Here is a 230,686-nt window from a genome sequence, read left to right as displayed (position 1 = left end):
GACGAACAGCACCAGTGCCATTAGCAGCGGTTTCGCACCCGCTTTTTTCAACGCACTAACGTGAGTGGTCAGGCCCAGCGCGGCCATCGCCATTGCCAGCAGCACGGTATCCAGCGTCACCAGCATGTCCACAACCGCTTTTGGCAGCAGGTGGAACGAGTTGAACATAGCCACCACGATGAACAAAATCGCGAACCACGGAATGGTGATTTTGCTTTTCTCACCATTGCCTGCAGGAGCCAGCTGTTTCACGCGCGCTGCCAGAATCAGCAGGAAAGGAGCCAGCATCATGACGCGCAGCATTTTTGCGATAACCGCCGCGTTTTCCGCTTCCGGCGTGATGGCATGACCCGCAGCGACGACCTGCGCCACTTCATGCATCGTTGAGCCAATGTAAATCCCGTAGATTTCCGGGCTGAACCAGTGGGCCAGAACCGGATACATCGCTGGGTAGAGGAAAATCGCGATCGTGCCGAAGATAACCACGGTGGCGACTGCCACGGTCACTTTACTGGATTCCGCTTTCAGCACCGGTTCCGTCGCCAAAACGGCCGCCGCGCCGCAGATGCTGCTGCCCGCACCAATTAACCAACTGGTGTGTTTATCAAGGCCAAAAACTTTTTGCCCGAGGAAAGACGCCAGTAAAAAGGTACTGGAAAGCGTCAGCACATCGATAGCAATGCCGCTGAAACCCACGTCAGCAATTTGCGAAAACGTCAGGCGGAAGCCATACAAAATAATCCCCAGACGCAGTAAATGCTGTTTGGCGAAAAGCACGCCGCCGTCGCAACGTTGCCAGATTTTTGGGTAAATCGTGTTCCCGACCACCATGCCAAGCAAAATAGCCATGGTCAGTGCGCTAAAACCGGCACCTGCAATCGCCGGAATACTGCCGGTCCATAACGCAACGCCGGTAATCAAAGCGCTAAGCGCAAGACCAGGAACGAAATGCCCCAGTGAATGACGATGACTGTGTAGAGTGAGTGCTGTCATAACCTTCTCCTTTATCTGGCTAAAAGGTTACGCCCGGCTGGTTAAAAGGTAAAATTGATTATATATTTATAATCAATCTGAATAAGTGGTATATCCGTCACGCAAGGAGCCGTATGCATATCACCTTACGCCAGCTGGAAGTATTTGCCGAAGTGCTGAAAAGCGGTTCGACAACGCAGGCCTCACAAATGCTGTCTTTATCGCAGTCGGCGGTCAGCGCAGCACTCACCGATCTGGAAGGTCAGCTCGGTGTTCAGCTATTCGATCGCGTCGGTAAACGGCTGGTGGTGAATGAACACGGGCGGCTGTTGTACCCGCGCGCACTGGCAACGCTTGAGCAAGCGACTGAAATCGAACAGTTGTTTCGTGAAGATAACGGCGCTATCCGCGTCTTTGCCAGTAGCACTATCGGGAACTATATATTGCCGGAAGTGATTGCCCGCTATCGTCGCGATTTCCCGACGCTGCCGCTGGAGCTAAGCGTCGGCAATAGCCAGGACGTGATCAATGCCGTCACCGATTTCCGCGTTGATATCGGGCTTATCGAAGGGCCGTGCCATGCAGCAGAGATAATTGCTGAGCCGTGGCTGGAAGATGAGTTGGTGGTGTTTGCCGCCCCGGGGTCTTCATTGCTGACAGGGGAGGTGACGCTGGCAAGACTCGCGCAAGCGCCTTGGATCCTCCGCGAGCACGGCTCAGGCACGCGTGAACTGGTCGATTATCTTCTGCTCTCGCATTTACCGGAGTTTCATCTCGGGATGGAGCTTGGCAACTCCGAAGCAATCAAACACGCGGTGCGTCACGGCCTGGGCATTAGCTGTCTTTCGCGTCGGGTGATAGCTGAACAGCTCGACAGCGGCACGCTGGTTGAAGTGCCGGTTCCATTGCCGCGTTTGACGCGAATGCTCTGGCGTATTCATCATCGGCAAAAACACCTCTCTAACGCCCTCAAGCGTTTCCTGCGTTATTGCGATAATTGATCGGCGAGATAAGGGCTTTACTTATAATTTCCGTTGGATCATGAAGCTCTCTTATAAGTGCGCATTTCTGCCAGAAGGAACGGTTTTCGTCTGCTACAATCGCGCCTCATTTTTTGGAAGGACAGCATTTTCCCATGGTTTCCGAAACTAAAACCACAGAAGCGCCCGCGCTACGTCGCGAACTCAAGGCGCGTCACCTGACGATGATCGCTATTGGCGGTTCCATCGGTACAGGGTTGTTTGTTGCCTCAGGGGCAACCATTTCGCAGGCGGGCCCGGGCGGCGCACTGCTTTCTTATATGCTTATCGGTCTGATGGTTTACTTCCTGATGACCAGCCTCGGTGAACTGGCGGCGTTCATGCCGGTGTCAGGCTCTTTTGCTACTTACGGCCAGAACTATGTTGAAGAAGGCTTCGGCTTCGCGCTGGGCTGGAACTATTGGTACAACTGGGCGGTCACCATCGCCGTTGACCTCGTCGCGGCCCAACTGGTGATGAACTATTGGTTCCCTGATGCGCCGGGCTGGATTTGGAGCGCACTGTTCCTCGGTATCATGTTCCTGTTGAACTGGATCTCCGTGAAAGGCTTCGGCGAAGCGGAATACTGGTTCTCGCTGATCAAAGTGACCACCGTTATCATCTTTATCATCGTTGGTGTGATGATGATTTTCGGCATCTTCAAAGGCGCGCAGCCAGTAGGCTGGAGCAACTGGACGACCGGCGATGCGCCGTTTGCCGGTGGTTTTGCGGCGATGATTGGTGTGGCGATGATCGTCGGCTTCTCCTTCCAGGGCACCGAACTTATCGGTATCGCGGCGGGTGAGTCGGAAGATCCAGAGAAGAACATTCCGCGTGCGGTGCGTCAGGTGTTCTGGCGTATCCTGCTGTTCTATGTGTTCGCGATTCTGATTATCAGCCTGATCATTCCTTATACCGATCCGAGCCTGCTGCGTAATGACGTGAAAGACATCTCCGTCAGCCCGTTCACGCTGGTATTCCAGCACGCAGGCCTGCTCTCTGCGGCAGCGGTGATGAACGCCGTTATCCTGACAGCGGTGCTGTCTGCGGGTAACTCCGGCATGTATGCGTCTACGCGTATGCTCTACACCCTGGCTTGTGACGGTAAAGCGCCGCGTATTTTCGCGAAGCTCTCCAAAGGCGGCGTTCCGCGTAATGCGCTGTATGCGACGACCGTGGTTGCGGCACTGTGCTTCCTGACGTCCATGTTTGGTAATCAGACCGTGTACCTGTGGCTGCTGAACACCTCCGGGATGACCGGCTTTATCGCCTGGCTCGGGATTGCCATCAGCCATTACCGTTTCCGTCGCGGTTATGTGAAGCAGGGGCTTGATCTCAACAATCTGCCATACCGTTCGGGCTTCTTCCCGGTAGGGCCTATCTTTGCGTTCATTCTGTGTCTGGCTATCACGCTGGGTCAGAACTACGAAGCCTTCCTGAAAGACACCATTGACTGGGGCGGCGTTGCGGCAACCTATATCGGTATCCCGCTGTTCCTGATTATCTGGTTTGGCTACAAGCTTTCGAAAGGCACCCGTTTCGTGCGTTACAGCGAAATGCACTTCCCGGAACGCTTCAAGCAGTAATCGCGTCTGAATAACGTTGAAAGCCCTTCACCCGTGAAGGGCTTTTTTATGCCTGTCATATTGCCCTCTGACATAATTGCTCACAATTGAATTGATAATTGTTATCATTCTCTTTATCATCAACGTACTTTCAGGATGAAGCCACTCCCCCATCTTGTCCGAGGACGCTACCGGACCAGGGTGACCAGCCACATCTCTAAAAAAACATTACCTTTACGCACGTCGCAACAGGCGGGTGGGATCAGCTTTTGGTTGTTGTTTTTATCTCATGGAGAAATGGAATGTTCAGGTTAAATCCTCTTGTTCGGGGCGGGTTGTGTGCATCCGCATTCACGCTGTCACTGCCAGTCGTGGCCGCAAGTGACGCTGAAACGATGGTCGTTACCGCTGCGGCGACGGAACAGAGCGTCAAAGATGCTCCCGCCAGTATCAGCGTGATTACCCAGCAGGATCTTCAGCGCCGTCCGGTGCAGAATCTGAAAGATGTTTTGCAGGATGTCCCGGGTGTGCAGCTCACCAACGAAGGGGACAACCGTAAGGGCGTGAGCCTGCGTGGCCTCGACAGCAGCTACACGCTGATTCTGGTTGATGGCAAGCGCGTCAACTCACGCAACGCTGTGTTCCGTCATAACGATTTTGACCTCAACTGGATCCCGGTGGATGCCATCGAACGCATTGAAGTGGTGCGTGGGCCGATGTCATCGTTGTACGGTTCCGATGCGTTGGGTGGGGTGGTCAACATCATCACCAAAAAAATCGGCCAGAAGTGGCATGGCTCACTGACGGCTGATACCACGATTCAGGAACATCGCGATCGCGGTGATACTTACAACGGACAGTTCTTCACCAGCGGCCCATTGATTGACGGCGTGCTGGGCATGAAAGCCTATGGCAATTTGTCGAAACGCGAAAAAGACGAACAGCAAAAATCGTCGACAGCCAGTACCGGCGAATCGCCGCGCATCGAAGGCTACACCAGCCGCGACGGCAACGTAGAGTTCGCGTGGACGCCGAACGACAACCACGATTTCACCGCCGGTTACGGCTTTGACCGCCAGGACCGCGACTCCGACTCGCTCGATAAAAACCGCCTTGAGCGCCAGAACTACTCTTTAAGCCACAATGGCCGCTGGGATGTGGGCAACAGTGAATTAAAGTTCTACGGCGAAAAAGTGGATAACAAAAATCCGGAGCAGGCAGGCGTTATCACTTCCGAAAGCAATTCCATTGACGGTAAATACGTGCTGCCGTTAAGCCCAGTTAACCAGTTGCTGACCGTTGGTGGCGAATGGCGTCACGATAAACTGAAAGACCCGGTGAATTTACAGGGCAGCGGTAATACCTCAGCCAGCCAGTACGCGTTGTTTATTGAAGACGAATGGCGAATCTTTGAGCCGCTGGCGTTGACCACTGGCGTGCGAATGGATGACCACGAAACCTATGGCGATCACTGGAGCCCACGTGCCTATCTGGTGTATACCGCGACCGATACCATTACCGTAAAAGGCGGCTGGGCGAATGCGTTCAAAGCGCCATCACTCCTGCAACTCAGCCCGGACTGGACCACCGGTTCCTGCCGTGGGGCATGTGAAATCGTCGGTAGTCCAGACCTGAAACCTGAGACCAGCGAAAGCTATGAACTTGGCATTTATTACGCCGGGGAAGAGGGCTGGCTGGAAGGCGTACAGGGCAGCATCACCACCTTCCAGAATGACGTGGATGACCGGATCAGCATTAGCCGCACCTCTAATGTCAATCAGGCACAGGATTACCCGAACTATGTGGGGCTGAATGCCGACGGCGAGCCAATTTTCCGCTATTACAACGTCAACAAAGCGCGTATTCGCGGCATCGAGACGGAGCTGAAATTCCCGTTGGCGGAAGACTGGAAAGTGACGCTGAATTACACCTACAACGACGGGCGTGATCTCAGTAACGGCGGCGATAAACCGCTGTCCGAGCTGCCGTTCCATACCGCAAACGGCGTGGTTGACTGGCAGGCAACGCAGGACTGGTCGTTCTACGTGAAGGCGAACTACAGCGGTGAGCAACGCGCATTGACGACGGCTGCAGCAACACCGGGTGGGTATGTTATCTGGAATGCTGGCGGCGCGTGGCAGACCACCAAAAACGTGAAGCTGCGTGCGGGGGTGATGAACCTGACCGATAAAGATCTCAGCCGCGATGATTACAGTTACAACGAAGATGGACGTCGTTACTTTGTGGCGGTGGATTACCGCTTCTGATGCGTTGAGGGAGTTCCCGGTGGCGGCTTCGCCCGACCGTGTTTGTGATGTGTAGCCCCGGCAAGCAACGCGCCGCCGGGGTAACGCGACACTTACTTCAACAAATGCTGCGCATGGAAGCGCAGATGATCTTCAATAAAGGACGCGATAAACCAATAACTGTGGTCGAAGCCGGACTGAATACGCAGCGTCAAAGGCCACTGAGTCTGACGAGCGGCTTCGGCTAACACCGCCGGTTGTAACTGATCGGCCAGGAACTGATCGGTGTCGCCCTGATCGATTAACGTCGGAATGGCACTTTTGGCGTCACTGTTGAGCATCAGCGCGCAGCTGTCCCATTCTGCCCACGACGCTTTGTCATCGCCGAGATAGGCGCTAAACGCTTTTTGGCCCCACGGAACACGGCTTGGATTGACGATCGGAGCGAAGGCCGAAACGCTGGTGTATTTGCCCGGATTTTTCAACGCCAGAATCAGTGCGCCGTGTCCACCCATTGAGTGCCCGGAAATCGCGCTGCGTTCGCTGACGTTAAACTGAGACTGAATCAATGCAGGCAGTTCGTCGCGAATGTAGTCATACATGCGGTAATGCGCGGCCCACGGCGCTTGTGTGGCGTTGAGATAGAATCCCGCGCCTTTGCCGAGATCGTAGTTCTCATCGTCGGCGATGTTATCACCACGTGGGCTGGTGTCGGGCATGACCAGCACAATGCCCAGTTCTGCGGCGACGCGTTGGGCGCCCGCTTTAGTGGCAAAGTTTTCGTCGTTACAGGTTAAGCCTGATAACCAGTACACCACAGGCGGCGGGGTGTTATCGCGCGGCGGCGGCAGAAAAATGCTGAACGTCATGGCGCAGTTCAGCGTTGTGGCGTCGTGCCGCCAGCGTTGCTGCCAGCCTTCAAAACAACGGTGCTCTTCGAGCAGTTCCATGCCAGGCTCCCGGATGAGTGATTGAAAATGTTCTGTTACATCATACAGATCATGCGCGGCGATGAGTAACTTTCACTTCCGCATTGCAGTTACATGCTGCATCATAAACATAACTTTACATTAACATGTGAGATGAACATGGCGCTACGTACCGCGCTGAGTGGTTTTGTCATGCTGGTGGTGGCAATGGGGATAGGGCGCTTTGCTTTTACGCCTCAGGTGCCGCTGATGATCCTGGACGGACAACTTACCCTGACCAGCGCCGGGCTGGTGGCGGCGATGAACTACCTTGGCTATCTGTTGGGGGCGTGGGATGCGATGCGCGCGCACCGCGGTGTGGAAGGGCGCTTGTATGCCGGCGTACTTGGTGCCGTGACGTTGACGTTTCTTTCTGCGTGGGCGGATAGCGCCTGGCTACACGGCCTGCTGCGGTTGGTGATTGGCGCGATGAGCGGTTGGGCGATGGTGCTAACCGCTGCATGGACGAACGAACGGCTGGCGCACGCCGGTCGTCCGGGCCTGAGTGCCGCTGTTTTTGCCGGGCCGGGAGCCGGCATTGCGCTGAGCGGTCTGTTAGCGGTTTACATTCATTCGCAGCAGTTGAGTGCCTCTGCGGGCTGGCTGCTCTATGGCTTGTTAGCGCTAGTGCTGATCGCTTTTGTTTCCCGTTGGCTGCCACGTCCCGGTGATTTCCATCGGCCGGGCGGTCAGCCTGAACCGCTTCATTTAACGAGTCCTCTCAAACGTCTGGTCTGGAGCTACAGTCTGGCAGGTTTTGGCTACATTCTGCCTGCGACGTTTTTATCGCAAATGGCCGCCGCGCGATTTCCTGGTAGCCTGTTTGCTCAGTTTCTTTGGCCTGTGTTTGGCGCAGCGGCAGTCGTCGGGATCGGGCTGAGCATTTTGCTGCGTGGCGTGGGCCACAGTTATCAACGGCTGGCAATTGTGCTGTGGTTACAGGGCGCAGGCGTGATGTCGGCCTGGCTGGTGCCGGGGATGAGCGGATTAGTCATTGGTGCGTTACTGGTCGGCGGCGGTTTTCTGTGCGCGGTACAACTTTCATTGTTGTACGGACGCGAACTTGCACCGCAGCATACCCGGTATATGGCTGGTTTACTGACCACGGGCTATGCTGTGGGTCAGTTAGTCGGGCCGATGACCTCGGCGCTTTCGACCTGGCTGACACAGCGCCTTGAACCGGCTCTCGGCGTGGCGGCGGTGGCGCTGTTGATCGCAGGCGCGCTGGTCTGGCGTTCACCGCAAGAAAGGTTAAGCCAATTTCAATAATTATCGCCGCGCATACTGGATTCTGTGCGCGGCCTCACGCACAATGAGTGTTCACTTTGCCCTCAGAGTGCAAAGGTCGCCACACCTGCAGGAGAACAAAAATGTCATCACTGAGTAAAGAAGCCGCCCTGGTTCATGAGGCGCTGTTAGCGCGTGGCCTGGAAACACCGCTGCGTCCACCTGTTGATATGGATAAAGAGTCACGTAAGCGCCTGATTGCGGGTCATATGACCGAAATTATGCAGCTGCTCAACCTCGATCTCAGCGATGACAGCCTGACGGAGACGCCGCATCGTATCGCCAAGATGTACGTCGACGAAATTTTCTCCGGTCTCGATTACGCCAATTTCCCGAAAATTACCGTCATTGAAAACAAAATGCAGGTTGATGAAATGGTCACGGTGCGTGATATTTCGATGACCAGCACCTGTGAGCACCATTTCGTAACCATCGATGGCAAAGCGACCGTGGCTTATATTCCGAAAGATACCGTGATCGGTCTTTCGAAAATCAACCGCATCGTGCGGTTCTTCGCCCAACGCCCACAGGTGCAGGAACGTCTGACACAGCAGATCCTTACAGCGCTACAGACGCTGCTTGGCACGAATAACGTGGCAGTGTCCATTGATGCCGTGCATTACTGTGTGAAAGCACGCGGCGTACGTGACGCGACCAGCGCCACGACCACCACGTCACTCGGCGGCCTGTTTAAGTCCAGCCAGAACACCCGCCAGGAATTCCTGCGCGCCGTGCGTCACCACAACTGATTAAAAAGCAGGTACTTAATGGAGCGAAACGTCACGCTGGATTTTGTTCGCGGCGTTGCTATTTTAGGGATCCTGCTGCTCAATATTGCCGCCTTTGGTTTGCCGAAGGCGGCCTATCTTAATCCTGCCTGGTACGGTGAAATTACACGCCGCGATGCCTGGACGTGGGCCGTTCTCGACCTGTTTGCGCAGGTAAAATTCCTGACATTATTCGCATTACTTTTTGGCGCAGGCCTGCAACTCTTGCTGCCACGCGGTAAACGCTGGATCCAGTCTCGCTTGTCATTACTCGCTTTACTCGGCTTCGCCCACGGCTTGCTGCTGTGGGATGGCGATATTCTGCTGGCTTATGCGCTGGTTGGGCTGGTGTGCTGGCGAATGGTGCGGGAAGCGCATAGCGTTAAATCGATGTTCAATACCGGTGTGGTGTTGTACCTGATTGGCATTGCGGTGCTGGTGTTTATCGGGCTGATTACCGGCGATGCGCCAAACCGTTCATGGGTGCCGGACCCGGCTAATCTGCAATATGAACAGTTCTGGAAGTCAAAAGGCGGCATGGAGGCGATCAGCAACCGTGCGGACATGCTGTCCGATAATCTGCTGGCGCTTGGGGCGCAGTACGGATGGCAATTGGCGGGAATGATGTTAATGGGCGCGGCGTTGATGCGCAGCGGCTGGCTGAAAGGTCAATTTAGCCTCTCTCATTATCGTCGCGTCGGCGCGTTATTGATAACGATTGGCGTGCTGATTAATCTGCCCGCGGTGATTGCGCAGTGGCATTTCGCCTGGTCTTATCGCTGGTGTGCGTTCTTGTTACAGGCTCCGCGTGAATTAAGCGCCCCGTTTCAGACTATCGGCTATGCTGCGCTGGCCTATGGCTTTTGGCCACAAATCTGCTCATCTAGGCTGGTGGGGGCCGTGGCCTGTGTCGGTCGCATGGCCCTTTCTAACTATCTGCTGCAAACTCTTATCTGCACCACGCTTTTCTATCGGTTTGATTTGTTTATGAAATTCGACCGTCTCACGCTGCTCGCCTTTGTCCCCGCTATCTGGCTGGTGAATATTTTGTTTTCCGTTTTCTGGCTGCGTTTCTGTCGTCAGGGACCGGTGGAATGGCTATGGCGGCAGTTGACCGCACGCGCCGCAGGGGTATCCATTTCTAATACATCCAGATAACGATCTGGATCACAATCATTAACAAAATGGATGTAACCGTTTTCATCAGTGTGACCTCCTTCACGTAGTCCCCGCCGCGTCGCTGCCAGAATAGCCACCTTGCTCAACACAGGGGGTGACTGTGAGTTGCTGCCATTTTCAACAGGACGGTGGTTATGATCACCATTCGTGATGTAGCCCGCCACGCGGGTGTTTCCGTCGCGACCATTTCCCGCGTGCTGAATAACAGTCCGCTTGTCAGTCCTGAAACCCGCGAAGTGGTGATGAAATCCGTTTCGGAATTGGGCTATCGGCCCAACGCCAACGCCCAGGCATTAGCGACGCAGGTCAGCGATACCATCGGTGTGGTGGTGATGGACGTGTCCGATGCGTTTTTTGGCGCGTTGGTGAAAGCCGTCGATACGGTTGCTCAACAGTTCCAGAAAAACGTGCTGATTGGTAACAGCTATCACGAAGCCGAAAAGGAACGAAATGCCATTGAGGTGTTAATACGTCAGCGCTGCAATGCGCTGATTGTGCATTCCAAAGCATTGAGCGACGCAGAAATCAGTGAATTCCTGCAACAGATCCCCGGAATGGTGCTGATCAACCGCATTGTGCCGGGTTACGAACATCGTTGCGTGGGGTTGGATAACGTCAGTGGCGCAATGATGGCGACGCGGATGTTGCTCAATCAAGGGCATACGCGCGTCGGCTATCTGGCGTCCAGTCACCAAATTGAAGATAACCAGATGCGACACGAAGGATGGCTACGGGCGATGAGTGAGCATGGCATCGTCGCGCCGGAATCGTGGATTGGTACAGGTTCCCCGGATTTGCAGGGGGGCGAAGCGGCAATGGTAGAGCTGTTGGGGCGCAATCAGGGGCTGACGGCGGTGTTTGCCTACAACGACAACATGGCGGCGGGTGCATTAACGACGTTAAAAGACAATGGCATTGCGGTGCCGCAGCATCTGTCACTCATTGGTTTCGATGATATTCCCATTGCCCGTTACACCGATCCGCAATTGACGACGGTGCGCTATCCGATCGTTTCCATGGCTAAACTGGCAACAGAGCTGGCATTGATGGGGGCCGCGGGGAAACTGGATGCGACAGCAACGCACTGTTTTATGCCGACATTAGTGCGTCGTCATTCGGTGGCAGTGAAGCAATCTGTGGGGTCGATCACTAACTTATAAAGTGCCGTGATGTAACCGCTTTCAATTTGTGAGTAAATTCACAGTATCTTAACATTCGCGTGACTATGATGTCAGCGTTTGTAAGGCTGAAACACTATGTAACGGTGATTAATCACTTTTACTTGTGCATTAGAGCGCTAAGCAATCAATTTTACGCACGTCTGGAGCGTTACCGATCACGGAAGAGGGTTTTTGATAATTTTAACTTCGGCGGTCAGTAACAATTTCATAACGTTGTGCCTGCCGATAAAAAAGCTACCCTGCATAAAAATAACCGGAGATACCATGAATAAGAAGGTGTTAACCCTGTCCGCTGTGATGTCTTGCATGTTGTTCGGCGCTGCTGCTCACGCAGCTGATACCCGTATCGGCGTAACTATCTACAAATACGACGATAACTTCATGTCTGTGGTGCGCAAAGCGATTGAGAAAGACGGCAAAGCGGCCCCTGACGTTCAGCTGCTGATGAATGACTCGCAGAACGACCAGTCAAAACAGAACGACCAGATCGACGTGCTGCTGGCGAAAGGCGTGAAAGCGCTGGCCATCAACCTCGTTGACCCGGCTGCGGCAGGCACCGTAATCGAAAAAGCACGTGGTCAGAACGTGCCGGTGGTGTTCTTCAACAAAGAGCCGTCCCGCAAAGCGCTGGACAGCTATGACAAAGCCTTCTACGTCGGTACTGACTCTAAAGAGTCTGGCGTGATTCAGGGTGACCTGATTGCGAAACACTGGGCAGCAAACCCAAATTGGGATCTGAACAAAGATGGTCAGGTTCAGTTCGTGCTGCTGAAAGGCGAGCCGGGTCACCCGGATGCTGAAGCACGTACCACTTACGTTATCAAAGAGCTGAACGCGAAGGGTCTGAAAACTCAGCAGCTGCAGCTGGATACCGCAATGTGGGATACCGCTCAGGCGAAAGACAAAATGGACGCATGGCTGTCCGGTCCTAACGCTAACAAAATCGAAGTGGTTATCGCCAACAACGATGCGATGGCAATGGGTGCAGTAGAAGCGCTGAAAGCACACAACAAATCCAGCATTCCAGTATTTGGTGTGGATGCGCTGCCAGAAGCATTGGCGCTGGTGAAATCCGGTGCAATGGCCGGGACCGTGCTGAACGATGCGAACAACCAGGCGAAAGCCACCTTCGATCTGGCGAAAAACCTGGCTGATGGCAAAGAAGCTGCAGCGGGCACCAACTGGAAAATCGAAAACAAAGTGGTTCGTGTTCCTTACGTTGGCGTTGATAAAGACAACCTGGATCAGTTCATCGGTAAGTAATATTTCTGGCGCGCTTGCCGCGCCCGTTACGTAGTCAATGAAATATCTCCCGTGCTGGATGGTCAGCACGGGAAAACATTCGCGCAGCCAGGGTTAACTATGGTCAGCAATAAAACAGAATCGTCAGGCGAATTCTTGTTGGAAATGAGTAATATCAACAAGTCATTCCCCGGCGTCAAAGCGCTCGATAATGTTAATTTGAAAGTCCGTCCGCATTCCATTCACGCATTGATGGGAGAGAACGGTGCGGGTAAATCGACATTATTAAAATGTTTGTTTGGGATCTATCAAAAAGATTCCGGTAGTATTATTTTTCAGGGTAAAGAAATAGATTTCCATTCCGCCAAAGAAGCACTGGAAAACGGTATTTCAATGGTGCACCAGGAGTTAAACCTGGTTCTCCAGCGCTCGGTAATGGACAACATGTGGTTGGGGCGTTATCCGACCAAAGGTGTGTTTGTCGATCAAGACAAAATGTACAACGACACCAAAGCGATTTTCGATGAACTGGATATAGATATCGATCCGCGCGCCCGCGTGGGGACGTTATCCGTCTCGCAGATGCAGATGATCGAAATTGCAAAAGCGTTTTCCTATGACGCTAAAATTGTCATTATGGATGAACCGACGTCTTCCTTAACGGAAAAAGAGGTCAATCATCTGTTTAAAATTATCCGTAAGCTGAAAGAACGTGGCTGCGGTATTGTTTATATCTCACACAAAATGGAAGAAATATTCCAGCTGTGCGATGAAATTACCATCCTGCGTGACGGACAGTGGATTGCCACTCAGCCGCTGGAAGGGCTGGATATGGATAAGATCATCTCGATGATGGTCGGCCGTTCATTAACGCAGCGCTTCCCGGAAAAGCACAACACGCCGGGTGAGACCATTCTTGAAGTGCGTAACCTGACGTCGTTGCGCCAGCCGTCGATTCGCGATATCTCCTTTGATCTTCGTAAAGGTGAAATTCTCGGCATCGCGGGTCTGGTAGGGGCTAAACGTACTGATATCGTGGAAACTCTGTTTGGCATCCGCGAAAAATCAGGCGGCACAATTACCCTGCACGGGAAGAAGATTAATAACCACAGCGCCAACGAAGCGATTAACCATGGTTTTGCCCTGGTCACCGAAGAACGTCGTTCTACCGGTATTTACGCGTATCTTGATATCGGCTTTAACTCGCTGATTTCGAATATGAAGAAATACCGTGGCAAAGTCGGCCTGCTGGATAATTCGCGTATGAAAAGCGATACCCAATGGGTTATTGATTCTATGCGTGTAAAAACCCCAGGTCATCGTACGCAGATCGGCTCGCTTTCGGGTGGTAACCAGCAAAAGGTTATTATCGGGCGCTGGTTGCTAACGCAGCCGGAAATTTTAATGCTTGATGAACCGACGCGCGGTATAGACGTAGGGGCCAAGTTTGAAATTTATCAGCTGATTGCGGAGCTTGCCAAAAGAGAGAAGGGGATCATTATTATCTCTTCTGAAATGCCAGAACTGCTGGGGATCACCGACCGAATTCTTGTTATGAGTAATGGTCTGGTTGCCGGTATTGTTGACACTAAAACGACTACGCAGAACGAAATTTTACGTCTTGCGTCTTTGCACCTTTAAGATCAGGGGCTCCTCATGAGTGCGTTAAATAAAAAAAGTTTTCTCACTTATCTGAAAGAGGGCGGTATTTACGTCGTTCTTTTAGTATTACTGGCCATTATTATTTTCCAGGACCCGACATTCCTAAGCCTGCTGAACTTAAGTAACATTCTTACTCAGTCTTCCGTGCGTATTATTATCGCCCTCGGCGTGGCCGGGTTGATTGTGACTCAGGGTACTGACCTTTCCGCTGGTCGTCAGGTGGGTCTGGCTGCGGTTATCGCGGCGACGTTATTACAATCTGTTGATAATGCGAACAAAGTGTTCCCGGATCTGGCGACGCTGCCGATCCCGCTGGTGCTGCTGATTGTCTGTGCTATCGGTGCGGTGATTGGTCTGGTGAACGGGATTATCATCGCTTATCTGAACGTGACGCCGTTTATCACCACGCTCGGTACGATGATTATCGTGTACGGTATCAACTCCCTGTACTACGACTTTGTAGGGGCATCACCGGTATCCGGCTTCGATTCGCACTTCTCGACGTTTACCCAAGGATTTATTGCGCTGGGCACGTTCCGTCTTTCCTACATCACCTTCTATGCGTTAATCGCCACCGGGTTTGTCTGGGTGCTGTGGAACAAAACCCGCTTCGGTAAAAACATCTTCGCTATCGGTGGTAACCCGGATGCGGCCCGCGTATCAGGCGTGAACGTTGCACTGAACTTGCTGATGATTTATGCGCTGTCTGGTGTGTTCTACGCCTTCGGCGGGATGCTGGAAGCAGGGCGTATCGGCTCCGCAACCAACAACCTCGGCTTTATGTACGAACTGGATGCAATCGCCGCCTGCGTAGTCGGCGGGGTGTCATTCAGCGGCGGTGTGGGAACCGTTATTGGCGTAGTGACCGGTGTTATCATCTTCACCGTTATCAACTACGGCCTGACCTACATCGGCGTAAACCCGTACTGGCAGTACATTATCAAGGGCGCGATCATTATCTTCGCCGTTGCGCTTGATTCCCTGAAGTATGCCCGTAAGAAGTAATCTGTCGTGTAGCAGCGATAAAAACCCGCCGTGTGAACGGCGGGTTTTTTGTTTTGAATAGAGTGGTAATAGAGGGACATCCCAAAATATTACGTTGGTAGGTAAAATGATTATTTCATTTATATTTTATTTGCAATTTTTTTAGTATCAATAACTTAGCAAATGAAAAACAACACTTTCTGTGACTCTGAACGCTTTGCCTGTCTGATGTGATTGTTATCACACTCCCTTTGTTTTGCTGCCATTAAACTGCCTGCGTTAAAAGGACACATTATTAATATTAGGGAGTCATAGATGTCAGCCATGCCCTGTAAAATAAATAACGTCTTCCCTGTTTCTGCGTTAGCAATATTTTTATTATCCTATTGCCATCATGCCAATGCCCTTGAATTGAACCTGAAAAATGCATTTGGATCATTGAATGCAGGATACGCCAACTGGAATAGTGGTTTTGAAAATGTTCATCGTGGTGAAGTCTGGAAGTTAACTGCAGACTTTGGCGCTACTTTTGATAAAGCCGAGTTCTATTCCTTTTATGAAAACAATGTCCTTAATCACGATATTGAAGGGCAAAACTATGTCCTGTCGGCACAAACACATATTCGCCTGTTGAGCTCGAATTTCAGCTTTATGGGAAAACTCTATGGTCAGTTCGATAACCAATGGAGCGACGATCTGGATATGTTATATGGGCTCGGCTATCTGGGCTGGAGCGGGAAATCAGGATATTTCAAACCTTATGTCGCATTTCATAACGAATCTTCAGATTATAAATCACAGAGCTTAGGTGGCAAAAGTGCCAGTGGCCGGAATGGTTATGTCGTTGGCTGGACCACAGCTTATTTCTTCTCTCTATGGAAAGAGAATTTTGTTTTATCTGATTGGCACGAATTCGAATTTGACCGCAATGATGCCTACGCTGAACAACAGCATGGATCGAATGGTATAAACGGTGGCCTCACCTTAACCTGGAAATTCTACCCTCATTTGAAAACCAGTATCACCTGGCGTTATTTCGATAATAAACTTGGTTATGACGGTTTTGGTGATCAAATGATTTATATGCTGGGTTATGAATTTTAATATTACGAGGAGAGAGATTATGCAAAAGAAAGTATTGTCTGCCCTGGTCACAGGTCTACTTTGTAGTTCATCTTTTTTACACGCTAGCCAATCAATGAGTGCAGAATTGCAAGGTACGGCTAAGCAAGCGAATGTGATTGTGATTATGGCCGACGATCTTGGCTATGGTGATCTTGGTAGTTATGGACACCCCATTGTACAAACCCCCAATCTTGATGCTTTGGCAAATGAAGGGATGCGATTTACCCAATATTACGCTCCCTCACCCCTTTGTTCACCTTCCCGTGCAGGCTTTCTCACAGGCCGTTCTCCATTCAGAACAGGGATCCGGTCGTGGATCCCGATGGGCAAGAATGTTGCCTTAGGTCGAAATGAAAAGACCATCGCAAACTATTTGAAAGATCAAGGTTATGACACCGCGATGATGGGTAAACTTCATCTCAACGCAGGTGCGGACAGGACCGATCAGCCTCAGGCAAAAGATATGGGGTTCGATTATTCGCTGGTCAACGCGGCAGGCTTCGTCACCAGCGATCTGGATAAGGCCAAAGAAAGGCCACGCTATGGGGTTGTCTATCCCAATGGTTTTTACCGCAACGGCCAACCTATTGGTACGGTGAAAAAATACAGCGGTGAGTTAGTCAGTGATGAAGCGCTACATTGGCTTTCAGAGCGTAAAGACAATAACCCATTCTTTATGTATGTCGCATTTACCGAAGTGCATACGCCTTTGGCTTCACCCAAAAAATATCTCGATCTGTATGAAAAATATATGAGCGAGTATGAGAAAAAAAATCAAACGCTGTTTTATGCCGATTGGGCGGATAAGCCCTGGCGTGGCACAGGAGAGTACTACGCAAACATCAGTTTCCTTGATGAACAGGTGGGTAAAATCCTGAAAAAAGTCAAAGAAATGGGGCAGGAAGATAATACTATTATCTTGTTCACCAGTGATAATGGCCCCGTAACGCGTGAAGCCAGAAAATGGTATGAACTCAATATGGCGGGAGAAACGGGCGGACTGCGCGGACGTAAAGATAATTTATGGGATGGCGGGATTCGTGTACCTGCCATTATCAAGTACCCGCATCATATTAAGGCGGGTAGCGTGAGCGATACGCCGGTTACGGGTCTGGATGTTTTGCCGACACTTGCTCAGATGCTTCATTTTCCATTACCCACTGATCGCGTGATTGATGGGGAGTCCATTGAGCCGGTGCTTGAAGGAAAAACAATATCCCGGACTAAACCGCTGATTTGGGCTATCGATATGCCTTATCAGGATGATCCTGTGGATATGTGGGCTATACGAGAAGGCGACTGGAAAATGATTATTGATCGTGAGGGGAACCCTAAATATCTCTATGATATGAAACATGATACTGGAGAAGTTAACAACCTCATCGGTAAAAATCCTGACGTCCGAAAAGTCCTTCGTGCTGATTTTGAGAAATATAAAAATAGTATTGAGCATGACTCTCTGATGTCCGCACGTGGTGAAAAACCAGAACCGGTAGACTGGAATTAATATGAAAAAGAGCTGCCATGTCATGGCTAAGCCAACGGGATCGTTGTGCAATCTTAATTGTGAGTATTGCTTCTATCTCGAAAAGGCACATCTGTATCCTTCTCGTAACACGGTTTGTATGGATGACGAAACGTTGGCGCTCTATGTTCAATATCAGATTGATGCCCAGCCCACTAATGACGTTGTGTTTGCATGGCAAGGTGGGGAGCCGCTGTTAGCGGGTATTGATTTCTATTTGCGTGCTTGCGCATTACAAAAAACACACGCCAGAGGGAAGCGGATTATTAATACTCTGCAAACCAATGGCCTTCTGATTAATGATAAATGGTGTCGTTTTTTCCGTGATAATGATTTCCTGATTGGAATATCAATTGATGGTGATGAAGAATTTCATGACTGCTACAGGAAAACGCAGGCGGGAAGACCGACACATCAACAAGTCATCAAAGCCATCGATAAATTGGTGGAGTACGGAATTGCCTTTAATACGTTAACTGTACTCCACGATGTTAACGTAAAAGATCCGCTGCGACTTTATCAATATCTTAAGAAAATTGGCAGCCGTGATATGCAGTTTATTCCATTGCTGGAACGCGAGGTGGCTGCGGGATGCACGAGCGGTTTTACCTGGGCTCCGCCGGATTTTGAGGCGTCGGCGAGAGTCTCCTCACAGTCAATCACAGCGGAGGATTTCGGGAAGTTTATGAAAACGATCTTCTACCGTTGGGTCAGACATGATATTGGTGAAGTGGGCATCCAGTTTTTTGAACATCTCTTTGCCGTCTGGTGCCAAATGCCCGCGCAAATGTGTATTTTTGCAGAGCAATGTGGAACGGCTCTTGCTTTGGAAATGAACGGGGATATCTATCAGTGCGATCACTATGTTTACCCGCAATACAAAGCAGGTAATATTCACCGTGTAAGCATTGAAGAAATAGTAAACCGGCCAGAAAATGCGGATTTTGCAGCAAACAAAAGCCGGGATTTAGCGCATGAATGCCAGAAGTGCCGATTTAAATTTGCTTGTTTTGGCGGGTGTCCAAAGCACCGTTTTGTTCCGGCGGCAGCGGGCAGTGGAAAAATCAATTATTTTTGTTCCGGCTATCAGTCATTTTTCCACTATGTCGAGCCTTATATGCTGATGATGAAATCGCTTTGGGAGCGTGGAATATCGCCCAGTGAAATCAAAAATCTTCTTGCCTGACTTCCATCTGAGCTGAGGTCCGGATGTTTAAACAGAGGAATGTTAACTGTTGTAAGACCTATGGATGTAAAAATCTGGGCGTGCTTAATAGTCCGTCTTATCAACAGCAAGGACAGCGTGTCCTTTGTCTTGAATGTGGTTTTTATTTTCCGGTGATCGGTGAGCATGCGTTGAATTCGTTTAAAAAACAGGTCAATAAAGGCTATCAAGGGCTTATCTCCCTCTGTCCTGCCTGTGGCGATGGGAAGGCCCTGGTCCGGCATGGTTACACGAGAAATGGCGTGCAAAGAGTCAGGTGTGGTGACTGTCAGGTTACGTTCAGCCAGTATTATTCTGAACCTGCGTCATCACGATTGATAACTCTGGGAGAACATATTCAACGAGGTGAATCATTAACAGCGAATTGCGGCGAGAGAAATTATAACAATACCCGGTTAGGCCGAGATTTGTCGAAAATGGCTTTTCACTGCCGCCTTGTTCAGTCCCAATTCATCCCACTTTCTCATGAAGTTGAATTATCAACTGCGGTATTTTTCCTCAATTTTAATGCTTCGTCTAACCGTCTTTATGTCATTGTCAGCGCAGACAAGAAAAGTAATCGGGTTATTGCGGTTTCAACCAATTATGCCCCTCATGCCAATGAAATTCCTGAGGTGTTTCACTACAACATGGGTGAAGAGGAAGTCTGCAGCGGGAAAAATATGATATTAAGGGTCTTTGCGAAAGATCGCCTGATGAGCCGCCGTAAGCTCTATTTTGACGCTCAGTACGGTGCCGCTCAGGTGAAGAAAAATGACGGTGGTATTATGGTTAAGCCGGTACTGGCGGCTTATCGCCACTTTGAGTTGGTGAAGGACCTTACCGGTCGAGATGTTCTGTCAGTACGCCATTATCTGGAGCATGAGTGTTTTATTTATGGCGGGTGTTTAATGGCAAATGTAGACGGTGTATTGAATGGGAATTGCCATATTTCATTTGTCTATGAACAAGGCGTGAGTAATACGATTAAATCAGGCCGTACAGAAATGTTCACCTCGGATATTATCTGGAATGATGCCTGGTATTATTATTCTCAGCCAAACTACAATTTAGCCGTTTGCAGCCTGACGGGATCTCAGGGGAGGCGACGCGCACTGGACGCAACACTTGAGCCCGCACAATCATTCATTCGCTTTGTTCAGCATCATCCCTATTACCCGAGGCTAACTCACCATTCACCCGCCCGTATAAACGATTTACTTGAGTTTCTGTTGCTTGAATATAACCTTCGTTTCACCAATATGGATGTGCCTTTCCGTACCGGTTGCCTACCTTTGCCGACTCCATTTGCCTGTCATTAAGGCGCGTGCTTGCCGGATGTCTGCAATTCCAGCAATTGATCTGGTGTCACCGCAGGATAACCCTGCGCATCTTCCGGAACTTCATATTGAGAAGGGATGGGCACTAGTGGGCCAAGGAAGCGCGGCTCACGCTTGAACAGATAGAGGTCAGCGAGTGCGCCAAAACGTGCGCCAAATTCACGCACGCGAACGTTCCACATGTCCTTCGGCGACGGCACGGCATAGCATTGTGCCTGAATGCCCATATGCAGAGCGATGAACAGCGCGCGTTCGCAATGAAAGCGTTGGGTGATGATGATAAAGTCGTTGGTGTCGAACACTTTACGGGTCCGGACAATCGAATCCAGTGTGCGGAAACCCGCGTAATCGAGCACGATATCAGCCGGATCAACGCCGCCAGCAATTAAATCTTTCCGCATGGTCATCGGTTCGTTATAGCTTTGCAGCGCATTGTCGCCGCTCAGCAGCAGGTAATTCACCTTGCCACTGTTATAGGCGTTCAGCGCGCCCTGGATGCGGTAGCGATAATACTGATTGATAACCCCGGTGCGATAATACTTGGCGGTGCCGAGCACCACGCCAACCTGGCGGTAGGGTAAATCCTGCAGTTCATCGTAGATATACGGGGCGGTTTTCCAGCTCATCCAGCGGTCGAGTCCGAGTACGGTCAACAGCAGCAGGCCGATCAGGACTAACAGGCTGTATAACACGCGCTTTAACATTGACTTGACTCGATGGCGGAAGAATATTCACTCAGGCTACTGTACCGGCGGGGGAAGAGCAAGAAACAGTAGTTTAATTGGGGGGATTTTCAGCAATGCGGGCCATTTGGCCCGCACAGTGAAATCAGGCTAACAGCACGCGATCGATGTTCTGACAGCCCAGCGCTTTCAGGGTCGCCGCAGTGGCATCCCACTGAATCAGCGGCGCATCGGCGCGTTCTGCCAATATCGCACGCTGAATATCAGGATAGTCGTAGCCGTTGAGACTCAGCAGGTTCAGTGCGCCCTGCAACGGGGGCAGCGTCGGGTTGAACGCGGCGTTCTCGGCATAGCTGCCAGCGAAAATCGTGCCGTCGCATAATTCCAGCGCAACACCTGACGGCGATTGGCTGTACGGCGCATGGCATTTATTCGCGGCTTTAATGGCGGCCTGCGTCAGTTCGTCGCCTTCCAGCGGATAGCCGTGATCCTGCGCATCCATCAGCAGCGTTTTGATGTCCAAATCTTTCGGGCCAAACGCGTCCGGCAGATAATCTTTCAGGGTATGCATCTCACGGCCTGGCAGATTGATTTGCAGTTCAAGACCGCTGTTCAGCTCATTCATAAATTGACGGCAATGGCCGCACGGCGTGTAGTTCACGGTGATTGCTTTCAGCGCTTGTTCACCGCGAAGCCAGGCGTGGCTGATGGCACTTTGTTCTGCGTGAACGGTTTGCTGCATGGTGGCGCCAATAAATTCCATATTACCGCCGAAATACCAGGTTCCGCTCACACCACGGGCGATAGCGCCGACGTTGAAATGCGAGAGATCCGCGCGGGCGCAGGCAGCGGCCAGTGGCAACAGCGCGAAAGCCAGCGCGTCTTCGTCCAGTCCAGTGGCTGATTTCAGCGTGGAGACTTGCCCTGCGCTCAGCATTGCGGGGAAATGCACGTCAGCCAGCATTGGAGCCAGGGCTGATTGCAGTTCTGCACTGAGTTGCGGGAAAGCAGATTGAAAACGTGGATGCATGGCAATGCCTCATTACAGGTTAAGGGATCGTAGTGTACGGACCTGCTACTGTTTGATATGTGACATAGATCTGATTTTCCATGCAACTTATGAAAGTTAAACGAAAATTGTGTGACGCATCGCGTTATCCCACGATCGCCAGAATCACCGGGAACAGGAATGGTGCCAGCAGGGATGTGATGATCCCGCAGATAACCAGCGCCAGAGAGCTGAATGCCCCTTCCTGATAATCGAGTTCTGCACAGCGCGAAGTGCCAAGGGCATGTGACGCAGTCCCCATCGCCAGGCCACGCGCAGCTTTGGTATCAATGCGCATCAGGTTCAATAATGTATGACCAAATACCGCGCCAAGAATACCGACGAAAATCACACACACGGCGCTGATCGCCGGAATGCCGCCGATGCTGCCGCCTACCGCCATTGCAATCGGGGTGGTGACGGATTTCGGTAAAACCGACGCGGCGATTTCAGGCGTCGCCCCCATTAACAGTGCCACGGTCGTGCCGGTGACCATTGCCACCACGCTGCCAATAAAGCAGATAGTGATAATGGATTTCCAGCGGGCGCGGATCTGGTGCAGTTGTTCGTACAGCGGATAGGCGAGCGCCACCACCGCGGGTTGCAGTAAATCATTAAGCACTTTACTGCCCTGGAAATAGTGATCGTAGGGAATACCGGTCAGCAGCAGAATAGGAATGATCACCACCATCGCGACTAACAACGGATTCAGCAGCGGAAATTTAAAGCGAGCGGCAAGTTTACGGGCGGCAAAGAAGACGGCGAGCGTTAACGGCAGAGACCACCAGATATAATGCATCATTTATTATCCGCTCCTTTCTGACCGATCACTTTACGTTCACCGTGTACGATGTGTGAACTCCAGCTGACCACCAGCAGGACAATCAGCGTACTGACAGCACAGGACACCACCACTGGGCCAAACTGCGCGCGTAGCACATCAACATACTGCATCACCCCCACACCAATCGGCACGAACAGCAGCGCCATATAACGGATCAGCACGTAGCAGCCAGGGTTCACCCATTTAGCGGGCAGAATTTGCAGCGCCAACAGCACGAACAGAATAAGCATCCCGATAATACTGCCGGGAATGGTGATCGGTAATAGCGAAGCGAGAAAAATGCCGGCGTACAGACAAGCGTAAATCAGTACGAAAGCACGCAGATACTGCCAGAGGATATTCAGTGTTTTGCTCATGGTCATAGCCCTTGATGAAACGCATTCATCATACAATTAAACCCTGGAATGTGCTACCGGTCACATCATGAATTCTGAGCATACAAATTATTCCTTTTTGGCACCCTGGGCAAACCGCCAAAAAGGAGCAGAAATCTATGGCTTTCAGTGTAGTACACAGGGGGCTTCAAACCGGGCGACAACAACGCTACCATAGCGCCTCTTTTTTCTCCGGATACTGATATGCGTGTTCTGCTGGCGCCGATGGAAGGCGTGCTCGATTCACTGGTGCGTGGGCTTCTCACCGAAGTGAATGATTACGATCTTTGCATCACCGAATTTCTACGGGTGGTGGACCAACTGCTGCCAGTGAAATCGTTCCAGCGCTTGTGCCCGGAGCTGTTAAACCACAGCCGCACATCGTCCGGCACACCGGTGCGCGTTCAATTGTTGGGTCAGCATCCGCAATGGCTCGCGGAAAATGCCGCGCGTGCGGTGGAACTCGGCTCGTGGGGCGTTGATCTCAACTGTGGCTGTCCGTCGAAAGTGGTGAACGGTAGCGGCGGCGGGGCGACGCTGTTAAAAGATCCGGATCTGATATATCGCGGTGCAAAAGCGATGCGTGAAGCCGTGCCCGCGCATTTGCCGGTGACGGTAAAAGTGCGTCTCGGTTGGGACAGCAGCGACCGTCAGTTTGAAATCGCCGATGCCGTTCAGCAGGCGGGTGCTACCGAGCTGGTGGTTCACGGGCGCACCAAAGACGATGGCTATAAAGCCGACCGCATCGACTGGCAGGCGATTGGTGATATTCGCCGTCGGCTGTCGATCCCGGTTATCGCGAACGGCGAAATCTGGGACTGGCAAAGTGCGCAGAATTGCATGGCGGCGACGGGCTGTGATTCGGTGATGATTGGGCGCGGCGCGCTGAACATTCCTAACTTAAGCCGGGTCGTGAAATACAACGAACCGCGCATGCAGTGGGCCGATGTGACCGAACTGCTGCGCAAATACAGCCGCCTCGAAAAGCAGGGCGATACCGGGTTGTATCACGTGGCGCGCATCAAACAGTGGCTCGGCTATCTGCGTAAAGAATATGACGAAGCCACGACGCTCTTCACCACCATCCGCACGTTACAGGATTCCGTTTCCATCGCCGATGCAATTGAGAAATACGCACAGAATCGCTGATATCAACCCGGCTTACGAGCGCTCAACAGAAATAGCATCGGGCGCTCTTTCTCTTCGCTGAGTGCCGGGTTAGCGGCAATTTGGTCGTCGCTCGGCCCCCACTCATCAAGCTGTTCAATCACAAAACCTGCGGCTATTAGCGCGTTAATCCAGGTCGCCAGTTTACGATGTTGTTTCTTGACACCCTCGGCAAACCAGTTGCTGAGGCGTTCGCCTTCCTGCTGATAGTGGTCAACCGGCCAGCATTTTTGCCCATCAACGTGGTTTATCCATCCCTGTTTCAGCGTAGCGGTGTAGATCGGATGCTCGGCAGAAAACACCAGTTTCCCGCCGGGTTTCAGTGCCTGAAACAGCGTGGCAAACAGACCATCAATATTTTGCAGGTAATGCAGCGCCAGCGAACTGTAGGCTAGATCAATATTTTCTGACGGCAGCTTGAGCGTTTCCAGGTCAGCATGTTGATAGTCTATCCCGTTTCCCGTCGTCATCTCACGTGCACGTTCCAGCATCTTTTCGGAGACATCCAGCCCCAAGATATGCGCCGCGCCTTGCTGTTGCGCCCAACGGCAAAACCAGCCGTAGCCACAGCCTAAATCAATAATTTGTTTATCCTGAATATCAGGCAGCAAGCATTGCAACGCAGGCCATTCCGGTGCGCCATCCAGTCCTTTTACCGAGCGATCAAGGGTGGCGTATCCGGCAAAAAATTGCGCATTATCGTAGATGTTTTGGCTCATTCATCCTCCTGAACTGAGCGTCGCTGACCAGGTGATTATACCGATCCTGAAACAATTCTATTTTAAATAAGAATGTGTTCGCGCATTTCATTGTTTATGCAAATACTATGGAGAACATTATCGGGATATGTCTGGCTATTGCTTTTTATCCAGTGCCACGCTTTCCTAAACACCGTCCCGCATTTTCGTAATAAAATGCACCTTCATTCCGAAAACAGACTTCCAATATGAAACGTACTGCACTTGTCGCTGCAATGCTCAGTCTTCCGCTGGCTGCCGTCCTGGCTGGCTGCGCGCCATCTCATGACACTGCCGCGCCTGCAAAACAGCAATTACCGGCTTCCCATGTGGATAATTCTCTGCCTACCGCCTTGCAAAATGGCTGGCCGCAGAGCACCTGGTGGCAGGATTATCACGATCCTCAGTTGAACAATTTAATCACCAACGCATTGAGCAATGCACCTGACATGCAGGTCGCGCAGCAGCGCATCAAACTGGCTGAAGCCCAGGCGCATATGGCGCAATCGCAGCTTGGCCCGGAAGTCGATTTCGGCGCAAACGTTGAACGCCAAAAAATGTCTGCAGAAGGCCTAATGGGGCCGTTTGCGACTGACGATGACGGCATGACCGGGCCGTGGTACACCAACGGAACGATTGGTTTGACCGCCGGTTGGGATCTTGACCTGTGGGGCAAAAACAGGGCGCTGGTGCAATCACGTATCGGGATGGTGAAAGCCAAATCTGCCGAGCTGGCGCAAACCCGTCAGGTACTGGCGAGCGGCGTCGCACGTTTGTACTGGCAGTGGCAGACCGAAGCCGCCATCAAGCAGGTGCTTGAGCAGGTGAAAAACGAGCAGAACAGCATTATTTCTGTCGATAAAGCCCTGTATTCACATGGCATCACTTCTTCTGTGGAAGGCGCTGAAAACGACATCAACGTCAGCAAGACCGATCAGCAGTTGACCGAAGTCGCGGGCAACATGAAAGAGATTGAAGCCCGTCTGATGGCGCTGACCAACAGTCAGAGCAGCGCGTTATCACTGCATCCGGTTGCACTCCCGGCGGTGAAAACGCAGATGCCAGCTTCTCTTGGTTACGAACTGCTGGCCCGTCGCCCTGATCTCCAGGAAGCGAACTGGTACATTCAGTCGTCCATGAGCGAAGTGGATGCGGCGAAAGCAGCGTTCTACCCGGATATCAATATCATGGGCTTCTTGCAACAGGATGCGTTACACCTCAGCGATTTGTTCCGCAGTTCTGCACAGCAGATGGGCGTGACAGCCGGTTTAACGTTGCCAATTTTCGACAGCGGCCGTTTGAATGCCAACCTGGATATTGCCGATGCGCAGCGTGACTTGTCGGTCGCGAACTACAACAAAGCCGTTGTCGATGCGGTGAATCAGGTTGCGAAAACCGCAAGCCAGGTGGAAACGCTGATGGAGAAAAACCAGCAACAGCAGCAGGTGCTGAAAGATTCTGATCGCGTTGTGCAGCAGGCACAGGCGCGTCTGTCTGCCGGTATTCTGTCGGGTTCTCAGGTGAGCCTGGCGAAACTGCCGTCATTGAAGGAACAAATCGGTTCCTTGCGCCTTCAGGGCCAATGGGTGGATGCCAGCATTCAATTGACTTCCGCACTCGGCGGTGGCTACCACTACACCGGAAAATAATCTCCCTCCGGCTTCCTTTCCTATACTTACCTCCTGGGTTAACGCCAGGAGGTACTCATGGCAACAAAAGTCGCGGTCGTCACCGCATCTGATTCCGGCATTGGCAAACAGTGTGCGCTACAACTGGCGCGCAAAGGTTTCACGCTTGGCGTGACGTGGCACTCTGATGAACAGGGCGCGCGGCAAACCGTGCAGGAACTCAATTCATTAGGCTGTCAGGCGCAGGCCATTCAACTCGATTTAAGTCATCTTCCGCACGGCGCGCAGGCGCTCGATACGCTGATTCAACGGCTCGGTCGCATTGATGTGCTCGTCAACAATGCCGGGCGAATGACCAAATCTTCTGTTCTCGATGTCACGCTTGAAGACTGGCGGGCCACATTTTGTGTGGATGTGGAAGGGGCGCTCTTATGTTCACAAATCGCGGCCCGGCACATGATTGAGCAGGGTGAAGGCGGACGGATCATTAATATTACGTCTGTGCATGAACACACGCCGCTACCCCAGGCGAGCGCCTACACCGCCGCCAAACATGCACTCGGTGGGCTGACGAAATCGCTGGCGCTGGAACTGGTTCAGCACAATATATTGGTGAATGCGGTGGCACCCGGTGCTATCGCCACGGCGATGAATAATCTTAAGGACGATGATGTGAAGCCTGGTTCAATGCCCATGATCCCGATGGCAAGACCCGGTAAAACCGAAGAGATCGCCGGGATGGTGGCATGGCTGTGTTCTGAGGATGCCTCGTATGTGACAGGGCAGTCGCTGGTTGTCGACGGCGGGTTTACGCTGGTCAATCCGCAGTATCTGATGTCAAAACAGGGATAGTGTCTTTTGCCCGGCAAGCTTGCGCCGCCGGGCGTTTAACCGACGTCGTTTTACTCGTCCGATTCTGATGACGTACGATCCCGATGCTTAAACCACAGGCGCACCGCGATCACGGCGATCACCACGATAATTAGCCACGCCCAGTGTTTGATATGTTGATCCAAATGATGCAGCCACGGGCCGACAACTTCGCCCCCGAGATAGCCCAACGTCGTAAACAGTAAGGCCCACACGATCGCGCCAAAAATATTCAGCGGCAGGAAGATCTTCGGTGGCAGACGGCTGGCGCCAATCAACACCGGACCGATGACCCGAAAGCCATACATAAAACGACTGCCAATCACGAATAACCAGGGCCGCTCCTGAATCAGTCGCTGCGCTTTGCGGATTTTCTTTTGATGACGGGAAAAGCGTTTGAGCAGCCGACCGCCGAAATGGCGTCCGAGCAGGTAAAGCACCTGATCGCCAATCATGCCGCCGAGTGCCACTGAAACCACGACCAGCCAGAAACGCAGTAAACCCTGGTGGGCCGCCACACCGCCGAGCAACGTGACGGTTTCACCTTCTGCCAGAGCCCCAACAATCAGTGCCGCATAGCCGTAGTGACTAATCAGATTATTGATATCCATACAGGTTTTATTGTCTCCCTGGAACGCTAAGTCCTTTAAGCATACACCCCTGAATGACAATCACCAGGCAACGGGCGAGTCACCGCCGGGTACTTTTTTACGTTGTACAAAATATAATCGCCAGTCTGCATTATACTTACAGCGTGCAGTACGAAGCCGTGAAGAGGGGGCTTTATGAACCATGTCTGGGGACTTTTTTCCCATCCCGATCGTGAAATGCATGTTATTCAGAGCGAGAACGAAACGGTCTCGCATCACTATACTCATCATGTTCTGGCGATGGCGGCGGTGCCAGTCGTTTGCGCATTTATTGGCACCACGCAGATTGGCTGGAACTTTGGTGATGGCACGACGGTAAAACTGTCGCTGTTCACTGGCTTCGCGCTGGCGGTGCTGTTTTATGCGCTGATGTTGGGGGGCGTTGCGGTGATGGGGCGGGTTATCTGGTGGATGGCGCGGAACTATCCGCAAAGACCGTCGCTTAAACGTTGTATGGTGTTTGCCGGGTATGTCGCCACGCCGATATTTCTCAGCGGACTTGTCGCGCTCTATCCGTTGGTATGGCTGTGTGTGCTGGTGGGCGCTGTTGCGCTCTGCTACACCGGCTATCTGCTGTATATCGGTATTCCAACGTTCCTCGGCATCAACCGGGAAGAGGGGATGAGTTTTGCCAGTTCGACGCTGGCGATAGGCGTATTAGTGTTGGAAGTGCTGCTGGCGCTGACCGTGATCCTTTGGGGCTACGGCTATCGGTTATTCTGATTTAACTTATAGCTGGCGTTGATGATTTCATCGCCAGCTATGCAGCATTTATTCACGATTATCTTATGGCACAAGAAAGCTCTGGCGCGGTATGATGCTTCGGCTCGCGTTTGTTGACGTGCGAACAAATGCCCCGAACCCATAACTTGCGTAAATAATTACCAGACTCTCACGATGCTAAAATTCCGAATTTCCGTGCTCAGCCTCGCGCTGATGCTGGCTGTACCTTTTGCGCCTCAGGCGAGTGCTAAAACCGCTGTGGCTGCGAGTGCATCGCAACCCGATATCGCCTCTGGTAGTGCGATGATTGTCGATCTGAATACCAACAAAGTTATCTACGCCAGCGAACCCGATCTGGTGCGACCAATTGCGTCGATAACCAAACTGATGACCGCGATGGTGGTGTTGGACGCCCATCTGCCGTTGGATGAAGTGCTGAGCGTCGACATCAGCCAGACGCCAGAGATGAAAGGGATTTATTCGCGCGTACGCCTGAACAGCCATATCAGCCGCAAAAATATGCTGTTGCTGGCGCTGATGTCCTCTGAGAACCGTGCTGCGGCGAGCCTGGCGCATCATTATCCGGGTGGCTACGACGCATTTATTCGCGCCATGAATGCGAAAGCAAAATCGCTGGGCATGACCCACACTCGTTATGTCGAGCCGACCGGGCTGTCGATTCACAATGTGTCGACCGCGCGTGACCTCACCAAACTACTGATTGCCACCAAACAATACCCGCTGATTGGTCAGTTGAGCACCACCAAAGAAGACATGGCGACCTTCAGCAGCCCGAACTACACGCTGCCGTTCCGCAATACCAACCATCTGGTGTACCGCGAAAACTGGAATATCCAGCTGACGAAAACCGGCTTTACCAATGCGGCAGGCCATTGCCTGGTGATGCGCACAGTGATGAACAATCGTCCGGTAGCAATGGTCGTGATGGATGCATTCGGTAAATACACCCATTTTGCGGATGCCAGTCGTCTGCGTACCTGGGTTGAAACCGGTAAAGTGATGCCCGTACCGCCAGCGGCGCTGAGCTACAAGAAACAGAAAGAAGCGCAAATGGCGAACGCCATTGTGAATGCGGAGCCAGTAACCCAGGCAGATTGATAAGCGCGTTGCCCGGCGGCGCTGGCATGAGGTTTTGTAAGCCCGTGCAAGCGCAGCACCGCCGGGCAATGAGCCAGGAAATTACTCCGGCAGCGTCCAGTCACCGTCATTGAGTGGACGCTGTACAATCAACGTATCCCGCCAGTCTCCCAATTTATACCCCACGCTACGCAGTTGGCCCGCCACTTCAAAACCGTGTTTTTTATGCAGCCGCAGCGAACCGGCGTTATTGTTCCCGTCGCCAATCACCGCCAGCATTTGTCGCCAGGGCCCCTGTTCGCACTGCTCAATCAGACGCGCCAGCAACGAACTGCCTATGCCACGCCCGGCCATGCTGGCATCAACATAGATAGACTCTTCAATAGTGAAACGGTAGGCGGGGCGAGGGCGATACTGACTGGCGTAGCAATAGCCGACGATAATGCCTCGATACAGCGCCACCAGCCAGGGCAGACCCTGTTTACTGACGGCGCTCATTCGTTCGCGCATTTCATCAACCGAAGGGGGCGTTTCCTCAAAAGAGGCGCGACCGTTTAATACATGCCAGGCATACAGGGCGGCAATCGCATGCGCATCGTCAGGCTTTGCTTCGCGAATGTCCACTTCTGCGCCGTATAACACATCAACCGCTGACATGATGTTAACTCCCCAGTCTGCCGGGTCAGAGAAACGTTTCTCTGACCTTTTGGCTTACTGTAATCGGAGTTAAGCCGCAATACACTACTCCCTATTATTTTAGGGGGGCTGCTGTTTCAGTTACGTTATCGGCTTGTTCGGACGTGTGGCCTTCTCCCCAATATTTCTGCTTACTGGTTTTACCAATGCCGGGGTTCATGCTGTTGGTCGGGTCATTTTCACGATAAAACTGTTTTAAGGTGTCGGCCGCTTCATAAAGATGGCCTACGTTGTGTTCGGCAGGATATTGTGCGCCGCGCTCACGCAGCAGCGTCAGCATTTGTTCTTTCAATTCATGCGCATCCACGCCTTTCTTCACGATGTAATCCTGATGGAACACGTGACACATAAAGTGGCCGTAGTAGAGCTTGTGGGTGACCTGGCTGTCGATTTCCGGCGGCAGCTTTTCAAACCATTCGTTGTCGTTGCGACGCAATGCGATATCCAGCGCCAGAATGTCTTCCACTTCATCTGAATGAACGGCCTGATAGCGAATCGCCGCGCCTGCTGCGGCGAAACGATGTAGGAACGCTTTGCTGCCTTCTTCTGGCGTACAGGCAAAGAATGCGCCTTCCGCTGTTTTGAAGTATTCGCTCAGCCACGTTTGCGCTTCGTCGATACCGTCGCCTGCCATTTTCAGCATCAAATGATGCTCATACTGGTTACGGTAACTTTTCATGCGTTCTGGCAGATGCGCCGGGAAGACATGCCCCAGTTTCTGCATAAAGCGGTCGGTGAAGTGGGGTTTAAACAGCGGTACTTTCGTCAGCATCGCGTCGGTACGGCCCTTCATGGTGAAGAAGAACGGCATTTTGTCGGTGCCGAGCTTGTCGATCATCAGGAAGGTGTCTTTGCCGTACTGTTCCGCGATATCGTAAATGTCGCGGTGCATGTATTCCCCGGCAACCGGCAGATGGGCGAAATTCGCCAGCATATGACGACGAATTTCAGTCAGCACCGCTGGCTGATTGGTGCCGATATAAAACACCTGTTGGCGTTTTTCGGCTTCGAATGTGTCGAGACGAACGGCGAAAACCGCCAGTTTCCCGGCACAGCCGGAGGACTCAAACAGACGTTCCGGATCCGCGTTGTAGCGTGCCGGCGTGTCAGCATCGACATCACGCACACGGGTCACATAGTCGTGATCGTGCGCGTGGCGGGAATCGTGCTTCACATCGCTGTCTTTCAGGCGATCGTCATCCAGCTTGCTGAGGATCTGCTCGGGCGTTTCACCCAGATCGATGCCCAGATGGTTAACCAGCTGTAGTCTGCCGTCTTCGGTAATACGCGCAAACAGCGACATTTCAGTGTACGCCGGGCCACGCTGCACCAGCGACCCCCCGGAGTTATTACAGATCCCGCCGATCACCGATGCGCCAATACATGACGAACCGATCACCGAATGTGGCTCACGGCCAAAAGGTTTTAGCGCTTTTTCGAGGGAATAGAGCGTCGTGCCAGGATATGCCAGTACCTGCTGACCTTCGTCGAGCAGATGCAGTTTATCCAGACGCAAGGTACTGATAATCACAATCTGGCGGTCGTAATCGTTGCCGTTTGGCGTAGAGCCTTCGGTCAGGCCGGTGTTGGCGGCCTGCATCAGAATGATTTTGTCGGCCTGTACACAGGCGCTCAGCACGCGCCACAGTTCAAGCAGCGTGCCGGGGAAGACAACGGCAAGCGCATCGCCATTGCCTGAACGGAAGCCCTTGCGATAGCGGGCGGTTTTGGCCGGGTCGGTCAGCAGGTGTGAATGGCCCACCAGACGGGTCAATTCAGACAGAAAAGAGGTGTTATCAGTGGTTGTTGTGGAAGACATCTTCTCACTCCTTGTGATGCGGAAAGTGCGGTAAAGCGTTTTTTATAATGACTCAAGGATAGCGCTTTGTATGACAATTTCATGCAGGAAATCGGTGAAAATTGAGAGCAGCGCCATTTCATTGTGTTCGCGCGTACCGCATGCTTATGGCAAACTGCTGTTTTTTGGCAGGCTTTTGCCGAGATACCCGGTGTGAAGAGAGAGAATATAAGATGAAATGGCTTTGTTCTGTAGGCGTGGCCGTGAGCCTTGCGCTGCAACCTGCGCTTGCCGACGAGATGTTCGGCAACCATCCGCTGACGCAGCAGGCGCGCGATGCGTTTGTGACCGGTTTGCTGAAAAAAATGACCGTCGATGAGAAAATCGGTCAGTTGCGCCTGATAAGTGTTGGCCCGGATAATCCAAAAGAAGCCATTCGCGAGATGATTAAAGACGGTCAGGTTGGGGCGATTTTCAACACCGTGACGCGTGAAGATATCCGCGCCATGCAGGATCAGGTGATGCAGCTTAGCCGCCTGAAAATTCCTCTCTTCTTTGCCTACGATGTGGTGCATGGGCAGCGCACAGTATTCCCGATTAGCCTCGGCCTTGCCTCTTCATTCAACCTCGACGCGGTGCGTACCGTGGGGCGCATTTCTGCGTATGAAGCTGCCGATGACGGCCTGAATATGACCTGGGCACCGATGGTTGATGTGTCACGCGATCCACGTTGGGGTCGTGGCTCCGAAGGTTTCGGGGAAGACACTTACCTGACGTCGATGATGGGTAAAACCATGGTCGAAGCGATGCAGGGCAAAAGCCCGGCAGACCGCTATTCGGTAATGACCAGCGTTAAACACTACGCTGCGTACGGCGCGGTTGAAGGCGGGAAAGAGTACAACACCGTCGACATGAGCCCACAACGTCTGTTCAATGATTACATGCCGCCGTATAAAGCAGGTCTTGATGCCGGCAGCGGCGGGGTGATGGTCGCTCTGAATTCCCTGAATGGCACGCCCGCGACATCCGATGCATGGCTGCTCAAAGATGTCCTACGTAACCAATGGGGCTTCAAAGGGATCACGATTTCCGATCACGGTGCTATCAAAGAGTTGATCAAGCATGGCACAGCCTCCGATCCGGAAGATGCAGTGCGTGTGGCGCTGAAAGCCGGTATCGACATGAGCATGAGCGACGAGTATTACAGCAAATACCTGCCGGGTCTTATCAAGAGCGGCAAGGTGACGATGGCGGAACTCGACGACGCGACACGTCACGTTCTGAACGTCAAATATGATATGGGGCTGTTTAACGATCCGTATAGCCATCTCGGGCCGAAAGAGTCTGATCCGAAAGACACGAATGCCGAAAGCCGTTTGCATCGTCAGGATGCCCGTCAGGTGGCGCGCGAAAGTCTGGTTCTGCTGAAAAACCGCCTCGACACGCTGCCGCTGAAAAAGTCCGGCACTATCGCGGTGGTTGGCCCACTGGCTGATAGCAAACGTGACGTAATGGGCAGTTGGTCTGCTGCAGGCGTTGCCGACCAGTCGGTGCCGGTGCTCGACGGGATCAAAACGGCGGTGGGCGATAACGCCAAAGTGATTTACGCCAAAGGCGCAAACATCACTAACGACAAAGACATTGTTAGCTTCCTCAATCTGTATGAAGAAGCCGTAAAAGTGGATACCCGTTCTCCGCAGGCGATGATTGACGAAGCGGTTGCTGCCGCGAAGCAGTCTGACGTTGTTGTCGCAGTGGTGGGTGAAGCGCAGGGCATGGCGCACGAAGCCTCAAGCCGCACCGATATCAACATTCCGCAGAGCCAGAAAGACCTGATTGCCGCGCTGAAAGCGACCGGTAAACCGTTGGTGCTGGTGCTGATGAACGGCCGTCCGCTGACGCTGGTGCAGGAAGATCAACAAGCAGACGCGATGCTGGAAACCTGGTTTGCAGGTACAGAAGGCGGTAACGCGATTGCAGACGTGCTATTCGGCGATTATAACCCGTCGGGTAAACTGCCGATGTCCTTCCCGCGTTCTGTCGGCCAGATCCCAACCTATTACAGCCACCTGAACACAGGTCGTCCGTATAACGCCGACAAGCCGAACAAATACACGTCACGTTACTTTGACGAAGCCAACGGCCCGTTGTATCCGTTCGGTTATGGCCTGAGCTACACCACCTTTAGCGTTTCTGACGTGAAACTGTCTTCGCCAACGATGAAGGCAGATGGCAGTGTGACCGCCAGCGTCGATGTGACCAACACCGGCAAACGTGACGGTGCGACGGTAATGCAGATGTATGTGCAGGACGTGACCGCGTCGATGAGTCGTCCGGTGAAACAGCTGCGCGGCTTCAAGAAAGTGACGCTGAAAGCGGGTGAAACCCAAACCGTCAGCTTCCCAATTGACGTCAACGCGCTGAAGTTCTGGAATCAGCAGATGAAATACGCCGCAGAGCCTGGCAAATTCAACGTCTTTATCGGCGTCGATTCTGCCCGCGTGAAGCAGGGCGAGTTCGAACTGCAGTAATAAAAAAAAGCCCCTTCCACACTGGGAAGGGGCCAAACCCCACACCTCAACACTCCCTTTTTTTCTTATCCCTTTCCCTGCTTAGTTTCTCTATGGCGACACGCTGTAACTGCGCGCATTGCCTGAATCCGTGTTCACGTCATAAACCACTTTTTCCCCGGTGGTGAGCGGGGCGCTGAGCGGCACGTCCAGCCCGGCCTTCGGCGCAACCATCAGCCCGCCAACGGCTTTTTGCGCTCCGGGGTGAACGGTCAGGCTCATAAACCACGGTGTCGGGTTTTCAATCCGTAATTGATTGCCGTTAAGCGTGAAACGCAGCTGCTGTTCGTCACTTTCTTTTGGCGCTGCCAACCCGGTGGGGCGAATTAACACTTTCAAACGCAGGCGCAACGGCAAAATAACTTTGCGCGAGCTGCCGCTTGTGGCCTGGGTATTCGGCGGAATTTGGTAGACATTCAGCCAGAACAGACTCTCTTTGTCCGTCGGAAGCGTCTGGCGTGAGCTCAGCATCAGCCGCAACGAGCGCAGTTCTCCGGGCAGCATGCGAAAGACTGGCGGGATGACCACCACTGGCGTACTGCTGCTGTCCGGTGATGAGTCTGCATCTCCGTTATCGGTCCACGCCTGTATCAACATCGGCGTGTCGCCATCGTTGGATAAATTCAGCGACTGCACTGCATCGGACGAAGAAAAAATAAGCCGCGTGCGATCGATATTCACTGCCGCATTGGCTTGCCCTGCGCACAGCACCAGCGCAGCAAACGCACTACTGAAAACTGACCACCACTTGCAACTGCGCATTCACGGTTCCTGCTGTCACTGTTTGTCCACTGAGTGCCTCAAGCGAGGCGGTAAAATCGCCGCTATAGGTATTGACCGTATCGGAAGAGACCAACGATGTCAGATCCTGATACGCATACCAGCCGCGAGTGTTGCCGGTTCCGGTGCTTGAGCGGTCCGGCAGTAAATTCAACGCAGAGCCGGTACGGTTGTAGATGCGAATGCCGACGCCGGAGGCCACGCCGCTGGCACCATAGTTATTGTCCAGCAACCAGGTTAAGCCGCCGCCAGAAGTGACAAGGCCGAGCGTTTTAGCGGCAGAGACAGCCGTCGGCTGATTGACCAGAAAGCCGATTGCCACGTTGGCGGCGCTGCTAGTGGAAGCGCTGACGCTGGATTTCGCCCCCGCTTCACATTGCAGGCTCACGGTAAACGGTGCCTGGCTACTGCCGCCGGACTGCAAGCTGGCGCTGCTGACCGTCGGCAGCAATACCACCGCCGGGTAGTCCGTCACCATACATAATGCGCCACGCACATAGGTCACATTACCGTAGGTGCTCCACGCGCCAGGCCAGTTACCGTACCAGCCATAGTAATAGGAGAGGCTGTCCATCCCGGCGTTCAGCGAATTGGTATCCAGCCCTGGTCCTTTGAACGCGATATAGCCACGCGGTTGGGTGTAGGCGTCTTTGTACATATTCGCTGAGCTAACGTAGTAGCTGGTGGAGGTAATTTTGTACATTTCATACAGCACGTTGCTGAACGCACTGGCAGGAATGTAAATGTAGGTGTCATCCTGGAACCAGCTGTCGGCGGTGAGTTGGCGCTGCTTCCAGTAGCGACTGTAATACTCACCGGAACTGAGGTTAGTCATGCGTACCGCCACATTTTTCGCCACGTCGTAATACGCCCCGTCGACTTCGCTGGTGGTGTACTGCCCGGTATAGGCGTTGTCGCCGTTGGTGGCGTACATCTCATACAAGCTACCCGCATCGGCCAACTGACAGCGGTAGAGGATCTGATTGCTGGTGTAGGCTTGGTTGGTCGCACTGGTCAGGAAATTTCCCACGGCGCTGGCGATAAGCGTGCCGGAAGGCTGAAAATTGCTACCGCTGTTAATGCTGATGGTGGCGGGCAGGCCGATATTCCCGCTACAGGTATCGCACGCACCGGTCCAACTCGACGCGGTGTAGCCTGCGGCGATGGCGGCCGCAGACAGCGATGAGGTGGCGGTCACTTTGGTGCAGGTTGCCCATAGCGAAGCGCTGCACAGCAGGCTCGCGATAAACAGAAGCGATCGAGCGCTAAAACGCATTCCGCTACTCCTTCTCACAGATTTTATTCAAATGGATGATGTCGTCCGGGCTGTTGATGTTTAGCTGATAACGGACGTGGCAGGCCTGGTTGGCTGCATTTCCCCAACGCACTTTCAATGAGCCGGAGGCGGTGGCGATGCGGGCGTAAATTTGCCCGCCCTGACCAACCATCCCGATGACCGTGCCTTCCGCATCGAGCACGTCGGCACCCATTGGCGGCACGCTCCCGTCGGCAGCTTTAAGGTTAATTAGCACCGCTTTGCCCTTCAGGGTGGCGAAGTTGACGCGCGCAATGGCTCCCGCGTAAGGCACCACGCGCTGGCTGCCGCCGGTCAGTTCCGCTTCGTTGTTCATTGTGCGGCTGTCGAGGCTGACGTTATTGCTGCGGTAAGGGGAGAGCGACGGCATGATGGCGTAACCGAAGCCGTCGACGACCGCACCCTGACCGTTTTGCACTACCGCGCCCTGTGCGCCTTCCGCATGGATAAGTGCGAAGGTTTCGCTGGTATAAGGGCCAGCCGTCAGACCGCCCGAATGCAGCACCAGAGTGCCGGATGCACCCAGCCCGCTCTGACGATAGTTTTCGCCCTGGTCATAGCTCGCGCGCACTGCGCCTACCCGAGTATTTTCCTGCACGCTTGCGCCGAAGGTGCTCGAACTGCCGCTGGTGCCGTTGCGGTAGCGTTCATAGCCGCCGTAAGTTGACCACGAGAAATCGTTATTCTCTCCGGCGGAACCGCTCATTGAGAGCGTTGACGAGCGGCTTTGGCTCGACTGGTTATAGTTCATGGCGATCGACGAACGGCTGCTACCCCAATCGAACGGCACGGAGACCGTGAAGGAGAGCGTGGTCTCGCTGTATTTTTGTCGGCTACTGCTGTCCTGCGGATCGTCCACGCTGTTGTAAAAACGGCTGTTATCCCAGCTGGTTCGCTGTCGGGCGACGTTTACGCCGTAGCTGATGCGATTCCACTGGTTGCTATACCCCAGTTGCAATTGGGTAATGCGTGACTGGTTGCCGTAGTAATCCGCGCTGCTGGCGCTGAGATTTAAGGTGCCAAAGTCGCCCAGCGGCTGGCTGACGGTAGCCGACAGGCGGTTACGCTGCTGGAGTGTGTCGGAGTAATAATCAACGCCGGTTGCCTGTTCGCGGCGTACACCCAGCACGTCCTGCAACTCGCGGAAACCACGAGTGGAATAACGGTAAGCTGCCAGCACCAGGTTGGTGCCAGAGGTAAAGGTTTTGCTGTAGCTGAGTTCTGCGCGCCAGCCTTGTTGGCGTTCATCGTTTTGCACCCGGGCGTTAGACCAGGTGGCGTTCATGCCGAACGCACCGAAACCGGTGGCCCATACGCCGCCTGCCAGCCATGCCTGATAGTCTTCGGCAACACGTGAACCAAGGTTAACCGTGATGTTATTATTCACCCCGCGTTGCAGCGTGCCTTCGAAGAAATCGTTGTTCACGCTGTAATACTGGCGCACGCGGCCCAGCGCCAGCGAGTAATGCCAGTTGCCAGGACGAACGGAGTCCGGCACGGCAGAATAAGGCACGGTGAACGAGGATATTTTGCCGCTGGCCTCGATAACGTCGACAGTCAGATCACCCTGATTGCGGGTGTTATACAGATCGTCAATGACAAACGCGCCCGGTGGCACATGGGTTTCATAAATGACTTTGCCGAGCTGTTTGATGACCACATGCGCGCTGCTGGCCGCCACACCACGCACTTCCGGCGCGTAGCCGCGTTTCCCCTGTGGCCACATGCGTTCGTCGGTCGCGAGTTTCACCCCATTGAAGGACATACTGCCAAACAGGCTGGAATCGGTGTAGCTGTCGCCGAGGGTCATCACACTATTGAGTGACTCGACAGGGCGCTGAACCCAGGTACGAACGGCGTTATAGCGATATGCGCTGCCTGTCTGGCTACTGTCGACATAACGCAGATTACCCTGGTGGCGAATTTGCCATAAACCGAGGTTGGTGCCTGCATTAATGCCGCTCCACAGGTACTGATAGCGATAGTGGCTGTCGGTATTTTCCGTCAATGTGTAACTGGTGTTGTGGCGTAAAAAGAGTGCGAGTGCGCCACTGTCCCACTCTGAGGGCGAAATAAAGCCGCGAGGCTGGCGTGACAGGGCGGCCATTGGGATCGTTAGCTGCAAGCGCAGCGTCGAGGATTCAAACTGCCAGCTCGCACCGTTTGCCCATGCGTCCAGAGGACGACATGCATCATCCGCCACATTGTCAGCCATTGATTTCAGCTGAACGGCTTTCATCAGGGAAGCGGGCAGACAAGGTTCAGGCTCACCGCCCTTTACAGGCGAAGTGAAGGTGATTTTGACGCCCGTTTTGACCAACTCGTTATTGACCCAGATATCCACCAGATAGCTGCCAGCGGCAATATGCTGCTGATTGAATTGGCCCAGACTCTGCCCATAGGCGGATCCCTGAAACAGCGCCGGATCGAAGTAATACTCTTCTCCCCATGCAGCATGCGCCGTCATCAGGCCCATTAAAACCGTCAGGGCTTTGGGCGGAAAATTAAGGCCAGGTGACAGCATAATCTTCACTTACCCGTGCGCCCTGATCGTTAACCAGCGTGACTTTTACGCGGCCGTTGCCTTTTGGCGTGATGGCTTTGCTGCTGAACCAGAAACGCTGGCTGGAAAACGGGGCCACCATATCGGAGACCAGGCTGTGACTGAGGCCATTCACCTGTGCGTTCAGATTCCCAATTGAAGCAAACCACGGCGTCGGGTTGGTTATCTCCACGCCTGCACCTTTTTGGGCATCCGTGATGGCTTTTAGCTGGAGTTTTTGTGCCAAATTGCCAGGCGCACCGAGGCTTGCCGGGCGGTAAAACAGCTTGATACGCGTGCGTAACATCACCAGCATCTTGTTTTGCTTTTGCGCGCCGCCTACGTTGGCTGGCGGGACCTGAAGCGCGTTAAACCAGTACAAAGACTCCCGGTCTTCGGGCAGTGATTTGGTTTTGCTGTAGACGATGCGGACAACCTGACCTGTTTTCGGTTGAATGCGAAAAACCGGCGGGGTCGCGATAAACGGCACTGCACTGCTGTTTTGTGGGCTGGCGTTCACGTCGCCGTCATCGAACCAGGTCTGGACGACATAGGGAAAGCTGTCGCTATTTTTCAGCTGCACGTCGACGGAAGAAGCCGAAGAGGCGTAAATAATACGGCTGCCCATAATGGTCACGCTGGCCTGACTGGTCGCCACCGCAGCAAAAAACAGTGCCGCGCCGGGCAGGGCGCGAATTCCGTAGCGAAGAAGATCCTTCATCATCTCAACAACTCCGTGAGGCAGACTGTCTTCCGGGGCTGTGCCACCCCGGAAGATAAAAGAGAACTTACTGGTAAGAAACGGCGTATTGCAGCGTGGCTTCTACCGTACCGGCAGTGGATTTTCCGGCGGCGAAGTACTGCGCGGTGTAGGAGGCACTGGCTTCACTGGCGCCCGCGGCGACGTTCAGATCACCGTCACCGGTAAAGCCGTCGGTCAGGTTGATTTCCTTTCCGGTGGTATCAAGGAGCTGGACTTCGACGTTGGTCGCCGTGCCTGTGTTACCGAGGTTGCCGTTGGTGGTGACCTGATTGCCGACAAACACGGTAGAGATTTTTGTTTCGTTAGCGGAATCACCTGTGCAGCCAGTCAAACCAATATCGAAGGTGACCGGGCCAGCAGTATCGCCACTGGCGGCCAAATCGGTGCTGCTAACCGTTGGCAGAAGCACAACCGGCGTGGCCTGGTTGCCGTTGATGGCAACAGAGCAGGTTTCGTCGGTTACTTCACCCTGGAAGCTGATGGTGTTATCAGACAGAGCCATAGCGTTAGCCGAGACCAGCAGAGCGCCGGTAAGAATAGTGAGATAACTTTTTTTCAACATGATGCGTTTTCCTGTGTGTCCTGTTGAGACAATTAAGCGATGACTCATGGCTACCTTGCCCGGCTCTGGGGCGGTAATGCGCCGTTGAAGCCGTCCGGTATCATGTGAGAAAAATCCTAAGTTATTTGCATCAGGCTGTAATCATTAACTGTTAATGTGTGGTTATTAAGTTTTAAATGCTGAACAAGTCGGAATTAACGTGCATTGGTAGCTATAAATGCCGTTGTTTCATTCGAAGATGTGAACATGATGTTGACGTTAACCAGAGAAACCAGACAAACAACGTGGGCATGGCGCAAAGCGTCTGTGAGGAGATCAAAAATGGCGAGTCGGGTGTTGCTGAGGAAAGTGATCTAAAACAATTTCGGCAGTCGATGGATATAAAAAAGCCCGACGATGAGATCGGGCTAAAAGACGTTAAGCAATGCGTTCAATCACGAGGCGCTGGAATTAATCGGCTCATTCAGACTCCAGCAAATCTCTGCTTTGTTTTCGCGCAAATTTCCGCAGCGCATAAAGTAGAGGCGGGAAAGTTCCTGACTCCAGGTTTTATAGGAACGGCTTTTAATCACCAGAAGATACTGATCGCTGCGGCATTGTGGATCGAGAGACTGAGCATAGCGCAACAGCCCTTCTTTAAAACTTAATGCATCCGTTATGTGCAACAAACTTTCTGAAATGAGGACGCTACAGGTCCCGGCTTTACCGATAAACACTTCCTTACGATCCAGTGGACGATTGTTGTACCAAAACAGGGCAGAGGCCAACAGTGTGGTCACGGCAACGACCATCGTTATGCTGTTCATCAGCCGTTGAGGTCTACGCCATAAAGATGATGAAGCCTTATTGTCGGCCAGCACAGATTGTGGCGTTTCGGAGCGTGGTTCAGAGGGGGGAGCGAGTTCATTCTGTGCGGTAGAAGTACAAGATAACTCTGGAAATTGTTCGACTTCTATTTCTTCCTGGAACAGAAATCCCATTTTGGGTACGGTCGTAATGACTTCTTCTTCGAGACCTAAGTTACGTAGTATTCGTCGTAATTTACTAATGCAGTGATTGAGATTGTTATTGCTGGAAACCATACCAAAATCGTCCCAGACTTTTTTAAATATCACTTCCCGGTTGACCACTTCACCCTGATGATTCAGAAGGAGTAGTAATAATCTTTTAGTAGGATTTGATATCTGTACCGGGTCGTCCTGTTCATCATGAACAGCCAGCAATCCGGTATCAGAATCGAAGATAACTTGTTTATTAAAAAGGAATTTCATATCACGAGTCCGTCTGGTCAATACGCTATGCGAAACTGGGGTAATAAATATCCCGAAGTACGGATTACTCCTTTATTGTTAGAATCAGTTTTACCGCGGATAACGCTAATTCTAAGATGTTAAGATAATTCTTAACATCTTAATTTTAATACGTGCGAGTAGTTAGCGTTTTATATCATTAAATGTTTCGTTTGTAGCTTCTTTTACTTAACCATGCAAAAAGTTAATGTTTTTCTATGATCAAAAAGAAAACCATTAATAAATTGTCAGAAAAATAGATGCGTTATGCGCGAGTCAGCAAAGCTACGCTCAATGTCAGAAAATGACGTATTTTCATGATAGATTGTCTATTCGCGTCTACGCTTTCTCTAAGCGCCTGTAAACGAAGGCTTATAAGGAAAAGAGAATGAAAAATACAACGAAGTGGTTAGCGGGCGTTTCACTGCTGGCGGTGGTGAGTCTCCCACTGATGGCGGCGGAGCCGATAAAAGTAGGTTCGAAGATTGATACCGAAGGGGCTCTGCTCGGTAACATCATTTTGCAGGTACTGGACAGTCACGGCGTGAAAACCGTGAACAAAGTACAGTTGGGAACCACCCCGGTAGTGCGCGGTGCGATTACCTCTGGCGAACTGGATATCTACCCGGAATACACCGGTAACGGCGCATTCTTCTTTAAAGATGAAAACGATCCGGCGTGGAAGAATGCGGCGCAGGGCTACGAGAAAGTCAAAAAACTCGATGCCGAAAAGAACAATCTGGTTTGGTTGACGCCAGCCCCGGCGAATAACACCTGGACCATCGCGGTGCGTCAGGATTTAGCTCAGAAGAACAAACTCACTTCCTTAACGGATTTGGGTGCGTATCTGAAAAAAGGCGGCACTTTCAAACTGGCTGCCTCAGCGGAGTTTATCGAACGTGCGGATGCGCTACCTGCATTTGAAAAAGCCTACGATTTCAAACTCGAGCAAAGCCAACTGCTTTCTTTAGCGGGCGGTGATACTGCTGTGACTATCAAAGCCGCAGCGCAGCAAACCTCGGGCGTGAATGCGGCGATGGCTTATGGTACGGACGGCCCGGTGGCGGCTCTTGGTCTGCAAACGCTGACCGATCCGAAAGGCGTTCAACCGATTTATGCCCCGACGCCAGTTGTGCGTGAGGCGGTGCTGAAAGCCTATCCGCAAATTCCTGAATGGCTGAAGCCGGTGTTTGAAAAACTTGATGAAAAAACGCTGCAAAAACTGAATGCCAGTATTGCGGTAGAAGGGCTGGATGCGAAGAAAGTGGCCGCTGACTGGCTGAAACAACAGGGACTGGTGAAGTAAGTACGTGCGAATATCTTGTCATAATCGGGTTCTGCTGCTGTTGGTGCTGATTGCACTGGCAGCAGCATTTCTGCCGTTCGTAAACTATGCAGCCAATCGGCTGGTTTCCGGCGAAAGCCGCCAGCTGTGGCAAATCTGGACGTTTCCTCCTGCGTTGTTGTTGGCTGTGCCGCTGGTCTTTGTGGGGCTGAGTTTTCTCCCCGGGCGCGGCGCGTTGGCTGTGACGCTGATTCTGGCCCAAGTCCTGTTTATTCTCTTGCTCTGGAGCGGGGGAAGGGCTGCCACATTGTTAGCACAGGCGGGAAGCCCTCTGGCGCGTACCTCGCCTGGCAGTGGTCTGTGGCTGTGGCTGGGCGTCACGCTGCTCATCTGTAGTGATGTTATTAGTCGGCTTACGCCGCGTTCGCTGTGGCGCTGGGTGCTTAATGCACAAATCTGGATCCTGCCCGTGGCATTGCTGTGGTCCGGCGAACTGGATTCGCTGTCACTGATGAAGGAGTATTTTAACCGTCAGGACGTATTCGACAGTTCGCTACAACAGCATTTGATTTTGCTGTTCGGCACTCTCATCCCCGGCTTATTGATTGGCGTGCCGATCGGGTTGTGGTGCTGGCGCCATCAGGGACGGCAAACTCGGGTGTTTACCGTGCTCAATATTATTCAGACTATCCCCTCAGTTGCGCTTTTTGGTCTGCTGATTGCGCCGTTGGCGGGGCTGGTAAAACATTTCCCGTGGCTGTCCTCATGGGGAATTGGCGGGACGGGGATGACGCCTGCATTAATTGCGCTGGTGCTTTATGCGCTGTTACCGCTGGTGCGTGGCGTTGTGGCCGGGATGCAACAGGTTGCCGCCGATGTGCTGGAAAGTGCGTCGGCAATGGGCATGAGCCGTGCTCAGCGTTTCTGGAAAGTTCAGCTCCCGCTGGCTTTGCCGGTACTTTTGAGAAGCCTGCGAGTGGTAACGGTACAAACGGTCGGCATGGCGGTGGTGGCTGCACTTATCGGCGCGGGTGGATTTGGCGCACTCGTCTTTCAGGGATTGCTCAGCAGCGCACTCGATTTAGTGCTGCTTGGTGTGATCCCGGTTGTTGCGATGGCGGTGGTCGTCGATGCGCTTTTCAGCCTATGGATAGCCTTACTGGGAGGAGAAGCCCGTGATTGAATTTCAGCAGGTAAGCAAAATTTTTGACGGCAAAGCCGCAGTGAAGAACCTCGATCTGCACCTGAAAGAAGGGGCGTTCTCAGTGCTGATAGGCACGTCGGGGTCGGGGAAATCCACCACGTTGAAGATGATCAACCGTCTGGAAGAGCACGACAGCGGTACGATTCGTTTCGCCGGGGAAGATATTCGTCAACTGCCGGTGCTGGCGTTGCGTCGCCGGATGGGATACGCCATTCAGTCCATCGGGCTATTTCCTCACTGGACGGTAGCGCAGAACATCGCCACCGTGCCGCAACTGCAAAAATGGACCAAAGCGAAGATTAACGATCGCATCGATGAACTGATGGCGCTTCTGGGGCTGGAAGTCTCAATGCGTGACCGCTTACCGCATCAGCTTTCCGGCGGGCAACAGCAGCGTGTAGGTGTGGCTCGTGCGCTGGCGGCGAATCCGGAAGTGTTGTTGATGGATGAGCCGTTCGGTGCGCTCGATCCGGTGACGCGTGGCGCTTTGCAGCAGGAAATGCGGCGCATTCACCAACTGCTTGGGCGCACGATCGTGCTGGTGACGCACGATATCGACGAAGCGCTGCGTCTGGCCGATCATCTGGTGCTGATGGACAACGGCGAAGTGGTGCAACAAGGCACGCCGCTGTCGATGCTGACCGCGCCGGAAAATGATTTTGTGCGTGAATTCTTTGGCCGCAGCGAACTGGGTGTGCGTCTGCTGTCACTGCGTGGTGTGGGCGATTATGTGCGGCCTGAGGAAAATATCGCGGGCGAACCGCTGCATGCGTCGATGTCATTACGTGAAGCGCTGTCGCTTTTTGTTGCACGCCGCAGTGAAGTGCTGCCGGTCGTGAATGAAGACGGTACGCCGTGTGGAACGCTACATTTTGCGGATTTACTGCGCGGGGAGGACTCCCGTGAAAGCCGTGCGTGATCCACTCATCTGGCTGTTGCTGCTGTTCATCGCCCTGTTGACGCTGATGCCTTACAGCGGACCGTTGTTTAGCGCGCTGTTTCCTGAACAGTCCCGACCGCTGTATCAGCAACAGAGTTTCTGGTCGCTGACGCTGGCGCATTTTTGGCTGGTGGGTATCTCAAGCCTGATTGCGACCGTGATTGGCGTGGGGGCGGGGATTGCTGTCACGCGCCCGGCGGGCCGTGAATTCCGCTCGCTGGTAGAAACCATCGCCGCGATGGGGCAGACCTTCCCGCCTGTGGCTGTGTTGGCGATTGCCGTTCCGGTGATGGGCTTTGGCCGTGATCCAGCGCTTATAGCACTTATCCTGTACGGTGTGCTGCCGGTGCTGCAAGGCACGTTAGCAGGTCTGGCGTCTGTACCGCCGAGCGTGATGAGCGTGGCGCAGGGCATGGGAATGAATGGCTGGCAGCGTTTACGGAAAGTGGAATTACCGCTGGCAGCGCCTGTGATGATTGCCGGGATTCGGACGTCGGTTATCGTGAACATTGGCACCGCGACCATCGCATCAACGGTCGGGGCGAACACCCTGGGCACGCCGATTATCATCGGCCTGAGCGGGTTTAATACGGCGTACGTGATTCAGGGGGCAGTGCTGGTGGCGCTGGCGGCTATATTGGTTGACCGGGCGTTTGAGCGTCTGGCGCGTTGGTTCAGCCGACACCACCGCGGACGATAAAGGAGTAGCCCGCGAGCATCACGCCGCCAATACCCCCGACAGCCATCAGAACGAAAAGGGTGATCATAGCCAGTTTGGCAGGTTTCATCATGTGCTCCTTATGTTAATCCGCAGATTATATGATGAAGCACGCTTGTTAATGAACCCTTAATTTCCCAGCCGCAGCACGTTTAGCCCCTGTTCGCGCCATTGTTGCAGTTGCTCTTGTTGCCCCACAGTGGACGTGTCGCCACACCACACCAGTAAGGTTTGACCGTCAAAAAGTTCCGGGCGAAGGTGATGCAACGAATGCGCGAGCACGTCCACACGCCATCCTTGTTCACAGGCAACCCAACCTTCAAGCCACAACCGGGTGGTATCGGTAATGTCCCAGCCAATAACCAGCGCATCACGGCCCTGGCGTTTACGCGCCGAGGCCATGCAGACAGAAATGTAATTGATGAGCACCCCGTCGAGTACGCTCAGCAACGCCTGAAGCGTGGGTTGAGAACTTTGTAGCCGGAGTCGAAGTGGAATAAAAAGATGGGAGACCAGCGTCTGCGCGGGATAATCTCGCCCACGTTCTTTGATCCACAGTCGTAGCCGATTCAGATTCCCGCCTTGCAGAAAACGGAGCAGCGTTTCCTGATGTTCCCGCCAGCCGCTTTGTTGCTCGGCGGTGGCTTCAATGAGCAGCGTTTTGACTTTGCTGACCTGTACGCCGGTCTCTATCCAGCGCTTGATTTCGCGAATGCGGTCGATGTCATCATCATTAAAGAGCCGATGCCCGCCGTCGGTCCGCTGGGGCTTGAGCAGTCCGTAACGCCGCTGCCAGGCACGCAGGGTCACCGGATTCATATCACAAAGCAGAGCCACTTCACCAATTGTGTAAAGCGCCATGTATCACCTCAGCTCGCGCATCCCCATCATAACTGTAGACGGTGATCGTCGAACCAGGAAAATCTGATCGTTTTTTGTTCTGACAAGTTCTGAAAAGCCAGTGAAAAGTGTGACGGCGAGCAGGGATTTTTGTGTTTTGCCCGAGGCATCAAGGAAAGTCCTGGTCGCAACGTGTATGTTACGCGCAGTTCATGTTGAGGTGGTTTACGGGTATGTACGAATTTAATCTGGTGTTGCTGCTGCTTCAGCAGATGTGTGTGTTTCTGGTTATTGCGTGGTTGATGAGCAAAACGCGTTTGTTCATTCCCTTAATGCAGGTCACCGTTCGTCTGCCCCATAAGTTGCTGTGCTACGTTACCTTCTCCATCTTTTGCATTATGGGCACCTATTTTGGTCTGCATATCGAAGATTCTATCGCCAACACCCGCGCGATAGGCGCAGTCATGGGCGGCCTGCTTGGCGGCCCGGTGGTGGGTGGGCTGGTCGGATTGACTGGCGGCTTGCACCGTTACTCGATGGGCGGCATGACCGCGCTCAGTTGCATGGTGTCGACTATTGTCGAAGGTTTGTTGGGTGGCCTGGTGCACAGCGTACTGGTGCGTCGCGGGCGTAGCGATAAAGTCTTTAACCCGTTTACGGCGGGGGCCATTACCTGCGTCGCCGAAGTCGTGCAAATGCTGATCATCTTGTTGATCGCCCGCCCGTTCAGCGATGCCCTGCATCTGGTGCAAAGTATCGCTGCGCCAATGATGGTCACTAACACCGTCGGCGCGGCGCTGTTTATGCGCATTTTGCTCGATAAGCGAGCCATGTTTGAGAAGTACACCTCGGCGTTTTCCGCGACCGCACTGAAAGTCGCCGCCTCGACGGAAGGCATTTTGCGCCAGGGCTTCAACGAAGAAAACAGTATGCGCGTGGCACAGGTGCTTATTCAGGAGCTGGATATTGGCGCGGTGGCTATCACTGATCGCGACAAACTTTTGGCGTTCACCGGCATTGGCGACGATCACCATTTGCCCGGCAAACCCATCTCCTCAAGCTATACCCTGAAAGCCATTAACAGTGGCGAAGTGGTGTATGCAGACGGCAATGAAGTGCCGTACCGCTGTTCGATTCACCCTAACTGTAAGCTCGGTTCGACGCTGGTTATCCCGCTGCGTGGTGAAAATCAGCGCGTGATTGGCACCATTAAACTCTATGAAGCCAAAAATCGCCTGTTCAGTTCCATTAACCGAACGATGGGTGAAGGCATCGCCCAACTGCTTTCGGCCCAAATTCTCGCCGGGCAGTATGAACGGCAGAAAGCGCTCCTGACCCAATCAGAAATTAAGCTGTTGCACGCCCAGGTGAATCCGCATTTTCTGTTCAATGCCCTGAATACGCTCAAAGCGGTGATCCGCCGTGACAGCGAGCAAGCCGGACAACTGGTGCAATATCTGTCGACATTTTTCCGTAAAAACCTCAAACGTCCGTCGGAGATTGTTACCCTTGCCGATGAAATCGAACATGTGAATGCCTATCTGCAAATTGAAAAGGCGCGTTTTCAGACGAAATTGCAGGTACAGCTCAATGTGCCTTCCGCACTGGCGCACCATCAGCTACCCGCTTTTACACTCCAGCCGATCGTTGAAAATGCGATTAAGCACGGCACTTCTCAACACCTCGGCGTTGGCGAAATTACGATTCAGGCGAGTCTGCACAAGCGCTGGCTACAGCTCGATATCGAAGATAACGCCGGGTTGTATCAGCCCAATCCGTCTTCCAGTGGACTGGGGATGAATCTGGTGGATAAAAGGCTGCGCGCGCGCTTCGGTGAGGAGTGCGGGATCACCGTAACCTGCGAGGCGGAAAAATTTACCCGTATAACCCTGCGACTGCCGGTGGAGGAAAATGCATGCTGAAGGTGCTGATTGTCGATGATGAGCCGTTGGCGCGGGAAAATCTGCGGATCCTGCTGGAGAAGCAGGCCGATATCGATATCGTGGGTGAGTGCGATAACGCGGTAGAAGGCATCGGCGCGGTGCATCGTCTGCGCCCTGATGTTGTGTTTCTCGATATTCAAATGCCGCGCATCAGCGGGCTGGAAATGGTAGGAATGCTCGATCCTGAGCATCGTCCGTGGGTGGTGTTTCTCACCGCATTTGATGAGTATGCGGTGAAGGCGTTCGAAGAACACGCGTTCGACTATCTGCTTAAACCGATCGAAGAAAACCGTCTGGAGAAAACCCTCGGGCGGCTGCGCCAGGAGCTTAGCCGCCATCAGCAGGATTTGTCGGTATTGGGTGAAAGTCAGCAGCCGCTGAAATTTATTCCCTGCACCGGGCACAGCCGGATTTGGCTGTTGCAGATGGACGACGTGGCATTTGTCAGCAGCCGAATGAGCGGGGTGTATGTTACCGACGGTGAAGGCAAAGAGGGCTTTACCGAATTGACGCTGCGCACGCTGGAAAGCCGCACGCCGCTGCTGCGTTGCCATCGTCAGCACCTGGTAAACATGTTGCATTTGAAAGAAATTCGGCTTGAGGAGAACGGTCAGGCGGAGCTGTTGCTGCGTGCCGGGCAAACCGTACCGGTGAGCCGTCGCTATCTTAAGAGCCTGAAAGAGGCGTTAGGGCTGTAAAAAGTGATACACTTCGCCTTTGTCCCACTACAAGTTTAAGACGCTATGATCAGTAACGATATCATCCGTAGCCTGCGCTACATCCTGAAAACCAATAATGCCGGACTGGTGCGCCTGTGGGCACTGGCCGAAGCCGTTGCCACGCCTGAGCTTATCGATGGCTGGGTGCGTAAAGAAGATGACGCCGGTTTTCAGCGCTGCCCGGACATTATGCTGTCGCTGTTGCTCAACGGACTTATCTATGACAAACGTGGGAAAGATGAATCCGCTCCGGCGCTGGTTATTGAACGTCGAATGACCAATAACATGGTGCTGAAAAAACTGCGTATCGCGTTTTCCCTCAAGACCGACGATATTCTGGCAATTCTGACCGAACAGCAGTTCCGCGTGTCGATGCCGGAAATCACCGCCATGATGCGTGCACCAGACCATAAAAATTACCGCGAATGCGGCGATCAATTCTTACGCTATTTCCTGCGGGGATTAACGGTTCGCTTTAACGGCAAACCAGAAGCGAAAGCATAAAAGAAGGCCGGGACATCTCCCGGCCTTCTTCATTATTTCACCTGCTGACCAGGCTGCGCACCGCTGTCCGGGCTTAAGAGGAAAATATCTTTCCCGCCAGGACCTGCAGCCATCACCATGCCTTCCGAAATGCCGAAGCGCATTTTACGTGGCGCCAGGTTTGCGACCATGACCGTCAGACGACCAATCAGTGCCTGCGGGTCCGGGTAGGCTGAACGGATGCCGGAGAAGACATTACGTTTCTCGCCACCGATATCCAGCGTCAGACGCAGCAGTTTGTCGGAACCGTCGACAAATTCCGCGTTTTCAATCAGCGCAATGCGCATGTCGACTTTCGCGAAATCGTCAAAGGTGATGGTTTCCTGAATCGGATCATCTGCCAGCGGGCCCGTTACCGGTGCATTCAAGGCTTTCACTTCTTCTTTTGACGCTTCAACCAGCGCTTCGACCTGTTTCATGTCGATGCGGTTATACAGCGCCTTGAAGGTGTTGACCTTATGGCTGAGCAGTGGCTGTGCGATGCTGTCCCAGCTTAGTTCAGTGTTCAGGAACGCTTCGGTGCGCTCTGACAGCGATGGCAGAACCGGTTTCAGATAGGTCATCAGTACGCGGAACAGGTTGATACCCATCGAGCAGATAGATTGCAGATCCGCGTCGCGGCCTTCCTGTTTTGCCACAACCCACGGTGCTTGTTCGTCAACGTAGCGGTTGGCGAGGTCAGCCAGTGCCATGATTTCACGCACCGCTTTACCGAATTCACGCGCTTCCCACGCCTCGCCGATGGTCTGTGCCGCGTCGATGAAGGTTTTGTACAGCGCCGGGTCAGCCAGTTCAGCCGCCAGTACACCATCGAAACGCTTAGCGATAAAACCGGCGTTACGTGACGCAAGATTGACCACTTTGTTGACGATGTCTGCGTTCACGCGCTGCACGAAATCTTCGAGATTCAGATCGATGTCGTCGATTCGGGAAGAGAGCTTGGCGGTGTAGTAATAGCGCAGGCTGTCAGCGTCAAAATGATTTAACCAGGTGCTGGCTTTAATGAAGGTGCCGCGAGATTTGGACATCTTCGCGCCGTTCACCGTTACGTAACCGTGCACAAACAGGTTCGTTGGTTTACGGAAGTTGCTGCCTTCGAGCATCGCCGGCCAGAAAAGGCTGTGGAAGTAAACAATGTCTTTGCCGATGAAGTGATACAGCTCGGCGGTAGAATCTTTTTTCCAGTATTCGTCGAAACTGGTGGTGTCGCCGCGTTTGTCGCACAGGTTCTTGAAGGAGCCCATGTAGCCAATTGGCGCGTCCAGCCAGACGTAGAAATATTTACCCGGCGCACCTGGAATTTCGAACCCGAAATACGGCGCATCGCGGGAGATATCCCACTGTTGCAGGCCGTGCTCGAACCACTCCTGCATTTTGTTTGCGACTTGCTCCTGTAAAGCACCACTGCGGGTCCATGCTTGCAGCATTTCGCTGAAAGAAGGCAGGTCGAAAAAGAAGTGTTCAGATTCGCGCATCACTGGTGTTGCACCCGAGACCACGGATTTCGGTTCGATAAGCTCGGTCGGGCTGTAAGTCGCGCCACATACTTCGCAGTTATCGCCGTATTGATCCGGGGATTTACATTTCGGGCAGGTGCCTTTCACGAAACGGTCCGGCAGGAACATGCCTTTTTCCGGATCGTAAAGCTGAGAGATAGTGCGGTTTTTGATGAAACCGTTCTCTTTCAGGCGACCGTAGATAAGCTCAGACAGCTCACGGTTCTCGTCGCTGTGCGTCGAGTGGTAGTTGTCGTAGCTGATGTTGAAGCCAGCGAAATCGGTCTGATGTTCCTGACTCATTTCGGCAATCATCTGCTCCGGGGAGATACCGAGCTGCTGAGCTTTCAGCATGATCGGCGTGCCGTGGGCGTCATCGGCGCAGATGAAATTGACCTGGTGGCCGCGCATTCGCTGGTAACGGACCCAGACATCAGCCTGGATATGCTCCAGCATATGACCGAGGTGGATGGAGCCGTTGGCGTACGGCAGTGCGCACGTTACCAGAATTTTTTTCGCGACTTGAGTCATAGTGAACATTACTTCCTGCTTTTGAAGGGGGTGTCGATATTACCAAAACGGTAATTATTCCGCTATGCGAGCGGGGTATTAATCCATATTTGAATAATTGTTACCGTCGCACGGCACTCGCAGTTACAATTACTACTTCCAGAACAACGAAAAAGGAGTCGGGATGAGTTCAGAATCCCAGGCCAAATCCCCGGAGCGTCTGCGTGCAATGGTCGCAGGTACGCTGGCCAATTTTCAGCACCCAACCCTGAAGCACAATCTTACCGCCCTGAAAGCGTTACACCACGTGGCATGGCTCGACGACACCGTTCATGTTGAAATCCAGATGCCTTTTGCCTGGCACAGCGCGTTCGAAGAGCTCAAAGAGCAGTGTAGTGCCGAGCTGCTGCGCATTACGGGGGCGAAAGCGGTCGACTGGAAACTTTCACACGCCATTGCCACGCTCAAGCGCGTTAAAAACCAGGCGGGTATTAACGGCGTGAAAAACATTATTGCCGTGAGTTCAGGCAAAGGCGGCGTCGGTAAATCTTCTACCGCGGTGAACCTGGCGCTTGCGCTGGCGGCAGAAGGTGCAAAAGTCGGGATCCTGGATGCCGATATTTACGGTCCTTCCGTGCCGATGATGCTTGGGTCAGAAGGTGAACGCCCAACGTCACCTGATGGTACTCACATGGCGCCAATCATGAAATATAACCTGGCGACCAACTCGATTGGCTATCTGGTCACCGATGACAATGCGATGGTTTGGCGTGGTCCAATGGCCAGTAAAGCGCTGATGCAGATGCTGCAAGAAACGCTGTGGCCAGATCTCGATTATCTGGTGCTGGATATGCCGCCAGGAACCGGTGATATTCAGCTGACGCTTGCGCAAAACATTCCTGTGACAGGTGCGCTAGTCGTGACGACACCGCAGGACGTGGCGCTGATTGATGCTAAAAAAGGCATCGTCATGTTCGAAAAAGTCGAGGTGCCGGTGCTCGGCATTGTCGAAAACATGAGCATGCATGTCTGCAGCAACTGCGGTCACCATGAACCGATTTTTGGTACGGGTGGCGCAGAGCGCTTGGCGCAGCAGTATCATACCCAGCTGTTAGGGCAAATGCCTCTGCATATCAGCCTGCGAGAAGATCTCGATCGCGGTACGCCAACGGTCGTGGCTCGCCCGGAAAGCGAGTTCACTACACTTTATCGCCAGCTTGCGGGCCGCGTTGCCGCGCAGCTCTACTGGCAGGGTGAAGTTATCCCGAGCGAGATATCTTTCCGCGCGGTGTAATGCCCGATTCGCATAATTGAAAAGCCACCTCTGGTGGCTTTGAGGTCGATGACAAACCTAATCCCAATGCAGGTCTATCATCAGGCACTCACATAAAAACCAGGAAAATCAATTCATTGATTTTCGGCTGATAACCACAAAGAAGGAAAAACCACGTTTTTTCCTTCTTTGTCAGCAATCTGAAAGCCACCTCTGGTGGCTTTTTTCATACCTGATTTTAGGTAATAGGCTGTAAACCCAAAGGCGTGCTTAACCAACGCGGTGCCAGCATGGTGTCTGCCATAAAGCAGGTTAACTCATAGAGCAAACCCTGCAGGGTCTCTTCAACGCTGAGGCTTAGCGGGTTGCCGGACAGCAAATGGCTTAGCGCCAGGCAATATTCACATAACAGATCGGTTTCCGTGTCCATTGCTGGACGAGTGCGGGGCAGAGTGCTAACGGTGAATTGCGCAATCTGATTTTCAGGAATGGGGTCCATAAGGGTGGGCTGAAGCCGTGTCAGGCATTCATGCAGACGCTTGTAGAGAGCGTACTGGGTGCTCATGTGTTCGGATTCAAGCGCACTGGCCGCTAGCTCCTCGCAGTGGGTTGCGGCGACGGTGAAGTCGCTTTCCGGTGATACCTCGACGTACATCAAAGGGTGAGTCCATACAGCTGTCGCTTCCATAATGTTGATCTCCAGGGGACTACAGTAACTGGTTATATATACAGTTATTATAACCTCAGGGGCAACACCGACAAGATGCAATCCTGGAAGCACGCTCGCAAAATCAAATGAAAAAAATGTATATCAGAGTTGGGGAACGTCAGTGCGGAAATAAGGATCGTCAGAAGGGGGCGTTTGAAGAATCTTTCCAGGCGGTACAAAAACGCTGTGAGCGCCATCAACAACGCTCACAGCAGCAGGATCATTAACGATGATAGAAAATTTCGCCGTCGTAGATTTTGCTGATTTTGCCGTCGGTATCGCCGATCAGCACATAGTTTCCACCCATGTAGGTCCAGTGAGTCCCCGCATCAGGCGCGGGCAGATTACGTAACTGCCACTGTTTGATGTTGTACTCTTCAGTGCGGTACATCTCTGGCACATTATCCCCAATATTGAAGTGGGTGAAATCGGCAATAAACTCTTTCAGCTCATATTTCTGAATCCCAGAAGTCGACACAGTTGCCGGTGCAGCTGATACCGCACCCGCTGTCGCCAGCAGCACGCCCAGAAGCATCATTTTTGTTTTACGCATACCTTCTCCACATAGCCTGGACTTAAAATTACCACCCCGTATCATTCCCGAAGCACCTGCCTGCTGACAAGTCCCTTGCAGGCAAAAAAGTGTAAGCAAACCTCGAAACGCTATGGCGTATGCCCGGATTGGGTCTCTTGACCAGGTTTTTGGGACGATTCCGTGTTTCATGCTTACAATGCACAGAGTCATTGGTGGAGAGAAACATGCTCAGGCTGGAAGATTTGACCTTATTTGTCCGTGCGGCGGCGCTAAACAGCTTTAGTGATGTGGCGCGCGAAGCAGGCCTGCCACCTGCACAAGTGAGTTCGGCCATTAAACGTCTGGAGACGCATCTCAATATTCGGCTGTTTGCACGTTCAACCCGCAGTTTACGATTAACGCCGGAAGGCGAGACCTGGCTTCCCTTTGCGACCCAGATGCTCGATACACTCCAGGCCGGTTTGCAAAAAATTCAGGCTCCGGAAGATGAAGTCCGTGGCACACTGCAAATCGCCGTCCCGTCTGATCTTGGCCGTAACTTACTGTTATCGGTGTTTCAGGATTTTCGTCGTCGGCATCCGGCATTACGTCTGCGCATTCTGTTTTCCGATCATCTGACTGATGTTTTCAAGGATCCGGTGGATGTGGCTTTTCGCTACGGCGTTAACGATGATGCCTCATTCATCTCTCTACCTGTTGCCGCAGAAAACCGACGCGTTCTAGTGGCGTCTCCCGCGTGGATTGAGCGCCACGGCGAGCCAAAGACACTGGAGGCGTTGGGGCAACATAATGCGCTGACCTATATTCTACGTGGCAGACTCTACGATCGCTGGACGCTGTTTCACGAAGGGCAAAAGCATGAGATCCAGGTGACGAGCAGCATTATGAGCGATGATGCTGAAGTGATCCGTCGGCTAGCGATCGCGGGTGAAGGTATAGCGAATAAATCCTGGCTCGATGTCAGTGATGATATCGCCCAAGGGCGGCTGAAAATCATTTTGCCGGGTTACCACGGTGAGAGTGTGCCGCTGAATATGATCTGCCCACACCGCAAACAACTCTCAACAGCCGTTCGTTTATTGTATGACGCGGTGCGGGAGAAATGCGGAATTATATTGCGGGATATTCCATAGTGTTAACGGGTGTTGCGTGAAATAATATTGTATGAATGTGGTGGCGGTATTATGTGCTTAATGCTGATATATTGAGTAATATTTTAATGAGCAATGTGTCTATTCGTTAATATTTATTTTCGGATAGATTTATGTTTGTTGGGCAAGGAATGAGTGCGTATTATTTGCGCGCCATCCCTATCTGCATCGGGCAATTCCCCCAGAGCCAACAATAGACGAATGCATAAATTGACGATTCATCCTTCAGGTTTGTTGAAGGAAGAAAATCCGCTGTTTAATACCGCTGTGCTCATGGCAGCGACGCTTGTGGTGTATCTTGTCAGCAGCCTATTGCAGGAGCCGGGGCATTTAGCACTTTTTTGGCCGCAGAACGCGCTAATGGTGGGGGTAGTGCTGAGATTTCCTTTTTTAAATCGACCTCGCTATTATTTTTCCTGTTTATTTTCAGTGCTGCTTTGCAACATCGCAATAGGCCATAATAATATTGGCGCATTGTTGATTATTCTGTCGAACGTCGCTTTCATTTGTATTCTCACTAATGCCATTCTGTATGAGCGAAAGCTGCCGACTGATCCCCTGAAAATTAATGTGTTGCGCCTTTACAGTTATTGCCTGATTACAGCGTTAATCAGCTCTTTATTGGGCAGTTATGGATATAATCTGGTAAGTGGTAAGCCGTATGAGACTATTTACCCGGTGTGGTTTAGTGAACAGTTCTCAACCAGCGTGTTGATACTGCCTTTCGTGCTTACCTGGACGGGTTCTCTGCTACCTAAGTCTTTTAATTTCCGACAAACAATGCCCGCAGTGGTTCTGGCCTTATCGCTCACTGCATCTTCGCAAAGTGGCGGCATTGGTAGCCTGGCAGTCACACTGCCCGCGTTGATTTGGTGTGCGATCAGTTATTCTCTGCCAGTGACTTGCTTACTGACGCAACTGACGGGAATTACAGAAGTATTGATGGTGGATGCGCACTGGATGTATTCCAGTTTTGAGGGGCACGTCACGCAGATAGTGTCCGCCCGAATGGGTATCGCCTCAATAGCCATCAGCCCGGTGATCGTTGCTGTGAGCGTGCAGGCTATCAATACGCTTGTTAAACAGCTTTCAGCCCGCGCGAATTACGATTTCCTGACCCGCGTCCATTCGCGTTTTGGCCTTTATGAAAAGCTACGCATTCAAAATGAAAAAGCAGGTAATACCGCACTAAATGTTTTGCTCCTGGATATCGATCATTTCAAAACGATTAACGATACCCATGGTCATGACTGTGGTGACAGCGTGCTCACCGAATTTGCCCGTCGGGTAAAAGAGGTTGTGGGTGAAGAAGGCATTGTGGCGCGCATGGGCGGTGAAGAATTTGCCGTTGTGATGCCAAATGCCTGTGGTGATAACGGTTATCGCCTGGCTGAAGAAATTCGCGCTGAAATTGAACAAATGGAAGTGCAATGGGGAAGCGACACACTTTCTCTGACCGTCAGTATTGGGCTGAGTCATGGACAGGCTGCACGCCGACAATTGGTTGACGCATTCGACAAACTGCTTTCGGAAGCAGACAGATATTTATATCAATCGAAAAGGGCAGGGCGAAATCGCACCTGTTCTGCGGCATCCATCATGGAAAAATATCTGGAGCCTTCTGCCATTTAAGGGTGAAGGGATTTCCGCATTTTATCTCTCATTGTTTAGAGCCAACTCAGTCCTACGATCTATGGAAAAGTCTTCCTTGAAAGCCTACCCGCTCACTTTGTTGAAAAGTGTCATGCTCATTTTACTGGTCGCGTTGATCGCGGTTTTCCTGTGCACAACCGGGCTGCTTGATTTTCAGTCTCGCAAGACAGGTGCTCTGATCAATCAGCAACTGTTAAGTACGCAGAGTGAAATGGCACAACTGCGACTGGAGAATTTACTCGATAATCCGCACCAGCTAAGCCACCTGATGCAGCAATTCCTTCAGGGCAACCAGGCCGTCCTCAGCGATGAGGTGATTCGCCCTCAATTGGTCTATTTGGGTTCACGCGCTTTCGCCGATATCCCGGCATTGCAGAGCTTTACCTGGGCCGATGCCAATGGAAATTACTTTTCCGTAAGGCGCGACGGCAGCACAGGCCGGATTTTCTTCGAACGCACGAGCCAACAAGATCCTACGCAGTTGGTCAGCTACAGCGGGTTGAGCGAACAAACAAACATTGTTAAAGCTGTCGACAATTTTAAAGTCAGCAACCTGTCATGGTTCAACATTGCACGCCATCAACGCAATCCATGGTGGGCGAAGGAGCACGCGGCACAAGGCTATGTGATGACTTATCATCTGCCGGTGTACACCAAAGACGGGCAGTTTGCGGGGGTGCTTTCCAGTAGCTTGTTACCCGCGAAAATGAAGGGCTATCTGGAGCAACTGTTGCCGGGAAGCGATGACTCGATAATTATTCTGGATGAGCATCATCAGGTCGTCACCAGGACGGATAATGCCCTGGCGACGAATAAACTGCCCGCGTCACTCATTAAGCCTGATGAAAGTCCACGCGGTGAAAGCATTCCCTTTAGCGTAGAGGGCAAGCGTTACCTTGCCACGACGTTTGAGGTGCATGATCCCGAATATTTGCTCAAGTGGCATGCGTTGCTGATCGCCCCGCGTCAAACGGCTCTGGCGGCAATGAGCCAGCAGCATCTTACGGTCACCTACGGCAGCAGCATCGTCATCGTGCTCCTGATGGTGGCGCTTAGTCTGGTTATTCTGCGTTTCATGGGCGCGCTGAAAGAGAGCGTAGAAAAAGCCAAAGAGATCGGCTTCAAGCCTTGGGTGAAAGAACCGAAAAAGCGGGAGTTTCCTGAGCTGGTGGAGTTGAACGAGGAGCTGTCGCGTGTTTCTCAGCTTACCCCGTCGGGTCATTCCCAGCGCACAAGCCTGGAAGAAGATACGGAAACGGGGTTACTGACGCTCGGCGGTTTGACGCATACACCAGCGCTGTACGAAAACCGAAATCTGTTGGCGATGATTAAGGTCAGCAACTTTAATTCCGTAAAAAATGCGCTAGGCAGCGCGCTGGCGAAAGAATTTATTCAGTCTTTCTCCGAACGCCTCCTGAACATTTTACCGGAAGGCGCACTCTGCTGCCGTGACCGCGAGGATACGTTCATCGTTGCTTTTTCAGGAAGTTACGAAAGTAAAGATATTGACTGGTGTCGCTCTGTGATGTCGTCCGTATTCCGCGAACAGGTCACGGAAATCGCGGGAGAGTCGCATATCTTTACCGGACATGTGGGCATGATCATCGAACCACTGACCGAGGAAAGTTTCAGCGAGTGCCTGCGTAACGTGAGCCTTGCGGTACAGCACGCGCAGAGCCAGCGTAATGGCGCGTGTGAACTCTTTACATCAGAGATGCGTGAAGAGGAGGTCAACAACCTGCGTCTGCACCAGGCGTTGCGTGACGATCTGCAAACGGAAGGTTTTCACCTTGTATTACAGCCCATTGTTCCTTTTGGCGAGTCTGTCGCCTGTGTTGAAGGCGAGTGCCTGATTCGCTGGCAGTCCAATGTTCTCGGCTTCGTTCCCCCGGATAAATTTATCGCACTGGCTGAACATACCGGAATGATTGTCCCGCTGGGCAAATGGATAATCGACACGGCTTGCCGTGAACTGGCGACGTTTATCGCCCGTGGCGCACCAGCCGATTTCAAACTGCACGTTAATATTTCCGCGGTGCAGCTGCAACAACCCGATTTCTCACGTCATTTGCTCGAATGTATTCACCGCTACGAACTGCACAACAGCAATATCTGCATTGAGATAACCGAAAGCGTATTGTTGCACGACACCCATCGTATCGTCGAAAGCCTCGCTTACCTGCGCCGCCTGGGGATTTCAGTGGCTATTGATGATTTCGGATCTGGCTATTCCAGTTTGTCCTATCTCCACTCACTGCCGTTTGACTGCCTGAAGATTGACCGTGGCTTTGTGCGCAACGTGCTGGACGATAAAAAAAGTGAAGCCGTTATCGCTTCGGTATTAATGCTCTCCCGCAGTTTTGATGTACCGCTGGTAGCAGAAGGTGTGGAGACGGCAGAAATGGCCGCCAAACTGCATGACATGGGATGTGACCTCGCACAGGGATATTACTACTCACGACCGAAGCCTTTTACCGATTTTGTTCCGGTCAATGGCCAGTTTGTTGTGCAGCCCGAATAACGGGCTCACTGGAAACCGAGGCGCGCTATGCAAATCCTGAAACAACAATTTTCCGTCGACACATATCCGTTGTCGTTAACGAAAACCATCCTGATAACGATGTTGGCGACATTTTTTGTCGTGCTGGTCACCATGTATATCTTCCTGAATTACAAAGGGAATGCATTTCTTGATGCCATCAGCGAGAAAATCCTCAATGCGACAAAGCTGAATATTGAGAGAACGATCAATAACTACATAAACGTTCCTCAACAGTCGAATGCGATTGTGGTACACGCCATTAGCCATGAAGATGTGAACACCCTCGCGGTGCGTGATTTAAGCGGTCTGCTTATCAATAACATCAATAATGTTTTTTCCGAGCGTGACTATCTTGATATGGTGAAGTTCGGCAGCGCGAATGGCGATTTTATTGGTGTATCCCACGATCGCTTGCAGGAAAATTATCTGGCGCTGAAAGATGCCAGTACTCACTATAAACTCACCTTTTATAGCGATTTCAGCCTCGATTCAACAGTTGATAAAGTGCTCGACAGTTACGACACACAGTCACGCGAATGGTACAAAGCGGTGAAAGTGGACCGTCGCTCGCACTGGACACAACCCTTCCGTGATTATGACAGTACAAAAGCGGCGGGCATTGCCTGGAGCTCACCGGCTTTTGACCGCAATGGTGTTTTTGCAGGCGTAGTGGCCAGCGAACTGCATTTTGCCGAATTGAATAATAATCTTGAGCGATTTAAGCCGTACCCGGAAAGCATTCTGCTGATTGTGAACGAAAAAAATGAGCTGGTGGCATCGTCAATACCGTCGCTGTCCAAAGCCATGTTCAAAGACAATCACCCTGAACTGGCGTTAAAAACGCTGAGTCAAACGGGCGTGCCAGAAATCGTTGCAGCCGCTAACGCGCTGACACAACAGACAAAACCGGGCATGCTGTCGGTACAGATAAAAGGTAAACCTTATTATGTCGACACGTTCACCGTGCAGGATCAGGAAGCGCAGCTGAAGTGGAAAGGGGTCATCATTAGCCCCACGACGGCAATCACCCAAACCATTCTCAGCTACGGTCGAATGGTCATGTTGGTACTGTTTATCGCCTGTGGTTTAGGGGTCCTTGCGGTAGGTATTGTGCTTTCCCGTGCGACACGTCCTTTGCAGGAAATAGCCCGTAAGGCCGATGAACTGGTTACACACCGCTGGACGCCGTCAAATCATCGACGCCATTTCCCGGAGATCGCCTCGCTCGAAACGACTTTTATGGCGCTGTCGCACAAGCTTGCTGAAAGCTTTGAATTGCAGCGTAAAAAGATTGAAGAAGATGAAGGCACAGGGCTGTGGACCCGAGCAGGTCTGCAACAACAGCCTTCACTGTATAAGCGACGCAACATGGTTGGGCTGGTTCACATCAGCAACATGTACAGCATCGTAAATGCGCTGGGTACTGAATTTGGTGATGCGTTCATCAACGAGTTTATCTCACGTCTGCGTGATCTCCTGCCGACCGATACCCTGATTGCCCGTGATACTACGGATAAGCTATTAGTGATTTTCCCGGGGATTAACCAGCATAAAGATTACCTGCGCTATCGGAAAGTGCTGGCGTCCATGTTTATGGGCGAGGCCAGTGAGCAGCACGCGAGCGATAAAAAATACGTGTACACCGGCAACGTGGGGATCGTTATCGACACCCTCAGTGAAGTGAATTTCATCAACATTCGCCGTGGCGCAGGCATGGCGCTGCAACAGGCTCAGGCCAGCGGCAATGGTGTAGTCATGCTGTTCTCGCAGGAAATGTACGAACGCGAACTGTATAATATTAAGCTGCACGAACATCTGAATGACGCTATTCATCAGCATGAGTTCCATCTGGTGCTGCAACCGATTATTGACCAGAACAATGAAGCCCACTGCAGTGAAGGTGAGTGTTTGCTGCGCTGGCATTCTGAGGAACTCGGCGATATTCCACCGACGCGCTTTATTCCGCTGGCGGAAGAGAGCGGTCTGATTGTTCCGCTGGGTAAATGGGTGATTGAAGAAGCCTGCCGAGAACTGGCGGCGATGATTGCCCGCGGTGCGCCGCAAGATTTCCTATTGCACATCAATGTGTCGGCGATTCAGTTGCTACAGCAGGATTTCGCCTGGCATCTGATGGATGCGGTGCGAATACATGGCCTTTCGAACAGCAATATTTGCATTGAAATCACCGAAAGCGTGCTGATGCAGGACATGCAGCGTATTAGCAAAATGCTCGGATACCTACGTCGCCACGGCATTTCCATCTCATTGGATGATTTTGGCTCCGGGTTCTCCAGCCTGTCGTACCTGCACGCACTGCCGTTTGACAGTATCAAAATTGACCGCAACTTTGTGTTGGGGGTAATGGGCGACGAAAAAGCGCAGTCAGTAATTAACTCGCTGATTGTGCTTGCCAGCGGCTTTAATGTGCCGCTGATCGCCGAAGGCATCGAAGATGAAGATGTAAAACTGAAGCTCAAAGCCCTCGGCTGCGATAAAGCGCAGGGTTACTATTTCCGCCGCCCAGCGGAGTTCTCCACCTTCCGCTGTGAAGCTGGGGAGTTCTACTATCAGGCCCCAGAAGGCGCAACAGACGACGAAACTGTCTGATACTACTGATGAAAAGCGGGGCAGGCAAAGCCTCGTTTTTCGTTAATTTATCTCCGCTATTACCCCTTTCCCCGAATTCTGCTAAAAAGGATGAACCTGCCTGTCGGAGTTCATTTCATGATCGAAAGCTAAACGTTTATCGATACCGTCATCAGAAGTGAAGGCCCGGGGCTGGAAATAGTTGTGGCTGAGTGAGTTAGAGCCCTGTGAGATGGGATATATTTGCGGTGGCTTCAGAAGGGGCATTAGGCCCCTGGTTTTGAACTATTCGGTTTCTCTTCTTTCTTTACTGGTTTCATCCATGCATCATCGTATTTAATATTTCCTCTGACATAATTCCATTCAATACCCCTGAATCGAAGCCCCACGACTTCATGCATATTAGGGGCTGAGCTGCCCGGGTAATAAACATGCGTGAAATCTACAGAAGAGATCACTACATTTTCTAGAGTGATATTGTAAATCTCTACTTCTATACCTGCTTCGATGATTTCATAATATTTTATAATAGCTTTCTGTAATCGTTTTCCTTCGCAGACGGCGATGGCTAAAAACGGACTTATTTTATCTAACTGCTTATGTAAAGTAACAGGATCATGCATACGTGTTCCTGTCATGCTTCCTGTATGGCTATCTATGTGTTGTCGCACGCCATAGCTACTATTCATGATTTCTATAGCACCTTCACGACTGGGTGCGATACAATCACCTAATATCTGTGATCCATTTTCATCATATAAAAATAAATAAGCTGGCAATGACATTATTAGCGGTTCCCGTCGTTGTCTATAAAAAATTTGTCATAATAGTATTTACCATTTAGCCCGTAACTGATGTTGTACGCATAGCCATGCTTAAATATGATGTTTATACAAGAGTCAGGGTATGATAAATTCACGTTACTGGTTGCTTTCACTTGAGTGTATTTTCTTTTAGGCCAGTAATAAATATTGTAAAAATCTACTATGTCTTTTTTATCTATGCTAAAGCACATTACATTTCCTTGCATAAATACACCACGATATTCAGATGGCGACTTTCCACCTCCAGGGCAGCCTGAAAGAAGGAATATCATGGGGATGATTAGGAATAGCTTCATCCTGGGAATCCTTTCATTATTGATTTGTATTTCTGAATCAGAGAATAAGCAGATTGATTAGAGCTGTAATCACGATATTCATACAATGAATTGTTTCCGTTAAAACCATATGTAAGAAGCAGCCAATAATCACTAGCTATTGATGCTTGTTGTTCTAAACCGTAGTGAAGGAAATCGGCTTTATCTAAACTATAGCTATAATCAGCGAAACGAGAAAACAAGCCTCTTGTTCTGACAAACATTCCTTTCTGTGCTTGCCATGCGTGAACCATTTCATGCATAAATCTATGTTTCTTTTTTAAATCATGTTCCAAAGAAAAATCTGGTGAATAGGTTTCTTCTCTGAACCAAAGTTCACCGTTAGGTGTCATGGCAATATCAACAGGCTGTAAGTTGAAGGGGAGATAGCTTTCACGGTGAACCCAAATCCTACTATAGATAAGGCTTGCTCCGAAAAGTGTTTTAGCCATCGCAATTTCACCTAGCGTAAGTTGCCTTACTCCGCCCGGATTGATACGTGTCCCTGATGTTGGTTTTATGATTTCATCAACTGGCATCCAATAACCCTCACTTCCTTGTGGTGTTGAGCGTTAATCGTACTCCCAAAAATAACTAAATCAGGAAATTATTTTTCCGGGAAAGCACTTAAAATCAAAAGAGTGACAATCTTGCGGTAGCAATAAACTTCCCGTAAGCTGACCATTCTAAATAAGAATTTTGTAGCAACGTTTGTGATAAACGTAATGACTCGGGGTGCCCTTCTTTGTGAAGGCTGAGAAATACCCGTACCACCTGATCTGGATAATGCCAGCGTAGGGAAGTCAGAGACCCTCGCAGGGGATCGCTTCTGACCGACTGGCGGGAGCGTACCATGCAACCTGACCTACTTAGTTCCGCGCAACTTGCGCATACATCACATCTTTTTCGCAGCCATTCCCCGCTTGTTCACTGCATGACGAATGATGTCGTTCAAACTTTTACCGCTAATGTTTTGCTGGCGCTCGGTGCTTCCCCGGCGATGGTGATTGATGCCGACGAAGTACCGCAGTTTGCAGCACTTGCGGATGCACTTCTGATCAATGTCGGTACGCTGACGAAGGAGCGTGCATCAGCCATGCTTTTAGCGGTGGAAAGTGCGAACGCGAATTGTAAACCCTGGACGCTTGATCCTGTCGCGGTTGGCGCGTTAACCCTGCGCACGGAGTTTTGCCAGAATCTGTTAACCCTCAATCCTGCGGCTATTCGCGGTAATGCGTCTGAAATCCTTGCCCTGGCAGGCATGAGTCACGGCGGGCGGGGTGTGGATACCACTGAAACCGCTGTTGCCGCACTCCCGGCTGCACAGGCGTTGGCTCGCCAAATCTCAACAATCGTTGTGGTGACGGGGGAAGTGGATTACGTTACCGACGGTTATCGCACGTTAATGGTGACAGGGGGATCTTCGTTAATGACTCGCGTTGTTGGCACCGGATGTGCGTTATCCGCAGTCGTGGCGGCCAGCTGTGCGTTACCGGGCGATCGTCTGGACAACATCGCGGCAGCTTGTGGGATGATGAAACAGGCTGGCAGCATTGCGACAAGTAAGAGCAACGGACCCGGCAGTTTTGTGGCCACTTTCCTCGACGCATTATATGGGGAGGTGCAGGCATGAAGCGGATCAACGCATTAACCATCGCCGGAACCGATCCAAGCGGCGGGGCGGGTATTCAGGCCGATCTCAAAACTTTCTCGGCGTTAGGCGCCTACGGTTGCTCGGTAGTCACCGCGCTGGTGGCGCAAAACACGCAGGGCGTGCAGTCGGTTTATCGCATTGAAGCGGATTTTGTCGCCGCTCAGCTGGACTCCGTGTTCAGTGATGTGCGCATCGATACCACCAAAATCGGCATGCTGGCGGAAACAGATATTGTGGAAGCGGTGGCTGATCGACTCGCGCGTTATAAAATCGAGAACGTGGTGCTCGACACCGTGATGCTGGCGAAAAGCGGCGATCCGCTGCTCTCTGCCTCTGCCATCGCCACCTTACGCAGCCGCCTGTTACCTCAGGTTTCCTTGATCACACCGAATCTGCCGGAAGCCGCCGCGCTGTTGGATGCGCCGCATGCGCGTAATGAGCGTGACATGCTGGAGCAGGGAAGGGCGTTGCGGGCGCTGGGCTGTGAAGCAGTGTTAATGAAGGGCGGTCATCTTGATGATGCCGAAAGTCCTGACTGGTTATTTACTGCTGAGGGCGAGTACCGTTTTACGGCGCCGCGTGTGCAAACTAAAAATACCCATGGAACAGGATGTACGCTTTCTGCAGCGCTGGCGACACTTCGTCCACGTCATAATGGTTGGCTGGAAACGGTGCCAGAGGCCAAAGTTTGGCTGTCGACGGCGCTGTCTCAGGCCGATTCTTTGGAGGTCGGTCACGGTATCGGCCCGGTGCATCATTTTCATGCATGGTGGTAGTATACTGAGTGAAACTGTCAGCCAGGAAAACCAGAGATGGAACAAGCGCATACCCGGCTTCTCGCCCAACTGAACGAGCGTATCGCCGCTGCCGATAACACACCGTTGTACCTGAAATTTGCCGAAACGGTGAAGAATGCGGTACGTAGCGGCTGGCTGGAGCATGGCAATATTTTGCCTGGCGAACGCGATTTCAGTCAGTTGACCGGCGTGTCGCGCATCACCGTGCGCAAAGCGATGCAGACGCTGGAAGACGAAGGCGTGGTGACACGTGCGCGCGGCTACGGCACGCAGATCAACAACATCTTCGAGTACTCATTGAAAGAGGCGCGCGGATTCTCTCAACAAGTGGTGCTGCGCGGGAAAAAACCGGACACGCTGTGGGTTAATAAGCGCGTTGTGGAGTGCCCGCAGGAAGTGGCCGAGCAGCTGGCGCTGGAACCGAAAAGCAACGTGTTCTTACTGAAGCGTATTCGTTATGTGGATGAAGAGGCGGTATCGATTGAGGAGTCGTGGGTGCCGTCGCATCTGATTGCTGATGCCGATGACATCGGCATTTCGCTGTACGATTATTTTCGCAGCCAGCATATTTTCCCGCAGCGCACCCGTTCCAGAGTCAGCGCCCGGATGCCGGACGCTGAGTTTCAGTCGCACATCAAAATGGATGACAAAATCCCGGTGCTGGTGATCAAACAGGTGGCGCTAGACCAGCAGCAGCGACCGATTGAATACAGCATCAGCTACTGCCGCAGCGATTTATACGTCTTTGTGTGTGAGGAGTAATTCTTCACGCGTCGGCGCACAGTCGCCGCCGCGATGAGTCACGACCCACGAGGCAACCGCGTTCCCAAGCGTAACCGCATCAGCTAACGACCAGCCCGCTGCTAAACCCGTCAGCACACCGCCCGCGTGGCTGTCGCCTGCACCGATGGTATCAACCACTGTGGCGGGAAAAGCAGGCGCTTTCCCACTCTCAAGCTCCGTGAAATACCACGCCCCGTCTTTATCTTGTCGCACGATGAGCGGCGCTTGCCAGCGCTCGAGCCAAACATTGCCGAGTTGCGCTATTTCAGCAGGAAATTGCCACTGTTCGGCGACGATTTCTGCTTCCTGGCGATTCAGCGTGATTATCGGTTTACAGGCCATCACGCGAGCGAATAGAGCCGGGGAAATATCAGCAATACGCGGCCCGAAGTCGATTAACGCCGTTACGCCCGGTGACGCTTCCAGCCAGCTAACCAGCAATTCAGCACACGGAGCCGTTAACTGGTAGCCGGAAAGATACACCAGCCCGTCGGCGTGATGTGGCAGGCGCGCCAGCCAGCCGTCATCCCACGCATTTTCTACGCCAGTGAATGACATAAAAGTGCGTTCGCCGTCCGGTTCAACCAGCGCCAGACACCAGCCGTTATCACCTTTATCGGTTTCAATAATGCTGTTGATGCCCTGACGCTTGAGGTTATTACGCACGATATCGGCCCACACGCCCTGACCGAGCGGCAACGCATTACAGGAATCGATCCCAAGTCGCTTTAGCGCGACGGCGACGTTCAGCGCGCAGCCGCCAATATTGACGCCCTGCTGCTGTAATTCGATATCGCAACCGCGCCACGGCAGGGCGTAGGCATCGGCGATGACGTCAATCACCGCCGAGCCAATTACCGTCACCGGACGCTTTTGCTCGAGCTGGCTCAGTTTGTCGCTCAGCATCGCTCCTCCCGTTGTTGTCGATAGCCAAGCAGCGCGGTGGCGTAGCGGTCAAAGTTCAGCTTATTTACCTCATCCAGTTCTTGTTTTAGCGCCGGGTCGATACCGTCGATACCGTGCAATGCGCCGCAAATGGCGGTCGCCATTGCGCCGATGGTATCGGTGTCGCCGCCGAGATTTGCGCAGAGAATGGCACAGCGGTTAGGGTCTGTTTCTGCTAGTTCAACCATCGCAATCGCACAGGCCACTGATTCGATGGTGCTGGTGCCAGCTCCGATCAGCTGATAAAGCTGTTCACAGGCGGATTCAACCCCGTGGGCTTCGCGCACGGTTTTTAGCGCCAGTTCGATGCGCAAAGAAAGGGAGGCGCTGAACGTTGTCACGCGTTTCTCCTGCGCATGACGCGCAACCGCAGGCAGGGCATCAACAATGTTTTGCCAGTTGTCACCGTCTACGGCGCGGGAAACGGCCCAACCGATAGCCACTGCACCCGCGACGGCGAGATCGGATTTGTGCGTCGGGCTGGAGGCCAGCGCGACAGCATCGATAAACGCGTCAAGATCCGCAGTCGGCAGCACGCAACCAAGTGGCGATACACGCATCGCTGCGCCATTAGTCACGCCGTTGTTTTCAAGCTGGCTGACCGGTTTACCGTCACGAATGGCGTTCAGCGCGATTTTAGATGTCGGGCCCAAAACGTTTTTATTGAAAGCGTCAAAGCCCTCGGCCCACGCCAGAATGTGGCGGCCAATCACGTCTGGCACGATTTCACCGTCGCATTCGATCAGCGCATCGGCCAGGCAGAGCGCCATAGAGGTGTCATCGGTAAATTCCGCACGGTGGAAATAGCAGGCGGCGTTGTTTTCCGCAGGGCCATCGAGAAAGCGGTCAATCCAGCCGAAGTGCGCTTTCACGCGGGAACGCGGCCACAGCTCCGACGGCATACCCATCGCATCGCCTAATGCTTGTCCGTACAGCGCGCCGAGAATTCGTTGGTGTTTCATTTCACTTCCTCATGTGTCATCGCCATGTCTAGCTCGTCGTTATCGACGGGGATGGCGGTAATTTCTCTATCCGATTCGCGGAAGAACAACATAAACAGCACGGCAATCACTGCGATCATCACCGCGCCAAAGGTCCACATGCCCGCCCAGTTGAAGGTCAGCCCGTTCACCGGCTCTTTATAGGCGAACATTTTCTCCATCATCACGCCGCCAAGACGGTAGCCCAGCAGGCTGCCGAAGCCCTGACAACACAGGGTAATCAAGCCCTGCGCGGCGTTACGCATGTGTACCGGGGCTTTTTTATCGACATAGATATATGCGGTGACGTAGTAAAAATCGTAGCTCACGCCGTGCAGCAGAATGCCGAGGAAAAGCAGGCCATAGGTAAAGTAATGTTCTGCGCCGCCGTAGACAAAAAAGCCATAGCGGATCGCCGCCGTCACCAGACCTAGCAATAATACCTTTTTGATACCAAAACGCTTAATGAAGAACGGCAACGCGAGCATAAAGAAGATTTCGGAGAACTGGCCAAGCGTCATCCAGCCAGTGGCGTTGTGCATCCCAACTTCGGTTAAATAGCCATTGGCGAAGATGTAGTAGAACGCCAGTGGCATTGCGAACAGGAACGAGCAGAAGAAGAACACAAGGAAGTTTTTGTCGCGCAACAGTATCAACGCATCCAGCCCCAGCATCACTTTCAGACTCAGTTTGCCGGTACTTTTTGGCGGTGTATCGGGCAGGAACAGTGCGAAAACGCCCAACAATGCGGAACTTGCGGCGGTGATCAGCAGCGGAATGCTGGTCGGTGAAATATCGTTATAGCCCATCATTTGCGGTAAGAAGCCGCATACCAGGCCGGAACCAATCCAGCCGACAGTGCCCATCACGCGAATGCGCGGGAAATCGCGCTCAACGTCCGATACGTGAGAAAAGGCGATGCTGTTGGTCAAGGCGATGGTCGGCATATACGTCAGCGAATAGCCCAGCAGCAGCGGGAAGAAGCCGCTGAACGTGGTTTGCTGGGCGGCGAAATACATCAAAATCGCCCCGGCAAACATCAACACCGCCAGCACTTTTTGTGCCGGGAAGAAGCGGTCAGTCAATGAACCAACGAGGATCGGCGAGACGATCGCCGCAATGGCGGTACAGGCATAAGACCAGCCGATTTCGCCTGCGCTAAAGCCATTTTTGCTGAGCCACAACCACAGTGGCACAAACCATGCGCCCCAGATAAACCACTCCACAAACATCATGAACGACAGCTTTGCTGTAGTTTTCATCGTTAAATCCTTCATGACAGGTAAGGTACGCCTGCACACTACCATTTAATAATACCTTTTAAATACCTTTGCGGTGTTTCTTTGAGCGACTTAACACTTTTGTGCACCTGAATCGTGCCAGCGGATTGTGCTTAAAACGCACGAATCGGCTGGAAAAATAAGACTCAGAGGTCCACGCTTAGGGTTGCCTTGAAAACAGGCACAGGACATTCATTGCTGGCCACCGGCTGGCACTTACGGGAGTTATCACTATGACTGATATTGCGCAGTTGCTTGGCAAAGACGCCGACAGCCTTTTACAGCATCGTTGTATGACCATTCCGTCCGGGCAGCTTCATCTTCCCGGCTCCGATTACGTCGATCGCGTGATGATTGACAACAACCGTCCCCCAGCCGTTTTACGTAACATGCAGACGCTGTATAACACCGGGCGCCTGGCGGGCACCGGTTATCTCTCTATTTTACCGGTAGACCAGGGCGTTGAGCACTCCGCTGGCGCATCCTTTGCGGCAAATCCGCTCTATTTTGATCCGAAAAATATTGTCGAACTGGCAATAGAAGCGGGCTGTAACTGCGTAGCGTCCACTTATGGTGTATTGGCGAGCGTGTCGCGCCGTTATGCGCACCGCATTCCGTTCCTCGTGAAACTGAATCATAACGAAACCCTGAGCTACCCAAATACCTTCGACCAGACGCTGTATGCAAGCGTCGAGCAGGCGTTCAATATGGGCGCGGTAGCCGTGGGGGCGACGATTTATTTCGGTTCCGAAGAGTCGCGTCGTCAAATTGAAGAGATTTCTGCGGCGTTTGAACGCGCGCATGAACTCGGCATGGTCACCGTACTGTGGGCCTATCTGCGAAATTCTGCATTCAAGAAAGACGGCGTTGATTACCACGTTTCCGCGGACTTAACCGGGCAGGCCAACCATCTGGCGGCAACCATCGGCGCGGATATCGTGAAGCAGAAAATGGCGGAAAATAACGGCGGCTACAAAGCGGTGAATTTCGGTTACACCGACGAGCGCGTTTATAGCAAGCTGACTACAGATAACCCCATCGATTTGGTGCGCTATCAACTGGCAAACTGCTACATGGGGCGCGCAGGGCTGATTAACTCCGGTGGTGCAGCGGGCGATAACGATCAGGCTGATGCGGTCCGTACCGCCGTTATCAACAAACGCGCGGGCGGAATGGGGCTGATCCTTGGCCGCAAAGCGTTTAAGAAAACCATGGCCGACGGCGTGAAGCTGATTAACTCGGTACAGGACGTGTATCTCGACGAAAAAGTCACCATCGCGTGATAAAAAACGGCCTCCTGAAGTGGGAGGCCGTTGTCTTATTTCAGCAGAGGACAACCCGGCGGTAAGCGACAGTGCAGGGCATTCGGCAAAATCTCAATGCGGAATTCCCGGCCGGTCATCGGTTCGCCGTCGAGATTAAAGGTAATGTCGTGCGGCGCGGTAACTTCAAACCATGACGACACACCGTCAACCAGGTTTGGGTTTTCATCGGGCCGAGAAAGCGTGTTGAACAGCGCCGGAAGCAGTTCCTCTCCGGTGAAAATCCGCAGATGCAACAGACCATCATTAATCAATGCTTCAGGGCAGAGCTGCTGTCCGCCGCCAGCCTGACGCCCGTTGCCGATGCCAATCACCAGCGCATCTCCCTGCCAGTGAAACCCTTCGCCGCGAATTTCACAGCGGTCTGCTTTTAGTGTGTCCATCCGCATCAGGCCATGAATCAAATAAGATACACCGCCAAGCGCTGCCTTAAGTTTTTCCGGTGTTTCAGTGGTTATGCGCGTGCCAAAACCACCGGTTGCCATATTAATAAAACAGGTACGATCATTCACTCGGGCTATGTCGATTGCCGACGCGTTTCCGGCAATAGCCAGTTTCAGCGCCTTATCCAGTTCATTCGGCACGCCGACGCTGGTGGCAAAATCGTTGGCAGTGCCGAGTGGAATCAGACCCAGCGCAGGAATATGGCTTTCTTCGCACTGAACCAATGCCGTCGCAACTTCATTGATAGTGCCGTCACCACCGCCTGCGATGACCGTCGCCACGCCCAACTGGCAGGCTTCCTCCAGATAACGTGCCGCATCGCCTTTCTCCCAGGTGACGCGCACGTGGATCTCCACGCCTTCATCACGTAACTGGTTAATGGCCTCGCGCAACTCCGGATTCCCGGCACCTTTGCCATTTAAGATCAATAAGCTGGGGGGAAAGTCAGTCATTGTCACTCGCCTCATGCTGAATAATGTTAGTAAGTCTACCTCAGGATTCCAAGGGGCCAGTCAGAACAGACTGAATTATAAATAATATTTCTACAAAATGAATTGCGCTAATGGAAGGCGGCAAGGGAACGAGTCCCCAGGAGCTTACTTAAGTAAGTGACTGGGGTGACAAATCTGTCAGGAACAGATTTGAGCGCTAGCTAAAGCGACCCTGAAAGGGCGAAGCCCATGGATGGGCTGAGTAATGAGTGCAGTCAACGCACCAGTAGCGTGATTCAGGAAGTAGAAAAAAATAAGCCCGCGTAAGGGCCATTACGACCCTTACAACTACTGGCTTTCAACGGTGCAATGCGGGTTTGCGCGGCATGCAAGACCATTGAAAGCCATCATTAGCTACTGCACTGTGGACACAATGTGGACACTCTGAATGTCAGTACCCCCCTTCAAAGGATTGAGTAAAACGGCATCCTGTAGATACTCTGGTGCAAAGTGTGCGTAGACCATTGTCTGCTCAATACGCGAATGACCGAGTATCCGTTGAAGAGTGATAATGCTGCCTCCGTTAATCATGAAATGCGTCGCAAAACTGTGGCGCAAAGCATGTGTTGCCTGACCCATTGGCAAATCAGGTTTTAATTCCTTCATCGTTCGCCTGAAGACTGGATAGGCGGCATCAGGAAATAGAAAACCTCGCTTGTTGCAGGCAATCATTTTTGCCACTTCCTCAGAGACAGGAACGGTGCGCGGTTTGTTCGTTTTAGTTTTAACGAACGTGATGCGATTTTGAATGATGTTTTCTGCCTTCAATCGCGCCGCCTCACTCCATCTGGCCCCTGTACTCAAGCAGAGGATTGCAATTTTTTTGTTGTCGCCTTCGAGCCTTGAGAGCAGCAGAGCGATTTCGTCTTGTGTCAGATAGCCTGTTTCTGGTTTTTGCTCTTTCAGTCTTTTAGTTCCGCGTATCGGGTGCTCACCAAAGAATAATTCAGCTTCAATCAGTGCCGTGAACATCCCGCTAATGCAGGTCAGATCTCGGTTAATGCTTGATGGCTTTATCCCCTGACTTCTCCTGGCCGCGCTGTACTGGCTGATAAGTGCTTTAGTGATCTGGAATGCACATGGGTCATCAGTAATCCGGGTGAAGATTTCAATTTTCCCGAGATTCGATTTTCCGTGTTCTTCGTGCTTGCCCTTCAAATTCCACCAGACTTGGGTCAGTTCAGACAGACGCCGCTTATCTGTCGGTTTTGATAGCCAGTCTTTATTGTGGTGATTGAACTGTGTGTGTTTCTCAAAAGCGATAGCTTCGCTTTTCTTGTCAAACTTCCTGCGGATACGCTTTCCGTCGCGCCCTGCAGGTCTGATGTCCACTTCATATCGACCATCATCGAGCTTTTTAACAGACATAAAGCCTCCCGATGATGTTACTGCGTACTTCAATTTCCTGATTTAAATAACAAAAACTCACCGTGCATTTACTGCACAAATAAGCGCCGTAAATGGTTAGCCAGTTTTCTGGTCTGAGTGGGACAACGTTGTTGTCTGCTGCCCAAAGTGCGCGAGAGCCGGTGCAATCTGCCCAGCTTCAGGTGCTATTTGGTCAGTCATGAACCACATGGTGTACTTCATGAAACGAGGGTGTTGGAGGATCTTCATGATGGATTCCACACCTGCGTTTTTTGAACGACCTTCATAGCTCGAAAGTGAACTATAGGGTACGCCGGTTAACTCACTGACTTCCCTACGGTTTAATCTTTCCGACTCACGCATGAGCTTTAGCTTCTCTGAAACGTGTATTGACATAATTACTCCTATTGCGTAATTTTGTGTTTATCGTAGTTTGTGTTTTGCATTCGTAGTCACATTAAAGGCAATTATAAGCCATTAAGAGCAATTAAAACGCTAACGGAGAAGTGTATCAGATGAAGAAGTCTTTAGAGAGCGCCAGTGACGCAGTTCCCTATCAGGAGTTCGCCCGACTGATAGGTAAAAGTCCGATCGCTGTTAAGGGGATGATTGAGAAGGGCAAATTACCCATCATAGAGATGACTGACCCACAATCTGCTACTGGCAGGGCTGGCGAATATTGGGTCTACCTACCAGCCTGGAATAATGGAATGAAACTTGCCTATGAAAGCCGTCCGAAAGAAATACGTGAAGGATGGCTAATGTGGCTCGGCTTAGGGGGCGGAGTATGAAGCGTAGCGAATGTGTGAAAGAACCACGATGTATTGCTCAGCTTTTGCGTAATCAGCAGAACCTAGCTCCGATTAACTTCACCATCACCCACGGTCGGGGCCGCAAAGGCATCATTATCCGCACCCGCAAGCTGGGCGTAATCAGCACTGCGCTCGCTTCCATAAAAACCCGGAGGTTTTGCAAATGGCTGTGATGACACCCGGTTTAGTTGAGGAACAACCCGCTGGTCTGCGCGGCCTGATTGGAAAACATCTGGCTCTGCCTCGCTGGCAGGATAGCTGCAATTTTTACAACAAGATGATGGAGCGTGAGCGCCTGACTGTCTGTTTTCATGCGCAGTTAAAACAGCGTCACGCGACAATGCGTTTTGAAGAAATGAACGACGTCGACCGTGAGCGTCTGGCATGTGCCATCGATGAAATGCGTACAGCCTTTTCAAAGCGTCGACAGGTTGGGGCAAGTGAAGTTGCGTATATCAGTTATTTAACTGTCAGTCAGCGGCGCTCTTTATTTATGCATGCCGGATTAACTGAGCATGAATTTAATCAGCCTTATTGGCGCATTGATGAGGAATCATGTTACTGGCGTGAAAAACTCTTCCGCGCACTGCGTGAGTTATTCAGCCTTTTTGAATACGCCCCGACAATAATGACCTCGGTGAAACCCGAACAATATTTGCATTAATTAATTACTGCCAAGCTTTTAAACGTACTCAAATGTGCGTGGCTTCTTTTTGCCTGGAGAAAGTCATCATGACCAAAGCAAAAAATCAGTCAGGTAAGTTTTCTCTGCTATTACAGCAGGCCAGAAGTGAGGCGCAGGCTGACGCCGCGACCCGATTCTCATCTCATCTTGACGGGCTGATTCGCCACATTGCTGAGCGAGAGCTGAACAGGGTTGAGATTGTTGAATTACTCAGTCAGGAATCCACAAAGCTTCATGACGTCGGGTTGTTGCGTGGGGAGTCCAGTTAATGGTTTCGCAAAAATCTGCGCTACTGAATAACTGGCTAAAAGTCACCTTAATGAAAAGTGGTGATTTCACATTGGCAGATATTAGACGTGACAAAGAAACGGGAAATAAAGTTGAGTCCGTCATCGCCATTTATTCGAACCCATTAAACCTCTTGTCGGACATGGTTAACCTGCTGGTGAAGCGTGCCATCTATTTAAAGCAGATAACCCGTTTTGACGAGTTTACCCAATTAACCGAAGAGTTTAGCGCCGCCTGTCGGGTTGAACTCGAAAAGCTGAATGCATAAAGGAGTGGAGTCAATGCCAGATTATATGGATCACGTTCAGGAGTTACAGGCCGATTCACTTGCCCGTCACGTTGACGCCGCCCGGCTGAAGTCCAGTGGCGCTGCGGTATTGGTTTGTGTCGATTGTGATCGGCCTATCCCGGCAGCACGCCGAGCCGCACATCCGACAGCGCTGCGCTGCGTTTATTGCCAGTCATTACTGGAAGCTAACGCAAAGCACTACCGGGGGCAGGTATGAGCATTCGTATCGAGATTGGTGACCGTTATGTCGTCACCAGTGACCCGTTTCAGTTTATTTTGCAGGAGAAGAAAACAGCAAGAACCGGGAAAAATGCCGGTAATGAATGGCTGGATGTCATCGGCTATTACCCGAAAGTGAATCAACTCGTTTCGAATCTGATACTGCATGATGCTTTAACGGGCGAGGCCCGCACTTTCGCCGAGTTGGCTGCGCAGATTGAACAGACTGCCTGCGAATGTGAAGAGGCGTTTGCCGCCTGTAAGGGGCGGAAATGAAAATTGATGGTCGTTGCAAAGGCGAGAACACCCTCAATATAGTCTCCATTTCCGGTGGCAAAGATAGTCTGGCTCAGTGGCTTGTCGCCATTGAAAATGACGTTCCCGCATTACCGGTGTTTGCTGATACCGGGCATGAGCACGCACAGACGATGGATTACCTCGATTATCTGGAATCGAAGCTTGGCAAAATAGTCCGTGTCAAAGCTGACTTTTCTCGCCAGATAGAGGGAAAACGCAAGTTTATTGCAGAGAAGTGGCCCGAATCTCTTGTTGAAGATTGCGGTATGTCACCGGATGACGCCGCTGAACGTATTGCGCGAGCGCTGGAAGTTCTTAAGCCCACCGGAAATCCGTTCCTTGATTTATGCATGTGGAAAGGGCGCTTCCCGAGCACGAAAGCACGTTTCTGCACATTTGACCTGAAGCATGAGCCCGTGCGAACACAGGTAGTAATGCCTGCACTGGAGGAGTTCGAAGAGGTCATTAACTGGCAAGGTGTCCGCGCGCAAGAATCCCCGGCGCGGGCTGGTTTGCCTGTATGGGTAGAGGATGCAGATAACACGCCTGGGCTGCATGTTTATCGCCCGATACTTAAATGGTTGCATGAAGATGTGTTTGCTATGGCTAAACGCCATGGTATCAAACCGAATCCACTTTATGAGCAGGGCTGTAGTCGTGTTGGATGCATGCCTTGCATTCATGCCCGCAAATCTGAATTGGCCGAAATATTCAGCCGCTGGCCAGAAGAGGTAAAACGCGTTGCGGAATGGGAGCGCCTTGTCGCTGCTTGTTCCCGACGCGGTAATTCCACTTTCTTCCCGTCTACGCATGACCCTCGTCGCGCAGAACGCCGAATTGAAGTTGTTACGGTAGCAGCCTACGGGATCGAAACTTATCGCGATTGGGCCATGACCACCCGTGGTGGAGCTCAATTTGATTTGCTTGCCGCTGCGAATGACAAATCGGTTTGTAACAGTGTTTATGCCGGTGTGTGTGAATGAGCCGCGCAGTACAGGGGCGCAACGCCCCTACACCTCCACCGCCATTTTCCAAAAGCACCGGCGAGCCGTTTGTCGGTGCTTATCCCTTCAATGCTCCCCGCGATGCCATAGGGCGAGAGAGACCTCTTACACGTGACGAACTGCGTCAGGTGCAAGGCGTTTTGTCAAAGATTGACTACCTGCCATATTTCCTGAGCTCACTCTTTACCTCGCGATATGACTATATCCGCCGGAATAAAAGCCCGGTGCATGGGCTGTATTTCCTAAAGTCGACATTCTTGCGTCGGTTGTGGCCGCGCATCGAGCGCGTAAATCAGCGTAACGAAATGAATGCTGATGCCTCGCTGCTGTTCCTGACCGAGCGAGAGAATTACGCCCGTCTGCCGGGGATGAATGACAAAGAGCTGAAGAAATTTGCCGCACGCATTGCCTCACAATTTTTCATCATGTATGAGGAATTAAGCGATGCGTGGGCGGAAGCGCATGATGGTAAAGAATCGCTGTTTACTGATGAGGCGCAAACTCACCTTTATGGTCAGGTCGCTGGCGCGGCCCGTGCATTTAACATTACTCCGCTTTTCTGGAAGAAATACCGCAAAGGTCAGATGACGATCCGCCAGGCATTTTCCGCCGTGGCGCGTCTTATCAATGATGAGTGGTGGATTAACCAGTTTAAGGCGCAGCGAATGCGCTGGCATGAATCGCTACTCATCGCCGCCGGTGAAGTGAATAAAGACCGCTCACCGTATGCCAGCAAAAGTGCCATCCGTGACGTACATTCTCGCCGTCTGGCTAACCTTGAATACCTGAAATCCTGTGAGCTCGAAAATAAGGTCACCGGCGAGCGTATCGATCTCATCAGTAAGGTGATGGGGAGTATTTCTAACCCCGAGATCCGCCGTATGGAGTTGATGAATACCATCGCCGGTATCGAGCGTTATGCCGCTGGTGAGGGCGATGTCGGGATGTTTATCACGCTGACCGCGCCATCGAAATATCACCCGACCCGTCAGGTTGGAAAAGGCAAAGAAAAAACCGTTCAGCTTAATCATGGCTGGAATGATGAGGCTTACACCCCGAAAGATACGCAGCGTTATCTGTGCCATATCTGGAGCCTGATACGTACGGCATTTAAGGATAACGATTTACAGGTTTATGGAATGCGCGTGGTTGAGCCGCATCATGATGGCACGCCCCACTGGCATATGATGCTGTTTTGCAAATCCGGCCAGCGTAAACAAATTACCGAAATCATGCGTCGCTATGCTCTGAAAGAGGACGGTGACGAGCGGGGTGCTTCAAAACAACGCTTTCAGGCGAAGCATCTCAATCAGGGTGGTGCGGCGGGCTATATCGCAAAGTACATCGCAAAAAACATCGACGGTTACGCCCTCGATGGTCAGCTCGATCATGATACTGGCAAACCGTTACAAGATACCGCTGCCGCTGTAACAGCGTGGGCGTCGACGTGGCGCATCCCGCAATTTAAACCGATTGGCCTGCCGACGATGGGCGCTTACCGCGAACTGAGAAAACTGCCTCAGGGTGTCAGCATTGCATCAGAATTTGATGAGCGCGTCGAAGCAGCTCGCGCTGCTGCCGATGAGGGAGAATTCGATTTATACATCGCTGCACAGGGTGGGGCGAATGTGCCACGCGACAGCCAGACCGTCAGGGTTGCCCGCAACGTGACCGACGAGGTCAACAACTACGAAGAAGATATTGAGCGCGTTGTCGGTATTTACGCCCCGCATATAGGCGCTAATCATATCCATGTTACCCGGTCAGCAGACTGGCGCATTGTTCCAAAGCTTTTGGCCGTTGAGCCTTTGACTTTAAAAAGCGGTATCACCGCGCCTCGGAGTCCTGTCAATAACTGTGGAAAGCTCACCGCCGGTGGTGATCCAGTTATGACTCCTACACCGTCTGAGCATACCGCAGCGGTGCTAAATCTTGTTGATGACGGGGTAATCGCATGGGATGACCCCGAAGTCGTGATGGTGCTCAGAAGCGCATTAAAACACGAAACCCCACGCCCAAATCGCCAGCAAAGAAGCGGCGAGCCATTAAAACCGAACCAGATAGCGCCATCCGGTCGAATGACTAAAGCAGAACGGGAGCAGATCCCGCGTATCCGCTTTGAGCTGGCTCAGAATGGCATCACGCCGCAGCGGTGGGAACTTCAGGCGCTGGCGCGTGGCGCTACGGTGAAATTTGACGGGCAAAAATTCTCTTATCCGGTCGCTGATGAGTGGCCGGGGTTCTCAACAAGCATGTAAAGGTGATTTAAGTGGCTGATTTTGCTTCCACAAAACGAACAGCAAGCTTTGATGATTGGCATGAACAACTAATGGATTACGTGGAACTGCGCGGCGGTAGCGCTTCAGATGCTGAAGCATGGCGTGAAGATTATGAATCAGGTCGCAGTGTTGCAGATGCATGGCATGATGCGTGGGGGGATGACTGATGCAAACTTTGCCAGCCATGCGCCCGGTGCCGCCGATGCACTCGCGCAAGAGCCTCCGGCTGATGGCTATCGTTCAACGTCTGCAACAAATTATGGTCAACGAGAATCTGACGCCCTCCGAGTTGGTCGGGTGCGCTGAAATCGTCAGGGATAACTACAGCAGGATGGACGAAATCAATAATCCCAAAGCGGCCAGATTTCCACCGGCACGCGGGCCAATTATCCCGCCACCGCGTCGACCATAGGAAACGCCGCCAGTGCTGAAACTTGCTTTCGGTGCTAGCGGGGTTGAACAACGAGCTGCGCGAGGCGTTAGCTTGTTACCAGATTGACACCGAGGGTCAGCAGGTTTGTCACTGCACCGGCAATTACCCCCGGCGTACCGTCTTTCACTGCACTAATAATTTTATCACCCATCGTCTCATTGCTGCCGAGCACCTCGGGCTTTTTATTCAGTACCGCGAGCCCCTTTTCGGTCAGTCTGACATCATAAAAACCCGCTTGATGGTCCGTTGAATACTGAATGTAGCCATTCTCACCGAGAAAAATAAATGTGCCAGAAACAACACTACGCAAATCATCTATTGCCTTCATCTCGGGTGCGTTAGGGTTATAAAAGTATTCTTCAGGGTGCTCGGCGTTAAATTTTTTGTAGCGAATTGTCTGTGGGACGGGAAAGGTTTCCCACAGTACCGCAAAGATTTCTGCCGCCTGCTGGTTAAATAAATCGAGGTTTTTAGACATGCAAAATTCCATTTCTTCTGAAGGTGAGTGGCTTAGGCGTTGGTCGAAACATATTACCTGTCTGGCGCTGAACAATGACCTCAGCTCACGCGAGGTCGATGCGTATACCGACAAGCTGGTCGAGCAGGCGAGCAACGCTGAGCTCGGTCAGGTTGTTAAGGACTTACTTAACCACATCAGAACGAAAAAATAAAAGGATCTATATCAACATGTTAAGCCTGATTTATGCGAATCCGTGGACCACTATCTTTTTGCTGATTGTCACCAGTATGTGTATCAACAGCATTATTGACTCGTCACGCGGCAAATAATCACCGGACCGGCACCGAAATTGCCGGTTTTTTTATGCAATTTTCGCGATTTTTCGGTTTTTTAGTCATGCATGCATTTAGCGCGTGAGGTTGCATGCGCTGCTGCGACTTTCCCTCGCGCTCTCGCGCCAGTGCTGGCGCGGTCTGGCTGTGGTCGTGCAACTGCATTAAAAGCGACCTCTGAAGCGGGCAGGCGTGGCGGGGAAAGCATTGCGCGCTGGATCACGGTAACAGGTATCCCAATTGTGACGCCCCCTCGCACCATTAACCGCTTTATGTCGTCTGCACCGCAGCAAGGAAAGTCATATCCCCTCCCATGTGCACAGGCACCATTTCTTGAGGATTAAGCAAGTGATACCCTGGGCTAGCAGGCCAAGGATCAAGAACACCAACAGCCTTAACATCTGGCCCCATTGGCGTCATGAAATAATCGATAGAAACGACAACCATAGCATGACTCTTATTGGCATATAAAAGAGGCCTGTCATATATTAATTCGTTAATTAAAATCATATTATTTATTGCATTAATATTATTAAAATAATCATATGCAGCTACAACCTGTGATTGAAAATTTCGTCCCTGCAAGTCGACCCATGGTTGGCTTAAATTATTCCCCATGGTGGAAGTATTGCCTGTAGTGCAAATGGCAACATTTGAATTAAAGCTCCTCCTAACAATCTCCGTTTGATCTATGTGATATCCATGAGCCTCAAAGATCATCGAAATTGATGCTGCCCAGCACCAAAATGGGCAGCTTTGAGTAACCCGTTTGGGATGAGCCACATATGCCCTCATCAGCTGACCCTGAGGTGTCATGGGGCCAAGAGGCATTACTGCTGATTTAGCTGATTGCATGGCTGTAAAGCACAATAACAAACTTAAAAAATTACGCCTATTCATGATAACCTCGCAGAAATGAGACAATAAAGCATTGTTAAACATTGCATATGTTAGTGAAGCATTGCTAAATAATCGGTGTGCACCTTCTTTCAGCATTATTACTCGAATAAAACTGATTCATGTAGTAGTCATGGGTGATATGCAAGTTTTTGATTACCACATTATGACTAATATGCATTAATCAATAATCATGCTTATGGAGGAGGTGGCTTTTGTATGGTTATGCTATAAACCATCTAAATAATATATTTCCCTCTACCCATCGTAACTCTGCTATTGAGGTTAATTATGGCTAAAAGAACTTCAAAGCTTTCTATAGAAAAAGCATTGCTATTTTCTTTTGCAGTTTTCTTTGTGATCATAATGTTGATACTAGTTGTTGCAATACCGTATCCAACACAAAAACAGTGGTGGGTTTTCAGACTCGTTCTTGCCATGATTGCAGGCGGATTTGGAGCCATGTTGCCTGGCGCGTTGGAGGTTAGCGTAAACAAAACCATTAAAGCAGCGGGAGCGGCCGGATTTTTCGTGGTCGTCTATTTTTTCAATCCGGCAGGCTTTGTATCCGATGATCCTTTTGCCCCATTCCCACCACCACCTAGCAGTGCTGACGCACAAAAAGTCGCAGAAAAAATGCTCAGCGAGGTTAATAATGGGCAATTTGCAGAGCTTTATGAGAGTATGCACCCAGAGTTTAAGTCAATGTATAATAAAGATCAGTTCACAGCTTTATCAAATAACGTAAGAGTTCCTTTCGGAAAAGCCAGTAAAAGCACTCAGTTTGGCACTCAATCCTCAAAGATATATAATCCTCGCGGATATATCCTTCAGTATACATATCTATCTGAGTTTCCTGATGGTAGTAAAATTTATGAAAGCCCGACAGTCTTCGCAAGTGATAGCTCAGCATGGCATCCTTTTGGCTATATGGTTCAGACCATAAAAAGCAACCATTAAAAAAAGAATACTGCCATTCCCATCAACAAATGGTCAATATCAGCGCTGAGCTATGAATATTAAAAATGAAACTATTCGGTATCAAATGTGTATTTGTCAAAGCGAATTACATTTTCACCGAGCCAGTTATTTATCTCTTTAAACCGCCCTTGCAAAGGTGTTAATTCATTGCGTACAAACACCTTCGCAACCTTCTCCACGTCACCCAATGATCCCACATTCTCAGGCTTGCCCCCCATCAACTGAAACGGGATGCGATGCGCATCGAGCATATCGGCGGCGCTGACCTTTTTGATATTGAAGAAATCATCCTTCGTCGCGACTTCGCTCAGCGGCACGATTTTAATGCCGTCTGCCTTACCGTTTGGCGCGTAGAAAAACAGGTTCTTAAAATTCCCGAGGCCCTTCGAGTCACGCATTGCCTTGCGCAGCGCTTCGACGTCGGTGCTGCTTTGTGCTGCGTCGGTGACGTACATGATGTACCCGGCGTGCGCCCCGTTCTGGTAATACTTGCGGCGGAACAGCGTCGCGGATTCGTTCAGCCAGGCGGAATTGAGTGCGCTCAGGTATTCAGGCAGGCCGTACACCTCCTGATTGATGTCAGGCTCAAGCAGATGAAACACGGAGCCCGGCGCGAACTGATGCGGCTGCGAATCGGATTGCATGTACCAGTAGGTGTCATCTTCCACCCCGCGCCGGGTGTATTTTGCCGGTGAGGTCTCCAGTTTGAGCGGCTTGCCTGACAGGCTGACGCGCTTCTCAATAAAGGCGTTCCCGAAGACTAGGAAGTCGAGCACAAACCGGCTGAAGTCCTGCTGTGACAGCAGCGGGTGCGGAATGTAGGTGGAGGCCAGAATGTTACGCTTCACGTAAATCGGTGAGCTGTGGTGGACGGCAGCCCGCAGGCTTTTCGCCAGCCCCGAGAAACTCACCGGCGGCTCGTACCATCGCCCGTTATCCACGCACTCCACGTAATCGAGAATATCACGCCGGTCGAGTACCGCCGTCGGCTCGCCGAAGGTGAACGCCTCCATGCTCTGGGCGGGTGCGGCGTGCTGCACCGGTTTTGCAGTGTACTGGGCTTTCTTGTTTTGACGTTTGCTCATCAGTTCCATTCCATGATTGAGGATGACGGCTGGCCGCTGGCGGCGGTCAGGGGTTCATTGATTAAGACGTGCATGGTGGCCCATGCCAGATCGGCGTGACTTGCTTCCTCGGTGCGGCTGGCCTCATAGGTGGCACTGCGCCCGCTGCTGGTCATGGTTTTGCGGATGGACATAAACGACTGCGTGAGGTCGGTCGCGCCGACGTCGTACTCGAGACAGCCGCGGGTGATGGTGTCTTTCGCTTTCAGCACCATCGCGGTTTTCATTTCCGGTGTGTAGCGGATTTCACGTGCGGCCGGGTAGAACGAGCGCACAAGCTGGAAAACACCCTGACCGAGTCCGGTCGCATCGATGCCAATGTACTCGACGTTATATTTCAGCGTCAGCTCACGAATGGATTCGGCCTGCTGCGCGAAGTCCATGCCTTTCCACTGGTGACGCTCAAGGATGCGGAATTTGCCCCCGGCGACCACCGGTGGCGCAATGACCACGCACCCGGCGCTGTCACCGCGTAATGACGGGTCATAGCCGACCCATACCGTACGGTGACCGAATGGCCGGTCGGCGAACGGCGCGACGTCTTCCCATTTCTCCAGACTGTCGACCATGCAGCGCTGTAATTCCTCGAACGGGAACACCGATGCTTTATCGTCGACAAACTCGCACATAAACAAATTGCGGAAGTCGTCGACACTGTTTTCGCGGCGCAGTGTGTCGATATTAAACAGGGTGCAGCCTTTGGCGAGAGCATCCTCAAGGGTGACAATCTGTCGCCACTGGCCGTCGGGGCAGGCAACACCCTTTGCCAGTGCGGCGTGCGTGATGTCGATGTCGACGCGCTCACCCGCATTCGACCGGCCCCGGTTGAATTGTTCCCCTGACCAGAACGGGTAAGCGCCGTGCGCCAGCGACGAGGGTGTCGAGAAATAGGTCGTGCGCAGATGCTCCTGCGACGACATGCCGGAAGAAACTTTTTTCAGTTGCTGGAAATTGGGGATCCAGAAAATTTCATCGACGTACAAATCGCCGTTATGGCTCTGCGCGGTGTTGGAATTGGTGCCGAGGAAAATGAGCTTTGCACCGTTGTTGCCGATGACAATCGGGTCACCGGTGAGCTCCACCTCCGCCAGTTTGGCAAACTGAATGATATATTCGCGGAATACGTAAGCCTGCGTTTTACTGGCCGACAGGAAAATCTGATTATTCCCTGTTTTCAGTGCCCGCATCAGCGCTTCGCGCGCAAAGTAAAACGTCGCGCCAATCTGGCGGGATTTCAGAATGTGACGGATGCGATGTGCCAGTCCGGCACGGTACCAGTCGAGCTGATACTCGAATGACTGGTCGAGGAAAATGTCTTCCAGCTTTTCGATAGCCTCATCGCTGAAAAAATTCTTTTTCGGCTTCGTCTTCTCGCCCTTGTTGCGGTTGGCGACGTTGGGGTTTAAATCCGCCTCGCTGCCGGTCTGGCTGTAGCGGTTAACCCGCGCAAGACGCTCCATTTGTCGAGCCAGAAAGTCGGCAACCTTGAAATCGTGTGCTGTCAGGTCGGGCTTGGCATAGAGCTGAATCAGTCGCGCTTCGAGCGTGGTTTCGACGCGCGTCAGGGGCGCGGTCGCCTCCCATTTATCGCGCTGCTTCCAGCTCTGCACGGTGGCCCGCTTAGTCTGGAGTGTTTCCGAAATTTGCGGCACGGAAAATCCCTGCCAGAACAACAGCGCCGCCTGCCGTCGCGGGTCGCTCAGAAGTGTGGTTTCAGTGGTGATGGTCATGTTTGCCTCGCCGTGGTTGATACAGGGCAAGGCTAAAGAAACAGGGGCAGCGAATCGCTAAAGCCCTGTTGTGTCAGGGGTATGCCATCCGCAATGGATAGCCGGTGCGGGGATGAGTCGGGAAACTAAGCCTGATCCGAAAAACCAACATCAGGACACCTGACTCATGGCAAAAAAAGCCTCCAAAATTTCTAAATGGTTCCGCATCGGTGTCGAGGGTGATACCTGTGACGGTCGCGTCATCGGCGCGTCCGATATTCAGGAAATGGCTGACACCTTCGACCCGCGCGTCTACGGTTGCCGCATCAATCTCGAACATATCCGCAGCATCAATCCCGACGGTCAGTACGGGCGTTATGGCGACGTTGCCGAGGTGAAAGCCGATGTCATCGATGATGACTCCGCGCTGAAAGGTAAGCTGGCGCTGTTTGGCCGAATTGCCCCGCTCGACAACCTCGTCGACATGGTGGCGAAAGGCCAGAAGGTTTACACCTCAATGGAAATCCGCCCGAACTTCGCCAACAGTGGCAAGAGCTATCTCGTCGGGCTGGCCGTCACCGATGACCCCGCAAGCCTCGGTACCGAATACCTCGAGTTTTGCAGCCGCGCCACCGCCAATCCGCTGAACGGGAAGAAAGACCAGCCGGGCGATCTCTTCTCAGTGGCGACACTCGCCGAGCTGGAATTTGAAGACCAGCCCGACACGCTTCTCACCAAACTGACCGACTCCGTTAAGGCCATTTTTAGTCGCCAGCAACAGAGCGACGACGTGCGTTTCGCCGACGTGCACGAGGCGGTGACGTCTATCGCGGAACGTGTGCAAACCGGGGAGGACGCGACGGAAACCCGCTTCGCAGCGCTGGAAAGCGAACTCGCGACACTGAAACAAAACGTAGCCGCGCATGGGGATGAAACTGCGCAGCAGTTCAGCACGATCCAGACCACCCTGGACAAAACCGAAAGCATTACACAGCCGCGTCGCCTGCGGAGCACCGGCGGTGATGCCGGGGATGTGACGCTGACCGACTGCTGAGTCAAACATTTTAACGCCCGCTTTCTGACAGGATAAAAAACACTATGCGTAAAGAGACCCGTTTTAAATTCAATAAATACCTGAGCCGCCTCGCCGAACTGAACGGTGTCGAAGTGCCTGACCTTGATAAAAAATTCAACGTCGAGCCGTCTGTCACGCAGAAACTCTTCGATAAAATCCAGCAGTCGTCTTCCTTCCTGCAACTCATCAACATGGTGACCGTGGGGGAACTGACCGAGGAAAAAGTCGGTATCGATGTGACCGGCACCATCGCCAGCACCACCGACACTGACGGCGGCGTCGAGCGCAAAACGGCGGATTTCTCGAAGCTGGATGCGTTCCGTTATTTCTGCAAACCGGTCAATTTCGATTACAACCTGAAGTACAACAAGCTCGACCTGTGGGCGCGTTTTGAAGATTTTCAGATCCGCATCCGTAACGCCATCATCAAGCGTCAGGCTCTGGACTACATCACCATTGGTTTTAATGGCGTAAGCCGTGCCGCGACGTCTGACCGTGCAAAAAATCCGTTGCTTCAGGATGTGGCTGTCGGCTGGCTGCAAAAATACCGCGAAGACGCGCCAGAGCGTGTGATGTCGAAGGTTCTGGATGATGACGGCACGGTCATTTCAGACACCATTAAGGTCGGTAAGGGCGGGCATTATGCCAACCTCGACGCGCTGGTGATGGACGGGCATGAATCGCTGATTGAAGAAATCCACCGCGAAAACCCGGAAATGGTGGTGATTTGCGGTCGTCGCATCCTGACCGACAAATATTTCCCGATGATTAACAAATTCCAGGCAAACAGCGAACAACTCGCCGCTGAGTTGATTGTCAGCCAGAAAACCATTGGTCAGTTACAGGCCGTGCGTGCGCCGTTCTTCCCGGCTAACAGCATCTTTATCACCACGCTGGATAACATTTCCATCTACCTGTACGAAGACGCGCACCGCCGTCATATCGTTGAAAACCCGAAACTGGATCAGGTGGAAAACTACGAGCAGGTGAAAGTCGATTTCGTTATCGAGGATTATGCGGCCGGTTGCCTGATTGAAAACATCGAAATCCTTGAGCAGGAAGAGGGTGCCACCCCGGAAGCGACCAGCGCGAGCGTGTTCGCGGCTGAAATGGTGAAAGCCTTGCAGGCGATGAATGCAGGTAGCGCCCCAAAGGGTGAGACCACCGACGGCGCGGAGGCTTAACCGATGGCGAGCCCCGCACAGCGTCACGCGATGCGGGTCTCGGCTGAAAAGGCATCGCAGCGGGAACAACACCCGCTGCGGCATGCCACGGCTTACGAGCAGATGCTCGTCAAGCTGGCCGCAGACCGCCGGACGCTAAAACAAATCCATTCTAAAGAGCGCAAAGCTGAGAAAAAGCGCGAGCTGTTGCCGTTCTATCTGCCGTGGGTCACCGGTGTACTGGATACCGGCACCGGCGCTCAGGATGACATCCTGATGACCGTGATGCTGTGGCGTCTTGATGTCGGTGATATTCCCGGCGCGATTGAGATTGCCCGCTATGCGCTGCACTTTGCCCTGTCGATGCCTGACGGTCACTCGCGCACCGCACCGTACATGCTCGCAGAAGAGGTGGCCCTCGCCGCCATTCGCGCCCGCATCGCCTGTCAGCCGGTTGATGTTCAGCCACTGCTAAGCGTTATCGGGATGACCCGTGTCGCTGATATGCCCGACGAGGTTCGCGCCCGTCTGCATAAGGTTGTCGGTCTCACGCTGCGTGATAACGGGCAACTTGCGGAAGCGATGACGCACCTGCAACGCGCCATTCAGCTTGATGAAAGCTGTGGCGTCAAAAAAGACATCGAACGACTCGGCCGTGAGCTGAACCCGAAACCCCGGCCTGTTGCACCGGTGAAGAAAACACCGCCGAAGCCCGCGAAAAAGGTCATGAAAAAAACATCCGATTCACCGGTGAAACGCGGGCGAGGTCGCCCGAGAAAAGTCGCCGGTTAACAGAATGCGCCCCGCGCCGGGCGGCACGCTGGCCGATGTCGGTGTTTCACCCGAACTGAGGCCAGCGTCCACCGCCCACCTATTTCCGAGGTAGTCATGACGACGCTAGTAGTAAACAACCCGACGCAAAAGCGCGAGACGGTGGTTATCCCACCCGTGCCGGAAGCGGAACCGGTGATTAAAAATACCGCCTTTTTCCCGGATGTGGATCCGAAGCGAGTGAGGGAAGAAATGCGCCTTGAGCAGACGGTTTCCCCTGTACGACTGCGCCGGGCGATTAAGGCCGGAATAGCGGAAACTAACGCCGAGTTGCGTGAGTGGCGTGACCTTCAGCGTGATGCCGGTTATGCCCGTCTTGAGGATGTACCCACCGACGAACTTGATGGCGAGAGCGTGCGCGTTTTCCACTACTTCAACGCGGTGTGTGCGATGACCACCGCCACGCTCTATGAGCGTTATCGCGGGGTGGATGCGAGCGCCAAAGGCGACAAAAAGGCCGACAGCATCGACAGCACCATCGATGAGATGTGGCGGGATATGCGCTGGTCCGTGGCCCGTATTCAGGACAAGGCCCGCTGCATCGTGGGGCAAATCTGATGAACGTCATCGCGCAGCAGGGCGACACCCTCGATGCCCTGTGCTTTCGTCACTACGGGCGCACCGGGGGCATTGTCGAGGCCGTGCTTGAGGCTAATCCGGGACTCGCCGAACTGGGGGCGATTCTGCCGCATGGTACGCGGGTCAGCTTGCCGGACGTCGACACGGCCCCTGTCACGGAGACCGTCAACCTGTGGGATTAACGATGGAAAAAATCACAACTTTTCTGACGTACTGGTTTTCCGTGGCGCTGGCCTATTTCGGCACGCAGACACCGGAAAAACTCGCGCTCTATGTCGGCGGCGGTTGCGCCATTTTCACCGCGCTGGTGAATTTCTGGTACCGCCGCCAGACGTACCGCTATCTCGTTGCTGCCGGAATCGATAAGGGGGTAATGCGTGGCCTCAGTCGTTAAACGTTGCAGTGTGGCCGTCGTGCTGGCGCTGGCGGCACTGGTGCCTGATTTTCGTCTGCTGAATACCTCGCCAGACGGTCTTGCCCTGATTGCAGACCTTGAAGGGTGCCGGTTGCGCCCCTATCAGTGCAGCGCGGGCGTGTGGACATCAGGCATCGGCCACACTGCCGGGGTGGTTCCGAAACGCGACATCACCGAGCGTCAGGCGGCGGCAAATCTGGTCGCCGATGTGCTCAGCACTGAGCGGCGGCTGGCAGTGTGCGCACCGGTCAAAATGCCGCAGCCGGTCTATGACGCGCTCGTCAGCTTCGCCTTTAACGTCGGCACCGGTGCGGCCTGTCGCTCGACGCTGGTCTCGTTTATCAAACGTCAGCAGTGGGGGCAGGCATGCGACCAGCTCGGCCGATGGGTGTATGTGAACGGGGTTAAAAACACCGGACTTGAAAACCGTCGCGTCCGGGAATGGTCGCGCTGTGTGCAGGGGGCAAAATGAAAACACTGATTATTTTACTGGCTCTGGCCGTCGTGGCGCTGGCCTGGCTGAAGCATGAGAACAGCAAACTCAGCCGCTCGTTTAACCGGGCAAACGACGTCGCCACTGACCAGAAACGCACTGTCGACATGCTGAAAGACCAGCTCATTACCGCGCAGCGCCTGAGTGCCGACAATGACCGGGCGCAGGTAAAACTGCGCCAGAAACTCGACACTGCGGCAAAGCGCGCGCAGCGTCGCGAGCAAACCATCACGAGGCTACTCAATGAAAACGAAGATTTACGGCGCTGGTACGCTACTGAGCTGCCTGATGTTGTGCGCGGCCTGCACCGACGCGCCCCCTGTGCATCAGCCGGTCGTTGTGCTGAACGCCTGCCCGAGGGTGAGTCTGTGCCCGATGCCGGGGAGTAATCCGCTCACTAATGGTGACCTGAGCGCCGATATTCGCCAGCTCGAAACCGCGCTCGAAAGCTGTGCGCTTCAGGTCGAAACGATAAAAGAATGCCAGGACAAAACAGATGCTCAAACCGACGAGTCTGCGCAAGGCCTTAACTGATGCCGTGCCAGTATTGAAAACCAACCCCGAAATGCTGCGTGTGTTTATCGATAACGGAAAACTGGCCTCGACGCTCGCCACATCGCTGTCGTTTGAAAATCAGTACACGCTTAACGTCATCGTGACGGATTTTCCGGGGGATATAGACCTGATCCTCGTGCCGATTCAGGCGTGGTTGCGGGTTAATCAGGCCGACATCATGACCACCGATGAAGGGCGCAAGCGTGGTTTCACCTATGAAGCTGATATTAACAACGACGACAGCATTGACCTCAGCATCAGCCTGTTACTGAGCGAGCGCACAATAGTCAAAGAGGTCGGAGTCGAGCTGCACATCGAGCATGCCCCCGAGCCGCAGCCGCCCGAGCCTGTGACCCGACCGATGCAGCTCTATGTTCACGGCGAGCTTGTGAGCGAATGGAATGAATGAATTTAAAGCCTTTGATAACCGGCTGGCGGGGCTGATTGCCGCGCTGTCACCGACGAATCGTCGACGGATGGCGGCTGACATTGCGAAGAAGCTGCGCACTTCACAGCAACGTCGTATTAAAACGCAGACCGCACCGGACGGCACTCCGTATGCCGCCCGTAAGCGCCAGCCGGTCAGAACCAAAAAGGGCAGGGTTAAGCGTGAGATGTTCGCAAAGCTTCGCACCAATCGCTACATGAAAGCCACCGGCAGTGACGAGGCGGCTGTTGTGGAATTTACCGGGAAGGTGCAGCGTATTGCACAGATTCATCAGCTCGGACTCAAAGACCGGCCGAATGCACATGCTCAGGAAGTACAATATGCTGAACGCCAGTTACTTGGATTAACCAAGGATGATAATAATGTTATCGAAGGGTTTATCTTAATGCATCTAGAAGAAGTATCTTAGAATATCAGCAAGGCATTATAATTATTTTTTCAAGTTATCAGGTTGCTAATTTAGCCTGTGCAAGGGTGGTGGATTATTTACTTCTAATTCACCGTCCTTGCAAATAATAATATTATTGCGAAATGGTTTGTTGTGTTGTTGGGTGCTATTTATCTCGCGTCAGACTTGATCAGGTCTTCTGAAAGACCGCTTTTTTCAAAAATTGCATGCAAGCTAATTTGTGCTCGTCGTGAATCCAATGCTAGTTGGGTAGCCGCTTCAGTATCCTTTGACATACTAGTTATTCCTAATAATTCATTTCGTAATTCTGTTAATATTTCAGTGTAAAAATAGTTTGTCCAGTGGAATGCGTAACTGTCACCAAATTGATCAAAGCCTTCTTTGGATAGCGGGGCCAATTCGATGACCATATTTTTAATGCTGTCTTTTTTAAATAAATCAGGGTTTATGTCTAAATTTGGGAGGCTGAGAATCTTCATAATCATAACCGCATTTAGCATTATATATTGATATGTTTCAAAAAGCTTTTTTATACGTTCACTAAGGTACAGATCTGTCATTGTCCTGTCGAATGTTCCATAAATTTTGAGTTTTTCATCTATGTCAACAGGATCAGTAAGAGCCTTAATGAATTTGGCGATTTGAGGATCGTTTCTATTTTTTAATATTTCTTCCATGTTAAGCATTTTTACATATTCAACAAGCATGGTAAATTGACCAAGAAATTGACGTTGACGCATTAGGGTTTCAGCAGCCTCGAAGCGTTTGGCTTGAAGTGTAGAATCTCTTTCTTTACGTATTGAACCCATGAATGCCCTTATTTGCTCAAACTCCTTTTCATTACCTCTGATTTCCGCCTTGAAACTTTCTATTTTCTTATCAAAGCGATGCTCTATGGATTTACCGATTAGCTTTGTTAGAGTAGAGCGCATCAAGTATACGACGATACCAAATACAGCTGTAGATGCTAATACACTACCTACCCATTTTAAGATTTCTTCAAACATTTTTTTTCCTTGCCCAGGCTTACTGCAAGCGTGTGGAGTTACATAGAAAGTTTATTCTAAATGAATATCTCTTGAAAGACAGATTCTAAAAAACTAACGTTCAGGTGTAACTCCATAAACAAGTATCGTTGTGTAGCCACTGATAAAACCTCGCTCGATTGCCGCTAGCCGCACCCGACGGCATCCTTTCCCCATGAATACTTTAACCTCTTTTCAGGATATCGCTCGCGCGATCCGTAATCTTATCCGCACCGGCGTTGTGACCGCTGTTGCTCTCGATGAGGGATTATGTCGCGTCCAGACCGGTGGGATACAAACGACATGGCTTAACTGGCTGACTTCCCGCGCCGGGCGCTCGCGCACGTGGTGGGCTCCTTCGGTGGGGGAGCAGGTACTCATTCTGGCTGTGGGTGGTGAGCTCGATACTGCTTTTGTCCTGCCAGCCATTTTCTCTGATGACTTTCCCGCCCCTTCGGCCTCTGCTGATGCGTTTCATATTGCCTTTCCTGACGGCGCGGTTATTGAGTACGAACCCGACACCGGGGCGCTTTTGGTTAGCGGCATTACCACTGCAGACGTCACCGCAAAAGAGTCCATCACCGCCACGGTGCCTGTCGTGCTGATTAAGGCCGACACTCGCATCACGCTAGATACGCCCGAAGTCGTGTGTACCAACAAACTCATCACCGGCACGCTTGAGGTACAGAAGGGCGGGAAGATGAGTGGTGACATCGAACATGCGGGCGGAAAATTTACCTCCAACGGCGTGCAGGTGGATGACCACGACCACGGCGGCGTCGAACGCGGTAACAGCCGGACGGAGGGCACAAAATGACGAGTCGTTATATCGGCATGCATCGCGATACCGGGCGCACCATCACCGACGCTGACCATATTCGCCAGAGCATGAGTGACATCCTGCGCACGCCGATCGGGTCGAGGGTGATGCGTCGTGAATATGGTTCGTTACTCTCCACCCTGATAGATATGCCACAAAACGATGCGCTGGATCTCCAGTTGATGTGCGCCTGTTACATGGCGCTGCTGAAGTGGGAGCCGCGTGTCACCCTCACGTCGCTGACGATTGAGCGCCAGTTTAACGGTCAGATGATGGTTGAGCTGACAGGCGTTATCAAAGGCAGCAGCGCCCCGTTATCCCTGACCATTCCCGTGAGTTGAACCTATGGCCATTATAGACCTGAGCCAGCTCCCCGCGCCCGACGTGGTGGAAACGCTGAATTATGAATCCATCCTTGCTGAACGAAAGGCGACCCTTATTTCGCTCTACCCGGAAGACCAGCAGGAGGCCATTGCCCGCACGCTCGCACTGGAGTCTGACCCGCTGGTCAAATACCTGGAAGAAAACGCCTACCGGGAAGTGCTCTGGCGTCAGCGGGTAAATGAGGCGGCACTGGCCGTCACACTGGCTTATGCCGAAAAGAATGACCTCGATGTGATGGCCGCCAACACCAATACCACGCGCCTGATTATCAGCCCGGCTGACGATACCACACTCCCGCCGACCCCGGCGGTGATGGAGTCTGACACCGATTTTCGACTGCGCGCACAACAGGCGTTTGAGGGCCTGAGCGTCGCGGGGCCGGTGGGGGCGTATGAGTTTCACGGTCGCAGCGCCGATGGCCGGGTCGCCGACATTTCGGTCGTCAGCCCTGAACCTGCGTGTGTGTCCGTTTCCGTACTTTCTCGTGAAAACAATGGCGCAGCGTCTGAAAATCTGCTTGCGGTGGTGCGTAACGCGCTCAACGATGAAGACGTGCGACCGGTTGCCGACCGGGTGACGGTCCAGTCGGCGGCGATTGTCGATTACACCATCGATGCCACGCTCTACATCTACCCCGGCCCGGAAAGTGAGCCCATTACCGCCGCGGCTGAAGCGAAACTGAAAGCCTATATCAGCGCTCAGCATCGCCTCGGGCGCGACATTCGTCAGTCAGCCATTTACGCCGCGCTGCATGTGGAAGGCGTGCAGCGGGTCGAGCTGGCGGCACCGGCCGCTGACATCGTGCTCGATAAAACGCAGGCGTCTTTCTGCACCGCGTATCAAATCCGGCTCGGGGGTTCCGATGAGTAATGTTCGTCTGCTGCCGGTCGGGTCATCCCCGCTGGAGGTCGCTGCTGCCCGCGCCTGTGCGGAAATTGAAAATATCCCGGTCCCGCTGCGCCGACTCTGGAGCCCGGACAACTGCCCGGTGAATCTGCTGCCGTGGCTGGCGTGGGCGTACTCGGTCGACCGTTGGGACAGTGACTGGCCGGAAGAGACCAAACGTGAGGTGATCCGGGCTGCTTTTTATATTCACAGTCGCAAAGGCACCATCGGTGCCGTGCGGCGTGTGGTCGAGCCGCTGGGGTATGTGATTAACGTGACGGAATGGTGGGAAACCCGTGACCCGCCCGGCACCTTTCGCCTCGATATCGGCGTACTGGAAACCGGTATCACCGAGGAAATGTATCTCGAGATGGAGCGCCTCATCGCGGATGCCAAACCCGCCAGCCGACACCTTATCGGGCTCAATATTATTCAGGACGTCGCCGGTTATCTCTTCACTGGTGGCGTCAGTTACGACGGCGACATCATGACCGTTTATCCGGGCTAAGTGAGAGCAGAATGACAGTGAAATATAAAACCGTTGTCACCACGGCCGGGGCAGCAAAATTCGCGGCCGCACTGGTGCCGGGGGGCAAAAAGGTCAACATCGTGGCGATGGCTGTCGGGGATGGCGGCGGCACGCTGCCGGAGCCGAATGCCACGCAGACAACGCTGATTAATGAGGTCTGGCGCAATGCCCTGAACAAAATCAGCCAGGACAAAAAACATAAAAATTATGTGGTGGCGGAGCTGGTGATCCCGCCGGAGACGGGCGGCTTCTGGCTGCGTGAAATGGGGCTCTACGACGACACCGGCACGCTGGTCGCCGTCGGCAATATGGCCGAAAGCTACAAGCCAAAACTCGAAGAGGGGTCCGGTCGGGCGCAGACCCTGCGCATGGTCATCATTCTGTCAGACCTTGAGTCTGTCGAGCTGGCTATCGATGCCTCGATGGTGATGGCAACGCAGGATTATGTGGATGACAAAATCGCGGAGCATGAACAGTCACGCCGTCATCCTGATGCCACGCTGAAAGAAAAAGGGTTTACCCAACTGAGCAGCGCCACCGACAGCACGTCGGAGACGCTCGCCGCGACGCCGAAAGCCGTCAAGGCGGCATATGACCTCGCTAAAGAGAAATACACGGCGCAGGACGCGACCACAACGCAAAAAGGCATTGTACAACTCAGCAGCGCCACCGACAGCCCATCCGAGACGCTGGCCGCAACCCCAAAGGCCGTGAAAGCGGCGAATGACAATGCCAATGAGCGCGTACCGGCCACGCGCAAAGTGAACGGAAAAGCGCTGAGTGATGACATCAGTGTGACCTCGCAGGATATTTTCGACACGCAGGCCATCGGCCTGAAGGCGGAAGACCTCGATACGCTGAAAAAGCCGGGGCTTTACTGCCAGCCCGCAAACGCCAATGCAACAACCGCCCGACACTATCCCGAGAACAGCGCCGGGACGCTGGTTATTTATAAAAACGCCGGGGTTACGCAGATTTACTGCGTGTACAACTCATCGCGCAGTTATTCCCGCAGCCAGTATTCCACCGGCGGCTGGACCGTGTGGACGCCCGCCGACACGTTCCCGGTCGGGGCCCCTGTCGCGTGGCCGTCTGACAGTATTCTGACCGGTTACGCTTTCATGCAGGGCCAGACGTTTGATAAAGCAGTTTACCCACTGCTGGCGATAGCCTACCCGTCGGGCGTTATCCCGGATATGCGTACCTGGACGATTAAGGGCAAACCGGCCAGCGGTCGTGCGGTATTGTCGCAGGAGCAGGACGGCAATAAATCTCATACTCACGGCGCGAGTGCGTCATCGACCGACCTCGGCAGCAAAAATACCGGTGCATTCGACTATGGCACCAAAACCAGCAACGCCTTTGATTACGGGACGAAAACCTCGAATAACACCGGTGCGCACACGCACAGTATCTCAGGAACCGCAGCCAGCGCCGGGAACCACCACCACGCCCAGCGTGCATGGCGGGACGGTGGCGGCGGGAATAACCGCTATATCGACCGCAATGCGTTCCAGAAAAATGGATACGAAGACACCAGTACCACGACCACCGACGCCGGGGCGCATACCCACTCCATCAGTGGTACGGCGGCCAGCGCGGGCGCGCATGCGCATACCGTTGCCATCGGATTACATACCCACACCGTCGGGATTGGGGCGCACACCCATTCCATCGCTCTCGGGGCGCACTCCCACACGGTGACCGTTGCCGCTGCCGGTAACGCCGAAACCACAGTCAAAAACATCGCATTCAACTACATCGTGAGGCTCGCATAATGACGTTCAAATTCTCTCCCCGTGACCGCACCATTAAGGTCTATAACCTGCGGGCCGATACGCGTGAGTTTATTGGCATCGGGGATGCGTATCTCCCGGCGCATACCGGATTACCGGCTGACTGCACCCATATTGCGCCGCCGGACGTTTTGCCCGGCAACGTGGCGATTTTTAACGGTGAAACATGGCGTCAGGTGGAAGACCATCGCGGTGAGGCAGTGTTTGATACCACGACAGGTGAACCGGTGTTTATTACTGAGCCGGGCGCATTGCCGTCAGGTGTTACATCGGTTGCACCGCACGGGCCGTATATGAAATGGGATGGCAAGGGCTGGGAAAGTGACACTGACGCTGAGCGTGATGCCGCGATTGCCTTTGCACGGGAAGAAAAGACCCGGCTGACGCATGCCGCCACGCTCACCATCAGCACCCTCGAGGATGCGGTTGAGCTGGGGATGGCGACGGATGAGGAGCAGGTGAGACTGACGGAATGGAAAAAATACCGGGTGCTGATTAACCGGGTGGAACCGGAAGATGCGCTGGATGTGAGCTGGCCGTCATCCCCGGGCGCATAAAAATGAAGCCCGCGTCGCGGGCTTATTCATACGGACATTCCTGATATTCGTCATCGTCGTCATCCGCGAACCAGTGGCACCAGATAAAACCGACTGCCCCCCACGCGAGCACACCGCCCACAATCCACAGTAAATACGTCATGTTTACGCCCTCATTGATGGCGAAACGATAGCGGCATTATTCCCCTATTGATAATGGGTATTAACGATCGATACCGGCGGGATTGATCGCTGAAAACGATCGTAATATTTCCCCGGGTTGTACCAGCGTCAGACCAACCCGTACACATAGCCCCGCCCACGTCGCCCCCGGACAATGTCAGTCACCCCACTCAACGGAGTTAAACGGATGACTGATTTTCATCACGGCGTGCAGGTCGTCGAGGTCAACGACGGCACGCGCACCATTTCTACGGTTTCCACCGCCATTGTCGGGATGGTCTGCACGGCCAGTGACGCCGATGCAAAGACCTTCCCGCTCAATGAGCCGGTGTTAATCACCAACCCGCAAAGCGTCATCGGTAAGGCTGGCACCCGTGGCACGCTGGCGACGGCGTTACAGGCCATCGCTGACCAGTCAAAGCCGGTGATTATCGTCGTGCGTGTCGAAGAGGGCACCGGCGACGACGAAGAGGCGGCACAGGCGCAGACGATTTCCAATATCATCGGTACCACCGATGAGAACGGGAAATACACCGGGCTGAAAGCGCTGCTGACGGCAAGCGCCGTCACCGGCGTGAAGCCGCGCATTCTCGGCGTGCCGGGACTGGATTCACAGGACGTCGCGACCGCCCTTGTACCGGTGGCGCAGAAGTTGCGTGCGTTCGGGTATGTCTCGGCGTGGGGCTGCAAAACCCTGTCTGATGCCATCAAGTATCGTGACAATTTCAGCGCCCGCGAGCTGATGGTTATCTGGCCGGATTTCCTGTCATGGAATACCACCACCAGTGCCACTGAAACCGCTTATGCCACCGCGCGCGCACTCGGTCTGCGTGCGAAAATCGACAATGACACTGGCTGGCACAAAACCCTGTCGAACGTCGGCGTGAATGGTGTCACCGGTATCAGTGCCTCGGTGTACTGGGATTTACAGGAATCCGGCACCGATGCCGATTTGCTCAATAAAGCGGGCGTAACCACGCTTATCCGCAAAGACGGTTTTCGCTTCTGGGGCAACCGCACCTGCTCAGATGACCCGCTATTCCAGTTTGAAAACTACACCCGTACCGCGCAGGTCATCGCCGACACGATGGCAGAGGCGCACATGTGGGCGGTGGATAAACCGATTACCGCCACGATCATTCGCGACATCATCGATGGCATCAATGCCAAATTCCGCGAGCTGAAAAGCAACGGCTATATCGTCGATGCCACCTGCTGGTTTGACGACAACGCCAACGATGAAGAGACGCTGAAAGCCGGGAAGCTGTACCTCGATTACGACTACACGCCGGTACCACCGCTGGAAAATCTGACCCTGCGTCAGCGCATCACCGATAAATACCTGGTGGATCTCATCTCGTCTGTGAACAGCCAATAAGGAGCCTGAATCATGGCATTACCGCGTACGTTAAAGCTCATGAACCTGTTTATCGACGGCACGAGTTTCCTCGGGGTCGTTCAGTCGATGACGCTGCCCAAACTGACCCGCAAACTCGAAAAGTACCGCGGCGGCGGGATGAATGGCTCTGCCTCGATTGACCTCGGCCTCGATGATGACGCCCTGGCGGCGGAGTTTTCCACCGGCGGTTTCCCGGATGACGTCATCTGGTCACTCTATGGCGCTGCGAATGCTTCTGCGGTGCCGCTGCGCTTTTCGGGCTCCTACCAGCGCGACGACACCGGCGCGACCGTGCCGGTTGAGGTGGTGTTGCGTGGTCGTCAGAAAGAAGTCGACACCGGCGAGGCCAAACAGGGCGAGGTCGCGACATCCAAAATCGCGATGGACTGCACCTATTACAAGCTCACCTGTAACGGCAAAGAGCTTATCGAAATCGACACGGTCAACCTGATTGAAAAGGTCAACGGCGTCGACCGCCTCGCGGAGCATCGCCGCAATATCGGTCTGTAATTTTTACCCGGTCAGCGCCGCTGGCCGGGCATCCCTGAATACCGAATGAGAAAGAGAACCCATGAAAAAAGCTGAAAACCCAAACGTCATTACCCTGGTAAAAGCCATCCAGCGCGGTGAAACCGAAATCACAGAAGTCACTCTTCTGAAACCCACGGCCGGAACCTTACGCGGTGTCGGTCTGGCGGCGGTGGCTAACTCAGACGTTGATGCGCTGATTAAGGTACTGCCACGCATGACCCTGCCGACCCTGACCGAGCAGGAAGTCGCCGCGCTGGAGCTGCCTGACCTGCTGAGCTTTGCCGGTGAGGTGGTCGGTTTTTTGTCGCCGAGTTCGGCGGCTTAAATTTCGGGGCAAATTTTACGGTCGATGACCTGATGGCCGACGTTGCAGTGATTTTTCACTGGGGGCCATCAGAGCTCTTTCCGATGAGTCTCACCGAGCTCGTCACATGGCGCGAAAAGGCGCTCCAGCGAAGCGGGAACACGAATGAGTAATAACCTTAAACTCGAAGTGCTGCTGAAAGCGGTCGACCAGGCAACCCGGCCGTTTAAATCCATACAGACCGCGAGCAAAACGCTGTCGGGGGATATTCTCTCGACGCAGAAGTCGTTACGCGATCTGAACGGTCAGGCATCCCGCATCGAGGGCTTTCGGAAGGCCAGTGCACAACTGGCGGTAACGGGTCAGTCGCTCGCTAAAGCGAAACAGGAAGCAGCCGCACTGGCGGTGCAGTTCAGGAACACGACAGCCCCAACGCGGGCGCAGGCTCAGGCACTGGAGACGGCGAAGCGCGCTGCGTCTGAACTGCAAACGAAATACAACAGTCTGCGTGTCTCGGTACAGCGCCAGCGCAGCGAACTACAGCAGGTGGGCATCCGTACCCGCACGCTGTCGGGTGATGAGCGTCGTCTTAAAACCTCCATCAGTGAGACCACCACACAGCTCAATCGTCAGCGCGATGCGCTGGCGCGCGTCAGTGCGCAGCAGGCAAAACTGTCGGCCGTGAAATCCCGCTATGAGTCCGGGCAAAAATTCGCGGCCGGGGCACGCAATGCTGGCATGGCCGGGGTCGGTGTCGCGACGGCGGGTCTGTACGGTGCATCACGGTTTATCGCACCGGGCATCGGTTTTGATAAACAGATGTCCGGCACACAGGCGATCCTTGGTCTGGAAAAAAGTGATGACAAACTGGCGCAGATCCGTAAGCAGGCCCGCGATATTGGCGCAAGCACGGCATTTGCACCGAGTGATGTTGCCCGGACGCAGACCACGCTTGCCCGCTCAGGCTACAAAGCAGATGACGTACTGGCCGCGACTGGTTCCACGGTTAACCTGAGTCTCGCGGCAGATGTGGACATTGCCGAAGCGGCCGACATCATCACGAACATGCAATCGGCCTTTAACCTGCCGACGACGGAAATTCAGCGTGTCGCTGACGTGATGACAAAAGGTTTTACGTCATCCAATACCGGCCTTATCGAGCTCGGTGAGGCGATGAAGTATGTTGCGCCCGTGGCTGAGGCGGCAGGGGCAAGCATCGAAGATACGACCGCGATGCTCGGGATTATGGCGGATAACGGGATCAAGGGCTCGATGGCGGGTACCGGCGCGAGCGCCATCTTTAACCGGCTTCAGGCCCCGATGGGAAAAGCCGTTGAAGCGATTGCCGAGCTCGGTGTCAAAACCCGCGACTCCAAAGGCAACATGCTGCCGGTGGAGCAGATCCTCAAATCGATTAATCGCTCGTTTGTGAAAAACAAACTCGGTACCGCTGAAACTGGCGAATACCTCAAGGTGATTTTCGGTGAAGAGGCTATGAAAGGCGCGATTAAGCTTGTCGCCGCTGCCGGTGATGGCTCGCTCGATAAAAAACGCAGCGAGATTAAAAACGCCACCGGCACCACTGAGCTCATCGCAAAAATTCAGACCGACAACCTCGACGGGGATTTAAAAAACCTCCAGTCGGCGTGGGAAGACCTGCAAATTGAAGTCTTCGAGAAAGAAGATTCGGCCCTGCGAAAACTGACCCGTTCGGCGACGGAATGGCTGGGTACTGTGGCCGCATGGACGAAGGCCAACCCTGAACTGACAAAGACCCTGTTTAACATCGTGACTGGCGCACTGGCTCTGATTGGGATTTTGGGCGGTATTGGCCTGATTGCATGGCCGGTTATCGCCGGGATAAATGCCGTTATTGCAGCGGCTGGCCTGCTGGGTGCGGTGTTTTCAACGGCTGGGGCGGTGATTGTTGCCGCGCTCGGCGCGGTTACGTGGCCGATTGTGGCCGTCGTGGCGGCGGTTGTCGCCGGGGCATTGCTTATCCGTAAATACTGGGAGCCCATCAGCGCCTTTTTCTCGGGGGTGGTGCAGGGCCTTATTGCGGCTTTTTCTCCCGTCGGTGAAATGTTTGCGCCTCTGGCCCCGGTTTTTGACAGTCTCGGGCAGAAGCTCAGCGCCGTGTGGCAGTGGTTTAAGGACCTTGTTGCACCGGTGAAAGCCACACAGGACACGCTGGATAGCTGCAAAAATGCCGGGGTGGTATTCGGTCAGGCACTGGCCGATGCGCTGATGTTACCGCTGAACATCTTCAACAAGCTGCGCGGCGGTCTCGATGTGATCCTCGAAAAGCTTGGCCTCGTAAAAAAGGAATCACATTCCCTCGATACTGCCCCCGCCAACATACCGCCGGTCAGTCAGGGAGGCGGGTATATCCCGGCGACCCGTTCACCCGGTGGCTATCAGGCGTATACCCCGGTCACCGCTCCGGCTCCGCGCACTTATGTCGACCAGAGTAGCCCGACGTACCAGATTAATTTGCAGGGCGGTGCACCGGGCGGTGCGCTCGGGAACCAGCTACAGGATGCGCTCGAAAAATATGATCGCAACAAGCGCGCCAAAGCCCGTGCCAGCATGATGCATGATTAAGGAGTCTGACGATGATGCTTGCTCTTGGAATGTTTGTTTTTATGCGCCAGACGGTCCCGTTTCAAAATCTGCAACGCAGTGCGGATTATCGCTGGCCGTCGAACGCCCGTGTCGGGAAGCGCGATGCGTTTCAGTTCCTCGGCCCCGGTGAGGAAAAAATCACGCTCACAGGTGAGTTATACCCCGAACTGACCGGCGGCACGCTGTCGATGCTGGCGCTGTATAAGATGGCAGATGAGGGGCGCGCGTGGCCACTCATCTCCGGCATCGGGATGATTTACGGGATGTTCGTTATCAATAACGTGAGTGAAACGGGGAGCGTATTTTTTGCCGATGGTTCCCCCCGGAAAATCAGCTTTACGCTGTCACTGACCCGCGTCGATGACTCGCTCGTTGCCCTCTACGGTGATATCGGGAAACAGGCCGAATCTCTGGTCGGCCGGGCGGGTAATTTGCTCTCACAGGCAGGAGGTTAACCGTGCCGGATATTGTGACCGGCGCAGGTGCCACGCTGACACCTGCGTTTATGCTGACCCTCAACAGTCAGGACATCACCGGTAATATCAGTGACCGGCTGATTAATCTGACGATGACGGACAATCGTGGATTTGAAGCTGACCAGCTCGACATTGAGCTCGACGATACCGACGGCCTTGTCGAGCTGCCGGTACGCGGCGCGGTATTGTCGCTGTATCTCGGCTGGAAAGGATTTGCCCTGGTGGGCAAGGGGGATTTTACCGTCGACGAGGTGGAGCATCACGGCGCACCGGATACGGTGACGCTGCGTGCGCGGAGTGCGGATTTTCGCGGTACGCTCAATTCACGTCGGGAGGAATCATGGCATGACACCACGCTCGGAGCAGTGGTAGAGGCCATTGCTGCCCGTAACAAGCTGACAGCCAGCGTGGTGCCATCGCTCGCGGGGATCCCAATCCCACACATTGACCAGTCGCAGGAATCAGACGCGGTATTTTTGACACGCCTCGCCGAGCGAAACGGCGGGGCGGTATCGGTCAAGGCAGGAAAACTGCTGATGCTGAAAGCCGGGAGCGGTACGACAGCCAGCGGAAAAATAATCCCTCAAACCAGCATTGAACGCAGTGACGGAGACCGGCATCAGTTCGCTATTGCTGACCGGGGAGCGTATACCGGCGTGACGGCGAAATGGCTGCATACCAAAGACCCGAAACCTCAAAAGCAGGCGCAAAAAGTGACGCTGAAGCGCAAGCCAAAAGAGCAGCATCTTCGGGCGCTCCAGCATCCAAAGGCTCAGCCGGTCAGCAGTGTGGCAAGGGCCAAAAAACAGAAAGAGCAGGAAGCCCGCGAGGGAGAGTATATGGCAGGCGAAGCGGATAATGTTTTCGCGATGACCACGATTTACGCGTCAAAAGCGCAGGCTATCCGGGCGGCTCAGGCGAAGTGGGATAAATTGCAGCGTGGAGTCGCGGAATTTTCAATCAGCCTCGCGACCGGCCGGGCCGATATTTATCCTGAAATGCCGGTGAAGGTATCAGGCTTTAAGCGCGTCATAGACGAGCAGGCGTGGTTAATCAGTAAGGTGACCCACAATCTCAATAATAACGGCTTCACGACGGGCGTAGAGCTCGAGGTAAGGCTTTCGGATGTAGAGTATGCAGCCGAAACGGATGAATGATAAATGCCATGTATCTGTTTGTTTTATATATATTTAATGGATAAAATGGCGTCATTAAATCATTAGATGAGGTGATAAAAATGTTCCATTGTCCGTTATGCCATACAGCCGCTCATGCTCGTACCAGTCGTTATTTTACTGACACGACAAAGGAACGTTATCACCAGTGCACAAACATTAATTGCAGTTGCACGTTCGTCACGACGGAAACGGTCGAGCGCTACATCGTTAAGCCGGGCGAAGTGAAGCCAGCTAAACCTCACCCGACGTCGACAGGGCAGCAACAAATTGCTTGGATGTGACCAAAGACGAAGCCCCGTAAATATGGGGCCTATTTTAGAAGTGTCAGGAAACATCATTAATCACTTGTAAGCCCAAAGCGCTAATAGTTGCAAAATGAAACCAATAAGCATTAAGCAAAGTGCTAAGAAGGCGAAACATTTATAGATAGCCTTCCTCCTTCTGACCCTCGCCATTATATCTTTAACTCGTGTCCCATCAGCTAAGACAGTATTCTCCCCTATCCCAATTGACATACCTTCATTATGTGATGGTTGAGGTAAACCAAAGAAAAAAATTAGAATCACACCGATGATATTAGAGCTCAAACCTATCGTATTTAGTAATTCTGATGTCACGTTATTATCCTCAAAAATTTGTAATGTACGTTAATTCTGATGAAGTGGTTATGATTTTACTCCATCCGATGCCGACAAGGTCACTGCACATATCACATCACAAGGCAAATCAGTCTGAACGGCTGTATTTATAGCGGCCAATGGCTAGGTTATTGGTACTACCTTGCTCAGTCGAGAGCGGTCAGAGAGAGACTGCTGTGTAAAAAAAGAAACCCTCCGTAAAGAGGGCTTCTTTCAATCGATGTGGTCAATGTGTGGACGTGACCTGAAATAAATCCTTTTATTTCAATATCTTACAGGCAAAAAATAAGCCCGCGTAAGGGAGATTACGTGGGCTAAGGAGGTGGTTCCTGGAACAGCTAGCATTTATGGGTTATGTTTTTCAGCGATTCGAATAATACCCTCATCAAGCGAGGCGGTATGTGATCGGATTCGAAGAATCATACCAACGGAAAAAATAACCCAAATTAACTATTTACCATGCGGATTTTGCGTCGTCTGGCCGTCAAAATTACGCATCAAGAGGGCATATTCCAGCTCAATCTCTTCGGGTACAGGGATCCAAACGGTGTGACCGTCGCCGGGGGCGACTTCTGTCGGCTGGCCTTTGTTGTTTTCCATGTGTTCCAGGGTGAAATTGACGTTGCCCTGCGGGGTCATCAGCTCAAGGCGGTCGCCTTTCAGGAACTTGTTTTTTACCGCGACGGCCGCGAGATTGCCTTTGCGCTCGCCGGTAAAATCACCGACAAACTGCTGGCGGTCAGAAACGGAGAAGCCGTATTCGTAGTTCTGATAGCTGTCATGGGTGTGACGACGCAGGAAGCCTTCGGTGTAGCCGCGATGCGCCAGACCTTCGAGGGTTTCCATCAATGTCGTGTCGAACGGTTTGCCCGCTGCGGCATCGTCGATCGCTTTACGGTAAACCTGCGCGGTACGAGCGCAGTAATAATACGATTTGGTACGGCCTTCGATTTTCAGCGAGTGCACGCCCATCTGCGTCAGGCGTTCCACATGCGCAATAGCACGCAGATCTTTCGAGTTCATGATGTAGGTGCCGTGTTCGTCTTCGAACGCGGTCATGTATTCACCCGGACGTTGCGCTTCTTCTAACATGAACACGCTGTCGGTCGGCTGGCCTTCCCCGAGTGTTGGCTCGACGTTTTTCACCGGAATTGGCTCGTGCTTATGCACGATATTACCAACGTCGTCTTCTTTGCCTTCCTGAACGTTGTATTCCCAGCGGCAAGCGTTGGTGCAGGTGCCCTGATTCGGGTCGCGTTTGTTGATGTAACCCGACAGCAGGCAGCGGCCGGAATACGCCATGCACAGCGCGCCGTGAACGAAGATTTCGAGCTCCATTTCTGGCACCTGAGTGCGGATTTCTTCAATCTCTTCCAGTGACAGTTCGCGGGAAAGGATCACGCGGGTCAGGCCCATCTGTTTCCAGAATTTCACCGTCGCCCAGTTCACGGCGTTCGCCTGTACAGACAGGTGAATATCCATCTGCGGGAAGTGCTCGCGCACCAGCATAATCAGGCCCGGATCGGACATGATCAGCGCGTCCGGCCCCATATCCACCACCGGCTGCAAATCGCGAATGAAGGTTTTCAGCTTGGCGTTATGCGGCGCGATATTAACGACGACGTAGAATTTTTTGCCGAGTGCGTGGGCTTCGTTGATGCCGAGCTGCAAATTCTCGTGGTTGAATTCGTTATTGCGCACACGCAGTGAGTAACGCGGCTGGCCGGCATAGACTGCATCGGCACCATAGGCGAAAGCGTAACGCATATTTTTAAGCGTTCCCGCCGGGGAGAGGAGTTCCGGTTTAAACATGATTTTCTCGTTCTGATGACAGGTCAGACTCGCTTCGCGATGAAGCGATCGGGGAGGTTCCCCTACATTAAGGGCGGGAATTGTAGCGCTGCGGGGGAGGGGAGTAAACCTTTTGCTGGTGCGGGATTGCCCACAAAGCCGCTGATTGCCTGGCGGCGCTTCGCATGCACAGGCCTACGAGGCCTGTATTAGAGAGCGCCGCCGGGCAGGGTTGATTACATCAACCGGCAGGAATCGGCTTCCCAGCGGTAGCCTACGCCATATACCGCACGGATAAAGGACTGCTCGGCGTCCTGCGCTTCGAGTTTGCGGCGCAAGTTTTTGATGTGGCTATCGATGGTTCGGTCAGTCACCACGCGGTAATCATCATAAAGATGGTTGAGCAATTGCTCGCGAGAGAACACTTTTCCTGGCTCTTGCGACAGCGTTTTCAGCAGACGAAACTCCGCAGGAGTGAGATCTAAAAGCTTATTACGCCAGGAGGCCTGGAAACGGCTTTCATCCACAATCAGCGGGCTCTCGGCATCCAGCGCTTGCAGCTCGCGTTGCGGACGGCAGCGGCGCAATATGGTTTTCACGCGAGCCACTACTTCGCGCGGGCTGTACGGTTTGCAGATGTAGTCATCAGCCCCGATTTCCAGCCCCAGCAGGCGGTCGATTTCTTCTATTTTGGCGGTGACCATTACAATCGGCACTTCGGAGAAACGGCGAATTTCGCGGCACAGTGTCAGGCCGTCGGTGCCGGGCAGCATCAAATCCAGCAAAATAAGATCCGGCGGCGTCTGGTGAACATAACTCAACACTTTGTCGCCGTGATTGATCAGCGTCGGCGCATAATTTGCCGCCAACAGATAATCAATCAGCAGCTGTCCCAGCTTGGGTTCGTCCTCAACAATCAGGATGCGCGGGGTTTTATCATCAATCGGTAATTCGGTCATACGGTTCCCGGTAAGTCGCGGTCCAGAGGTAACTCTACTTTAATGCTTACCCCACCAAAAGGCGAATGCTCGGCGCGTAGCTGCCCGCCGTGTGCGGCGACGATGTTGACGCAAATCGCCAGCCCTAATCCCGAACCACCGCTAGCGCGATTGCGCGAGCCTTCGGTACGGTAGAAACGTTCGCACAGCATCGCCAGCTGTTCATCAGTAACGCCAGGAGCGCTGTCGGCGAACGCCAGCGTCAGATTGTGGCCGATTTTTTCGGCCGAAATATGCATTTGGCCGCCGCTGTCGGTATAACGCAGGCTGTTTTCCAGCAGATTATTGAACAACTGCATCAGTCGGTCGCGATCGCCAAATACCGTGGCGCTTTCCGGCAGTTTGAGGCTGATTTGCAGGCCACGGCTGGCGAAACGCTCGCGGAAAGCGCCCGCCGCCATTTCCAGCAGCGAGATAATATCCACCGACGTTTTTTGGTAAGCCAGCGCGCCTTCATCGGACATCGAAAGCTGATGCAGGTCGTCCACCAGTTTGGTGAGCGTGCCGACTTCTGCCTGCAACGAGGCCACTGATTCCGGGGTGAATTTCCGCACGCCGTCCTGAATCGCTTCCAGTTCACCGCGCAGCACCGCCAGCGGGGTGCGTAGCTCGTGGGAAATATCAGCCATAAAGTCGCGACGCATTTGTTGATTACGTTCAAGCGTGCTGGCGAGCTGGTTAAAGTCCTGCGCAAGACGACCTAACTCATCGGCACCAGAGGCGGTCACGCGGGTCGAGAAATCACCTGCCGCCAACCGGTGTGTGCCTTCAACGAGGCGTTTCACCGGGGCCAACAAACCGCGAGCCAGCGGGAAGGTCGCAAGCGCCGTCAGCAGCGTGGCGAGACAGACAATCAGCCAACTGGTGCGCTTTTGTTGGCGGTCAAAATTGATATCGGTATTGCGCGTCAGGCGTTCAACCGGAGAGGCGATCACTGAGCCCACTTCCATACCATTCACCATAATGCTGCGACGCGTCCCGTCAGACGGAACAGGGGAGCGCGGACCAACCATCACTTTAGCATTCTGATCGACCACCCAGAACTGCGTGCGCCAGCCGTGGGGTGGCATATCCGGTGGACCGCCAGGCCTTTGGCCTCGTCTGTCATCAGGCGTGTCGTGTTCAAACGAACGCAGGATCTGGAAGACAAATCGGTCATTGCCACGCAGAAAACGCCAGTTGTTATCATGCGTGGCGTACTGTTCCGCCAGTGCGTCACTTAGCAATTGCAGGCGTTGTTCGTTGCCACGTTTGATGTAATCGATAAAACCGTGCTCAAAGCTCAGGCGCACCGCCCAGTGCATGCTGATCAGCAGTACAATGCAGGTGGTGAGAATAGCCAGAAACAGTTTTGCAGTAATGCCGGGGCGCCAGACTTTCACGGCTCGCTCCTTTTGCGTCTTGCGATAATGATGTTTTTATTGATGTCGTCAGGCACGCGCACGAAAATCAGCGCCGGAAGCGCGATGATCACCGCCATGCTGAGGTAGGTATACAAAAAGACCTGATGCGAAACCGCGCTGTCGACGCTGACGTGATGCTGTCCGTACATGCCGAGTAGCAGGCCCGCTACTGTCACGCCGATACTCATCGACAATTGCATGACCATCGACAGCATACTGTTGCCGCTGCTGGCGAGATCGTCTGGCAAATCTTTTAGCGTCAGGGTGTTCATCGACGAGAAGCGGCTGGAGTTGATCATCCCTTGCAGGAATAGCACCAGCGGCAGCAGCCAGTACCAGCCCATGAGTGCGACCGCCATGAACAACAGGCTAATGAGAGCCAACCCAAGCGTGGCGCACACCAGCACCCGACGATAGCCGAAGCGGTTAACCACCTGTACCACGATGCGTTTCATGCCCATGCTGCCGAGTACCATTGGGATCATCATTAGCCCGGCGTGGAACGGTGAAAAGCCGAGGCCAATCTGCAAAAAGACCGGCGTCATAAACGGCAACATGCCGCTGCCGATACGTCCGACAAAACTGCCGGAAAGCCCTAGCGAGAACGTGTGCGTTTTGAATAAATCGAGACTGAACAGCGCGTTTTCATTCTTCCGGGCATGCCAGAGATAAAACAGCAACGCCAGCACACCTGCGGTAACCAGCAGCCCCAGCATCAGAGGTGAAATGCCCAAGCCATGCTGCCCATCGAGCGCCAAAGTCAGCGTCGCCATCCCCAGCGCCAGCAGAATAAATCCGGACATATCGAAGCGTCGGGTTTGCATGGTGTAGTTGGGCATCAGCCATAACGTGGCAATCGCACCGACAATGCCCACTGGAATATTGATCAGGAAAATCCAGTGCCAGGAGGCGTATTCCACCAGAATACCGCCGAGGGCAGGGCCGACTAATGGCCCAATTTGGCCTGGGATGGTGACGAACGTCATCGCCGCCATGTATTGCGCGCGCGGGACGATTTTCATCACCGTCAGTCTGCCGACCGGCACCATCATTGCGCCGCCAACGCCCTGTAATACACGCGCCATCACCAGTTCGTTTAGCGTGTTCGCGCTGGCGCAAAACACCGAACCGGCAGTAAACAGCACGATGGCGGTGAAGAAGATATTGCGCACGCCGACGCGATCCGCCAGCCAGCCGCTGGCAGGCAGCATCACCGCCACCGTCAGCACATAGGCGACAATCACCATGTGCATGTGCAGCGGGCTTTCCCCCAGACTTCTCGCCATTGAGGGCAGGGCAGTGTTGACGATAGTGGTGTCGAGCGCCTGCATAAAAAAGCCAAACGCCACTATCCACAATTGCCAGCGCACGCTGGCGGGCAGCTCTTCCATAATTACTCGGTTATCGGTTGACGAGATTTACGCGTAAAACGCAGCCGCAGGCGGTCGAAGAACAGATACACCACTGGCGTGGTGTACAGCGTTAACAGCTGACTCACCACCAGACCGCCGACGATGGTTATCCCCAACGGCTGGCGCAGTTCGGAGCCGTCGCCGCCGGAAAGCACCAGCGGCAGTGCGCCAAAAAGTGCCGCCAATGTTGTCATCATGATCGGGCGAAAACGCAGCAGACAGGCTTGGAAAATGGCTTCTTCCGGTGACAGATTACCGTTGCGCTGCGCCTCAAGGGCAAAATCGACCATCATGATGGCGTTCTTCTTCACAATACCAATTAGCAGCATGATACCGATTAAGGCGATTAAGCTGAACGGCGCGCCGAAAAGTTCAAGCGCCAGCAACGCGCCGACCCCGGCCGATGGCAGCGTTGAGAGGATCGTCAGCGGGTGAACATAGCTTTCATACAACATGCCCAGCACGATATAAACCGTGAGGATCGCCGCGATAATCAGAATCACCTGTGAGTTCATCGTCTGCTGGAAAACCTGTGCTGTTCCGGCGAAGCTGCCGCGAATGGTTTGCGGCACGCCAAGTTGGGTCATCGTCCTGTCAATCACCGCACTGGCTTCCGACAGCGATTTTCCCGTTGGCAGGTTAAATGAAATGGTCGACGCCGCCGACAGGCCCTGATGGTTCACCGACAGCGGCGCGTTGGCGGGCTGCCATTTGGCAAAGTAGGAAAGCGGAATAGCTTTGCCAGTGCTGTTAATCACAAACATCTGGTCAAGGGCGCTGATATCTTTGGTATAAACCGGGTCGACTTCCATCACCACTTTGTACTGGTTCAGCGGTTGATAAATCGTGGAGATCTGCCGTTGACCGAATGCGTTGTTCAGCAGACTGTTGGCATCCTGAACGTTTATGCCGAGGCGGGACATGGTTTCACGGTCATAGACCAGATCCATTTCAGCCCCGTTGTCTTGCTGATCGGAGTTCACGTCTGCCAGTTCCGGTTGTTTAGACAGCGCAGTGGTGATCTTTGGCGTCCATTCGCGCAGGTCGGCGAGATTGTCCGACAGCAGCGTGTATTGATAACCCGCATTGGCCTGACGACCGCCGACGCGAATATCCTGAACAGCCATCAAAAACAGATTCGCACCAGGCTCTTTGGCGAGTTTTTTACGCAACCGATCGATCACTTGCTGCGCCGTTTCATTACGCTCGTCACGCGGTTTCAGGGTGATAAACATCATCCCGCTGTTGACCCGCGAACCGCCGGTAAAACCGGTGACGTTATCCACGGCTTTATCTTCACGAATGATTTTCATGAAGTCCTGCAGCTTGCCGCGCATCGCCTGGAACGAAATGCTCTGATCGGCCTGAATATTCCCCATCACCACGCCAGTGTCCTGCTCCGGGAAGAAGGTTTTTGGAATGGAAATGTACAGCCAGATATTCAGCGCGATGGTTGCCAGCAGTACCAAACCGACCAGTTTAGCGTGGTTCAGTACCCATTTTAATGATTTACCATACCCGCGCTGCATACCGACCAGCAAGCGACCAAAACCGCGATCACGCGTCGGTTCGTGGCGGCGTGAGGCTTTCAGCATCCAGCCGCACATCATTGGCGTTAGTGTCAGCGATACGGCAAGCGAAATGCCAATCGCCACCGATAGCGTGACCGCAAACTCGCGCAATAATCTTCCCGGCAGGCCGCCCATTAACAGCAACGGCAGGAATACCGCCACCAATGAAAGACTCATCGATAACACGGTAAATCCGACTTCTCGGCTCCCTTGCAGCGCGGCCTGCAACGGTTTCATGCCTGCTTCCAGATGGCGCGAAATGTTTTCCAGCACCACGATGGCGTCATCCACAACAAAGCCGGTGGCGATGGTTAATGCCATCAGCGACAGGTTATTGAGGCTGAACCCGCACAAGTACATGGCAGCAAAGGTGCCGATTAATGACACCGGAACGGCAACCGCAGGAATGAGGGTAGCGCGGCCTGAACGCAGGAACAGAAACACCACCAGGATCACCAGGCCTACGGAAATGACCAGCGTTTGTTCCACTTCTTCGAGCGAAGCGCGGATCGTCGGCGAGCGATCCTGTGCAATTTGCAGATCGATAGAGGCCGGAATGGTTTCTTTCAGTTCCGGCAACTGAGCGCGGATCGCATCCACGGTTTGAATGATGTTGGCTTCCGGCAGTTTGCGGATCATCAGCAAAATCGCCGGTTTGGCGTTGGTCATCCCGGCGTTGCGCACATCCTGTACCGAATCCGACACGTTCGCCACATCGCTTAAACGCACCGCAGAACCGTTATTGTAGTGAATGATTAACGGCTGGTACTCTGCCGCCGTTTTTAACTCGTCGTTGGTTGCCAGTTGCCAGCGCTGACCATTGTTTTCAATCGCACCCTGCGGTTTTCGTACGTTAGCGTTGCTGATGGCAGTGCGCACATCATCAAGCGATACGCCCTGATTAAACAACGCCTGCGGGTTGAGATCGACCCGTACGGCGGGCAGTGAACTGCCGCCAATATCGACATCACCGACGCCGTCAATCTGCGCGATAGTTTGCGCCAGTTGTGTAGAGGCGTAGTCATACAGCTGGCCTTGGGAATAGGTATCCGAGGTCAGCGTCAGGATCATGATTGGCGCATCAGACGGGTTGGCTTTACGATAAGTCGGACGGCTCGGCATTCCGGTCGGCAACAGGCTTTGCGCGGCGTTGATGGCCGCCTGCACGTCGCGCGCGGCACCGTTGATGTCGCGGTCAAAATCAAACTGCAAAATGATGCGCGTGCTGCCGAGAGAGCTCATCGAGGTCATTTCATTGACCCCGGCGATGCGCCCAAGCGAGCGTTCTAGCGGCGTTGCCACCGATGATGCCATGGTTTCTGGAGCCGCGCCCGGCAGCGAGGCGCTAACCATAATCACCGGGTAATCGACTTGCGGCAGTGGGGCCACCGGCAGCAGCCGGAAGCCGAGCACACCGCACAGAGTGATGGCGAGCGAAATAAGGATCGTCGCCACCGGACGGTAAATGAAGAGGGCGAAAAACCTCACTTACGCCTCCTCTTCACGCGCAGGAAGTCGGCTTTTGACATACAGCGACAGACGGTCAAACAGCAGGTAAATCACAGGCGTGGTGAACAGCGTCAGCACCTGACTCACCAGTAAGCCGCCGACCATGCCGACGCCCAACGGACGACGTAGCTCCGCGCCAACACCCGTGCTCAACATCAGCGGCAGTGCACCGAGCAGGGCGGCGAGGGTGGTCATCAGGATCGGGCGGAAACGCAGCAGACAGGCCTGGTAAATCGCTTCGCGCGGCGGCATGCCCTGTTCACGTTCGGCAGCCAGCGCAAAGTCGATCATCATGATGGCGTTTTTCTTGACGATACCGATCAACAATATAATCCCGATGATGGCGATAACGTCGAGCTCACTGCCCGATACCCACAACGCCAGCAGCGCGCCCACGCCTGCGGTTGGCAGCGTCGAAAGAATAGTGATTGGATGAATAAAGCTCTCGTACAAAATGCCGAGCACGATATACATCGCGACCACTGCAGCCACAACCAGCCAGACGGTGCTGCCCAGCGCTGACTGGAAGGCCAGCGAACTGCCCTGGAATTCGGTGCGAATGTCAGTCGGAAGATTCAGCGTTTTTTCCGCATCGGTAATGGCCTGCACCGCATCGCCCAGCGAGGAATCCTGCGCCACGTTGAAGGAAATCGTGGTCACCGGGAACTGATCGAGATGGTTAATCGACAACGGTGCAAAGCGTTCTTCCACTTTGGCGATGGTGTTCAGCGGCACAATCCCGCCGCTGCTGCTGGTGATACGGATATTGTCCAGTGCCGACAGCCCCGGCGTATCGCTGGTATCGTGCTCCAGCACCACGCGATACTGGTTGGACTGCGTGTAAATAGTGGAAATCAAGCGCTGCCCAAAGGCGTTGTACAGCGCGTTATCGACGTCGGCCATGCTGATACCTAAACGGCTGGCGCTGTCGCGATCGACATTCACATACGCCGACAGCCCTTGGTCCTGCCAGTCGCTGCTGACGTCCTCCAATTGTGGCAACGTTTGCAGTTTTGCCATCAGCTGCGGCACCCATTCGCTGAGCGCATCCAGCGAGTTGGCTTGTAAGCTGAATTGATATTGCGTGCGGCTGACGGTGGTATCAATTGTCAGATCCTGCGTCGGCTGTAAATAGAGCGAGATCCCCGGCACACGGTCGATGGCGTGTTGCAAACGGCGGATCACCTTCTGCACGCGATCGTCCCTGTCGGCCAGCGGCTTTAAGTTAATTTGCAGACGCGCGCTATTCAGCGCCGGGTTGGTGCCGTCGACACCGACGAATGACGTCATGCTTTCGACCGCCGGGTCTTTCAAAATGATGTCAGACACCTGTTCCTGGCGTTGGGCCATACTGGCAAACGATGCAGACTGCGGTGCCTGCAAGGTGCCCTGAATAATGCCGTTATCCTGAATCGGGAAGAAGCCTTTCGGAATAAAGACCCACAACATAATCGACAGTGCGAGCGTACTGAGCGCCACGCCGAGCGTCAGCCACGGGTGGTTGAGCACTTTGGCGAGCATCCTGCCGTAGGCGGCAATCACGCGCTCAAAGAAACGTTCGCTGGCGCGGGAAAAACGGTTCTGCTTGCGCAACGATTCATGGCTCAGCATGCGGGCGCACATCATTGGCGTGAGCGTCAGCGACACTATCGCGGAAATCAGGATTGCGACGGCCAGGGTGATGGCAAATTCACGGAACAACCGTCCGACGATATCGCCCATAAACAGCAGTGGGATGAGTACTGCAATCAGCGAGAAGGTCAGTGAAATAATGGTAAAGCCGATTTCGCCCGCACCTTTAAGCGCTGCTGCCATCGGCTTTTCGCCTTTTTCGATATAGCGCGAGATATTCTCGATGACCACAATCGCATCATCGACGACGAAGCCGGTGGCAATGGTGAGCGCCATTAGCGTCAGGTTGTTGATCGAAAAATCGAGAAACACCATCACCGCAAACGTGCCGACCAGAGACAGAGGCACGGCGACGCCGGGAATAATGGTCGCCGGTATGTTGCGCAGGAAGACGTAAATGATCATAACCACCAGCGCAATCGCCAGCATCAGCTCAAACTGAGTGTCACTCACCGACGCACGAATATTATTGGTACGGTCAGAAAGCACTTTCACCTGCACCGATTTTGGCAGGCTGCTGGTGAGTTGTGGGAGCATCTGGCGAACGCTGTCGGCAGTGGAAATAATGTTCGCACCGGGCTGGCGCTGGACGTTCATCACAATCGCCTGCTGCTTGTTGGCCCATGCGCCGAGCCAGGTGTTTTCCGCGCCTTGCTCAATGGTCGCAACATCGCCCAGGCGCACCGGAGCACCGTTCTGATAAGCAATAATTAGCTTGCGGTACTCTTCGACGGACTGCATTTGATCGTTCGCGGAAAGGGTGACCGCGCGGGTCGGGCCGTCAAGACTGCCTTTGGCTGAGTTAACGTTGGCTGCGGTGATTGCCGTGCGAACGGTTTCGCTGGTGAGTCCCAACGCCGCAATCGCCTGTGCGTTCAATTTTACACGTACAGCAGGGCGTTGACCGCCTGCCAACGTTACCAGACCGACGCCAGAAACCTGAGAAATTTTCTGCGCGACGCGGGTTTCCACCATGTCTTCAACCTGCGTCATCGGCAGGGCGGAAGAGGTGACGGCGAGCGTCATGATCGGCGGATCTGCCGGGTTAACTTTGCTGTAAACAGGCGGGTTCGGCAAATCGCTCGGTAAAAGGTTCGTGGCGGCATTGATAGCCGCTTGCACTTCCTGCTCAGCGACGTCCAGCGAAAGCTCAAGCTGGAATTGCAAGGTGACGACAGATGCACCGCCTGCACTTTGCGAAGACATTTGTTTGAGGCCGGACATCTGACCGAACTGGCGTTCTAGCGGAGCGGTAATCGAAGAGGTGACGACATCCGGGCTGGCACCAGGATAAAGCGTAACGACCTGAATAGTCGGATAATCGACCTCAGGCAACGCCGAAACCGGTAAAAAACGATAGCCGATAATCCCCGCCAGCAGGATCGCCACCATCATCAGCGTGGTGGCGACAGGGCGCAGAATAAACAGGCGAGAAGGCCCGCCAGTTTTGTCGGGAGGTAAAACGTGCATCAGGAGCGGGCTCCCTTTTTGCCGCTGTGTTCAGCCGCCGGTTTTGCGTCTGTTGTCGCGCTGTGGGCTTCAACCACTTCGACTTTCGCCCCTTCGGTCAGACGGTCAATACCATCGGTCACGACTTTGTCTCCGGCGGAAAGCCCGGCAGAAATAACGACTTTCTGACTGTCCTGGATCCCCGGTACGACGATGTGTTTGCTGACTTTATTGTCATCGTTCAGCACCCATACGAAGTTGCCTTCGTTGCCCATTTGCAAGGCAGCTGTCGGTATGACGACGGCATTTTGCTCGGTATCAACCAACAGGCGGGCATTGACGAACTGATTCGGGAACAGGGCATCATCGAGATTATTGAACCGCGCTTTGAGCTTAATGGTGCCCGTTGTGGCATCAATCTGGTTATCCAGACTCAATAACGCGCCTGTGCTGAGCTTCTGCTTGTTGGTGCGATCCCAGGCTTCTACCGTCAGGCTTTGTCCCGCTTTCTGTGCTTTCACTACCGTCGCGATGTCGTTTTCCGGCAGCGTAAAAATCAAATCAATCGGATGGGTTTGCGTCAGCACCACGATCCCGGTGGTGTCGCTGGTGGAAATCTGGTTGCCGATGTCGACCTGTTTAAGGCCCACACGACCGTCAATGGGCGCAGTGATCCGCGTCCAGTCGAGCTGTAATTGCGCGCTGGCAACGGACGCTTCGTCGGCTTTAACGGTGCCTAAACTCTCAGTGACCAATGACTGTTGCGTGTCGAGTTCCTGACGAGACACGAGATTGGTTTTCACCAGTTGCTGATAGCGAGCGAAATCGCGACGGGCATTGGAAAGGGTGGCATTATCTTTTGCCAGTTGCCCCTGCGCCTGAGCGAGGGCGACTTTGAACTGGCTCGGGTCGATTTCTGCCAGTAAATCACCAGCTTTGACCTGCTGGCCTTCCTGGAAATGCAGCGCTAAGAGCTGACCATTGACGCGACTGTGAACCGTCACGGTGTTAGCCGCCGTGATAGTACCAAGACCGGTGAGATAGCGAGGCACGGCTTCGCTGGTGGCTGTCGCCGCCTGAACCGGCGCCAGTGCGCCGCTGAAACGCCCGCCGTGACGACCGCCGGCCTGCTTGCTCTGTGATGCCGCAGGAGACGCGCCTGTCTCAGGCGTTCCACTGTTATGCCAGTAATACACGGCGACACCTGCGATCACCACTACGCCCAGCGCGATTAACCAACGCGATTGATTGCTGCCTTTCATTATTTTACGTATCTCGTCCTGAAACCTTTCACCGAATGATACTAGTTTAGTAACGGAACCCCCCGGAATAATGGAGGAAATATGAAAGACTGTCTGGAAACGTCTGAATGAGCGCGGTTTTACGAGGTTAATTGCGAAAGAGATGAAAGAAATTTTTAGGTATAGCCAAATAATTCGAGTTGCAGGACAAAGTACCCTAGGTACTTTGAACAGCGCTTGCGCTGGCCCTGAAAGGGTGAGGCCATAGGCCGAATCACGCGGCAAGGGAGATCATCCCCAGGAGCTTACTTCAGTAAGTGACTGGGGTGAACGAGTGCAGCCAACGCACCTGCAGCTTGAAGAATGCAGGCTATAGGGGGCTAAAACGGGAAAGCCCCTCCAGGAAGGGGCTTGAATAAGGATCTGAATATGGAAAGGGATATGATGAAGTTAGTCATCATACTGGTCATTCTCTTAGTGATTAGCTTACCGGCTTACTAAGAGACCAGAGGGGGGGAAACCTCCCTCGCCCTTTACCTGTCACGTTAGGTCGAAAAAGCAGCAAAGTCAATCCACGCTTTTCCGAGCTCGATCGCAAACTCAGGCAAAAACGACCTTAGCCCAACGGGCCAGACCGGCCGTAACCGAGCCAAAGTCATCGCCACCGGCAATTTCAATTCCCGGCAACTGCTGCGCCAGTGCTTTTTTGATCAGCGGCGAACGTGCGCTACCCCCGGTCAAATAGATAACGTCCGGTTTTTCACCGCTGTTATCCAGCGCCAACTGAACCTGCTCCAGAATACGTGTGAGCGGTTGATTCAGTGCAGCTTCCAGCCCCATCTGGCTAATATCCGTTGCCAGTTCTGGGCTTAAAAACGGAAGTCTGGTGGTGATATCCGTTTTGTCAGACAGGGCGATTTTGCTCTCTTCGGCGCTGCGCACGAGGCGGTAGCTGAGACGTTGTTGCCAGGTTTTCAGCAGGAGCGACACTTTGTCTGAATCACGGGCATCGCGCACCAGATCTCGCAACATCCGACCATTGGCGCTGCTGTAAAAATCCGTCTGTGCTGGCACGTCATTGATCGCGACAGCATTCCACCATGGCAGAACCGGCAGGGCGATACCTTTTTCGGTATTGCCACCCATACCCAGTAATGGCATCAGACATTTGAACGCCAACGCGATATCCAGATCGTTACCGCCCACACGACAGCCGCTATGACCGAGCAAACTGTCCTGACGCTCGCGGCGAGCACGCCATTGTGGGCCCATCAGCAGTAATGAACAGTCAGTTGTACCGCCACCGATATCCACAACCAGCACACGCTTTTCTGTGGTCAGCGTCGCTTCGAAATCTAACCCTGCGGCGACGGGTTCATACTGGAATACCACGTCGACAAAGCCAGCGCGCTGTGCGGCGCGTTCGAGAATGCCCTGAGCCTGTTCGTTAGCGTCATCGCCACCAAGCCCCTGAAAGTTAATGGGGCGACCAATCACCGCTTGAGTAATGCTCTCAGGGAGCTGTGATTCTGCCTGCTGTTTAATGTGAAGCATCATGGCACAGACCAAATCTTCAAACACCGCGACCTGTTGCGGTTTCAGCCCGCTTGCACCCAGGAAAGATTTCGGCGATTTAACGAAGTACACCTCTTCCGGATCGTCGATATATTGCTTGAGCGAGGAGAGTCCGAACTGGACGCTGTTGCGCTGAACCTCAATATCTTCTTCACGGTTATAGCGCAATGCACGACGTAACAGCGCTTCGGTTTCAGCGCCGGTTGCCGGGACTTCGTGTTGACGATACAGCCATTCGCTGACCGACTCACGGGTTGGCGCGCACAGCATTGAAGGCAGCAGCGTGCTACCGTTTTCGAGCGTTAAGAGTTGCGGTGAATCACCGCGCATGACGGCTACTGAACAGTTTGCCGTACCATAGTCAAAACCAATAAACACCGTGCAAATTCCCCATGCCAGTGAAGAAAGGGCGACGACTTTAGCGGAATGTCGCGCCTGCGACAACCGGAATATGAAAGCAAGGCGCGAAATGGCTTAAGCGTTTATGCTGTAGCAACTTATTGAGGAGGGATGATGTTCAATTTACCCTGGCAGGCGCCCTACGACTGGGACTGGATGTTCGGTTTTTTGGCGGCGCGTACCGTTGAAGGCGTTGAATGCTTTGAAGAGCAGACGTATGTCCGCAGTTTTGCGTTGGAAGGGTATCACGGCTTAATGCGTGCGACGCCTGATCCCGATACGCAAACGCTGGTCATTACGCTTTCTGATGGGCTGTTGCCAGTAAAGGAACAGTGTCTGCAACGTCTCGAACAGCTGTTTGATTTGCGCTGTGAACCACAGCAGGTATCCGCCGCGCTGGGTGAACTGGCGTCCGCCCGGCCCGGTTTACGTCTGCCTGGGTGTGTCGACCCGTTTGAACAGGGCGTGCGGGCGATCCTTGGGCAACTGGTGAGTGTGGCGATGGCATCGAAGCTGACCAGTCGCGTGGCGAAAGCCTATGGCACGCCGCTTGAAGAAGCGCCCGAATTCACCTGTTTTCCCACACCGCAACAACTGGCGCTTGCCGATCCGCTGGCGTTAAAAGCGTTGGGAATGCCGGTAAAACGTGCTGAAGCGTTAATCCATCTGGCGCAGGCCGCGATGTCGGGTGAATTGCCGCTGACACCGCCGCCCAATGTAGAAGCGGCGATGAAAGCGTTGCAAACGTTTCCCGGTATTGGGCGCTGGACAGCGAACTACTTCGCGTTGCGCGGCTGGCAGGCCAAAGATGTTTTTCTGCCAGACGATTACCTGATTAAGCAGCGTTTTCCGGGTATGACGCCTGCGCAGATCCGCCGTTACGCGGAGCGCTGGCAGCCCTGGCGCTCGTATGCGTTATTGCACATCTGGTACAGCGACGCTTTCCAGCCCGCTGAGTGAGTGCGCGATTCCCACGGGCGAGGGCGTATCACAAGAGGTTAGTTGATGGCGAAGTAGCTGGTATTGAGCACCAGTTCCAGTGGCTGATTGGCGGCGATGGTGTCGCCATAGATGAGATCAACCCCAATGCCGGAAAGCGTGTCCATCATTAGCGCCTGATGCGTTGGTCCGGCAATGGTTTTCATGCCTATACGCTGAGCGTGGCCCTGCACGATGGTCACCATCATTTCGTCCATCAGGCTGGCGTGAACATTGCCAATGATTTCCGGGTCAAGCATCACATAGTCGGCGCTGCCTGCAGTCAGGTGTTCAAACAGTTCTAAATCCTGCCCGACCTGACTGACGATAATTTTACAGCCCGCTTTACGCAGTTGGTTCAGGCCTTCCTGTACGCCATTCTGTAACAGATGATCGGCGTTAAACACCAAATGCAGCAGGCGGGCAGGCATCGCGCTCTGTTTCAGACCATCGAGAATTTCATTGATTAACACCGGCCCTGTCAGGCCCGCAGCCGAAAGTGGTAAAGTAACGCTTATCCCACGGGCAGCAACTTTGTGCGCCCAGTGGCGGAAGAACTCTTGATAAATACGACGATCGAGAGCGTGGATCAGTTCCTGATCGGCCAGCCCTTTGCGGAAAGCCTGTTCTTCAACCATTTCACCTTCGCTGGTCCATAGGCGAAGTGACAGCAACCAGAAGTTGCTGCTTTCTGGCACGCGCGGTGATGCGACGCCGCGCGCCATTAGCACCAGATGGTTATCCCGCACCATGTGCCACTGTTCATCGAGTGACATCATGCTGCGCTGCTGATGCAGCCTGTCGAATTGCGGTTCGTAGACACTGACAATGCCGCGCCCGTTATTTTTCGAGGTATAGCAGGCGATATCGGCCTGCGACATCACCTCGGAGGCGATGCAATTATGTTCATCGAGAAGGGTGATCCCGGCGCTGGCACCAATGCGATGCAGGCGACCTTCCCACATAAAGTGATAATCATTGATAGCCTGGATAATACGCCCGGAAATGTAGCGGGCGCTTTCGACATTACAGTCGGGCAGTAGCAGGCCAAATTCATCGCCGCCCAGACGGGCGAGCACATCGCTGGTGCGCAGCATGCTGAGCATCATTGCCGACAGCTCGCGCAGCAAGGCGTCGCCTGCCGCGTGACCTGCGGTGTCGTTCACGGCTTTAAAGCGGTCGAGATCGATAAACACCAGCGCATGGCGTTGATGGGTTTCCTGAACGGTATGCAACAGGCGCTTGAGGTGATTCTCAAAACTGACACGGTTAGCCAGATGGGTGAGGGCGTCATGGGAAGCGCTATAGCTCAACTGGCGCAGCATTTTACGAGACTCGGTGACGTCCTGAATAACCAGTACCGAGCCGATATTTTGCCCGTCAAGCGTGCTCAACGGCGTGATGCTGTAGTGGATGTCATAACTGCCGCCGTTACGGCAATGCAGCACCACATCCTGTTCGATATCGTTACGCGACATATCACCGCTGTGAATGTTTTCCATCAACGGGCCATTGTCGCCAAAAGTGATGCGCAGCACATTCAGCAGCGGCTGCTTCATTGCCTGGTCCTGGCTCCAGCCGCTCATTTTCTCGGCGACCGGGTTCATAAAGATAACGTTCATATCGACATCGGTACACAGCACTGCTTCGCCGATGGAATCCAGCGTGATGTGCAGGCGCTCTTTTTCCTGGAACAGCGCTTCGTTCAGCTGTTTCACCTCGGTCATGTCCATGTTGATGCCGAGCAGGCGCTCCACTTCGCCTTGTTTATTCAGCACGCGGTTAGCTAACGAGCGAATATGGCGAATGCCTTCTTTCACCTGGATGCGAAATTCCAGTTTGAACGGCGAACGGGCGCTCAAAGCGTTACGGATAATGCGCTCGGCTTGTTCACGATCTTCCTCAACCAGACAGTTATGCCACAGATGCCAGGTGGGTTTCAGATGTGAAGGAATTTCATACATTTCGAACATCCGCTTATCCCAGGAGATAAGGTCCGGTTCCAGTTCCCACTCCCAGATGCCGATGCCACCCGCTTCATTCGCGAGCGTAATACGCTCCATCAAGCGTTTGTTGACCCATTCGGTGTGTTTCAGATCATTGATGTCTTCAACCTGGGCGATGAAATAGAGCGGCGTGCCGTCGGCGTGGCGTACCAGCGACACCGCGAGAAGTGCCCACACCACATCGCCTTTGCGCGTGTAATAGCGCTTTTCCATGGTGTAGGTGTTGATTTCGCCGCTGACCAACAGTTCGAGTTGGGCCAAATCATTATCAAGATCTTCCGGCCAGGTGAGTTGCTGGAATGTCATCGCGCGCAGTTCGTTCTGGCTGTAACCAAGGAATTTGCACAGCGCTTTATTCGCCTGTAGCCACTGACCTTCGGTGCCGACCAGCGCCATGCCAATGGCAGAATACTCCATCGCATTGCGGAAGCGTTCTTCACTTTCGGTAATGTGTTTGCGTTCCGCGCGGAAAGCGTACATCACCATAGTCATCACGTTGGCAGGCAGCAGGATCATCAGGAAAGGCAGCCACGGCGTATTGCTCATGGCGTAAATCTGCGGCGTTTGCAGGGTAACAGGGTTGGTAGCCATCATCAGTGAAACCATCATGATGGTGATTAGGAAAATGGTGAAGGCTTCCATACGCGGCAGGCGCACAGCGCTCCACATTAGCAAAACGATGACGCAGGTAAACGGCCAGGGCAACCACAGCATCGACATCGCACTCAGCGCCAGCGTTACCGCTAAGGTCAGCAGTGTTTCCAGCAGCAGGCGTGGGTTACGGTGGCGTAGCAAATAATGGTTTTTATATAGCAGGCCAAGGGGAACCAGTGCCAGCGCGCCAATAGCTTCCGATAACACCCACACTAAAAACGTATGAAGCGGTTGTTCAGCTGGACCAAGCAGTAATACCAGTACACCGCCTGCTAAAGGAGGCACGACGGCGCTTGCTAACGCCAGGCGGATCCAGTCGTGCAGGTTTTGCAATGGGTTATAGCGCGGTAAAAATTTACGCAGCAGCACCGCGCCGATCACTGCTTCAATGGCATTAATAACCGGATAAACAATATTCAGTGAACTCGGTGGGAACAGCACCCAGGATGCCAGGACGCTGCCCAGGGAGCAGGCCAAAGCGATGGCGGGCCACATCTTTCCGGCGTGGCGATAGAACGCCACCATCATAATGGACGTCGGGAACCATAACGGCGCGAGAACAGTGCCAAAACGCGTCAGTTCGAGTGAGAAAAGGGTAAAGATGAACGTCAGCAGTCCAAGGCTAAGCATAAGTAGCACAGGGTGTGAGGGCGTAACGGACACTCGTTGTTCAGATATCTTCATTTACCGCTTTCCGCCAGGGCTTTCCGGCCGCGACTTTTCACGAGGAATGGGCCTGAATTCATTAGGATGATAAATGGGATCATGCTAGTACAAACAATTTACATTTCCTATGGCGTCTGGTCATTATTTAACAGCATTGAGAGATAAATTCGGCGTGGTGCGCAAAAAGTGTCTAAGACGTTGGAAAAGTGAACATATTAATTTGTGAATAGTCACTTTTCGCCCCAACAAGCGTGAATGTCGTTTTCGACTGGTATCGACGGGCTGAAATCCCTATAATTGCCGCGTTTGGCGCTCCGGCGTCACCCTTCCTCTCATCCAGGTTAATCAGGTCGCAAAAATTTATGACTGATAAGTCTCATCAGTGCGTCATTATAGGCATTGCCGGCGCATCGGCTTCGGGTAAAAGTCTCATCTCCAGCACGCTTTATCGTGAATTACGTGAACAAGTTGGCGATGAACATATTGGTGTGATCCCTGAAGACAGCTATTACAAAGACCAGAGTCATCTGTCGATGGAAGATCGTGTTAAAACCAACTATGACCATCCGAGTGCGATGGACCACAGTCTGTTGTATCAGCATTTGCAGATGCTCAAGCGCGGCGAAACCATTGAACTGCCGGTTTACAGCTACGTAGAACATACACGTATGCCGCAGACCGTTCACATCAAACCGAAGAAAGTCATCATCCTCGAAGGGATTTTGCTGCTGACGGATGCGCGTCTTCGTGAAGAGATGAACTTCTCTATTTTTGTTGATACACCGCTGGACATCTGTTTGATGCGCCGTATTAAGCGTGATGTTAACGAACGCGGTCGCTCGATGGATTCAGTGATGGCGCAGTATCAGAAAACTGTACGTCCTATGTTCCTGCAATTCATCGAACCGTCTAAACAGTACGCCGATATTATTGTGCCGCGCGGCGGAAAAAACCGCATCGCCATTGATATCCTGAAGGCCAAAATCAGTCAGTTTTTTGAATAATTCCCCCGAATTATGTACTGTGCATACTGGCCCGGCAGACGCCGGGCAAATGCATTAAAGGAGATAGCGCATGCGTCTGTGTGACCGAGATATTGAAGCCTGGCTGGATGAAGGCCGTCTGACAATTTCCCCACGACCGCCGATTGAACGCATTAATGGTGCGACGGTGGACGTACGCCTCGGCAATAAATTCCGTACGTTTAGCGGGCACACGGCAGCATTCATCGATCTTAGCGGGCCAAAAGCGGAAGTCAGCGCGGCGCTCGATAAAGTGATGAGTGAAGAAATAGTGCTTGCCGAAGGCGATGCCTTTTTCCTGCATCCGGGCGAACTGGCGCTGGCTGTCACCTTAGAATCTGTCACCATTCCTGCCGATCTGGTCGGCTGGCTTGATGGACGTTCCTCGCTCGCGCGACTGGGCCTGATGGTTCATGTCACCGCGCACCGCATCGATCCCGGCTGGTCCGGTTGCATCGTGCTTGAATTCTATAACTCGGGCAAATTGCCGCTGGCTTTACGCCCGGGGATGCTTATCGGCGCACTTAGCTTTGAGCCGCTGACCGGCCCGGCTGCGCGTCCTTACAACCGCCGCGAAGACGCGAAATATCGCGATCAGCAAGGTGCGGTTGCCAGTCGCATCGATAAAGACTGAGTGTGACGGACACCTCGGAGAAATCATGAGACGAATTCTGACAACGCTGATGATACTGCTGGTGGTGATTGTGGCCGGCCTTTCAGCGCTGGTGCTGCTGGTTAACCCGAACGATTTTCGCGACTATCTGGTGCGTCAGGTAGCGGACCGCAGCGGCTATCAACTGCAATTAGATGGCCCGCTGCGTTGGCACGTCTGGCCGCAGCTCAGTATTCTTTCCGGCAGAATGACCCTGACGGAACCGGGCGCGAGCGCACCGCTGGTGAAAGCCGATAACATGCGCCTTGATGTGGCGCTGATGCCGTTGCTGTCACATCAGTTGCAGGTTAATCAGGTGATGCTTAAAGGCGCGGTGATTGAACTGACACCGAAAACGGAAGCGGTGAAAAACAACGCCGCGCCGGTTGCGCCTCGTGACAATACGTTGCCGCAGGCACCGGAAGATCGTGGCTGGTCATTTGACGTTGCAAGGCTGGAAGTCGCTGACAGCGTGCTGGTCTTCCAGCATGAAGGCGACGAGCAAATCACCGTGCGTGATATCAAACTGCAAATGGAGCAGGACAAGCATTACCAGGCAAACGTTGAATTCTCCGGGCGTGTCAACCGTGACCAGCGTGACCTGAATCTTTCTTTCACTGCGAACGTGAATGCAGGCGATTACCCGCATGCGCTGACGGCCAATTTTAGCCAGCTTAACTGGCAACTCCAGGGCGCAGATCTTCCTGCGCAGGGGATTAGCGGTCAGGGTTCGTTCCAGGCCGAATGGCAGGATGACCAAAAACGCATCAGTTTTAGCCAACTCCAACTGGCAGCCAATGACAGCAAGCTTGCGGGCGAAGGTAGCGTGGTGCTCGGCGATAAGCCGCAGTGGCAGTTAAATTTGCAGTCCGACAAACTGAATCTTGATAATTTGCTGTCTCAGGCCAATCCGTCGGCCAATGCGAATGTGAATCAACAGGGACAAAGCCAACCGCGCTTACAGCGTCCGGTCATTGCCGATAATGGCAGTGGCCCTGATTACGCCAGCCTGCGCGGATTCAGCGCCGCCGTTCAGCTTGATGCCAGCCAGGTATTGTGGCGTGGGATGAATTTCAAAGATGTTGCAATGCAGGCCAGCAACGATTTTGGTTTGCTTAACATTGCGAAGTTACAGGGCAAGCTCGATGACGGCACCATGTCGCTGCCGGGAAGTCTGGATGCCCGTAATAATACGCCGGTATCCACTTTCCAGCCGAAGCTTGAAAATATTCAAATTGGTACGCTGCTGAAAGCGTTTAATTATCCCATCGACCTCACCGGTAAGCTGTCTCTCGAGGGTGAATTCAGTGGTGACAAGATTGATGCTGATAACTTCCGTCGCAGCTGGCAAGGGCAGGCGAAATTGTCGTTGCTGGATTCGAGAGCCGAAGGTCTGAACTTCCAGCAACTGGTGCAGCAGGCCGTCGAACGTAGCACCCATGTGAAAGCGAAAGAAAACCTGGAAAGCGCCACCCGTCTGGATGCATTCTCAAGTGATCTGTCGCTCGACAATGGGATGATGACGTTGAATGAGATGTCCGGTAAATCGTCCTTATTGGCGCTGGATGGTCAGGGCACGCTTGATCTCGTCAAAGAAGAAGGCGACATGCGCTTTAATGTACGTGTGCTGGAAGGCTGGGAGGGCGAAAGCAAGCTTATCGATACCCTCAAGCAAACGGCCATTCCGTTACGCGTCTACGGCAAGTGGACCGAGCTCAACTACAGTCTGCAAGTCGATCAGGTGCTGCGTAAGCAATTGCAAAATGAAGCGCGCGATCGTCTGAAAGCCTGGGCCGACAAAAACCAGGACAGCCAGTCGGGCAAAGATGTGAAAAAGCTGCTGGATAAGCTCTAAGCGCCTCTCTTTTCCACGCCGGGCGATACAGCCCGGCGTGGCATTTCATCAAACCTCGTAATTCAGTGCGTCGTCGTCCTGCACGGGCGGGATAATTTGCACACGCTGGACGCGATGATTTTCCACTTGCAAGGTTTTCAGCGTGTAACCCTCTATCTCAACGGTTTCTCCGTTGGTCGGTACGCGCTGCAAATGTTCCATCAGCAACCCGGCGATGGTGTGATACTCGCGTTTCTCGTCAAGTGGCATCGGCACAAACTGCACTAAATCTTCCAGTGGCATGTGACCATTGGCAGTCCAGCTGCCATCGGCATTCTTCTGGATATCATGGCGCGCATCAATCTCCTGCACTTCATTCGGTAAATTCCCGGCGATGGTTTCCATCACGTCACTTAATGTCACAATCCCTTCGACGGAACCAAATTCATCTACCACAAAAGCAAAATGCGTACGGGCGTTGCGGAACTGCTCCAGCGCGGGCAGTAGCGGCAGCGTTTCAGGGAACACCAGCGGTTGGCGTACCAGCGCGCGTAAATCCAGTGGCTCGCCGTTCAGCGATTGCTGGAGCAAATCAATAATGTGCACTACGCCTAGCATTTCTTCGTCATTATCACCGCCGGTAACAACCAACCGCGTATGTTGGTTTTTATCAAGCAGGGCGCGGATGTCGGACTCAGGCGCACTGAGATCGATATGCTCAATATCATGGCGCGAGGTCATGATGCTGCTGACGCTACGCTGATTAAGATTCAGCACGCGCTCAATCATCCGGCGTTCCTGTGGAGCGAAAATCGGTTCGTCTTTGTGATCGGCAATCAACGAGGCGGTTTGTGCATCCAGTTCAGCCTCTTCTTTATGCCCACTAAGCAGGCGCAGCACGGCTTCGGTGGTACGGCTTCGCAGGCTTTGGTTGGCAGACAAGAAACGGCGGCGGTTAAAATTCGCCAATTGGTTCAACGCTTCAATCATCACTGAGAAACCGATCGCCGCGTACAAATACCCTTTCGGGATGTAGAACCCAAAACCTTCCGCCACAAGACTAAAGCCAATCATCAGCAGGAAGCTTAAACATAAAATCACGATGGTGGGGTGACTGTTGACGAAGCGTGTCAACGCTTTGCTGGCGAGCAGCATCATGCTGATAGCAATCACCACGGCGGCCATCATCACCAACAAATGGTCGACCATTCCGACGGCGGTAATCACTGAATCGAGAGAGAAAACGGCGTCGAGCACCACAATCTGCGCGACCACCGCCCAAAATTTGGCGCCTTTGCGCTGAGTGGGGCCGTCGTTGTCTTTACCTTCCAGCCGTTCGTTAAGCTCAACCGTTGCTTTAAACAGCAAGAACAGGCCCCCGCCGAGCATGATTAAATCGCGTGCGCTAAAGCTGAGATCGCGAACCGTAAACAGCGGGCGGGTGAGGGTGACCAGCCAGGAGATAGAGGCCAGCAGCAGCAGGCGCATCACCATTGCCAGAATCAGCCCGGTGACACGCGCCCGGTTGCGCTCTGCGGGAGGCAGTTTTTCCGCGAGGATCGCGATGAACACCAGATTATCAATCCCGAGCACCAGCTCGATGACCACTAAAGTGATAAGCCCTGCCCAGATAGAGGGATCGGCAATCCATTCCATATGATGTCTGATACCTTTTGTAATATGACCATTGTCACAATGAAATCATGGATAACGGCATTCAAAATTGCAATAGTGATTGAGGATAATCTTAAATTGAAATGATTGTTGGGTATAAATATAACCCTATTGTTTCTGTTATTAATTATCTCTTTTTCATGTTTTTTCGTATATATCCATCGAGTGGTCTTTATGGGTTTTATGTCAATATAAAGATAATCCTAAAAGTCAGCGAAATTTCTTAATATTTATCCTAAAAACAATGGCGATAGGAGTAGTTACCTTGTCGGATATTGGCATTGCTGCAACAATCCGAACGTATAAATTAATATTAGATTTCTGCTCTCATTTTATCCTTAGTGAAGAACAGAATGTTTGCTGTTTTATACATCATCTCTCTTGCGGGCTGGTTTACGCACCGTGATTGCACATAACTTTATGATTGAACAGTAGATTGGTAACTGAAAGCCAAGGGCGGTAGCGTGCCTGAAGGCTCATGATTCAACCTCGATTATTCTGTCAACTGCTTGCGGATGGATAAAGTCTTTTTAGGAATGATGCCAGTTATATTTCGTTTAGGTTAACGGCATTCTCAATGTAAATGACCGGAAAGTATTCTGGTTTGTTTTATTCGCACAGGATAATTTCTCTGCCAAAGTGATAAATAATCAATGATGAAATCCCAACTGAAATTGATGCCATTATTGGTGTCTGCAATCCTGATGAGTGGTTGCACGGTTTTACCCGGCAGCAATATGTCGACCTTCGGAAAAGATGTTATCAAGCAGCAAGATGCTGATTTTGACATTGACCGGATGGTGAATGTTTATCCGCTGACCCCGCGACTGATTGACCAACTGCGCCCACGTCCTAATGTGGCACAGCCAAACATGTCGCTGGATCAGGAGTTAAGCAATTATCAGTATCGCGTGGGCGCGGGCGACGTGCTTAGCGTCACCGTCTGGGACCACCCGGAACTCACGACGCCAGCGGGTCAGTACCGCAGCTCCAGCGATACCGGTAACTGGGTCCAGCCAGACGGCTCCATTTTCTATCCTTATATTGGTCGCGTGCAGGTGGTGGGCAAAACGCTGTCGGAAATCCGCGACATCATCACCGGCCGACTCGCAACCTATATTACTGACCCACAGGTCGATGTGAATGTCGCGGCATTCCGTTCACAGAAAGCCTATGTGTCGGGCCAGGTGAATAAATCCGGTCAACAGCCTATTACCAACGTGCCGCTGACGGTGCTGGACGCCATCAACGGCGCCGGGGGGCTCACCGATCTCGCCGACTGGCGCAACGTGGTGCTGACGCACAACGGCAAAGAAGAACGGATTTCCCTGCAAGCGCTGATGCAAAACGGCGATCTGAGCCAGAACCGTCTGCTATATCCGGGCGACATCCTGTTCGTGCCGCGCAACGATGACCTCAAAGTCTTCGTGATGGGCGAAGTGAAGAAACAGAGCACCCTCAAAATGGACTTCAGCGGCATGACGCTGACCGAAGCACTTGGCCAGGCCGAAGGCATCGATATGACGGCCTCGGACGCAACCGGCATCTTCGTTATCCGTCCGCTGAAAGACGACAAGAACGGCAAGATTGCCAACGTTTATCAGCTCGATATGTCCGATGCCACTTCGCTGGTGATGGCGACCAACTTCACGCTTCAACCGTATGACGTGGTGTACGTCACGACCGCACCGATCACCCGTTGGAACCGTCTCATCAACCAACTGCTGCCAACCATCAGTGGCGTTCGCTACATGACGGATGCGGCGAAAGATATCCATACCTGGTAACCATTATGTTCAACAAAATTCTGGTGGTATGCGTCGGCAATATCTGCCGCTCCCCAACGGGGGAGCGGTTGCTGAAAAATTATCTTCCGTCGCTCAACGTCGAGTCAGCGGGCTTAGGTGCGCTGGTCGGTAAAGGAGCTGACGACAGTGCGGCAAGCATCGCCGCCATTCACAACATTTCCCTGGACGGGCATTGCGCCCGTCAAATTTCCGGAAAGATGTGTCGCGAATACGACCTCATTCTGACTATGGAAAAACGCCACATTGCCCGGTTGTGCGAAATCGCACCGGAAATGCGCGGCAAAGTGATGCTGTTTGGCCATTGGGACGATGAACGTGAGATCCCCGATCCTTATCGCAAAAGTCGCGACGCTTTTGAAGCGGTTTACCACTTACTCGATCAGTCTGCGCGTCAATGGGCGCAGGCACTGAAAGTACAGCAGGGATAACAATGACAGATAACGTAAAACAGGCGCTCCCGCACGCGTCGGGCAGTGATGAAATCGATATTGGCCGCCTGGTCGGCACGGTGGTGGAAGCCAAATGGTGGGTGCTCGGCATTACCGCTGTGTTTGCCGCTGCCGCCGTGGTGTACACCCTTTTTGCGACGCCGATTTATAGTGCCGACGCGCTGGTGCAGATCGAGCAGGACACCAGCAGCTCGCTGGTGCAGGATTTAAACTCGGCGCTGAACAGCAAGCCGCCTGCATCAGATGCGGAAATGCAGCTGATCCAGTCGCGCATGGTGCTTGGCAAAACGGTGGACGACCTTAACCTGGATATCGCCGTCACCAAAAACGTGATGCCGATTTTCGGTTCCGGCTGGGAACGCCTGATGGGTCGCGCCAATGAAAGCGTGAACGTCGAAACCTTTAACCCGCCAGCCGGGATGCGCGAGCAAACCTTTACTCTGGAAGTGTTGGGGCCGAACAGCTATCAACTGACCAGTGACGGCGGTTTCAGCGCCAAGGGTGAAGTTGGCGTGCCGCTGAACAAATCTGGTCTTACGCTATTGGTCAGCGCTATCCATGCGCAGAAGGGCGGTGAATTTACCGTCACCAAATACTCAACGCTTGGGATGATCAACACCCTGCAAAACAACCTCGCGGTGACGGAAAACGGCAAAGACACGGGTGTGTTGAGCCTGACCTATACCGGCGAAGATAAAGATCAGATCCGCGAAATCCTCAACAGTATTGCCGACAACTATTTAGCGCAAAACGTTGAACGTAAATCAGAAGAAGCCTCCCGCAGCCTGCGTTTCCTCGCCAAGCAACTGCCGGAAGTGCGCACCCATCTTGATGACGCGGAAAACAAACTCAACGCTTATCGCCAGCAGAAAGATTCGGTCGATATGTCGCTGGAAGCGAAATCGGTACTGGATTCTGTCGTCAATATTGACGCTCAGCTTAACCAGTTGACGTTCAGCGAAGCCGAGATTTCCAAGCTCTACACCAAACGTCACCCTGCATACCGCACGCTGCTGGAAAAACGTAAAACGCTGGAAGATGAGAAGGCGAATCTCAACAAACGCATTACAGCAATGCCAGAAACGCAGCAGGAAATTGTGCGTCTGACCCGTGATGTCGAATCTGGTCAGCAGGTGTATATGCAACTGCTGAACAAACAGCAGGAGCTGAAAATTCAGGAAGCGAGCACCGTCGGCGACGTGCGTATCGTAGATTCTGCCATCACCCAGCCTGGCGTACTCAAGCCGAAAAAAGCGCTGATTATCTTTGGCGGTATCATTCTCGGCCTAATGCTGTCTATTCTCGGCGTGCTGCTGCGTTCACTGTTTAATCGCGGAATCGAAAGCCCGCAGGTGCTGGAAGATAACGGCATTAATGTCTACGCCAGCATTCCGCTGTCGGAATGGCAGAAAAAGCGTGATCAGGTGAAAACCGTCAAAGGCATCAAGCGCTACAAGCAAAGCCAACTGTTGGCGGTGGGGAATCCTACTGATCTCGCCATCGAAGCGGTGCGCAGCCTGCGAACCAGCCTGCACTTCGCGATGATGCAGGCCACCAACAACGTGTTGATGATGACCGGGGTCAGCCCGTCTATCGGTAAAACGTTTGTCTGTGCCAACCTCGCGGCAGTCATCAGTCAGACCGGCAAACGCGTACTGCTGATCGACTGCGATATGCGTAAAGGCTACACCCATGAACTGCTGGGGACGACCAACGAACACGGTTTGTCAGAAGTGCTGGTGGGAAAATCGGATATCGCCAACTGCGCCAAAAAGACGTCAATCACCAACTTCGATTTGGTCACGCGTGGTCAGGTGCCGCCCAATCCGTCCGAATTGTTGATGAGCGACCGCTTTGCCGAGCTGATTAAATGGGCGAGCAGTCAGTACGATCTCGTGCTGATCGATACCCCGCCGATTCTGGCTGTCACCGATGCGGGCATTGTTGGTCGTCACGCAGGCACCACGCTGATGGTCGCGCGTTACGCGGTCAACACTCTGAAAGAAGTGGAAACCAGCCTAAGCCGCTTCGAGCAAAACGGCATTCAGGTTAAAGGCGTTATTCTCAACTCCATCTTCCGTCGGGCCACCGGTTATCAGGACTACGGCTACTACGAGTACGAATACAAATCTGACAGTAAATAACCTTTTCTCCTCTCCCTCCCAGGGAGTGTTCCCCTCTCCGCCTGGAGAGGGGCGGGGAGAGGGGCCATCTCAGCAAGTCGGGGAACAAAATGACAACACCAAGCCCTCTGATTTCCATTTATATGCCCACCTGGAACCGGCAACAGCTGGCTATCCGCGCCATCAAATCGGTGCTGCGCCAGGATTACCCGCACTGGGAGCTGATGATTGTTGACGACTGTTCCTCTTCCTTTGAACAGCTGCAACAGTTTGTCGACGGGTTGAACGATCCGCGCGTGCGCTACACCCGTAACGATTTCAACTCGGGCGCTTGTGCCGTGCGTAACCAGGCGATATTGCAGGCGAAAGGCCATTTCATTACTGGCATTGATGATGATGACGAATGGACGCCTAACCGCCTGTCAGTGTTCCTTGAGCACAAACACCAACTGGTGACTCACGCCTTTCTGTATGCCAACGACTATGTCTGCGAAGGGGAAGTTTATTCGCAGCCAGCCAGTCTGCCGCTGTACCCGAAATCACCGTATTCCCGCAAGTTGTTCTTCAAGCGCAACATCATCGGTAATCAGGTGTTCAGTTGGGCGTGGCGTTTCAAAGAGTGTCTGTTCGATACCGAACTGAAAGCCGCGCAGGATTACGACATTTTTCTGCGCATGGTGACCGAATACGGCGAGCCGTGGAAAGTGGAAGAAGCAACACAAATTCTGCACATCAACCACGGTGAAATGCAGATTACGTCGTCGCCGAAAAAGTTTTCCGGCTATTTCCATTTCTACCGCAAGCACAAAGGCAAATTCGACCGCGCGAGCAAAAAGTATCAGCTGTTCACGCTTTACCAGATTCGCAACAAGCGCATGAACTGGCGCACGTTGTTGACGCTGTTGTCGGTGCGTAACGGAAAACGTCTGGCCGATGGCCTGCGGGGGAAATGATGCTGGAAGATTTACGCGCAAATAGCTGGAGCCTGCGTCCGTGCTGCATGGTGATGGCGTACCGCATCGCCCATTTCTGTTCTGTCTGGCGCAAGAAAAGCGTCATCAACAATATCTGGGCCGCCCCGATGTTGCTGATGTATCGCTTCGTCACCGAATGCCTTTTTGGTTACGAAATTCAGGCTGCCGCGACCATTGGCCGTCGTTTCACCATTCATCATGGCTACGCGGTTGTTATCAATAAATTCGTGGTCGCGGGCGATGATTTCACCATTCGTCACGGCGTTACCATTGGCAACCGTGGCGCAGATAATCTGGCCTGTCCGGTGATTGGCAACGGCGTGGAGCTGGGTGCCAACGTGGTGATCATCGGCGATATCAAAATCGGCAACAACGTTGCCGTCGGCGCGGGCAGCGTCGTGCTGGATGACGTACCGGACAATGCGCTGGTGGTCGGTGAAAAAGCGCGAGTAAAGGTGCTCAAATGAATATTCTGCAATTTAACGTTCGTCTCGCCGAAGGCGGGGCGGCTGGCGTGGCGCTGGATTTACATCAGCGCGCGCTGCAAAAGGGTTTGTCTTCACGCTTCGTCTACGGTTACGGCAAAGGCGGCAAGAAAAGCGTCAGCCATGACGACTACCCAAACGTGATCAAACAGACCGCACGCTTTACCTCCATGGCAAATCTGGCGCTGTTCCGTCTGTTCAACCGCGACGTGTTTGGCAATCTCAACAATCTTTATCGCACCGTGACCCGTACGTCCGGGCCGGTGGTGTTGCATTTTCATGTGCTGCACAGCTACTGGCTGAATCTCGAAGAAGTGGTGGATTTTTGCCACAAGCTGAAAGAGCACAAACGCGATGTGCGTTTTGTCTGGACGCTGCACGATCACTGGAGCGTAACAGGGCGCTGTGCGTTTCTCGACGGCTGTGAAGAGTGGAAAAGCGGCTGCGGGAAATGCCCGACGTTGACCAACTACCCACCAGTAAAAATTGACCGTGCCAGCCAGTTAGTCGGCGGTAAACGCCAGCTGTTCCGCGAAATGATCGCGCTCGGCTGCCAGTTTATCTCCCCGAGCCAGCACGTCGCCGATGCGTTCAACCGTCTGTACGGCGAAGGCCATTGTCAGATTATTAATAACGGTATCGACGTGGCGACCGAAACAATTCTGGCTGAACTGACGCCGCAGAGCGTCACCGGCAGCAAGCCAAAAATTGCAGTGGTGGCGCATGACCTGCGTTACGACGGCAAAACTAATCAGCAATTGGTGCGTGACATTATTGCACTCGGCGATGCTGTTGAAGTTCATACCTTCGGCAAGTTCTCGCCGTTTGAAGGCAAGAACGTCATCAACCACGGCTTTCTGACCAACAAGCGTCAGTTGATGAGTGAACTCAACCAACTGGATGCACTGCTGTTCAGCTCCCGCGTGGATAACTACCCGTTAATTCTCTGCGAAGCGCTGTCCATCGGCGTGCCAGTAATTGCCACGCCAAGCGAGGCGGCGCAGGAAGTGCTGGAGAAATCAGGCGGGCGCACCGTCAGCCACGAAGAAGTGGTGAAGCTGGTTCAGTTGCCGAAAGCGCAGATTGCCGAAGCTATTTTTTCGACAACGTTAGATGCGTTCCGCGCGCGCAGCCGTCAGGCATACAGTGGACAACAGATGCTGGAGGAGTATGTCGAGTTCTATCAGAATCTGTAGCTATCTGCTGCTGCCGTTAATCTACCTGCTGGTTAACGTTAAAATCGCCCAACTCGGCGAAAGTTTCCCAATCACCATCGTCACGTTTTTACCGGTCCTGTTGTTGCTGTATGTCGAGCGCATCAGCCTGAAAAAACTGATGATTGCACTCGGTGCCGGAGCAGGGCTGACGGTGTTCAACTACATCTTTGGTCAGTCGCTGGACGCCAGCAAATACGTGACCTCAACGATGCTGTTTGTCTACATCGTGATCATCATCGGTATGGTGTGGAGCATTCGCTTCAAAACGATTTCGGCGCACAACTACCGTAAGATTTTGCGCTTCTTTTATGTGGTGGTCGGGTTAGTCGTCATGCTGGCGGCGCTGGAGATGGCACAGATTATCCTCAGCGGCGGCAGCAGTCTGATGGAGACAATTTCGAAATATCTGATTTACAGTAACAGCTATGTTCTGAACTTTATTAAGTTCGGCGGTAAACGAACTACGGCACTTTATTTCGAACCTGCGTTCTTCGCTCTGGCACTAATCTCAATTTGGCTCAGTATCAAACAGTTTGGTATCAAAACCCCCAAGACCGATGCTATGATTCTGGCAGGGATAGTGCTCTCGGGATCGTTTTCAGGCGTAATGACCTTCATTCTGTTTTATTTGCTTGAGTGGGCATTCCAGTATCTGAATAAAGAAGCGATCAGTAAAAAATTGCCACTGGCGATTATTTCCCTTGCGGTCTTTTTAGTCGGTCTGATTTTTGCTTTTCCGTATATATCGGAACGCCTTGGCGATCTCGGAACGGAAGGATCGTCTTCGTATTACCGAATTATTGGTCCATTAGTGATGGTCGGTTATTCATTAACCCACATTGATGGTGTGGTTCGATTTGGATCTCTTTACGAATATGTCGCATCATTCGGAATCTTTAACGGTGCGGACGTCGGTAAAACCATAGACAATGGTTTGTATCTGCTGATGATTTATTTCTCATGGTTCGCCGTGATATTAACAGCATGGTATATGTCGAAAGTCGGGAAGATGATGATTAACGCGTTTGGTAATAACCAAAATTTCCGCGTGCAGTTGTTCCTGTTCTTTCCCGTGTCGCTGTTTTTTACCGGTTCAATATTTAGCCCGGAATATGCGTTTTTAATTGTGTGTCCATTTATTCTGCGTAAAGCGCTGAAACTGACGGACAGCTAACGAGGAATCGAAAAATGTTGCTAAGTGTCATTACCGTTGCATTTCGAAATTATGAAGGCGTGGTGAAAACCTGGGCATCATTGGCTCATCTGGCGCGCGATCCGAACATCGAGTTTGAATGGATTGTCGTGGACGGTGGTTCCGCAGATGGCACCGCCGAGTTTCTGGAAAAGCTGAACAGTGACTATAACTTACGTTATATCAGTGAGAAGGATAAAGGCATCTACGACGCCATGAACAAGGGCATTGAGATGTCGCGCGGAAATTTCGCCATCTTCCTGAATTCCGGCGACGTGTTCCACGAAGAGATTGCCCACAGCGTGCGTCAGCTCGGCAGTAAAAATGATGATGCGATGTATATCGGTGACGCAATACTGGATTTTGGTGACGGGCATAAAGTTCGCCGCAGTGCAAAACCGGGCTGGTATATTTACCACAGTCTTCCGGCGAGTCATCAGGCTATTTTCTTCCCGTTGAGTGGTCTGCAACGCTATCCGTACGATCTGCAATATCGCGTGTCATCGGATTACGCCCTGGCGGCGAAAATGTATAAAGAAGGTTATTCCTTCAAGCGAATTAAAGGCCTGGTGTCAGAATTCTCGATGGGCGGGGTGTCAACCTCCAATAATCTGGAATTATGTGAAGATGCCAAAAAAGTGCAACGTCAGATATTACGGGTGCCGGGTTTTTGGGCCGAAATGTCTCTGGCATTACGCCTGCGCACCACCGGTAAAACGAAAGCCTTATATAACAAGTCGTAATTATAAGGATCATTGATGCAGGAATTAAACGGATTCTCGGTGCCGAAAGGGTTCCGGGGCGCGGGCGGTATTAAAGTGCAATTGTGGTGGGCGGTACAGGCAACATTATTTGCGTGGTCTCCCCAAATACTTTATCGCTGGCGTGCATTTTTATTGCGCCTGTTCGGCGCAAAAATAGGAAAAAACGTAGTCATTCGTCCGTCAGTAAAAATTACTTATCCGTGGAAATTAACCTTGGGTGATTACGCATGGGTGGGTGATGACGCGGTGTTATATACCCTGGGCGAGATAACGATTGGCGCCAATTCAGTGGTATCGCAAAAATGTTATTTATGTACCGGCAGTCACGATTATACCAGCGCGCATTTTGATATTAACGCGACGCCGATTGTGATTGGCGAGAAATGCTGGCTGGCAACGGATGTGTTTGTCGCACCCGGCGTAACGATAGGTGATGGCACCGTCGTTGGCGCGCGCAGCAGCGTATTTAAATCGCTACCGGCAAATGTGATTTGCCGTGGCAGTCCCGCAGTGGTGACGCGCGAACGCGTTGAAACTATTAACTCCCTGTAAGTAGAGGAATATAAACATGTCAAAAGTCGCACTCATCACCGGCGTTACCGGGCAAGATGGTTCTTATCTGGCAGAATTGTTGCTGGAAAAAGGGTATGAAGTTCACGGTATTAAGCGTCGTGCGTCTTCTTTCAACACCGAGCGTGTAGACCACATCTATCAGGATCCGCATGCAGCTAACCCGAAATTCCACCTGCATTATGGTGACCTGACCGACTCTTCCAACCTGACCCGTATTCTGCAAGAAGTGCAGCCGGACGAAGTGTACAACCTGGGTGCAATGAGCCACGTTGCTGTCTCCTTCGAATCCCCGGAATACACCGCTGACGTTGATGCAATGGGTACGCTGCGTCTGCTGGAAGCGATTCGTTTCCTCGGCCTTGAGAAGAAAACCCGTTTCTACCAGGCGTCCACTTCTGAGTTGTACGGTCTGGTGCAGGAAATCCCACAGAAAGAGACCACGCCGTTCTACCCGCGTTCTCCGTATGCTGTCGCCAAGCTCTATGCGTACTGGATCACCGTTAACTACCGTGAATCCTACGGCATGTTTGCCTGTAACGGCATTCTGTTTAACCACGAATCCCCACGTCGCGGTGAAACCTTCGTGACCCGCAAAATCACCCGTGCGATCGCCAACATCGCTCAGGGTCTGGAGAAGTGCCTGTACCTCGGCAACATGGATTCCCTGCGTGACTGGGGCCATGCCAAAGACTACGTAAAAATGCAGTGGATGATGCTGCAGCAGGACACGCCAGAAGATTTCGTGATCGCGACCGGCGTGCAGTATTCCGTCCGTCAGTTCGTTGAAATGGCTGCTGCACAACTGGGTATCAAACTGCGCTTTGAAGGCACGGGCGTGGAAGAGAAAGGCATCGTTGTTTCCGTGACCGGTCACGATGCGCCAGGCGTGAAGCCAGGTGACGTAATGATTGCCGTTGACCCGCGTTACTTCCGTCCTGCGGAAGTGGAAACCCTGCTCGGCGACCCAACCAAAGCACACGAAAAACTGGGCTGGAAACCGGAAATTACCTTGCAGGAAATGGTCTCCGAGATGGTTGCCAACGATCTGGAAGCAGCGAAGAAACACTCCCTGCTTAAAGCTCACGGTTACGAGGTAGCCATCGCGCTGGAGTCCTGAGTCATGACCAAACAACGTATTTTTGTCGCCGGCCACCGCGGAATGGTGGGCTCAGCCATCGTTCGCCAGCTGGAACAGCGCGGTGATGTGGAGCTGGTGCTGCGTACCCGCGACCAACTGAACCTGCTGGATAGCAAAGCGGTGAATGATTTCTTCGCCGAAGCGCGCATCGACCAGGTGTATCTGGCTGCGGCGAAAGTGGGCGGGATTGTGGCGAACAACAGCTTCCCGGCTGATTTCATCTACGAGAACATGATGATCGAAAGCAACATCATTCACGCCGCGCACATGCACAACGTGAACAAGCTGCTGTTCCTCGGCTCATCGTGCATTTACCCGAAGATGGCAAAACAGCCGATCCCGGAAAGCGAATTGTTGCAGGGCACGCTTGAAGCCACCAACGAACCGTATGCGATTGCCAAAATCGCCGGGATCAAGCTGTGCGAATCGTACAACCGTCAGCATAACCGCGACTATCGCTCGGTGATGCCGACCAACCTGTACGGCCCGCATGACAACTTCCACCCGAGCAATTCCCACGTGATCCCGGCGCTGCTGCGCCGTTTCCACGAAGCCACGCAAGACAACGCGGCTGACGTGGTGGTGTGGGGCAGTGGCACGCCGATGCGTGAATTCCTGCACGTCGATGATATGGCTGCGGCAAGCATTCACGTAATGGAACTGGATCGCGAAGTGTGGCAGGAAAACACCGAGCCGATGCTGTCGCACATTAACGTCGGTACGGGTGTGGATTGCACCATTCGCGAACTGGCGCAAACCCTTGCCAAAGTGGTGGGCTACAAAGGCCGCGTGGTGTTCGATGCCACTAAACCGGACGGTACGCCGCGTAAACTGCTGGACGTGTCGCGTCTGCATCAGCTCGGCTGGTATCACGAAGTGACGCTGGAAGCAGGGCTCGCCAGCACTTACCAGTGGTTCCTTGAGAACCAGCACCGTTTCCGGGGATAAGCCATGTTTCTGAAGCCAGAAGATTTTGCCACCGTCGTGCGTTCGACGCCGCTCATTTCACTCGATCTGATCGTCGAGAACGCGGAGGGAGAATTTCTGCTCGGGAAACGGAACAACCGTCCGGCACAGGGCTATTGGTTCGTGCCGGGCGGGCGAGTGCAGAAAGATGAACGTCTCGCGGATGCCTTTTCGCGCCTGACCGAAGCGGAGCTGGGTCTGCGCCTGCCGCTGTCGGCGGGCCAGTTTTACGGCGTCTGGCAGCATTTCTATGACGACAATTTTTCCGGCACCGATTTCAGCACCCATTACGTGGTGCTGGGATTTCGCCTCAAGATTGACGTCAGCGAGTTGCAGTTGCCAACCGCGCAGCATAACGACTACCGCTGGTTAACGCAGAGCGCGTTACTGGCGGCAGACAATGTACACGACAACAGTCGCGCCTATTTCCTCGATGAAAAACGCGCAGAGGCACCCGGCCTGTGAAAATACTTGTCTATGGCATCAACTACTCCCCCGAACTGACCGGTATCGGCAAATACACTGGCGAAATGGTGGAGTGGATGGCACAGGAAGGGCATGACGTGCGGGTGATCACCGCGCCGCCGTACTACCCGGAATGGAAAGTCGGCGAGCGCTACTCCGCGTGGCGCTATCGCCGCGAAGAAGGGGCCGCCACCGTCTGGCGTTGCCCGCTGTACGTGCCGAAACAGCCTTCGACGCTCAAGCGTTTGATTCACCTCGGCAGCTTTGCGCTGAGCAGTTTCTTCCCGCTGATGGCGCAGCGCAGCTGGAAGCCGGACCGCATTATCGGCGTAGTGCCGACACTGTTCTGCACGCCAGGTATGCGGCTGCTGGCGAAACTCTCCGGCGCTCGTACGCTGCTGCATATTCAGGATTACGAAGTCGACGCGATGCTCGGCCTCGGTATGGCGGGCAAAGGTAAGGGCGGCAAAGTCGCGAAACTCGCCAGCCGTTTTGAGCGCAGCGGCCTGCACGGCGTCGATAACGTTTCCACCATTTCGCGCTCGATGATGAACAAAGCGCAGGAAAAAGGTGTCGCGGCAGAAAAAGTCATTTTCTTCCCCAACTGGTCGGAAGTGGCGCGTTTTCGTGACGTGAACCCGACGCAGGTGGCGGTGTTGCGCGAACAGTTGGGTTTGCCCGCTGACCGTCAAATTATTCTCTACTCCGGCAACATCGGCGAAAAGCAGGGGCTGGAAAACGTCGTTGCCGCCGCCGCTGAGTTGCAGGACAAACCGTGGCTGTTCGTGATTGTCGGACAGGGCGGCGGTAAAGCGCGACTGGAAAAACAGGTCGCCGAACGTGGCCTGAGCAACGTGCGTTTCTTCCCGTTGCAGTCTTACGAAGCCTTGCCCGCGCTGCTGAAAATGGCCGATTGCCATCTGGTTATCCAGAAACGCGGCGCGGCGGATGCGGTGCTGCCGTCGAAGCTGACCAACATTCTGGCGGTAGGCGGCAATGCGGTGATCACCGCTGAGGCCACCACCGAACTCGGTCAGTTGTGTGAAACGCATCCGGGGATTGCGGTCTGCGTTGAACCGGAATCGGTTCCCGCGCTGGTCGAGGGCATCGAACGCGCGCTGGCAATGCCGCAACACAACGTGATTGCAGGCGATTACGCCGAACGCACGCTCGAAAAAACGAACGTGCTGAAACAATTTATAGATGACATTCGGGGTTAAATGATGAGTCAGACACAACTCTTTCCGGTAGTGATGGCCGGTGGCTCCGGCAGCCGTTTGTGGCCGCTGTCCCGGGTCCTTTATCCCAAACAGTTCCTGTGCCTGAAAGGCGACCTGACGATGCTGCAATCAACGGTAAACCGTCTGAACGGCGTTGAGTGCGAAAGTCCGGTGGTTATCTGCAACGAGCAGCACCGTTTTATCGTCGCCGAACAGCTGCGCAAACTGAATAAGCTGACCGAGAACATTATTCTCGAACCGGCAGGGCGTAATACCGCGCCAGCGATTGCCCTGGCAGCACTGGCGGCAAAACGCAGTTGCCCGGACGGTGACCCGCTGATGCTCGTACTCGCGGCCGATCACGTCATTCAAAATGAAGATGCGTTCCGCGCAGCGGTGCGTGACGCGGTGCCTTACGCTGAAAGCGGCAAACTGGTGACGTTTGGCATCGTGCCGGATCTGCCAGAAACCGGCTACGGCTACATTCGTCGCGGCGAAGTCAGCCCGGGCGAGAAAGACGCAGTGGCGTTCGACGTGGCGCAGTTTGTGGAAAAACCCAATCTTGAAACCGCGCAGGCGTATGTCTCCAGCGGCGAATATTACTGGAACAGCGGCATGTTCCTGTTCCGCGCCGGGCGTTATCTGGAAGAGCTGAGCAAATTCCGTCCGGACATCATGCAAGCCTGTGAAAAGGCGATGAGCGTGGTTGACCCGGATCTCGATTTTATTCGCGTCGATGAAGCGGCATTCCTGGCCTGCCCGGAAGAGTCCATTGACTACGCAGTAATGGAGCGCACCGCCGATGCGGTTGTGGTTCCGATGGATGCAGGCTGGAGCGATGTCGGCTCATGGTCTTCGCTGTGGGAAATCAGCCAGCACACTGCCGAAGGCAATGTGCATCACGGCGACGTTATCAGCCATCAAACCGAAAACAGCTACGTTTATGCGGAGTCAGGTCTGGTCACCACCGTGGGTGTTAAAGATCTGGTCGTCGTGCAAACCAAAGACGCCGTGCTTATCGCCAACCGTCACGCGGTGCAGGACGTGAAGAAAGTCGTGGAACAAATCAAGGCTGACGGTCGTCATGAACACCACATTCACCGCGAAGTGTATCGCCCGTGGGGGAAATATGACTCCATCGATTCCGGCGAACGCTACCAGGTAAAACGCATCACCGTGAAGCCTGGCGAAGGGTTGTCAGTGCAGATGCACCATCACCGCGCCGAACACTGGATCATCGTGGCAGGCACCGCGAAGGTGACCATCAACGACGACGTGAAGCTGCTTGGCGAAAACGAATCTATCTACATCCCGCTCGGTGCGACGCACTGCCTGGAAAACCCCGGCAAAATTCCGCTCGACCTGATTGAAGTCCGCTCCGGTTCGTACCTCGAAGAGGACGATATTGTGAGATTCGAAGATCGTTATGGTCGCATCTAACGCTTTACCTTTGCCCGGTGGCGCTGTGCTTACCGGGCCTACGATCCTGTAGGTCAGATAAGCGCAGCGCTCTCCGGCAATAAAACACCACATTATTTTTGGCCCATTTGGGTCAGGGCTTTCTGTTGCCTGAAAAGAGGTAAACCATGACTGAATTAACCTGTTTTAAAGCCTACGATATTCGCGGCAAGCTGGGCGAAGAGCTGAATGAAGACATCGCCTGGCGGATTGGTCGCGCGTATGGCGAATACCTGAAACCGAAAACGATCGTGCTCGGCGGCGACGTCCGTTTGACTAGCGAAACGCTGAAAATGGCGCTGGCAAAAGGGCTGCGTGATGCGGGTGTTGATGTGCTGGATATCGGCCTGTCTGGCACCGAAGAAATCTATTTCGCCACTTTCCACCTCGGCGTGGACGGTGGCATTGAAGTGACCGCCAGCCATAACCCAATGGATTACAACGGCATGAAGCTGGTGCGCGAAGGCGCGCGTCCAATCAGTGGCGACACGGGTCTGCGTGATGTGCAGCGTCTGGCAGAAGCCAACGATTTCCCGAAAGTGATTGAGTCACAGCGCGGTAGCTATCAGAAAATCGATTTGCAGAAAGCCTATGTCGATCACCTGCTGGGTTACATTGACGTTGCTAATCTCAAGCCGCTGAAACTGGTGATCAACTCCGGCAACGGCGCGGCAGGCCCGGTGATTGATGCGCTGGAAGCTCGTTTCAAGGCCCTGAATGTGCCAGTAACGTTCATCAAAGTTCACAACACTCCGGACGGCAATTTCCCTAACGGCATCCCGAACCCGCTGCTGCCAGAGTGTCGCGACGATACCCGTAATGCGGTGATCGAACACAACGCGGATATGGGCATCGCTTTTGACGGCGATTTCGACCGCTGCTTCCTGTTCGATGAAAAAGGTCAGTTTATCGAGGGCTACTACATTGTTGGCCTGCTGGCAGAAGCATTCCTCGAAAAACAGCCGGGCGAGCGCATCATTCACGATCCGCGTTTGTCATGGAACACCGTTGACGTGGTGAACATGGCAGGCGGCACGCCGGTCATGTCGAAAACCGGTCATGCGTTTATCAAAGAACGTATGCGTCAGGAAGATGCCATCTACGGCGGCGAAATGAGCGCCCATCACTATTTCCGTGATTTTGCCTACTGCGACAGCGGAATGATCCCGTGGCTGCTGGTGACCGAGCTGCTGTGCGTGAAAGGTAAAACCCTGGGCGAGCTGGTTCGCGATCGTATGGCGGCGTTCCCGGCAAGCGGCGAAATCAACAGCAAACTGGCTGAGCCGGTCTCCGCTATCGCCCGTGTTGAACAGCATTTCGCACAGCACGCGCTGGAAATCGACCGCACCGACGGCATCAGCCTGGCGTTCGAAGACTGGCGTTTCAACCTGCGCTCTTCGAACACCGAGCCGGTAGTGCGTCTGAATGTGGAGTCTCGCGGTGATGCATCGCTGATGGAAGCCCGAACGAAAGATATTCTGGCCCTGCTGAATCAGTAAAGCCCATTCCCTCTCCCGGACGGGAGAGGGACACTTTTAACAGGAACAACGATGACGACTCTAAGAAAGCGCGAGCGAGCCAAAACGAATGCATCGTTAATCTCAATGGTGCAGCGATTCTCCGACATTACCATCATGTTTGGTGGGCTGTGGGTAGTCTGCAAAGGGGCTGCACTGCCGTTTTCCTACATGCATTTGCTGATGGCGCTGATTACCCTAGTGGTATTTCAGATGATCGGCGGGATGACGGATTTTTACCGTTCATGGCGCGGTGTGCGCATGACGACCGAACTGCTGTTACTCCTGCAAAACTGGACCTTAGCGCTCATTCTTTGCGCTGGACTGCTGGCCTTCAATAACGATTTCAACAACAGCCTTACGGTTTGGCTGGCGTGGTATTTGCTGAGCACCTGCGGCATGGTCGCGTGCAGAGCGTTTATCCGCTTTGGCGTGGGCTGGCTGCGCAATCGCGGATACAACATCCGCCAGGTAGCCGTTGCCGGCGATATGCCTGCCGGCCAGATCTTAATGGACAGTTTCCGCAACCAGCCGTGGCTTGGGTTTGAAGTGGTCGGGAGTTATCACGATGCCAAACCGGGCGGCGTAGGTAACGACTGGGCGGGAAATTATCAGCAACTGCTGGAAGATGCGCGTGCGGGTAAAATTCACAACGTCTACATCGCGCTGGCGATGAAAGAAGAAGCCTGCATTAAAGATCTGGTCCGTGAGCTGGCAGACACCACCTGTTCGGTGATCCTCATTCCTGACGTGTTCACCTTCAATATTCTCCATTCCCGTATCGACGAAGTGAACGGTGTGCCAGTGGTGCCGCTGTACGACACGCCGCTGTCTGGTTTCAACCGTGTGCTGAAACGCGTAGAAGACATCGTGCTTGCGACGATGATTTTACTGCTGATTTCCCCGGTTCTGGCCTGTATTGCGCTGGCGGTCAAAGTGACATCTCCGGGGCCGATTATCTTCCGTCAGACCCGTTACGGTATGGACGGTAAGCCTATCAAAGTGTGGAAATTCCGCTCGATGCGAGTGATGGAAAACGACGCAGTGGTGACGCAGGCAACGCAAAACGATCCGCGTGTCACCCGCGTGGGCAACTTCCTGCGCCGTACTTCACTGGACGAGCTACCGCAGTTCATCAACGTGCTGACCGGCGGGATGTCGATTGTTGGCCCTCGTCCGCACGCTGTAGCGCATAACGAAGAATATCGTCCGCTGATTGAAGGCTACATGCTGCGTCATAAAGTGAAGCCAGGTATTACCGGCTGGGCGCAAATCAACGGCTGGCGCGGGGAAACCGACACGCTGGAAAAAATGGAAAAACGCATCGAGTTCGACCTGGAGTACATCCGCGAGTGGAGCCTGTGGTTTGATATTCGCATCGTGTTCCTGACGATTTTCAAAGGCTTTGTCAACAAAGCAGCGTATTGAGGTAGCGACATGAGCCTGAGAGAAAAAACCATCAGCGGCGCGAAATGGTCCGCCATGGCAACGGTGGTGATCATCGGCCTGGGGCTGGTGCAGATGACCGTGCTGGCGCGCATTATCGACAATCACCAGTTTGGTCTGCTGACCGTGTCGCTGGTGATCATCGCCCTGGCAGACACGCTGTCGGATTTCGGTATCGCCAACTCGATTATTCAGCGTAAAGAAATCAGCCATCTCGAACTGACGACGCTGTACTGGCTGAACGTTGGGCTGGGGATTGTGGTGTTTGCGCTGGTGTTTTCACTGAGCGGCGTGATTGCCGATGTGCTGCATAACCCGGATCTGGCGCCGCTGATGCGCACGCTGTCGTTTGCATTTGTGGTGATCCCACACGGGCAGCAATTCCGTGCGCTGATGCAAAAAGAGCTGGAATTCAACAAGATTGGCATGATTGAAACTTCCGCCGTGCTGGCGGGTTTCACCTTCACCGTGGTGAGCGCGCATTTCTGGCCGCTGGCGATGACCGCTATTCTCGGTTATCTGGTAAACAGCGCGGTGCGTACGTTGCTGTTCGGCTGGTTTGGCCGCCGGATTTACCGTCCGGGCCTGCATTTCTCGCTGGCATCTGTTTCGTCGAATTTGCGCTTTGGCGCGTGGCTGACCGCCGACAGCATCATCAACTATGTGAATACCAACCTTTCTACGCTGGTGCTGGCGCGCATTCTCGGCGCGAGCGTCGCCGGGGGCTACAACCTGGCTTATAACGTCGCTGTTGTGCCGCCGATGAAACTCAACCCGATTATCACCCGCGTGCTGTTCCCGGCGTTCGCCAAAATTCAGGACGACACCGCCAAACTGCGCGTTAACTTTTACAAGCTGCTGTCGGTTGTCGGCATCATCAATTTCCCGGTGTTACTGGGCCTGATGGTGGTCAGTAATAACGTGGTGCCGCTGGTGTTCGGCGAAAAGTGGGTCAGCATCGTGCCTGTCCTGCAATTGTTGTGCGTGGTGGGTCTGCTGCGTTCTGTCGGTAATCCAATTGGTTCACTGCTGATGGCGAAAGCGCGAGTGGACATCAGCTTTAAATTCAACGTCTTCAAAACCTTCCTGTTTATTCCGGCGATCCTGATCGGCGGCCATTTGGCCGGTGCGCTGGGCGTGACGCTCGGCTTCCTGCTGGTGCAGGTCGTGAACACCGTACTGAGTTACTTCGTGATGATTAAACCGGTGCTGGGCTCCAGCTACCGTGAATACATTCTCAGCCTGTGGCTGCCGCTATATCTGTCGCTGCCGACGCTGGCCGTGAGTTACGGGCTTGGCGTGGCATTTAATGGCGCGATGTCTCTGCCACTGTTGCTGGTGATGCAGATTGCCGCGGGCGTGTTGGCCTTCGCGCTAATGATTGTGCTGTCACGGCATCCGCTGGTGGTCGAAATGAAACGCCAGCTGTGCCGTAGCGAAAAAATGAAAGTGCTGCTGCGTGCGGGCTAGAGCGCACACATAACATTATCAAAATCAAAGACACGAATAATTCTGGTGAGGTCAAGGCGGCAACAGCGTTTATCCCCAGGAGCTTACTTGAGTAAGTTACTGGGGTGAACGATGGCAGCCAACGCAGAGATCGCCAGAAGTATGCGTGGATTAAAGAGGTCCTCATGAAATTACTGATCCTTGGCAACCACACTTGCGGTAACCGTGGCGACAGCGCCATTTTGCGCGGCCTGCTGGATGCCATCAATACTCTGAACCCTGACGCGGAAGTGGACGTCATGAGCCGCTATCCGGTCAGTTCATCCTGGTTGCTGAATCGCCCGGTGATGGGCGACCCGCTGTACACGCAGATGAAACAGCACAACAGCGCGGCGGGCGTGATGGGACGCGTGAAGAAAGTGCTGCGTCGTCGTTACCAGCATCAGGTGTTGCTCTCCCGCGTGACCGACAGCGGCAAGCTGCGCAATATTGCTATCGCACAGGGCTTCACTGATTTTGTCCGTTTGCTCGGTAACTATGATGCGATTATTCAGGTCGGCGGTTCGTTCTTCGTTGACCTCTATGGCGCGCCACAGTTTGAACATGCGCTGTGTACCTTTATGGCGAAAAAGCCGCTGTACATGATTGGTCACAGCGTCGGCCCGTTCCAGGATCCGCAATTCAATCAACTGGCGAACTATGTTTTCGGTCAGTGTGATGCGCTGATCCTGCGTGAATCCGTCAGCCTGAATATGATGGAGCGCAGCGACATTACCACCGCCAAAGTGGAGCAGGGCGTTGATACCGCCTGGCTGGTCGATCATCACGACGAAGATTACACCGCCAGCTACGCCGTCGAACACTGGCTAAACAAGATTGGTCAGCACAAAACCGTCGCCGTCACTCTGCGCGAACTGGCACCGTTTGATAAACGCCTCGGCACCACTCAGCAAGCGTACGAAGAAGCGTTTGCCGGCGTGGTGAACCGCATTATCGACGCCGGGTATCAGGTGATTGCGCTTTCGACCTGTACTGGCATCGACAGCTACAATAAAGATGACCGCATGGTGGCGCTGAATCTGCAAAAACACATCAGCGACCCATCGAAGTACCACGTGGTGATGGATGAGCTGAACGACCTAGAAATGGGTAAAATTCTTGGCGCTTGCGACCTGACCGTTGGTACACGCCTGCATTCAGCGATTATCTCAATGAATTTCGACACGCCAGCCATTGCCATTAACTACGAGCACAAATCTGCCGGGATCATGCAGCAACTGGGGATGCCGGAAATGGCGATGGACATTCGCCATCTGCTGGACGGCAGTTTGGGCTCGATGGTTGCCGATACGCTCGGACAGCTTCCGGCAATCAACGAACGTCTGCGTGTGGCGGTGAAAGCTGAACGCCAGAACGGTTTGCAGATGGTGAAATCCGTGCTGGACCGCATCGGGGAGGGGAAATGAAGGTTGGTTTCTTCCTGTTAAAATTTCCGTTGTCGTCTGAAACCTTCGTTTTAAATCAGATCGTGGCGTTTATCGAAATGGGCTATGAAGTGGAAATTGTCGCGCTGTTGAAGGGCGACATGACTAACACTCATGAGGCCTATACGCGCTACGGTCTGGCGCAGAAAACCCGCTGGTTGCAGGATGAGCCTGCGGGGAAACTCGCCAAACTGCGTTATCGCGCATTTAGCACCCTGAAAGGATTGCACCGCGGTGCGACCTTCCGGGCGCTGAACGCCAGCCGCTATGGCCATGAAGCTCGCCACCTCATCCTTTCCTCGATTGTGTCGCAAAACCCACAGCCGTTTACTGCCGACGTCTTTATCGCGCACTTTGGCCCGGCGGGTGTCACCGCTGCCAAACTGCGCGAGCTGGGCGTTTTACGCGGAAAAATTGCCACCGTATTCCACGGGATAGACATCTCCAGTCGCGAGGTGCTCAGCCACTACACGCCGGAGTATCAGCAGTTGTTTCGTCGTGGGGATGTGATGCTGCCGATAAGCGATTTGTGGGCCGGTCGCCTGCAAACCATGGGCTGTCCGGTGGAGAAAATCGTGGTGTCGCGGATGGGCGTCAACATGGAACGCTTTGCGCTGCGCCCGGTGAAAGCGCCGGGTGAGACGCTGCAAATCATTTCCGTAGCCCGTCTGACCGAGAAAAAAGGGCTGCACGTGGCGATTGAAGCCTGTCGTCAGCTCAAAGAACGCGGCGTGCGGTTCCATTATCGCATTTTGGGGATTGGCCCGTGGGAGCGCCGTCTGCGTACGCTCATCGAGCAGTATCAACTCGAAGATGTCATTGAAATGCCGGGCTTTAAGCCGAGCCACGAAGTGAAAGCGATGCTGGACGAAGCCGACGTCTTCCTGCTGCCGTCGATCACCGGGGCAGATGGCGACATGGAAGGCATTCCAGTTGCCCTGATGGAGGCTATGGCGGTGGGTATTCCTGTTGTTTCAACCGTACACAGCGGCATTCCTGAACTCATTGATGCCGGGGAATCCGGTTGGCTGGTCCCGGAAAATGACGCCGCTTCGCTCGCCGACAGGCTCAACGCACTTGGCGCTGTTGACCGCCAGGCATTGCAACCCGTCGTGACTAAAGCGCGAGCTAAAGTCGAATCTGAATTCAACCAGCAGGTGATTAACCAACAGTTAGCCAGCCTGCTGCAGACGTTGTAAACGAGGTCGCATGACGGATAAAAAGTATTCCCTTTCACGCCGCTCCTTCCTTGGGGCCAGCTCTGCGCTGGCCGCACTGCCTCTCATCAACATGCCTGCCGCCCGCGCATTAGGGCGAAATGAGGCCGTTGATATCCGCAATTACAATCCCGGTAACGACTGGATCCGAGCATTTAATGATGCGTTTAAAGACAGCGATGTGGTTGAAGTCCCGAAGGGTGTGGTGTGTGAAAACATCAACACCGGGATAATCATGCCTGCGGGCAAAACGCTGCTGGTTTCCGGGGCGCTTAAAGGCAATGGTCGTGGACGATTCGCGTTACAGGATGGCTGTAAAATTGTCGGCAAGAGCGGCTGCCTGGACAATATTTGCCTGGATGTTCGTGGTTCCGACTGCGTGATTCAGGGCGTGACGTTGAGCGGTTACGGCCCTGTGGCGCAAATCTATATTGGCGGTAAAGACAAGCGCACGATGCGTAATTTGCTTATCGACGATATCACCGTTACAAAGGCCAATTACGGCATTCTGCGGCAGGGGTTTCATAACCAGTTCGACGGCGTAAAAATTACTAACGGTCGATTCATCGAGTTACAAGGCGATGCCATCGAATGGAATGTGGCGATCAACGATAAGAACATTCTCATCTCCGATCATGTGATCGATAACATCAACTGCACCAACGGCAAAATCAACTGGGGCATTGGCATTGGGCTGGCGGGAAGCACTTATGACAACGGCTACCCGGAAGACCAGGCGGTGAAGAACTTTGTGGTGGCTAACATCACGGGGAGCAACTGCCGACAACTGGTCCATGTCGAAAACGGTAAGCACTTCATTATTCGTAATATCAAGGCCAAGAACATCACCCCGGAGTTCAGCAAGAAGGCGGGCATTGATAACGCCACGGTCGCCATTTACGGCTGTGATAATTTCATAATAGACAACGTTGATATGGTCAGTAGCGCCGGGATGCTGATAGGCTATGGCGTTATCAAAGGTAACTACCTCTCCATCCCGCAGAACTTCAAGCTAAATGACATTCGGATGGACAATACGACGCTGCCGTACAAGCTACGCGGGATCCAGATTTCTTCGGGCAATGCACAGTCGTTTGTGGCGATCACCAATCTCAATCTGAAACGCGCGTCACTGGAGTTGCACAACAAACCGCAGCATCTTTTCATGCGCAATATCAATGTGATGCAGGACGCGGAACGTGGCCCGGCGTTGTCGATGAACTTCGATCTACGTAAAGATGTACGCGGTAAGTTTATGGCCAAGGAAGACACGCTTCTGTCACTGGCAAACATCAAAGCCGTGAATGAAAAAGGCCAGCGTTCCGTCGATATCGACCGGGTGGATCAACACACCGTGAACGCGAACGGGTTAAATTTTCGGCTGCCGGGAAGATAATTACGATGATTCCTGGAATATCGCTGCAACTCTCGGATTAAGCCCGAGGTTTTATCAAAATTTGCCAGGTATCATCAAAAAAACGTGCTGGATAAAACGTCCTGACTGGCTATAATTCTCCAACCATTCATAGGTGGACATGATAATGAGTAATTTGAAAGCAGTTATTCCGGTAGCTGGTCTTGGGATGCATATGCTTCCTGCCACTAAGGCCATTCCGAAGGAAATGCTGCCGATCGTCGATAAGCCGATGATTCAGTACATTGTCGACGAAGTGGTTGCTGCGGGGATCAAAGAGATCGTTCTGGTCACCCACGCATCTAAAAATGCGGTTGAAAACCACTTTGACACCTCTTATGAGCTCGAGTCACTGCTTGAGCAGCGCGTTAAGCGCCAGTTGCTGGCCGAAGTGCAGGCAATCTGCCCGCCAGGCGTGACCATCATGAACGTGCGCCAGGCACAGCCGCTTGGCCTGGGTCACTCTATCCTTTGTGCGCGACCGATTGTGGGTGATAACCCGTTTGTCGTCGTGCTGCCCGATATCATTTTGGACACTGCTACCGCTGACCCGATGCGTTATAATCTTGCCGCGATGGTCGCCCGTTTCAACGAAACCGGTCGCAGCCAGGTGCTGGCGAAGCATATGGAAGGGGATCTCAGCGAGTACTCCATCATCAAAACCAAAGAAGCGCTGGAAGTGGAAGGTAAAATCAGCCGTATCGTTGATTTCATCGAAAAACCTGACCAGCCGCATACCATGGATTCTGATTTAATGGCCGTTGGGCGCTATGTGCTGTCAGGTGAAATTTGGGCTGAACTTGAGCGTACCGAACCGGGAGCCTGGGGCCGCGTACAGTTAACAGATGCCATCGCAGAACTGGCGAAAAAACAGTCTGTTGATGCAATGCTGATGACCGGCGCCAGTTTCGACTGCGGCAAAAAAATGGGCTATATGCAGGCGTTTGTTCAGTATGGACTGCGCAACCTGAAAGAAGGCGCGAAGTTCAGAGAAAGCATTAAGAAGCTGCTGATTGACTGATCCATAAGGCACAGAGTGCCAGACTTAAACGGCAGGGGGAGGTTATGAGCGTAGAGGATGCGTTCATAATGTCACTGCCGTTTTTCCGTTTAAAATCAGCAGCTAAAACGGGTAGTTCGAACCGCAAATTTGTATCAATTCACAGGGATTTTCCCTTGTTTTGAATGGTGTTTAAGACCACAATAATGGATTAGATTTACATGCTAGATGGATGGATTTTAATCATTCGTCTGGGACACATACTGACATTACGTGCAGTGCACTGGTAGCTGTTGAGCCAGGGGCGGTAGCGTTGCTTGCAGGGCACTAAGCAAACAAGTAATTGATAGAACATTCGAATTCTTATTTACCTATTATAGATTAAGAGCGATATCTCACGTGAAAATTCTCGTTACCGGCGGCGCAGGATTTATTGGTTCTGCAGTTGTTCGACACATTATTAATAATACTCAAGATGAAGTCGTTAATGTCGATAAATTGACCTATGCAGGCAACCTTGAATCTTTGTCAGATATTGAAAATAGCAACCGCTATTATTTCGAACAGGCTGATATATGTGATGCTGAAGCAATGGCGCGTATTTTTTCGGAACATCAACCGGATGCAGTCATGCACCTTGCTGCTGAAAGTCATGTTGATCGTTCGATCACCGGCCCGGCAGCTTTCATCGAAACTAATATCGTCGGGACTTATGTGCTCTTAGAAGCGACGCGCAAATATTGGTCGGATCTAGATCCTAAGACAAAAGCGAAGTTCCGCTTCCATCACATCTCTACTGATGAGGTCTATGGCGACTTACTTCATCCGGATGAAATAGCACAAGGTGAAGAACTGCCGCTATTTACCGAAACAACCGCTTATGCGCCGAGTAGCCCTTACTCTGCCTCAAAAGCGTCGAGCGATCATCTGGTGCGTGCATGGTTACGCACCTACGGTTTGCCGACTATCGTAACTAACTGTTCGAATAATTACGGCCCATACCATTTCCCTGAAAAACTTATCCCGCTCGTTATTCTTAATGCGCTCGAAGGGAAAGCGCTGCCGATATACGGCAAAGGCGATCAGATTCGTGATTGGCTCTACGTAGAAGACCATGCTCGTGCGCTCTATACCGTGGTTACACAAGGTGTGAAGGGCGAAACGTACAATATCGGTGGTCATAATGAAAAGAAAAATCTCGATGTTGTGCATACCATCTGCGATCTGCTTGATGAAATTGTGCCGAAAACGGGTTCCTACCGTGACCAGATTACTTATGTTACCGACCGTCCAGGACATGACCGTCGTTACGCTATAGATGCCGATAAAATCAGCCGTGAACTAGGTTGGAAGCCAGAAGAAACCTTTGAAAGTGGGATTCGTAAAACGGTCGAATGGTATCTGACCCATTCTCAATGGGTTGAGAACATTAAAAGTGGCGCCTACAAAACCTGGATTGAGCAGAACTATGAGGACCGCAGCTAATGAACATTCTTCTGTTTGGTAAAACGGGGCAGGTAGGCTGGGAACTGCAACGTGCGCTTGCGCCGTTGGGGAATCTTATTGCAGTTGATGTCCATTCAAAGGAATACTGTGGCGATTTCAGTAATCCTCAGGGCGTGGCGGAAACTGTTCGAAAAATTCGACCCGACGTTATTGTTAATGCTGCGGCGCATACTGCGGTGGATAAAGCGGAATCTGAACCTGAGTTCGCACAGTTACTCAATGCAACCAGTGTTGAAGCTATTGCAATTGAAGCAGCAAAAATCGGCGCCTGGGTTGTTCATTACTCAACTGATTATGTTTTCCCTGGTACGGGAGAGACCCCGTGGCTTGAGACAGATGCGACTGCACCGCTTAATGTATACGGCGAAACTAAGCTGGCGGGTGAAAAGGCGGTTCAGGAAAATTGTCCAAAACATCTTATCTTCCGGACCAGCTGGGTTTATGCAGGCAAAGGCAATAATTTTGCTAAAACCATGCTGCGCCTGGCAAAAGAACGTGCAGAGCTGTCGGTGATCAACGATCAGTTTGGCGCCCCGACCGGCGCAGAGCTACTGGCGGACTGTACTGCACATGCCATCAGTGTTGCGATGAATAAACCGGATGTTGCAGGCCTTTACCATCTCGTGGCTTCGGGTGTAACGACATGGCATGATTTTGCTGCCCTGGTGTTCGATGAGGCACGCAAAGCAGGTATCAAGTTGGCACTTAACAAATTGAATGCACTCGACACCAGTGCTTATCCGACACCTGCCCGACGCCCTCATAACTCCAGGCTGAATACGCAAAAGTTCCAGCGTAATTTTGATTTGACGCTCCCGCACTGGGAAATGGGCGTTAAACGTATGCTGGCAGAGTTGTTTACGACGACAACAATCTAAATATAAAAAAATGCCTGGTCATGGCATTTTGTGCATAAAGAGATGATGAAATGAATACGCGTAAGGGAATTATTCTTGCTGGTGGGTCGGGTACTCGTCTTTATCCGGTAACGATGGCCGTGAGTAAACAACTTCTTCCGATCTATGACAAGCCTATGATCTACTACCCGCTCTCAACATTAATGTTGGCGGGCATTCGAGATATTCTCATCATCAGCACACCGCAGGATACACCTCGTTTTGAACAATTGCTGGGCGATGGTAGCCAGTGGGGGGTTAGTCTTCAGTATAAAGTGCAGGCAAACCCAGACGGACTGGCGCAGGCCTTTATTATTGGTGAAGAGTTTATCGGCAATGATGACTGTGCACTGGTCTTGGGCGATAACATCTTCTATGGCCACGATCTCCCAAAACTCATGGAAACGGCCATTAGCCAGGAGCGTGGTGCAACTGTATTTGCTTATCACGTAAAAGATCCGGAACGTTACGGGGTTGTGGAATTTGATAAAAGCGGTACGGCAATCAGCCTTGAAGAGAAGCCAGTTGAACCTAAAAGTGACTACGCCGTAACAGGCCTCTATTTTTACGACAACAGCGTTGTTGAAATGGCGAAAAACCTTAAACCTTCTGCACGTGGTGAATTGGAAATCACGGATATTAACCGTATTTACCTTGAGCAGGGGCGCTTATCGGTTGCCATGATGGGGCGCGGATACGCTTGGTTAGACACGGGAACACATCAGAGTCTGATAGAGGCCAGCAACTTTATTGAGACGATAGAAGAGCGTCAGGGGCTGAAAGTATCCTGTCCTGAGGAGATTGCTTATCGCAAAGGATTTATTGATGCTGAGCAGGTGAAAATATTAGCTGCGCCTTTGTCGAAAAATGCGTATGGGCAATATCTTCTGAAAATGATTAAAGGTTATTGATTGATGAACGTAATTAAGACTGATATTCCGGATGTTCTGATTTTTGAACCTAAAGTCTTCGGTGACGCCCGCGGCTTCTTCTTTGAAAGTTTTAGTCAAAAGATTTTTGAAGAAGCTGTTGGACGTAAAGTTGAGTTTGTGCAGGATAACCATTCTAAATCAGCGAAAGGTGTGTTGCGTGGACTTCATTACCAATTAGAACCTCATGCGCAGGGTAAGCTGGTTCGCTGCATTGCCGGCGAAGTATTTGATGTGGCGGTTGATATTCGACAATCGTCACCGACGTTCGGTCAATGGACCGGTGTCATTCTCTCTGCTGAGAATAAACGACAGCTTTGGATCCCTGAGGGATTTGCACATGGCTTCATGGTACTGAGTGAGTCGGCTGAGTTTGTTTACAAAACGACTAACTATTATTCTCCTGAACATGATCGTGGCATTCTTTGGAGTGACCAAAGGATAGGCATTGAATGGCCGTTAAATATTGAACTAAACTTATCACAAAAGGACCAAGCTCAGCCGTTATTTAATCAGGCTGAATATTTTTAACGATGTCAGATGCATCTGTAATTATCTAATGTATAGAGTGTAAATTATGTTTAACGATAAAGTAATTTTAGTAACTGGTGGTACTGGCTCGTTTGGTAATAAATTTGTTCGTATGACATTAGAAAAATATAATCCTAAAAAGATTATTATTTATTCTCGTGATGAAATGAAACAGTGGGAAATGGCAAAGCATTTTAAAGATGAAAGCCGCATTCGTTTCTTCATTGGGGATGTGCGCGATAAAGAACGCCTGCATCGTGCGCTCGATGGTGTCGATTTCGTTGTCCATGCTGCAGCAACCAAAATTGTTCCTACCGCTGAATACAATCCGTTTGAATGTGTAAAAACAAACATTAATGGCGCGATGAACGTTATCGATGCTTGTATTGATAAAGGTATTGAACGCGTTGTTGCTCTATCTACCGATAAAGCAAGCAGCCCTGCGAATCTGTACGGCGCGACTAAACTTGCCTCTGACAAACTCTTTGTTGCCGGTAACTCATACTCTGGTGGCCACAAAACATCTTTTTCTGTAGTCCGTTACGGTAACGTTATGGGTTCGCGCGGTTCGGTCATTCCCTTCTTCCTGTCCATTAAAGATAAGGGTGAACTGCCAATCACTGATGATCGTATGACCCGCTTTATGATTACGCTTGAGCAGGGCGTTGAGTTGGTTTGGCATGCTTTTGAAGACATGGTTGGCGGTGAAATTTACGTTAAGAAAATTCCATCAATGAAAGTGGTTGATGTAGCCACATCTGTTGCGCCAGACGCGATTCAGAAAGTAATCGGTATTCGTCCTGGCGAGAAACTGCATGAGCAGATGATCAGTGCTGAAGACGCTTATTACACTTACGAATACCCTGAGCATTATAAAATTTTGCCAGCTATCCATAACTGGTGTGACACCCCAGAACGTATCAAAGACGGTAAGAAAGTACCGGAAGGCTTTGTGTACGAAAGTGACAGCAATCCTGAATGGATGAGTATTGAGGAATTGCGCCAGTGGATTGATGACAACCGCGAAAAAGTAGGCAACATCTAATGAAATTTATTCCTTATGGACGGCAAGATATCTCTGAAGAAGATATTAATGCGGTTGTTGAGGTACTGAAATCTGATTTCCTGACCCAGGGTCCTTGCGTACCTCAATTTGAGCAAGCCATCGCGGATTATGTAGGCGTGCAGCATGCTATCGCGGTGAATAGTGCGACATCCGCATTGCATATTGCTTGTCTTGCTCTGGGTCTGCAGAAGGGCGATTGGTTATGGACATCGCCTAATACATTCGTTGCGTCTGCAAACTGTGCACTCTATTGCGATGCAAGTGTTAGCTTTGTTGATATTGATCCTCAAACTTACAACATGAGCGTCAGGGTGCTTGAGGCTAAGTTGGTTTCTGCGAAAATGCGGGGACAGCTTCCAAAAGTTGTCGTTCCTGTTGCCTTTGCTGGTCAGTCCTGCGAAATGGAAGCGATCTATCGACTCTCCAAAGAGTATGGCTTCGCTATTATTGAAGATGCTTCTCACGCGATTGGTGGTAATTATCAGGGCGGTAAGATTGGCAATTCTAAATTTGCTGATATCACCATCCTTAGCTTCCATCCTGTAAAAATCATTACTACCGCTGAAGGTGGAATGGCGCTAACGAACAATGCTGAGCTTGCGGAAAAAATGCAGCTATTACGCAGCCATGGTATTACCCGTGATAGCGAAAAGATGACTAAAGAAGCCGAGGGTGGCTGGTATTATCAGCAGATAGGTCTCGGTTTGAACTATCGAATGACCGAGCTGCAAGCGGCACTCGGTGTGAGTCAGCTAAAACGGATTGATGGTTTCGTGGCGCGACGTCATGAGCTAGCTAAACGTTACCATACAGCATTTAAGGGTGTTCCTGTCACAACTCCAGTACAGGATGATGATGGATATAGTGCATTGCATCTATATCCATTAATGGTTAATGACCCAGCGCAACGTAAACCTTTGTTTGACCATCTGCGAGATAAGGGAATTGGTGTTAATGTGCATTATATCCCCGTGCATACCCAGCCGCATTATCAGCAGTTAGGGCATAAGGTCGGTGATTATCCTGTTTCCGAAGATTATTACTCACGCGCAATAAGTATCCCAATGTATTCCACGCTGAGTGATGATGAGCAAAATTTTGTTATCAAAAGCATCCGGGAGTTTTTTTAAATGAAAGTGGCAATCATTCCTGCTCGGGGTGGCAGTAAACGTATCCCGCGTAAAAATATTAAAAATTTTTGTGGGAAACCTATGATTGCCTGGTCAATCGACGCCGCTCGAAAGAGCGGGGTCTTCGATCGAATCATTGTATCGACGGATGATGAAGAGATTGCTGCGGTAGCGCGCGATAATGGTGCTGAAGTACCATTTATGCGTCCCGAAGAACTCTCCAATGATTTTGCAGGAACTATTCCTGTCATTCGCCATGCAACCGAGTGGTTGATGGAGAATGGTTGCGCGGTAGATTTTGTATGCTGCATCTATGCGACTGCACCTTTTATAAGACCAGTGGATATTGCAGGCGGATTACTTACCCTTCAAGAGCAGGGAGGCGATTATGCCTTCACGGTGGCAAGGTATCCCTATCCTATCCAGCGAGCATTGAAAGTAAGTGAAGAACAACGGATTAGTATGTTTTCACCTGACATGTTCCATGTTCGTTCTCAGGACCTTGAAGAATCCTGGCATGATGCCGGACAATTTTACTGGGGTACGTCAGAGGCCTGGCGCATTGAGAAACCCATTTTTAGCGCTGAATCATATTCAATAGAACTACCACGTGAGCGAGTACAGGACATTGATACACCAGAGGATTGGCGGGTTGCTGAATGGTTGTTCAGGGCCATGGAGTTAAAAAATGAATGTCTTTCTGCGAGTTGATTCATCTTTATCAATAGGTTCTGGTCATATTATTCGATGCCTAAATTTAGCAAGCTCATTGAGGTCGTTAGGTTTAAATTGTATTTTCGTTTCTAAAAACCATAATGGGAATATCATTCCGAAAATAGAAATCAATGGTTTTGAAACACTCGTCATTAATACCACCGTTGAGACAGATGATTACATTAGAGATGAAAAATCCTGGCTAAATGGAGGCCAGTCGGATGATGCTGAATGTTTTATTACTCTTGTTAAGCAACAAAACTGCAGACCAGATTTTATTATTGTTGACCACTACTCACTCGACAGTGAATGGGAATTACTTGTTAAAAAGCAATTTCCCTTTGCACGACTGGTCGTAGTCGATGATCTATGCAATCGTCAGCATTACTCCGACGTACTTATTGATCAAACCTTTCAGCGTGATGCACGGGAATACGCCAGATTAAATAAAAATAATGGCAAAATATTGGCCGGGACGAAGTTTGCACTTCTTAACCCAACATTTTCAGCATTAAGAGAATTATCCAAAGCGCATAAAGCCCAGGTAAAAGTACCCAGCACATTATTGGTGACAATGGGGGGAGTTGATGCTCAAAATGTAACGGGTGACGTACTGTGCTGTCTGGAAAATGGCGATTTTCCGTACATCGATAAAATCACTGTAGTTTTGGGAGCGGCCTATCCCCACCAAAACGTCATTCGCGAGCAGATAGAAAACTCAAAGTATAATGTAAATATTTTGACCAATGTAAACAATATGGCTGAACTCATGTCCGATCACGATTTCGCAATAGGCGCGATGGGAGGGACTACATGGGAACGCTGCGTGATGGGTTTACCCGCGATTAATGTTGCAATTGCAGACAATCAGTTAACTATTGCTAAAAACCTTTCAGAGATTGGGGCGATTGTTTTACATTCAGATGATATTACAGAATCTACACTTCATAATGCGTTGAATCGACTTACAACGGATTATCATTGTCAACGGCTACTGGCTATGGACATCTGCGACGGCCTGGGGCTTGCGCGGGTCACCCAAGAAATAGTATGTTTACCTGCTAAAGATGGCAAGAATGTGACACTTCGCCAAGCGACAGTGGACGATATCGATTTTGTCTATCAACTTCAGTGCGAACCAAAAACCCGTCAATATGCCCGCGATCCGGTTATTCCACTGTATGTAAATCATGTCAGTTGGATGCAAAAAAAGTTGAAGGATACTAAATCCTATTTTTACATGATTGAGCATGATACGCGCTGCGGTGTAATAAGATTAGATCCAGTAGAACATGGAAACGCGGAGCTCGAAATATCAATATTTTTGACAGATGCATGCCAAGGAAAAGGTATTGCAAGCGCAGCAATTAAGCGCGTAATTATGCTACATAATAATGTTAGTTTGCTGGCGACTGTATTGCCAGAGAATCATGCATCACAAAAGCTATTTAATTCTATCGGATTAAAGAAAATATCACCCAGCGAATATATTAGTGAGAAAAAATAATGAATGAATTTATTACTATTGATGGTCGTAAGATTGGTAAAGACCATCCTCCATATATTATTGCTGAGCTTTCGGCTAACCATAATGGTGATATTAATCGCGCATTTAAAATTATGGAAGAGGCTAAAACTGCTGGTGCTGATGCAATCAAACTTCAAACTTATCGCGCAGATACCATCACGATTGATTGCGACTCCGAAGATTTTCAAATTCACGGAGGACTATGGGATGGTCAGACGTTATTCAATTTGTATAAAGGTGCTCAAATGCCGTGGGAGTGGCATAAGCCTCTGTTCGACAAAGCAAAAGAACTTGGCATCACGATTTTCAGTAGCCCATTTGATTTTACTGCCGTTGACTTACTTGAAGAGCTAGATGCTCCAGCTTATAAGATCGCGTCATTTGAAGCTATCGACATACCGTTAATCAAGTACGTTGCTAAAACGGGCAAACCCATGATTATTTCTACGGGTATGGCTGATGAGCAAGAAATTCAGGAGGCAATTGATGCAGCTTACGAAGGTGGCTGTAAGGAGCTTGTTGTATTGCATTGCGTCAGCGGATATCCTGCGCCTGCTGAGGATTATAATTTAGCGACAATACCTGACATGGCGGAGCGATTTGGTGTTATCACGGGCCTGTCAGACCATACGATTGACAATACTACTGCAGTAGCCTCGGTGGTACTTGGTGCGAGTGTAATAGAGAAGCATGTTACGTTGGACCGGAATGGAGGCGGGCCAGATGACAGTTTTTCACTCGAACCAACTGAGCTTCGTGCTTTGTGCCGCGATGCTAAGATTGCTTGGCAGGCGTTAGGTCATGTCAATTATGAACGCAAAGAAAGTGAGAAAGGAAACGTAAAGTTCCGTCGTTCTCTTTATGTGGTTAAAGATATTAAGAAAGGTGATGCTTTCACATCTGATAATATCAAAAGTATCAGGCCGGGATTTGGTGTAGTCCCTAAATACTATGATATGTTTATCGGTAATAATGCAAATTGTGATTTGACATCTGGCCAGCCATTGAAAATAGAGTTTATTGAGTAGGGTCAGTTAGGAGCAATATGTTAAACGTGGATGATGTATATGAATATGTGAATCAACGAAATGTAATCGATGAGAATTTTACTGAAAACATATCAAAGCTATATAAAAAAAACGCCAAGTGGATTTTTCCTTTTTATGATTTATTATGCCGAGTTGTTTTTTATTGGCTTAGACCTAAGGAAAAAATAAAGTATTTTGTTTTAGGTAATAGATTTTCTCATCTGATAAATACCTTTCCCAAGAAAGATATTTGCATAATAGGTGGTCCTCGGCAGCTATTATATTGTCTAAAAAATAACTTAAGCTATTTACCTAATGGCGATTTTTGGACGCTACTCAGTACGGGTTTTACGCAGGATGTTCGATCCAGTTTGTTGAAAAAATCGTGTTGTATGCAGAAAGTGCTAACACGATTGTCTGACCGTAACGCGCAGGTAATGTTAATCGTTGAAAATGATTCACTTCCCCTTCAACGTACCTTCTGTAACATTGCCGCAGCAGCAAATATAAAGACTGTTTGCATCCAGCATGGCTTATTTCAGTCTAAAACTGAAGCGAAAATAATTGATGGATGGAAGTGTGACTACTTTATTTGTTACGACAATAATCAGAAGAATATAATAACAGGCTTAGGTATAGCACCGAATAAAGTTATCGTTGGTGGTTTCTATGAACCTATTACTAAAGTTGTGGATTCGAAACCTAAGAACGAGATTAAGGTCTGTTTTCTAGGTCAGCCATGGTTTAAATATGGTGAGCTATATAAAACTAAGTATATCAACTGTATTGACATACTTACATCACAGCTTAAGTCTGCAAATATCTCTTATAGTTTTAAACCTCATCCTTGGGAAACTGATGCGCCATATTTAAAAAGCATGGCCAATATTTTTGATGGAAACATGAATGATGCAATCATTGAACATGATGTGTTTTTGTCATTTACCTCTACAGCATTGTTGGAAGTTACAATGGCGGGGAAATTGGCTATTCAGATTTATGATGAGCAATTTGCCTGTGATAACTTTGAAAAAATTGGGTATGCTTATACTATTAACAGTCAAGATCTCGATAAATCTATACTTGATATCATACATAAATCGCCGTTTGAGCTAGAGATGCCTGATTTCAAAAATCTATCTCATCAGATTAAAAAACTTACAATGGTGAATATGTGAGAATATCTTCTGGTATCCGTTTATACCCACTAATGATTTATATATTATCATTGCTGGCAGTAATGGCAGTTACTGTCAGTTCAGATATGTTTGTTTTTTGTGGTGCGATAAGCCTCATTTTGTTTGTCATGTTTTGTTGGTATTTATACAAGCATAAACAGTATTTTTTCTTTTTATTAATGCCTTTTATTTTCCCACATTTCACAGCAATCATTTCAAATTTATCACTAGAAACTGGGGCTTACATCGAAGAATTGCAAGTTATGTCATACGCAACAGGAGGCACCACAAGGTTAGTGTTTTATATACTATCCTTTTTTATGGTTGCAATGATGACATTTAATTTCTTTAATAAATATCGTATAAGTAGGTATTGCTTTACGATTCACGGTGATTATTCTCGATTAGAGAAGCAAATTATCATTTTGTTGTCAGTGTTAATTTTTAGTGTGCTAGCTTTGAACGCTGTATTATGGGGTAGTCCGTTACTCCAAGGGGTTCAACGCTTTGATTATTGGGCTAGTCATCCACACCCAGGGGTTAGAAATTTTTTGTATCAAGGATATCTTCTATCCTTTGTACTTGGCGTCTATATTTCAAAGCTAAAGCTAAATGATTCAAAAGATACATCAGCTTACATTTATATAATTTTTGTTTTTTGTTTCTTCAATGTGTTATATGGTGAGAAATTTACTGGTGTATTTCTCACTCTTTTATATTTCTTTATTGGTCTCTTTGGTGCATTAGTTGTGTACAAAAAAATAAATATTATTAATTCTAGAACCATTATATTTATTTTTGTTTTTTCTGTACTGTTATATGGACTCATTTACTACCAATATAAATACATTCATCAACTACCTGGTAGTATTTTTTCATTTATAGAAAGCCGGATATTGAATTTACAAGGTGAGGTATGGTGGGCTATTGATGGTGGTGGATCTACAGAGAGCGGATTATCCTATCTATATGCCTATAGCGATAATTGCAAAATAACAGGTGGCCTTTATTCTTTAATGTATCAGATCGCGCCATCCAGTCTGGTTGACTCTTACTGTGAACGCGGTATAACATTCACAATGGGATACCCTGCTATCTTAATATCTTCAGTAGGTTACATTTCTGGCTACATTTTCAATATTCTATTTGGTTTCTTGGTTGGTATTACCTTATTCTTAATAAAGAAATCAATAGAGCATGCCAACATTATTTCTTTGTTTCTTTCGGCAAAAGTGTTATTGATCGAAACGCACGCGTTGAATATGGGTAATATTTACAATATCATAGATTTCAAGTTTTTAATTTATTTTTTGTTGTTGTTGTTTTTTTCTGAGCTAAGGTTAAAAAATGCAAAAATTAATAGCCCTATATCTACCACAGTTTCATCCGGTAAAACGGAATAATGAATGGTGGGGGGAGGGATTTACAGAGTGGCGTAATGTTGTAAAAGCAAAACCACGTTTTTCAGGTCATCATCAGCCTCAGCTTCCAGCAGATTTAGGATATTATGATTTACGCCTTGCTGAAACGAGAGAAAAGCAGGCTGCAATGGCGAAACAATATGGCATCCATGGTTTTTGTTATTATCACTATTGGTTTAATGGTGAACTTCTATTAGAACAACCCGTTGAGGAGATGCTTGCGACAGAAACGCCTGATTTTCCATTTTGTATGTGCTGGGCGAATGAAAATTGGACTAGAGCTTGGGATGGAATGGAGCGGGAAGTACTGATTAAGCAAGATTATGCTGATCTTAATGATATTACTGCTCATGTAAAGTATCTCGCGCCGTACTTTCTTGACTCAAGGTATATCTGTGTTAATGGCCGTCCCGTTTTTTTAATTTATCGTGTAGATAATATTCCTGAACCTAAAGAATATATTAATTTATTCAGGCGGCACGCGGCGGATCATGGTGTGCCCGAACTTCATTTGGTTGCAGTCAAAAATGGTTTTGTCGAACTGACTGATGATCAAATTTTGTCTTTAGGATTTGATGCAATTATGGATTTTCAGCCTAATCGAAATGATTTTCCAAAAAACAAGAAAACATCCTCTCAGGTATTAGTCGATTCCGCGCGAAAACTACTCCCTAATACGGTGTTCCAATCGTTGAAAGTTAATGTATCAGCTGTTAACAAAATTGATTATAAACAGATTGTTGCCGAGAAGACGGCCCATAAGTGGCCTACCGATTATGTCAAATACCCTACTGTGTTCCCTTCCTGGGACAATACTGCGCGTAGAAAAACGCCAACTGTTATTCAGAACAATGATCCTGACGATTTCAGAAAATGGCTAATGTATGCGGTGAAATCAACGGCAGCTTATGACAGTGAGCAGCAGTTGATTTTCATTAATGCATGGAATGAATGGGCTGAAGGTTGCCATCTTGAACCCGATGAGGCAATGGGCAAAACATTCCTTGAAATTACGCGCTCAGTCATGAGCTCAAAATCTAAATTGTGAGAATATATAATCTAATAATCCGAGGCGCCACGCTAGCAAGTCGCTTCGTTTTAGTCATTTTTATTGCGCGATTCCTCTCCACGGAAGAGCTTGGTGCATACTCATTATTTGCTGCATCGGTGAGTTATGCACTCTTTTTTGTTGGAATGGATTTTTATACTTTTTCGTCAAGAGAAATACTGTCGGTAGAGCGGCCACAATGGTTCAGAATTGTTAAAAATCAATTCTACTTTTATATATTATTTTATTGTATAAGTTTTCCATTTATCTACGGGTTATTTTACTTCGATGTCCTATCACAACATTTTATTTTTTGGTTCTATTTGATCCTTGTCGCAGAGCATTTGGCACAAGAGTCAATGCGTTTGCTTGTCGTCCTTGATAAATCCTTTAAGGCAAATGTTGCGCTTTTTATTCGATCAGGAATTTGGGTTTACATAGCTATTATTGTCATGTATTTTGATGAAAAGTTGCGCGAAGTTACGGTCATTTTAGCATTATGGTTGGTAGGTTCAGCCATTTCTATATTACTTGTTATACCCGAAGTAATTAGATTGAGGCGATATTCAATTGGAAAGAAAGAAATTGATTACGCGTGGATGTGGACTGGAATTAAGATTGCCATTCCATTACTTATTGGTACTTTAGCGTTACGATCACTCTATCTTGTTGATAGGTACTCGTTAAACTATTTTTCTAATCTTTCTGCTGTTGGGATATATTCTTTTTACTCGAGTTTTGCAAGTGCATTGCTAGCATTTGTTGACGCTGTTGTAGTGATGCAGATATATCCTAAAATCATTACTGCGGTCAAGAATAATGACCAAAGTGCGTTAGCTATTCATAAAAAGAAATTCTTAATGTCTGTCTCAGCATTGAGTCTGTTGTTATTCGTATGTTTACCGATTGGTGTTTATATTCTTCTTTTCTGGATGAATAAACCTGCATTAGTTGATTATTTTCCTCTTCTTGGCATACTTATGGCTAGCAGCGTTATTTACAGTTTCGCCCTTTTACCTCACTATGAATTGTATGCTCTTAATGAAGATAAAAAAATAATATTATCTTCTATTTATGCAGCACTCATTGGAGTGATTGCTATGCCTGTTGGCGCATACCTTTACGGTGTATATGGCGTTGCGCTGGGGCAGGTGCTGGCTGTTGTCTTTTTATACATCTACAAAACATTACTTTTAAAAAAGAGTCGCGTTTATGGATAAAAATGTTTGTGTTATTGTACCAACCTGTAATGGCGGTGAAATATGGGAACGCGCTGCGTTACAACTTTCTAAACTTAAAAATAAAACAGTCTTCATCATAACCATTGATTCGGAATCCACTGACTCTACGAGAGAGATTTCTGAGGGATATGGTTTTGATGTGATTGGTATCAAAAGAAAAGATTTCAATCATGGTGGGACGAGAAATATTGCTGCACGCTATTGCATTGATAAATTGAAGGCCGAATTTTTGGTTTTCTTGACTCAAGATGCAATATTGCAAACACCAGAAAAAGTTATTGATGAGATCGTCAAACGATTTGAAGTCAATGCAGATATTTCTGCTATCTACGGAAAGCAATTACCTCATGATGATGCCAATTACTTGGCAGAACATGCCCGTTATTATAACTATCGTGATGAAGCATATAAGGCTACACCAACAAATTGTTGCACTATGGGCTTGAAAGCAGTGTTTTTATCAAACTCTTTCTCAGCATACCATTCACATGTATTTTCCTTGCTTGGTGGCTTTCCTGAAAATACTATCCTCTGTGAAGATATGTACTTTGCCGCAAAGTCCATAAAAAATGGTTACTCGATAGGTTACTGTCCTGATGTCGCAGTTAAGCACTCTCATAATTATACGCCGTTGGCTGAGTTTAAACGATATTTTGATATTGGCGTGTTTCATTCATGTGAACCGTGGATCAATCAGATGTTTGGTGGAGCTACTGGAGAAGGGAAGAAATTTCTATTCTCTGAGGCTAACTATTTGATAAGACGCAACCCATTATGGATTGTTCCTGCTTGCATTAATAATGCGATGAAGCTCCTTGGTTATAAGGCAGGCAAGAATTTCAAAAGACTATCGCCTGAAAAATGTAAGGCATTAAGCATGCATAAAGCATATTGGAAGTCGGAGACTAAGTGAATAAAAATATATCATCTTCCCAAGCCTTTTTTTATGCTAAATGTACTGTCGCGCTTATCGATTTTATTGCCTTGGTTGTTCCATTTTTCATTGCATTAGGCCTGCTTGATTTTTTTACGGGTAATCTCCCTCGATTCATCCCCCAAAGTGAGTTTGATAACCGTGTTATTACCCATATCTCACTGGCCGCTATTTGCATCGGCTGGTTCTGGGTTAGATTGCGGCACTATTCTTATAGAAAACCGTTTTGGTTTGAACTAAAAGAGTTATTTCGGACATTAATCATCTTTGCAATTATTGAACTCTCTGTAATTGCATTTTCGAAATGGCAGTCTTCTCGTTATCTTTGGGTATTGACGTGGATATTTGCCATGACCCTTGTGCCTGTTGGACGAGTGCTCGCACGAAATTTTTTAGATAAATTAGGATGCTGGAAGAAGACTACGATTATTATCGGCACTGGAAAAAATGCAGCTGACGCTTGCCTTGCTCTTAGAAGTGAAGTCAGCCTTGGTTTCGATGTGAAATTCATGTTCGGTGAGAAATCTGACATGACGGAAGATATGGAAGATATTACATTCGTTAATGACGAGACGCTGTTACTGGATAATTTTCATAGTAAAGTTGTTCAGTTTGTTATTGCGGTAGAATCCGATGAGTCAGAGGTACGTGATCATTGGTTAAAAATGCTATCTAAACATGGTTTTCGCCATGTTTCTGTAATTCCTACAACTCGTGGCCTGCCTCTTTATGGAACAGATATGGCTTTTTTATTCAGCCATGAGGTTATGATATTTCGTGTTAATAACAATCTGGCTAAGCGGACGTCACGTTTCCTTAAACGTACGTTTGATATAATCTGCTCATCCTTTATTATTCTGTTGTCATCACCGCTGTTTGTCTATCTTTGGTATAAAGTGACTCGCGATGGTGGGCCTGCAATTTATGGTCATATGCGCGTCGGAAGACATGGTAAGTTATTCCCTTGCTATAAGTTCCGCTCAATGGTGATGAACTCGCAGGAAGTATTACAACATTTATTGGATAACGATGCTGAAGCTCGAGCTGAGTGGGACAAAGATTTTAAGCTGAAAAATGACCCTCGCGTTACGTCGGTCGGACGCTTCATTCGAAAAACGAGCCTTGATGAATTACCCCAGTTGTTCAATGTCCTTAAAGGGCAGATGAGCCTGGTGGGTCCACGACCTATTATTTCGGAAGAACTGTGTCGTTATGATGAAGATGTTGACTACTATTTAATGGCAAAGCCTGGCATGACAGGGTTGTGGCAAGTCAGTGGCCGTAATGATGTGGATTATGACACTCGAGTCTATTTTGATTCCTGGTATGTCAAAAATTGGTCCCTCTGGAATGACATCGCCATCCTCTTCAAGACTGTCAAAGTCGTGTTGCATCGTGATGGCGCTTATTGATTGTTCGATCCAGAAATGCGTTTATGAAAGCCATCTAAAGACGACATCAATTGCTACCTTCGGCCCTACAACCTGAGTTAACATGTCCTTCACTTTTGACTCGTAGCCTCAATGGCTACGGGGTATCCACATCTGACAGGAGTATGTAATGTCCAAGCAACAGATCGGCGTCGTCGGTATGGCAGTGATGGGGCGCAACCTGGCGCTCAACATCGAAAGCCGTGGTTATACCGTCTCCATCTTCAACCGCTCCCGTGAAAAAACTGAAGAAGTGATTGCCGAGAATCCAGGCAAGAAACTGGCTCCTTTCTACACGGTGCAGGAGTTCGTCGAGTCTCTGGAAACACCACGCCGCATCCTGTTAATGGTGAAGGCGGGCGAGGGCACGGACAAAGCCATCGAATCACTTAAGCCTTATCTGGAAAAAGGCGACATTATTATTGAAGGCGGCAACTCCTACTTCCCGGATACCGTACGTCGTAACCGTGAACTGTCTGCTGAAGGCTTTAACTTCATCGGTACCGGAGTGTCCGGTGGTGAAGAAGGCGCGCTGAAAGGCCCGTCCATCATGCCTGGCGGTCAGAAACACGCTTATGAACTGGTTGCGCCAATCCTGACTAAAATCGCCGCTGTTGCTGAAGATGGCGAACCGTGTGTGACCTATATCGGTCCTGACGGCGCAGGTCATTACGTGAAGATGGTTCACAATGGCATCGAGTATGGTGATATGCAGCTTATCGCTGAAGCCTACTCTCTGCTGAAAGGCGGCCTGAAACTCTCCAACGAAGAATTGGCTCAGGTGTTCACGGAATGGAATGACGGCGAGCTGAACAGCTACCTGATCGACATCACCAAAGATATCTTCACTAAAAAAGATGAAGATGGAATCTACCTGGTTGATGTGATTCTCGATGAAGCGGCGAATAAAGGTACGGGTAAGTGGACCAGCCAGAGCTCTCTGGATCTCGGTGAACCGCTGTCTCTGATCACCGAATCTGTGTTTGCACGTTACATCTCTTCTTTGAAAGATCAGCGTGTTGCGGCTTCAAAAGTGCTGAGTGGCCCACAGGCTACACCTGCTGCGGATAAAGCTGAATTTATTGAGAAAGTACGCCGTGCACTGTATCTGGGCAAGATCGTTTCTTATGCTCAGGGCTTCTCTCAGTTGCGTGCTGCTTCCAACGAGTACAACTGGGATCTGAACTACGGTGAAATCGCTAAGATTTTCCGTGCGGGCTGCATCATTCGCGCCCAGTTCCTGCAGAAAATCACCGATGCTTATGCTGAAAATGCAGACATCGCTAACCTGCTGTTGGCGCCGTACTTTAAGAAAATTGCTGACGACTATCAGCAGGCGCTGCGTGATGTTGTTGCCTATGCCGTCCAGAATGGTATTCCGGTGCCGACGTTCTCTGCCGCGATCGCCTACTACGACAGCTACCGTGCTGAAGTGTTGCCAGCGAACCTGATTCAGGCACAGCGTGACTACTTCGGTGCGCACACTTATAAGCGTACAGATAAAGAAGGTGTGTTCCACACCGAATGGATGGATTAATCTTATTCATCAATATTTGATATCAAACCCGGAGCTTGTCTCCGGGTTTTTTTTAGCTAAAAAAACGTCAGTTTTTCGAAGTAGTCTGAATGTCACCTCAACATCGGGGTAATTCACCCCCTTCGCCTTGACAGTGCCTCGACGCAAGAGGTAAAACCCCCAACAGTTATTGATTATCGTGGTGGCAAAAAGCCATCTCTGCCCCGTTAACTGAATAAAGTTGCCTTCTAATGAAAATTACAATTTCCGGTACAGGTTATGTTGGCCTTTCAAACGGCATTTTGATTGCCCAGAATCACGAGGTTGTGGCTCTGGATATCGTGCAGGCCAAAGTGGACATGCTCAATCAGAAGCGGTCCCCGATTGTCGACAAAGAGATTGAAGAATATCTGTCCACCAAAACGCTCAACTTCCGTGCAACGACGGACAAACAAGATGCGTATCGTGATGCTGATTACGTGATTATCGCCACACCAACTGATTACGATCCGAAGACTAACTATTTCAACACCTCGAGCGTTGAGGCGGTGATCCGTGACGTGGTGGCAATAAACCCGAAAGCGGTAATGATCATCAAATCCACCATTCCAGTGGGCTTCACGCAGTCGATGAAAGATGAACTGGGTATCGACAACGTTATCTTCTCGCCTGAGTTTCTGCGTGAAGGACGCGCGCTGTATGACAACTTGCATCCGTCGCGTATTGTCATTGGTGAGCGTTCAGAGCGTGCAGAGCGTTTCGCCGCTTTGCTGCAAGAAGGCGCCATTAAGAAAGATATCCCTACGCTGTTCACTGATTCCACCGAAGCGGAAGCTATCAAGCTGTTTGCCAATACCTACCTGGCGATGCGTGTTGCCTACTTCAACGAACTGGATAGCTATGCAGAAAGCTTAGGGTTAGACAGCCGTCAGATTATCGAAGGTGTCTGCCTCGACCCGCGTATCGGCAACCACTACAACAATCCTTCATTTGGCTACGGCGGTTACTGCCTGCCGAAAGATACCAAACAATTGTTGGCTAACTACCAATCCGTTCCGAATAACCTGATTTCAGCCATTGTCGATGCTAACCGCACGCGTAAGGATTTTGTGGCGGATTCTATACTGTCACGCAAACCAAAAGTCGTGGGCATCTACCGTCTGATCATGAAGAGCGGTTCCGATAATTTCCGTGCCTCATCGATTCAGGGGATTATGAAACGCATTAAAGCGAAAGGCGTGCAGGTCATTATTTATGAACCTGTAATGCAGGAAGATGAGTTCTTCCATTCACGCGTGTTGCGCGATCTTGACGCTTTTAAGCAGGAGGCCGACGTGATCATCTCTAACCGCATGGCGGCTGAACTGGAAGATGTGGCTGAAAAAGTCTACACCCGCGATCTGTTTGGTAACGATTAACCCTCGGGAATGACTATCAAAAAGGCCCTCATTTGAGGGCCTTTTGTCTTTCTGATATTAATGTTCGGATAAACTACACGTTGTAGAAACCGCGATACCAGTCGACGAAGTTTTTCACTCCATCTTTCACCGTGGTTTCCGGTTTGAAGCCAGTCACTTCCTGCAATGGCTGAGTATCAGCGCTGGTTTCCAGTACATCACCAGGCTGAACCGGCATCATGTTCTTGTCGGCTTCAATACCTAGGGCATCTTCAAGCGCGGTGATGTAATCCATCAATTCAACGGGGGAACTGTTGCCGATGTTGTAAACGCGATACGGCGCAGAACTTGTCGCAGGCGATCCGGTTTCAACAGTCCAGTTTTCATCCGGTTGCGGAATGACATCCTGCAAACGAATAATCGCTTCGGCGATATCGTCGATGTAGGTAAAATCGCGCTTCATTTTGCCGTAGTTATAAACGTCAATGCTTTTGTCTTCGAGCATGGCTTTGGTGAATTTGAACAAGGCCATATCCGGACGACCCCAAGGTCCATAGACGGTGAAGAAACGCAGACCAGTGGTCGGTAAGCCATACAGATGCGCGTAAGTGTGCGACATCAGTTCGTTGGCTTTTTTCGTCGCAGCGTACAGTGACACAGGGTGATCAACCGAGTCATCGGTCGAGAAGGGCATTTTGCGGTTCAGACCGTACACAGAACTTGATGAAGCATACAGCAAGTGCTGAACTTTGTTATGACGACACCCTTCCAGCACGTTCAAATGACCCGTCAGATTGGCATCAGCATAAGCGTGTGGGTTTTCCAGCGAGTAGCGAACGCCTGCCTGGGCGGCCAGGTGTATCACTCTGTCAAACTGCTCGTCAGCAAACAGTGACGCCATGGCGGTACGGTCTGCCAGATCAATTTTTTGGAAACTGAAGCCAGGTTTTTGCAGCAGATCGAGCCGCGCTTGTTTGAGGCTAACGTCGTAGTAATCATTGAGATTATCAATCCCTACAACCTGATGCCCTGCCTGCAACAGACGTTGAGCTACGTGAAAGCCAATAAAACCGGCTGCGCCGGTAACCAGGTATTTCATCATTTTTCCTCAAAAACAGACCAGAAAAGCACCACAGAGCCTCTGGGATAACTGAAAGCAAAATCATACCGTTAGCGAGTGCAAAAAGATAATCGTTATCTACAATTAGCGTAGCCGTTTTTTTCGGTCAATTATTTGGGCTTCAGGCATAATTCTTATAGTAATTCTTATGTACGTGGGTAGACTATTCCGCCTTGTGGGCTTTTCTTCAATTTGCAGTAAGGTTTGTATGACACAGGATAACAACAAACGTTTTACCGGTCACAACAGCGAGCCGGAGCAGATCGATTTGATCGATCTTATCGTGCAGATCTGGCGTGGGAAGATCACTATCGTGATTTGTGTTGTGGTAGCCATTCTGCTTGCAGTGGGTTACATCATGGTTGCTAAAGAGAAATGGACCTCTACGGCGCTGGTGACACAACCGGATTCAGGGCAAGTTACCAGCTATGCTAACGCGATGAACATTTTGTATGGCAACAGTGCACCCTCGATTACTGCCATCCAGCAAGATTTAGTTACTCGTTTTAACTCTTCATTTTCCGCTCTCTCCGAAAGCCTGGATAACCAGGAAGAACCTGAGAAACTGAATATTGAAGCGGCAGTGAAAGGGCAAAACTTGCCGTTGCGTGTCTCTTACACAGCACAGACTGCGGAAGAAGCGCAGCAGAGACTGGCCGAGTATATTCAGCAGGTCGATGACGACGTAGCCAAAGCGGTTGAAGGCGATCTCAAATCCAACATTGGTTCACGTAAGAACGATCTTGAGCAGTCTCTGACCACTCAGGAAAGAGTTGCTACCGAGCAAAAAGCGCTGCGCATTGCGCAGATTACGCAGGCGCTGACGATAGCTGAGCAGGCGAACATTAAACTTCCGCAGGCACAGCAGGCAGACCAGGTCTCGCCGGATACTCTGTTTATGTTAGGTAGCGAGGCGTTGAGTTCGATGGTGAAAAACGAAGCCACACGCCCTCTGTCGTTCCCGGATAGCTACTATCAGACACGCGGGACGTTACTTGATATAGCCCACCTGATGACGGGTGGAAAGGATGATAAGCCGAAAGTTTCGAACATTCATGCTTATCGTTACGTGATGAAGCCAACACTGCCTTTCCGTCGCGACAGCCCGAAACGCTCCATTATTCTGGTGCTCTCTGTGTTGTTAGGTGGAATGGTCGGTGCCGGTATTGTTCTGGGCCGTAATGCGCTACGTACCTACCAGCCGAAAGCCTGAGTTTAACGCTCAGCAATAAAAAACCGGGCTCTGGTGAAGCGCCCGGTTTTTTTATGCCTGATGAAAACTACTGATGGCGTTTACGCAGGTTTTCAATCACGGTGGTCATGTCTAATTCCTGATCCTGAAGTAGCACCATGAGGTGATACATCAGGTCCGAGGCTTCATTTGTCAGCTCATGGCGATCGTTTACGGTCGCAGCTAGTGCGGTTTCCACACCTTCTTCACCCACTTTTTGGGCGATACGTTTTGTGCCGCTGGCATAGAGTTTCGCGGTATAAGAGCTTTCCGGGTCGGCGGTTTTACGCTCAGCCAATAATTGCTCCAGCTGATACAGGAACAACCATTGATGACCTGTTTCACCAAAGCAACTGGACGTGCCTTTGTGGCAGGTTGGGCCGACAGGATTGACCAGCACCAGCAGGGTATCATTGTCGCAGTCCGGCGTGATGCTGACCACATTCAGGAAATGACCGGACGTTTCGCCTTTGGTCCACAGACGCTGTTTAGTGCGCGAGTAAAACGTTACTTGCCCGCTTTGTTCTGTCGCAGCCAGCGCGTCTTTGTTCATGTACCCCAGCATCAGAACTTCGCCGGACACCGCATGTTGCACAATGGCGGGCATCAGTCCGTCGGTTTTTTCCCAGTCCAGTTGTTCAGTTAACATACCCTGATCTCCACGCCCTGAGTCGCCAGGAACGCTTTTAGTTCGCCAATATTAATAATTTGTTTATGGAACACCGAGGCCGCCAACGCTCCGTCTACGTCTGCATCGCGGAAGGCTTCGTGGAAATGTTCCATTGTGCCAGCGCCACCGGAAGCGATCAGCGGGACGCGGCACACGTCGCGCACTTTCTTCAACTGTGCCAGGTCGTAGCCGTTGCGTACGCCATCCTGGTTCATCATATTGAGGACGATTTCACCTGCGCCGCGTTTCTGCACTTCCTGCACCCAATCCAGCGTTTCCCATTGGGTCACGCGCGTACGGCTTTCATCGCCGGTATATTGATTGACGTGATACTTGCCAGTTTCTGCGTCAAACCAGGTATCGATGCCAACGACAATACATTGCACGCCAAAACGATCGGCCAGGCGGGTAATCAGTTCCGGGTCAGCCAAAGCAGGGGAGTTCACAGAAATTTTATCTGCGCCGAACGAGAGAATTTTCGCGGCGTCATCAACAGACTTGATACCACCCGCGACACAGAAAGGAATGTCGATAACCTCAGCTACGCGCGATACCCAGCTTTTATCCACCACACGTCCGTCACTTGAGGCGGTGATATCGTAGAATACCAGCTCGTCAGCGCCTTCTTCAGCGTAACGTTTCGCCAGCGGTACGATATCGCCGATGATCTCGTGATTGCGGAACTGCACGCCTTTCACGACCTGACCATCACGCACGTCAAGACAAGGAATTATCCGTTTTGCCAGCATTGGATGGCCTCCGTTACGTTGAATTTACCTTCCAACAGCGCGCGCCCAACAATTACGCCGCGAACGCCTGTTCCGCGTAGTGCGGCAATGTCGTCTAATCCACCAATGCCACCAGAAGACTGGAACGCAACTTGCGGATAGCGGGCGCAAACTTCTTCATACAGTGAAACGTTGGAACCGGCGAGTGTGCCGTCACGAGAAATATCGGTACACAGCACGTGTTTCAGTCCAACAGATAAATAGGTCTCAACCAGCTCTTCCAGCGTGACGCCGGAGTTTTCCTGCCAGCCGCTGACGGCTACCTGTTTAGTGCCCTGGTCATCAATACGCACATCCAGCGCCAGCACCAGTTTTTCAGCGCCGAATCGTTCAAACCAACCTTTCACCGTCTCAGGTGATTTTACTGCGGTTGAACCAATGACCACTCGCGCCACACCCGCGTCCAGTAAGGCTGCAACGTCTGCTTCGGTACGAATACCGCCGCCCACCTGCACAGGGACATCAACGCCTGCAACGAGTGTTTTGATCAATGCTATCTGGCGTTTCGCGGGATCTTTCGCCCCGGTCAAATCGACCAGGTGCAACACCTGCGCACCTTGTGCGGCATAGTCCTGCAAGCGCGGCAACGGGTCGTTACCGTAGTCGCGCTGCTGACCGTAATCGCCCTGGTGAAGACGGACCACGGTGCCGTCAATTAAATCTAAAGCTGGAATGATCATTACATCTCCAGGAAGTTTTTCAGCAACTGCGCACCTGCCGCACCGGAGCGTTCCGGGTGAAACTGCACGCCGAAGAAATTGTCTTTTTGCACTGCGGCAGTAAAGGGTTCACCGTAGTGACATTGCGCTGTCGTCCACGGATTTACGGGCATCGCGTAGCTGTGTACGAAATAGAAATACGCGCCATCTTCAATGCCACGGAACAGGCGGTCACCGGCTTTCGGATACACGCGGTTCCAGCCCATGTGTGGCAGCGGCAGGCCAAAATCGGTCATTTTCGGGATGTCCTGCTCGATAATGCCGATCATCTCAACGCCGTTTGACTCTTCGCTACGACGGCCCAACAGCTGCATGCCGAGGCAAATGCCCAACACCGGTTGGGTACAGGCTTTGATCAGGTCGATAAGTTCACGTTCGCGGATCTGATCCATCGCCGCCTGCGCGGTGCCGACACCCGGAAGAAACAGTTTGTCGGCACGCAGAACGATATCCGGATCACGGCTGACAACCGGTTCGTAACCATGACGGCTAATCGCCGCTTTCACCGAGTTGAGATTCGCGCAGCCGGTATCAAGGATAACGACGTTCATCACAACACTCCTTTAGAGGAGGGAAGGGTATCGCCTTCAACGCGAATCGCCTGACGCAGCGTACGACCAAAGGCTTTAAACAGGCTTTCTACGCGGTGGTGATCGTTTTTGCCTTTGGTTTTCAGGTGCAGCGTCACGCCCATGGTGTAGGAGAGCGAGCGGAAGAAGTGTTCGATCATCTCGGTGCTGAGATCGCCGACGCGCTGATAGGTAAATTCGGCGCGGTATTCCAGGTGCGGGCGGCCGGAAATATCCAGTGCACAGCGGGCCAGGCATTCGTCCATCGGCAGCACAAAGCCAAAACGGTTGATGCCGCGTTTATCACCGAGCGCCAGTTTCAGGGCTTCACCGAGCGCCAGACCTGTGTCTTCGACGGTGTGGTGATCGTCGATATACAAATCGCCTTTCACGGTGATTTCAGTGCGGAAGCCGCCGTGGGTCGCAATCTGGTCGAGCATATGGTCGAAGAAGCCGACGCCGGTATTGATTTTGCTGCCGCCTTCGCGGTCCAGCCAGACTTTGACGTCAATCTGCGTTTCGCGCGTATTACGTTCAACGTGCGAATAGCGGTCGCGTTTGGTCAACTGTTCGGTAATTTTCAGCCAGTTCAGGTCATCGCGGCTATAACGCAGACCGACAATGCCCATGTTGTTGGCAAGCGTCACGTCAGTCGCGCGGTCACCAATCACATAGCTGTTCGCCACGTCCATCACGCCTTCATTCAGCCACGCGGAAACCATTTTAGTTTTCGGTTTGCGGCACTCGCAGTTGTCGGTTTCGAAATGCGGACAAATCAGCACATCGTCAAACTGTACGCCCTGAGAGCTGAAAATCTGCATCATCAGGTTGTGCGGTCCGTCGAAATCCGCCTGTGGGAAGCTGTCGGTGCCAAGTCCGTCCTGATTGGTGATCATCACCAGCTTGTAACCCGCTTTTTGCAGTTTTAGCAGAGAAGGGATGACTTGTGCTTCAAACGCCAGTTTGTCGAACTTGTCGACCTGAAAATCGCTCGGCGGCTCGCTGATGAGGGTACCGTCACGATCGATAAAGAGGAACTTCTGACTCATACTTTCTCCGCACGAAGGGCGTCAATGACGCGCTGGCTCTCGTCGCGGGTGCCGATGGTGATGCGCAGGCAGCCACTTAAAGAAGGTTGTTTATTCTGGTCTCGTAAGATAATGCCCTGATCCCACAAAGATTTGAAGACCGCGCTTGAGGCGGTGATGCGCGCCAGAATGTAATTGGTCTCGGAATCGAAAACCTGTTCAACGCACGGAATATCGCGCAACTGGCTGACCAGGTACTGCCGCTCTTCGAGGATTTGCGCCACGCGCTCACGCATCGCATTGATGCCCTGTGGGCTCAGGGCCTGCGCCGCGATATCGGCGACCGGCGTTGAAAGTGGATAAGGGGCGATCACTTTCATTAAGAGTGCGATGACTTCTTCGCTGGCGAGCGTAAATCCGCAGCGCAATCCGGCAAGGGCAAAGGCTTTTGAGAGCGTGCGCAGCACCACTAAATGCGGATAATCGGCAATCCAGCCCGTCAGCGTCGCCTGTGGGCAAAATTCGATATAGGCTTCATCAGCGACGACCAGCGCTTTGCCACGCGTCATCTCCAGCAGCACACGGAAATCCTGCGGGTTGATAATCTGCCCGGTCGGGTTATTCGGGCTGCACACGTACACTACTTTCACGCCGTCGAGCTTATCGGCAATGCCTTGCAAATCGAGTTGCCAGTTTTCCAGCGCAGGTACGGTACGGTATTCAATACCAAAGGTTTCAGCACTTACGCTGTACATGCCGTAGGTCGGCGGGCAGAACAGAATGGCGTCTTTGCCGGGTTCGCAGAAGGCGCGGATCAGTAGCTCGATGCCTTCATCGGCCCCACGACTGACTAACACTTGCTCCGGTTTCAGTCCGGCGTACTGCGCGTAATTGTCGATAACCGCTTTCGGCTGGCACTCGGGATAACGGTTGAGCGTCTGCTGCGAAAGGTCGAACGCGACTGCCGTCGGGAATTCGTTGGCATTAAGCCACACGTCACCTTTGCCGCCAAGACGACGCGCAGATTGATAAGGCGTGAGATCGCGGACGTTTTTGCGGGCTAACTCTTCAATGCTCATTTCATCTCCTTGAGTGCGGCAACACGTAAGGTAACGGCGTTTTTGTGGGCGGTCAGCCGTTCGGCGGCGGCCAGCGTTTCAATGGTGGAGGCGAGCGCGGCAAAACCGTCCTTCGACAGTTCTTGCACGGTCATGCGCTTCTGGAAATCCGCCAGGCCGAGGCTTGAACAGGTAGCGGTGTAGCCATAAGTCGGCAACACGTGGTTGGTGCCGGAGGCATAATCGCCCGCGGATTCCGGTGACCAGTCGCCCAAAAAGACGGAACCGGCGCTGGTAATGCTGTCGACCAGTGAACGCGCGTCGCGGGTCTGAATGATCAGATGTTCCGGACCGTACTGATTCGAAATCTCGATGCACTGCGTTAAATCACGGGCGACGATCAAACGGCTGGCAGACAATGCCTGGCGTGCGGTTTCGGCACGTGGTAATTCCGCTAACTGGCGTTCTACTGCAACAGCGACACGCGCGGCCATATCGGCATCTGGTGTTAACAGAATGACCTGAGAATCCGGGCCGTGTTCGGCCTGCGACAGCAAATCAGAGGCCACAAAATCTGGCGTCGCACCGCTGTCAGCAATCACCAGTACTTCTGATGGGCCGGCGGGCATATCAATGGCAGCGCCATCGAGACGCTGGCTGACCTGACGTTTGGCTTCGGTGACAAACGCATTGCCTGGGCCAAAAATCTTATCAACCTTCGGCACGGATTCAGTGCCGAGCGCCAGGGCGGCAATCGCCTGCGCACCACCGACGTTAAAGACGTCCTGTACGCCGCACAGTTTCGCCGCATATAAAATCTCATCGGCAATCGGTGGCGGCGAGCACAACACGACTTTTTTACAGCCTGCGATGCGCGCAGGTGTCGCGAGCATTAAGACGGTCGAAAACAGCGGGGCAGAACCGCCAGGAATATACAGGCCGACGGAAGCAATCGGGCGCGTCACCTGCTGGCAGCGCACACCGGGGAGCGTTTCCACATCAACCGGTTGCAGTTTTTGCGCGACGTGGAACGTCTCCACGTTTTTCACGGCGACAGCCATCGCCTGCTTCAGTTCATCGCTCAGGCGAGTGCAGGCCGCGTCAATCTCTTCGGCGCTGACTTTCAGTGCCGCGACGTCGGTTTTATCGAACTTCGCGCTGTACTCACGCAGCGCCGCATCGCCATTCGTTTTTACGTTGTCGAGGATTTCTGCCACGGTACGGCTGATGCTTTCCGACGCAGAGATCGCCGGGCGCATCAGCAGGTCGCGCTGCTGCTCTGACGTGCAGGTATTCCAGTCAATAATGGTGTTAAAGCTCATGGTGTTTCCCCTGTCTGCGAAGCCGAATGTAGGCCCGGTAAGCGAAGCACCACCGGGCAGGCAAACGATGATTTATTCCATCATCTTCTCAATCGGCAGTACCAGAATCGAACTGGCGCCCAGCGCTTTCAGCTTTTCCATGGTTTCCCAGAACAGGGTTTCGCTACTGACCATGTGCATCGCCACGCGTTGTTGATCGCCTGCCAGCGGCAGAATGGTAGGGCGTTCTGCGCCAGGCAGCAGGGCAATCACTTCTTCCAGACGTTCGGTTGGCGCGTGCATCATGATGTATTTCGATTCGCGAGCCTGAATCACGCCCTGAATACGGGTCAGCAGTTTGTCGATCAGCTGCTGTTTGGCGTCGGGCATCTCGCCGTCGCGCTGGATCAGACAGGCTTTAGAGCGGTAAATCACTTCTGTTTCACGCAGACCGTTGGCTTCCAGCGTTGCCCCGGTAGAAACCAGGTCACAGATAGCGTCAGCCAAACCTGCACGCGGGGCGACTTCTACAGAACCGTTAAGCAGGCAGGATTTAAAGGAAATGCCTTTCTGGTCGAGGTAACGTTTGAGCAAGTGTGGGTAAGAGGTGGCAATACGCTTGCCGTCCAGCCCCGCAAGGCCATTCCAGGCTTCATCTGCTGGCGCTGCAAGCGACAGGCGACATCCACCGAAATCGAGGCGGCGCAGGGTGAAATAACGCGGATCATCGCCCTGAGCGCGGCGGTTCAGCAACTCTTCTTCCAACACGTTCTCGCCGATGATGCCGAGATCAACGACGCCATCCATCACCAGGCCCGGGATATCGTCATCACGCACGCGCAGGATGTCGATCGGCATGTTCTCCGCCATCGCAATCAGGCGTTGGGTGTGCATATTGATTTTTATGCCGCAGCGAGCAAGTAATTCGCGTGAATCATCGCTTAAACGTCCTGATTTCTGCATGGCTATGCGTAAACGGTTGTTGTCTAACATTCTCTTATCCTCGTAGTCCTGTCTGAATCACTCGAAACTCACGCCCAAAAAAAAGCCCCCGGAAGTGCGATCTTCCGGGGGCTCTCTTTTGCGTTCTGCGCCACTGGAAGATTTTGACTCTCTTCCAGCACACATCGCCTGAAAGACTAGTCAGGGTGATGGTGATGATGGTGGCTTGTAAATTGAACGCAGTTCATAATTTTCTCGTTGAATGCTTATGCATTTGATGCCTTTTAACGTAAACCACTTCATTGTCAGAAAGCAAGGGCTTTTTCCCAACTTTAATTCATTTCATATTCACCAGATAAATTGTCAGTTGGCGAGGGCTGGCGTAGCCTTATGAGAGGAACGCGAAAGAGTCAGGAGAACACAGATGAAAAAGGTCGCAATCGTGGGCTTAGGCTGGCTGGGCATGCCGTTGGCGCTGTCGTTAACGGCGCGAGGCTGGCAGGTGTCCGGCAGCAAAACCACCGAAGATGGAATTGAAGCCGCGAGAATGTGTGGGATCGACAGCTATTTGCTACGCCTCGACCCGCAACTGGTCTGTGACGCCGACGATCTCGATGCTTTGATGAATGTCGATGCGTTGGTAATTACCTTGCCCGCCCGACGTACCGGACCGGGGGAGGATTTTTATCTTCAGGCCGTGCAGGAGATTGTCGACAGCGCACTGGCGTATCAAATCCCGCGCATCATTTTTACCAGCTCAACCTCTGTCTACGGTAAAGGGCAGGGGACGATCAAAGAAACCGCCCTGCGTGAGCCGATCACTTCCAGTGGGCGAGTCTTAAAAGAACTGGAAGACTGGCTGCACAATTTACCGGGGACGTCGGTGGATATTCTGCGACTCGCAGGCCTGGTGGGACCAAATCGTCATCCGGGCCGTTTCTTTGCCGGGAAATCAGCGCCGGACGGTCAGCAAGGCGTCAACCTTGTACACCTCGAAGATGTGATTTCGGCGATAACGCTGCTGCTGCAAGCGCCAAAAGGTGGGCACATCTATAATCTGTGTGCGCCGGGCCATCCGTCGCGCGCAACGTTTTACCCGCAGATGGCGCGCGAGCTTGGGCTTGAGCCACCTGTGTTCAGCGAGAGTGCGGAGCAGGGACGCACAATTGATGGCAACCGCATTTGTTCTGAGTTGGGCTTTGAGTACCAGTATCCTGATCCGCTGGTGATGCCGCTGGAGTAAACCGTCAGCGGTGACATCGCGTACCGTAGGGGGCGACGATGAAACCATTGCTGGAAGTGCTCATCATTCTTGATGCGCTCGATAAAGAAGGGAGCTTTGCTGCGGCGTCGGCAAAGCTTTTTAAAACCCCGTCGGCGCTGAGTTACACCGTTCACAAGCTGGAAAGCGATCTCAACATTCAACTGCTTGACCGCAGCGGCCACCGCGCGACATTTACCCGCACCGGAAAAATGCTGCTGGAGAAAGGCCGCGAAGTCCTGCACACCGTCCGCGAACTGGAAAAACAGGCCGTCAAACTTCACGAAGGCTGGGAGAACGATTTAGTGATCGGCGTGGACGACACTTTCCCTTTTTCGTTGCTGGCGCCGCTTATCGAACAATTCTACGAAAAACACAGCGTCACCCGGCTGAAATTCATCAATGGCGTATTGGGCGGTTCCTGGGATGCCTTAGTGCAAGGGCGAGCGGATATCGTGATTGGCGCATTGCATGACCCGCCGCCGCTCAGCAATTTTGGTTTCGCGCCATTGGGCGAACTGGAACAGATTTTTGTTGTGGCGCCGCATCATCCTTTAGCAACCGAGGCTGAGCCACTGAACCGCAAAATGATTAAACGCCATCGGGCGATTGTGGTTGGTGACGGCACCACGCCAGATTGCCCTGCATTCCAGCAACTGCTCGACGACCAGGAAGCGATCACCGTTTTTGATTTCAAAACCAAGCTGGAGTTGCAAATCAGCGGGCTGGGTTGTGGGTATCTGCCGCGTTATCTGGCGCAGCGTTTTCTTGAAAGCGGCGCGCTGGTCGAAAAACAGGTGCTCGCACATGTCCCGTTTGATGCGGTTTGGATCGGCTGGAATGAGCAAACGGCGGGACTTGCAAGCGCCTGGTGGCGGGATGCGGTTTTAGCAAATAGTGCGATCGCGGCTGTTTTCCAGCGTGCCGCTGATGAAAAATCAGACAGTTAGCCGGCGGGATTACGTTATAAGCCTTGCATTCTCTTGTTTTTATCCGGGGAAGGGGGCAAAATACGCGCCAGCAAAAAAGAGACTAACCGACGCAAATCATAAGGCGTCGGTTATTTTTTTGCTACGAGAAACACTCATTCAAAACAAGAGGCCGGGCTTCGTACCGGATAGATACTTACTAAAAATCGACAGTTGTTGTCGCCGAGGATTATTAAAAAATGGGGCATTCTTTTGCTTACGCGACGGCTTTCACCGTAAAGGGGAATAACCATGTCGCATAACGCTACTCCAAACACCTCTCGCGTGGAATTACGTAAATCGCTTACGTTGATTCCGGTTGTTATGATGGGTCTTGCCTATATGCAGCCTATGACGCTGTTCGATACTTTCGGTATCGTATCTGGACTGACCGATGGTCATGTCCCGACAGCCTATGCATTCGCTCTGATAGCCATCCTGTTTACTGCATTAAGTTACGGTAAGCTGGTTCGCCGCTATCCGTCAGCAGGTTCAGCTTATACCTATGCTCAGAAATCCATTAGCCCGACGGTTGGCTTTATGGTGGGCTGGTCTTCGCTGCTTGATTATCTGTTTATGCCGATGATCAACATCCTGCTGGCGAAAATCTATTTCGAAGCACTTGTGCCTTCTGTTCCTTCGTGGATATTTGTTGTTGGGTTAGTGGCCTTTATGACCATTTCTAACCTGCGCAGCATTAAAACCGTGGCGAACTTCAACACCCTGATTGTGATGCTGCAGATGGGTATCGTGGCCGTTATCGTCGGCATGATCGTCTGGGGCGTTCATAAAGGTGTGGGCGCGGGTACGTTGACCAGCAGCCGTCCGTTCTGGTCTGATGGCGCGCATATCACGCCGATGATCACTGGCGCGACGATCCTGTGCTTCTCCTTCCTGGGCTTTGACGGTATCTCTTCGCTGTCTGAAGAAACCAAAGATGCTGAGCGCGTTATCCCTAAAGCGATCGTCCTGACGGCGCTGATTGGGGGCCTGGTCTTTATTGTTGCTTCTTACTTCCTGCAACTTTATTTCCCGGACATCTCACGCTTTAAAGATCCCGATGCTTCTCAGCCTGAAATCATGCTGTACGTGGCGGGTACGACCTTCCAGTGGTGCATCCTGATTTTCTCCAGCGTTACCGTGCTGGCGTCCGGTATGGCCGCACACGCAGGCGTTTCTCGTCTGATGTATGTGATGGGGCGTGACGGCGTGTTCCCGAAAAGCTTCTTCGGTTACGTTCACCCGAAATGGCGTACTCCGGCCTGGAACGTATTGCTGGTTGGTGCGATTGCCCTGCTGGCGATTAAATTTGATCTGGTGACCGCTACGGCGTTGATCAACTTCGGTGCGTTGGTGGCATTCACCTTCGTTAACCTGTCGGTCATTTCCCAGTTCTGGATCCGCGAGAAGCGTAACAAAACGCTGAAAGACCACTTCAACTACCTGATTATGCCGGTATTGGGTGCGTTAACAGTCGGTGCGCTGTGGATCAACCTGGAAGAGAGCTCTATGGTTCTCGGTTTGATTTGGGGCGCGGTAGGTCTGATTTATCTGGCCTGCGTTACCCGTAGCTTCCGTAACCCGGTTCCGCAGTACGAAGACATCGCATAAGCTTTCTCGCGATAAAAAAACCGGAGACACAGTCTCCGGTTTTTTTATGCCTCGCATTCAGACTCAAACAATCTCTTGTGCGTATTGATACAGCGCTTTTACCAGGGCGAGTTTCTCGCTATTGCCTTCATATTGCACGTACAGCTCTTGCAACTCATTGGCGTAGGCTTGCAGAAACTCTGGCGTAAACACCTCGCGACGATGTTCTAACCAGCGCTGCTGCTCGTTTTCATCCAGTGTGCCGGGGAAGTTACGCGCCCGATAGTTGAACAGCAGTTTTTCGATTCGTTTGTCGGCGAAGGTTAAATCCAGCGCTGGAAGATTGCGTGGTTCGGTTTCCAGCAGGATTTTCATCGCGGTGCGATCCGCATCGCTAAAGAACCCGTTATACAGTTGCGTATCCACATTCTCTGACGGCACGAAAGGTTCCGCTTCGGCAAAAATGGCGACCACTTTCTCTCGAACTTGTGGGTTTTCGCGCAGCACTTTCAGGTTATCCAGACACAGCTGACGATTAACCCCCAGACGCTCGGCATCTTCCGGACGAAGGGTATTGGCCTTTGCCAGAATCGGGCATTTGTTGAGATGCACCAGTTTTACTGGCACTGCCGCCAGATCGCCAAGATCCGCTTTTGGCGTATACAAACGCTCACGCAGTTCATCAGCGTTCAGTTCAAGCAGCGGTGAAATATCGCCTGCCAAATCAACTATAATCACCGCGTTGCGGTTATCCGGATGCCAGGCCAGCGGTGCCACCCAACTGGTATTGCCTCGCCACGCGCCAAACATGCCTGAGATATGCATCAACGGGGTCATTTGCGGGACGTCTATCAGCGTCGCCAGCTTATTCTTGCCGCGATAAGTATAAAGGTAGTTAAACAGACGAGGCTGACGTTCTTTCACCAGCTTCGCCATTGCGATGGTGGCATACACATCAGCCATCGCGTCATGGGCGTTGCTGTGTTCGATACCGTTGGCTTTGGTCAGGTGCTCCAGACGAAAACTGGGTAAACCGTCTTCGTTTTCTGGCCAATTAATGCCTTCCGGGCGTAGGGCGTAACAAGCGCGCATCACATCGAGCAGGTCCCAGCGCGAGTTATCATGCTGCCAACTCCATGCGTAAGGGTCGTAAAAGTTGCGATAGAAGATATTGCGCGTGACTTCATCATCAAAGCGGACGTTGTTGTAGCCAACCACGCAGGTTTTTGGGACGGTAAACAGGTCATGGATACGGCGGGCGAAAGCCGCTTCGTTTTCACCTTTCGCCAGCGCTTCCTGCGGTGTGATGCCGGTTATCATCACCGCCTGAGGCTGTGGTAGATAATCGTCTGCAGGCTTGCAGTAGAAAACTTCTGGCTCACCAATGATATTGAAATCGGCATCAGTGCGAATAGCCGCAAATTGAGCAGGGCGATCCAGTTGCGGGCGAGTGCCGAAGGTTTCGTAGTCGTGAAACAGAAATCCGGCTTGCGGTTGCGTTTCTTGCATGAGGTGTCTGCTTTCCGTGTGCACGTTAGCCTGTCATGGTAAACGATTTGCCTCTTTACCAGAAGCGAGCAGGGGACTCCTGCGAGGCGGTTCGCAGCAAATGTCATACTTTCTTGCAATTTAATGCTGTCAGCAAAGCGTATCTGCCGTAAAAAGAACGGGAATACAAGAAAGCTGAGGATATGCTGTTGAAAGGCCGTTTTTTTATTGCTGTTTCTTTGCTCACTTCGAGCATTTCCTGCGCAGTTGCCGCAGATTTTATTCCCGCAAAAGTACAACCTCCTGCTATTCAGGCCGCCGCCTGGGTGCTGATGGATTATACCACTGGCCAGATCCTTACCGCAGGTAATGAGCACCAGCAGCGCAATCCCGCCAGTCTCACGAAGTTGATGACGGGTTATGTAGTTGACCGCGCAATCGACAGCCACCGGATTTCGCCAGACGATATTGTGACTGTGGGCCGTGATGCCTGGGCTAAGGGTAACCCGGTGTTTGACGGTTCTTCCCTGATGTTTCTGAAAGCGGGCGATCGTCTGAGCGTCCACGATCTCAGCCGCGGTTTGATTGTCGATTCCGGCAACGATGCTTGTGTGGCGCTGGCGGATTATGTCGCAGGCGGTCAGTCGCAATTCGTCACGATGATGAATGATTACGTGAAAAAGCTGGGTCTGAAAGATACCCACTTCGAAACGGTGCATGGCCTGGATGCGCCAGGGCAGCACAGTTCGGCTTACGATCTGGCGGTATTATCCCGCGCAATCATTCACGGTGAGCCTGACTTCTACCATATGTACAGTGAGAAAAGTCTGACGTGGAACGGTATCACCCAAAACAACCGTAACGGGTTGTTGTGGGATAAAACCCTTAACGTCGACGGATTGAAAACGGGCCACACCGCGAGTGCAGGCTTCAATCTTATTGCTTCCGCCGTTGATGGAAAACGCCGTCTGATTGCCGTCGTCATGGGAGCAGAAAGCCCGAAAGGCCGTGAAGATCAGGCGCGTAAATTGCTGCAATGGGGCCAACAGAACTTCGATACCGTGCAGATCCTGCATAATGGCAAGAAAGTGGGCACCGAGCGCATCTGGTACGGTGATAAAGAGCAGATCGATTTGGGTACTGATCAGGACTTCTGGCTGGCGCTACCGAAAGCCGAAGTGCCAAAAATCAAAGCCAAATACGTGATGGATAAGAAAGAGATCGATGCACCCATCGCGGCTCATCAGCGTGTCGGGGAAATTGAACTCTATGACGGTGATAAAATCGTCGCGCACTGGCCGCTGGTGACGCTGGAAAGCGTTGGCAAAGGGGGAATGTTCTCCCGCCTGAGCGACTGGATGCATCACAAATCCTGACGAACGCTTTTATCGCTCAACGCCCTCTTCGGAGGGCGTTTTACTTTTCCGTTCTGTGAAATATCGCACATACTCCTTGAAGTCCGTTTGCTACATTTTATATGTATATTTATCCAGTAATCTCATTAGTGGAGGCAGCATGGAATACAGCATCAAACAGGAAAATCGTCGTGTCGTTGCAGGTTTTCACATGGTTGGGCCATGGGAGCAAACCGTTAAACAAGGATTCGAACAGCTGGCAATGTGGGTGAATGGTCAAAAAATCCCGGCGAAAGAGTGGGTTGCTGTTTACTACGATAATCCCGATGAAGTTCCCGCCGAAAAACTGCGCTGCGATACGGTTGTCACTGTTGGTGAAGGCTTTACGCCGCCTGCTAACAGCGAAGGGGTGATAGTCACCGAAGTTGCTGCCGGCACTTACGCAAAAGCGCCAGCGCGTGTGCTCGAACATGATTTCTCGACGCCGTGGCTGCAGTTCTTTAACAGCGTGCTGGAAGACAAAGATTACGAGCTCGACGCAAGACCTTGCTTCGAGATTTACCTCAATGACGGTAATCAGGATGGTCATTGGGATATCGAAATGTATATCCCTGTTAAAAAACGCGCTTTTTAACGTTAAAGAGCCTGAAATATTCAGGGTTATTTGCGCATCCGTGATGCCAGTGGCAGAAAAACAGATACAATTGTGTTTTCTGCCCTGGCCGGAGAGCGGGTGTGCGCGCCGATAAATCCCTGAGTCCTTTTGAAATCCGTTTATACCGTCACTACCGTGTTGTTCACGGGGTACGGATTGCCCTCGCATTTATTCTGACATTTCTGTTGGTGCGCCTGTCGCAGATCCCGGAGGGGACCTGGCCGTTGATCACGCTGGTGGTACTCATGGGCCCGATATCCTTTTGGGGAAATGTGGTGCCGCGCGCGTTCGAACGCATTGGTGGCACCATCTTTGGCTCAGTGCTGGGGCTGGTGGCGCTCAAACTGGAGCTGATCTCATTACCGCTGATGTTGCTGTGGTGTGCGGCAGCTATGTTCCTGTGTGGTTGGCTGGCGCTGGGCAAAAAACCGTATCAGGCGTTATTGATTGGTATTACGCTTTCCGTGGTCGTCGGCGCACCTGCCGGAGACATGCACATGGCGCTGTGGCGAAGCGGGGACGTGGTGATTGGTTCGCTACTGGCGATGTTATTCACCGGTATCTGGCCCCAGCGGGCGTTTCTTCACTGGCGCATTCAGATGGCGAATTATGTCACTGAATTGAATCGCCTTTATCAAACCGGTTTTTCTCCGAACTTGCTTGAACGTCCACGTCTGGAGCGCCGACTGCAAAAAGTGCTCAATGAAGTGGTCAAAATGCGCGGTCTGATTACGCCTGCGAGCAAAGAGACACGCATTCAGAAGTCGATTTTTGAAGGTATCCAGACCGTCAACCGGAATCTGGTTTGCATGCTGGAACTGCAAATTAATGCGTATTGGGCGTCGCGTGGCAGCCATTACGTAATGCTCAATGCCCATACTCTGCGCGACATGCAGCACATGACACAACAAACGCTGCTCACCATCGCGCATGCATTGTACGAGGGCAATCCGCAGCCGATTCTGGCCAATAATGAAAAGCTCAACGACATTGTGGCGGAGCTGCGCCAACTGGTGAGTGATTATAAAGGCGAGAACCTGGCAGAAACGCCGATGCATGGTTATGTCTGGCTAAGTATGGAACTGGCGCGACAGCTGGAACTGTTGTCGCATCTGATTTGCCGGGCGTTGCGCAAATAACGCCCACACGGTAACGGTTTAATGTGCGCTTGTTTCGATTCAGCACCGTTTAGGGTTATGATTGAGACAGAGCAAAAACCATTGTCATTCGCGGTCGCTAGCAGTTATGTTTACCCGTAGCGGCTGTTTTACGAATCCGAATCTTCATTATCAGGGGTGTAAAAATGGAAATAATTAAGCCTTCGTTCCAGGACGTTCTGGAGTTTGTTCGTCTGTTCCGTCGTAAAAACAAACTGCAGCGCGAGATTCAGGACGTTGAGAAAAAGGTCCGTGACAACCAGAAGCGTGTGCTGCTGCTTGATAACCTCAGTGACTACATCAAACCAGGCATGAGCGTTGAAGCCATTCAGGGCATCATCGCCAGCATGAAAACCGACTACGAAGATCGCGTAGACGACTACATCATCAAAAACGCTGAGTTGTCCAAAGAGCGTCGCGAGATCTCCAAAAAACTGAAAGTGATGGGCGAGCTGAAAACGGCAGAAACCAAAGCCGAATAAGTTGCTGACGCGGTGAGGGGATAAACTTCATCGCGTTTAAACATGTACAGATGACAGAAAAGCAAAAAGCCTGCTCGAAAGCAGGCTTTTTAAATATGGCTCCTCTGACTGGACTCGAACCAGTGACATACGGATTAACAGTCCGCCGTTCTACCGACTGAACTACAGAGGAATCGGTTGGACGCCTATCTTAGCGGCGGGGAAATATTTGTCAAACCCCATTTTCGCCTTTGTGCGTGACTGCTGGTTCCATCAACAATCTGTTGTATTTACCCACAATTTAAACGCAAAACGACGTTGCAGGTTTGCCGATTCTCCCTCATTATTTAAAACGAGGTTTCAACTTTCTCTCTAAGGCACCCTTTGAACGTCTCTGCCGCTGTACGCCAGGCTGTCACTCGCACTACCTGGTATAAAAACCGCAAGACCTACCGTACTCTTTTCTGGCGCGAAATCACCCCCCTTGCTGTGCCTATCTTTCTGGAAAACACCTGCGTCCTGTTGATGGGCGTGCTCAGTACCTTTTTGGTGAGCTGGCTCGGTGCGGATGCGATGGCAGGCGTTGGGTTGGCCGACAGTTTTAACATGGTCATCATGGCCTTTTTCACCGCAATTGATTTGGGGACCACGGTCGTCGTTGCCTTTAGTCTTGGCAGTCGGAACCGAAAACAGGCGCGGGCAGCGGCGCGGCAGTCATTGGTGATAATGACTTTGTTCTCGATAATCCTTGCGGTGGTCATTCACCTGTTTGGTCGGGAAATTATCGAAGTGGTGGCAGGGGCTGCCTCCCCGCATGTCAAAGAACTGGCGCTGACTTATCTTGAACTGACGGTGTTGAGCTATCCGGCGGCGGCGATTGCGCTGATCGGCAGCGGTGCGCTGCGCGGGGCAGGCAACACCAAAATTCCGCTGCTGATTAACGGCGGGATGAATATCCTCAATATCATCATCAGTAGCATCCTGATTTACGGCGCGTTTTCCTGGCAGGGCATGGGCTTTGCCGGTGCCGGTCTGGGCTTAACTATTTCACGCTATATTGGTGCTGCCGCGATTATCGCTGTGCTGGCGGTGGGCTTTAATCCGGCGCTGCGTATCCCGCTCAAAAGTTATCTGAAACCCCTTAATTTCGCCATTATCTGGGAAGTGATGGGGATTGGTATCCCGGCGAGTATCGAATCGGTGCTGTTTAATAGCGGCAAACTACTGACGCAAATGTTTGTAGCAGGGATGGGCACCGACGTCATTGCGGGTAACTTTATCGCCTTCTCGGTGGCCTCACTGATTAACCTGCCGGGGAATGCGCTGGGATCGGCTTCCACGATCATCACCGGCAAACGCTTAGGCAAAGGGCAGATAGGGCAGGCCGAACGCCAACTGCGGCATGTGTTCTGGATGTCGACAATTGTGCTCACCGCCATTGCCTGGGGGACCGCGCCGTTTGCGGGCTTGTTCGCTTCCTTCTATACCCATGAAGCGGACGTGCAACAGGTGGTGAAAGAACTGCTGTGGCTGAACGCCGCTTTTATGCCGATCTGGTCTGCGTCGTGGGTGTTACCGGCAGGTCTGAAAGGCGCTCGTGATGCCCGTTTTGCGATGTGGGTGTCGATGTTCAGTATGTGGGGCGCGCGCGTGGTCGCCGGTTATCTGTTAGGGATTGTGCTCGGAATGGGCGTCGTCGGCGTATGGCTCGGGATGTTCCTCGACTGGGCGGTGCGCGGCGTGGCGTTTTATTGGCGTATGGTCAGCGGGCGCTGGCTGTGGAAATATCCACGGATCCGGCAGGAGTAAAAGCCGGGTGGCGGCTACGCCTTACGCCGGCCTACAGGGGTTGTCGCGCCGCCGGGAAATAAAAAAACGTGCAGAGGGGATCTCTCTGCACGTCGGGTCATCATAATGATTGCTCAAAATAAGCTGTAGAGGAAATGAAGCCAACACCCCTGTAGCTTGAAGTATGACGAGCATTACACCCCAAGGCGATCGCGAAGACTGTAGTAAGCCGCGCCCATTGCGGTAAACGGAATACGCAAGGTACGGCCTCCCGGGAACGGATAGTGCGGCAGTTTGGCAAAAGCGTCGAAACGCTCTGCGTCGCCACGCAGCAGTTCGGCAATTAACCGACCCGCCAGATGCGTACAGGTCACGCCGTGCCCGCTGTAGCCCTGCATGTAGTAAATATTGTTATCCAGACGACCAAACTGGGGCATGCGAGACAGCGTCAGCAGGAAGTTGCCCGTCCAGCTGTAATCAATTTTCACCCCTTGCAGCTGCGGGAAGGTTTTCAGCAAGTTCGGCATCACCAGACGCTCAATGTCTGCCGGATCGCGTGCGCCATACACCACGCCGCCGCCGTACAGCAGGCGGTTATCGCCGGTCAGACGGTAGTAATCCAGCAGATAGTTACAGTCTTCTACGCAGTAATTTTTCGGGATTAATGATCGGGCGACATCTTCACCCAACGGTTCAGTGGTCAGAACCTGAGTCCCGCACGGCATGCTGCGTTTCGCTAATTCCGGCTCCAATTTATCGCCAAGATAGGCATTACCCGCCACAATCACATATTTCGCCGTGACGTTGCCTTTCGCGGTGCTAACCACCGCCGGGCTGGTGTGCTGAATATTCGTCACCGGGGACTGCTCATACACTCGCCCACCGTTGAGGCGAATGGCGTCAGCTTCACTGATAGCCAAATTCAGCGGATGAATATGACCGCCGCTGTGATCGAGTAGCGCGCCGACATAACGATCGCTGTTCACTTCCTGCTTCAGTTCATTGGCGTCCAGCATTTCAAGCTGGGTGTTGCCGTAGCGTTCCCAGTTGGCTTTCTGCTCTTCCAGGGTTTCGAGCTGCTTGTGGTTCATCGCCACGAACAGGCCGCCCGGTTTATAGTCGCAGTCAATCTGATAACGTTTGATGCGTTCGCGAATAATCTTGCCGCCTTCAAACATCATGCTGCCGAGCATTTTGGCGGAATCAGGGCCGTAGGTACGTTCGATAACGTCGATGTCGCGGCTGTAGGAGTTGACCAGTTGTCCGCCGTTGCGACCGCTGGCGCCGAAGCCGATGCGGGCAGATTCCAACAGCACCACGTCATACCCCATTTCGGCCAGATGTAATGCCGAGGAAAGCCCGGTGTAACCGCCGCCCACCACGCACACGTCGCAGGTAACAGACTCGGTCAACGTCGGGAACGGTTCATACTGATTGGCGCTCGCGGCGTAATAGCTGGTGGTATGTTCAGTCATGATTAAGGCTCCAGGGCAATCCAGATAGTTTTCAGTTCACTAAATTTTTCCAGCGCGTGCAGGGACTTATCGCGCCCGTTGCCGCTCTGCTTATAGCCGCCAAACGGCACGGTCATGTCGCCATCGTTGTAGTTATTGACGAACACGGAACCGGCTTTCAGGCGACGGCTCATTCGGTGCGCGCGCGATAAATCGCGGGTCCACACGGCGGCCCCGAGGCCATAATCGCTGTTGTTAGCGATTTCCAGCGCCTGCGCTTCGCTTTTAAAGCGGGAGACGACCAGTACCGGGCCGAAGATTTCATCCCGACCAACGCGAGCATCTGGGGTGGTATCAACAAAAATGGTGGGGCCGATCGCCGCCGGATGTTTACCGTCGCGGCCATCCAGCGCGAGTTTGCCCTGCGTTTCGCCATCGCGAATAAAGCCGTGCACCAGATCGGCGTGGGCGTTATCAATCAGCGTACCCATAGTGGTATTCGGGTCGAGCGGGTTGCCGGGCAGCCAGTTTTTGGCCTGTTCTTTTAGCAGAGCGAGGAACTCGTCGGCGATGCTCTCTTCGAGCAGCAAGCGCGTTCCGGCGATACACACCTGGCCCTGGTTGTAGAAAATACCGGCGGCAGTCGTCGCGGCGGCTTTCTCCAGATCCGGGCAGTCGGCGAAAACAATGTTGGCGCTTTTACCGCCCGCTTCCAGCCAGACGCGTTTCATGTTGCTGTCACCTGCGTCTTTCAGCAGCTGTTTGCCGGTACGGGTTGAACCCGTGAAAGTGATCACATCGACGTCAGGATGCTGGGACAGCGCCTGGCCCGCTTCATGACCAAAACCAGGGATGACGTTGAACACGCCGTCCGGCAATCCGGCTTCTTTCGCAAGCCCCGCCAGACGAATGGCGGTCAGTGGCGATTTCTCAGACGGCTTGAGGATAACGCTGTTGCCTGCGGCAAGGGCGGGGCCCAGTTTCCAGCAGGACAACAACAGCGGGAAGTTCCAGGGAACGACGGCAGCAATCACGCCGACCGGTTCGCGCACAATCAGCGCCAGATCGTTCACGCCGGTGGTGGCGACTTCGCCATACACTTTATCGATCGCTTCGGCATACCAACGGATAGCGCGGGCGCTGCCTGGAATATCATCACGCAGGCTATGGCGAATAGGCTTGCCGGTATCGAGCGTCTCCAGCAGCGCCAGTTCCTCGTGATGCTGCTCCATCAAATCCGCCAGCTTATTGAGCACGGCTTTACGTTTAGCCGGTGAGGCCTGCGACCAGTCACCGCGTTCGAACACCTCGCGAGCACCGCGCACGGCACTGTCCACATCCGCCTTTTTACCGCGAGCGACGTGAGCCAGCGTGCGTTGCCCTGCCGGATCTACAGTCTCAAACGTGCTGTTATCCTGTGCCTGACAATATTCCCCGTTAATAAATAGACGGGTTTCAGGTACGGCATTTTTCGCTTTTTCCTGCCAGTAATTCAGATGCTGAAAGTCCATGCTGACTCCTTTGAATTCAAATAGATAATCGGTCTTTCTGTGCTGCTAACGGCAAAATCAGGCTGCAAGAGGTCCCAGGAAATAAATCCTGTGAAAAACGTATTGTTGAAAATGGCCTGAGAAACTCAGGCCATACGGGAATCAGAACGTGGTGGGCGTGTGGGCGCTGATAATGCGGCAGATGCCTGCCGAGGTGTTGCTGAAGCTGTGCGGTATGCCGGTGTTGATGGCATAACTCTGCCCTGCAACGAGGTGGTAATCCTGGCCGTTGATGGTCAGGAGCACTTCACCTTCCAGTATCGTGCCTATTTCCTCACCCTGGTGTTTGATCCTCTCCCCGGTGGTTGTACCCGGTGGGTAGGTCTCGAAGATCATTGCCAGTGTCCGGTTCGGATTTCCGTTATGAACCAACTTCATTGAAACCCCCTGACTGCCGATTTCAATCAGGTCGTCCTGATTGATAATCACCTGCGGCTCATCAGGTTTTTCCGGTTCCGCGAAGAACTCGGAGAGCGACAGCCCATAAACTTTCAGCAGCTTTTGCAGCGTACTGATGGCAGGACTGACTTTGTCCTGTTCTATGGTGCTGATGGCGCTATGCGTTAATCCAGACAGTTCGGCGGCACGACGTTGAGAGAGACCCAATTGCTGGCGGATCGCTGACAAACGTTTACCCGGCGCCAGGCCGTCATCGCTCATATCGGTATTTCCTTAACAGTAGGGGTCAGAGTCGCTGTTTTTCAGCGTGATGGTTCTGACAAGCGGTGATAAAACCTTCAAGCAACAAGCGTGACAGGGCGTATTCGCTACTGTTCCATTCAGGGTGCCACTGCACACCTAATGCGAATGGGTGGTCGTGAACGCTGGCAGCTTCTAACAGACCGTCCTGCGCGCGGGCTTCCACACGCAGTAACGGGCCGAGCGTTTTAGCGCCTTGTCCGTGTAATGAATTTACCCAAAACGTGTTGCAACCCGGTATTAACCTGGAAAGCAATCCTCCCTCTTGAACCTGGACTTCGTGAGATGGCGCATATTGTTGCTCCACCGGGAGTTCCGGATCTTCACGGTGTTCCAGGAACTGAGGCTGATCGCACAGGCGACGATACAGAGTCCCGCCAGTCGCGACAACCAGTTCCTGCAAACCCCGGCAGATGGCGAAAATGGGGATGCGCCTCTCAAGCCCGGCGGTGATCAACGCCATGCTCAATTCATCACGCCCGGGATCGGCGTCAGGCTCATCGCCGTTTTCACCATAAAGGTGCGGCTGCACATTGCTGGGGCTGCCAGGCAAGAAAATACCATCAAGTTTTGGCAGTAGCGCATTCAGCAGTTCTGGCTCTGCTAATGCATGGGGCAAGGCAATCGGCAAACCGCCAGCATTCAATACAGCATTCAGGTACTTTTCTTGCAACGTTTGGGTCTCGTGACCCTTAAGCCTGTTTCTGCACATCACAACGCCGATAAGCGGCTTGTCAAATATATTGCCCATGATCAACCTCACAGTCTGGACTAAATTATTGCCAAAATCTTCCATATGGCTCTGTTCCGTTCAATATTTTCTCAATCTAGCAGCGAGATAACCGTTTTGCAAACTCAATTTAACATTTGACAAACATTTGGATTGGTATCATTGTCGAAAAGTGGACATTATATTTAACGGTCTGAGCGAATGACCGGCATCTAAAGCAACGGCGGTGAATCATGGAAACCAATATCGTAGAAGTTGAGAATTTTGTTCAGCATTCCGAAGAGAGACGAAGTAGCGCGTTTGCACGCGAAGTCAAAACCTTCCTCGAAAACTACCCCAATACCCAATATGTTGATGTTCTGCTAACCGATCTGAACGGTTGCTTCCGTGGCAAACGTATTCCGGTCGCCAGCCTGCGTAAGATTGAGAAAGGTTGCTACTTCCCGGCGTCGGTGTTTGCGATGGATATTCTGGGCAACGTAGTAGAAGAAGCCGGGCTAGGACAAGAACTGGGCGAACCCGATCGCAATTGTGTGCCGGTGCTGGGCACCTTAACCCCGTCAGCGGCTGACCCGGAGTTTATCGGGCAGGTGCAGTTGACCATGCTGGATGAAGATGGCGCTCCCTTTGACGTTGAGCCACGGAACGTGCTGAATCGACTCTGGCAGCAATTGCGCCAGCGCGGTCTGTTCCCCGTGGTAGCGGTAGAGCTGGAGTTCTATTTACTCGATCGTCAGCGTGATACTGAAGGTTACCTGCAACCGCCATGCGCGCCGGGCACCGATGACCGTAACACCCAAAGCCAGGTCTACTCCGTTGATAACCTGAACCATTTTGCCGATGTGCTGACCGATATTGATGATTTAGCGCGTCTGCAGTTGATTCCTGCCGATGGCGCTGTCGCCGAAGCGTCACCGGGTCAGTTCGAAATTAACCTTCACCACACCGATAACGTGCTGGATGCCTGCGACGATGCGCTGGCCCTGAAACGTTTGGTGCGTACGGTGGCGGAAAAACACAAAATGCACGCCACCTTTATGGCCAAGCCATATGAAGAGCATGCCGGCAGCGGGATGCACATTCATATCAGCGTCCTGAATGCGAAGGGCGAGAACGTGCTGGCTGACGCCGATGGCGAAGATTCGAGCATCCTTAAGCGTGCACTGGCAGGAATGATAGATCTGATGCCAGCTTCTATGGCACTGTTAGCGCCTAACGTAAACTCCTACCGTCGTTTCCAGCCAGGTATGTATGTGCCAACGCAGGCTTCATGGGGGCATAACAACCGTACCGTTGCGCTGCGTATCCCTTGTGGCGATCGTGACAGTCATCGTGTCGAGTACCGCGTGGCGGGGGCAGATGCCAACCCATATCTGGTGATGGCCTCTATCCTCGCGGGTATTTTGCACGGTCTCGATAACGAGCTGCCGTTGCAGGAAGAAGTCGAAGGCAATGGTCTGGAGCAGGAAGGGCTGCCGTTCCCTATCCGCCAGAGCGATTCCCTGTGGGAATTCATGCAGAACGACAACCTGCGCACACTGATGGGCGAACGTTTCAGCCATGTGTACCACGCCTGTAAGAACGATGAGTTGATTCAGTTTGAGCGTCTTATCACAGAAACTGAAATTGAGTGGATGCTGAAAAACGCCTGACCGGTGTCATGCCGGGCGGCACTCCGTTTGCCCGGCCTACGTCGTGTGTAGGCCCGGTCAGCGAAGCGCCACCGGGCGAAAAAGAAAAAATAAGCAGCATCATCGGTCTGAGCGGAGCCAGACCGGACGTTTTGCAGGGCAACCTGCCATTTCCCGATGTCGCGTAATGGAGCGCGGGCGGCAACGGGTCTTCAGTTAAACGACAGATTGTATGACGAGGAAATGAGATGATGCAGATGTTCAAATACCCGCACGGCGAAGGCGAATGCTGCTGCCGCATTGATTACGACGGACCGTCTATCGGTCATTGCCCGACGTTTACTCCTTTATTAACACGACTCACCCCCAGGCTAAGCAGGTTTGCAACAACGACGACATTATCGCAAACCTGGACGCGCATGGGGGGGCTTCGTCATGGCGACTAATTCAGCGCTCGAACTCCAGTCGCAGGCGGGCAAACCGCAGTTGCGCAAATCTTTAAAACTCTGGCAGGTGGTGGTGATGGGGTTGGCCTATCTCACGCCGATGTCGGTGTTTGATACTTTCGGTATTGTTTCCGGGATCAGTAACGGTCACGTACCAATGTCCTATCTGCTGGCACTGGCGGGTGTGCTGTTCACCGCTATCAGTTACGGTAAACTGGTTCGTCAATTCCCACAGGCAGGTTCTGCCTATACTTACGCGCAAAAGTCGATAAGCCCACATGTTGGCTTTATGGTGGGATGGTCATCGTTGCTGGATTATCTGTTCCTGCCGATGATTAACGTCCTGCTGGCGAAAATCTATCTCTCTGCGCTGTTCCCCGGCGTGGCGCCGTGGATTTGGGTGGTCGGCTTTGTGGTGATCCTCACGGCGGCCAACCTCAAAAGTGTGAACCTGGTGGCGAACTTCAACACTTTGTTCGTGCTAGTGCAGATTTGCATCATGGTGGTGTTCATCTTCCTGGTGGTGCAAGGGTTGCATAAAGGCGAGGGCGTCGGCACGGTTTGGTCGCTGCAACCGTTCATCAGCCAGAACGCACACCTGATCCCGATAATTACCGGGGCGACGATAGTCTGTTTCTCGTTCCTGGGATTTGATGCGGTCACCACGCTTTCAGAAGAAACGCCGGATGCGGCGCGCACCATCCCGAAAGCGATCTTCCTGACGGCAGTGTACGGCGGCATTATCTTTATCGTGGCGTCGTTCTTTATGCAGCTGTTCTTCCCGGACATCAGTCGCTTCAAGAATCCGGACGCGGCGTTGCCGGAAATCGCCCTGTATGTTGGCGGTAAACTGTTCCAGTCAATTTTCCTCTGCACCACGTTTGTGAACACGCTGGCTTCTGGCCTAGCATCACATGCGAGCGTTTCACGGTTGTTGTATGTAATGGGCCGTGACAACGTATTCCCGGAAAAATACTTCGGTTACGTGCACCCGAAATGGCGCACTCCGGCGCTGAACGTGCTGATGGTTGGGGTTGTCTCACTTTCCGCACTGTTCTTTGACCTGGTCACCGCGACGGCGCTGATCAACTTCGGTGCGCTGGTGGCCTTTACCTTCGTGAACCTGTCGGTGTTCAACCACTTCTGGCGTCGCGAAGGGCGCAACAAAACCTGGAAAGATAAACTGCATTATCTGATCCTGCCGCTGGTGGGTGCCGCGACCGTTGCCGTGCTGTGGATCAACCTTGAGATGACGTCATTGACGTTGGGACTGGTGTGGGCCGCAGTTGGTCTGTTGTATCTGACCTATCTGACACGCCGTTTCCGCAAGCCGCCGCCGCAGTTTGACGCAGCCAAAGCGGAACGGGCCTGGGAGTGATTTCTCCGGCGGTTGGAGAAGAAATCGCCAAACGAGTAAAATTGTGAAAAACAGGCTTTGACAAGGAACGGGCGCATCGCTAATATGCGCCCCGTTCACACGATTCCTCTGTAGTTCAGTCGGTAGAACGGCGGACTGTTAATCCGTATGTCACTGGTTCGAGTCCAGTCAGAGGAGCCATATTTAGAAAAGCCCGTTCAGGAAACTGAACGGGCTTTTTGCTTTTCTACGTTTGCGTAGGCCTAAGATCTGAACACCGGGAAGCACAACGCCGCGCCACCCGGTGTATTTCGTAGAATTAACTCACCTGAACTCTCACAGGCGCGGTCGCTGCAAATAGCCAAGGGCGGGCATCGCTGTCGACGCGTGGGGAAAGGGTTTCACGCACTTGTTGATGGTAATCGTCCAGCCACTGTTTTTCCTGATCGGTAAGCAGATTGAGTTCTACCTGGCTCAGGTCAATCGGGATCATCGTCAGCGAGGCAAAGCGGCAGAAGCCTGGCAATGCGTCGACCACTTCCACCTGATTTTCAATGCGAATGCCGTATTCACCTTCCCGATAATAACCCGGCTCGATGGTGATGATATTGCCTGCCGCCAGCGGCCACGGATTGACCTTTTTGGCGATACGGTGCGGCGCTTCGTGGATCAGTAATTGATGCCCCACACCGTGTCCGGTGCCGTGATCGAAATCAAGGCCCAGTTCCCACAGATGACGGCGCGCAAACGCATCCAACTGATGTCCGAAACTGCCGGAAGGGAAGGTGAGCGTGATAAGCGATAAAAAGCCTTTCAGTACGGCCGTGTAATGCAGTTTGCGCTGTGGATCGAGCGGACCATACGCCAGCGTGCGCGTGGCATCGGTTGTGCCGTTATGGTACTGCCCACCAGAATCATTCAGGTAGAAGCTGTCGGCGGTAATGGCGGCGTTGGTGCTTTCGCTTGAATGGTAATGGCACATCGCGGCATTGGCCGATGCCGCTGAGATGGTGCCAAAACTCTGCTCGATAAAGTTTTCCTGCTGCTCGCGGAAGGCAAGCTGTTTGGCCTGTGCTTCTAACTCGGTCAGCGGATTTCCGGCGGCGATACGCACCGGCACTTCATGCGCCAACCAGGCGAGGAAATTCACCCATGCCGCGCCATCCTGATGATGACTGTCCCGGTAGCCTTCCAGCTCAACCTGATTTTTGGTCGCCTTGATAAAGGTTATCGGGTCAGCTGCCCATTTCACTTCACCGCCATGTTGTTCTACGGCAAAGCGCAACGCCACAGGTGCGCTGTCGGCATCCAGTTGGACACGTTTCCCGCTGGCGATTTGCTGGCAGCGAGGAACGAGCTGTTCCATTGGCGACAGTGTCAGGCTCGAGAGCAACGCCTGCGGCAAAGTGGCCGTTTTCCTTTCATCCACAAACCATTCCACGTCACCGTTGAGGCTGAGCAAGACAAAAGAGAGGGGCACCGGGCTGGTAGCGATATCCGACCCGCGCACGTTCAACAGCCAGGCGATATTATCCGGTTGCGTGATGGCGAGGTAATCTGCGTCCAGCGCATCCAGTTTTGCCGCGATACGCGCACGTTTCTCTTCACTGCTTTCACCCGCAATGGATAACGGCATCTCACGGATAGCGCCAATCGGGGCGGCAGGGCGATCGTGCCAGACGGTGGCAAAAGGATCTTGCGCCAGCGGAACCAGCTCGCAGCCAGCCATTTTCAGCGCTTCAAACTGGCTGTTGGCCATCAGCATTGGATCGAAACCGATACGGCTGCTGGCAGGCAGATGATTTTCCAGCGGATCATTGTGTAAATGATGAATGTCCCACGTCTGCGTATCGACTTCCTGACGAACCTGAACCTGATAACGCCCATCGACAAAAATCAGCGCGCGATCCTGAAGCACCAGCGCAACACCCGCCGAGCCGGTAAAGCCCGTCAGCCACGCCAGTTTGTCATCGTGCGGGGAAGCGTATTCGCTTTGCCACGCATCCGCGCGCGGCACGATCATGCCATCAAGCCCAAGTGCTGAGAGCGTGCTGCGTAGGGAAGACAGCGGTGATGAGGTTTGCATTGTCATTATCCTGAGGGTTATCGGAACGGAGGTTCGTTGAAGGTGCGCAGTTTGCGCGAATGCAGCTTGTCGCCCTCGGCGCGCAGCAGATCGATGGCGCGAATGCCAATCTGTAAGTGCTCCGAAATGGCCCCTTCATAAAAACGATTTGCCTGGCCTGGCAGTTTGATTTCGCCGTGCAACGGTTTATCTGACACGCACAGCAGCGTGCCGTAGGGAACGCGGAAGCGGTAGCCCTGAGCGGCAATCGTGGCGCTTTCCATATCAATAGCAACCGCGCGGCTCAGGTTGAAACGCAGTGCAGAAGCGGAATAACGCAGCTCCCAGTTACGGTCATCGGTGGTGACTACGGTGCCAGTGCGCAGGCGGTGTTTGACCTCTTCGCCCGGCATGCCGCTTACCTGTTTGGTGGCGTCGTACAGCGCGCGCTGTACTTCGGCGATGCTCGGGATAGGGATATCCGGTGGCAGCACGGCATCCAATACGTGGTCATCACGCAGATAAGCATGCGCCAGCACGTAATCGCCGATGGTCTGGCTTTCACGCAGGCCGCCGCAGTGACCAATCATCAGCCATACGTCGGGGCGTAATACTGCCAGATGGTCGCAGATAGTCTTGGCATTCGCTGGACCCACACCGATGTTGATAAGCGTGATGCCCTGGCCGTCTTTGGTGATCAAATGCCAGGCGGGCATCTGGTGTTTTTTCCACGCCAGATCAGAGACGGCGGTTTCCGGCGCTTCGGTATCGGCGGTGATCCACACGCCACCTGCACAGGAAAGGGCGATGTACGGGCTGTCCGGGTCAAGAATCTGGCTGCAACCCCAGCGGACGAATTCATCCACATATCGGGTGTAGTTAGTGAACAGAACAAATGGCTGGAAATGTTCGACTGGCGTGCCGGTGTAGTGACGCAGGCGGGCGAGAGAGAAATCCACGCGACGGGCGTCAAAATGTGACAGCGGATAATACTCAGTCGGATGGAACAATCCATCTGCCGTTTCATCGCCAATCTGCGCCAGTTCAGTTGTTGGGAAATGACGAGTCAGGCCCGCGCTCATTGAGCGGTCAAGTGTCAGCGTTGAGCCGTCAATCACATAAGGATACGGAATTTCATGCTGCGACCGTTCCACGGTGATGTGCGCGCCGTAGTCCTGATACAGCGACGTAAGCTGTTCGAGCAAATAGGGGCGAAACAGCGTCGGTTGGGTGATGGTGGTGGTGTAGCAACCGGCGTGAGTAAAGCGGCCCCAGGCGCGGGTTTTCAGCGCGTTATGCGCTTCGCCATCCCAGGAAACAGACAGCGCGGGATAAACAAATAATCCTTTCGCGCGTTGTTCTGTGTCGGGCAGAACGTTGTCATTGATATAACGACCAATGGCTTCACGCAGGGCGGTAACCGATTGGTTGTAGAGCGCGTCGAGTTGCTCCAGCGCTTGTTCCGGCGTCAGGCCGGTAGCCTTATTGTTCATCATTCGCTCCTTGTCTCTGCTCTGCGATGTTACCCGATAGTATGTCACAGGAATGTGAAACAAAAGCCAGCAGATAACCGTCTGGTTAGACGCTATGCACTTCGCGGTGAATGACTCATAGGGCACGCTGGTTTCCCCCCTTTATCGCTTCAGGGAAAGCGTGCTTGTTCGCAGGAGGTCTGAAATCTTGACCGTCAGGTAAAAAAACCTCAACCATTGCCTGTAACAAAATATAATACGTTATTTTGGTGAAGCTTATAAAAATCAGTTGGTTAATACGAATAAATGAATTGTCTCAAAGAGGATTTGTCATTACATCGTTTTGTAATCGCTGTTCGTTGTCGGTAAGGTTTTGCATCGGTTAACGACACTAATATCGTTCATATGGACCAATGAGAATAAAACTAACTTATCTGCATCGACCAAGAGGATAGTATGAGCAGCACTCATGATAAAACGCATGTCGACAAGGCTGGTTATTTATCCCGACGCCCATTAGCCTCCATTTCCCGGCTTATACAGGCTACTAAACCATTTGCTGAAAAGATGGTTTGTTCAGAAAGTAATTCTTTGGTGAATATTCCAGTCAATGAAGTCTGGTTGATTGAAGATGGATTAATGGTCATGTATCGGGACGAGGGGAAACACTTGTTTTTTATCTGCTCTGCACCCCTGATTCTGGGCGTGAATGGGATTTTTAATATACCTGTCAAAGGGTATGTCATTGGTTTCATGAGAAGCACCGTGATACACAAGTTGTCTACAGAACAGTTTGTCACCCAAATAGGTCAGCAGAATCTGTGGGAGGATCTGGCAAGATTAACAGGCTTCTACTTTGCTAACTCTTTAGAGAATAATGCCAGGCTGGTAAAAAAAGATAACTATAACGTGATTAAGTCTTTGATTCTTGAATATCAATATTTACCAGAGTTTGCCAGGGAAAAAACGTCGTTATCCTCGTATGTTATCCAGAAGGGAATGATTTCCCGCAGTTATGTTCTTAAGGTTTTATCCACACTGAATAAATGTGGGTATATAAAAGTAAACAGGGGTAAATTACTTTATGTGGATTATTTGCCTGCTGCTTTATGACATTTAGCGCCGAATGCTTTTACTTTTTTCAGCCCATTAGGGACGACATTGATACCATTTTGATAGGGTAACACTGTATGCACACCACTTTTTACTTCCAGCCATCGACCACTGACAGAGATTATCCATTTAATCGACGGTTATCTATCGGTGTCTTTATTTTGCAACGACGCGGCGTCTGCATCGAAAAGATAGCGAAGAAACTTCATGTTGATGTTCACAGGGTCGAATACATCCTTGCTCTTCGCAGAGTCAGGGACAGTGTCGTGAAAAAACAAGTTGAGAACCTGGGAGGCCGTAATTTTCGGCTGGCTCTTCTCCTGGTCGGTACGCGGATCCTAAAGATTGTATGGCCCTATCTCTGCAATGTTAATGAGCCACTCTGGGATCCTGCAGCAGAAACTGAAGAATGACTGACATGAGAAAGACCGGCTCAATTATCTGGGGCGGTCTTTCTCATGTGCCTGAATTTCTCCCCTTATTCATCAACTCTCCCTCCGCAATCGGACTAGCCAGGACTGCATTCGTTAGTGCCGGGCTTGTATGAAAATCGACCTTTCATCGGGTTGTGCTCCCAAAAAGCGATAGTAAACCGCAGGCTTTTGTATGAAAGCTAAACCATGCAGAGGTTAAGGTGTTAATTATTATTTCATTGAATAATAAGGATTAAACCCTCATTTTTATCTTCGTTCACAGACGTGAACTATTAGTTTTGTAAATTAATTACCTCCAAATTTAAGTTTTTGGCTTTTTGGACGCTTTAGCTATTCGTACGACATTTCTGATGTCTGCGCGTAACAAGGATACAAAGGGTCAATGACGGTGATATCAGAGAGGCAAAAGCCTCCACCAACGCCTCATAAAAAAAGCCCATCCAACAATTCTTCTGGTGTTTGCGATGCCTCTCCACGCCTGGCGCGTGGCTGAGGCGTTGTTCCTTGTCTCGTGATGCGTAGCTCACGGGACGTAAGTATTGGATAAACATTATCAAGGATGACATATGGATTTCAGCCATCAACAACAGATTCACTCCCATCATAAGGCTCCTGGCCTGCCTCGTTCTGTATGTCGTCATCTTCCGTACATCGCCGTTATTTTTGCTGAGTAAAACACTATGAATACAGTTTATCGTCTGGTCTGGAGCCACACGGCTAATGGTTTTGTCGCGGTGGCCGAGACCGCTCGCGCAGGTAAGAAAAAGAAAACGCGTGGGCGTTCGATGCTTCTGGCGACGGCTCTGGTCGCGGGTGCGCTGCCCGGCAGTGCATTGGCCGATGAGGTGGATTGGGCGGATGAATATCCGTCCTATCTGTTCGTGGATGATGGCAGTGTTGATTACGACAAGGTTATCAATACCGGAACCGCATTTAAAATTGATGGTGGCAGCGGAAGTGATGGCACAAGCCAGCATTTTGCGTCCGGCACGACGTTAGACATTACCGGCGCGATGCCGGTGGTGAATTCCGGCAATGGCCCAACCAGCCGTGGTGTCACAGCGGCGAGCGCATTGGGTGACTCATTTGGCGCAGACAAAGGTCGCCTGATTTCAGCTTTCGCCAAAGATGCGAACGGCAATCAGACTGCCATCACGCTTGAAAACATCGACCAGTTCACCTATTCGCCAAGTCCGGCTAACCCACAGCAAAATCAGGAAATGAATCTTGAAGTGCCGGGGCTGGAAGGTTCTTACCAGGTGATCAGTGTTTACGATTCCAGTACGTTCACCTCAGCTGAGGATCAGGCTGTCGGCAATATGCAGATGCCGGTTTATAACCCGGATACCGTGCATATCTATAACGAATTTGGTATTGCCAGTGTCAGCAGCGACGGCGGTACGGTCAATGTGGATATTGGCGCGAAGACTACTGATGCTACGCCGATTCATTCGCCAGAAAACGATCTGGAGTTAATGGCGAAAAACTCCATTCTGATTAAGACCGATGGGACGGGTTCTGCTCAGAGTGATGCCAACTGGAAGTCCGATAACTATATTCATTTTATTCCCGCGCCCGTTATCTCCAACGATATTCAGAGTATTTCGGCTCAAAGTACGAAGTTTGATTTCACGGTTAAAATCCCACAGTACATGCAACTGGGAACCGGGAATATCATTGGTCTCGCACCAAAAGAGTTTCATATCACGTCATCCGAGGATATCGCCGACGTCAACGACTTCTTACTCGGTCAAGGGGACTACGCGGGTCAACCGCAGATGCAGTTCTGGCTGACCAAAGGGGTGGAAGTGCGCGGCGAAGTGATTGACTCCGCTAAAGAAGTGCAGGCGATTTACAACCTCATCATTTCAGAGATGATGGCGCAAAAAGAAACCACCACCATTGATTTCAGCTGGCATGTCTGGGAAGACATGGGCGCGCATACCAACAATGCGACGCTGGGTACGGGCGATCTGAATGTGATTTATGCCACTGGCGCGAAGGCTACTGGAACTGTCACCAGCGAAGGCAGCCTTGCTGTTGATGGAGCATCAGCAGTGATGCGCGGCGATCGAGGTGCGCTGCTGACTAACGACGGGGCAATCAACGCCTGGCGCAGCAGCGGTGGCAGCCCAACGCCCGTTGGTATGCGGGTCACTGACAGCACCGCGATTAACAACGGAACCCTGAATGCCGGTCTGTTCATCGAGAAAGACGGCACCAACCAGAATGTTAACAACGCAGGAAGCATTGCGATTAAAGGGGATGGCAACAGCACCATCACCAATAACGGTCATATCAACGTAGCCATTACCGATGGTTCGACGCACAACGCTTCCGGCATTGTGGCCAGCGATACCACCAACGTAGTTAACGAATCAGGTGCTACGATTGCTCTGACCGGCAACACGCACAATACCGATGGTCGCGCCGGGGGCTATGCGGTTGAACTGAGCGATGCCGCGACTTTTACCAACAAAGGCGATATCTATATCGGTACAACACCGGTTACAGATTCTTCTACGGCATCAGCGACCAATTTGGTGGGCAGCGGCGACTTAACTGCAGGGATCTACACCTCAGGGACGGGTGATATCACTAATACGGGTACAATTTCACTGCTCGAAAATACCCGTAATGCAGCAGGCATACTGATTGACGGTGGCACCGGAACCGTAACCAACGATGGCACCATTAATGTGCTTGGCAAATTAACGGCGGGGGCTGCTGCGGGTAACTATGGGCTGTATGTCAAAGACAGTGCAGACCATGTGACCAATAACGGCGATATTAACGTTGATGGCGATAACAACATTGCTATCAACGTTCAGGCTTACAGCACCGATGCGTCGATGACATCGAATGACACCAGCAACATCACGGTCGGGACAACAGGCGATCAGGGTGGCAGCGATAACAATCCTTATACCTATCGTAATTACGCTGTGTATGCCGAAGGTCTGAAGAATAATTATGCCAATGTGGATCTCGACTCCACCGTACGCCTGTTGTCGGCCGGGGCGATTGGCGTGCATGCACGTGGCAACGCCACCATTAATATCGGTGATGACGCCTCCCTGAGTTTTGAAAACTCCCAACAGATTGGCTACTACGCTTGGGGCGAAAATGCCCGAATTAACGTCAGCAATGCCGATATTACTGATAGCGCTCAAACCGATTCCATTCTTTTCGTCGTCGATCATGGCGCGGAATTTAATGGCGATAACGGCAGCGGAACGGCATACAACCTGACGGTTGATGGTGCAGGTTCCATCGGCGTAATGGCGAATGGTATTAACGACCAAAACGACGGTAACGCAGCCAACGATAAAAAGTCGTCAATGACCACGGGCAACGCAAAAATTACCGTCAGCGGTGATGGCGCGATGGGCGTTAAAGTGACGGGTGGTGCGGCAGGAACCATTAACGACGGTGCAATTGTACTGGCAGGGGATAACACCACTGCCGTCTCTGTTGATGGTCGTACTTTTGTCATTGATGGCAGCAACGACGGTACTCCGGTTGCGACGCATGTCGATTCCAGTGCAAAAATTGGCTCTGCAGCTGGACAGACAGGGATCACCGGTTACGACGTCGGCTATTCCGGTGATATCGCGCTGAATGGAAATGCGGATATTGATTTGCAGGGTGACGAGAGTACCGGTATTCGTCTGCACGATAACGGGTCGGCGAATGTTCAATCTGGGGTTACGCTTGCGGGCTCTCACAATATCGGCGTCGATATTCAGAATGGCGGTACGCTGGATATTACTGGCAACATCACCAATAACGGTGGCACCAACAATACCGGCATCAATATTAACAACGGCGGTACGGTAAACACCTCCGGCGCGATGGTTGTCAACGGTGATACAGGTAACGTTGGCATCAATATTAAGAATGGCGGTACGGTGACCAATTCCGGCAATATATTGGTTAGCGGAAACACCAATAACACCGGGATCAACATCGATACCGGCGGCACAGTCACTAACTCTGGTGATATCACTGTTGATGCCGATGCGGACAGTATTGGCGTAGATATCCACGACGGCGGCACATTCAGCAATACGAAATCAATTACTATCAATGGTGCAGACGACAGCGGCAACATTGGTCTGCGCATTCAAGGCGCTGGGGCCACGGTTACTCAGTTGGGTTCCGTCACCGCAAACGGCGGTTTGGCTGCAGTACAACTGACTGGTAACAGTGCAACGCTAGCGATTCAGGGCAGCGACAATCATATCACCGCAGGTGGTAGTGCAGATGGCGTACTGATCGACAGTATTGGTGCATCGTCCTTTAGCGCCAGCAACACCGTAATTGACGTTGAGGGCAGCGGGGCAGGTATTAACAATAACGCCGATTCCAGCAACGTTAATCTGAACAATGTCACCATCAACGCAGCCGATGGTCCGGCCATTCGCACCGCAAAAACCTTCAACGCAGAAGGGAATGGCAACGTGCTGAACGTTGACGGAAGCGGTATCGGTTTTGCCTTTATGGATGCCAATGGCGGCATGACCGGCGGTAATTTGACGATTGGTCGCGGTTATACGATCAATGGCACAGGTGCGGGCAGTATCGGTATTATGGCGAAAACCGCCGGGGCAGTTAACTCCGGAACCAATATCACTATGAGTGAGGGGGCCAGAGCGGCGATCGATGCCGCGATGGCGGGCTCTGTCAGCAACAGCGGAAACATTTCGTACGGCAGTGATGTCGGCAGCACCATTATCGCCAGCGCTGCAACGTCATTCAGCAATAGCGGTAACATTACCTCCGGCAATAACTTCGACAGTACGATCCTTGCTAACTCTGCGCTGACTTTCACCAACACTGGCAGCGTGATTTCTGACAGTACCAGTAACACCAGTGCGTTGATTGCCTTGAATAATAATGTGGGCAATCGCAGCATTAACAATACCGGCACGCTGTCTACTGCGAGTCAGAGCGCGATTCTGCTCGACGCGACAGGCACCACTAACAACACACTCACCAACTCGGGCAATCTGAACGCTGCCAGCGCTGATGCCATCGCCATTGCGATGGGCAGCGGCAATGATTCCGTGACGCATAACGGCGGTCAGATTATCGGGCAAATCAATCTGGCTGATGGCAACAACACCCTCAATCTGAAAGGCGGCACGCAAGCCGGTCTGATGACGATGGGCGACGGCAACGATGCAGTGTCGATTACCGGCGCGAACAGCACTGGCGATGTCCAGATGGGTAACGGAGCAGACAGCTTCACCTACACGGGTGGCAGCTACAACGGTAATGTCGATTTCACTGGTGGCGACGGTAACGACAGCGCGACATTCGGTGCGGTTAAACTTGATAATCTCGGCCATGTGCTCACCGAAAATGGCAGCAACAGCGCGCTGACCTTTAACAACACCACCGCAAAAATTGGCGATTTCAGCGCTGATGATCTGGCCAAAGGCACCAACGTTGGCAGCGGCTGGAGTTCACTGACTCTCGACGGCGCAAACACCGATATTACCGTTGTGGATGACCTGCTGCTTTCCGGCACACCAGAAATCAATGTTAACAATGGCGCGACGTTGCGCAGTGGTAACAGCGTTAAAGTTGGCGATGAAGCGACCATCCATAATTACGATATCGCCACGACCGGCAACAGCCTGATCTCCTTCGATGGCAGCAATTCACAGACTTATGCAGGCGTAATCAGCGGCTCCGGTGGAATGGAACGAATCGGCGGTGGCACGACGTATTTAGTCAAGGATAACACCTACACTGGCGACACGAATATTGGTAACGGAAGCACTCTGAGCCTGGGTGATGGCGGTATGACGGGTAGCTTGTCAGACGTCACCAATATTACCGATGACGGCGTACTTGCCGTGGATCGTGCAGCAGGTTCAGATGATGTTGCGCTTAACGGCGTGATTTCAGGCAGCGGTGCTTTCGTGCAAAACGGGGAAGGCACAACGCGTCTGGGCGGGAATAATACTTACGCCGGGACTACTACCGTTAACGGCGGTACGCTGCTGATAAATGGCGACCAGGTAGGGCACGGCACCACCACGGTTAACAACGGTGGACTCGGCGGTTACGGTACGATTGGCGGCGATGTTTGGTTTAAAGACAATGCCAGCACGGTATTAACGCCTGGCGATAACGGTGCAGGCACGTTGACCATCAACGGCGATTTGCATCTGAGTGAAGGCACCGACAGCCAATGGCAGCTTGGGCAGCACTATACGCCGGGTGGTTCGTTTAACGATCTGGTCATCGTAAAAGGCGATTTAACCCTGGATGGCGAAGTCAACGTGAAGCTAAGTGAAGACGGCAGCTTCCTTCCAGGGGTTTACCGTCTGATCAGCTACGACGGTAAGTTAACCGACAACACCATGGATATCGGGGTATTACCGCCTCATGACCCAGAATCAGCATACCGTATTCAGACCGATGTCGACGGCCAGGTGAACCTGGTGCTCAACTTCGTCAATCCAGCGCAAGAACTGCAATGGTGGGATGGCGATAATGCGGGGGCTCAGGACAACGGCAAGATCGACGGCGGCGACGGCGTATGGCGTTCGACCGAACTGACGCCGACCAATAACTGGACGAAATACGTCAACGGCGGTAACGCCCCTTGGGCACCGACGGCGTTTGCAATCTTTGCGGGTACAGCCGGTGAGGTCAATATCGATGGTTCCAGCGGACGAGTGATCGAGTCCGGGATGCAGTTCGCGGTCGATGGTTACAAATTCACTACTGATAGCGATTCATCACTCTACTTTATGGGGACGGTGACGCAGGAGTACCCGGCCCCGGTTCCTACCCCGGAAAACAACTGGACAGCCGAAGGCGAAACCGCCGCCGATACCTATCATGTTATCCGCGTTGGCCTCGGGAACTATATTCCGGGTGAAGAAATCACCGCCTCCATCGACGTCAACCTGCGTCAGGATGAGCTGGAGAGTCGTACTGTTCGCCTACTGAAAACCGACGATGGTCGTTTGATTCTCAACGGCGATAACCATATCACTGGCGGCATTGAAGTGTGGAGTGGCGCGCTTCAGGTCTCTAAAGACAGCAGCCTGGGCGACGCTGGAACCTCACTGACGCTGGCAAACGGCGCGGCCTTCCAGGCCGGAGCCGATATGACCTTTGATCGCAAAATGTTCCTTGATGGTGAGCGCCAAGGTACTGCCGTTCCTGATGGCCCGGATGCCAAATATGGCGGCACCCTGGATGTGTTCGGTCATACCTTAACGATGGGGAATCCGCTTACCCGCGCGAATGACAGTATCATCGGCGGCAACGGCCCACTGACCATTACCGACACCTCCGAAGGAACCGGTCTTGACGGTGATACCAGCGACGGCAACGGTGTGCTGGACATCAACACCCGCAACACCTATCAGGGCGATACCGGGATCTTCGGTAAGGACGGGAATGGCACATTAACCGTTAACGCGAATGTCACTGGCGCACTGGGCAATGCGGGATCCAACATTTATATCACTGATGATGCGACCCTGAGCTTCAACAACAGTGCGAGTACCGAGCAGCACAGGTTCCTTGCGGATGATGCCACAGTTAAATTCCAGGATAGTGCGCGTGCAGAAAGCAGCGTGATTGAACTTACCAATGGAAGCCTGGCTGAATTTAGTGGTAATAGTCAGGGCGGCAACAGCTATATCCTGACGGACAGCAATTCCGAACTGGCGTTGCGTGAGAACGCTGATGCAGGCAAGGCTGGCGTTGATAACTCAGGTTTAGTGACTTTCGCTGATGATGCACAAGCACGTAGCGCAATCATCAACAATAAAGCCGATGCACTTGTCGATCTCAGTGCTTCCAACGGTTATACCGCGATCGGTTCTCTCTCGGGCGCAGGCAATGTTGAACTGGGTGCCGCGACGCTTGAAGAAGGCGCGCTGGGTAACATCGACACTATCACTGGCCTCATCAGCGGTGACGGCGGCAATCTGGTGAAAACCGGGACTGGGTCGTTGATTCTGAGCGGCGATAACAGCTGGACCGGCACTACATCGGTTAAGCAGGGCTCACTGTTTATCAACGGTAATCAACAGGCTGCAACGGGTAATACTACCGTCGATGCTAACGCGACGCTCGGCGGGATGGGCGTGATCGGCGGTGATGTCCTTGTTGCCAACAATGGTCACATCACCGCAGGCGACAGCATGACGGGTGTCGGTGAGCTGACCATTAACGGCGACCTGACGCTGAATGACAATTCACAGATTGATTTCCAGTTGGGTCAGGCCTATCACCCAGGCGGCCTGATGAACGACGTCATATCCGTTAAAGGCGACCTGAATCTTGACGGCAAACTGAATATCACCGAAACCGATGGCGGTAATTTTGATGTCGGTATCTACCGCATCTTTAATTACGACGGTGAGCTAACTAATGGCTTGATGGACATTGGCGTCGCGCCAGAAGCGGCTGACGATCTGTATGTTCAAACGTCGATCGACAATCAGGTCAACCTGATCAACCGTACCGGTTATACCCTGCGTTTCTGGGATGGCGCGGGCGGTGACAAAGGCGAACTGAAAAATAACAGTCAGATGGACGGCGGCGACGGTATCTGGCAGAACAGCCACGGTAACGACAACTGGACCACCGATCAGACCGATCCGGATGGCAAAATCAATGCGCCATACAGCGATGGCTCATACGCAATCTTTGGCGGCGAAGCGGGTAACGTCACGGTCGATAACAGCCTCGGCGAAGTCTTTATGGGCGGCGCGCAATTCCTGGTTGATGGTTATGTTATCAACGATGGCGTATTGACCATTCACAACGCAGATACGCAGTTGCGCGTTGGTGATGGCTCAAGCGACGGAATCGACTACACCACCACCATTAACTCGGTGATTGCGGGTGAAGGTGGCTTGCGTAAAACCGATGCGGGTACGCTTGTCCTCAATGGCGACAACACCTACGCAGGCGGCACTGCGGTAAGCGGTGGTGTACTGCAAGTTTCCAGCGATAACAATTTGGGGGCCGCAGACAGCGCGATCACGCTGCGCGGGGGTGTGTTGCGCTATGCAGAAGCCTTCAATACTTCTCGCGAAGTGAAACTGGCGAACGGCGGCGGGGCGATTGATACCTATGGTCATGACATTTCGCTGCTCAACAAGGTGACGGGCGAAGGCGATCTGCATAAGTTTGGCGACGGGACACTGACGCTGACGCAGGACAGCACGTTTGCCGGAACCACCTGGATTGAGCAAGGTACGCTTGAATTGGGTAACGGCGGCACTGGCGGTAGCGTAACCGGCGATATTGTGGATGACAGCATGCTGGCCCTGAACCGCAGTGACAGCTTCACGTTGAATGGCGATATCTCAGGCGAAGGTCAGGTGTGGCAGAAAGGCACCGGCACGACGTCTCTGAATGGCGAAAACAGCTGGAGCGGCATTACGCTGGTGGAAAACGGTACGCTGAAAGCGGCATCCGAAAATAGCTTCAGCGCTGCATCAGACCACGTGGTGAGCATGAACGGTACGCTGGCGACAAGCGGCTACAACCAGGAAGTGGCTAACCTCAGCAACCAGGGAACCGTTAATCTGCGCGGCGATCAGATTGGTAACGCTCTGACAGTCCACGGTGATTATACCGGTCTGGACGGCACTATAGCCCTGAGCGCCCAACGCCAGAGCGTCGGTGTTTCTGACCGCCTGGTGATTGATGGCGGCGATGTCGCGGGTGTGACCTGGCTTGATATTGATGCCAGCCACCTAGGCGAGCCGACCGTTGGCGACGGCATTAAAGTCGTACAAGCAGAAAATGGTGCAACAACGACCGCGCAAACCTCGAAAGACGCCTTTACTCTCGGTGCTGACGCGGTAATGGCTGGCGCGTGGGAATACCAGTTGTTCGCAGGGGATGCTCAGGGGCAGGGTGAGGACTGGTATCTGCGTGCGGGTTACCGTCCGGATGTGCCTGGTTTTGATTCCATCGCCACGACCATCCGTCAGGCTGACCTCGCGGTACTCGGCACGTTGCATCTGCGTGTGGGCGATGAACTGGACGCAGGCAAAACGAAACCTGTGAACGATGAAGAACGCTTCTGGGCGCGCTATATCGTTAAGTCCGTCGATCAGAAACTGGATGATGCGACAGGTACGACCACCAGTGCGAACTACAACGGTATGCAGATGGGCTTTGACCTGTGGCATAACGAAAAATGGCGTGCCGGGTTCTATACCACCTTTATGGATACCGATGCGCAAATGAATGGCTTCACCGGCATGCGTGGCGGCGCGGGTTACAACTCGACGTTCTCTACCTATCTCGGGGGCTACGCCACCTGGACCGATACCAACGGCCTTTACGTTGATAACGTGTTGCAGTACGGCTATCACTCGGCTGACCTGCGCAATTATGCGGACAACGAAACCACGCAACTGGATGGCAGCAGTTTTGCCGGTTCCGTTGAAGTGGGTAAACCATGGTATCTTGGTGACAGCAAATGGATGCTGGAACCGCAGGCGCAGCTGATTTATCAGTACAGTGATTTTGGTGCCGTCACCTTGAGCGACAGTGCGAAATCCCGTGTGAAGATTGACAGCGATGTGGCGTTGATCGGGCGTGTGGGTGGCCGACTGGCTGTGGATGTGAAAACCGATAATGGCAACATCCGACCGTATGCCCGTGTGAACTACTGGCAAGGGTTGACTGGTGGTCAGGACACCGTGACCTGGAGCAACAGCGCGAACGGTTCCAGCAAAACCGAAATGAAAACCAGCCAGGATTACAGTGCCGTAGAGGCCGGTTTGGGTGCGACATGGGAGTTTACGCCAGATGTTTCAGCGTATACCGAAGTGACCAAAACCTGGAGCACGGGCGGCAGCATCGAGATTGACGCAGATATGTCTGCCTCTTTAGGCATGAAAATCCGCTTCTAACCTCCCCGTAAATAGCAGCGGCCTGGCATCCGGGCTGCTGCTTTCCTCAAAACTGTGACAAGCTATCCTTAAAGCAAAAACCCAGAGCTGGTCTTTTCTCGGCTGAATAGTGAAGCAATACAGGATCGTAAAGCATGTCAAAATGGCAATGGCTGTTTAATCAGCTCACACGTCAGTTATGGTTTCGCATTAGTTTATTCGCGGTGCTGGCCGTGCTCTCCGCATTAAGTTCAATCGCTCTGAAACCCTTCATTCCTGCAAGCGTCGGCGGGATTGTGGGAGCAGAAGCCGTCGATAATATTCTCAATATCCTGGCTTCCAGCATGCTGGCGGTAACGACATTCTCGCTGAGCATCATGGTGTCAGCGTACAGTTCGGCAAGTACGAGCGTCACACCTCGCGCCACACGGTTGATGATGGAAGATTCTGTCACCCAGAATGTACTGGCGACATTTATCGGCTCGTTTCTGTTCAGCCTCGTGGGGATTGTTGCACGCAGTATGGGCGCCTATGGCGAACAGGGGCGGGTGGTGCTGTTTATTACCACGCTGGTTGTTATCACGTTGATGATTATCATGCTGCTGCGTTGGATCCAGCATTTGTCATTGCTGGGCCGGGTAGGTGAGACAACCTTACGAGTGGAGGAAGCCACGCGCAGCGCATTAGAGAACAGGGTAAACGTGCCCTACATGGGCGGGAATCTATGGACGGCACCACCCAAAGACGCGCTTCCTCTCTATCCTGCGGAGATCGGCTATATCCAGAATATTGACGTGGCAATGCTCAATGAGTTCGCCGTGGATAAGGACGTTCAGCTCTATTTACCCTGCCAGATCGGCGCTTTTATCCATCCAGCGCAGGCGATTGTCTGGCTTACTCCCGCTCGTGATGACATTGAAACTTCCCCGATTCTCGATGCGATCACCATTCATGCGGAACGCTCGTTCGATCAGGACCCCCGTTTTGGGTTATCCGTCCTGGCAGAAATCGCCTCGCGTGCATTGTCGCCCGCGGTAAACGACCCAGGTACGGCAATTGATGTTACCGGGCGCGCGGTCAGGTTACTGGCTATATGCGGAGAGAAAAAAACAGATGGCGCAGAGGTGCTTTATCCTCAGGTCTTTGTGAAACCGCTGCTGACCGCAGATTTGTTTGACGATATCTTTAATCCTATCGCCCGAGATGGGGCCGCGCTTATTGAAGTGCAAATGCGTTTGGCGAAAAGTCTACAGGCTTTGGCGCAATTGAACCCGGAGGAGTTTGCAGCAGATGCACGGCGATATCTGGTCATAATCCTGGCGTGGGCCGAAACGAAAATGGAGTCGCCGCCGGACAGACAACGTATCACGACGTGGATCAAGGAGACGGGCTTACTGCGCTGACGAGACAGGAAACGCCCTAAGCTACAGATGCAAAAAAGCCTGACATCGCTGTCAGGCTTTTTTAATTCATGCTGCTTGTCGAATAATGAAGCATCAACAAACTAAAATATGGCTCCTCTGACTGGGATCGCCATAGCCATTAACTGGCTGATTGGTAAGCTAAACCTAAAAGTTGGGATTGTCAAGACCACCAGAATGACCACCAATTTTTTCCTGACTTTTCACTGCTGTATGCGAGTTATCAACGCTATCTCTGTTGCATACTCAGACAGGAGGCAAAGGGGTATACTGAGCCAATCTTGGATAACGTCCTCAAGATGACTACACAGCACAAGGGGCCAGATAAATAATGGAAGGTCAACTAATTTTCTGCTCGGACTCAATACTACGCTTTCGCTCTGATTACGATCAGACAACAGCACTTCCGTTGCTATCAATCCAGAAAACTATTTCAAATACGGATCCCTTTTTTCTTCTCAGGTTCTTTCGTCATACCGTGTTGATTGAAGAAAGAACAACGCTGGCGAATATCTTTTTTGCCATCGAGCCGTGGAAGGAACTGCTAACCGCTTATTTGGATCGGGATGTCGGAGCGTACATTGACGAAATAAGAAAACCATCCCAACCCACTACATGGGATCTTGAGTGGATTGGCATTGATCGCCGAAACTCTGTTTACCGCGCATATCAGCATCAGGATATGAGAGACGGTGAGGATTTTACAGCCTGGCTCAATCGTGAGCGGATCCCCATTGGCGAATTTGATATTGAAAGTAGCTGCGATGCTTCCGGTTTTATCAAAGGTGATAAAGAACGCTGGAGCCTCAGCGAAAATGTCCACGAAATTAAAAATCTGCCAGTGATCCTTTACAACAAACAAACGCTGATGACCTTACAGAAGGATGAGTTGCTAAGAGAAAGTGCCTCCGGGGTAAATAATATCGATCGTGGTCGTTTTGTTTATGGAGAAACATCTTTTTCCTTCTATGAAGTAATGGAAGCGATCTTCATTAGCGGGTTGTTTTTCCATTCACCTTTAGTTGCTGAAAGCAGTTATGAAGAGTTAAAAAATAGTTTTTCTGGACTGGAAAATGAGGTGTCGAAGGAGACTGAGCCTAATCTCGCTGACGGTGAAGAAGAAAAACCACTAAAAATAGAAGTTGCCGATGGAGCCTTTGATTCCCTGATTAGTCACATGGAGTCTGAAACTGAAAACTGGCAGCTTATCAAGAAACAGTGCCAAAAAGAGGGCTCTTTGCCCGTCAGGATTGGGGTTATTACACCGGCAAAGCCGCCGGAATTGCGCTTGTGTGGAGAGATTTACCGGGATAGCGGTGAAGCTTAAGTTGTTGTCGATTTCTACAGTGGTTTTGAGGTGAAGGCTGAATTTATGTCACTGTTTCAGCAAGAAAAAAGGATCTCTAGCTATTAATCTGATATAACAGCATAGATAATGAACGAGAAAAGCCGAGGTGAGCTTTATCATGGACAATGTCGCACCTACACCACAGCAGTTTACTAGCCCACTAAGCTGCATACTGTTAAAAATCAGTAAACACCAGCCGAATTTGCATCTTACTCCTAATGAGTTTAGCTACCTGGCGGCGATGGCGATGTGGGGTATGGAGGAGTCCGATGTCGAATCGAATAGTGAGCATCACTTTGTACAATCCGGCTACGATGAAACGACATGTCACAGCATCATCCGTTATGTTGATGAAAGAATAAATGAAGATCCTAATACCTCTGATGTTCGGGTTAATAACTTTCTGAAACGAGCGCTGGAACAAGGATTGTTGTCACTGGCCGGAATGTCGGTCGCAGACGTGGGTGGAACATATCGTCTGACTCAGTTGGCACATGATTTGTTAAAACCTTTCCAACAATCTGATGAATTAGAGGATAAAGAAACATTAAGCCAACGTTATCTGAGAATTGATCAGGAACTGTCCAGTTTAAATGCCGCCAGCGAACGAGAAAAAAATACTGATAGTGAATGGTTGACGAAGGTAGAACTTTTTTTACCGAGCTTGAAGGATCTTCTGACGGGCGTTTTTAAAAATCAGGAATTCCTCATCTCTAAATTTCATTCAATGCGCTCCGAGATACAAACCGAATTTGGTATTTCTCTGGAAACAGAAATTCAGCAACTTCTGGAAATAATAGGTACGCTGGCTGGTCAGATCAACGATTTGAGAATGTTAGTAATGAACCGTGCCGATGCGGTATTAATGCAACTGGAAATTTTGCAAAATACAGTCGTACAAAAAGGTGGAGCTCAGCGATTAAAAAATACATTATCCTCTTTGTTTGGTTCATTAATAGATGTTCGGGAATTCGCTAATCATTCCTTAAGGGACTTATCCGGATTCTTTAGCAGCGTGCTGGACCGTATACGCATCCGTATCGCGTTAGATCCCAATGCTAATCTGGGGTATTTAATCGATCGTACTATCGAGTTGTTTGGTCGGTCATCATGGTCGTTAGCATTACCTTCGACCGTTAAGCTAATGCAATTACGTGAATGGGACACTCCGCCGCCTCCGGCGGATAATACGTTGTTCCTAGATGATAATGATGATGACGAATTGGTGCGGGAGATGCCTGCGTTTCAGTTAGAGAGTTTCGCAAGGGAGTTTGTTGAAAAGGCATTAAGTGATAATAAGCCGGTGAGTAACGTTTCTGTTATCAGAAATATTTTAAGTAAATTCCCATTCAATGAAACGGACCGCTTTCGCCTGGCACAGTGCACAATAAAAGAACTGATGAAACAGAGTGACAATATTCAGGATGATATCTCCCCGGAATGGGTTTTAATGGATGAGTCAGCAAATTACGAAATCGAAGAGCAATGGCTAATTTCACAAGGTGATCTCAATGACTGAGCATGAATCTACACAGGGTGATCAATTTAATACATTTTTGGATGTGATGAAATCACCTCTATTCCCCGTTGTGGATTATAAATTACGTAGAGGGATTAACATATTACCTGTGGATTATATGCTGTATTCATTTGTTAATCAGGCATTTAGTCCGCTTAGTGAATATTACGACTGCTTGTCTTTATCTTTATGTTTTTCCAATGAATCTGTTTATTACTTACTACCTCAGCGCCGTGGAAAAATACCCTTAGAACGATTTAATGAGTTGCAGATGGTCACTGGTTTGATTATTGTTGCAATGGAACTCGAAAAACAGCTTAGCCAAAAAGAGTGGTTCACAACGAATCAACTACTGGAGCGAATGAGTAATCAATTATCTGAAACCAGACTGCTGGAGTTATTTCGTCGTCGTCCAGGCCAACAGACCCAATACGATTTGTCTAAAATCCAGGATGAAATCAGAAAGGCGCTCATAGTATTCGATCGCTATGCTTTTATTCAACTCTCTAAGGATCGGCAATCCTTCCAGACAACACCCGCAATCTATCGTTTTATTGAACCGCTGCGAGGATTACAGCAAGAGTCAGAAATACCCCAACGCCTGGCTGAACTGATTCAGGAGGGTTATCTGGTCAATATTGATGAGGCATCGCGGGATAGTGTAGATGAAGATTTGGCAGAGAGCGATCGTTTCTCTGCCGAAGAAGAAATGGATGCAACGGGTGATTTATTTGCTTCCGGGACTCATGAAGGGGAACAATCGTGAACCACTACCCTCTGATACGTAGCCTTAGTATTGTCAACATTAATGGCATTATGGCCCGAACGTTAAATCTGGTGAATCCTCACGGATTGCGTAAATCGCGGCAGTATGGCGGTACCGTTTCATTGTTGGGCAATAATGGTGCGGGAAAAACGTCTTTGTTGGGCGCGTTTATGTTCAGCCAGATCCCTGATATTCGCTACATTAGCTTAGGGACAAAGGATGATTTCAAAGTTTCAACATCAATAAAAGACAGCGAAATGTTTCCACGCTTAGGACAGCCCAGTATTGTTGCTCTGGAGATTGAAGCCCGGGGAACTGGTCAACGGCATCTGTATATTGTTAGGGCTGAAAAAAAGACAGGAACAACATTAGAAACCCAGCTATTTTGTTTGAAACTTCCCGATAGCGTTAACCCACTGGATTGTTTACTTGATCGTAAAGGACAAGTGGCTCACCCGGTAACGACAGAGCAGTTACGTGATAAAGCTGCACTGTTAGGATGCGCAATTCAGACATTTAAAGACCCAAATGCCTACATGTTGGCACTATTTCAGCATGGCATTTTACCTCGAGCCTGTCAGTCACCCGATGATAAATACCGTCTGGCCCAGATCCTTCATTCGGCAATGGCCGGGCGTCTGGATAAATCGATAGAAAAACATCTCAGCGCTTATTTAATGGCCCATACTCGCGGGAATATACATTCCGTAGTGAATATGGTGCATGAGTCCATGATTAAAGTCAGGCTTACACAGCAAGACCTGCAAAATTATCAAAAGGATTATCAATTTTTTAATTCATTACTTACGTGGAGCTTATCATTTTCAGCCAATACGTGGTCAGTTATTGAGAAAACTCTCGCGATGAATGATGAAGAGCGCACGACTATTCAGAGAGAAAAGTATCGGATTGAACGTGAGCTGGAAAAAATTGAAGAAACCCTGAGTACGCTGAGGCGTAAGGAAGACGCCATAAAATCGGAACAGTCTGTAACGCAACAGCAGATAAGCGATATTGAACCCCGACGGTTATGCGCTAATGGCGGTAGGATTTACTTTGATCAAGAGCAAAAAGCAATTGGTGAACTGAATAAACTTGAACCGCAGTTAGAGAGTGCAGAAGAAGCAAGTAAACTCCAGCAAGGTATTGTGGATGAGCTGGAAAGAAAAAAAAGTGAGAATGAAGAGAGCCAGCTACGCATAGCCAAACAGTTATATAATGTCGTGTCGCGTTATGACATTGCTCAGAAAATGGCATCGCAATATAACCATGCAAAACAGCTCTATGATGAGATTAACCAATGGAATATGACTTTTACGCTGTCTGGATTAAGCGCATTCATTGAACAGCTCGTGAAGCAGGAAAAAGAGGCGGAAAATGCCCTCAACCATGTGGAGCGCCAATTACGATCTCATCAGAATATCCTGGATGCTTATACTTTTGCCGCAAACAGCGCGCGAAAACTGGGGGATGATATCTCTCCTCCAGACGCTCAGCGCTGGTTTATGGAAAAATGTGGTCAACTGGAAAAATGGCGTATCGAAGACGCTCAACTGGGTGGGCGGCAACAGTATCAAAAGACGTTACAAAGCGATCATCAAAAACAGCGGCGTCTTCAGCAACGGCTTCGTGATGCAGGCATGTTATCGTTACCATTGAGCGATGAGGATTTTGCGCAACAACTGGCGATGCAACAAGAGCAAGAATTGCACTTAAATGAACAAAAGGAACAATTAGCGCAACGCCAGACTGAAGTAAAGGAACAAATTAAGCAGCTTGATATCGATATTGTACGCTATGAGCAACAGAGTCAGCAGTGGCACCAGTATCAGCCATCGGTTAGCTATTTACACACTATTTTTCCTGATGATAATTTAACGCCGCAACGCTGCGAACAACTTATTCTTGACCATGTGTTACATGTTAAATCACTTCGGCAGGTAGTCATTGGCTACGAAACGGAAATCAAACAATGCCAGGGGCGTCGTGACAAACTGAGTGGAAGAGAAGCCGGAAGTCTTGAGTATTTGCGGGCTCTTGCTGCTGACGTATCGGGAATATCGGTTGCTGAACTGTACGCAGATATCGAAGTACAGGACGCCGGATATTTTGAGGCGGCATTAGGACCGTTAATGTTTGCCATACTTGTCAATGGTGATGTCGATGATGCCGCCAGACAATTGCTTACACAATACGATGAGCAATGGCCACTTCCCGATATTTTGTTGATCAGTGTAACTCAGCCGATAGACGTTTTGCGCACCGGGTCGTTCGAGTCGGAATTACTTTTTAAAGATATCACCGACGAATATAACACGGTGGAAAGTATCCTCCCGCCTTGGTGTGTTATAGATGAACCGCGATACCGCCGCATCAGCCAGATACGTTCAGAGCCTGTGTTAGGTGATAAAGCCCGCGAGGCGCTTATCCTTCAATTAGACCAACAGATTCAACTGGCAGAAGAAAAGAGCGAGACGCTGGAACGTGAGATTGAAGACGTTGAACGCAACAACGAACATCTTAAGGCCGTTAGCGCAGCCCCCTCATTTATCTGGAGTGACGAACCGCCGCTGGAGGATGCACGCCGACAGCGCGGTCATCGTCTTACTGCTCTGACAGATATCTACGAAAAACATAGAAGCGTGTCCAGTCAGTGGAAAAAAAATTGGGATCTCTTGCAGGCGCTACAGGAATGTGAGCCAGACAGTAAAATCCTGTTTCGGGATTATCCTCAGGAGCTGGCCGAGATTGCTGATCAGATAAAGCGGGCTGAAGCTGCCGGGCGTGATATCAAACGCTATCAGTCGTTAATTAATCAGATAGAAAAAGAGTATCCATTGCTACGGGAAGAATACCCGGAGAATATAGCGCAAATACGTCAGCAGGTTGAGCAGAATGAGAAAACCTGGCAAACCTCCGCAATGCGCGTTCGACTGGTGAAACAGTTAGACAGTGTGCGTGCTCACCTTAACCCGGAATATGTTAATGCTCAGAAAATACTGGAAGATGAAGCACAAGCGCAAATCCTCTTGTCAGGCGATCAAAAGCGGCTGGAACAGGAAGGCGACTGGATTAAACAAGAACTCACAAATGCAAAAAAAGAGTTAGCTAAAACAGATAAGTTTTATTTAGATATAACATCCGCGATTACTCGCCACCGCCAGAATCGTGATGATGCAAAAAATGACCTGGATAATTTGCCATTTCCTTACACATTTGGCCTGGAAACTAATCTTGCCTCACAACTGGCGCATTTACAGGACAAACTTGAAAAACTGAATAACAATTTAAGAGAGTACAATACAAAAACGTCTGAGACGCATCAGCAACGCTCAAAAGAAGAATTAAACCTGACAAATCAAAATAACAAACTCACTACCTTGACAGAAGAAATTGAACAGATAACTCAGCAACGCAACGGAATTATAAGTGCATTAAAAGCCGATGGCTCTTATGGAGAGCTGGAACCTGAAATGCGCGAAATGATGATAAATGGCAAAGCGCCATCACCAGGAGCGCTTTTGCTGGTCAATCAGCCATTACTGACTCAACTGACCCGGTTAACTATTGGATATTCTATTTCTTCAGCCGACCCCTTCATGCAGCAATTAGCGTCCTGCGGTCAGGATACATCTGATATCGCTGAAGTCTGTGCCACGCTTTATAGCCGCGCAGTGGCGCTGTTTCGCCGACGTGCCCGTCAGGATATCCAGCGCACCACGCAACCTCGGGAAATGTTGCAGGCCTTGTCTCAGGTGGCTAAAGACGCACAGAGGATGCTGGCGGAAACCGAAGCTGCGTTCCAGATGCGCCGAGATGAACTGGCCGACGCGCTATCGCGCCGGATCAACGATGAAAAAAGGGCGATAAGCCGGTTAAGCGCTGAACTTACCGGAATTGGCTTTGGGCAGGTTGCCAGTGTGCGTCTTGAGGCCAGGACGGTTAAACATTTTCAGGATACCCTGAACGCGCTTAAATCAGGTGGTTATGGCATGGATGATCTCTTTTCCACGGCAGGAACCGTTACCGAAGCGTTGGCGGGCCTGTATAAAAAGATCAATCAACATGAAATTGATGGTTCACATTTGCTGGATCACCGTAACTACCTGGATGTAAAAACGCTAATACAGCGTTGCGGTGCAGAGCAATTTGAACCACTGAACGCTTCCAGCCTGTCAACCGGGGAACGAATCGGCTCCGGGCTGGCAGTGCTGATTGCCGTGCTCAGGCACTGGGGACGCAGTTCTCATGGCAATAAAGAGCCTTTCACTTTGCCGCTGGTGATGGACGAGGTTTCCCGTCTGGATGCCGCCTCTCAGGCGACAGTCCACGAACTGGCAGTAAGAACTGGGTGCCAGATGTTGGTTGCGGCCCCGGAAACGTTAGGGAAAATTACCGGAACTGGCTACCAGTTGGTGCGCATAGTCAGAACTGAGAACACGGGAGACAACGGGCAAACTGTTACGCGTCATCAGGTGAAAATTACCGGTGTCCGCGACGCCCGGCAGTTGCCGTTTGACGTTGATAGCTATCTGGCTACAGCAGAGAATGCTGAAAGTGACGAGGTGAAAACAATTTAATGTATAATGAATTGTTTCAGTTAGGTTTCCCGGTCAGTGAGCTTGGCGATATTCTTCAGCAACTGAAAGAACGGCAAATGATGTTCGAAAATGCTAAGGAAAAGTCGCTACGAAATTATCTGGCTGAGCTGGGTATTATCATCCCTTCCACGCGCAATCGCTGGCGGCTGGTGGAAAGTGAACGCCTGGAAATTCTACTCGCGCAGGTACAGCAACAGATACAACAACAGATCATTGGCAGGAAAGAGCATCGTCCGGCTATCCCTCGCCGAATGCAGAGGATCCATCATAAATCAGCGTCGGCATGGCGAGGTAACAGTAAAGCAGGTCTGAGCCACCCCTTAGTCAAAGGGCAGGCCGTTACCTATGATGATGTCTTACGGTTTCGTAGTCAGGGGACGGAGCTGCGGTTAACGTTTACCTGCAATAACAGGGAAAACGTTTTGTTTGCCGATGATGAGAGTCGATGGCGTTCGGAATGTTGTCTGCCAGAACGAATGCTACTTGATTTACTCTCTGTGGACATGTCATCGGCGCAATTGATCATGACCGTCGAAAATTTAGGTGCTTATGTTGATATGCCGCTTGTCGATGGTTTGATACTGATTTTTGCTCCCGGCCTGAATTATCAACCCGCCTGCCGGTGGATTTCGCAATACGGGCAGGATATACCTTGGGTACATTTTCCCGATCTCGATCCGAATGGTTTGACGATCGCGCGACAACTATCTCACGCATTGGCCCGACCCTGCCGGATCTGGTTACCGGACTTTTGGCCGTCAGCACATAAGGTTAATGACATGATAGGGGCTGGAAAATATGCCTGGGATACCGCGCCGGATTGCCCTCAACTTACGCAATTAATGCAGGAACAGCGCTGGATTGAACAGGAGGTGCTGGTTGTGGATTACCGTTGTATTGCAGCGATACAGAGGTTGATGGGTAATCTGATGGCAGAAACGGTAATAATATAAGTTATGAGGCGATTTAGCAGAACGGCGCTTTCCTGTATCCTAAGAAAAATGCTTTAATTGTTAAGCTTATTTATTGATAATTTTATAAAAATCATCAAGTGCAGGGTGGATTATGGCTCGACCACTAAGAAAATTAACCAGAGAAGGTGTGGTTTATACTCGGCGAGAAATCGTTGAGGCTGAGATCAATGAACTTGAAAAGCTCAGTGATGATGATGTTGCAAGCAGAGGTGCTGTTTGGCCTAAAAACACCCCCGGTTTTATCTCGAGTGAAGCTTTACTTTATTTTGTACGAAATACAGGCAACGTTTCACTCCGTGAAACGTTGCTTAAAGCTTTGCTGGAAAGAATTCACCGGAACCTCCCTAAGCCCAATAGCCTGGATGGAAAAACAGCATCGATGAGCAGTATGGCGATCCGGGACAAAGTCCGTGATGATTTCATAGACCTGCTATTGATAGATCAAGCTGATTACGATGATCGGCTTGACTATTTTGAAATTAATTTTAATGGCGCGTTAGCTAGAGATCGAGTTGATGCGATAAGACAAGTTCAATCTAAAGAAAACCGAACTCAAGAGCTTGGTTATGAAGACGAAGAGATCTCGCCAGAGGTTGAAAGAGCGATAGAATCCTACGATCCCTTCGATGCACATGAACTTGACAAAGAAAATTACCGACGAAGGTTGGATGCCGCGATTAATGCTCTACCACCACTTCAACGGCGTATCGTTGAGATGTGGCGTCAAGAAGTACCCATTACCTCAAAAGATCCAAATGAAATGACAATCAGTAACGCATTAAAGAAGTCGGACAAAACCATTCGTACTCACCGCGATTATGCATTTGCAACATTGCGTAAACGCCTTGAAGAAAAGGAGAAGGTATGATGAAAAATCAGACTATTTCTCGTGCAGATGTGCTGAGAGATTTCTCAGTTGAATTCGACACAGGTAAAGATATTTTACTAAGGTATCTGATTGAATTCCCTGAATATGCGGAAGAATTGGTCGACCTTTCGCGCGAACTGGCTCGTGAAGTTGACGACGATATGCCTCTTACTGCGACTGATGTACTGAGTGTTGAATCGGCGATGGAGCGTTTTCGGACCGGTCTTACCCAGCAGATTGTACAAGTGAATATACCTCCACAGCGGTTCTCAGCCGCAGCAAAGCTACTTAACCTTCCAAAACAGGTTTTAATTGCTTTTGGCGGAAGAAGAGTTGATTTAGCCTCTATTCCCTTACACTTTCTTAGTAGCCTTGCGGAATCGCTACAGGTGACAACCGTGCAACTAAGGAATTTTTTAACACAACCACCGCAAGCGCCTGTTAGCCGAAGTTATAAATCGGATGTTAAGCCCACAGCATCGACCAGAACATCTTTCGAAAAGATTCTACGTGATGCACAAGTTTCTGAAGAGCGTATTCAAGAAATAATAAAGGGAGATGAATGACGTGGATGCCATCGAGATTGCGCGCCAGCGTGCTGAGCAACTACATTATGCTGCTATCAGCAGAGGTTTAGATCCCTGGAAGCCTTATGCTTTTGTTGTTGGTGAAGCTAATTCTCGTAGTATCGACGTAGAGAAATGTTTACAAGGTTCTGATGAGCTAAATGGTAGCCGTGCGTTTTTCGATAGTGCTTACCGGTTAATTACACATGAAGATTCTGGTTCATTGTTCGAGCAAGCATTTCTTGTTGCACACGAAATCGGGCATGTTGAGTTAGGCGACGATACGCAGGATGAATATGTCATCGATATCGACCCTGCGCGTACAGCAGAACCTACGCCATCGGGAATAGACCGTGTTGTAGATTATAGCCATCGTCAACGGCGCGAAGTTCAGATGGATCTTTTCGCCAGGGAGTTTCTGCTACCGCGTTCGGTTGTTAAAAAGTTACATCTTGAATGTGGTATGAGCTGTAGTGATATATCCAGCAAACTCGGTGCACCTTTCGATGTTGTCGCCCAACAGATGCTTGATGCAATGCTACTTCCAATGGTTGAGCATAAACCACGCCAGCCCGAACCAGATATGTCGCTTAATGACAAGCAAATTGAAGCGGTTAGGCATAGAGGGAAAGCTTTCTTGCTCCAGGCGGGGCCGGGTACAGGCAAAACGCGAACCCTCGTAGCGAGAGTGGAAAGTCTGTTTAATGATGGAATTGATCCACGACGCATACTCCTGTTGACTTTCTCTAATAAAGCAGCTGCAGAGATGTCTGAGCGTATCGCCCGGAAACAACCACATGCGGCAGCGGCACTCTGGGTGGGGACTTTTCATGAGACTGTAATTAAAATTGTGTAATTGCCTGTTTTTGATATGTTCACTCCACTCACGGAGACAGGCAAATTATGGACGAAAAGAAACTTAAAGCTCTTGCGGCTGAACTGGCTAAAGGCATTAAAACCGAAGCCGATCTC

The 230,686-nt window shown here is 51.8% G+C and carries 204 protein-coding genes, 2 tRNA genes, 1 pseudogene, 1 riboswitch and 1 other annotated feature (1 of these 209 cut by a window edge); of the genes and pseudogenes, 143 read left to right on the top strand and 64 right to left on the bottom strand.

Features of this window, described 5'->3' with window-relative positions:
• Positions 1-993, bottom strand: the 5' portion of a protein-coding gene (locus tag VH187_RS04020; RefSeq protein WP_329700185.1) for a YeiH family protein. 57 nt of this gene lie to the left of the window's left edge; only the first 993 of its 1,050 coding nucleotides appear in the window; its start codon is at positions 991-993; its stop codon lies beyond the left edge, outside the window.
• Between the two features lie 113 nt (positions 994-1,106).
• On the opposite strand from VH187_RS04020, the gene yieE reads away from it, so the two are divergent.
• The 3 genes from yieE (at position 1,107) to cirA (ending at position 5,823) form a co-directional block, all read left to right on the top strand.
• Complete coding sequence (yieE, locus tag VH187_RS04015) at positions 1,107-1,973, top strand: DNA-binding transcriptional regulator YeiE (RefSeq protein ID WP_329700184.1); 867 nt, start codon at positions 1,107-1,109, stop codon at positions 1,971-1,973.
• Between the two features lie 134 nt (positions 1,974-2,107).
• The gene (locus VH187_RS04010) at positions 2,108-3,577 is read left to right on the top strand and encodes an amino acid permease (RefSeq protein ID WP_329700183.1); all 1,470 of its coding nucleotides are present in this window, start codon (positions 2,108-2,110) and stop codon (positions 3,575-3,577) included.
• Positions 3,578-3,858: 281 nt separating this feature from the next.
• Complete coding sequence (gene cirA, locus VH187_RS04005) at positions 3,859-5,823, top strand: catecholate siderophore receptor CirA (RefSeq protein ID WP_329700182.1); 1,965 nt, start codon at positions 3,859-3,861, stop codon at positions 5,821-5,823.
• A gap of 92 nt (positions 5,824-5,915) precedes the next feature.
• On the opposite strand, the gene fghA is transcribed toward cirA, so the two are convergent.
• Entirely contained in the window at positions 5,916-6,752 is an 837-nt protein-coding gene (gene fghA, locus VH187_RS04000) for an S-formylglutathione hydrolase (RefSeq protein ID WP_329700181.1), read from the bottom strand.
• Between the two features lie 138 nt (positions 6,753-6,890).
• On the opposite strand from fghA, the gene VH187_RS03995 reads away from it, so the two are divergent.
• The 11 genes from VH187_RS03995 to VH187_RS03945 all read left to right on the top strand — a co-directional run bounded on the left by VH187_RS03995 (position 6,891) and on the right by VH187_RS03945 (position 20,248).
• Positions 6,891-8,039: a YbfB/YjiJ family MFS transporter gene (locus VH187_RS03995; RefSeq protein ID WP_329700180.1), complete on the top strand. Its 1,149-nt coding sequence runs from the start codon at positions 6,891-6,893 to the stop codon at positions 8,037-8,039.
• A gap of 101 nt (positions 8,040-8,140) precedes the next feature.
• Positions 8,141-8,806, top strand: a complete 666-nt coding sequence (folE, locus tag VH187_RS03990) for a GTP cyclohydrolase I FolE (protein WP_329700179.1) — start codon at positions 8,141-8,143, stop codon at positions 8,804-8,806.
• Positions 8,807-8,824: 18 nt separating this feature from the next.
• Positions 8,825-9,982 carry a DUF418 domain-containing protein YeiB gene (yeiB, locus tag VH187_RS03985; protein ID WP_329700178.1) on the top strand — a complete coding sequence of 386 codons (1,158 nt, stop codon included), beginning with the start codon at positions 8,825-8,827 and terminating at the stop codon, positions 9,980-9,982.
• Between the two features lie 155 nt (positions 9,983-10,137).
• Positions 10,138-11,163: an HTH-type transcriptional regulator GalS gene (galS, locus tag VH187_RS03980; RefSeq protein ID WP_329700177.1), complete on the top strand. Its 1,026-nt coding sequence runs from the start codon at positions 10,138-10,140 to the stop codon at positions 11,161-11,163.
• Positions 11,164-11,448: 285 nt separating this feature from the next.
• Complete coding sequence (gene mglB / locus VH187_RS03975; protein ID WP_329700176.1) at positions 11,449-12,447, top strand: galactose/glucose ABC transporter substrate-binding protein MglB; 999 nt, start codon at positions 11,449-11,451, stop codon at positions 12,445-12,447.
• A 99-nt stretch (positions 12,448-12,546) separates the two neighbouring features.
• The gene (gene mglA, locus VH187_RS03970; protein ID WP_329700175.1) at positions 12,547-14,067 is read left to right on the top strand and encodes a galactose/methyl galactoside ABC transporter ATP-binding protein MglA; all 1,521 of its coding nucleotides are present in this window, start codon (positions 12,547-12,549) and stop codon (positions 14,065-14,067) included.
• 15 nt (positions 14,068-14,082) lie between these two features.
• Positions 14,083-15,093 carry a galactose/methyl galactoside ABC transporter permease MglC gene (gene mglC, locus VH187_RS03965; protein WP_329700174.1) on the top strand — a complete coding sequence of 337 codons (1,011 nt, stop codon included), beginning with the start codon at positions 14,083-14,085 and terminating at the stop codon, positions 15,091-15,093.
• Between the two features lie 294 nt (positions 15,094-15,387).
• Positions 15,388-16,176, top strand: a complete 789-nt coding sequence (locus tag VH187_RS03960; RefSeq protein ID WP_329700173.1) for an outer membrane protein OmpK — start codon at positions 15,388-15,390, stop codon at positions 16,174-16,176.
• A gap of 19 nt (positions 16,177-16,195) precedes the next feature.
• Positions 16,196-17,704 carry a sulfatase family protein gene (locus tag VH187_RS03955; protein ID WP_329700172.1) on the top strand — a complete coding sequence of 503 codons (1,509 nt, stop codon included), beginning with the start codon at positions 16,196-16,198 and terminating at the stop codon, positions 17,702-17,704.
• A 1-nt stretch (position 17,705) separates the two neighbouring features.
• Complete coding sequence (locus VH187_RS03950) at positions 17,706-18,908, top strand: anaerobic sulfatase maturase (RefSeq protein WP_329700171.1); 1,203 nt, start codon at positions 17,706-17,708, stop codon at positions 18,906-18,908.
• A 23-nt stretch (positions 18,909-18,931) separates the two neighbouring features.
• Entirely contained in the window at positions 18,932-20,248 is a 1,317-nt protein-coding gene (locus VH187_RS03945) for an IS1/IS1595 family N-terminal zinc-binding domain-containing protein (RefSeq protein WP_329700170.1), read from the top strand.
• Here the strand turns inward: VH187_RS03945 and sanA are convergent.
• From sanA to VH187_RS03925, 4 genes are all read right to left on the bottom strand, one after another.
• On the bottom strand, positions 20,245-20,970 hold the full coding sequence (gene sanA / locus VH187_RS03940; protein WP_329700169.1) for an outer membrane permeability protein SanA: 726 nt from the start codon (positions 20,968-20,970) through the stop codon (positions 20,245-20,247). The genes VH187_RS03945 and sanA overlap by 4 nt on opposite strands.
• 124 nt (positions 20,971-21,094) lie before the next feature.
• Positions 21,095-21,979: a cytidine deaminase gene (gene cdd, locus VH187_RS03935; RefSeq protein WP_329700168.1), complete on the bottom strand. Its 885-nt coding sequence runs from the start codon at positions 21,977-21,979 to the stop codon at positions 21,095-21,097.
• Between the two features lie 124 nt (positions 21,980-22,103).
• Positions 22,104-22,799: a CidB/LrgB family autolysis modulator gene (locus VH187_RS03930; RefSeq protein WP_329700167.1), complete on the bottom strand. Its 696-nt coding sequence runs from the start codon at positions 22,797-22,799 to the stop codon at positions 22,104-22,106.
• Complete coding sequence (locus tag VH187_RS03925; RefSeq protein ID WP_329700166.1) at positions 22,796-23,197, bottom strand: CidA/LrgA family protein; 402 nt, start codon at positions 23,195-23,197, stop codon at positions 22,796-22,798. Before VH187_RS03925 ends, VH187_RS03930 begins: the two co-directional genes overlap by 4 nt.
• A 222-nt stretch (positions 23,198-23,419) precedes the next feature.
• On the opposite strand from VH187_RS03925, the gene dusC reads away from it, so the two are divergent.
• Positions 23,420-24,364: a tRNA dihydrouridine(16) synthase DusC gene (gene dusC, locus VH187_RS03920; protein WP_329700165.1), complete on the top strand. Its 945-nt coding sequence runs from the start codon at positions 23,420-23,422 to the stop codon at positions 24,362-24,364.
• Positions 24,365-24,366: 2 nt separating this feature from the next.
• Here the strand turns inward: dusC and VH187_RS03915 are convergent, their stop codons facing one another.
• Positions 24,367-25,101 carry a class I SAM-dependent methyltransferase gene (locus tag VH187_RS03915; protein ID WP_329700164.1) on the bottom strand — a complete coding sequence of 245 codons (735 nt, stop codon included), beginning with the start codon at positions 25,099-25,101 and terminating at the stop codon, positions 24,367-24,369.
• A 227-nt stretch (positions 25,102-25,328) separates the two neighbouring features.
• Here VH187_RS03915 and mdtQ point away from each other — a divergent pair, with 227 nt between their 5' ends.
• Positions 25,329-26,768: a multidrug resistance outer membrane protein MdtQ gene (gene mdtQ, locus VH187_RS03910; protein ID WP_329700163.1), complete on the top strand. Its 1,440-nt coding sequence runs from the start codon at positions 25,329-25,331 to the stop codon at positions 26,766-26,768.
• 57 nt (positions 26,769-26,825) lie between these two features.
• Positions 26,826-27,599, top strand: coding sequence for an SDR family oxidoreductase (locus VH187_RS03905; RefSeq protein ID WP_329700162.1), 774 nt, complete (start codon positions 26,826-26,828; stop codon positions 27,597-27,599).
• A gap of 50 nt (positions 27,600-27,649) precedes the next feature.
• On the opposite strand, the gene VH187_RS03900 is transcribed toward VH187_RS03905, so the two are convergent.
• Positions 27,650-28,228, bottom strand: a complete 579-nt coding sequence (locus tag VH187_RS03900) for a DedA family protein (RefSeq protein ID WP_329700161.1) — start codon at positions 28,226-28,228, stop codon at positions 27,650-27,652.
• Positions 28,229-28,402: 174 nt separating this feature from the next.
• Between VH187_RS03900 and VH187_RS03895 the strand changes: the two genes are divergently transcribed.
• On the top strand, positions 28,403-28,990 hold the full coding sequence (locus VH187_RS03895; RefSeq protein ID WP_329700160.1) for a Yip1 family protein: 588 nt from the start codon (positions 28,403-28,405) through the stop codon (positions 28,988-28,990).
• Between the two features lie 174 nt (positions 28,991-29,164).
• Complete coding sequence (gene pbpG / locus VH187_RS03890) at positions 29,165-30,109, top strand: D-alanyl-D-alanine endopeptidase (protein WP_329700159.1); 945 nt, start codon at positions 29,165-29,167, stop codon at positions 30,107-30,109.
• Positions 30,110-30,190: 81 nt separating this feature from the next.
• Here the strand turns inward: pbpG and VH187_RS03885 are convergent, their stop codons facing one another.
• Both VH187_RS03885 and dld read right to left on the bottom strand, forming a co-directional pair.
• Complete coding sequence (locus tag VH187_RS03885) at positions 30,191-30,745, bottom strand: GNAT family N-acetyltransferase (protein ID WP_329700158.1); 555 nt, start codon at positions 30,743-30,745, stop codon at positions 30,191-30,193.
• A 94-nt stretch (positions 30,746-30,839) separates the two neighbouring features.
• Entirely contained in the window at positions 30,840-32,603 is a 1,764-nt protein-coding gene (gene dld, locus VH187_RS03880) for a D-lactate dehydrogenase (protein WP_329700157.1), read from the bottom strand.
• A 212-nt stretch (positions 32,604-32,815) separates the two neighbouring features.
• On the opposite strand from dld, the gene bglX reads away from it, so the two are divergent.
• Positions 32,816-35,113 carry a beta-glucosidase BglX gene (gene bglX, locus VH187_RS03875; RefSeq protein WP_329700156.1) on the top strand — a complete coding sequence of 766 codons (2,298 nt, stop codon included), beginning with the start codon at positions 32,816-32,818 and terminating at the stop codon, positions 35,111-35,113.
• 90 nt (positions 35,114-35,203) lie between these two features.
• Here bglX and VH187_RS03870 read toward each other — a convergent pair whose 3' ends face one another.
• The 6 genes from VH187_RS03870 to VH187_RS03845 form a co-directional block, all read right to left on the bottom strand.
• Entirely contained in the window at positions 35,204-35,914 is a 711-nt protein-coding gene (locus VH187_RS03870; RefSeq protein ID WP_329700155.1) for a fimbrial assembly chaperone, read from the bottom strand.
• Positions 35,880-37,208, bottom strand: a complete 1,329-nt coding sequence (gene stbD, locus VH187_RS03865; protein ID WP_329700154.1) for a fimbrial usher protein StbD — start codon at positions 37,206-37,208, stop codon at positions 35,880-35,882. Before stbD ends, VH187_RS03870 begins: the two co-directional genes overlap by 35 nt.
• Before the next feature lie 4 nt (positions 37,209-37,212).
• Complete coding sequence (locus VH187_RS03860) at positions 37,213-39,768, bottom strand: fimbrial outer membrane usher protein (RefSeq protein ID WP_329700239.1); 2,556 nt, start codon at positions 39,766-39,768, stop codon at positions 37,213-37,215.
• Positions 39,752-40,513, bottom strand: a complete 762-nt coding sequence (locus VH187_RS03855) for a fimbria/pilus periplasmic chaperone (protein ID WP_329700153.1) — start codon at positions 40,511-40,513, stop codon at positions 39,752-39,754. Before VH187_RS03855 ends, VH187_RS03860 begins: the two co-directional genes overlap by 17 nt.
• A 64-nt stretch (positions 40,514-40,577) precedes the next feature.
• Complete coding sequence (locus VH187_RS03850; protein WP_329700152.1) at positions 40,578-41,114, bottom strand: fimbrial protein; 537 nt, start codon at positions 41,112-41,114, stop codon at positions 40,578-40,580.
• Positions 41,115-41,548: 434 nt separating this feature from the next.
• The gene (locus VH187_RS03845) at positions 41,549-42,385 is read right to left on the bottom strand and encodes a winged helix-turn-helix domain-containing protein (RefSeq protein WP_329700151.1); all 837 of its coding nucleotides are present in this window, start codon (positions 42,383-42,385) and stop codon (positions 41,549-41,551) included.
• A gap of 406 nt (positions 42,386-42,791) precedes the next feature.
• Between VH187_RS03845 and osmF the strand changes: the two genes are divergently transcribed.
• Genes osmF through VH187_RS03825 form a run of 4 tightly spaced genes read left to right on the top strand, consistent with a single transcriptional unit; the run spans position 42,792 to position 46,532 of the window.
• Positions 42,792-43,709, top strand: a complete 918-nt coding sequence (gene osmF, locus VH187_RS03840) for a glycine betaine ABC transporter substrate-binding protein OsmF (protein WP_329700150.1) — start codon at positions 42,792-42,794, stop codon at positions 43,707-43,709.
• 4 nt (positions 43,710-43,713) lie between these two features.
• On the top strand, positions 43,714-44,871 hold the full coding sequence (locus VH187_RS03835) for an ABC transporter permease (protein WP_329700149.1): 1,158 nt from the start codon (positions 43,714-43,716) through the stop codon (positions 44,869-44,871).
• Positions 44,864-45,811, top strand: coding sequence for an ABC transporter ATP-binding protein (locus VH187_RS03830; RefSeq protein WP_329700148.1), 948 nt, complete (start codon positions 44,864-44,866; stop codon positions 45,809-45,811). Before VH187_RS03835 ends, VH187_RS03830 begins: the two co-directional genes overlap by 8 nt.
• Entirely contained in the window at positions 45,795-46,532 is a 738-nt protein-coding gene (locus VH187_RS03825; RefSeq protein ID WP_329700147.1) for an ABC transporter permease, read from the top strand. Before VH187_RS03830 ends, VH187_RS03825 begins: the two co-directional genes overlap by 17 nt.
• Here VH187_RS03825 and VH187_RS03820 read toward each other — a convergent pair.
• Positions 46,507-46,620: a protein YohO gene (locus tag VH187_RS03820; protein WP_159753519.1), complete on the bottom strand. Its 114-nt coding sequence runs from the start codon at positions 46,618-46,620 to the stop codon at positions 46,507-46,509. The genes VH187_RS03825 and VH187_RS03820 overlap by 26 nt on opposite strands.
• Before the next feature lie 59 nt (positions 46,621-46,679).
• On the bottom strand, positions 46,680-47,411 hold the full coding sequence (gene mlrA / locus VH187_RS03815; protein ID WP_329700146.1) for an HTH-type transcriptional regulator MlrA: 732 nt from the start codon (positions 47,409-47,411) through the stop codon (positions 46,680-46,682).
• Positions 47,412-47,623: 212 nt separating this feature from the next.
• Between mlrA and VH187_RS03810 the strand changes: the two genes are divergently transcribed.
• Genes VH187_RS03810 through VH187_RS03800 form a run of 3 tightly spaced genes read left to right on the top strand, consistent with a single transcriptional unit; the run spans position 47,624 to position 50,556 of the window.
• Complete coding sequence (locus VH187_RS03810; protein ID WP_329700145.1) at positions 47,624-49,312, top strand: sensor histidine kinase; 1,689 nt, start codon at positions 47,624-47,626, stop codon at positions 49,310-49,312.
• The gene (gene btsR / locus VH187_RS03805) at positions 49,306-50,031 is read left to right on the top strand and encodes a two-component system response regulator BtsR (protein WP_329700144.1); all 726 of its coding nucleotides are present in this window, start codon (positions 49,306-49,308) and stop codon (positions 50,029-50,031) included. The genes VH187_RS03810 and btsR overlap by 7 nt, the downstream gene beginning before the upstream one ends.
• Positions 50,032-50,076: 45 nt before the next feature.
• A complete protein-coding gene (locus tag VH187_RS03800) occupies positions 50,077-50,556 on the top strand; it encodes a YehS family protein (RefSeq protein ID WP_329700143.1) in 480 nt (159 codons plus the stop codon).
• 32 nt (positions 50,557-50,588) lie between these two features.
• Here the strand turns inward: VH187_RS03800 and metG are convergent, their stop codons facing one another.
• Complete coding sequence (gene metG, locus VH187_RS03795; protein WP_329700238.1) at positions 50,589-52,622, bottom strand: methionine--tRNA ligase; 2,034 nt, start codon at positions 52,620-52,622, stop codon at positions 50,589-50,591.
• 163 nt (positions 52,623-52,785) lie between these two features.
• Between metG and apbC the strand changes: the two genes are divergently transcribed.
• Entirely contained in the window at positions 52,786-53,895 is a 1,110-nt protein-coding gene (apbC, locus tag VH187_RS03790; RefSeq protein WP_329700142.1) for an iron-sulfur cluster carrier protein ApbC, read from the top strand.
• A gap of 217 nt (positions 53,896-54,112) precedes the next feature.
• Here the strand turns inward: apbC and VH187_RS03785 are convergent, their stop codons facing one another.
• Complete coding sequence (locus VH187_RS03785) at positions 54,113-54,562, bottom strand: hypothetical protein (protein WP_329700141.1); 450 nt, start codon at positions 54,560-54,562, stop codon at positions 54,113-54,115.
• 244 nt (positions 54,563-54,806) lie between these two features.
• Positions 54,807-55,136: an RcnB family protein gene (locus VH187_RS03780; protein WP_329700140.1), complete on the bottom strand. Its 330-nt coding sequence runs from the start codon at positions 55,134-55,136 to the stop codon at positions 54,807-54,809.
• A gap of 206 nt (positions 55,137-55,342) precedes the next feature.
• Between VH187_RS03780 and VH187_RS03775 the strand changes: the two genes are divergently transcribed.
• The 4 genes from VH187_RS03775 (at position 55,343) to VH187_RS03760 (ending at position 63,071) form a co-directional block, all read left to right on the top strand.
• Complete coding sequence (locus VH187_RS03775) at positions 55,343-56,251, top strand: LysR family transcriptional regulator (RefSeq protein WP_329700139.1); 909 nt, start codon at positions 55,343-55,345, stop codon at positions 56,249-56,251.
• 219 nt (positions 56,252-56,470) lie between these two features.
• Complete coding sequence (locus VH187_RS03770) at positions 56,471-57,901, top strand: GGDEF domain-containing protein (RefSeq protein ID WP_329700138.1); 1,431 nt, start codon at positions 56,471-56,473, stop codon at positions 57,899-57,901.
• Between the two features lie 112 nt (positions 57,902-58,013).
• The gene (locus VH187_RS03765; protein WP_329700137.1) at positions 58,014-60,443 is read left to right on the top strand and encodes a bifunctional diguanylate cyclase/phosphodiesterase; all 2,430 of its coding nucleotides are present in this window, start codon (positions 58,014-58,016) and stop codon (positions 60,441-60,443) included.
• 27 nt (positions 60,444-60,470) lie between these two features.
• A complete protein-coding gene (locus tag VH187_RS03760; RefSeq protein ID WP_329700136.1) occupies positions 60,471-63,071 on the top strand; it encodes a bifunctional diguanylate cyclase/phosphodiesterase in 2,601 nt (866 codons plus the stop codon).
• Between the two features lie 245 nt (positions 63,072-63,316).
• Here the strand turns inward: VH187_RS03760 and VH187_RS03755 are convergent, their stop codons facing one another.
• Genes VH187_RS03755 through VH187_RS03750 form a run of 3 tightly spaced genes read right to left on the bottom strand, consistent with a single transcriptional unit; the run spans position 63,317 to position 64,727 of the window.
• Positions 63,317-63,835 carry an Hcp family type VI secretion system effector gene (locus tag VH187_RS03755; RefSeq protein ID WP_329700135.1) on the bottom strand — a complete coding sequence of 173 codons (519 nt, stop codon included), beginning with the start codon at positions 63,833-63,835 and terminating at the stop codon, positions 63,317-63,319.
• Positions 63,836-63,837: 2 nt separating this feature from the next.
• The gene (locus VH187_RS23440; protein ID WP_414713900.1) at positions 63,838-64,170 is read right to left on the bottom strand and encodes a putative T6SS immunity periplasmic lipoprotein; all 333 of its coding nucleotides are present in this window, start codon (positions 64,168-64,170) and stop codon (positions 63,838-63,840) included.
• Positions 64,167-64,727, bottom strand: a complete 561-nt coding sequence (locus VH187_RS03750) for a type IV secretion protein Rhs (protein WP_329700134.1) — start codon at positions 64,725-64,727, stop codon at positions 64,167-64,169. The genes VH187_RS23440 and VH187_RS03750 overlap by 4 nt, the downstream gene beginning before the upstream one ends.
• 182 nt (positions 64,728-64,909) lie before the next feature.
• A riboswitch (TPP riboswitch) is annotated at positions 64,910-65,006 on the top strand.
• Between the two features lie 35 nt (positions 65,007-65,041).
• Between VH187_RS03750 and thiM the strand changes: the two genes are divergently transcribed.
• From thiM to VH187_RS03735, 3 genes are read left to right on the top strand one after another with little or no spacing between them, the layout of a single operon-like run.
• A complete protein-coding gene (gene thiM, locus VH187_RS03745) occupies positions 65,042-65,821 on the top strand; it encodes a hydroxyethylthiazole kinase (RefSeq protein WP_329700133.1) in 780 nt (259 codons plus the stop codon).
• Positions 65,818-66,618, top strand: a complete 801-nt coding sequence (gene thiD, locus VH187_RS03740; protein WP_329700132.1) for a bifunctional hydroxymethylpyrimidine kinase/phosphomethylpyrimidine kinase — start codon at positions 65,818-65,820, stop codon at positions 66,616-66,618. The genes thiM and thiD overlap by 4 nt, the downstream gene beginning before the upstream one ends.
• A 36-nt stretch (positions 66,619-66,654) precedes the next feature.
• Positions 66,655-67,401, top strand: a complete 747-nt coding sequence (locus VH187_RS03735; RefSeq protein ID WP_329700131.1) for a GntR family transcriptional regulator — start codon at positions 66,655-66,657, stop codon at positions 67,399-67,401.
• Here the strand turns inward: VH187_RS03735 and VH187_RS03730 are convergent.
• The 3 genes from VH187_RS03730 to VH187_RS03720 are packed head-to-tail and all read right to left on the bottom strand — an operon-like array spanning position 67,375 to position 70,654.
• On the bottom strand, positions 67,375-68,328 hold the full coding sequence (locus VH187_RS03730) for a PfkB family carbohydrate kinase (protein ID WP_329700130.1): 954 nt from the start codon (positions 68,326-68,328) through the stop codon (positions 67,375-67,377). The two genes, VH187_RS03735 and VH187_RS03730, sit on opposite strands and share 27 nt — an antisense overlap.
• A complete protein-coding gene (locus tag VH187_RS03725) occupies positions 68,322-69,329 on the bottom strand; it encodes an ADP-ribosylglycohydrolase family protein (protein WP_329700129.1) in 1,008 nt (335 codons plus the stop codon). Before VH187_RS03725 ends, VH187_RS03730 begins: the two co-directional genes overlap by 7 nt.
• Positions 69,326-70,654, bottom strand: coding sequence for a nucleoside permease (locus tag VH187_RS03720; RefSeq protein WP_329700128.1), 1,329 nt, complete (start codon positions 70,652-70,654; stop codon positions 69,326-69,328). The genes VH187_RS03725 and VH187_RS03720 overlap by 4 nt, the downstream gene beginning before the upstream one ends.
• A 206-nt stretch (positions 70,655-70,860) precedes the next feature.
• On the opposite strand from VH187_RS03720, the gene fbaB reads away from it, so the two are divergent.
• Positions 70,861-71,910: a class I fructose-bisphosphate aldolase gene (fbaB, locus tag VH187_RS03715; protein WP_329700127.1), complete on the top strand. Its 1,050-nt coding sequence runs from the start codon at positions 70,861-70,863 to the stop codon at positions 71,908-71,910.
• Between the two features lie 35 nt (positions 71,911-71,945).
• Here the strand turns inward: fbaB and yegS are convergent, their stop codons facing one another.
• The 3 genes from yegS to VH187_RS03700 form a co-directional block, all read right to left on the bottom strand.
• The gene (yegS, locus tag VH187_RS03710) at positions 71,946-72,845 is read right to left on the bottom strand and encodes a lipid kinase YegS (protein ID WP_329700126.1); all 900 of its coding nucleotides are present in this window, start codon (positions 72,843-72,845) and stop codon (positions 71,946-71,948) included.
• A 393-nt stretch (positions 72,846-73,238) separates the two neighbouring features.
• Positions 73,239-74,252 (bottom strand): phage integrase, encoded by a 1,014-nt coding sequence (locus VH187_RS03705; RefSeq protein WP_329700125.1) that lies wholly within the window; start codon positions 74,250-74,252, stop codon positions 73,239-73,241.
• 96 nt (positions 74,253-74,348) lie between these two features.
• On the bottom strand, positions 74,349-74,648 hold the full coding sequence (locus tag VH187_RS03700) for a helix-turn-helix domain-containing protein (protein WP_329700124.1): 300 nt from the start codon (positions 74,646-74,648) through the stop codon (positions 74,349-74,351).
• Positions 74,649-74,767: 119 nt separating this feature from the next.
• Between VH187_RS03700 and VH187_RS03695 the strand changes: the two genes are divergently transcribed.
• From VH187_RS03695 to VH187_RS03645, 11 genes are all read left to right on the top strand, one after another.
• Entirely contained in the window at positions 74,768-75,043 is a 276-nt protein-coding gene (locus VH187_RS03695) for a regulatory phage cox family protein (protein WP_329700123.1), read from the top strand.
• A gap of 14 nt (positions 75,044-75,057) precedes the next feature.
• Positions 75,058-75,237: a hypothetical protein gene (locus VH187_RS03690; protein WP_329700237.1), complete on the top strand. Its 180-nt coding sequence runs from the start codon at positions 75,058-75,060 to the stop codon at positions 75,235-75,237.
• On the top strand, positions 75,228-75,728 hold the full coding sequence (locus tag VH187_RS03685) for a replication protein B (RefSeq protein ID WP_329700122.1): 501 nt from the start codon (positions 75,228-75,230) through the stop codon (positions 75,726-75,728). Before VH187_RS03690 ends, VH187_RS03685 begins: the two co-directional genes overlap by 10 nt.
• Positions 75,729-75,796: 68 nt before the next feature.
• Positions 75,797-76,018 carry a DUF2732 family protein gene (locus VH187_RS03680; RefSeq protein WP_414713899.1) on the top strand — a complete coding sequence of 74 codons (222 nt, stop codon included), beginning with the start codon at positions 75,797-75,799 and terminating at the stop codon, positions 76,016-76,018.
• Complete coding sequence (locus VH187_RS03675) at positions 76,018-76,305, top strand: DUF5405 family protein (RefSeq protein ID WP_329700121.1); 288 nt, start codon at positions 76,018-76,020, stop codon at positions 76,303-76,305. Before VH187_RS03680 ends, VH187_RS03675 begins: the two co-directional genes overlap by 1 nt.
• A gap of 13 nt (positions 76,306-76,318) precedes the next feature.
• Positions 76,319-76,543, top strand: a complete 225-nt coding sequence (locus VH187_RS03670; RefSeq protein WP_329700120.1) for a TraR/DksA C4-type zinc finger protein — start codon at positions 76,319-76,321, stop codon at positions 76,541-76,543.
• A complete protein-coding gene (locus tag VH187_RS03665; protein ID WP_329700119.1) occupies positions 76,540-76,821 on the top strand; it encodes a DUF5405 family protein in 282 nt (93 codons plus the stop codon). The genes VH187_RS03670 and VH187_RS03665 overlap by 4 nt, the downstream gene beginning before the upstream one ends.
• Entirely contained in the window at positions 76,818-77,825 is a 1,008-nt protein-coding gene (locus tag VH187_RS03660; protein ID WP_329700118.1) for a phosphoadenosine phosphosulfate reductase domain-containing protein, read from the top strand. Before VH187_RS03665 ends, VH187_RS03660 begins: the two co-directional genes overlap by 4 nt.
• Positions 77,822-80,104: a replication endonuclease gene (locus tag VH187_RS03655; protein ID WP_329700117.1), complete on the top strand. Its 2,283-nt coding sequence runs from the start codon at positions 77,822-77,824 to the stop codon at positions 80,102-80,104. Before VH187_RS03660 ends, VH187_RS03655 begins: the two co-directional genes overlap by 4 nt.
• 11 nt (positions 80,105-80,115) lie before the next feature.
• Positions 80,116-80,292, top strand: a complete 177-nt coding sequence (locus tag VH187_RS03650; RefSeq protein WP_329700116.1) for a hypothetical protein — start codon at positions 80,116-80,118, stop codon at positions 80,290-80,292.
• Positions 80,293-80,309: 17 nt separating this feature from the next.
• Complete coding sequence (locus VH187_RS03645) at positions 80,310-80,537, top strand: hypothetical protein (RefSeq protein WP_329700235.1); 228 nt, start codon at positions 80,310-80,312, stop codon at positions 80,535-80,537.
• Positions 80,538-80,604: 67 nt separating this feature from the next.
• Here the strand turns inward: VH187_RS03645 and VH187_RS03640 are convergent, their stop codons facing one another.
• Positions 80,605-81,036, bottom strand: coding sequence for a hypothetical protein (locus tag VH187_RS03640; protein ID WP_329700115.1), 432 nt, complete (start codon positions 81,034-81,036; stop codon positions 80,605-80,607).
• On the opposite strand from VH187_RS03640, the gene VH187_RS03635 reads away from it, so the two are divergent.
• Positions 81,035-81,229, top strand: coding sequence for a hypothetical protein (locus tag VH187_RS03635; RefSeq protein ID WP_329700114.1), 195 nt, complete (start codon positions 81,035-81,037; stop codon positions 81,227-81,229). The two genes, VH187_RS03640 and VH187_RS03635, sit on opposite strands and share 2 nt — an antisense overlap.
• Positions 81,230-81,620: 391 nt before the next feature.
• Here the strand turns inward: VH187_RS03635 and VH187_RS03630 are convergent, their stop codons facing one another.
• Positions 81,621-82,346: a hypothetical protein gene (locus tag VH187_RS03630; protein WP_329700113.1), complete on the bottom strand. Its 726-nt coding sequence runs from the start codon at positions 82,344-82,346 to the stop codon at positions 81,621-81,623.
• A 192-nt stretch (positions 82,347-82,538) separates the two neighbouring features.
• Here VH187_RS03630 and VH187_RS03625 point away from each other — a divergent pair, with 192 nt between their 5' ends.
• On the top strand, positions 82,539-83,207 hold the full coding sequence (locus tag VH187_RS03625; protein ID WP_329700112.1) for a DUF4019 domain-containing protein: 669 nt from the start codon (positions 82,539-82,541) through the stop codon (positions 83,205-83,207).
• A gap of 71 nt (positions 83,208-83,278) precedes the next feature.
• Here VH187_RS03625 and VH187_RS03620 read toward each other — a convergent pair whose 3' ends face one another.
• Positions 83,279-84,313, bottom strand: coding sequence for a phage portal protein (locus tag VH187_RS03620; protein ID WP_329700111.1), 1,035 nt, complete (start codon positions 84,311-84,313; stop codon positions 83,279-83,281).
• Entirely contained in the window at positions 84,313-86,082 is a 1,770-nt protein-coding gene (locus tag VH187_RS03615; protein ID WP_329700110.1) for a terminase ATPase subunit family protein, read from the bottom strand. The genes VH187_RS03620 and VH187_RS03615 overlap by 1 nt, the downstream gene beginning before the upstream one ends.
• Before the next feature lie 166 nt (positions 86,083-86,248).
• On the opposite strand from VH187_RS03615, the gene VH187_RS03610 reads away from it, so the two are divergent.
• The 11 genes from VH187_RS03610 (at position 86,249) to VH187_RS03560 (ending at position 92,029) form a co-directional block, all read left to right on the top strand.
• Positions 86,249-87,115: a GPO family capsid scaffolding protein gene (locus tag VH187_RS03610; RefSeq protein ID WP_329700109.1), complete on the top strand. Its 867-nt coding sequence runs from the start codon at positions 86,249-86,251 to the stop codon at positions 87,113-87,115.
• Between the two features lie 44 nt (positions 87,116-87,159).
• Entirely contained in the window at positions 87,160-88,320 is a 1,161-nt protein-coding gene (locus tag VH187_RS03605; protein ID WP_329700108.1) for a phage major capsid protein, P2 family, read from the top strand.
• Between the two features lie 3 nt (positions 88,321-88,323).
• Positions 88,324-89,091, top strand: coding sequence for a phage terminase small subunit (locus VH187_RS03600; RefSeq protein WP_329700107.1), 768 nt, complete (start codon positions 88,324-88,326; stop codon positions 89,089-89,091).
• 96 nt (positions 89,092-89,187) lie between these two features.
• On the top strand, positions 89,188-89,688 hold the full coding sequence (locus VH187_RS03595; RefSeq protein ID WP_329700106.1) for a head completion/stabilization protein: 501 nt from the start codon (positions 89,188-89,190) through the stop codon (positions 89,686-89,688).
• Complete coding sequence (locus tag VH187_RS03590; RefSeq protein WP_329700105.1) at positions 89,688-89,891, top strand: tail protein X; 204 nt, start codon at positions 89,688-89,690, stop codon at positions 89,889-89,891. The genes VH187_RS03595 and VH187_RS03590 overlap by 1 nt, the downstream gene beginning before the upstream one ends.
• Positions 89,882-90,103, top strand: a complete 222-nt coding sequence (locus VH187_RS03585) for a primosomal protein (protein ID WP_329700104.1) — start codon at positions 89,882-89,884, stop codon at positions 90,101-90,103. The genes VH187_RS03590 and VH187_RS03585 overlap by 10 nt, the downstream gene beginning before the upstream one ends.
• Positions 90,087-90,596 carry a lysozyme gene (locus VH187_RS03580; protein WP_329700103.1) on the top strand — a complete coding sequence of 170 codons (510 nt, stop codon included), beginning with the start codon at positions 90,087-90,089 and terminating at the stop codon, positions 90,594-90,596. Before VH187_RS03585 ends, VH187_RS03580 begins: the two co-directional genes overlap by 17 nt.
• Positions 90,593-91,006 (top strand): Rz-like lysis system protein LysB, encoded by a 414-nt coding sequence (lysB, locus tag VH187_RS03575; protein WP_329700102.1) that lies wholly within the window; start codon positions 90,593-90,595, stop codon positions 91,004-91,006. Before VH187_RS03580 ends, lysB begins: the two co-directional genes overlap by 4 nt.
• Positions 90,906-91,151 carry an Rz1-like lysis system protein LysC gene (gene lysC, locus VH187_RS03570; RefSeq protein WP_329700101.1) on the top strand — a complete coding sequence of 82 codons (246 nt, stop codon included), beginning with the start codon at positions 90,906-90,908 and terminating at the stop codon, positions 91,149-91,151. The genes lysB and lysC overlap by 101 nt, the downstream gene beginning before the upstream one ends.
• Positions 91,114-91,581 carry a phage tail protein gene (locus tag VH187_RS03565; RefSeq protein WP_329700100.1) on the top strand — a complete coding sequence of 156 codons (468 nt, stop codon included), beginning with the start codon at positions 91,114-91,116 and terminating at the stop codon, positions 91,579-91,581. The genes lysC and VH187_RS03565 overlap by 38 nt, the downstream gene beginning before the upstream one ends.
• Positions 91,574-92,029: a phage virion morphogenesis protein gene (locus VH187_RS03560; protein ID WP_329700099.1), complete on the top strand. Its 456-nt coding sequence runs from the start codon at positions 91,574-91,576 to the stop codon at positions 92,027-92,029. Before VH187_RS03565 ends, VH187_RS03560 begins: the two co-directional genes overlap by 8 nt.
• A gap of 149 nt (positions 92,030-92,178) precedes the next feature.
• On the opposite strand, the gene VH187_RS03555 is transcribed toward VH187_RS03560, so the two are convergent.
• Positions 92,179-93,036 (bottom strand): hypothetical protein, encoded by an 858-nt coding sequence (locus VH187_RS03555; RefSeq protein ID WP_329700098.1) that lies wholly within the window; start codon positions 93,034-93,036, stop codon positions 92,179-92,181.
• Between the two features lie 193 nt (positions 93,037-93,229).
• Here VH187_RS03555 and VH187_RS03550 point away from each other — a divergent pair, with 193 nt between their 5' ends.
• From VH187_RS03550 to VH187_RS03485, 14 genes are all read left to right on the top strand, one after another.
• Positions 93,230-93,871, top strand: coding sequence for a phage baseplate assembly protein V (locus VH187_RS03550; protein ID WP_329700097.1), 642 nt, complete (start codon positions 93,230-93,232; stop codon positions 93,869-93,871).
• Positions 93,868-94,215, top strand: a complete 348-nt coding sequence (locus VH187_RS03545; RefSeq protein WP_329700096.1) for a GPW/gp25 family protein — start codon at positions 93,868-93,870, stop codon at positions 94,213-94,215. Before VH187_RS03550 ends, VH187_RS03545 begins: the two co-directional genes overlap by 4 nt.
• Positions 94,216-94,219: 4 nt before the next feature.
• Entirely contained in the window at positions 94,220-95,128 is a 909-nt protein-coding gene (locus tag VH187_RS03540; protein ID WP_329700095.1) for a baseplate assembly protein, read from the top strand.
• Positions 95,121-95,651: a phage tail protein I gene (locus tag VH187_RS03535; protein ID WP_329700094.1), complete on the top strand. Its 531-nt coding sequence runs from the start codon at positions 95,121-95,123 to the stop codon at positions 95,649-95,651. The genes VH187_RS03540 and VH187_RS03535 overlap by 8 nt, the downstream gene beginning before the upstream one ends.
• An 11-nt stretch (positions 95,652-95,662) precedes the next feature.
• Positions 95,663-97,450: a phage tail-collar fiber domain-containing protein gene (locus VH187_RS03530; RefSeq protein ID WP_329700093.1), complete on the top strand. Its 1,788-nt coding sequence runs from the start codon at positions 95,663-95,665 to the stop codon at positions 97,448-97,450.
• Positions 97,450-98,025 (top strand): tail fiber assembly protein, encoded by a 576-nt coding sequence (locus VH187_RS03525; protein ID WP_329700092.1) that lies wholly within the window; start codon positions 97,450-97,452, stop codon positions 98,023-98,025. The genes VH187_RS03530 and VH187_RS03525 overlap by 1 nt, the downstream gene beginning before the upstream one ends.
• Before the next feature lie 349 nt (positions 98,026-98,374).
• Positions 98,375-99,565, top strand: coding sequence for a phage tail sheath protein (locus VH187_RS03520; RefSeq protein WP_329700091.1), 1,191 nt, complete (start codon positions 98,375-98,377; stop codon positions 99,563-99,565).
• A 12-nt stretch (positions 99,566-99,577) separates the two neighbouring features.
• Positions 99,578-100,096: a phage major tail tube protein gene (locus tag VH187_RS03515; RefSeq protein WP_329700090.1), complete on the top strand. Its 519-nt coding sequence runs from the start codon at positions 99,578-99,580 to the stop codon at positions 100,094-100,096.
• Positions 100,097-100,157: 61 nt separating this feature from the next.
• Positions 100,158-100,442 carry a phage tail assembly protein gene (locus VH187_RS03510; protein WP_329700089.1) on the top strand — a complete coding sequence of 95 codons (285 nt, stop codon included), beginning with the start codon at positions 100,158-100,160 and terminating at the stop codon, positions 100,440-100,442.
• Positions 100,443-100,474: 32 nt separating this feature from the next.
• Positions 100,475-100,594, top strand: a complete 120-nt coding sequence (locus VH187_RS03505) for a GpE family phage tail protein (protein WP_329700088.1) — start codon at positions 100,475-100,477, stop codon at positions 100,592-100,594.
• The gene (locus VH187_RS03500) at positions 100,587-103,025 is read left to right on the top strand and encodes a phage tail tape measure protein (protein ID WP_329700087.1); all 2,439 of its coding nucleotides are present in this window, start codon (positions 100,587-100,589) and stop codon (positions 103,023-103,025) included. The genes VH187_RS03505 and VH187_RS03500 overlap by 8 nt, the downstream gene beginning before the upstream one ends.
• 11 nt (positions 103,026-103,036) lie before the next feature.
• Positions 103,037-103,501 carry a phage tail protein gene (locus tag VH187_RS03495; RefSeq protein ID WP_329700086.1) on the top strand — a complete coding sequence of 155 codons (465 nt, stop codon included), beginning with the start codon at positions 103,037-103,039 and terminating at the stop codon, positions 103,499-103,501.
• Between the two features lie 50 nt (positions 103,502-103,551).
• On the top strand, positions 103,552-104,679 hold the full coding sequence (locus VH187_RS03490) for a phage late control D family protein (RefSeq protein ID WP_414713903.1): 1,128 nt from the start codon (positions 103,552-103,554) through the stop codon (positions 104,677-104,679).
• Between the two features lie 80 nt (positions 104,680-104,759).
• Positions 104,760-104,981, top strand: a complete 222-nt coding sequence (locus tag VH187_RS03485) for a DNA-binding transcriptional regulator (protein WP_329700085.1) — start codon at positions 104,760-104,762, stop codon at positions 104,979-104,981.
• A 60-nt stretch (positions 104,982-105,041) separates the two neighbouring features.
• Here VH187_RS03485 and VH187_RS03480 read toward each other — a convergent pair whose 3' ends face one another.
• The 8 genes from VH187_RS03480 to VH187_RS03445 form a co-directional block, all read right to left on the bottom strand.
• Complete coding sequence (locus VH187_RS03480; RefSeq protein WP_329700084.1) at positions 105,042-105,317, bottom strand: hypothetical protein; 276 nt, start codon at positions 105,315-105,317, stop codon at positions 105,042-105,044.
• Between the two features lie 471 nt (positions 105,318-105,788).
• Positions 105,789-107,150 (bottom strand): prephenate-dependent tRNA uridine(34) hydroxylase TrhP, encoded by a 1,362-nt coding sequence (gene trhP, locus VH187_RS03475; protein WP_329700083.1) that lies wholly within the window; start codon positions 107,148-107,150, stop codon positions 105,789-105,791.
• 215 nt (positions 107,151-107,365) lie between these two features.
• Positions 107,366-108,088 carry an envelope stress response regulator BaeR gene (gene baeR / locus VH187_RS03470; protein WP_329700082.1) on the bottom strand — a complete coding sequence of 241 codons (723 nt, stop codon included), beginning with the start codon at positions 108,086-108,088 and terminating at the stop codon, positions 107,366-107,368.
• The gene (gene baeS / locus VH187_RS03465; RefSeq protein WP_329700081.1) at positions 108,085-109,509 is read right to left on the bottom strand and encodes an envelope stress sensor histidine kinase BaeS; all 1,425 of its coding nucleotides are present in this window, start codon (positions 109,507-109,509) and stop codon (positions 108,085-108,087) included. The genes baeR and baeS overlap by 4 nt, the downstream gene beginning before the upstream one ends.
• The gene (mdtD, locus tag VH187_RS03460; RefSeq protein WP_329700080.1) at positions 109,506-110,921 is read right to left on the bottom strand and encodes an MFS transporter; all 1,416 of its coding nucleotides are present in this window, start codon (positions 110,919-110,921) and stop codon (positions 109,506-109,508) included. Before mdtD ends, baeS begins: the two co-directional genes overlap by 4 nt.
• 2 nt (positions 110,922-110,923) lie before the next feature.
• Positions 110,924-114,001, bottom strand: a complete 3,078-nt coding sequence (mdtC, locus tag VH187_RS03455) for a multidrug efflux RND transporter permease subunit MdtC (RefSeq protein ID WP_329700079.1) — start codon at positions 113,999-114,001, stop codon at positions 110,924-110,926.
• On the bottom strand, positions 114,002-117,124 hold the full coding sequence (locus VH187_RS03450; protein ID WP_329700078.1) for an MdtB/MuxB family multidrug efflux RND transporter permease subunit: 3,123 nt from the start codon (positions 117,122-117,124) through the stop codon (positions 114,002-114,004). It lies immediately after the preceding gene.
• On the bottom strand, positions 117,124-118,365 hold the full coding sequence (locus VH187_RS03445; RefSeq protein ID WP_329700077.1) for an MdtA/MuxA family multidrug efflux RND transporter periplasmic adaptor subunit: 1,242 nt from the start codon (positions 118,363-118,365) through the stop codon (positions 117,124-117,126). Before VH187_RS03445 ends, VH187_RS03450 begins: the two co-directional genes overlap by 1 nt.
• Before the next feature lie 420 nt (positions 118,366-118,785).
• On the opposite strand from VH187_RS03445, the gene VH187_RS03440 reads away from it, so the two are divergent.
• On the top strand, positions 118,786-118,845 hold the full coding sequence (locus VH187_RS03440) for a type I toxin-antitoxin system Ibs family toxin (protein WP_108418456.1): 60 nt from the start codon (positions 118,786-118,788) through the stop codon (positions 118,843-118,845).
• Between the two features lie 99 nt (positions 118,846-118,944).
• Here the strand turns inward: VH187_RS03440 and yegD are convergent, their stop codons facing one another.
• Positions 118,945-120,297 (bottom strand): molecular chaperone, encoded by a 1,353-nt coding sequence (gene yegD, locus VH187_RS03435; RefSeq protein ID WP_329700076.1) that lies wholly within the window; start codon positions 120,295-120,297, stop codon positions 118,945-118,947.
• A gap of 135 nt (positions 120,298-120,432) precedes the next feature.
• On the opposite strand from yegD, the gene alkA reads away from it, so the two are divergent.
• Positions 120,433-121,278 (top strand): DNA-3-methyladenine glycosylase 2, encoded by an 846-nt coding sequence (gene alkA, locus VH187_RS03430; protein ID WP_329700233.1) that lies wholly within the window; start codon positions 120,433-120,435, stop codon positions 121,276-121,278.
• A 38-nt stretch (positions 121,279-121,316) separates the two neighbouring features.
• Here the strand turns inward: alkA and VH187_RS03425 are convergent, their stop codons facing one another.
• Positions 121,317-124,640, bottom strand: a complete 3,324-nt coding sequence (locus tag VH187_RS03425; protein WP_329700075.1) for a diguanylate cyclase — start codon at positions 124,638-124,640, stop codon at positions 121,317-121,319.
• Positions 124,641-124,984: 344 nt separating this feature from the next.
• On the opposite strand from VH187_RS03425, the gene udk reads away from it, so the two are divergent.
• The 3 genes from udk (at position 124,985) to asmA (ending at position 128,151) form a co-directional block, all read left to right on the top strand.
• Positions 124,985-125,626 carry a uridine kinase gene (udk, locus tag VH187_RS03420; protein WP_329700074.1) on the top strand — a complete coding sequence of 214 codons (642 nt, stop codon included), beginning with the start codon at positions 124,985-124,987 and terminating at the stop codon, positions 125,624-125,626.
• Between the two features lie 70 nt (positions 125,627-125,696).
• On the top strand, positions 125,697-126,278 hold the full coding sequence (dcd, locus tag VH187_RS03415) for a dCTP deaminase (RefSeq protein WP_329700073.1): 582 nt from the start codon (positions 125,697-125,699) through the stop codon (positions 126,276-126,278).
• Between the two features lie 25 nt (positions 126,279-126,303).
• The gene (asmA, locus tag VH187_RS03410) at positions 126,304-128,151 is read left to right on the top strand and encodes an outer membrane assembly protein AsmA (protein WP_329700072.1); all 1,848 of its coding nucleotides are present in this window, start codon (positions 126,304-126,306) and stop codon (positions 128,149-128,151) included.
• A gap of 48 nt (positions 128,152-128,199) precedes the next feature.
• On the opposite strand, the gene VH187_RS03405 is transcribed toward asmA, so the two are convergent.
• A complete protein-coding gene (locus tag VH187_RS03405; RefSeq protein WP_329700071.1) occupies positions 128,200-129,786 on the bottom strand; it encodes a TerC family protein in 1,587 nt (528 codons plus the stop codon).
• A 671-nt stretch (positions 129,787-130,457) separates the two neighbouring features.
• Between VH187_RS03405 and VH187_RS03400 the strand changes: the two genes are divergently transcribed.
• From VH187_RS03400 to ugd, 38 genes are all read left to right on the top strand, one after another.
• Positions 130,458-131,591, top strand: coding sequence for a polysaccharide export protein (locus tag VH187_RS03400; RefSeq protein ID WP_329700070.1), 1,134 nt, complete (start codon positions 130,458-130,460; stop codon positions 131,589-131,591).
• Between the two features lie 5 nt (positions 131,592-131,596).
• A complete protein-coding gene (gene wzb, locus VH187_RS03395; protein ID WP_329700069.1) occupies positions 131,597-132,040 on the top strand; it encodes a low molecular weight protein-tyrosine-phosphatase Wzb in 444 nt (147 codons plus the stop codon).
• Between the two features lie 2 nt (positions 132,041-132,042).
• Positions 132,043-134,205, top strand: a complete 2,163-nt coding sequence (gene wzc, locus VH187_RS03390; RefSeq protein ID WP_329700068.1) for a tyrosine-protein kinase Wzc — start codon at positions 132,043-132,045, stop codon at positions 134,203-134,205.
• An 89-nt stretch (positions 134,206-134,294) separates the two neighbouring features.
• Entirely contained in the window at positions 134,295-135,137 is an 843-nt protein-coding gene (gene wcaA, locus VH187_RS03385) for a colanic acid biosynthesis glycosyltransferase WcaA (RefSeq protein ID WP_329700067.1), read from the top strand.
• Entirely contained in the window at positions 135,137-135,625 is a 489-nt protein-coding gene (wcaB, locus tag VH187_RS03380) for a colanic acid biosynthesis acetyltransferase WcaB (RefSeq protein WP_329700232.1), read from the top strand. Before wcaA ends, wcaB begins: the two co-directional genes overlap by 1 nt.
• Entirely contained in the window at positions 135,622-136,839 is a 1,218-nt protein-coding gene (gene wcaC, locus VH187_RS03375) for a colanic acid biosynthesis glycosyltransferase WcaC (protein ID WP_329700066.1), read from the top strand. Before wcaB ends, wcaC begins: the two co-directional genes overlap by 4 nt.
• On the top strand, positions 136,814-138,034 hold the full coding sequence (gene wcaD, locus VH187_RS03370) for a colanic acid polymerase WcaD (RefSeq protein ID WP_329700065.1): 1,221 nt from the start codon (positions 136,814-136,816) through the stop codon (positions 138,032-138,034). The genes wcaC and wcaD overlap by 26 nt, the downstream gene beginning before the upstream one ends.
• Before the next feature lie 14 nt (positions 138,035-138,048).
• Positions 138,049-138,795, top strand: coding sequence for a colanic acid biosynthesis glycosyltransferase WcaE (gene wcaE / locus VH187_RS03365; protein WP_329700064.1), 747 nt, complete (start codon positions 138,049-138,051; stop codon positions 138,793-138,795).
• A gap of 15 nt (positions 138,796-138,810) precedes the next feature.
• The gene (wcaF, locus tag VH187_RS03360; protein ID WP_329700063.1) at positions 138,811-139,368 is read left to right on the top strand and encodes a colanic acid biosynthesis acetyltransferase WcaF; all 558 of its coding nucleotides are present in this window, start codon (positions 138,811-138,813) and stop codon (positions 139,366-139,368) included.
• A 16-nt stretch (positions 139,369-139,384) separates the two neighbouring features.
• Positions 139,385-140,506 carry a GDP-mannose 4,6-dehydratase gene (gene gmd / locus VH187_RS03355; protein ID WP_133461883.1) on the top strand — a complete coding sequence of 374 codons (1,122 nt, stop codon included), beginning with the start codon at positions 139,385-139,387 and terminating at the stop codon, positions 140,504-140,506.
• Between the two features lie 3 nt (positions 140,507-140,509).
• Complete coding sequence (fcl, locus tag VH187_RS03350; protein ID WP_329700062.1) at positions 140,510-141,475, top strand: GDP-L-fucose synthase; 966 nt, start codon at positions 140,510-140,512, stop codon at positions 141,473-141,475.
• A gap of 3 nt (positions 141,476-141,478) precedes the next feature.
• Positions 141,479-141,958 carry a GDP-mannose mannosyl hydrolase gene (locus VH187_RS03345; protein WP_329700061.1) on the top strand — a complete coding sequence of 160 codons (480 nt, stop codon included), beginning with the start codon at positions 141,479-141,481 and terminating at the stop codon, positions 141,956-141,958.
• Positions 141,955-143,178: a colanic acid biosynthesis fucosyltransferase WcaI gene (gene wcaI, locus VH187_RS03340; protein WP_329700060.1), complete on the top strand. Its 1,224-nt coding sequence runs from the start codon at positions 141,955-141,957 to the stop codon at positions 143,176-143,178. Before VH187_RS03345 ends, wcaI begins: the two co-directional genes overlap by 4 nt.
• A 3-nt stretch (positions 143,179-143,181) precedes the next feature.
• Positions 143,182-144,618, top strand: coding sequence for a mannose-1-phosphate guanyltransferase (cpsB, locus tag VH187_RS03335; protein ID WP_329700231.1), 1,437 nt, complete (start codon positions 143,182-143,184; stop codon positions 144,616-144,618).
• Between the two features lie 146 nt (positions 144,619-144,764).
• Positions 144,765-146,135 (top strand): colanic acid biosynthesis phosphomannomutase CpsG, encoded by a 1,371-nt coding sequence (cpsG, locus tag VH187_RS03330; protein ID WP_329700059.1) that lies wholly within the window; start codon positions 144,765-144,767, stop codon positions 146,133-146,135.
• Positions 146,136-146,186: 51 nt separating this feature from the next.
• Positions 146,187-147,581, top strand: coding sequence for an undecaprenyl-phosphate glucose phosphotransferase (wcaJ, locus tag VH187_RS03325; RefSeq protein ID WP_329700058.1), 1,395 nt, complete (start codon positions 146,187-146,189; stop codon positions 147,579-147,581).
• A 9-nt stretch (positions 147,582-147,590) separates the two neighbouring features.
• Positions 147,591-149,069 (top strand): colanic acid undecaprenyl disphosphate flippase WzxC, encoded by a 1,479-nt coding sequence (gene wzxC, locus VH187_RS03320; RefSeq protein WP_329700057.1) that lies wholly within the window; start codon positions 147,591-147,593, stop codon positions 149,067-149,069.
• A gap of 164 nt (positions 149,070-149,233) precedes the next feature.
• Positions 149,234-150,514 carry a colanic acid biosynthesis pyruvyl transferase WcaK gene (gene wcaK / locus VH187_RS03315; RefSeq protein WP_329700056.1) on the top strand — a complete coding sequence of 427 codons (1,281 nt, stop codon included), beginning with the start codon at positions 149,234-149,236 and terminating at the stop codon, positions 150,512-150,514.
• Positions 150,511-151,731 (top strand): colanic acid biosynthesis glycosyltransferase WcaL, encoded by a 1,221-nt coding sequence (gene wcaL, locus VH187_RS03310; protein WP_329700055.1) that lies wholly within the window; start codon positions 150,511-150,513, stop codon positions 151,729-151,731. Before wcaK ends, wcaL begins: the two co-directional genes overlap by 4 nt.
• 10 nt (positions 151,732-151,741) lie before the next feature.
• A complete protein-coding gene (wcaM, locus tag VH187_RS03305) occupies positions 151,742-153,145 on the top strand; it encodes a colanic acid biosynthesis protein WcaM (protein ID WP_329700054.1) in 1,404 nt (467 codons plus the stop codon).
• 145 nt (positions 153,146-153,290) lie between these two features.
• Entirely contained in the window at positions 153,291-154,184 is an 894-nt protein-coding gene (galF, locus tag VH187_RS03300) for a UTP--glucose-1-phosphate uridylyltransferase GalF (protein WP_329700053.1), read from the top strand.
• A 378-nt stretch (positions 154,185-154,562) separates the two neighbouring features.
• Positions 154,563-155,648, top strand: coding sequence for a dTDP-glucose 4,6-dehydratase (gene rfbB, locus VH187_RS03295; RefSeq protein ID WP_329700052.1), 1,086 nt, complete (start codon positions 154,563-154,565; stop codon positions 155,646-155,648).
• Positions 155,648-156,547, top strand: a complete 900-nt coding sequence (rfbD, locus tag VH187_RS03290) for a dTDP-4-dehydrorhamnose reductase (protein WP_329700051.1) — start codon at positions 155,648-155,650, stop codon at positions 156,545-156,547. The genes rfbB and rfbD overlap by 1 nt, the downstream gene beginning before the upstream one ends.
• A 50-nt stretch (positions 156,548-156,597) precedes the next feature.
• Entirely contained in the window at positions 156,598-157,476 is an 879-nt protein-coding gene (gene rfbA, locus VH187_RS03285) for a glucose-1-phosphate thymidylyltransferase RfbA (protein WP_329700050.1), read from the top strand.
• Between the two features lie 3 nt (positions 157,477-157,479).
• Positions 157,480-158,025, top strand: a complete 546-nt coding sequence (gene rfbC, locus VH187_RS03280; protein ID WP_329700049.1) for a dTDP-4-dehydrorhamnose 3,5-epimerase — start codon at positions 157,480-157,482, stop codon at positions 158,023-158,025.
• A gap of 46 nt (positions 158,026-158,071) precedes the next feature.
• Positions 158,072-159,070 carry a UDP-N-acetylglucosamine 4,6-dehydratase (inverting) gene (gene pseB, locus VH187_RS03275; RefSeq protein WP_329700048.1) on the top strand — a complete coding sequence of 333 codons (999 nt, stop codon included), beginning with the start codon at positions 158,072-158,074 and terminating at the stop codon, positions 159,068-159,070.
• Positions 159,070-160,221 (top strand): UDP-4-amino-4,6-dideoxy-N-acetyl-beta-L-altrosamine transaminase, encoded by a 1,152-nt coding sequence (gene pseC, locus VH187_RS03270; protein ID WP_329700047.1) that lies wholly within the window; start codon positions 159,070-159,072, stop codon positions 160,219-160,221. The genes pseB and pseC overlap by 1 nt, the downstream gene beginning before the upstream one ends.
• Positions 160,222-160,932, top strand: coding sequence for a pseudaminic acid cytidylyltransferase (pseF, locus tag VH187_RS03265; protein ID WP_329700046.1), 711 nt, complete (start codon positions 160,222-160,224; stop codon positions 160,930-160,932). It begins immediately after the preceding gene.
• On the top strand, positions 160,910-162,442 hold the full coding sequence (gene pseG, locus VH187_RS03260) for a UDP-2,4-diacetamido-2,4,6-trideoxy-beta-L-altropyranose hydrolase (RefSeq protein ID WP_329700045.1): 1,533 nt from the start codon (positions 160,910-160,912) through the stop codon (positions 162,440-162,442). The genes pseF and pseG overlap by 23 nt, the downstream gene beginning before the upstream one ends.
• Positions 162,442-163,491: a pseudaminic acid synthase gene (gene pseI, locus VH187_RS03255; RefSeq protein WP_329700044.1), complete on the top strand. Its 1,050-nt coding sequence runs from the start codon at positions 162,442-162,444 to the stop codon at positions 163,489-163,491. Before pseG ends, pseI begins: the two co-directional genes overlap by 1 nt.
• A 17-nt stretch (positions 163,492-163,508) precedes the next feature.
• Positions 163,509-164,669: a hypothetical protein gene (locus tag VH187_RS03250; protein ID WP_329700043.1), complete on the top strand. Its 1,161-nt coding sequence runs from the start codon at positions 163,509-163,511 to the stop codon at positions 164,667-164,669.
• Positions 164,666-166,072 carry a DUF6418 domain-containing protein gene (locus VH187_RS03245; RefSeq protein ID WP_329700042.1) on the top strand — a complete coding sequence of 469 codons (1,407 nt, stop codon included), beginning with the start codon at positions 164,666-164,668 and terminating at the stop codon, positions 166,070-166,072. The genes VH187_RS03250 and VH187_RS03245 overlap by 4 nt, the downstream gene beginning before the upstream one ends.
• The gene (locus tag VH187_RS03240; RefSeq protein ID WP_329700041.1) at positions 166,017-167,138 is read left to right on the top strand and encodes a glycosyltransferase WbsX family protein; all 1,122 of its coding nucleotides are present in this window, start codon (positions 166,017-166,019) and stop codon (positions 167,136-167,138) included. The genes VH187_RS03245 and VH187_RS03240 overlap by 56 nt, the downstream gene beginning before the upstream one ends.
• Positions 167,139-167,497: 359 nt before the next feature.
• Complete coding sequence (locus VH187_RS03235) at positions 167,498-168,358, top strand: lipopolysaccharide biosynthesis protein (protein ID WP_329700040.1); 861 nt, start codon at positions 167,498-167,500, stop codon at positions 168,356-168,358.
• Positions 168,351-169,292, top strand: a complete 942-nt coding sequence (locus VH187_RS03230) for a glycosyltransferase family 2 protein (protein WP_329700039.1) — start codon at positions 168,351-168,353, stop codon at positions 169,290-169,292. Before VH187_RS03235 ends, VH187_RS03230 begins: the two co-directional genes overlap by 8 nt.
• The gene (wbaP, locus tag VH187_RS03225) at positions 169,289-170,725 is read left to right on the top strand and encodes an undecaprenyl-phosphate galactose phosphotransferase WbaP (protein ID WP_414713898.1); all 1,437 of its coding nucleotides are present in this window, start codon (positions 169,289-169,291) and stop codon (positions 170,723-170,725) included. Before VH187_RS03230 ends, wbaP begins: the two co-directional genes overlap by 4 nt.
• Positions 170,726-170,873: 148 nt before the next feature.
• Positions 170,874-172,280, top strand: coding sequence for an NADP-dependent phosphogluconate dehydrogenase (gndA, locus tag VH187_RS03220; RefSeq protein WP_329700038.1), 1,407 nt, complete (start codon positions 170,874-170,876; stop codon positions 172,278-172,280).
• 230 nt (positions 172,281-172,510) lie between these two features.
• The gene (gene ugd / locus VH187_RS03215; RefSeq protein ID WP_329700037.1) at positions 172,511-173,677 is read left to right on the top strand and encodes a UDP-glucose 6-dehydrogenase; all 1,167 of its coding nucleotides are present in this window, start codon (positions 172,511-172,513) and stop codon (positions 173,675-173,677) included.
• A 73-nt stretch (positions 173,678-173,750) separates the two neighbouring features.
• Here ugd and VH187_RS03210 read toward each other — a convergent pair whose 3' ends face one another.
• A complete protein-coding gene (locus tag VH187_RS03210; RefSeq protein ID WP_329700229.1) occupies positions 173,751-174,755 on the bottom strand; it encodes an NAD-dependent epimerase in 1,005 nt (334 codons plus the stop codon).
• Positions 174,756-174,984: 229 nt separating this feature from the next.
• Between VH187_RS03210 and wzzB the strand changes: the two genes are divergently transcribed.
• A complete protein-coding gene (wzzB, locus tag VH187_RS03205; protein WP_329700036.1) occupies positions 174,985-175,989 on the top strand; it encodes an LPS O-antigen chain length determinant protein WzzB in 1,005 nt (334 codons plus the stop codon).
• Positions 175,990-176,056: 67 nt separating this feature from the next.
• On the opposite strand, the gene hisIE is transcribed toward wzzB, so the two are convergent.
• The 9 genes from hisIE to hisL all read right to left on the bottom strand — a co-directional run bounded on the left by hisIE (position 176,057) and on the right by hisL (position 183,330).
• Positions 176,057-176,656 (bottom strand): bifunctional phosphoribosyl-AMP cyclohydrolase/phosphoribosyl-ATP diphosphatase HisIE, encoded by a 600-nt coding sequence (gene hisIE / locus VH187_RS03200; protein WP_329700035.1) that lies wholly within the window; start codon positions 176,654-176,656, stop codon positions 176,057-176,059.
• Positions 176,650-177,426: an imidazole glycerol phosphate synthase subunit HisF gene (gene hisF, locus VH187_RS03195; RefSeq protein WP_329700034.1), complete on the bottom strand. Its 777-nt coding sequence runs from the start codon at positions 177,424-177,426 to the stop codon at positions 176,650-176,652. The genes hisIE and hisF overlap by 7 nt, the downstream gene beginning before the upstream one ends.
• On the bottom strand, positions 177,408-178,145 hold the full coding sequence (gene hisA, locus VH187_RS03190; RefSeq protein WP_329700033.1) for a 1-(5-phosphoribosyl)-5-[(5-phosphoribosylamino)methylideneamino]imidazole-4-carboxamide isomerase: 738 nt from the start codon (positions 178,143-178,145) through the stop codon (positions 177,408-177,410). The genes hisF and hisA overlap by 19 nt, the downstream gene beginning before the upstream one ends.
• A complete protein-coding gene (hisH, locus tag VH187_RS03185) occupies positions 178,145-178,735 on the bottom strand; it encodes an imidazole glycerol phosphate synthase subunit HisH (RefSeq protein ID WP_329700032.1) in 591 nt (196 codons plus the stop codon). The genes hisA and hisH overlap by 1 nt, the downstream gene beginning before the upstream one ends.
• Positions 178,735-179,802, bottom strand: coding sequence for a bifunctional histidinol-phosphatase/imidazoleglycerol-phosphate dehydratase HisB (gene hisB / locus VH187_RS03180; RefSeq protein ID WP_329700031.1), 1,068 nt, complete (start codon positions 179,800-179,802; stop codon positions 178,735-178,737). Before hisB ends, hisH begins: the two co-directional genes overlap by 1 nt.
• Entirely contained in the window at positions 179,799-180,860 is a 1,062-nt protein-coding gene (gene hisC / locus VH187_RS03175; RefSeq protein ID WP_329700030.1) for a histidinol-phosphate transaminase, read from the bottom strand. Before hisC ends, hisB begins: the two co-directional genes overlap by 4 nt.
• Positions 180,857-182,161 carry a histidinol dehydrogenase gene (gene hisD / locus VH187_RS03170; RefSeq protein ID WP_329700029.1) on the bottom strand — a complete coding sequence of 435 codons (1,305 nt, stop codon included), beginning with the start codon at positions 182,159-182,161 and terminating at the stop codon, positions 180,857-180,859. Before hisD ends, hisC begins: the two co-directional genes overlap by 4 nt.
• 72 nt (positions 182,162-182,233) lie before the next feature.
• Entirely contained in the window at positions 182,234-183,133 is a 900-nt protein-coding gene (hisG, locus tag VH187_RS03165) for an ATP phosphoribosyltransferase (RefSeq protein ID WP_329700028.1), read from the bottom strand.
• A gap of 46 nt (positions 183,134-183,179) precedes the next feature.
• Positions 183,180-183,304, bottom strand: a sequence feature (His leader region).
• A complete protein-coding gene (gene hisL / locus VH187_RS03160) occupies positions 183,280-183,330 on the bottom strand; it encodes a his operon leader peptide (RefSeq protein ID WP_329700228.1) in 51 nt (16 codons plus the stop codon). (Overlaps the previous feature by 25 nt.)
• A 176-nt stretch (positions 183,331-183,506) precedes the next feature.
• Here hisL and VH187_RS03155 point away from each other — a divergent pair, with 176 nt between their 5' ends.
• The 4 genes and pseudogenes from VH187_RS03155 (at position 183,507) to VH187_RS03145 (ending at position 186,922) form a co-directional block, all read left to right on the top strand.
• The gene (locus VH187_RS03155) at positions 183,507-184,325 is read left to right on the top strand and encodes an SDR family oxidoreductase (RefSeq protein ID WP_329700027.1); all 819 of its coding nucleotides are present in this window, start codon (positions 183,507-183,509) and stop codon (positions 184,323-184,325) included.
• 38 nt (positions 184,326-184,363) lie between these two features.
• Positions 184,364-185,284, top strand: a pseudogene (locus VH187_RS03150) (LysR substrate-binding domain-containing protein); the annotation flags it as partial.
• A gap of 227 nt (positions 185,285-185,511) precedes the next feature.
• On the top strand, positions 185,512-185,574 hold the full coding sequence (gene yoeI / locus VH187_RS23435; protein ID WP_414713902.1) for a membrane protein YoeI: 63 nt from the start codon (positions 185,512-185,514) through the stop codon (positions 185,572-185,574).
• Positions 185,564-186,922: an APC family permease gene (locus VH187_RS03145; RefSeq protein ID WP_329700026.1), complete on the top strand. Its 1,359-nt coding sequence runs from the start codon at positions 185,564-185,566 to the stop codon at positions 186,920-186,922. Before yoeI ends, VH187_RS03145 begins: the two co-directional genes overlap by 11 nt.
• 63 nt (positions 186,923-186,985) lie before the next feature.
• On the opposite strand, the gene sbcB is transcribed toward VH187_RS03145, so the two are convergent.
• Entirely contained in the window at positions 186,986-188,410 is a 1,425-nt protein-coding gene (gene sbcB / locus VH187_RS03140) for an exodeoxyribonuclease I (RefSeq protein ID WP_329700025.1), read from the bottom strand.
• Between the two features lie 188 nt (positions 188,411-188,598).
• Here sbcB and dacD point away from each other — a divergent pair, with 188 nt between their 5' ends.
• From dacD to VH187_RS03120, 4 genes are all read left to right on the top strand, one after another.
• Positions 188,599-189,765 carry a serine-type D-Ala-D-Ala carboxypeptidase DacD gene (gene dacD, locus VH187_RS03135; protein ID WP_329700024.1) on the top strand — a complete coding sequence of 389 codons (1,167 nt, stop codon included), beginning with the start codon at positions 188,599-188,601 and terminating at the stop codon, positions 189,763-189,765.
• Between the two features lie 139 nt (positions 189,766-189,904).
• Positions 189,905-190,378 (top strand): DNA gyrase inhibitor SbmC, encoded by a 474-nt coding sequence (gene sbmC / locus VH187_RS03130; RefSeq protein ID WP_329700023.1) that lies wholly within the window; start codon positions 189,905-189,907, stop codon positions 190,376-190,378.
• A 101-nt stretch (positions 190,379-190,479) separates the two neighbouring features.
• The gene (locus VH187_RS03125) at positions 190,480-191,538 is read left to right on the top strand and encodes an FUSC family protein (protein WP_329700022.1); all 1,059 of its coding nucleotides are present in this window, start codon (positions 190,480-190,482) and stop codon (positions 191,536-191,538) included.
• A gap of 164 nt (positions 191,539-191,702) precedes the next feature.
• Positions 191,703-192,038 carry a DUF496 family protein gene (locus VH187_RS03120; protein WP_329700021.1) on the top strand — a complete coding sequence of 112 codons (336 nt, stop codon included), beginning with the start codon at positions 191,703-191,705 and terminating at the stop codon, positions 192,036-192,038.
• 96 nt (positions 192,039-192,134) lie between these two features.
• Here the strand turns inward: VH187_RS03120 and VH187_RS03115 are convergent.
• Positions 192,135-192,210 (bottom strand) — tRNA-Asn (locus tag VH187_RS03115).
• 191 nt (positions 192,211-192,401) lie between these two features.
• On the opposite strand from VH187_RS03115, the gene VH187_RS03110 reads away from it, so the two are divergent.
• The gene (locus VH187_RS03110; protein WP_329700020.1) at positions 192,402-193,826 is read left to right on the top strand and encodes an EmmdR/YeeO family multidrug/toxin efflux MATE transporter; all 1,425 of its coding nucleotides are present in this window, start codon (positions 192,402-192,404) and stop codon (positions 193,824-193,826) included.
• Between the two features lie 173 nt (positions 193,827-193,999).
• Here VH187_RS03110 and VH187_RS03105 read toward each other — a convergent pair whose 3' ends face one another.
• The 4 genes from VH187_RS03105 to puuD all read right to left on the bottom strand — a co-directional run bounded on the left by VH187_RS03105 (position 194,000) and on the right by puuD (position 198,259).
• A complete protein-coding gene (locus tag VH187_RS03105) occupies positions 194,000-195,280 on the bottom strand; it encodes an NAD(P)/FAD-dependent oxidoreductase (protein ID WP_329700019.1) in 1,281 nt (426 codons plus the stop codon).
• Positions 195,281-195,282: 2 nt separating this feature from the next.
• Entirely contained in the window at positions 195,283-196,770 is a 1,488-nt protein-coding gene (gene puuC, locus VH187_RS03100; protein ID WP_329700018.1) for an aldehyde dehydrogenase PuuC, read from the bottom strand.
• Positions 196,771-196,911: 141 nt separating this feature from the next.
• Positions 196,912-197,469: an HTH-type transcriptional regulator PuuR gene (gene puuR, locus VH187_RS03095; protein WP_329700017.1), complete on the bottom strand. Its 558-nt coding sequence runs from the start codon at positions 197,467-197,469 to the stop codon at positions 196,912-196,914.
• A gap of 25 nt (positions 197,470-197,494) precedes the next feature.
• Positions 197,495-198,259 carry a gamma-glutamyl-gamma-aminobutyrate hydrolase gene (puuD, locus tag VH187_RS03090; RefSeq protein WP_329700016.1) on the bottom strand — a complete coding sequence of 255 codons (765 nt, stop codon included), beginning with the start codon at positions 198,257-198,259 and terminating at the stop codon, positions 197,495-197,497.
• A gap of 212 nt (positions 198,260-198,471) precedes the next feature.
• On the opposite strand from puuD, the gene VH187_RS03085 reads away from it, so the two are divergent.
• The 4 genes from VH187_RS03085 (at position 198,472) to VH187_RS03070 (ending at position 201,873) form a co-directional block, all read left to right on the top strand.
• Positions 198,472-199,890 carry a glutamine synthetase family protein gene (locus VH187_RS03085; protein WP_329700015.1) on the top strand — a complete coding sequence of 473 codons (1,419 nt, stop codon included), beginning with the start codon at positions 198,472-198,474 and terminating at the stop codon, positions 199,888-199,890.
• A complete protein-coding gene (locus VH187_RS03080; protein ID WP_329700014.1) occupies positions 199,869-200,057 on the top strand; it encodes a hypothetical protein in 189 nt (62 codons plus the stop codon). The genes VH187_RS03085 and VH187_RS03080 overlap by 22 nt, the downstream gene beginning before the upstream one ends.
• 247 nt (positions 200,058-200,304) lie before the next feature.
• Complete coding sequence (locus VH187_RS03075; RefSeq protein ID WP_329700013.1) at positions 200,305-201,693, top strand: APC family permease; 1,389 nt, start codon at positions 200,305-200,307, stop codon at positions 201,691-201,693.
• A 104-nt stretch (positions 201,694-201,797) separates the two neighbouring features.
• Positions 201,798-201,873 (top strand) — tRNA-Asn (locus tag VH187_RS03070).
• Positions 201,874-201,991: 118 nt separating this feature from the next.
• Here VH187_RS03070 and VH187_RS03065 read toward each other — a convergent pair.
• Together VH187_RS03065 and VH187_RS03060 are read right to left on the bottom strand one after the other, a co-directional pair.
• On the bottom strand, positions 201,992-203,758 hold the full coding sequence (locus VH187_RS03065) for an aminopeptidase P family protein (protein ID WP_329700012.1): 1,767 nt from the start codon (positions 203,756-203,758) through the stop codon (positions 201,992-201,994).
• 17 nt (positions 203,759-203,775) lie between these two features.
• Positions 203,776-205,230 (bottom strand): AMP nucleosidase, encoded by a 1,455-nt coding sequence (locus VH187_RS03060; RefSeq protein ID WP_329700227.1) that lies wholly within the window; start codon positions 205,228-205,230, stop codon positions 203,776-203,778.
• Between the two features lie 435 nt (positions 205,231-205,665).
• On the opposite strand from VH187_RS03060, the gene VH187_RS03055 reads away from it, so the two are divergent.
• The 12 genes from VH187_RS03055 (at position 205,666) to VH187_RS03000 (ending at position 230,570) form a co-directional block, all read left to right on the top strand.
• Entirely contained in the window at positions 205,666-206,322 is a 657-nt protein-coding gene (locus tag VH187_RS03055) for a helix-turn-helix domain-containing protein (RefSeq protein ID WP_329700011.1), read from the top strand.
• A 77-nt stretch (positions 206,323-206,399) separates the two neighbouring features.
• The gene (locus VH187_RS03050; RefSeq protein WP_329700010.1) at positions 206,400-206,735 is read left to right on the top strand and encodes a hypothetical protein; all 336 of its coding nucleotides are present in this window, start codon (positions 206,400-206,402) and stop codon (positions 206,733-206,735) included.
• A gap of 701 nt (positions 206,736-207,436) precedes the next feature.
• Positions 207,437-217,672 carry an autotransporter-associated beta strand repeat-containing protein gene (locus VH187_RS03045; protein ID WP_329700009.1) on the top strand — a complete coding sequence of 3,412 codons (10,236 nt, stop codon included), beginning with the start codon at positions 207,437-207,439 and terminating at the stop codon, positions 217,670-217,672.
• 134 nt (positions 217,673-217,806) lie between these two features.
• Entirely contained in the window at positions 217,807-219,054 is a 1,248-nt protein-coding gene (locus VH187_RS03040; protein WP_329700008.1) for a DUF2254 domain-containing protein, read from the top strand.
• Between the two features lie 349 nt (positions 219,055-219,403).
• Positions 219,404-220,399 (top strand): hypothetical protein, encoded by a 996-nt coding sequence (locus tag VH187_RS03035; protein WP_329700007.1) that lies wholly within the window; start codon positions 219,404-219,406, stop codon positions 220,397-220,399.
• 139 nt (positions 220,400-220,538) lie between these two features.
• Positions 220,539-221,939 carry a hypothetical protein gene (locus VH187_RS03030; protein ID WP_329700006.1) on the top strand — a complete coding sequence of 467 codons (1,401 nt, stop codon included), beginning with the start codon at positions 220,539-220,541 and terminating at the stop codon, positions 221,937-221,939.
• Entirely contained in the window at positions 221,932-222,705 is a 774-nt protein-coding gene (locus tag VH187_RS03025; protein ID WP_329700005.1) for a chromosome partition protein MukE, read from the top strand. Before VH187_RS03030 ends, VH187_RS03025 begins: the two co-directional genes overlap by 8 nt.
• The gene (mukB, locus tag VH187_RS03020) at positions 222,702-227,285 is read left to right on the top strand and encodes a chromosome partition protein MukB (RefSeq protein ID WP_329700004.1); all 4,584 of its coding nucleotides are present in this window, start codon (positions 222,702-222,704) and stop codon (positions 227,283-227,285) included. Before VH187_RS03025 ends, mukB begins: the two co-directional genes overlap by 4 nt.
• Positions 227,285-228,259, top strand: coding sequence for a Wadjet anti-phage system protein JetD domain-containing protein (locus VH187_RS03015; protein ID WP_329700003.1), 975 nt, complete (start codon positions 227,285-227,287; stop codon positions 228,257-228,259). The genes mukB and VH187_RS03015 overlap by 1 nt, the downstream gene beginning before the upstream one ends.
• Before the next feature lie 112 nt (positions 228,260-228,371).
• Positions 228,372-229,148, top strand: coding sequence for an RNA polymerase sigma factor (locus VH187_RS03010; protein WP_329700002.1), 777 nt, complete (start codon positions 228,372-228,374; stop codon positions 229,146-229,148).
• On the top strand, positions 229,145-229,714 hold the full coding sequence (locus VH187_RS03005; protein ID WP_329700001.1) for a hypothetical protein: 570 nt from the start codon (positions 229,145-229,147) through the stop codon (positions 229,712-229,714). The genes VH187_RS03010 and VH187_RS03005 overlap by 4 nt, the downstream gene beginning before the upstream one ends.
• A gap of 1 nt (position 229,715) precedes the next feature.
• On the top strand, positions 229,716-230,570 hold the full coding sequence (locus VH187_RS03000; RefSeq protein WP_329700000.1) for an ImmA/IrrE family metallo-endopeptidase: 855 nt from the start codon (positions 229,716-229,718) through the stop codon (positions 230,568-230,570).
• Positions 230,571-230,686: the final 116 nt, after the last annotated feature.

The organism is Scandinavium sp. (assembly GCF_036271055.1).
In the GTDB taxonomy this organism is placed as follows: domain Bacteria; phylum Pseudomonadota; class Gammaproteobacteria; order Enterobacterales; family Enterobacteriaceae; genus Scandinavium.
The sequence above is the reverse complement of the archived record's forward strand: the minus strand, read 5'-3'. Positions and strand labels throughout refer to the sequence as shown.

Coding starts and splice junctions, on each gene's coding strand:
- wcaM (WP_329700054.1), top strand. CDS start 151,742: ATGACGGATAAAAAGTATTCCCTTTCACGCCGCTCCTTCCTTGGGGCC.
- VH187_RS03955 (WP_329700172.1), top strand. CDS start 16,196: ATGCAAAAGAAAGTATTGTCTGCCCTGGTCACAGGTCTACTTTGTAGT.
- VH187_RS03495 (WP_329700086.1), top strand. CDS start 103,037: ATGATGCTTGCTCTTGGAATGTTTGTTTTTATGCGCCAGACGGTCCCG.
- mlrA (WP_329700146.1), bottom strand. CDS start 47,411: ATGGCGCTTTACACAATTGGTGAAGTGGCTCTGCTTTGTGATATGAAT.
- folE (WP_329700179.1), top strand. CDS start 8,141: ATGTCATCACTGAGTAAAGAAGCCGCCCTGGTTCATGAGGCGCTGTTA.
- bglX (WP_329700156.1), top strand. CDS start 32,816: ATGAAATGGCTTTGTTCTGTAGGCGTGGCCGTGAGCCTTGCGCTGCAA.
- VH187_RS03145 (WP_329700026.1), top strand. CDS start 185,564: ATGTCGCATAACGCTACTCCAAACACCTCTCGCGTGGAATTACGTAAA.
- wcaC (WP_329700066.1), top strand. CDS start 135,622: ATGAATATTCTGCAATTTAACGTTCGTCTCGCCGAAGGCGGGGCGGCT.
- VH187_RS03620 (WP_329700111.1), bottom strand. CDS start 84,313: ATGAGCAAACGTCAAAACAAGAAAGCCCAGTACACTGCAAAACCGGTG.
- mglA (WP_329700175.1), top strand. CDS start 12,547: ATGGTCAGCAATAAAACAGAATCGTCAGGCGAATTCTTGTTGGAAATG.
- VH187_RS03525 (WP_329700092.1), top strand. CDS start 97,450: ATGACGTTCAAATTCTCTCCCCGTGACCGCACCATTAAGGTCTATAAC.
- VH187_RS03810 (WP_329700145.1), top strand. CDS start 47,624: ATGTACGAATTTAATCTGGTGTTGCTGCTGCTTCAGCAGATGTGTGTG.
- VH187_RS03485 (WP_329700085.1), top strand. CDS start 104,760: ATGTTCCATTGTCCGTTATGCCATACAGCCGCTCATGCTCGTACCAGT.
- puuD (WP_329700016.1), bottom strand. CDS start 198,259: ATGGGCAATATATTTGACAAGCCGCTTATCGGCGTTGTGATGTGCAGA.
- VH187_RS03635 (WP_329700114.1), top strand. CDS start 81,035: ATGCAAAATTCCATTTCTTCTGAAGGTGAGTGGCTTAGGCGTTGGTCG.
- VH187_RS03030 (WP_329700006.1), top strand. CDS start 220,539: ATGGACAATGTCGCACCTACACCACAGCAGTTTACTAGCCCACTAAGC.
- wcaE (WP_329700064.1), top strand. CDS start 138,049: ATGTTGCTAAGTGTCATTACCGTTGCATTTCGAAATTATGAAGGCGTG.
- VH187_RS03005 (WP_329700001.1), top strand. CDS start 229,145: ATGATGAAAAATCAGACTATTTCTCGTGCAGATGTGCTGAGAGATTTC.
- lysC (WP_329700101.1), top strand. CDS start 90,906: ATGTTGTGCGCGGCCTGCACCGACGCGCCCCCTGTGCATCAGCCGGTC.
- hisD (WP_329700029.1), bottom strand. CDS start 182,161: ATGAGCTTTAACACCATTATTGACTGGAATACCTGCACGTCAGAGCAG.
- VH187_RS03505 (WP_329700088.1), top strand. CDS start 100,475: ATGGCCGACGTTGCAGTGATTTTTCACTGGGGGCCATCAGAGCTCTTT.
- wzzB (WP_329700036.1), top strand. CDS start 174,985: ATGACACAGGATAACAACAAACGTTTTACCGGTCACAACAGCGAGCCG.
- fbaB (WP_329700127.1), top strand. CDS start 70,861: ATGACTGATATTGCGCAGTTGCTTGGCAAAGACGCCGACAGCCTTTTA.
- btsR (WP_329700144.1), top strand. CDS start 49,306: ATGCTGAAGGTGCTGATTGTCGATGATGAGCCGTTGGCGCGGGAAAAT.
- VH187_RS03785 (WP_329700141.1), bottom strand. CDS start 54,562: ATGGAAGCGACAGCTGTATGGACTCACCCTTTGATGTACGTCGAGGTA.
- wzc (WP_329700068.1), top strand. CDS start 132,043: ATGACAGATAACGTAAAACAGGCGCTCCCGCACGCGTCGGGCAGTGAT.
- VH187_RS03050 (WP_329700010.1), top strand. CDS start 206,400: ATGCACACCACTTTTTACTTCCAGCCATCGACCACTGACAGAGATTAT.
- VH187_RS03235 (WP_329700040.1), top strand. CDS start 167,498: ATGCGTTTGCTTGTCGTCCTTGATAAATCCTTTAAGGCAAATGTTGCG.
- gmd (WP_133461883.1), top strand. CDS start 139,385: ATGTCAAAAGTCGCACTCATCACCGGCGTTACCGGGCAAGATGGTTCT.
- wcaD (WP_329700065.1), top strand. CDS start 136,814: ATGTCGAGTTCTATCAGAATCTGTAGCTATCTGCTGCTGCCGTTAATC.
- pseC (WP_329700047.1), top strand. CDS start 159,070: ATGAAATTTATTCCTTATGGACGGCAAGATATCTCTGAAGAAGATATT.
- yeiB (WP_329700178.1), top strand. CDS start 8,825: ATGGAGCGAAACGTCACGCTGGATTTTGTTCGCGGCGTTGCTATTTTA.
- mdtQ (WP_329700163.1), top strand. CDS start 25,329: ATGAAACGTACTGCACTTGTCGCTGCAATGCTCAGTCTTCCGCTGGCT.
- VH187_RS03995 (WP_329700180.1), top strand. CDS start 6,891: ATGGCGCTACGTACCGCGCTGAGTGGTTTTGTCATGCTGGTGGTGGCA.
- VH187_RS03705 (WP_329700125.1), bottom strand. CDS start 74,252: ATGTCTGTTAAAAAGCTCGATGATGGTCGATATGAAGTGGACATCAGA.
- wcaK (WP_329700056.1), top strand. CDS start 149,234: ATGAAATTACTGATCCTTGGCAACCACACTTGCGGTAACCGTGGCGAC.
- pseI (WP_329700044.1), top strand. CDS start 162,442: ATGAATGAATTTATTACTATTGATGGTCGTAAGATTGGTAAAGACCAT.
- cpsB (WP_329700231.1), top strand. CDS start 143,182: ATGAGTCAGACACAACTCTTTCCGGTAGTGATGGCCGGTGGCTCCGGC.
- VH187_RS23440 (WP_414713900.1), bottom strand. CDS start 64,170: ATGAAGCTATTCCTAATCATCCCCATGATATTCCTTCTTTCAGGCTGC.
- VH187_RS03735 (WP_329700131.1), top strand. CDS start 66,655: ATGGAACAAGCGCATACCCGGCTTCTCGCCCAACTGAACGAGCGTATC.
- VH187_RS03025 (WP_329700005.1), top strand. CDS start 221,932: ATGACTGAGCATGAATCTACACAGGGTGATCAATTTAATACATTTTTG.
- wzb (WP_329700069.1), top strand. CDS start 131,597: ATGTTCAACAAAATTCTGGTGGTATGCGTCGGCAATATCTGCCGCTCC.
- metG (WP_329700238.1), bottom strand. CDS start 52,622: ATGACTCAAGTCGCGAAAAAAATTCTGGTAACGTGCGCACTGCCGTAC.
- VH187_RS03675 (WP_329700121.1), top strand. CDS start 76,018: ATGGTTTCGCAAAAATCTGCGCTACTGAATAACTGGCTAAAAGTCACC.
- fghA (WP_329700181.1), bottom strand. CDS start 6,752: ATGGAACTGCTCGAAGAGCACCGTTGTTTTGAAGGCTGGCAGCAACGC.
- VH187_RS03905 (WP_329700162.1), top strand. CDS start 26,826: ATGGCAACAAAAGTCGCGGTCGTCACCGCATCTGATTCCGGCATTGGC.
- VH187_RS03250 (WP_329700043.1), top strand. CDS start 163,509: ATGTTAAACGTGGATGATGTATATGAATATGTGAATCAACGAAATGTA.
- VH187_RS03490 (WP_414713903.1), top strand. CDS start 103,552: ATGCTGACCCTCAACAGTCAGGACATCACCGGTAATATCAGTGACCGG.
- dcd (WP_329700073.1), top strand. CDS start 125,697: ATGCGTCTGTGTGACCGAGATATTGAAGCCTGGCTGGATGAAGGCCGT.
- rfbA (WP_329700050.1), top strand. CDS start 156,598: ATGAATACGCGTAAGGGAATTATTCTTGCTGGTGGGTCGGGTACTCGT.
- VH187_RS03155 (WP_329700027.1), top strand. CDS start 183,507: ATGAAAAAGGTCGCAATCGTGGGCTTAGGCTGGCTGGGCATGCCGTTG.
- hisB (WP_329700031.1), bottom strand. CDS start 179,802: ATGAGTCAGAAGTTCCTCTTTATCGATCGTGACGGTACCCTCATCAGC.
- VH187_RS03655 (WP_329700117.1), top strand. CDS start 77,822: ATGAGCCGCGCAGTACAGGGGCGCAACGCCCCTACACCTCCACCGCCA.
- VH187_RS03345 (WP_329700061.1), top strand. CDS start 141,479: ATGTTTCTGAAGCCAGAAGATTTTGCCACCGTCGTGCGTTCGACGCCG.
- baeR (WP_329700082.1), bottom strand. CDS start 108,088: ATGACCGAATTACCGATTGATGATAAAACCCCGCGCATCCTGATTGTT.
- VH187_RS03665 (WP_329700119.1), top strand. CDS start 76,540: ATGAGCATTCGTATCGAGATTGGTGACCGTTATGTCGTCACCAGTGAC.
- VH187_RS03820 (WP_159753519.1), bottom strand. CDS start 46,620: ATGAAACCTGCCAAACTGGCTATGATCACCCTTTTCGTTCTGATGGCT.
- VH187_RS03210 (WP_329700229.1), bottom strand. CDS start 174,755: ATGAAATACCTGGTTACCGGCGCAGCCGGTTTTATTGGCTTTCACGTA.
- VH187_RS03885 (WP_329700158.1), bottom strand. CDS start 30,745: ATGTCAGCGGTTGATGTGTTATACGGCGCAGAAGTGGACATTCGCGAA.
- VH187_RS03535 (WP_329700094.1), top strand. CDS start 95,121: ATGAGTAATGTTCGTCTGCTGCCGGTCGGGTCATCCCCGCTGGAGGTC.
- VH187_RS04010 (WP_329700183.1), top strand. CDS start 2,108: ATGGTTTCCGAAACTAAAACCACAGAAGCGCCCGCGCTACGTCGCGAA.
- VH187_RS03105 (WP_329700019.1), bottom strand. CDS start 195,280: ATGACTGAACATACCACCAGCTATTACGCCGCGAGCGCCAATCAGTAT.
- VH187_RS03530 (WP_329700093.1), top strand. CDS start 95,663: ATGACAGTGAAATATAAAACCGTTGTCACCACGGCCGGGGCAGCAAAA.
- VH187_RS03500 (WP_329700087.1), top strand. CDS start 100,587: ATGAGTAATAACCTTAAACTCGAAGTGCTGCTGAAAGCGGTCGACCAG.
- wcaA (WP_329700067.1), top strand. CDS start 134,295: ATGACAACACCAAGCCCTCTGATTTCCATTTATATGCCCACCTGGAAC.
- VH187_RS03770 (WP_329700138.1), top strand. CDS start 56,471: ATGCATAAATTGACGATTCATCCTTCAGGTTTGTTGAAGGAAGAAAAT.
- pseB (WP_329700048.1), top strand. CDS start 158,072: ATGTTTAACGATAAAGTAATTTTAGTAACTGGTGGTACTGGCTCGTTT.
- VH187_RS03075 (WP_329700013.1), top strand. CDS start 200,305: ATGGCGACTAATTCAGCGCTCGAACTCCAGTCGCAGGCGGGCAAACCG.
- VH187_RS03725 (WP_329700129.1), bottom strand. CDS start 69,329: ATGAAACACCAACGAATTCTCGGCGCGCTGTACGGACAAGCATTAGGC.
- osmF (WP_329700150.1), top strand. CDS start 42,792: ATGAAAAATACAACGAAGTGGTTAGCGGGCGTTTCACTGCTGGCGGTG.
- VH187_RS03605 (WP_329700108.1), top strand. CDS start 87,160: ATGCGTAAAGAGACCCGTTTTAAATTCAATAAATACCTGAGCCGCCTC.
- yieE (WP_329700184.1), top strand. CDS start 1,107: ATGCATATCACCTTACGCCAGCTGGAAGTATTTGCCGAAGTGCTGAAA.
- VH187_RS03555 (WP_329700098.1), bottom strand. CDS start 93,036: ATGTTTGAAGAAATCTTAAAATGGGTAGGTAGTGTATTAGCATCTACA.
- VH187_RS03565 (WP_329700100.1), top strand. CDS start 91,114: ATGCTCAAACCGACGAGTCTGCGCAAGGCCTTAACTGATGCCGTGCCA.
- VH187_RS03855 (WP_329700153.1), bottom strand. CDS start 40,513: ATGATGAAGGATCTTCTTCGCTACGGAATTCGCGCCCTGCCCGGCGCG.
- VH187_RS03950 (WP_329700171.1), top strand. CDS start 17,706: ATGAAAAAGAGCTGCCATGTCATGGCTAAGCCAACGGGATCGTTGTGC.
- pseG (WP_329700045.1), top strand. CDS start 160,910: ATGAATGTCTTTCTGCGAGTTGATTCATCTTTATCAATAGGTTCTGGT.
- VH187_RS03045 (WP_329700009.1), top strand. CDS start 207,437: ATGAATACAGTTTATCGTCTGGTCTGGAGCCACACGGCTAATGGTTTT.
- udk (WP_329700074.1), top strand. CDS start 124,985: ATGACTGATAAGTCTCATCAGTGCGTCATTATAGGCATTGCCGGCGCA.
- VH187_RS03695 (WP_329700123.1), top strand. CDS start 74,768: ATGAAGAAGTCTTTAGAGAGCGCCAGTGACGCAGTTCCCTATCAGGAG.
- VH187_RS03845 (WP_329700151.1), bottom strand. CDS start 42,385: ATGAAATTCCTTTTTAATAAACAAGTTATCTTCGATTCTGATACCGGA.
- galF (WP_329700053.1), top strand. CDS start 153,291: ATGAGTAATTTGAAAGCAGTTATTCCGGTAGCTGGTCTTGGGATGCAT.
- VH187_RS03640 (WP_329700115.1), bottom strand. CDS start 81,036: ATGTCTAAAAACCTCGATTTATTTAACCAGCAGGCGGCAGAAATCTTT.
- rfbC (WP_329700049.1), top strand. CDS start 157,480: ATGAACGTAATTAAGACTGATATTCCGGATGTTCTGATTTTTGAACCT.
- hisF (WP_329700034.1), bottom strand. CDS start 177,426: ATGCTGGCAAAACGGATAATTCCTTGTCTTGACGTGCGTGATGGTCAG.
- VH187_RS03445 (WP_329700077.1), bottom strand. CDS start 118,365: ATGAAAGGCAGCAATCAATCGCGTTGGTTAATCGCGCTGGGCGTAGTG.
- VH187_RS03545 (WP_329700096.1), top strand. CDS start 93,868: ATGACGAGTCGTTATATCGGCATGCATCGCGATACCGGGCGCACCATC.
- gndA (WP_329700038.1), top strand. CDS start 170,874: ATGTCCAAGCAACAGATCGGCGTCGTCGGTATGGCAGTGATGGGGCGC.
- VH187_RS03720 (WP_329700128.1), bottom strand. CDS start 70,654: ATGGTAGTGTGCAGGCGTACCTTACCTGTCATGAAGGATTTAACGATG.
- VH187_RS03800 (WP_329700143.1), top strand. CDS start 50,077: ATGATCAGTAACGATATCATCCGTAGCCTGCGCTACATCCTGAAAACC.
- ugd (WP_329700037.1), top strand. CDS start 172,511: ATGAAAATTACAATTTCCGGTACAGGTTATGTTGGCCTTTCAAACGGC.
- VH187_RS03615 (WP_329700110.1), bottom strand. CDS start 86,082: ATGACCATCACCACTGAAACCACACTTCTGAGCGACCCGCGACGGCAG.
- puuR (WP_329700017.1), bottom strand. CDS start 197,469: ATGAGCGATGACGGCCTGGCGCCGGGTAAACGTTTGTCAGCGATCCGC.
- VH187_RS03930 (WP_329700167.1), bottom strand. CDS start 22,799: ATGATGCATTATATCTGGTGGTCTCTGCCGTTAACGCTCGCCGTCTTC.
- hisH (WP_329700032.1), bottom strand. CDS start 178,735: ATGAACGTCGTTATCCTTGATACCGGCTGCGCGAATCTCAACTCGGTG.
- mglC (WP_329700174.1), top strand. CDS start 14,083: ATGAGTGCGTTAAATAAAAAAAGTTTTCTCACTTATCTGAAAGAGGGC.
- VH187_RS03945 (WP_329700170.1), top strand. CDS start 18,932: ATGTTTAAACAGAGGAATGTTAACTGTTGTAAGACCTATGGATGTAAA.
- pbpG (WP_329700159.1), top strand. CDS start 29,165: ATGCTAAAATTCCGAATTTCCGTGCTCAGCCTCGCGCTGATGCTGGCT.
- hisG (WP_329700028.1), bottom strand. CDS start 183,133: ATGTTAGACAACAACCGTTTACGCATAGCCATGCAGAAATCAGGACGT.
- VH187_RS03035 (WP_329700007.1), top strand. CDS start 219,404: ATGGAAGGTCAACTAATTTTCTGCTCGGACTCAATACTACGCTTTCGC.
- dusC (WP_329700165.1), top strand. CDS start 23,420: ATGCGTGTTCTGCTGGCGCCGATGGAAGGCGTGCTCGATTCACTGGTG.
- VH187_RS03590 (WP_329700105.1), top strand. CDS start 89,688: ATGAACGTCATCGCGCAGCAGGGCGACACCCTCGATGCCCTGTGCTTT.
- VH187_RS03775 (WP_329700139.1), top strand. CDS start 55,343: ATGCTCAGGCTGGAAGATTTGACCTTATTTGTCCGTGCGGCGGCGCTA.
- rfbD (WP_329700051.1), top strand. CDS start 155,648: ATGAACATTCTTCTGTTTGGTAAAACGGGGCAGGTAGGCTGGGAACTG.
- VH187_RS03630 (WP_329700113.1), bottom strand. CDS start 82,346: ATGCTGAAAGAAGGTGCACACCGATTATTTAGCAATGCTTCACTAACA.
- cirA (WP_329700182.1), top strand. CDS start 3,859: ATGTTCAGGTTAAATCCTCTTGTTCGGGGCGGGTTGTGTGCATCCGCA.
- VH187_RS03850 (WP_329700152.1), bottom strand. CDS start 41,114: ATGTTGAAAAAAAGTTATCTCACTATTCTTACCGGCGCTCTGCTGGTC.
- stbD (WP_329700154.1), bottom strand. CDS start 37,208: ATGCGTTTTAGCGCTCGATCGCTTCTGTTTATCGCGAGCCTGCTGTGC.
- wcaJ (WP_329700058.1), top strand. CDS start 146,187: ATGACGACTCTAAGAAAGCGCGAGCGAGCCAAAACGAATGCATCGTTA.
- VH187_RS03040 (WP_329700008.1), top strand. CDS start 217,807: ATGTCAAAATGGCAATGGCTGTTTAATCAGCTCACACGTCAGTTATGG.
- VH187_RS03700 (WP_329700124.1), bottom strand. CDS start 74,648: ATGTCAATACACGTTTCAGAGAAGCTAAAGCTCATGCGTGAGTCGGAA.
- yegS (WP_329700126.1), bottom strand. CDS start 72,845: ATGACTGACTTTCCCCCCAGCTTATTGATCTTAAATGGCAAAGGTGCC.
- cpsG (WP_329700059.1), top strand. CDS start 144,765: ATGACTGAATTAACCTGTTTTAAAGCCTACGATATTCGCGGCAAGCTG.
- VH187_RS03400 (WP_329700070.1), top strand. CDS start 130,458: ATGATGAAATCCCAACTGAAATTGATGCCATTATTGGTGTCTGCAATC.
- VH187_RS03670 (WP_329700120.1), top strand. CDS start 76,319: ATGCCAGATTATATGGATCACGTTCAGGAGTTACAGGCCGATTCACTT.
- VH187_RS03625 (WP_329700112.1), top strand. CDS start 82,539: ATGGCTAAAAGAACTTCAAAGCTTTCTATAGAAAAAGCATTGCTATTT.
- VH187_RS03595 (WP_329700106.1), top strand. CDS start 89,188: ATGACGACGCTAGTAGTAAACAACCCGACGCAAAAGCGCGAGACGGTG.
- VH187_RS03510 (WP_329700089.1), top strand. CDS start 100,158: ATGAAAAAAGCTGAAAACCCAAACGTCATTACCCTGGTAAAAGCCATC.
- VH187_RS03870 (WP_329700155.1), bottom strand. CDS start 35,914: ATGCGCAGTTGCAAGTGGTGGTCAGTTTTCAGTAGTGCGTTTGCTGCG.
- VH187_RS03120 (WP_329700021.1), top strand. CDS start 191,703: ATGGAAATAATTAAGCCTTCGTTCCAGGACGTTCTGGAGTTTGTTCGT.
- VH187_RS03560 (WP_329700099.1), top strand. CDS start 91,574: ATGAATGAATTTAAAGCCTTTGATAACCGGCTGGCGGGGCTGATTGCC.
- VH187_RS03520 (WP_329700091.1), top strand. CDS start 98,375: ATGACTGATTTTCATCACGGCGTGCAGGTCGTCGAGGTCAACGACGGC.
- VH187_RS03610 (WP_329700109.1), top strand. CDS start 86,249: ATGGCAAAAAAAGCCTCCAAAATTTCTAAATGGTTCCGCATCGGTGTC.
- VH187_RS03015 (WP_329700003.1), top strand. CDS start 227,285: ATGTATAATGAATTGTTTCAGTTAGGTTTCCCGGTCAGTGAGCTTGGC.
- VH187_RS03960 (WP_329700173.1), top strand. CDS start 15,388: ATGTCAGCCATGCCCTGTAAAATAAATAACGTCTTCCCTGTTTCTGCG.
- VH187_RS03060 (WP_329700227.1), bottom strand. CDS start 205,230: ATGAACAATAAGGCTACCGGCCTGACGCCGGAACAAGCGCTGGAGCAA.
- wzxC (WP_329700057.1), top strand. CDS start 147,591: ATGAGCCTGAGAGAAAAAACCATCAGCGGCGCGAAATGGTCCGCCATG.
- hisC (WP_329700030.1), bottom strand. CDS start 180,860: ATGAGCATTGAAGAGTTAGCCCGCAAAAACGTCCGCGATCTCACGCCT.
- VH187_RS03895 (WP_329700160.1), top strand. CDS start 28,403: ATGAACCATGTCTGGGGACTTTTTTCCCATCCCGATCGTGAAATGCAT.
- mdtD (WP_329700080.1), bottom strand. CDS start 110,921: ATGGAAGAGCTGCCCGCCAGCGTGCGCTGGCAATTGTGGATAGTGGCG.
- wcaF (WP_329700063.1), top strand. CDS start 138,811: ATGCAGGAATTAAACGGATTCTCGGTGCCGAAAGGGTTCCGGGGCGCG.
- VH187_RS03450 (WP_329700078.1), bottom strand. CDS start 117,124: ATGCACGTTTTACCTCCCGACAAAACTGGCGGGCCTTCTCGCCTGTTT.
- VH187_RS03645 (WP_329700235.1), top strand. CDS start 80,310: ATGCGCCCGGTGCCGCCGATGCACTCGCGCAAGAGCCTCCGGCTGATG.
- VH187_RS03755 (WP_329700135.1), bottom strand. CDS start 63,835: ATGTCATTGCCAGCTTATTTATTTTTATATGATGAAAATGGATCACAG.
- VH187_RS03685 (WP_329700122.1), top strand. CDS start 75,228: ATGGCTGTGATGACACCCGGTTTAGTTGAGGAACAACCCGCTGGTCTG.
- thiD (WP_329700132.1), top strand. CDS start 65,818: ATGAAGCGGATCAACGCATTAACCATCGCCGGAACCGATCCAAGCGGC.
- dld (WP_329700157.1), bottom strand. CDS start 32,603: ATGTCTTCCACAACAACCACTGATAACACCTCTTTTCTGTCTGAATTG.
- fcl (WP_329700062.1), top strand. CDS start 140,510: ATGACCAAACAACGTATTTTTGTCGCCGGCCACCGCGGAATGGTGGGC.
- hisIE (WP_329700035.1), bottom strand. CDS start 176,656: ATGTTAACTGAACAACTGGACTGGGAAAAAACCGACGGACTGATGCCC.
- apbC (WP_329700142.1), top strand. CDS start 52,786: ATGAGTTCAGAATCCCAGGCCAAATCCCCGGAGCGTCTGCGTGCAATG.
- lysB (WP_329700102.1), top strand. CDS start 90,593: ATGAAAACACTGATTATTTTACTGGCTCTGGCCGTCGTGGCGCTGGCC.
- VH187_RS03550 (WP_329700097.1), top strand. CDS start 93,230: ATGAATACTTTAACCTCTTTTCAGGATATCGCTCGCGCGATCCGTAAT.
- sbcB (WP_329700025.1), bottom strand. CDS start 188,410: ATGCAAGAAACGCAACCGCAAGCCGGATTTCTGTTTCACGACTACGAA.
- sbmC (WP_329700023.1), top strand. CDS start 189,905: ATGGAATACAGCATCAAACAGGAAAATCGTCGTGTCGTTGCAGGTTTT.
- VH187_RS03540 (WP_329700095.1), top strand. CDS start 94,220: ATGGCCATTATAGACCTGAGCCAGCTCCCCGCGCCCGACGTGGTGGAA.
- VH187_RS03915 (WP_329700164.1), bottom strand. CDS start 25,101: ATGAGCCAAAACATCTACGATAATGCGCAATTTTTTGCCGGATACGCC.
- VH187_RS03425 (WP_329700075.1), bottom strand. CDS start 124,640: ATGAAGATATCTGAACAACGAGTGTCCGTTACGCCCTCACACCCTGTG.
- VH187_RS03765 (WP_329700137.1), top strand. CDS start 58,014: ATGCTCATTTTACTGGTCGCGTTGATCGCGGTTTTCCTGTGCACAACC.
- cdd (WP_329700168.1), bottom strand. CDS start 21,979: ATGCATCCACGTTTTCAATCTGCTTTCCCGCAACTCAGTGCAGAACTG.
- thiM (WP_329700133.1), top strand. CDS start 65,042: ATGCAACCTGACCTACTTAGTTCCGCGCAACTTGCGCATACATCACAT.
- puuC (WP_329700018.1), bottom strand. CDS start 196,770: ATGGACTTTCAGCATCTGAATTACTGGCAGGAAAAAGCGAAAAATGCC.
- VH187_RS03730 (WP_329700130.1), bottom strand. CDS start 68,328: ATGCTGAGCGACAAACTGAGCCAGCTCGAGCAAAAGCGTCCGGTGACG.
- VH187_RS03230 (WP_329700039.1), top strand. CDS start 168,351: ATGGATAAAAATGTTTGTGTTATTGTACCAACCTGTAATGGCGGTGAA.
- mglB (WP_329700176.1), top strand. CDS start 11,449: ATGAATAAGAAGGTGTTAACCCTGTCCGCTGTGATGTCTTGCATGTTG.
- VH187_RS03065 (WP_329700012.1), bottom strand. CDS start 203,758: ATGCAAACCTCATCACCGCTGTCTTCCCTACGCAGCACGCTCTCAGCA.
- VH187_RS03760 (WP_329700136.1), top strand. CDS start 60,471: ATGCAAATCCTGAAACAACAATTTTCCGTCGACACATATCCGTTGTCG.
- alkA (WP_329700233.1), top strand. CDS start 120,433: ATGTTCAATTTACCCTGGCAGGCGCCCTACGACTGGGACTGGATGTTC.
- VH187_RS03515 (WP_329700090.1), top strand. CDS start 99,578: ATGGCATTACCGCGTACGTTAAAGCTCATGAACCTGTTTATCGACGGC.
- pseF (WP_329700046.1), top strand. CDS start 160,222: ATGAAAGTGGCAATCATTCCTGCTCGGGGTGGCAGTAAACGTATCCCG.
- VH187_RS03660 (WP_329700118.1), top strand. CDS start 76,818: ATGAAAATTGATGGTCGTTGCAAAGGCGAGAACACCCTCAATATAGTC.
- hisA (WP_329700033.1), bottom strand. CDS start 178,145: ATGATCATTCCAGCTTTAGATTTAATTGACGGCACCGTGGTCCGTCTT.
- trhP (WP_329700083.1), bottom strand. CDS start 107,150: ATGTTTAAACCGGAACTCCTCTCCCCGGCGGGAACGCTTAAAAATATG.
- VH187_RS03240 (WP_329700041.1), top strand. CDS start 166,017: ATGCAAAAATTAATAGCCCTATATCTACCACAGTTTCATCCGGTAAAA.
- VH187_RS03010 (WP_329700002.1), top strand. CDS start 228,372: ATGGCTCGACCACTAAGAAAATTAACCAGAGAAGGTGTGGTTTATACT.
- VH187_RS03085 (WP_329700015.1), top strand. CDS start 198,472: ATGGAAACCAATATCGTAGAAGTTGAGAATTTTGTTCAGCATTCCGAA.
- VH187_RS03780 (WP_329700140.1), bottom strand. CDS start 55,136: ATGCGTAAAACAAAAATGATGCTTCTGGGCGTGCTGCTGGCGACAGCG.
- VH187_RS03925 (WP_329700166.1), bottom strand. CDS start 23,197: ATGAGCAAAACACTGAATATCCTCTGGCAGTATCTGCGTGCTTTCGTA.
- VH187_RS03750 (WP_329700134.1), bottom strand. CDS start 64,727: ATGCCAGTTGATGAAATCATAAAACCAACATCAGGGACACGTATCAAT.
- wcaL (WP_329700055.1), top strand. CDS start 150,511: ATGAAGGTTGGTTTCTTCCTGTTAAAATTTCCGTTGTCGTCTGAAACC.
- VH187_RS03055 (WP_329700011.1), top strand. CDS start 205,666: ATGAGCAGCACTCATGATAAAACGCATGTCGACAAGGCTGGTTATTTA.
- asmA (WP_329700072.1), top strand. CDS start 126,304: ATGAGACGAATTCTGACAACGCTGATGATACTGCTGGTGGTGATTGTG.
- VH187_RS03680 (WP_414713899.1), top strand. CDS start 75,797: ATGACCAAAGCAAAAAATCAGTCAGGTAAGTTTTCTCTGCTATTACAG.
- wcaB (WP_329700232.1), top strand. CDS start 135,137: ATGCTGGAAGATTTACGCGCAAATAGCTGGAGCCTGCGTCCGTGCTGC.
- VH187_RS03405 (WP_329700071.1), bottom strand. CDS start 129,786: ATGGAATGGATTGCCGATCCCTCTATCTGGGCAGGGCTTATCACTTTA.
- sanA (WP_329700169.1), bottom strand. CDS start 20,970: ATGTTAAAGCGCGTGTTATACAGCCTGTTAGTCCTGATCGGCCTGCTG.
- VH187_RS03900 (WP_329700161.1), bottom strand. CDS start 28,228: ATGGATATCAATAATCTGATTAGTCACTACGGCTATGCGGCACTGATT.
- VH187_RS03600 (WP_329700107.1), top strand. CDS start 88,324: ATGGCGAGCCCCGCACAGCGTCACGCGATGCGGGTCTCGGCTGAAAAG.
- galS (WP_329700177.1), top strand. CDS start 10,138: ATGATCACCATTCGTGATGTAGCCCGCCACGCGGGTGTTTCCGTCGCG.